Source organism: Candidatus Poriferisodalis sp. (assembly GCF_965215815.1).
In the GTDB taxonomy this organism is placed as follows: Bacteria; Actinomycetota; Acidimicrobiia; order Acidimicrobiales; family Poriferisodalaceae; genus Poriferisodalis.
Genome location: NZ_CBDCEO010000013.1, coordinates 1202700 through 1433385, shown reverse-complemented (window position 1 = coordinate 1433385; position 230686 = coordinate 1202700). Strand labels below are relative to the sequence as shown.

Sequence of the window (230686 nt, the reverse complement as noted above, 5' to 3'; positions counted from 1 at the left end):
GCCCCGTGCCCGAATCGGTGCTGCGGGAATGCATCGAGGTCGCCGTGCAGGCGCCGACGGGCTCGAACATGCAGGGCTGGCACTTCGTGTTCGTCACCGAGCGCGACAAGATCGAGGCCATCTCAGCGCTGTACAAGAAGGGCTTCGACTCCTACCGCAACAGCCCCATGTATGCGGGCCGGGTGGCGTCGGGTCTGGGTGCCCAGCGCGCCGCACAGCAGGCTCGGGTGACCTCGTCGGCTGAGTACCTGTCGGAGAACATGGGTCGCAGCCCGGTGCTGTTCATCCCGTGCATCGCCGGCCGCACCGACGATCCGCGAATGATGGTGGGCCAAGCGGGCTCGATCATTCCGGCGGCCTGGAGCTTCATGCTGGCCGCACGCGAGCGGGGTCTCGGCACCTGCTGGACCACGTTGCACCTCGGCTATGAACGCGAGGCGGCAGAGATCCTGGGCATTCCCTACGACAAGGTGCGACAGTACGCGCTCAGCCCGGTGGCGTACACCCAGGGCACCGACTTCAAGCTGGCCACCCGCACCGATCTTGACTCGGTGATGAGCTGGAACTCCTGGAGCCGCTGAGATGACGCCGAAGTCGCCGTCAGAGCTGTTCGACCTGTCGGGTCGGGTGGCGGTGGTCACCGGCGGCTCCCGCGGGTTGGGCCGCGAGATGGTGCTGGCGTTCGCCCGGGCCGGCGCCGATGTGGTGATCGCGTCGCGCAAGCTCGACAACTGCGAGGCCCTCGCCGACGAGGTGCGCTCGACCACCGGGCAGCGGGCGCTGGCAGTGGAATGCCATGTCGGCTACTGGGAGCAGAACGATGCCTTGTGCGAGCGCGTCTACGACGAGTTCGGCCACTGCGAGGTGCTGGTGAACAACGCCGGGCTCTCGCCGCTGTATCCGTCGCTGTACGAGGTGTCCGAATCGCTGTTCGACAAGGTGATCGACGTGAACCTGAAGGGGCCCTTCCGGGCCTCGGCGGTGTTCGGCAAGCGCATGTACGAAGCGGGCGGCGGCTCAATCATCAACGTCAGTTCGGTGGCTGCGGTGGCCCCCACACCGATCGAGACGGCCTATGGGGCGGCCAAGGCGGGGATCCATGCGATCACGCAGTCGTTCGCTCGCGAATACGCGCCTCGCGTGCGGGTGAACTGCATCATGCCGGGCCCGTTCCTGACCGACATCTCGAAGGCCTGGGACATGGAGGCATTCAACGAGCGGGCCGAGAGCGAGATCGCGTTGCGGCGTGGCGGCGAGGCCGACGAGGTGGTGGGCGCAGCGCTCTACTTCGCCTCGGAGGCGTCGAGCTACACCACGGGATCGGTGCTCAAGGTCGACGGCGGCAGCGCCTGGGCGACCAGCTGATTGCAGCAGCCCGATGGCATCGTCGGGCCGCCGTCCGTTGCAGTGTCATGGAGACCGAGCGGGCCGCTTGAGTTCGCGGCGGCTACGTTGAGCGCGGCCACAGGCTGAGGAGATCTGCAGTGGGGACGACGAGACGACTGTCGACATTGAACCGGTCGATCGAGGGCCGGGTGGCGCTGATCACCGGCGCCGGCATGGGCCAGGGACGGGCGACAGCGCACCTGTTCGCCGATGAGGGGGCGCACGTTGCGGTGACCGACTTGGGTCAGGCCGAGGTGGACGCCGTGGTGGCCGAGATCAACGACGCCGGCGGTTCGGCCGCGGGCTGGACCATGGATGTGGCCAACCGCGACCGTGTGAACCAGGTCGCGGGCGAGGTGGCCGAGCGATTCGGCGGCATCGACCACGTCATCAACAACGCCGGCATCTCACGGTTCTCGCCGATCGACGCACCTGAGTACGAGGACAACTGGGCGATCTCGCTCGAGGTGCTGCTGACAGCGCACACCTACACCGTGCGGGCGGCGCTGCCATACCTGAGGCAGTCAGATGCGGCGCGCATCGTGAACATTGCGTCCACCGAAGGCTGGGGCGCCACGAAGTTCGGCTCGCCGTACACGGCGGCCAAGCACGGCGTGATCGGGCTGACGAAGTCGCTGGCGGTGGAGCTCGGCCGTGAGGGCATCACGGTGAACTGCATTTGCCCGGGGCCCATCAACACCGCGATGACGTCGGACATCCCCGACGAGCACAAAACGATCTTCGCCAAGCGCCGCACCGCGCTGGGCCGCTACGCCGAACCCGAGGAAGTCGCCCACGGCACGCTCAACTTCTGCCTGCCCGCCAGCCAGTACATGACCGGCGCCATCCTCCCCGTAGACGGTGGCCTCCTCATCAAGAACGCCTAATCAGCGCCTCCCAGTTGGCCGCTGGCGCCAGGGCGCGAGTGGCTACGGGGTCAGGGTGACGGTGAGGGACTGCGGCATCCCGTTGCTGTCGAGGGCGAGGGTGCCTGAGAGGGTGCCGCTCACGACGAGGGGCAGCGACTCGGTGGGCGTGGCGCTGAAGCGGCCGGTCATCGACAGGGAGCCATCGTCATTCATGGTGCCGCGGGCGGCCAGGCGCATCTCGGCGGACAAACCGTCGTCGCCGGGGGCGAACACCAGCAGGGCGCTGAAGCTCCGCTCGGTCACGGCGGGATCTTCGGCGTCGAGCGATGCCGTGCTCGGAGAGACCACAGCGACCGACTCGTTCGTCGTCAAGGTCTCGGTGGTCTCTTCGTCACCGGTTGTGGTGGTCGTGGTGGTCGTCACCGCCATCGACAGCGTGCCGGCCACGTCGTAGCGGTCGGCGCCCGACGGGGTGAATGTCAACTCGGCACCTTCGACGCTGCTCGTCGCCATCACCGACACCACGGGTGAGGGTGCGACGGCGGATGCGCCCGTCGACTCAGCCGCCGTCTGGGTCGCAGCCACCGTGCCGTCACCAGACTCGTCGGCAACCAGGCGGTCGCTGCCAGAACCGGAATCGACGACCACCGCAGCGGCAGCCGGTGCAGCCCGCTCGACTGCCTGCGGAGCTTCCTCCTGCACGACAGCCGCGGCCGCCACCGCCACCACTTCGGCAGCAGCTCCGGCTCCAGCCGGATCCGTCAAGTCAGCAACGCCAGTCACCGGCGCAGCCGCCGGCACCACCACCGGCGCATCAGGCGTCGGCAATTCCATAGCAAGTGGCGCCAGTACTCCCATCACCGAATCGGGCAGCACCCGATCGGCGGCCCTGTGCACCGGCGAATCGACCGTCGGGGCAATCACTGCAGTAGCAAGCCCGAACCCGAGGGCCGCCTTCGCCACGATGGGCACACCTGTGGTGGCGGCGTTGCTCACCGCAGCGGCAGCCCTCGACGCCACTGGTGCCGTCTCGGCAAACATCGGCATCGCCGAATTCAGCGCAGCCCGTCCACCGCCCGGCGACTGACTCGACACCGCAGCCGCAGCCCGCTCGCCCCGGCGCAGCAGGCCCACCAGCGCTACCGGCACGAACGCCGCAACCCGCAGCGCAGCACGCAGGGCACTTCGAGCCCGCGACACCCTCGCCCGGGCGTTGTCCTCGGACACGCCGGCGGCCTTCGCCATCTCGTCGTAGGACAGCTCCTCGACGAAACGCAGGCGCAGGGCCTCTCGGTAGGGCTCGGACAGCCCATCGACCGCGTCTGACAATTCCGAGTGATCGACGTCGAGCCCCAGCTCCACTTCGGCGCTGGGCGACGGTCCCACCGTCGTGTCGGTTTTGGCGACCCGCTCGGTCTTCTCGCTCTCGCGACGGCGCCGGTTGCCCTCGTCAATGCAGACATTTGTCAGGATCCGGTGCAGCCACGGGCCGACCATGTAGTTGCCGTTGAACCGGGGCATCGCCCGCAGGGCGCGCACCAGCGTCTCCTGCACGGCGTCCTCGGCAGACTCGTCGCAATTCAAGCGGCGGCGCGCGTGACCGACCAGCTGTGGCCGGTATTCCCGTACCAGTTCGGCGAACGCATCGTTGTCGCCAGCCTGGTACGCGATGACCAGATCTCGGTCTTCAAGGCGCAGAGCCATAGCAGTCACGCGTAGAAACAGCGGGAACGCCATCGCTCCCGTCACTGATGATCCTACCGCGACCCCCGGGTGGCCTTGCCGTCACATTTCGGGCATCTCAGAAGTTGCGCGAAACGGCCTGTTGTTGGTCCCGACCGGCGAGGAGCCTCAGAGTACGGCCGCAGGATGGCCGATCCGCAGCAGCTGATCGCGGCTGGAAACGCCGATCAGCTTCTTTCCCGGGTTCATGTTCTCGTCGACATCATCAGTATCGGGGTCGTCACGGTCGATTCCGTGGGCAATGCCGAGGGCAATCTTGATGCGGCTGCGCCGGAAGTTGATGACCTGCCCGATGGTGTGGTCCGGATCGGCAGTGGTGAAGCGGAACAGCACCTTGTCATAGGGAAGCACGGTGGTCGTCTCGACCCGGTCAGGCGAGGTCGGCGGATCCTCGGCATAGTCGGGAATCAGGGCGCCGAGGATGTCGTCGATCAGCTCGCCGACCGCCACATCGTCTGGGCCAACACCAACGACAGGCGCGAGGTCCTGCTCACCATCAGCCACGAACTTGCTGACGTAGTCGGTGAACCCGACCAGGAAGCTGACTGAGCTGAGTCCGCCGCTGAGCTCGGTCATGCCGAGGAAAGGAGAGTCGTCGGCGAGCGACAACGGCACGTCCTCGCCGCCGCAGCCATCGACAAGCTCCACCAGGAAGTGCCGGGAGAACGCACTGTTGCCCAGCAATGCTCCGACCAGTTCGCCGTGTGTCAGCTCGGGCGGCTGGCCGTCTTCGGAATCGATGAATCGCAGCAGGACGACCCGGTTGCGAGTGTCGACCCACACTCGCACCGCCGGGTGATTGGTTCGCGAGATGGCGCTGGCCGTCTCGCTAAGACGTGCTGACGCCCGGGCGCTGTCGATCTCCCAGCCGTTGCCCCTCGCACCATCGGCACTGCCAGACCACTTGCCCACGATGTGGACTGCGTCGTCCAGTGTCCTTTCGGCGCGCTCGCTGACACTCTCAATCTCGTCGGGTGTCGTCGTGGTACGGGCACTGTCGTCAACGCCAGGGTTGTCCGGCCCGATCCGCACCGTCGACACCCCGAACGCAGCCGCCGACGTGCTCACCCGAGCCCGCTGGCGGCCGCTGCGCAGGCTGTCCGGGCCGCCCACGGCGCCGCCTCGCAGATCCACGAGGTCGCCGTCCTTGAGCGCGTAGCCAGTGCCGTCCGCCCTCAGCGGCAGCTTGAAGAAGACGCGCCCCAGGAATCGCTCGGCGCCGGCTCGCACGGGCTCACCGACTTCGACCTCCACGTCGCTTGCCGTCAGGATGCGAATGCGGCTCTCATCGACGGTGAAGTCTTCGGGCGCGCCACTGCCGGGATCGTCGTCGGGGTCGTACTCGATGGCGAAGACCAACTCGTCATGGCCGGCGATCGCGATGATGTCCATGTTCAGCCTGGGCGTCGGAGTCCTGGGCGTCGGCACCTTGTAGGTGGTCCCCTGCAGCGGACGCCGGTCGTCGTTGGTGGCGAACCAGTCGTCGGTGGATCGCATCTCGATGATGTCGCCGGCCTCTAGCGGATTCCGCAGCTCGACAGTCAGCCTCGCCAAGGCGTCACACCCTCCGCCGGGAAACGGGTTTACCAATTCCTGCCCGACAATCCACGCTGGCGTGTCGTTCACGTAGAGCAGGTCTCGCATCCTCGCTTCGAGCTTCGCCCCCTCGGTAAGGAGGCTTTCGCTGAACGTGACGGTGAACTTCAACCCGTCTGTCGCGCTGATCCGTGCGGTGAGCGTTCTCGACGTGGTTGCCGTTCGGACTGTCAGGCTCATCAGGGCATCGCTGATGGCCGAGGTACCCCCGAAGGCGACAAGCTGTGCATGGGTCTTGCGGCCATCGACGGTGGTAGGTGTGGTGCGCAAGAAGCTCGACGCCGTCGATGCCAGCGGGCTGCGAACGAACAGCATCGGAACGGGCCCAGCGCCGTCAAGTCCTTGGCCCAGCAGGGGACCGGCGGCCACCGCATCAACCGCTGAATCACGACCGACCAGCCCCACGAGGTACCTGTCGGTCGTCAGCTCGAAGTCGCACTTGCCGATCATGAGCCTGGCAACCGCCGCTGCAGCCGCTTCGGGCGTGCTCGCGACAATCCGCTCAGTCCTGTCCACTCCCGCTGCCAAGAGCTGGCTGATCAGATTGTCCGACACAACGCTGGTGCTCCCCACCATCACCACCCGGTCGATGCGCATGCCCTCCAGCGCCTCGGCAGTGGAACGAGGCAGCGTGTCGCGCCGAGTGAGCAGCACCGGAATCTCGAGCGCATACGCCAGCGGCCCGGTGGCGACCGCATAGCCGAGATGGTCGGTGTCGCCGTTGGCAAGCAGCGCGACCGTGTCATTCGTGCCGCACCAGTTGGTCAGACCGTCGAGCTCGGAAGCAACAGCGGCCGCCGTGGCGTAGCGGTCGTCGCCGGTGATGCGGCGGATCTTCGTGTCCGTGTCGAGCTCAGCCAAGTCGTCGAGTACCGAGGTGGACACCGAATCGGTCCCGCCGATGACGATCACGTTCTCCACCCCGTGGTCTTCGATGAAGTCGGCGACATGGCCGGGCAGATCAGTGGGCCGCGTCAACAGCACAGGCGCGCCCTCGCGGGCAGCAAGACCGGCGACCGTCGCACCGTCGATCGGCGTCTCGCCCGACACCAGGATCACCGTGCTCACCGAGTCCAGCCCGCCTCGCTCGTGGGCATAGCGCTCAGCTACGCGCACGGCGGTCTCGTACCGGTCGGAGCCGCCGAAGGGCCGCACACCCCCCTCAGCGAGCGACGTCGAACGGTCGGCAGGGTCCACCAGCAACTCATCGGCGGTGTTCGCAGCCCGCGCAGGCGCGGCGGTCAGCAACGCCAGTGACGGCGCCCACACGCACGATGCAAGCACTGCTGCCGTCAGGCACACCAGCCGCCGAGTGCGTAAGTCCACCGTCCCCCACTTCTCACACGTGAACGACCGGTCACGTGCGAACACAGATTACTGCGGAACACTCATATTTCCGTGAATGTGACGTGCAGGATCAAAGGTTGAGGGTGATCGTAACTGTGTGGGTGTCGTCGTTGTCACCGATCACGGTGATCGTGTAGCCGCGCAACGTCACCGATTCGCCTCGTCGCAAGACGGGGAAGCTATCGACTTGGCCGTCGCCGCTGTCGCCAGCCACCGCCATCGGCAACCGGCCGGAGCTCACGAGCGCAGCCATCACCACTTCCTCGCCCGGTCGCGCTACCGGCGCCAGCGTCACCGTGACGTCCGGCTCGCTGATGCAGCGCACCCGATCGGGACCCAGCCAGCCCGAGATTGTGGACGAGCTCGTGTGCGGCCACATCGCCCCAGTCGCGGGATTGAGCAATGTCGGCTGGTTCTGACCACGGCCCATCGTTGATGCGGGAGTGCGGCATGGTCGAGCCGTCGGCGGTCACCACGCCCCCGGCATTGCCGCCGCCGAAGTGGGTGCTCGGGAACACCGTCATCACAGCGTCGATGTCGGAGAAGTCCACATCGGGGTCTGCCAACTCGACGGCGTGCTCACCGGCGCTGCGCGTCAGACCGGAACGGGGGCCGGTCGGACCGGTGTAGACGTGAAGGCGGTCTGGCCGGATTCATCATCATGAGGGACCGCGCGCGAGAAGGCGATGCGCTGGCCATCGGGTGACCATCGGGGCATCCAATTGCGGCCGGGAAGATCGACGACCACCACTTCGTCCACGCCATCGAGGTCCGCGACGATGAGCGAACTCTGTGCGAGATCTCCGCGGCCGAACGCGATGCGGGTGCCGTCTGGCGACCACGATGGGTCCTCGGCCCGGTCGGAATCGAGCAACGGGCGGGGCTCGTCTTCGATAGATCCGCCGCAGGTGCCAGCGGGCAGCACGCCTGGCGTGTCCGAGTCGCCCGCTTCCGTCTCGGCAGCTCCCGCTCCCTCACCGCTGAGGTAGGCGTCGAGTGCGGCCTGCGACACTGCCGCGTCACCGCCGAACACGCTCAGTTCGAGTGCTGTGGCACCCGCTGTGGCGCCAGCCGCACGAGACGCGTCCAGGAAGGCCGCTGTGTCGGGTGGCACCGCGGCCGGGTCGGCCAGCAGCAACGGAGCGCACAGCCTGCCCAGCAGTGGACCGGCGCTGAAGGAATCGAACGGCACGCGGGCGCGGGCCAGGCCAATTCGCTGCGTGGTGAAACACGGCTCCCCGGCAGCGTCGCTGTAGCGGTCAGCAATCAACTCTGCTGCCTTGACGGCGGTGTCGTACCGCGTTGCACCCCCAAGGCGTGTCACCTCGAGGCCCAAGTCCTCGATGGACTGCTCGACGGCGTCCGAGACCGCTGCGGTGCCGCCCTAGCGCGTCATGACCGTTTCTGGGGCGGAACTAGCCTTGCGACAGAACTACTTAGGTACGGCGCATCGTCATGAAGAAGCGGTTGATTGCCGCTGCGGCAACGATTGCAGTATTGATGCTGTATCCCAGCGCGGCCTCTGCTCAGACCGACGCCACGACGTACCAGCCTTCGGACAACATCGAGACGGTCGAAGCGTTCGAAATCGTCGTGACGTACTCGGAATTCGCCACCTCAGCGTCGACGCACAACTTGCCGCCGCGAAGCTGGCCGGTATCCGCGCACCGGGTCGTGCCAAGCAGTTTTCCTTGTGAAGAATTCTCCAGCGACGACATGACCGCCGTGTGCAACGCGATCCAAGACGACGAGCTCCTGGCCCATCTCGGGTTGGGCACCGCCGCGTGGTGGGCGCCCCAGGACGTCATGCACGGAGACAACAGCTTCAGGGTCACCTACGACGGCTGGATTACCGCCGACGAAGTGCTGCGACTCACCATCGAACGTCTCTAGCCGTCGCAGCGGCCCAGCGTCACGGGCGGCTGAATTCGGCGAAGCGCTGTGCGACCGAGCGGTTGCCGTTGAAATCGGTGGCTGCGCCTTCGGAGATCAACAGGAGTGACCCCTGCCCGGGCAGCAGCCCGATGTCGCTGGCCTGAAGGCGGGCGACCAGGGTGCCGCTCTGCGCGCCTGCTGTCTCGTCGCATGCTGCTCGACGGGCCACAATCGACTCATTGCTGCCCGGCGCTGCCACGAACGCCACTCCCGCACGGCCTGCGCCCCGACCGTCGAGCGAGTAGTCGAAGTTCCCGTCGTCATTTGCGTCGAGCTCGAAGCGGCCGGACTCGATGGCGCCCGCTCCCGCGTCGCAGCCAAGCACCGGCTCGGACCAGATCACGGCGATGTCCACGCTGCTCAGTCCCCCGCGCATGGCAGTCGGGCTGAGGTCGCCTCCGAGCGTTACCGGCATCTCGGGGGTCGAGTCGACCTCGTCATCGAGCTCAGCTACGAACCACTCCCGGAAGTCCGCATTGCGATTGAGGTCGGAAACCACGTCCTCAAGCGTGCGGTCGGCTGGGGCATGGAGGAAGATGCGGCCGCCGGCACCCGTATCGGTCACGGTCACCCCAGAGGTGCGGGTGGGCAGCCAGCTGGTCTCGGTAGCGACCTGCAGCGTCCAGCCATTGCCGACCGCGCCGGAGGCCGCGCCGAACAACTTGCCGGTGATGGTCAGCGCATTGCGCACGGTCTGGCTGTCACGCCTCCCGTCAACCGAGAGGGACGCAGCTGTGCGCCCGGTCGGCCGTGACACTGTCACCTTCGCCACTTCGGGCATCGTGTTGTCGCCCACAACCCGGGCGGACACCCGGCCGGCCCCGTTGCCTGCCAGGTCCTCGACCGCCCCGGTCACGATCGTGATGCGATCGCCGGTCCTCAACGTGCCGCCGAACGACGCCGGTGCGGACACCTCAAACCGGGTCGCCCCATCGGTCACCTGCACTATCACTGTCGCCTTGAGCGGCTGCGGCTTCTCCCGCTCCACTTCGGCGACTCCCGAGCGCACCCGGATCGGCTCGCTGGACGTCACCACCGCTGAGGTCGCGGTGTCGTAGGCCGTCATGGAAAGCGTCGGCCCGGTGCGGTCGGCCACCACGTTGTTGACGCTGCGGCGAACCGAGCGCCGGCCGTCCTTCTCGCCGATGCGGCCGCCGAGGATCTCGATTTCCTCGTTGGAGCGCAGCGGCCGCGAACATCCGACCGGCTCCACCGACTCGGGGTATTGCACAGCACCCTCGAGCAGGATCGTGGCCTCCGTGGTGGTCTCAGCATCGCCCACAACGACGGCTGCGTCCTCGGTCCCGAAGGCCACACCCGCTCTGCGGTAGTTGGTCGAATCGGCGGCGTCTGCGGTGAGCACCGGCTCATCGAAGGTGACGTTGATGTAGCAGCGCCCCTGCACTCCCGAGATCTCCGCCGTCATCGCGTCGAGCGTGCCCGCGGCCACGGCCTGCAGCACCATGAACGAGGTAATCGCCGCCGGGCCGCCAAACACCGTCAGATGCAGTTTCCCCTCGTCGTCGCCGGGGGCGAACTCGTCGGACTCGAGCAGGTCGGCCACGGCGTCGGGCAGAGAGTCCAGCTCGGTCAGCAGCAACGGCGTGCACTGCTCGCCCAGCAGCGGGCCGCTGACCAAGGCATCGGCGGCCTTGAACCCGTAGGCAAGGCCGAACGCATCGCCTTCGAAGCACCGGCGCGGCGTGTCGGGGCCCAGCAGCTCTTCGGCAATGCGGGTCGCAGTGGCGAAGCGATCGTCGCCGTAGAGCCGATCGACGGTGATGCCCAAATCGGTGATGGCGATCTCGACAGCAGTGCTGACCGCTGCGGGGCCGCCCAGGATGACGACGTGCTCGGTGCCGCTGTCGGTCAGGAATTGCGCCACGTCGGAGCGCAGGCCCCGGCGGGGCGTGAGCAATATCGGATATTCGCCCTGGTATGCCAGCGGTCCTGCTGCCAGCGCGTCGGCGAAGAGCTCGCCGGTGGCAAGGAGCGACGTGCGGCCCCGGTCGCGGTAGGTGCCGGGAATGCCCGCAGAAGGACCGACCCGACCCGCCACATTGACCGCCGTGGCGTACACGTCGGCTTCGCCGATGCGGGACACGCCCAAGCCGAGCGCTCGCACCGCTTGGGCCACGTCGTCGGACACCACATCGACGTCACCGATGATGATCACCTGCTCGAAGGCGTACGAATGCAGGAAGGTCTCGACCGAAGCCGGAAGAATGTCGGGCTCGGTGAGCAGCAGCGGGGCTCCGTAGCGCAATGACAGAGCGGGTGTCACCAGCGCGTAGCCGAAGTGCTCGTCGTCGCCCGAGGTGAGCAACGCTGTCTCGAGCTGCGAGCCGGCGTCGACTCGCACCTCGACGTACTCCCGAGCAATCTCGACCGCGGTCTCGTAGCGGGTCGGGCCTGCCAGCCGGGTGAAGGAGGCGTCGGTTGCTGCAGCCTGGGCTGGCTGCGGGGCGAGTGCGCCGGCGGCCAGCAGGCCACTCAGCAGCGCCAGCGACAGCCGGCGGGGGCGCGCACGACCACAGTGCCGCCGGGCGGCGGATGCAAATGACGAACGAACGGCCATGGTGGACTCCAGCGACACCGGCAAATCAGCGCACGCTCACTCAACCACACCCGCGGACGTGGCTGAGGGAACTTGATGCGTCGGGCTATGAGGGGCGGCGCAGCATCACGCCCGTTTGGCGCCTGCTGGTGTTGCCGGCGAGGTCCGTTGCCGCTCCCGGTCGGATCTCACCGATCGAGGTGGTGTCGGGAAGATTGTTGAGATCCGACGACTGAACGCGGGCGACCAGCGTGCCCGTGCGGGCGCCTGGCGTCGTGTTGTCGCAAGCGGCGGAGCCCGCGACGATCGAGGTGGTCTCGCTGTCGTCGGCCACGAAGGTGACATCGCTGTCGTCGTATGCGAACCCGTCCAGCGCGAAGTCGACCTCGGTGTCGCCGTCGACGTCAATCTCGACCTGGCGTGGCTTGACCGGTTTGTCCGGGTTATCGCAGCCTTGCACTGGTTCGCTCCAGTGGACCGTCAGATCAACCGTGCTGGTGCCGCCTCCCAAGGCCACGCGACCACCGGTGTCGATGGGGGTGCTGGCGCCCTGACCGGCGAGGATCTCAGCATTGAACAGCGACCGGAACGGCCGGTCCAGATTCAAGTCGTCGGCCAGGTCGTTGATGGCGGCCGCAGCCACAACCTGCACGGTGATGCGTCGGTTCGAGGTGGACACGTCGATGTTCGACAGCTGCCCGGTGCTCCAGCTGGCCGGGCGGATATGCCGCACATCCACGTCGATGTGCCAACGGTTGCCCACCGCTCCATCCGCGGAGGAGCCTGCATTGACGCTGATCTTCAGCGCTTCGCGGCTGACGTCGTCAACGTCGGTGGCGTTCAGCGTGACCGCCGCTTGGCCGCTGGCTCTGGGATCAGTGACGGTGATGGTGGCCACTCGTGGCGGCGTGTCGTCACGCACCACGGTGCGGCTGATGGCCCGGTTCTCGTTGCCTGCGAGATCGAAGACTTCCCGGCTCGCGATCGTGACCCGGTCGCCGTCGCGCAATTCGGAGCCGAATTGGCTCGGAACGTTGACCGAGAACATCGTGGTGCCGTCCACCACAGACGCATACTCGCTGATATCGGGGTTGCCGGTCCGCCTGAAGACGACCTCCACATCGGCTTGCTGCAACGGCTCGCCGCTCTCGATCCACACGGCGTTGCTGCCTTCGGGCGCGTTCATGACGAGGACGGGTCGGATGTCGTCGTCGTCGATGAAGAATTCCTCGCGGGGGACTCGGCGCCGATCATTGGGCGACGCGATCTCGCCGGCGACCACGCCGATGCGGTCACGGGCGCGGAACGGCGAGGCGCACCCCGTCGGCACCGAGGCACCCGAGAGCGTCGACGCCCCCTCGAGCGTCACGATGACCTTCGTGGTGGTATCGGCATTGCCGGCATTCACCGTCGCCGATCCCGTCAGGAACGGGGTGTTGCCATTGAGGTAGTTGACGAGCTGCTCGGCATCGGCGGTCACGACCGGTTCGGTGAACACCGCCGTGAAGTGGCAGCCCCCTTCGACCGCGTGCAGGCGTGCACGCAGGTCTGGCAGGCGAGCGGCATCGACAGCGGCATCCATCGCGCTTTGCGACACGGCCGCCGGACCGCCGAACACCGTGATGCGCACTTGGCCGTCGAGATTTCCGGTGATGTAGTTCTCGGACGCCAAGAAGTACTCGACGGGCGGGGGCACTTCGTCGATGTCGGTCAGCAGCAGAGGCGCGCAGAGCTCGCCCAGCAGCGGCCCGCTCGCTATTGCATCGGGTGAGCGCCAGGCGTACGCCATCCCGAGCTCAGTGCCGTCGAAGCAGCCGTCGGGCTGGTCATCGCCGAGCAGCGCCTCTGCGACCTCGAGTGCGGTCTCGTAGCGGTCGGCTCCCGCCCAACGAGTCACCTCGATTCCGAGCCCTTCGACTTCCTGCTGCACGGTGGTGCTGATCGCTGCGGTGCCGCCGAGGATGATGACATGCTCGGTACGACTGGACTCCAGGAACTCCGTGACCACGGCGGGCAGTTCGCCGCTGTCGGTGAGCAGGATCGGGTGCTCGCCCCGATATGCGAGCGGTCCAACGGCCAGCGCATCGGCGAATGTCTCCCCGGTCGCCAGCAGAGCGGTGCGGCCATAGGAGCTGTAGTCGCCGGGAACGCCCGTCCTGGGCCCCACCTCTTCGGCAACTGCCACTGCCGTCGAGTAGGCGTCGTCACCGGCGATGCGGACGGTCCTGGTACCGCTGATCGCGTCGATTGCGCTCTCCACAGAGGGCGTCACGACCGAGTCGCCGCCAAGTATGTAGACGGTCGAGACCTCGTAGCGGGTCAGGAATGTCGTGACGGCTTCGGGAATCGAGTTGGGCCGGGTCAGCAGCAGCGGGGCGTCATACCGGCGTGACAGGGCCGGCGACGGCAGCGCGTAGGCAAAGTCGTTGTTGTCGCCGGAAGTCAAGATGACGGAGTCGATGCCGATCCGGCCCGAGAAGGTCTCGATCTGGTCGACGTAGGCCTCCGCTATCTCGGCGGCGGTCTCGAAACGGGTGTTGCCCTCGAGGCGACGCGTCTCGACGAGGGCTGCTGCACCCTGTGCGGGGTCGTTCGCCACGGCGAGCACGCTGGCGGCTACAGCGGCAGCCACCAGGACCCGCCCAAGCCGCATTCGCCGCCGAGGCGCGGTAGATGGAGACACGTTCATCGACGACTCCTCAGAGCAGTGGAGGGAATACGGGCGCCACGGAACCCGAAAATCAAGGTACCGCGCGCTGGCTTGCGGTCCGCGGCACCCCTGAGCCCTGAAACCCCGAAGTTTCGGCGGCTTTTGGGGCTGCTTGGCCGGCCTGGTTGCTGCGATGGCTGCAGGGTCGGTCGGCGACGGTCGGAGTGCGGGGACCGGTGCCGTCAGTTGTTGCGGGTGATGGACACCGTGTGGGTGTCGCCGTCGTCAGCGGTGACCGTGATGGTGTAGCCGTGCACCGTCACTGACTCGCCGGCTTCGAGCACCGGGAAGTCGTCGACCTGGGCGTTGCCGCTGTCGCCCGCTACCCGCAGCGGCAAGCGCCCAGAGCGCAGCAGGCTGTCGACGGTGTACACGAGCACGCCTTCGGTGATGAGCCGGGGGAACGTCGTGCTGGCGCCCGTGTCGGTGGCCTGGAAGAACCGGCCGGCGTCGTAGCCGAGCTTGCGGCGGCTCTCGATCACCAGCATCTTGCGAGCGTTGAGCGGCACCGCCGCCATCGCTGTGCCATCGCCTGGCCCGGCGATCGGCGACAGCGCCACCGTGACGCCGGCTTCGTCGACTTCTTCGTTGACGCAGCTGACCCGCGAGTCGCTCAGCCAGCCCAGCTGCCAGCGGCTCCACGCCAGCATTTCCTCCATGCGCAGGTGATGCCGGTAGGCCGTGGAGACCTGGCCGCTTGGGTACTCCCAGTCGTGGGCCAGCCGGGGGTCGTTCTCATCGGCAAGGAAGTACGCCCACATGTTCATGCGTCCCCACTCCGATGCGACCCACCTCTGCCCGCTGGGTGCCTCGGGTCGGGAGTGTGCGTCGCCGTAGGGATACAGGTCTGCCAGGCCGAGGTTGTGCCCGAGCTCATGGGCAGCGACGGATCCCCACGTGTAGGGCTCGCGCTCGTCGCCGAGATAGACGCTGTTGATGAGCGTCGTCCGCCACGAGCTGCCCGCGACACTGACGGACGGATGGGCGAACCCGCCGCCGCCGAAGCGGCTGCTGGGCAGCACCACCATGACGGTGTCGATGTCGGAGAGGTCGAAATCGGGCTCGGCCAGGCCGATCGCGTGGCTGATGGCACCTGTATTCACGGCCTGGTTGCTGAGTGCGTTCGTGCTGACGAAGTCGCCGAATTCCTGCTCGGATCGCAGCCATGTGTGGTGGGGCACCATCTCGACGTCGAGTTGGCCGTAGCTGACCGACTCGAGGTAGTCCTCGACGTAGGGAAGGCCCTGTTCGGCCTCGTCGGAGGTGGTGTGGGTGGCCTCTGCGTCGGGGAAGTCCATGAAGAGCACGGCCACCCGCAGGGTTCCCGATGATGGGGCTGCCCAGGGTGGCAGGGGGAAGCCGGCTGTCACGCTAGAGACGCCTGCGGGCCGGCATTCCGAGGCCCCACTGACGACCTGCTCGCCGCTCGCGCCCGATACGTACACCTGGTGAGCGCCGTCGGCATCGATGGTGTGGAAGGCGAGGAGCTGGCCGTCGGGTGACCAGCGGGGTGCGATGGCTTGGCCTTCGAAGTCGAACACGACCTCCTCGTTGAGGCCGTTGACGTCGGCGATGATGAGCTGCGTGCGCGCGCTGTCGCCGCGTACGAAGGCGAGTCGCTTGCCGTCGGGCGACCAGTCGAGACCGCCGTTCCAGTACACCTCGTCGACAGCGTTGCGCGGGTTCGCCGCGTCGGCGTCGGCGATGACGACAGCTTCGCCGGCGATGTAGGCCAGCTGGGTGCCGTCGGGCGAAAAGACCGGTGCGTAGTCCCACGAGCCGCCTGGTGTCAGCGACTTCTCGTTCGTGCCGGCGCGGTTCATGCGGGCAACGAAGCGCTCGCCGTCGGTGAAGCGGTCAAAGATGATCGTCTCGCCGTCAGGCGACCAGCGGGGGATCCGGTCGGTGAGGTCGTTGTGGGTCAGCTTCTCCCGGCCGGTGCCGTCAGCGTTGGAGATCCAGACATGGGAGAACCATCTTCCGTCCTCCTGGTAGCCCCGGACGTAGACGATCTGGGTGCCGTCGGGCGACCAGGCGGCCGAGCTGAGATAGCTGTCGCGCACGATGCGCTTGGCGTTCGAGCCGTTGTTGTTCGCAACCCACAGCGAGCCGTCCTTCGTGTAGACGATCTGGCTGCAGTCGGGTGACCAGGCGGGATCCTCGGCGTTGCGCGAGGACACGAGCACGCGGGGCTCGTCGGTGATGGAGCCGCCGCAGGTGCCGGCGGGCAGGACAGCCGACTCGGCGTCGGCTGCGTCGTCTTCGGTGGCTTCCGCCTCATCGTCCGCCTCATCGTCCGCCTCCCCGTCGGCTTCTTCGTCTGGATCCAGGTCTTCGCCGCTGAGATAGGCGTCGATGGCGGCTTGGGAGACGGCTGCGTCACCGCCGAAGACCCGCAGTTCCACCGTCGGGTTTGCTTCCCGGGCGGCATCGAGGTAGGCGGCGGTGTCGGCGGGAACCTGGGTCGGGTCGACCAGGACCAGCGGGGCGCACAGCCGTGCCAGCAGCGGCGCTGCGCTGAACGAGTCGAACGGCACGCGGGCACGGGCCACGCCGATCGTGCTGGTGGCGAAGCAGGTCTGTCCGGCTGCGGCGCTGTAGCGGTCGGTCACCAGCTCGGCTGCCTTGACCGCCGTGTCGTAGCGGGTGGCACCTGCCAGCCGGGTCACCGACGCTCCGAGGTCGGTGACTGACGTCTCGACGGCTTCGCTCAGGGCAGCCGTGCCGCCCATCAGCACCACGTTCTCGATGCTGTTCGTGGCCAGGTAGCTCGCCACGTCGGCGTGCAGTTCGTCGGGCGGGGTCAACAGCACCGGATGACCGCCGCGGGCAGCGAACGGCCCGGCCACCAGCGCATCGGCAAACACTTCGCCGCTGGCCACGATCACGGTGCGGCCCAGCCCCGGCATCATCCCCGGGGTGACCCGTCCAGCAGCGGCAACCCCGGTGCTGTAGCGGTCGTCACCCGCGACGCGCTCCGCCGACACGCCGGCTTCGTCCAGAGCTTCGAGCACGGCCGCGCTGACGCCGCGACCGGGTCCATGGGCGCCGCCGCTCGCGTCCGGCCCGACCACGAGCGCGTTGGACACGCCCGCCCGCGCCAGGAACGCCAGTGCATCGGGCCGCAGCTCGCCCGGCGGGGTCATCAGCACCGGCGCGCCCAGCGCTCCCGCCAGCGGTGCCGCCACCACGGCGTCGGTCCACCGCTCCCCCGACACCAGCACCACCCACTCCAGCGAGCCGCCGGCCTCAGCGGCGACTGCCTCAGCGATCAGCAGCGACGTGGCGTAGCGGTCCTCCCCGCCGTAGCGGGTGGTCGAGAAATCCGAGCCATCGATTTGGGCCGCGCCTGCTGGATTGACCGGAAGGACCAGCACGCTGCCGAATCCCACAGCCACCGACAACACAAGGGCCGCCAATCGCCGCACCCTCCGCAACCTACTTCTGCGGTTTCTCCATCGGGGAGGTGTCGGCGTGGTCGCGCCACGCAGCGGTTGGGCAGGCTTCAGCCGGCGGCGGCTCGAACGCACCACGCAACGGTGCGGCAGGCTTCAGCTGGCGGCGGCTCGAACGCACCACGCAACGGTGCGGCAGGCTTCAGCTGGCGGCGGCGGCGCTGGCGGTCTCGGTGCCTATGGCCGGAATGCCCATGTCCTCGTACGTAGCCATGGGGAAGTACGACACGCCGAGTTCGTCGAATGACCTGCTGGCGTCGTCGCCCCGATCAGCCAGCGTGACGGCGGCTACCACTTGGGCGCCGGTTGCCTGAACGCTCTGGTACGCCTTCAGGATCGAGCCGCCGGTCGTGACGATGTCGTCGACCAGCAGGACACGGTTGCCCTCGCCGATCCGTGTGCCTTCGACGAGGCGGTTCGTGCCGCGCCCCTTCGCTTCCTTGCGGACGATGAACCAGTTCGCCCCGCTGACGACGGCGATGGCGGCCGACAGAGCGTCGGCGCCGAGCGTCAGGCCGCCGACCGAGTCGAACTGGACGCCAGCAGCGGTCACCCGCTCGGTGATCGCCTCGGCAGCAAGCCTCAGGTCGTCCCCGGCACCCAGCGCAACCTTGCCGTCAATGAAGTAGCGCGAGTAATTGCCCGAAGCCAGCTGGACGGCCTCGGGGAGCTCCGTCAGGCCCTTGGTGCGCAAGATCTCCAGCAGCCTGTCCGCAGCAGCAGTGCTCATGGACGCAAACTCCCTCGATCGTTCGCGGCCGAGACTATGGCAGTCGCTCGATTCGACCCAACGCCTCGTCTTGGCCGACATGGACCATGCATCACCAGAGTGGTGGGCAATGCTGCGGGCCGAGCTAGATGGCGAGCTACGTGCCGATGTCGCCTGCGAGCAGTGCGGCAACGTCGTCCGCTGGCACCAGCAGGCTGAGGCTGCCGATGACGCTGCCGCTGTCGCCGAGCTGGGCCAGGCTCAGGGCGGTGGCGACCCCGACGAGCTGTCGGCTGTCGTCGAACACCGGGCCGCCGCTGTTGCCGGGAGCAATCTGCGCGTCGGTCTTGATCCAGATCGACCCTTGCAGGCGAGTCGTGCCCGAGTAGCGCCCGGTGGTGAGCGTCATCGTCGAGCCGCCGATCCCCGGGTAGCCCAACACGGTGATCGTCTCGCCGGCTCGCAACGACCCCGAAGTGAAGTTCACGGTCGGAAGCGGTGGTGCGTCAGGGTCCATCACCAGCAGGGCGAGATCCCGATCGGGGGCTGATCGCTCCAGCGCCACGGGCACCTGGCGGGTGGGCCGTTGCTCGAACGTGCCGCCCAGCGATGCCCGCAGGCGAGGGCACGCTCGCCCCCGGTCGTCGAACACGACGTGGTTGCTGGTCACGATCTGCACGCCGTTGCCCACAGCGAAGCCAGTTCCGAATTGGATCGTTCGGCCGTGCGTGTCAAGGCATTCCACCCGCACGACGGATTCGGCCAGCTGGTCCCAGTCCTGCAGCCCGATGGCCGCGTCGGATCCGGTCGTGTTGTCGGGGTCGGGTGTCTCGCCGGTTGCCACCGCCACCACTGCGGCGTTGCCGACGATGGACGAGGGGCCGATGCCGGTCACGGTCGCTCGCACGGACCTGCCGATCGCCAGGCTCCAGTCGCGTCCGAATTCGGCGAGCAGCTCCGGCACCCCGCTGGCAGGCTCCGGCGCCAGCAGCATTGGCTGGCAGGGCCCACGGACTGCGCCTGCCACGAGACCTCCATGTGGCGCTGTTCCGCTGGCCACTGCGACATCGATCACCGGATGGCATCCGAGCGTGTTGAACGAGCGCCGGGCGAGCAGTGCGGCGGTCTCGTAGCGGTCGGCGCCGGCAACGCGGCGGGTCTCGATGCCGAGGCTGTGAATGTCTTCCTCGACGGCGGCCGAGATGGCTGCGTGCCCGCCCAGGATCGTGACCGATCCCACCGTGCGGTCCGGATCGGTGAGGAACTGGCGTGCTTCGTCGTGGAGGGCGTCGGCCGTGGTGAGGATGAGCGGGGTGTCGGCGGTCACGCTCGGGGCGGCGGCGACGGCGTCAGCGAAGTTCACTCCTGAGGCCAGGTACACCGTGGCGAGCTCGTCGGGGGCGAAGAGGGCTGCTGCTCGGCGGGCGGTCTCGTAGCGATCGGCGCCGGCAATCCGGTCCACCCGGAATCCCACGGCGCGCAGCGTGTTGGCCAGGTCTTCGGACACCGCGGCTGGCCCGCCCAGAATGATGACCTTGGCGTTGGGGTGCGACACGCACGGCAGGAGGTAGTTCCGGGTTGCTGCAGGCAGGAATCCCTGCCGTGTGAGCAGCAGCGGCCGGTCCAACGCAGTGGCCGCCAGCGCGTCGGGCCAGTCCTCTCCCGACGCCAGGGCCACGCTGTACGAGCCGGTCTCCGAGTCGCATTTGCCGCCGGCGGCGTTCGCTGCGAGTTCGTAGTAGTTCTGCCCGGGGATCCGCCGGATGGTGATGTCTGCGGATTGCGCCGAGGCGTTCGCTGGAAAGAACAGCACGGACCCTGCCAGCGCGACGCACAGCGCACCGAGCGCTACCGGTCGCAGGCCGCGGCGCGCTGTGCTCGCTGATCGTCTCATGCCGCCGCCGTACTCCGATTGCCGGGCAGCGGATGCTTCCGATGCCACAGTGCGACACCGCATCACGCTGCCGGATGACACCGCCGGGGCGAGGTTAGGGGGCGGCGTTGATGAAGGCGTCAACTCGCCATGCGACAGTGTCATCGTCGTTGCCGGGGTCTTTCAGACCGATGCTGGCCATGAACCCGCCGGCGCCGTAACCGTCGCTCGCCAGGCCGGCCACCGACGTGCCGCTTCCCAGGCCACGTGGCGTCCTGGGGTCGGTGCCGTAGATGTCTCGCAGCCACGTTCCCGACCGCAGCGCGCTCATCCCCCGCAGCTCCCAGGCGCCGCCCACCAGCCGAGCCTCGCCTGCGGCGGTGCCGGTCACCGTGCCCTGCGCCGTCTCGACCGACCACAGTGCGGTGAAGACATCGGGGTCCTCCTCGCCGATGCCTCGGATGAGCTCCACTTGCAAGAGCGCCTTCGTTACCCCCACTCGCCGGGGTGGCAGGTGCGCATCGACGGTGGACTCTGCTGTGCGGAACGACCACTTGGTTGTGCCGCCGAGCGTCGGGTCGACATCGCCGGAGAGCCCTGAGTGCAGCGGTTCGCCTCCCTCGATCACATCGGTCAGCCGGAACCGCCGGTACTCGTCCATGACCACCGCCACCGGCAGCGACGACCGCCCGTGGGGCCCGATCGCCCGCACCATCGTCGGATCGGACTCCGACAGTTCCACGCTCACGCAGCCCGGCCCGCCGGCGCCTTCGGTGCGTGGCACCCCGTCGTTGTCCAGCCGGTACCAGCCCAGCTTGGGCAGGTCGGCTACCAGGACGGGCGCCCGTCCTGACGATGTCTCTGCCACTAGCCAGCGCGCCCCGACGTAGGTCGAGCGGGGGAAACACAACCAATCTCGATTGGCGTTTCGGCTGCCGTCGGCTGAGTCGCCTTCGTCGTCCAGTGCGTCGAACTCGCCGTTTGCGTCGGCCCGGTGGAACACCGTTCCGTCGAGTGCCAGGCCGGTGGCGAATGCCCCCACGCCGCGCTTGGCTTCGGGCGCCTTCTGGGTGCGGTTGGGGTCGTCCCGGTCGGTCACTTGGGCGCCCACGAGGATCGGGGCCTCGGGCTCAGCGGGGTGTGCCAGCCCGCCGCTCACTACCGAGGAGGCCTGCGAGATCAGCTCGGGCCGGATGACCGACGGTCCCCCGAATGCCACCACGAACCCTGGGTCGAAGCATGTGCCCGCGTTCTGCGCCGCTGCGTACGCGTCGGCGTTGGCTGCCCCGTTGCGGGTGATGCCGCCTACCGCATCCACGCAGCGCCGTCCGACGGTGAATGACCGCCGCAAGAACTCGTGGACCGGTTCGGGCAGTTCCCGAGCGCCTGCCGGCACCAGCAGGATCGGTACCGCTGAGCGCTTCGGGCGGGGTGCGCCCGTGTCGGCTGATCGTTCGGCTGATCGCCGGGCCGCTGCAACCGATCCGGCTTCGGGTGCGGTGACCGGGCCTACGAATCGCTCCACCACGTATGGCTGCTTGTCGGGCGAGGGCGCCGAGGCGGCGCCGCACCATGCGCTGGCGCCAAGGGCATCGGGCCAGCCGCGTGCCTCGTCGCCGTGGCCGCTCGAGGCCACCAGGCACACCGTGGAGCGGGCGAAGTGGGCTCCGATGCGGTTCGGCCACCAGCCGCCGAAGTGCTGTGCCATGGCCACGCTGGTGGCGTACCGGTCCGGTCCTGACACCCGGTACATCTCGGCGCCGGCGATCTGCGTTGCCAGTTCGGCTACCGGTTCGGGGATTTGCGTTGTGCCGCCCAGCACGATGAGGTTCTCGATGTCGAGCAGGCTGAGCGCTATCGCTGTCTCGTCGGGCAGGGTGCGGCTGCCGTCGTGGAGCAGGACCGGCACTTGCCAGAAGCTGGTCCACCAGCCGGCTGCCAGGGCATCTACGCCGACGGTCAGCACCACCGTGCGGCCCAGCAGCTCGCAATCACGGGCTTTGGGCCGCCACTCGACCACCGAGTTGGCGTAGAAGGTCATGACGGCGTCGCCGTCGGATGCGGAGGGATCGGCGCAGCCGTCGACGCCTCGGGGGATTGGTGCTGTGCCCAGTGCTGTGGCCACTGATGCGGCGGTGCCGTAGCGGGTGGCACCGCTGACGCGGAACACTTCGCTGAACCCGACCGACACCAGCTCGGATTCGATGGTGGCGGGGACTGCTGCGGTACCGCCGACGATGATGGCCTGCCGGGCGGCGTTGCAGCCGCCGAGGCGAAGGTCTTGGGCGGCGAGCCGGGCGGCGTGGTTGAGCTTGGTTGCGCCTGCGCGGGCCGAGCCGGTGAGCAGGATGGGCGCAACGAATGTGTCGACCCGTGCGAAGCCGCCGATGGGGTCGAACAGGGGGTCGCTGGCGGCGACTCGCCGCAGGTAGGGCTCCGACGAGCCGCCGGTGGAGTCGGACAGTGCGGCGGCGGTGAGTGCATCGGCCGGGGAGTCGGATGCGACGACGATTACGGCCCGGGGGCAGACGCCCAGGCCCCACCAGCCGTTGGCGGCTCCCAGGCTTCGGCCGCCGCCCGAGGTGGCGTCGGGGGAATCGAAGGGGAAGCCGCCCCGGCCTCGCATAGTGAGTGCTACGGCTTGGGCGGTCTGGAAGCGGTCGTTGCCGAAGACGCGCATGGCGTTCGGCCATGCCTCGATCTGGGGTGATGCTAGGAATGACCGGTGCCACTGGCTGGGCGACACGGGTCCGGGTTCGGCGTCGGTCTGGCTGCCGGCGCCCGGCACGGCCAGCAGCGATGCCGCGACGAAGACGACGGCCAGTGCGGCGGTCCAGCGGACGCGCCGACGAGGTTGCATCGTCCTCACGAATCGGCCCTCACGAGACGACAGTCTGTCGCGGCGGTGTCACAGGCGCGTCGCGCTTAACGCGGGGCCGCTGCAGCCCGCCGAGCCGCTGCCCAAGATGCATCGTGGATCCGGGGTGCCATGGCTCCAGTGCGGGGCTCGGGGCACGGCGGCGAGCGTACCCCGCTGCCCTCCACGGCGGTTTCGCCGCCGGAGGACGGATGTCGGGGCTCAGTGGCAGCGGCCCTCGTTCAAGTCCCAGGCACAGTTCGGCGTTTGGCCGTTGACATCTATGACTGGGCCGACGGGCTTCCAAGAGAAGTCGTCGGCGTGATACCGGGCGAACTCGGAGCCTTCGACGAAGTGGGCGTCGGCGTTGCCGTTCATTCGGAACCGGATCCCGTCGAGATACAGCGGGTGGGTGATGTCAAGCGACCGCAACGCCATGATGAAATTCGAGCGAGTCAGCCCACCCGGGAGGTCCGCCGCCACGCGCAGAGCCTCGACGTACGCATACCCGTACGCGTAGCCCCTGCCGTACAGACTGTTTGACAGTTCGAGTTCAGCCTCTTCCAGGTTCCGATTGACGAATTTCACGAACGGCAGACCGGCGTTCGCGAAATCAGCGGTGTTCCTCTCGCCCCCTCGGGCAATCAACCAGCCATCTGCAGCACCGCCGGCGGGCTGAAGGTATGCCGATGGGCTCTCGCACACCGACGGGGTGAACAGAGCCCCTCCCCGGGCCTTCACGTCAGCGATGAGGCCGTTCTCGCCGGCTGCCTGTATCGCCAGCACGCACGGGTTGCCCGCAGTCATCGAGATGTACACGTCCGGGCTCAACGACTGGATCATTTCCATCTCGTCCGCAAGGTCCTGTTTCGGCGGGTAGTGCCGGACCGCAACGAACTCCGAGACAACGTCGGGATGCTCCTGGGCCCAGGCCTTGAAAGCGTCCTGATACGCCCACCCGAACCTGTTGTCCATCACCAAGCCGACAACCTTCACCGGCAGCTTGTCGCGAAGGCTCCTCTCGATCCATGCGCCCCACAGCAGGGCCTCTGTGGAGGACGACATCTGGATGCCCGTCGTCCACGGGTGGCGCACAGGATCTCCGAATGCGGGGCTGGCCGACGTCGCGAACGGATGCGGTACGCACTCGCGGTTGGTCATGTCGTAGGTCAGCAACGTGGACGCCGTACCGATCGTCGAGATCGAGAAAACGTTTTCCGACTCGATCATCTCGTACACCAGCTCGACGGTCACTTCGGCCCGATAGCTATCGTCCCTCGCCTCGAGCGTGAGCTGCCGCCCGGCAACCGGGTCGTTCTCGTTCACCCAATCGAAGTAGTTCTGCATGCCGACGGTGATGCCGCTGAAGGCCGCAAGCGATCCGGTCTGGGGAGTGGTGTGCCCGATCCGGATCTCGGTGTCGGTAATGCCCGTGGTGTCGGACCAGCGTGCTGGACAGTCGTCGAGGTCGATCCTGAAGCCTGCGGGGCCACGCAAGAGGTTGTTGGCGTTCACGCCGTAGGACCCCTCGTTGATCTTGCTGGTCAATCTGGCGACGATCTTGGCCCGCTCGTCGGCTGCGTTGTCGAAGATGCTCTCGAGCGCTGCGTCGTCGTTGAGGTCGGCGAGGGCGTGTGACGACACGGCGGTCTTGCCGCCGAACACGAGCAACGCATCGCTGCTCCGCTTGATCCACCGCTCGATGGCGGGGTCCATCTGCTTGGGGTCGGTGAGCAGCAGCGGCGCGCACAGCTTGCCGAGCAGCGGGCCGGCTCCGAATGCGTCGAACGGCACCCATGCGGTCGCGAGCCCGGCAGTCGAGCGGTCGAAACATGGCTCGCCTGCCGCTTCGGTGTACTTGCCTTGCAGGAAATCCGCTACGAATTGCGCAGTGTGCAGGCGGGTGGTGCCGCCCAGTCGGGTGACGGCCATGTCGAGCGCTGCGAGCTCATCTTGAACCGAGCTCGACACAGCGGCGGTGCCGCCCAGGATGATCACGTGCTCGGCGCCGCTTTGTGACACGTAGGACTTCACGCCGTCGTCGAGTTCGTCGGGCGGTGTGAGCAGGACCGGGTGGCCGCCCCGGGCCGAGAAGGGGCCCGCCACCATGGCGTCAGCGAACACTTCTGAGCTAGCCACGATGACGGTGCGTCCGTGCCCCGGCATGGCGCCGGGAGGGCCCATGCGCTGGGCGACCGCCACCGATGCGGCCGACGGATCGGGCCCCTCAATTCGTTCGACATTGCCGAGGCTCTGCAGGCTCGTCAGCACCTCTTCGGACACCGCACTGGTCGTGCCGACTACGACCACACGGGCAACGCCGGCCTCGGACAGGAAATCGGCCGTGGCGCTCGGCACCTCGTCCTTCTGCGTCAGCAGTACGGGTGCATCGAGCGACCCTGCCAGTCCCGCTGCGATCACGGCGTCATGCCACGACTGGCCCGACACCAGCACTGCCGCATCAATGCTGCCGCCGGCTTCCTGCTCGAATCGTTGCGCCACCGCCAGCGATGTCGCATGGCGGTCCTGGCCCCACAGGCGCGTCACGTCGACGTTGCCGCCGGTCTGTGCCCCCGTGGCGGCCGAGGCGAACGGCAGCGCGGTGGCCGCGACCAGCACAACTATGGCTGCCCGCAATCCGAGAGTGAGAGCACGACGGCCATGTGGATCTCGGGACATTGCGGCTCCTTGGGATGGCCACTCGCTCTGGTTGCTGACGCCAGGCCCTCTGGTATCAGAGGATGGCGTGTGCCGAGCGCGCCCATACCGCCGAATCAGGCGATCACGACGACCGGGGTGCCGAATCAAGCAATTACGACGACCGGGGTGCCGAATCAAGCAATTACGACTACCGGCGTCCCGAGTGGGGCCCAGTCGAAGAGCTGGCGGGCTTTGGCGTCGTCTTGGCGGACGCATCTGGCTGAGCGTGGCTGGCCCAGGTCGGCAATGGTCTGGATGGGGGCGCCTGCATAGGTGCGAGGAATCGAGTGGAAGCCGATGTCCAGCCCGGTAATGCCCTTCACGAAACGCACCATGTGGCGCATGGTGACGGGAGTCCTCGGCGACGACGAGTACTGCGACTTGGAGAACACGCTGTAGGAACCCACGGAGGGACTGGTGGCCCGGCCGCTCACCGGGTAGGTGTCAAAGAGCGCCCCGTTCGCCTCGATCAGCCACATCCGCTGGCCGCTGCGGTCGTACACGACGTGTTTGGTCCCGGCGAGGCTCACGTCGGGCGTCGAGGTCCCCGCACTCCACAGGCATGGATGGCGCACCGACACCAGCAGTGTCATAGAGGACCAGGTTGCCGTCGGACTGCAGCGTCAGCCGGTAACGACCGCTCGGCGAAGCCAGCGAACCGCCCGTCGAGAGCCGTTCGCCGGGCAGCAGCGAACTGCGGGTCACCGACCGATCAGTGTCGGGAGGCAATTGCGGAACAAGCGGTTCGTCAATCCGTGGAGACGCAGCCGCCGCCGACGTCCAGCTCGCTCCGAAGACAAGCAACGCAACCGACGCAACCGACGCCTGCCGGAAGCCGCACAACGCAACCGCCGCCGCCGACGCCCGCCGGAAGCCGCAGGATGCAACCGCCGACGCCGCAGTTGCTCGCCGTCTGCACCACGAGGTGCTGCGCTGGTCGGGAGCAACCGGTGCGGTCCTCATCACGACCCCACCGATACCTCCATCGCTGCCGAACCTAGTGCTGTGACCACAAACGTTTGCGTGGTTGAGGCGGGCTGGATGCCTCGCGCTGGCCTCGACAGGATCGGTTTTCTGTGCAGAAATGTTCGCTGAGCGAGCGATTTTGCACAGAAAAGCGCCACATTGGCAAACGTTTGCTGACACGGCACTAGTTGTGCAACCCCGCCGGCTGCGGCACCTCAAGCCATCAATCTTGGGGGCAGACACGTCCCCCATGCCGACTGCTGGAACGGCAACACCAACCGCCGAGGCTGCGCGACGAAGAATTCTGCTGGCGCACCGGCGGCGGGGGTGGTTAGGGGGCTCTGGGTTGGCGGCCGATTGTCCAGGTGCCGTCGGCGTTGCGCTTAATCGTGAGGTTCTGTTCGTGGAGGTCGTGGTGGTGTTTGTGGCACAGCAGGGCGAGGTTCACCAGGTTGGTCGGGCCGCCGTGCGCCCAGTGCCAGATGTGATGTGCGTCACAGCGTGACGGCGGGGCGCTGCAGCCTGGCCATACGCAGTGCCGGTCGCGTGCGATCAGTGCCCGCCGCAATCGAGCCGGCACCGTTCGTCGTGCGCGGCCGATATCGGCGCTGCCGCCCGGCCCGTTGAGCATGATCGGGATGATCTCGGCATCGCATGCCAGCTTGCGAACTGTCTCGGGTGCCAGCTCTGTCCCGGCGTCGGTGATGCCTGCTGCATCGGTTTGGCCGCGCAGCGCCTCGTACTCGATCATCACCTGCACCTGAACATCGGGCCGCGCCGACGCGAAAGCCGCATGCACGAAGCCCGCTGGATCAGCACTACCCGGCGACCCATGCACGAAGCCCGCCGGATGCGCAGCGCCCGCAGCTTCCGCCGACCCGACAGCCCCATGCGCGGCTCCCGGCGAATCGGTAGAGCCCCCAGGCCGCGCCGGCCCGGCATTCCCGCCGGGGGGCTGACCAATGAGCTTGGCAATCGCTTTGGCATCGGCTTCGCTGAGCGTTGCGCCGGTCAGCAGGTACGCCAGCGCGTCGGCGTCTCGCTGGGCGGGGGTGCGGCGCCCCACCCGCAGGTGCTTGTCGTCACGCCACATCGCTTGGGAGATCGCCGACAGCGCCGCTTCGGCCCGCGCACCGATCTCGGGATCCAGCAACGCACCGATCCGCAGCATCCCATCGTCGTCGGTGCCCCACTGCGCCCGACGCTTGGCACGCTGACGGGCGAACCGCTGCTCAGCAGTCTCGGAACAGTGCTCGGCCTCCGCGGCTCGCACACGGCGCTTGGTCTGGTCGGTGCCCTCGGATGCAGCCTCTGCGATCAGCTGGTGACGCACCTCGTCGGGTACCCGGGCATCGCTGAGCGACTCGGCCTGCTCGGTGTTGATGTCGCCCCCGGCCAACGCCTCCATCACCGGCTCGCACCGCTGAGCCTTCGCCGCAACCCGGCACAGCTCACGCGCAGACCGATCCGACACGCCGGTCGCCTCGCGCACCGCCTCCCGAGACGACGCGCCCTGCAGCCCCTCGGCTACACCCGCCGCATCCAGCCCAGCCAGCACCTCGACGCGGTAGCCCGCCACCTGGTTCACATGACGCTCGACGCCGCCCAGCACCTCGGTCAACGCCGCAACACCAAGCGAAGCAAGCTCGTCGCGACTCAACCGGGCGAGCCACAACCCACCCGCCGGCACCTCCCCGCCCGAGGCAGCGCCCGGCACGTCAGCGGCCGTGTCAGCCGCCGGCACCTCCCCGCCCGCCAGCACCTCCCCGCCCGTGGCAACTGCCAACACCGATGCTGATGCGCCGGCGGCCTCCGACCCCAACTCACCCATCGACTCTTTCAACATACGAACAACCGTACTGAGGGGCTGTCACACGCAACAGATGCGCCGGCTTCTGCCCCCGGCTGGCCCGTCGACTCCTTCAACATGAGAACAACTGTACTGAAGGGCTGTGACACGCATCAGAACGCCCAAGGTGAGGATGATCGCAAAGCTGGCGACCAAGTCTGCGATGAGGCCGCGCACGAAAAACATCCTGACGAACCCGACGGGTTCGAGTGATTGGTTGTCAATCACTCGCAGCTGCAGGGTCGAGGGGCCTGAATCAGGCCGGGTAGTACGCGAAATTCTGGGTCACCCAGAAGTTTCGTCCTTGGACGGCGACGCCAACTCCCAGATGGTTGAAATCGGGGTGGGTCATGTTGGCGTAGTGGCCTGGGCTGGCAACAAGACCGTCGAAGGAGGCGCGCACTTTGTCGAGAATCGAACCGCCGGACTGTCGCCACGCAATGTTCTCGCCCGCCCGCTGCCACCCATTCGGGTATTGCTCGCTGTAGGACGGGTTGTGGGCGAAGTTGTCCTCGTCTCGCACTGTCTCTGACCAGCGTCGGGCCACGGCGGACAAGTCGGTGTTGTACGCAAGAGGCTGCAGCCCGAGGCCGGAGCGCAATTCGTTGACCAATCGGACCATCTCGGCTTCAGCAGCTTCGATCTCGGCGGCCGTGTCGGCAACTTCGGAAGAGCTGTCCGCACCTTCGGGGGCGTCAAGCTGCACACGCGGCGGTGTCCACTCCCCGGTCGCCATGCGTCCAGCGAGGCGAAGCGTTTCCCAACGGTCAACACCACCGATGCGGCTCCAGGCGATGTGCGCCGGCAGCTTGCTGAGCGGAACCGCGGCGGAACCGCCCAGCACGTAGCCGGTGCTGAGACCTTCAAGCAGTGCCGCGGACGGTGCGGGCAGGCCAGGCTCGGTTCGGTCGCCGGAATCGACGACGCAGCCGGTGTCGAGCACACCCGCCACCAGATGGGCTGCATACAAATCGGGCTCGCTGGACGCATCTACCAGCACCGCCAAGGCTCCAGACGGGCAGCTCGGCTCGGGAGCGGCGGGCGCGTCGTGCGCACCAGCCGGCGACGCCAACACGATCGTTGTGCTCACCGCAACAAGCGACAAAGCAACGGCAAGAAGCACGGCACGCGCCCGAACGGTGGCCAGGCACGCATGAGCTAGGCGTGAATTGCCGCTCCTGAGAGCCGGAGGCAACGTGCGGTAGCTGACAAGGCTCTTGGTGCTCGGTGCGGACATCGGCAGATGCTATTCCTGAGCATCGCCCGCGCACATGACGCAATCCAAGCTGGTCACCCGACGGTCGACGAATCCTGTTCAACACCTACAACTACACCAACAGCGTGTCATTCATCCACGTCGTCGGCAGCGGGCGCCACGGTGGACGACTCGTCAGCACGGGGTAGCCCGGCAGCGGCTTCGAGACGAGCGAGTCGATCGGTGTGGTCCAGCAGCGTCGCGTTGATCTCACGGAACCCTGCCTGCATTTCCGCACGCAGACTGCCGATCTCGGTGCGCACGCCGCCGATCTCGGACCGCAACTCGGTTCCCAGGTGGTCAATACTGTTCCCGAGTGCGTTGAACTGCCATATCAGCAGCGCCGTGAGCAGACCGCCCAGCAGGCTGATGATCACGTTGGGTGACACTGTCCGATGCCGGTGACCGGCGCTTCGTGCAACCAGCTCTACCCAGGCGGCTTGACGCTGGCGCTGCGGGCAATGCGCACCTGCGAGCGGCCGTTCTTTTCGTCGTCGTTCTCGGGCGGGGCATAGCCGGTGGCGATCGCCGCCACAGGCTCGGCGCTCTCGTCCGCGTCCGTGTCCGGATCGTCAAACACCGTGTCACGGCCGGCGGGCGTGTCCACCAAGTCCCGCACCCGCGGCAGGAACTTCGCCGCCGCGGCACCCGGCTGCGTCACTGCCTCGTAGCGCACCACCTTCCCCGGCCCCTCAAACGGGATCGGCGCGTCCAAGCCCAAAGCAGCCTGAACAACAAGGGGGTCAACAGCATCAGTGCGACTGACCACGGCCCTCAGGATGTCCGCCAGCAGACCGTCGTCGTCAACCGTCTCCACGTAGCCGTTGAAGCGCACCTCAATAGCCACCTCGGTGACACCGCCACTAGGAGCAGCCGCAGTGACCTGCCGGTCGTTGGTGCCCAGGCTCAGCTCCAGGTTCCGGATTGAACCGCAGCCCCCTGAACGATTGGCGGGCGGCTCCACCTCGAACATCGAGTCGAAGGTGCTGTCGGCCTCCAAGGCGTCAGCCAGATCACGGTTGCGGGCCGCGCCGTCGTTGAACCGCACGAACACGGTCTCATCGTCGCTGCTGACCTGCACGGCAATGTCCACCTCACCGGTGGGGGTCCAACCGCTCGCCACGTCGAAGATGAACGTCCACGCGTTCCCCTCAGCACCGTCTGCGGCACCGCCGGCACGAGCCGAAATGGTGATCCGGTTGCCCTCACCAGAGATCGCAGCGGGCACCCTGGTGGATGCCTGGCCGCTGTGGCTCAGCTCGCTCATCAGCACCGACAGGATCCGTGGGTTCTTGTCCGGCGCAACAGTGGAGTAGGTGCGCTGCGCGCTCAGGTTGCCCCCGGCGTCGCTGACCGCTCCACGCCGAACCACAACCCGGTCACCCACTTCGAGCGCTTCGCTGAAGATCAGGTCGCTCGTTGCCGGGTTGACGCTCACTGTGAGATTGGGGTTGGCGCTGCGCAGGTCGACGTCTTCCTCGTTCAGCGGGCCGCCCTCGGAAATCGTGACTTCCGCGCTGAACCGACCGGCGACCATGAACACGTCGATGGTCGGGCGGGTACGAACCACGGCGGGTGCGATCACCGTCACCGACGCCGGGCGGACCGGCGTCGCGTTCGCGCCGGTGCCAACCGAGACGCCCGACGGGATCGAAATGGTGTCTCCGGCCCTCAACGGGTGCGAGAAGCTGACCGTCACCCGCTCCGGTTCACAAGCGTCATCTGCGCTGACAAGCGTCACCGAGTTGCCAGCAGCGAGCAGAGCCGGAGCGTTGTTCAGCTCCACGATGTCGCGGATGATCGACGTCAGCGAGGATGAGCCCGTATCGAGCGGGCCGCTGAAGTACAGGATCACCGAGTTGTCCCCGGGTGCGGGCACATCGTCGGCGTCGATCGTGCCGTCCTGGTTCTTGTCCGAAGAGGCACCGATCTGCACGGCCAGCGAACCGGCAGAGGCCGCAGTGTCAAGCGCCCCATCCACCACGTCGGTGCTCACCGCAGCGGTGCCGCCAATCGCCACAATCTTCAGCTCGACCTTGTCGCCGTCGTCGTCTTCGTCGGGTGTGGCGGCCAGGTAGTCACGCACCGAGGTGGGCAGCGTGTCGCCAACCAGCAGCACCGGCACCAGGCGTCCGCCGTCGAAAGTGCTGGCCAGCACCGGCGCGGCCGCAACGCCGTCAGGCAGCGCATCACCGTGTACCAGCGCCACGGTGTCGCCCGAGACCGGGTCGAGGTCGTCTGCGCAGCTGCCCAGAGCCAGCTTGGCCAGCTCCACCGAGGTGCCCGCCGCGAAATCGCCAGCGATGCGGTCAACAGTGTCGACACCAGCGTCGGTCAGCGCACCCTCGACACCGGCGGAAACCGAAGCGGTGCCGCCCACGATCACCACGTGCTCGACATCTTCAGACCGAATGAAGTCAGTCGTGGCCGAAGGCAGCTCATCGGCCGCGGTCATCAGCACCGGCAGCTTCAGCCGGTAGGCGATGGGGCCGATCATCATGGCGTAGGCGAGCGACACATCGCCGCCGTTCACCAGAATCGCCGCCGGGACATCGCCGCCGCACCACGAAGCACCGACGCCCAGCGTCGACGCAATCGCCGCTGCCGTGGCGTACCGGTCGGGGCCCTCGATGCGGGTCACCAGCGGCGCGTTGGGCAGGGCTCGCATGTCTTCGAGAACCGAATCGGCCACGGCTGCGCTGCCGCCCAGGACGTAGACGGTGTCCACGCCGTTGTCCTCGATGTAGTCGGCCACGCCGTTGTGCAAGCTCTCACTAGGCGTCAGCAGCACCGGCGCCTCCTCGAGACCCGCCAGGCCCGACACCGACACGGCATCGACCAGCGTGACACCCGAAGCGATGAATGCCACCGGGACCGTTCCGAGGCCGCCCTTGCCCTTGGCGAAGTTCTTGGCGAGACGCAGCGCTGTGTCATAGCGGTCACGGCCGCCGAACTCACGGGCATCACCGATGCCGTCGCTGTTGGTGTCCACAAGCAGCTCGCGGGAGGTGTTCGCAGCGTGAGCCGGCGAGCCTGCGACAACCGCAAGCACCGACGCGCACAGCAACCCAGCCATGACTGCTGCCAGGGATCGCCGACGAAGACATGATGGTGGGGCCATAGATCCGGGCCTCCTGATCGGAGCGATGCCCGGCACGACCGAAGACCGAAGCCGTCAAACGGCTGAACCCGAAGTCCGGCCCGCGGGCCTGCCGACGATGGTACTTCGCCCCTCGAACCCGGAGCCATCGCAGGCCGGGGAGCCCCGGTGCCTCGGTGCCTCGGTCACCTACGGTTGACCCATGGCACCGCAAGAGGTCGCAGCCTCTGCAAAGCGCCAGAAGTCGGCCGCGGCACCCGTCAGCACACCCGAGTCCGCCCCTGATCCCGGCGGCGACCTGGCAGCCTGCTGCGACTACAACGATAAAATATGTTATTACGTATATTTCGAATATAGGCTACCGTACGTCTGTCGCGTAGGGCGACGTGCTATCAAGTGGCCCAGGTCCACCTGGCGAGGAGGGGTGAGATGTCGAGCGCAACGATCGTGCGCGAGTACGAGATTCCAAGCCCGGACGTAGCGGTCGGAGCAGAGACCGCCCTCGCAGAACTCGTTGGGCTGCGGTCGTCGTTCGACACGTCGGCGCCTGGTGAGCTTGTTGCGCTCCATCTCGAATTGCCGACGTTCGCGGCACGGCTGCTGGTTGACGCACTGACGGCCCTGGCCGAAGGACACGCGGTAACCGTGGTCCCCGTGCCTGCCGAACTCACCACTCAAGGCGCGGCGGACATTTTGAACGTGTCGCGGCCATACCTGATCAAGCTGCTCGACGAGCGGAAACTGCCCTACCGGCGCGTCGGCAACAGACGCAAGGTGCTCCTCGAAGACGTCCTGCGCTACAAGCAACGTGACGACAAGTTCCGCCAGGCAATACTCGACGATCTCTCCCGAGAGGCTCAAGCAATCGGCCTCGAGGCACTAACCGCCGATCAGTTCCTCGTCCATCTCGTCGGTCTCCATCCAGCGATCGTGGCCACCACGCTGCAACGCCAAACCGACGCATTGGACAACCCTCCACAACGCATCGACGAACTGCTGGACAAGCTTGAACTGAACGGGCTTACTCGAACTGCCGCGGAGGTTCGTCGTTACCTTCAGCCATAGACAAGGTGACGGTCGCCATCTGGCTCGTGGACCACAAGAACGCTGCGAGCGCCATCGAAGAACCGACGCGAAAAGCCCCGAAGCCGGCTAGGAGCGGCGGGAGCTGACCATGAGGTCGGGTGCTTTGCCGACGAGGTCTCGGGGGCTGTCGATCGGCGATGATGGCCAGTAGGCCACGATGGCGCCGCTCAGCCCGGCAATCCCGGCAAGCAGCGACAGCAATGCCGCCCTCATGCGCCGCACCCACTGGACCCTAGCCACCCATGCCAGCGCCGCTGGGTGCAGCAGCGACGGCGGATCGGGTTCCGATTCGGGCCCGACGGCACCACTGGACACGAATCAAGCCGACACCCCCACCACACTCGAATCGTCCGATCAACCGGACACCGACTCAGACAGCGCATCCAGCCAAGACGGACTGGCTGCGCTGCCGCTCTTGCCACGCATGCAATCCGTGCTCGTCCTGGTCGAGACGCCCCAAGGCCTCGGCACCGGCCTCATCGTCGAAGGCGGATACATCGTCACCAGCTACCGCCTCGTGGGCACCTACGAGGCTGCCCAGGTGACATCGAGCGCACACGACCTGCAGGGCCGCACCGTGCCGCTGGTGGCATGGGAGCCCCGGACCGATCTCGCTGTGTTGGGCCCAGTCGACGTCGAGCTTGAGGCGCTCCCGATCGCCGAGAGTGCCGCGACGCCAGTCGGCACCATCATTTTCCTGGCCGCGTACGAGGAAGCAGAGATCGGCGTTCCGACGCTGACCATCGTCCCAGGCCGCCTGACAAGTGTCCACACGCCGGATCCCGCGGGCCCCACCTACGTCCTAACAAATGCCTACATCGAAGCGGGACGCAGCAGCGGCGTCATCATCGATTTCGACGGCACGCTGAGACTGCCGTAGGCCAGGCCCGTTGGCGGCCACCGCTGATCGGTAATGAAGACGTCTTGCTCCACCCGGTGACACTTGCCGAGTGCCTGATCGCCCCCACCCAGCTCGGCACGCTCGACAACGCAGCAGCAGGATCGCTAGCCAGCGAGGCCCGGTGTCCGCACCAGCCACAGTCCTCCCTCGATGCCTGGCAGCAGTGGAAGATCTATGGGCTCCCGGTCGAGGACGAGGCGGTCGCTGGCGAGCGGGGCAGCTAGGTCTTGGTGCCCCGGGCGCCGTTCGGGTCCACAACGACGTGCGTGCCCGAGAGCTTCTCCCACAGAGTCTGGTTTCGGCGATCCCAGAACGGCATGAACATCAGAACGCCCAAGGTGAGGATGATCGCAAAGCTGGCGACCAAGTCTGCGATGAGGCCGCGCACGAAGAACATCCTGACGAACCCGACGGGTTCGAGTGATTGGGCGTCAATCACTCGCAGCTGCAGGAGCGATTTCGCAGGTGTCTGTCCTCGTTGGACGATGAACAGCGCCCAGATGACCCAACCGATACCAAGGGTCAGACCGGCCAAGACCCCTTCGAGAATGGCAGCCCCGAGTCGTATCCAGGGGCTGGCGAATTCGATGCCGCCGGGCAGCAGCGTCTCATCGGCAACCTGCTGAGGCGGATCGGCTGGGGCGGGCTTGGTCATAGCTCGATCCTCTCCGGATGCCTGCAGGGCTACATCTATACGCAGGCGTTGAAGCCGGTGCCACGGTAGATGGGCCGCTGGGTTGCAGACGTGATCCCACCGGAATCGCTCGGCACAGCGTCGCCCCTGCGGAGTTGGGCAGTCGAACCACTTCAGGCTGTCGTCGACGCGCACCGCAAGCTGGTCACCCGACGGTCGACGAATCCTGTTCAACACCTACAACTACACCAACGGCGTGTCATTGATCCACGTCGGCGGAACCGGGCAGCCCGGCAGCGGCTTCGAGACTGGCAAGTCGATCGGTGTGGTCCAGCAGCGTCGCGTTGATCTCGCGGAAACCAGCCTGCATTTCCGCACGCAGGCTGATGATCACGTTGGGTGACACTGTCCGATGCTGATGGCCCTCGCTTCTGTGCTCACGGCTCCCATGCTTGCTCCAATCTCTGGAGCCTGCGCAAAACCCAGGGTGAATCACTCCTGGAGACCGTTCCGCTTTGCGATTGTGTTCGGGTGACCCGCCGACGGCGGAGGCGGGCACTCGGGGAACAGTGCTGCGGCTTCGTGGTGGTCGATGAAGTAGCGGTCGGTGGCGGGCAGCACTGAATCCGGCGATCGGTTCTTGTATGTCTTGCCGGTCGGTCTGCTGGCAGCGAGATAGGTGTCGATAGCGTCTTGTGACACTGCGGCGTTGCCGCCGAACACCCGCAGCGTGATCCGGTCCTGGCCTTGGCGGGCGTCGTTGAGGAACTCCACGGTCGTGTCGGGAATCTCGGCCGGGTCGGTGAGCACCGCTGGGGCGCACAGTTGTGCGAGCAGCGGCGCGGCGCTGAACGAGTCGAACGGCAGGAACGCCCGAGCCAGCCCGACCTGATCGTCGGACCAGCAGCCGCCGCCGTAACGGGCGGCATAGTCGGCGAACTTCGTGGCGGTCTCGAACCGGGTCGCTCCGGCCATGCGGTCCACAACGATGCCCAGCGCTTCGATGCCGGTCTGCACATCAACGGACAGCGCTGCGGTGCCGCCCATCAGAACCACCCGCTTGACCCCGGCGTCGCTCAGGTATTCGGCCACGTCGGGATGCAAGCCTGCCTTGGGGGTCAGCAGCAGCGGGAGACGGTTACGGGCAGCGAGCGGTCCGGCGACAAGCGCATCAGCGAACACTTCGCCCGACGCGACGATCGCGGTCGGTCCGAACCGGGCCAGATCGCCTGCCCCGCCGAGACGGCGAGCCGCAGCGACCCCGGTGCGGTACTGGTCGTTGCCTGAGACGCGCTCGACGTCGAGACCTTCGTGCACAAGAGCGTCAGTCACGTCGGTGCTGACTGTGGGGGGCTTGTTCGGCGGATCGGCGCTGACGACGACAACCCGCTCGACGCCGACATTGGACAGCCACACGAGCGCATCGCCCAGCAGCCGATCAGGCGGCGTCATCAGCACCGGCGCGTCAAAACGGCCTGCCACCGACGCAGCGACCACAGCGTCAGTCCAATGAACACCAGACACCATCACCACGGTGTCCAGCGACCCGCCGGCTTCGGCGGCGAACGCCTCAGCGATCAGCAGCGATGTCGCATACCGATCCGCGCCGCCGTAGCGGACGACATAGACCGAGGCGAGGTCGTCGGAAGCGGCACCAGCCGGCGCGAACGTCGGAACGGCGGCGAGCAACACTGCTGCCGCCAGAGCCACCATCATTCGCTTGGCTCGGCTCGCGCGACTGGTTCGAGAGCGCGTGTTCATTTAGGGCATCCCTTGTTCGCTTGTTGCCATTCTCCCAGGGGGTGTCACACAAGAGCGGCGAGCACGCCAGGTGATCGCCCCTCAGTGCGTGTGAGTCGTTCCATCTTCGTGAGTGTGCTCATCCTCGGCCTGATCTTCCCCGTCGGTGTCGTCGGACGACGGTTCGAAGGTTGCTGGGATCTCGGCAGGGAGTTCTGCCGCGCCCGGTGCCTCAACTACGGGTGGCGCCTCTGGGACTTCCGCTGTCTCACACCACATTGACAGAGGGGGATCCCATCGAGGAGCGGCTCGACCATCACCCAGGACCACGATCGCGGGTGACTGTCGCGGCGCTGCTGACCGCGATCGTCCACAATGCCGAACAGGGCCGGCCCTACACCAGTGCCGCGGTCACCGAGACGCTGAACAGCTTCACCCGCGACGAACTGGCCGAGCTGGGGGTGCGGTCTGCCGACCAATCCCCGGAGCCGTTCAGCTACGAATCAGCGTTGAGACGCATGAAGCAGCTCGAAGGCGCACTCGAGAAGGGCTGGACCGTGGACGGCGTCGAGTACGGCTTGGACTGGTTCGCCCGAGCGATGCTTTCGGCTTCCCTGCCGGACGGGAACGAACCGGCAGTTCTCGCAAAGGCGGACGACTCGGCGGCTTTCCCCACCTTCGCCGAGGAACGCGAGGTTGTCGCAGACCGAGGCTTCACCTCCCAGACGTACAAGGACGGCGTGGACCGCCGCGACACGGTCGAAGTCACAGCTGAGGCACTCCGGAGCGATAGCGGTCTGCCTCGCGGGCGCGCAGCAGCCCAGATCGCAGCGACAGCCGCTGCAGCTGCGCACAACCGACGAGCAGCCGCGCAGAAAAACGTCGCCAGCTCAGCGAACCAACCGGCGGACGACCCGTCCGAGCCGAGCAGCGAATCACAAGAGTGAACCCAGTGCGCCATCGTGCGCATCAGGTCACGAGCTGAAACCGACGCTGACCGCATTCGATGCTCGTGTGTTCCACGGAGCCGTGGCGCAGCCCCCTGACCTGGGATTTTGCCCAATGGTGCCAATTCCGTCGACGCAGCAGCCTCAAGCAGCTACACCAAAAGTGGAGTACCCCCTTTCAGAAGTGGAGCCCATAGTTTGGGGCTCTCCTAAGGGTGAGCGAACTCCATCGGTGGTTGCAAGTGAACGGTCATGATGACCGTTGCCAACACATGCAGCCGACCGATGGAGGTGTCCAGTATGGCAGCGAGGCTGAGTTTGGATGAGCGGGTGTTCATCGAGTCGTCGCTCGGGGCGGGCCGCAGCGTCGCGGACGTAGCGCGGCGGCTGGGCCGTGATCGGTCCACGGTGCATCGCGAGCTGGCCCGCTGCGCCGGGTGGGCGGGCTATGACGCCCGCTCGGCGCACGCGTCGGCATGCGCGAGGGCGCGACGCGTTCGGGTCTCCAAGCTGGCGGTCGATCCGGTGCTGGCCGCTGCGGTCAATGAGCGCTTGAAGCTGCGTTGGTCCCCGCACGCCGCGGCGGCGGACCTGCGCGAGGCGGGCATGAGCGTGTGCGCGGAGACCATCTACCGGGCGTGCTACGCGAACGACGCGCGCAGCGGCCTGCCCGCCGGCTCCTGGGACAAGCTGCCGCGGCGTTGCCGGCGCCGTCGGCCGCGCAGCGTCGCGCAGGCCCAAAAGCCCGGCCCGCTGGGGGAATACCGGCGGTTGGCCGACCGGCCCGACGACGTCGAGGACCGCTCGCAGCCAGGCCACTGGGACCGCGACCTCATCGTCGGCAAAGCGAACCGCACCGCCGCGGTCACCCTCGCCGAGCGCACCAGCCGCTACTGCTTGACTGCCGCGCTGCCCGACGGCTACGACGCGCCGCAGGTCGCCGCCGCGGTCACCGCGGCGCTGGGCCGCCAGCCCGCCGCGCTCGTGCGCAGCCTCACCTGGGACCAAGGCCGCGAGGTGGCCCGCGGGGCCGACATCGAAGCCGCGCTCGGCATCGAGGCGTTCTTCTGCGAGCCGCGCTCGCCGTGGCAGCGACCCACCAACGAGCAGACCAACGCGCTGCTGCGCCGATGGCTCCCCAAAGGCACCAGCCTCGACATCGCACAACTGCGGCTCTCGGTCATCGAGGACAACCTCAACCACATGCCCCGCCGACTCCACCACTGGACATCAGCAGCCGACACCTGCACTCGACTCAGTCGCAACCACCGATAGAGCTTGCCCAGCATCGACAACCGAAAGGGCAAAGACCGGAACAGTCAGCAGCGGAGACGCGACCTGCTCCGATGGGCAGATCAGCCGACGCGTTGCCGTTCCGGGGAGTGTAACGACACTCATATATACCAGTGTGGAGACACAAACGTCGCGCCATTCAAGGTTGTAGGTGAATCTTCAGAGAAGATCATCGACAAACGCTTGCGTAGCCGAATCGTCAGAACGCTCGTGGCGCGCCCAGTATTCGATTCCTCGGTGCGCTTCATGGCGGATTTGCGCAAGTGAGACCTTCTGCTTGCTCGCCTTCTTGCCGAGCATGTCCACCGGATCAATAAAGCTATTTTTAGACATACGTGGTTTTGGGAGCACAATCATGCGGCCACCTTTTAGGTCGCATTGTTTCCGTACGGCTGGCAGGTACGCCAAGAGTTGCCCCCATTCACGAATCGGGTCTTCGATGCCTTCGTTCCAAGTTACGACTGACAGCGTTGGCAGTCTAGAGAGAACGAGCATTTCCTCGGCTTGGTTGGATTGGGATTTATCGCGAGTCACGAATGCTGCAAAATTGTGCTGTGATGCTACTAAGTACAGGTACCAATCAGGTGTACTACTCATCGAAAGGTCCCTGTCGAGGTCATACAGATGTGTTACATCGACGCTTTGATCGAGCGCCTCAATCATCGACAAAGGAGTCTTAGGGAATCCTTGGTCGAGTAGTAAACGGAACTTAGATGGCGGACGCGAGGGCATCTCGTCTTCGAAGCCGCGTTTCAAGGTCTATGGCGTCCTTCACCGATGTGGCTGTAGTGCCCGGGTAGAGCGCAACGATGTGGCCTACTGGAAGGAGCCTCTCGGTCGATAGAGCGTATAGAGAGCTTGTCGGTATACGACTCCTAGCGACGCACGGATCCCCAGACATGACCCACGGGACAATACGTGTATGACTTGATGGCCTGACCAGATCAGGTGCCCAAACAGTCTTTTGCCCGCGCCATTGTAACTCGTCAATCGGTTCGTGTAGATCAAATACTCTCATCAAGTCGAGAAAAGCGCTGGACGGGAGCAGGTTGTTTCTGTCATCGCGAATGTCGGCGTTTGGGCTGCCATCCATGATCAGGTCGTATCGCGTGGCGCGGATTTGTCGGATGTCTTGCCCTTCGGCGAGATGTCGCCTGACATTCGTGATCTTTTTGGCAGCGAGGTCGCGCCGCATCTTCCCTTGCCGCAACCACGCAAGCAGACGCAGAAGCACTAAGTCGCGGTACGACCATGCTTGAGGGGAAGCTCTCGGGTAGTCACCCAAGAATGTCTCGCTGCGCCGCCACTCGTACAGCGTCGGGCGAGGGATCCCGGATAGCTGCGCTGAGCGAGTGGCGTTGTACCACCCGCGTGGTGTGCGCAGCGCGTACGCCATGTTTTGCCGCTCTTGGCTGTGATCGGGCACCATACCTAGGAAGCATGCCACCAGACGAAGGCAGTTCGCCGCATGTCGCCTCGCCAACGACCCGCACCCAGCTTCAGCAGACGGGCTAGGGCCACTAGCCCTGATTTTTCATCGGGGTTGTGGTTGATGTCAATGGCCAGTGGGATCTGCCCAGTGGCGGACAGTAGAACTGCCCGTTGGTGGCCAACAGAACTGCCCGGTGGTGGCCAGGTGTTGTGCCCGTGGGTCAGTTGGCCGGTGGCGTCACCCCCTTGCCGGCGGTGGCTTGGGTGAGGCGGATGCTGTCGCCGGCGGTGATGACGATGTGGGCGTGGTGCAGGAGCCGGTCGACGGTGGCGTTTGCGATGGTCTTGGGCATGAGTTCGTCGAACCCGGCGGGGTGAAGGTTGCTCGACAGGGCGATGGAGTGTTTCTCATAGGCAGCGTCGACGACGCGGCAGAGCGCTTCGGCGGTCTCGGTGGCGACGGGGAGCAGGCCGATGTCGTCGATCACGATGACGTCGGCGCGCATGATCCGCCGGATCGCTTTGGCGGCGGTGTCGTCGGCGCTGTGGCGGCGCACGAGCGCGCCGAGGTGCTCGAGACTGAACCAGGACACTTTGTGGCCGGCATCGACGGCGGCCTGGCCGAGCGCTTCAAGAAAGTGGGTCTTGGCGGTGCCTGATGGTCCGCACACGACGAGGTTCTCGTGGCGGTGGATCCATTCGAGGGTGCGCAGCGCCCGCTGGGTCGGCGCCGGGATCGAGCTGACGGTTCCGTCCCAGGCGTCGAAGGTCTTGCCGGTGGGGAACCCGGCCGCTTTGCGCCGGGCCCGGATTGAGGATGCTTGACGGCCGGCGAGCTCCTCGGTGAGCAGTGCGCGCATCGCTTCGGCCGGTTCCCAGCGTTGTGCTTTGGCGGTGGCCAACAACTCCGGTGCTGCGGCGCGCATGTGGGGCAGGCGCAGGGTGCGCAACAGGTCGACGACCTCGTCGATCGGCGCTGGGTTCATCGGTCGCCTCCGAGGCGACCCCAGGCGGCGGTGCCGGGCTGCAGCGAGTGCACGTCATCGGCGCGTCGGCGCTGTCCGGGCGGGTCAGCGGCCAGGATCGAGGCCAGGTCGCCGTCTGCGAAGCGGCCGAACATCGCGGCGGCACCGAGCGCCCCGTCAAGCCGCTCGGCGCCGTGCAGTCGGGCAAGGGTGACGGCTTGGGCCATCTTGACCTTCATGCGGGTCGTGCCCGCAGCAGCTGCTTCAACGAGCCAGGTGCGGGCGCCGTCTCCGATGGCGCCGAACTCGGCCTCGGCCGCGCTCGTCGGTTTCGGACGCCGCCCCAGCGGCCCAGCCGGGCGCGGCGGGTAGTGGGCGTCGTCGATCATCGGATGCCCAGGCGTCGAACGCTGGTGGCGGGCAACCTCGATCGGGCCTGACGGTGCGCAGTGCGTCACGACGACCTGGTCACCGTCCACACGCACCCACACCGTCTCATCGGCCAACGTGTGCGGGACCGAGCAGGTCACGCCGCCGAAGCTGATCGTGGAGCTCCAAGAGACTTTCCGGGTCTCCCCGAACACCGCCGTGTATGGGGCCTCGGGCAGGCGATGCAGCCGCTGCTGCTCCTCGAGGACCATCTCGACCGGTGCCCGCCGGGTCACCCGATGCTCACGGCCGTTGACCTCGGCCATCCACGCCTCGCACGCATCGACCAGCTCGGCCCAGCTGGTGCAGTCGCCGCGCAGGTTCGCGTCGGTGGGCACCAAGTCGGCCTTGGCGACCCGCACCGTCGCCTCTGACCCGCCCTTGGACTCGGGGTCCGCCGGCACACACGTCGCGATCGTGATCCCGTAGCGGCCGCCGATCGCGACCATCTCCGGATGCCTGACCGGCACCCCCGCGACGTGGTCGATCGTGACGGTGCGCTCGTTGTCGGTCAACCAATACGTCGGTGCACCACCCAAGGCCCTCATCGCCCGGTCGACACAGCCGATCACCGTCGCCAACCTGCGATCCCAACACGGCACCACCACCCGGAACCTCGACCACGCCAACCACGCACAAAACAGATTCGTCCTTCGGCCCGCGATGACCGCACCGGTGCCCCAGTCCCACTGCGCCCACATCCCAGGCTCGCCGATCCACAGCCGATACACCCGCCGCCGACCACGGCGATGGTTGGCCTTCACCTCCGCCACCGCCCGACGCACCGTCCGGGCCGAACCCTCGAACCCCAACGCCTTCAACTTGTCGTGGCAACGATCGGCGCGGATCTTGGCGTGCGACCGCTCGACCCACTCCTCGATCTTCGCCAAGAACGGATCGATGATCCGCCCCCTGCGCCGCGGCCCGTCGCCGGCCAACTCGCCGGCATCGCGCTCAGCGACATAACGGGCCACAGTGTGATGAGACACCCCGGCCAGCTCACCGGCGCCACGCAACGACCCAGCCAGGTCGAACGCTTCCAACATGTTCATGATTTCCTCGCGAGACTTCACTCGCTCCTCCAACTCGACGGTCACCGTTGTCGTGACCGGCCATTCGAGTAGGAGGAGCACCCCGCCGCGGTGGACCCCGACGGAAAATGGACTTCAACGCGGGCAGTCCTGTTGGCCGCCGCCGGGCAGAACCGTTGGCCCCCAGCGGGCACCTACATGGCCGCCACTGGGCAGGATCTCATGGCCGCCGACAGCTCGGACTAGTCGTCGACCAAATGAGCCGCCGGCGCCTCAAGGCCACCATTGCTCGGCTGCCCATGATCCATCGACCGACGAGTGCGTAGCCGTTCAGCGTGAAGAACAAGGCAACGAGCGCCAGGACGAAGCTCGCCTCGGACATGCACGACGCGAAGGGTCGTTAGATGAGGCGACATAGGGCTCATTCGGGGTCCGGCGCATTACGCCGATGCCTAATTTCTTGACGAATCAAGGACTGGGCCCTGAATCGGGATTGCGACTCCAACATCAACTTTCTCAGCCGGCGATCGTCTGCATCCAGGAATGCTCCGAAGTCTTGCTCACTGTTCTCACCCAAGGCTTCAATCCATTCTTCGTGCAGATTTACCTCCATGAGAACCGGTGCTGAGTGTTCTTCGAGCGTGGTCAATTCGATCACGACGCGCGTGAGGTGGTGTGCCATTCGCTGCTGCAGCAGCTGTATTCCGACTTCGGACATCGCCGCTACGCGGTGACCCGCCTCCAGGTCGGCGGTCTCTACGCTGCTCAACTCCCGAAGATTCGCGGAGACGGCACGAAACTCAGCCATCGCCAGCTCCGGCAACGGCATCCAGTCATAGTCGCCGCGCCAGAGTGTGTTCGGCCGTTCATGTACGGGCGCAACGATTTGCGTTGGATGAAGCTGTACCCCCCGCCGCATCGAACATGCGTGAGACACGACGCACACAGGGCCCGAGTCGAGCAGCACGACATCACCCTGCATGAGCATCCGGTGGGTGGGCACCTCATCGGGTGGGCAGGCGTACCAGACGTCAGAAGGATCCTCGGGCTCATCGAGTTCGCTCAACGCGTCTCCGTTAACTACGTCGGGTGATCACTCGCTCACCATCAGGGCGCTCAACGACCATCCAATCCGAGCGTGTGTCCGTTCGCCAAGTGGAATTCCAGCGGTCCAGGAGCTCTTCAACAGTCAGATTGCCCTGCGCGTGCTCGAGGATGTCTTCGTCGTGCCCAGCGCGGTAGATCCCGGCGGCTGTGATGGTGTGCTGCTCGACGAGCGGCATCATCAGCCAGCCGACTGGATCATCGATTGGCCCGACCTCCGAGAGGATCTCCAAGAACGCAGCCAGTTTGCTCAACGACCGCAAGCGCTCAGGCGCGAGCGCACCCCCGGATCGCCACTTGCGTACCGCCGAGATCGAAACTCCGCACAGCCGCGCGACGTCCGTCCAGCCAAGGCCGCGATCCACTGCCAGCTCCTCTAGGAGCGATTCGCTTCCGCCCTGTGCCTTCTTGTTTGTCAGAAGGCTCAGCACGGGCAACCGTGGTGCACGTTGGCTGCGCGCTTTACGCACGCTGACGAACCGCGCTGAACTCACCCATGTCCAGTTCGTACATGCCGAGTAGGACTCATTCAGGTCTGCAATTGCCGCGGATGCGGAAGCCGTGCCGATCTCGGGCATGAGGCCCGAGCCGAGCTGCCGCGACTTCGCGGAGGTCTGATCGGTGATGAGCGTCATGGCTCCTCCCGGAACAGTTCCCGCGCACGATCAGTTATCGAGCACTGGAACAGTTTTCCTATCGGCTCGTGCAGATCGTCGAGCACGGCAGCGACCGGTCCGGTGTCGAAGTCGATCATCTTGGAGCCGCTGGTGTCGCGATACGAGTCGACGTCAATGACGAAGAAAGGGCCCTCGGGTGGTTGCGTTCGACGGCGCAATGGCTTGTCCCCAACGACTCCCGAACCGACCATCGCGGCATACCGGACCAGCATGTGGTGGTTGCCATCGTGAAGTACGGCCGCGGTCGTGAAGCCGGCGGGTGACATGTCAGGTGCCATCTTCAAGTGGCTGAGGACATCGGCAGCGATCCAGTCGCTCCATTGGGACGCATCCTCGATGGGTTCGGGAACGCGGATCTCATCGATATACCGCAGGCCGACGCGCTCGACACCGGCCACTCGCGCACTGCTGGCAACGACATCGATTGCATGCACAATCGAGGATCGAAACTCTGGCCACTCGCTGTACGCGGTGGTCTCGATCGCCAGCGACGTCCGAGTGAGTACAACCGAGGACATCCGTTCACGGTCTGAGAACCGCAGCAAGCGCTGGGTCTCATCGCCGTCGTCCGTGTCATCGCCAGCCCATTCGACGGTGGTCGTAGCGGGTATGGGCAACGACTCAGAGAACTGCTCCACCAGACAGTTCAAGGTGTCATCGTCCGTCAAACTCGGCACTAGCGGGAACCGGATTTCACAGGTGACGAACACCAGAGGCGCGTTCGCGTACACCTCGCGCGTGTAGCCCATCTGCCAGACACTATAAACCCATACCCAAACTCGCACCAGAACATGTACTGAGACTGAACCGCTCTGGCTTTGTTGGAGACTCAGTGGTTTGGTTTTCCAGCCCCGGCTGGGGTGGTCTTGTGGGCAGCGTAGAACGCTGCTTCGAATTCTGCGGGCGGGGTGTCGTCGCAGTGGCCATGGAGCCGCTGTTCGTTGAACCAGTGCACCCAGCCCAGGGTCGCGAGTTCGAGCTGGTCGGTGTCGTGCCTGCCGCCGGGCGGATCACGGTCGACATCGACTCCACGATCTGCGAGGTTCACAGCGACGCCAAGGGCGGCGCCGCGTACGGGCACGGCGGCAAGCTGGGCTATCACCCGCTGGTGGCGGTGCGCGACGACACCGGCGAGATCGTTCACTCCCGGATGCGCAAGGGGTCCTCCCAGCGGGGCCAGGTGCGGTTCGCCGCGGAGACGCTCGCCCGGGTGCGCCGCTTGGCGCCCCGCGCAGCGCTGACACTGCGCGCCGATGCGGGGTTCTTCAGCTGGGACCTGATCGACAAGCTCGACGCGCTCGGCGTGAGGTTCTTGGTCGCTGTCCCCCACAACCCCAGCGTCAAAGCCGCTGTGGGCGCCATCGACGAGCAGGCCTGGACGCCGATCGGCTACACCAGCGACGGCGAGGCCCAGGTCGCTGCCACCGAGCTCACCAGCGCACGGCGGCCCGCCCGCAAGCCCAAGCGCACAGTGCGGCTGGTGGTGCGCCGCACCCGCCTGGTCGGCGGCCAAGCCGAGATGTTCCCCCACTGGCGGCACCACACGTTCGTGACCGACACCGACCTCGACGCCGAAACAGCCGACGCCGCATACCGCGCCCACGCCCGCGTCGAGCAAGCCATCAAAGACCTCAAACTGGGTGGGCAGGCCAACAGCCGGTTCAGATCAACCGTGCAGCTGACTCCCAACTAGTGGGTCAGCAAGAGCGAGAGAATGGGCTTTGTCGCACTTGGGCGCCGTGCGCGGTTCTGCTGGTGATGTGACGCTCGGCTCGGCCATGTGCTTCTCATTGCCTCACGCATAGCCACTAGGCAGCGGACAGGCTCGCTGCTAACCTCAGCGGTGATCCAAGGTCCACAAGGCCAAGGGGGGCATCCGGTCGCTAGCTACGTACCGGGCGCCAGTTATGCGAAAGTGGAGGTAAGACGGGCCAGCTGCCCCATATGTGCGAGGCGAGACTGACAGAGTCTCCTTTACGCAGCTGGACTCTTGCCCACAGTCACGATCCATGGCAAAGACCTCGCGTGAATTCTCTAAATTCCCGGCCAAAAGGCCGGGAATTAGAACTTAGGCGCTGGATTTCCGACGGTCGGCTTCGTCTGCGGACTTGCTCTGCTTGTCGGCCCAGATCGAACGACAGCTTGTGCCCGGACGTATGTGGCCGTCGGCGTACGCGTTGATGTGCCCGCCACGGTCAACCTTCCAGACGGACATCGGCGTCTCGATTCTGGTTCCGTTGAATTTGCGCACGTCCCAGTGAAACCCGAGGGGCAATTCCAGATTGCGGACGAATTGAGGATCACGGCCGTGTCGCGCGTTGGGTTCGGCTGCCCGCCATCGGCGCTTGCTTGCATCCTCCAGCTCTCCGTCGCGCATGTGCAGTTCCCGGAATCGCTTCCGCTCAGAGGCGTCGTCAAGCCTGAGTGCCCTTCTTCTGCGTTGCTGCGCTTCAAAGATGTGGAAAGGGAGTATCCGCGGGTCGCGTGGCCCGTCGCAGCTGACGGTGTTGAGCCAGTCATCGAACATTGATTCCCATTCACCGGCCCGGTTGTCCTCCAGACTCATCGAGAATGCCTTGTACTTGCAGAATTGGCCGATGGAGACCATTCGCTTGCGCTCGACGTCATCGCCCGGTGAAGTGCGCACCCAACTCGGGGCCTCAAACAAGACTGCAACCGGGCCACGGTGCAGGTCCGAATAGAGACGACTTGCCGACCGGCGTTCGAGCAGATTCACCAACCTGCCCGTGTCGTGGCCCTTGGTGACGGCGAGACGAACGCAGCGGGTATGGAACATACTCCAGCCTCGCTCGCCGACGGCCTCGCAGAGGCCAACTGGGAATGGCACGCCCGACGAGCCTGCAGGGGCTCTCACGAGCCAAACCAAGGGACTCCTGGGCGCGTCTTGATCGACCGCGTTAGCGGACTCTCGTTTCGCGACCGCCCTCCTTTTTCGCCGTCGCTTCGAACTGGCGCTCACCGACGCACACGCATCGCGACATGGGCCGGAATCTGGAGTTCCCTGAGTTCTGAGTCGCTCATGATGCCGATGCAGCGCGAGACAAACGATCGGAGTTCGTTGGCCGGACGCTGCGGCTCGGTCCAGTTCACCAAGTCGGACGGAGGCGCCAATTGGTGCTCATCGAAGAATTCGACAAGTCGTTGTTCAACCCTTGTGCGCACGAGTGCATTCCAATTGGCAACAAGACGTTTGGGGAGCGCAGAAGCACGCAGGCCGTTCACCGACCACTCCTCGATTTGTCGCCGTTCGGCGTCGTCGAGATCGGCTCGACAAGCGCTCGCAAACTCTGCCCGCCATGTTTCAAGCAGCGCCGGGTCCAAGGTGGGCAACGGAAGTCCGTCATCATCACGAGCGCGCTCTTCTGAATTGATCACCGTGCCCTTCGATGGACGCCACAGCCAAGTCCCATCGCTGCTGTAGTCGACGATGGCCCGCCACAGATCCGGCCGAATCCAGCGCTCAACAGCCGACGCAACAGAACTGCCGACTTGAGAACGGTGCGGTTCGAGCAACTCAACGATGAAGGGCCGCACAGTCAGGTCCACGGAGACGACATCGTCGAGCAGTTGCACAACGTCGATGAACTTTCGCTTGCCGAAATCTGCTTCGGAAAAAGCACGTCCGGTGAGATCCAGCAACCGGTTCTTGAGCACGGTTCCATGCATCCGGTACCACTCGGTTCGCCGTTGCTGCGCAGCCTTGCTGAACGCCTCCAGCACGAGACCCTTCAGCGCCGACAGATCGGCACTCTCGGTAGGCCTAGCGGGATCGGCTAACGGCGAGAACTCCGAACGCTGTGTGTCTTGCTCGGCCACGGCTCTCCAGACCATCAACTAGTGGTGTGTCGCGGTTTTGTTTAGGGCGGTTCGGGCTCGTTTGACTTTGGCGATGATCTGGTCGGCGGTCTTGGTCCATGTGAGCGGCTGGGGGTCGTGGTTCCAGTGCGCGGCCCAGTGCTCGATGACGTCTTTGAGATGTTCGACTGATGTGAACGCTCGCGTCTTGAGGGCTTTGCGGGTCAGGATCGAGAACCAGCCTTCGACGAGGTTCGCCCAGCTGCTGCTGGTGGGTGTGAAGTGCAGGTGCCAGCGCTTGCGGCGGGGGTGGGAGAGCCATGTGCGCACGGGCTCGGACTTGTGGGCGGAGAGGTTGTCCAAGATGACGTGGACGTCGAGATGGCGCGGGGTGTGCAGGTCGATCCACTTGAAGAACGCGAGCACGTCGTTTCCTGTGTGGCGCTTGCGGGTCTGGGTGAGGACCTCGCCGGTGGCGACGTTGAGCGCGGCGAACAGGTCGATGGTGCCGTTTCTCTTGTAGTCGTGGGTCAGGGTGCGGTTGCGGCCCGGGCGCATCGGCAGCGACGGCTGGGTGCGGTCGAGCGCCTGGATCTGGGTCTTCTCGTCGAAGCTGAACACCACAGCGCGCTCTGGCGGGTCCACGTACAGCCCGATCACGTCGGCGAGCTTGGCCTCGAAGTCAGGGTCGGCGGACACCTTGAACACGTCGGCGAGCCACGGGCGCAGCCCCCGCTCGCGCCACACCTGGGCGACGAAGTCCTTGCCCACCCCGTGACGGGCCGCCATCTGACGCGTCGACCAGCACGCCGCCGCGTCGGGCGGCTCGGCGCACAGCGTGTCGGCCACGATCGCCTCGGTCACCGCTGCGGGCACGCTGGGCTTGCGGCCCCGCCCCGGCGCCACCACACCCAGACCGTCCACACCCAAGACCCCGAACTGGTCACGCCAGCGGCGAACCGTGTCCTGGTGCGCCCCCATCGCCCGAGCAACGCCGCGCACCGAACCGCCGTCCGCCAACGCCAGCAGCGCTCTCGCCGGACGCACCCGCCGCCACGGCTCGCTCACCGAACGCGCCACCCGCTCCAACGACGAACGATCAGCCTCCGACACGACAAATCCAGCAGTCATGCCACCACCATACGCGCCCCGACCATTTCACAGACGAACCACTAGTGAAGGTCCAACGTAGTTCTCCGCACGGGCAGAGCTCTGTCGAATTTGTATCGAAGACGCACCCAGCCTCGGTCGGCTGATCAGAGGGGCTGCGCTGAATTGGCGGGCGGAGACGCGAAGAGCCCAGGGGCCTGATGCGCGGTTCAGGTGAACAGGTCGGTGAGCCGGCTCAGCCAGCCCGCCTCGACGGCTGCGATCTCCACGGCGATGAACACAGCCGCTGCGGTCACCCACCTGCGGTCCGCCTTGCGCTGCTGGGCGGCGTCCGCACGGTCGGCCTCGCGCTGGGCAGCCAGCTTGTCAAAGCCAGCTTGCATCTCTTCTTTGGTGGCACAACGCGACAACTCGGCTGACAGCACTACGGAGAGATGTTCCTTGGTCACCAAGTCCGACAGCGGCGCGGGCGCCAGGTACGACATCAGGTACTCCGCCAGCGGCTCGTCGGTCTGCTCACGCAGCCAAGCGTAGAGGCGAGAACGCGAGGAGCCCCGGGGCCGTAACCCCGGGGCTCCTTCTCAGTTTTGGCTTTCCCGACTGGGTGGGCAGGCCACCAATCGGTTCAGTTCAACTGTGCAGCTAGCTCCTACTGGGGAGCCTTGACGCTGCTGCTGCGAGAGATACGGACCGTTGAGGCTCCGTTCTTGTTCTCGTTGACGTTCCCGGGGTTCGTACCCGTTGTGACGTCTTCGGCGTAACCGGTAGCGACGTCCACAGCGTCGTCGTGGTCGGTCGTGTCGAGGTTCGTCAAAGCGACGCCCGTGGTCATCACGAGATCACGCACCTGCGGCAGCATCGCCGCCGAGCTGGTGGTCAAGGTGTACGTGACCTTGGTGCCCGGGAAGCTGACGCTGACGTTGCCTTCGGCAGCCCTGCTGGGGTTGGTGAGCGCAAGAGCGCCTTGGACTCGGCCGATCGCAACTTCCAAGGACTCAACCGGGTCCGTGGTCTTGACACGCTCGGCGGTGGCCGCCAGGATGTCGGCCAGCAGGTTGCCATCGTCGGCTGCGCTGATGTACGCGTTGAACGTGACCTGAATCGCAGCCTTGGTTACGCCGCCTGCCAGCTTGACAGTCGACGCTTCGGCTCCACGTGCAAGTGTTGGGATCGCGAGCTCGGTGTTGGCGGGCTTGCCGCAAGCACCGCCCTCCAGTGATGCAACCTCAGCGTCAACCTTGACCAGGAACATCGCACTGAAGGCGCTGTTGGCCTCAAGCGCAGCCTGCAGATCAGCCAGCTTGGCCTTGCCGTTGTTGAACCGCACGAACACCGACTTGTCACGGCTGTTGACTCGGACATCGATGTCGAGGTCCTTCTCCGGGTTGTACGTGCTGGCCCTGTCGAACGTGAGCGTCCAGTCATTGCCGGCCGCGCCGGCAGCGGCACCGTCGCTCTTCGCAATGATCCGAATGTCCGGTGCGTCATCCGCAACCGGCGGAACCGCTGCGGTGCCTCCGGTGAGGACCGTCGGGACCGTAATCATTGCTTGAGCGGTTTGAATGCCATGGTTCAGGTTGCTCATCAGGACCGAAGTGATCCGCGGGCTCGCCTGCGCCTTGATCGCCGTGAACGAACGCTGCAGGCTCTTGTTCTTGGCCCCGTCTTCGACGGCACCTGCCGCGATGGTCACACGGTCATTGGCCGCGAACCTCGCAGCCCCATCCAACTCGATGTTGCCCTCAGTGATGTCGCCTGCCGCCGCGACAGAATCGCCTGTCGAATCTGTGTAAGCCCCGAGGGGACGAGTAGCTGCAGTGCCCAAGCGGACCGTGACATTCGCAGCTGAGATCTCCGCAGTGAACGGCTTGCCGTTGTCGGTGATCGACACAAAGCCATTCTGCTGGCCAGCGATCAGGATGACGCTCACGGACGGGCGTGTCCTGTCAGCCGGCTTTGCAGCAACCGTCACTGATGCCCCGCCGACCGCACGCTTGTCAGCACTGGAACCGAGCTTTGCGCCGCCCACGATCGAGATCGTGTCGCCAGCCTTCAACGCACTGGAAAGCGTGACTGTCACTACGTCCGCATCACACGCAGCGTTGTCGCCCGGGTTTTGCGTAGCAGCAGACAGTCGTGCAGGAACCCCGTTGATCTCGAGAATGTCGCGGATCGCGTTCTCAAGCTCATCAACGTCCTGTGTCGTGTCGTCGTTACCTTCGACGTTGTCGCTGAAGTACAGGCGCACCATGGTGTCGTCAACCTGCGGAGCGTCGTTACCGTCGACCTTCGTGTCCTCGTTGATGTCGAGGTTTTCGTCCTCCGCGCCGGTTCCGCCTGTGCCGATCTGCACCGTCAGGGCGTCAGCCGAAGCTGCCGCTGCAACCGCAGCGTCCATCACGCTCGAGCTCACGGCCGCAGTGCCGCCGATTGCCACGATGCTCAGGTTCAGCTTGTTGCCGCCGACAGTCTCCGGCGTTGCAGCCAGGTAGTCGCGCACCGAAGCGGGCAGGGTGTCGCCGACCACCAGGATCGGGACCAAGTCGCCACCGTCGTAGCTGCTGGCCAGCACCGGTGCTGCTGCTACGCCGTCAGGCAGCGCATCGCGATGCACCAGCGCCACCGTGTCAGCCGACACAGGCGCAAGGTCGTCCTTGCAGTCGCCAGTCAGCAACCCAGCCAGCGCCACCGAAGTAGCAGCAGCCGTGTCGCCGGCGATGCGATCGACGGTGTCGACACCGGCATCGCTTACGGCATTGGCAACGTCCTCAGAGACGGCGTCGGTGCCGCCCACGATCACAACGTGCTCGATGTCCTCAGCCTCGATGAAGTCAGCGGTGGCTGACGGCAGCTCATCGGCTGCGGTCAGCAGCACCGGCAGCTGCAGGCGATGGGCGATCGGGCCGACCATCATGGCCTCGGCAAGCGAAACATCGCCGCCGTTCACCAAGAGGGCCGCGATGTCCTCGCCGCCGCACCAGGCAGCGCCGCCGCCCAGCTCGGCAGCAACCGCAGCAGCCGTTGCGTACCGGTCGGCACCCTCGATGCGGGTGACCGTCGGCTCGTTGGCAAGGGCCTCGATGTCTTCGAGGACCGAGTCGGCGATAGCAGCGCTGCCGCCCAGGACGTAGATGGTGTCCACGCCGTAGTCCTCGATGAAGTCAGCCACGCCGCCGTGCAAGCTCTCAGTCGGCGTCAGCATCACTGGCGCGTCCAAGAAGCCCGCAAGACCCGACACCGAAACGGAGTCGACCAGCGTGTCGCCCGAAGCGACGAAAGCCACCGGCACATTGCCAAGTCCCTTGGACTTGCCGAGATTTGTCGCAAGGCGAAGCGCTGTGTCGTAGCGGTCACGACCGCCGAACTCACGGGCGTCAGGGACGCCGTCGTCGTTCGTGTCGACGAGCGCCTCGCCGGATGTGTTTGCGGCTTGGGCTGGGGAACCCGCTACGACCGCAAGCACCGATGCCATGAGCATCGCCGCAAAGATCGCTGCGAGGGAGCGCCTGCCCCGCCGCTTCGTTCGAGTGTTCAAGGTTCTGTTTCTCCTTGTTCAGCATGTTTCTGCGTCATTTGGTGAACTGACAGTCCTAAAGCCGCAGGTCACAAGGCAGCAGAACCGATAGTTCGCGCCGGTTCGTTCCCCTGAGTGCTGTGCGTTCCCATTAGTCCTGGGGGCACGGAGCGGGGAACAGGAAGGGCAACCCAATGGCACAGGCCCAGCGACTCACTGCAACGCAGATCGAGGACGCACCCGCCGGCAAACACGCCGACGGCGGCGGGCTCACGCTCGTGGTCAAGCCGACGGGTCGCCGCTCGTGGGTTGCACGGCTCACCGTTGACGGCAAACGCCGCGACATCGGGCTCGGCGCCTATCCGGGCGTCAGTCTCGATGACGCCCGCCTGAAAGCCACCGAGCTGCGGGCCGAAGCCGACAGCTGCGGCGCCGATTCGCCGTCGCAGCGCTTAGGAGACGTGCCGACGTTCGCTGAGGCAGCCGCCGCGGTGCACGCGCTGAACGAGCCGCGCTGGCGCAACGAGCGCCACGCCCACGAATGGCTCGACTCGCTGCGCCGCCACGCGGCACCGCTGCAACATGTGCCCGTCGATCGCATCACACGAGCCGACGTGCTGGGGGTGCTGCACCCCATCTGGCACGACAAGCCCGCAATGGCCCGCCGGGTGCGTCAGCGAGTCCGCATGGTGCTCGCCTACGCCATGGCGCTGCACGAGCACATCGTCTCGAACGCCGCCGGCGACGGGATCGATGCAGCACTGCCGCCCATGCCGAGGGTCCGCAACCATCAGCGGGCGCTGCACTATCGCGACGTGCCCGCAGCGCTCAGGGCGATAGCCGCTTCCAGCGCCAGTGACGCCGCGAAGCTGTGCCTGCGGTTCCTGGTGCTGACAGCGGTCCGCTCAGGCGAAGCCCGCGGCACCTGTTGGCATGAAATTGAGGTATGCGACGCAGCGTGGCGCATTCCTGGTGAGCGCATGAAGTCCGGCATCGAGCACCGCATCCCGCTGAGCCGCCAAGCGCTCGAGGTGGTCGAGGCGGCGCGCCATCTCGAAGACGGTTCCAACCTGGTGTTTCCCTCACCGCTCAAGCCCGGATATCCGCTGAGCTGGCAGACGCTGCTGAAACTGCTGCGCACCAACGAACTTGACTGCACCGTTCATGGATTTCGCTCCTCGTTCAAGACCTGGACAATAGAGGCAACTTCGACGCCTTGGGCCGTCGGAGAGGCTGCGCTGGCGCACGTCGTGGGTAATAGCACAGAAGCCGCGTACGTCCGCGGCGACCTCTTCGACCAGCGTCGCAAGCTCATGGCAGCCTGGGCCGACTTCGCCGCACCCCGGCGCAAGCGCACCTGAGCGAGACGGTCTTCCACCCCGGCAAGCCCGGCGGACGCTCAGCGGCCGTCCTGCGGCTCTCAGGCGGCCCTCAGGCCGCCCATGGCGTCCAACCCGCAGCGCAGCAGCCGATCGGTCCCCTGGGGCAGCGTGGGATCGGGCGCAGACGCGAGGAGCCCCAGGGCCGAAACCCCGGGGCTCCTTCTCAGTTTTGGCTGTTCCGACTGGGTGGGCAGGCCACCAGCCGGTTCAGGTCAACTGTGCAGCTTGCTCTCAGGCAGCAGGCTCCTTGACTCCGCTGCTCCGGCCGATGCGAACCTGCGAGGCACCGTTCTTGTCCTCGTTCGCAGCAGTCGTCCCAACGTCGTCGGCGTAGCCGCCGGCAACCTGCGCAACGGCATCCTTCGCCTCGTCGACGTCGGTCGTAGCCGAGTCGTCGTTGATGGCGTCGGCACCAGCCGCCGTGTTCACGAGGTCACGCACCTGCGGAAGGAAGCTCGCCGCAGCGGCTCCCGCCTGTGTCGTTGCCTCGTAGCGCACGGTCGTTGTCGGGAAGCTCACCGTCGGTGCAGTACTCAGGTCAAGCGCTGTCCGGACAGCTGCGGTGTCCGCAGCATCCGTACGAGTGACCGTGTAATCAAGGATGTCGATGAGCAACTGGTCGTGGTCGACGGACTCGATGTAGCCGTTGAAGCGGACTTCAATCGCAACCTCGGTCACGCCGCCGAGCAGAAGGCCAGTGGTGACCTGCCTGTCGTCGTTGCCGAGCCCCAGCGCGGTGTTCAGGGTTGCCCCGCAGCCACCAGCGGCGTTGGCCGGCAGCTTCACGTCGAACATTGCGTTGAAGGCGCTGTTGCCCTCGAGCGCATCCTTCAGGTCGCCGTACTTGGCGTTGCCCGTGTTGAAGCGGACGAACACAGCTCGGTCACGGCTGTTGACCCGGACGTCGATGTCGACCGCAGCCTCAGCGTCGGACTCCCACGTGCTCGCCACGTCGAACACCACGGACCAGGCGTTGCCGGCCGCACCGGCCGCAGCGCCATCTGCCTTGGCAGTGATCGAGATGTCGTCCGAAGCGATGCCTGCGGGAACGTTGGCAGTGGCCTGAGCGCTGTGCTTCAGGTTGCTCATCAGCACCGAGGTGATCCGTGGGCTCTTGTGCGGAGAGATCGCCGTGAACGAGCGCTGCAGGCTCTTGTTTTGCGCAGCGTCCTCAGCGGCACCGCTTGCGACCGTGATGCGATCGCCAGCCACGAGCGCCGAAGCGAACGTGATGATGCCCGAGGTTTCGTCAACGGACTGCACATCCTGACCAGTAGTGGCACTCCTGACCGTGATGTCGTCCTCGTTGAGGACCGCATCGTCCGGTTCGGAAATGGTCACCTCAGCCGTCATGCGGCCAGCGATCATGATCACGCTGATCGTCGGACGGGTCCGGTCCGGAGTCGGAGCCGGAACCGTGTACGACGCTGAACCGACAGACCGCTGGTCGCCAGCAGCGCCAAGCTTGAAGCCGCCAACCACCGACACGGTGTCGCCTGCCTTCAGCTCACTCGCGAAGGTCACCGTCACTTGGTCGGGATTGCAATCGTCATCCGCACCGGCGTGATCCACTTCGTTGGTTTCGGCGAGCCGTGCGGGCGCACCGTTCAGCTCGACGGCGTCGCGGATCTTGCCTTCAAGCTGGGTGTCCTCAGCAATGACGTCGTCACTGAAGTACAGCCTCACGGCCGTGTCAGTGGGTGCTGGCAGGTCCTTGAGGTCAACCTCACCGTCATCGTTCTTGTCGGTATTGGCACCGATTTGAACCGTCAGGGCATCAGCCGAGGACGCTGCGGCAAGCGCAGCATCCATCACGCTCGCACTCACGGCAGCGGTGCCGCCGATCGCCACGATCTTGAGGTTGACCTTGTTCCCGCCGGCGTCTTCGTCCGGTATGGCGGCCAGGTAGTCGCGGACCGAGGCGGGCAGCGTGTCGCCAACCACCAAGATCGGGACCAGAGAGCCGTCGGCGAAGGTGTTCGCCAGCACCGGGGAAGCCGCAACGCCGTCAGGCAGCGCATCGCGGTGCACCAGCGCCACAGTGTCGCCCGAGACCGGATCGAGGTCGTCCGAGCAGCCGTTGAAGCCGAGCTCAGCCAGCGCCACCGAGGTGCCTGCCGGGGTGTCGCCTGCGATGCGGTCGACAGTGTCGACGCCTGCATCAGTCAGCGCACCCTCGACATCCTCGGAGACGGCGTCAGTGCCGCCCACGATGATGACGTGCTCGATGTCATCGCCCTCGATGAAGTCAGCGGTTGCTGAAGGCAGCTCATCGGCTGCGGTCATCAGCACCGGCAACTGCAGGCGGTTGGCAATCGGGCCGACCATCATGGCATCGGCCAGCGACATGTCGCCGCCGTTCACCAGGATGGCTGCAGCGTCCTCGCCGCCGCACCAGGCAGCGCCGCCGCCCAGCTTGGCAGCAACAGCAGCAGCCGTTGCGTAGCGATCGGCACCCTCAATGCGGGAGACCGTCGGCTCGTTGGCAAGGGCCTCCATGTCTTCGAGGACCGAGTCGGCGATAGCTGCGCTGCCGCCCAGGACGTAGATGGTGTCTACGCCGTAGTCCTCAATGAAGTCAGCCACGCCGCCGTGCAAGCTGTCGGACGGCGTCAACATGATTGGCGCGTCCAGGTAGCCCGCCAGGCCCGACACCGAGACGGCGTCGACCAGCGTGTAGCCCGAAGCCACGAACGCCGTCGGGATATTCCCGAGGCCGCCCTTGGCTGTAGCGAAGTTCTTGGCGAGACGGAGCGCGGTGTCATAGCGGTCACGACCGCCAAACTCACGATCTCCATCTGCCGTTACTACTTCGGAAGATGTGTTTGCGGCTTGGGCTGGGGAACCCGCAACGACCGCAAGCACCGATGCCATAAGCATCGCCGCCAAGATCGCTGCGAAAGAGCGCCTGCCCCGCCGCCTCGTTCGAGTGTTCAAGGTTCCATTTCTCCTTGTTCTGTACCCTCCTGCGTCATTTCATGGAACGAGAGGCCCAAAAGCACAGGTCAGATGGGCAGAAAACCCATAGTTATTGCGTGATTGTTCCCCCGAGAGGCCCCAAAAGCCCGTAGTTCTTGGGGGATCGATGCGGGGAATAATTGGGGCGACTACGTGGCACCAGCCGAGCGACTCACTACTTCGGAGGTCGAAGCTGCCCCTCCGGGAAAACACGCTGACGGCGGCGGGCTCACGCTCAATGTCAAGCCCTCGGGCCGCCGCTCGTGGGTGGTACGGGTCACGGTTGACGGCAAGCGCCGCGACGTCGGGCTTGGGCCGTACCCCCGGGTCAGCCTCGGTGACGCCCGCCGGCTAGCCGCTGAGCTGCGAGCCGAGGCCGCCGACCGGGCAGAGGCCGGGCGCGATGACGCCCCGCACATCCGCAGCAACAGCCGCAGCACCAGCATTTTCGGCGTGCCGACGTTCGCCGAAGCTGCAGCCGCCGTGCACGCACTGAACGAGCCGCGCTGGCGCAGCGCCCGCCACGCGCAGGAATGGATCGACTCGCTGCACCGCCATGCCGGGCCCCTCCTGCACTTGCCCGTCGACCGCATCACGCGAGCCGATGTGCTCGCCGTCCTGCATCCCATCTGGCACGAAAAGCCCGAGACGGCCCGCCGGGTGCGCCAACGCATCCGCACGGTGCTCTCCTACGCGATGGCGCTGAACGAGCACATTGCCTCGAACGCAGCCGGCGACGGCATCGACGCCGCGCTCCCTCGCATGCCGCGTGTGCGCAGTCACCAGCGCGCGCTCGACTACCGCGACGTCCCCGAAGCGCTCAAGGTGATCGCCAAGTCGAGCTCCTGTGACGCGGCGAAGCTGTGCCTTCGCTTCGTGGCACTCACCGCAACCCGATCCAGCGAAGCGCGCGGCGCACGGTGGCCCGAGATCGACGAAGCCGAAGCTGCATGGCGCATCCCCGCCGGACGCATGAAGTCCGGCGTCGAGCATCGTGTGCCGCTGAGCCGCCAGGCGCTCGATGTGCTCAAGGCAGCTCGCCGGTTTGACGGCTTTTCTCGCCTGGTGTTCCCGTCACCGCTCAAGCCCGGGCAGACGCTGAGCTGGCAGACGCTGCTGAAGCTGCTGCGCACCAACGGGATCGACTGCACCGTCCACGGCTTTCGTTCCTCATTCAAGACGTGGGCCATCGAGGCCACCACGGTGCCGTGGGCCGTCGGGGAAGCCGCACTGGCGCACGTCCTGGGCAACAGCACCGAAGCCGCCTACGTCCGCGGCGACCTCTTCGATCAGCGCCGAGAGCTCATGGCCGCCTGGGCCGACTTCGTGGCGCCACGCCGCCGGCGCTCCGCTTGAGGCACCCAGCGGAGGGAAGATTGTGAAATCTTTCGTCGACAAAGCAGAAAATACTAGGTATTGAGAGAACATTATAAAATCTTCTCTCAGAAATCTTCTATTCAGCGATTATGTGGGGAAGATTGTAAAATCTTCTCCTCGCTGGCTAGAGTGGTGGACATGGCTCGGCCGCAGCTTCAGCTCGCCGACATTCCCGAAGATCTCACGGCCGGTCAGTTTTGGGAACTGTTCGGCGAGGTCGGACACGCAACGCTTGATTTCAAAGGCGGACCTGGAGACAGCTTCAAGGAATTGCTCCCCGCGATGGCGATGACCGATGGCGGTCTCGCGATCTTGGGTGTGAGTGACACCGACGACAAGCGCCAGATCGTCGGTTGCCCGTTGGGACAGGGAACTCAGAACCGCATCACCCGCTACGCGAACCAATGCAACGTCCCTGTTGAGCTCAAGCCGTTCCGCGTCGACGAGTTCGAACTGATCGCGGTCGAGATCCCCCAGATCAGCGGCCGCATCGTCACTACGCCCGACGGACGGCTTCTTCGCCGCGTCGGCGGCGACTCACAGCCGCTAGTGGGCGATGCGCTCGCCGCGTTCGTCCGAGACCGGTCTCGACGTTCGGCGGAAGAAGAACAGTTGAATCGCCGGTTCAATCCCGCCGATTTCGACCTCGAACTCGTCAACTCCACGCTGGCCTACGACCGGCGACCTCCTGTTGCCGCGACAAGCCTCGTCGACGCACTCGTCGACTTGCACCTCGCAGAGCGAGCCCCCAGCGCCGCAACGAGCAGCGACGTCGAGGTGACGACCGCCGCGGCGATTCTGTTCGCACATGACCCGCGCCAATTCGTCGCCGGCGCCGCTGTGCATCTCGTGCGCCGATCAGGGATCGGCCCAATTGCCGGTGCCGCCTCGGACCGTCACGAATGCTGGGGACCGCTGCAAGGCGCAATTGAGTGCTGTGTCGATTTCATCGACAAGCACACCCGCACGTACGAGATGGTGTCTGGCCTGTTTCGCGAGCCCATTCCGGAGTACCCGCTTGCTGTGGTGCGGGAGGCACTGCTGAACGCTCTCGCGCACCGCGACTACGGCCTCGTCGGGACCACCATCGACGTGACCGTGTGGGACGACCGCATTGAGATTCGCAGCCCTGGCCCGCTCGCTGGTCACATCACGGTCGACAACATGCGCGAGGAGCACTTCAGCCGCAATCGCCGGTTGATGCGGACACTGCGCGGCATGGGTCTAGTGGAGGAGTTCGGGGAGGGAGTTGACCGCATGTATCACGAGATGGAAGCACGACTGATGCTGCCCCCGGAGTTCACTGCCACCGCTGATTCGGTGACTGTGACTCTGCGTAACCAATTCTTGGTTGATCTCGACGAGCAGGCGTGGCTCCTCGCCCTCGATCCGTGGCCCGGTTCGGCTGAGGAGCGCCGAGTGCTGGTCGAGCTTCGACGCCGCGGTGAAGCTGCCAAGCGACATCTCAGTGACATTCTCCCAAGCATCGACCTGGACTCCCTGCTCGATGAGATGCGCTTGCGGGGTCTCGTGAAACGCGTGGGGCGCGCGGGCGGCACGCAGTACCAGCTTTCGGACGGTGTCATCAGGCGTGCCGGGGCGCCAGCAGGCGGCGAGGTCTACGAACTCAGCAGCAGGTTGCTACAAGAAATTGACCGTGTCGGCAGCCTGTCCACCGCCGAGGCGGCGAAGCTGGTCGGCGTGGAGCGGGCAGCAGCCCGCAACGTCCTCAACGAACTCGCTGCAACCGGCAAGGTTCGGCTGGTCGGAAAAACGCGCGCACGTCGCTATCTGCGTGTCGACGAAGTCGAGAGCTGACCGGGAGACTGCGCTGGCCCACGTCGTCACCGCCCAGCTCGCCACAGCGGCAGCATCGCTGGGTAGTCGGCATCGGCGCGACAGTTGCGGCAGAGATCTTTTTGGCGCACCTGGGCCTGATCCCCAGCGTGCTCTGAGTCGCTTCGCGCCGCCCCGCCTGCGATCCAGCTTCAGCCCGCGGAAATTCCCCCTATCGAGCGGCGTTTCCCGCAGTTACACTGTTTCTGATCTAGCACTTGGGTCGATGGGTTGGGTCCGCCTCCGGGGAAACCTTGGGGTCGGACCCTTTCTCCGGTCGGCGCTGTCACAAACTGCGGCGTCTCAGGGTTAGACATTGCATACAGCGGGAAAACCCCCCGTCGTACAGAACAAGGAGCAACAGAACCTTGAACACTACTCACAAGCGGCGGGGCAGGCGCTCGCTCGCAGCGATCCTGGCGGCGATGCTGATGGCATCGGTGCTGGCGGTCGTAGCAGGCTCCCCAGCCCAAGCCGCAAACACATCTAACGAGGCGCTAGTCGACACGAACGACGACGGCGTCCCTGACGCCCGGGAGTTCGGCGGCCGCGACCGCTATGACACGGCGCTCAGCCTCGCGAAGAACTTCGCGACCGGACGAGGCGGATTGGGCGGTGTCCCGACCGCATTTGTGGCTTCTGGCCACACGCTGGTCGACGCCGTGTCGGTGTCAGGCCTGGCAGGCTTCATGGACGCGCCGGTGATGCTGACGCCGTCTGACAGCCTGCATGGAGGCGTGGCCGATTTCATCGAGGACTACGGCGTGGACAACATCTACGTCCTGGGCGGCAGCGCTGCTGTTGCCGACTCGGTCCTCGAGGACATGGAGGCCCTCGCCAACGAACCGACGGTGTCCCGCATCGAGGGTGCCGATCGGTATGCCACGGCTGCTGCCATTGCTTCAAAGCTCGGCGGCTCGGCCTCGTGGTGCGGCGGCGACGAAGTCGCAGCGCTCCTGGTGAGCGGCAACGCAGAAGAGTTGATCAACGCGGTCATTGCCGGACCGATCGCTCACCGCCTGCAGTTGCCGATGCTGATGACCGCAGCCGACGAGCTGCCCACAGCCACGACCGACTTCATCGAGTCTGAGGATGTCGAGCAGATCGTCATCATCGGCGGCACCGACAGCATCTCTGAAGAGGTCGAGGCCGCACTCTCCGACGCAGGCGTGGACAACGTGGACCGCATCGCAGGCGACACCCCCGCAGCAACGTCGGTGGCTCTTGCTGAGCTGATGACTGGTGACTGCGAGGCCGACCTGGCGCCGGTGGCGACCGAAACCGTGGCACTGGTGCACCGCGATGCGCTGCCTGACGGCGTGACCGCCGCACCGGTGCTGTCGAGCACCTATGCCAACAACGGCGACCTGGTCCCGATTCTGATCGTGGGCGACACACTGCCCGCATCAGTGCGTGACTACCTGAGGGCCACACCCGTCGAAGACGAGGAGGGCGACAAGGTCAACATGGCCGTCGTGGCAATCGGCGGCACTGCCGCCGTGAGCGACAGCGTCATGGAAGCCGCGTTGACTGCTGCTGCTTCAGCCGGAGGGCTGACGGTGAGCATCAGCGGCTCCGCTGACGATGCCGATGCTGCGCTGGCGCCAGGGGCGACGTTTTACCTGCACTTCAGCGACAACGTCTCGCCTGAGGGACTGGACGACAAGATCCGCGACATCGTCGATGTGAACGGTGCGCCAGCACGTCTAGGCGCTGACACCAGGGATCCGGCCGCGGTCGTGCACACCTCATCGGCGACCGAGTGCAACCGCAAGGTTGTCATGGTGACGTTGGACGATGCCGCCACTGTGGAGCTCAAGGCCGGTGACACCGTCTCGGTGGAGAGTTCGAGCATCAAGCTCGGCGACAGAGAAGATCAGCGAACGGTTGCTCCGACATCCAAGACAGTGCCCGCTGCAACGGTCGACCGCGACCGTCCGGTGGTCACCATTCAGGCGATCGTCGGCTTGGAGAGCTTCACGGTGAGCGTGAGCGACCCGTCCAGCAGCGCCATCTCCTACGTGCCCGACGAGGCCCAAGCTGAGGCCTTCGATCAGGATGACATCGCGTTCGACGCCGACGGCGACAACGAGGTCCCCGACTTCACCGAAAGCATCGACGGCACTACGAGCTTCACGATCGACCTTGATAGCAATCAGGTCTTGGAGAGGGGCGATCGCATCACCGTCAAGGGCAACGTCTTCGAAGATGCCGCAGGCAACAAGAACCGTCCGGTGTCGCTCACCGCGGTCGTGCCGCCGGAGAACCCGAAGATCGTCTCGGTGCTCATGAGCAATCCGAACCACAGCGACCACGCAACCGTTACCGTTCACGACGATGTTGTCAGCGCCGATGCCTCTGTCAGCATCGCTGCCAACGCGGATGGTGCTGCTGCTGGTGCAGCCGGCAACGACTGGTCGATCGTGTACGACAAGGCGAGCACTTGGAAGAAGGACAAGGACCTCGAAATCGATGTCAGGGTGAACAGCCGTGACAAGATCGTGAGCGTCCGCTTCAACAACGGCGTGCCGAAGTACAACGACCTGGTCGATGCACTCCACGACAACAGCGCTTTCGCTGCCATGTTCACCGCGACGAACGGCACGACCACCGACAGCGCCAATCCGTGCCTCGGCAAAGACGTCAACGATGAGATGCCGATCGGTGCCTTGGACCGTCAGATCACGTCGAAGTTGCGCGGCGGTGCGACCAGGGTCGCGATCCAGGTGCGCTTTAACGGATTCGTTGATGCGATCTTGGACGCCCAGCTGTTCGGCGACGTGTTCGCAGACACCATCGAGCGGAACACGCCTGCCGGTGGAACTGCACCTGACCGGGGCGAGTTGTTCGGCAGTAACGGGTTCAACCTCGATCTTGCCACGCCAAGTTCCGATCAGGACACGGAGCTGACCGTGAGCGGTCTCGACGTACCTGACAACTCCATACCGACGACGATGGCGACGTACAGCCTGTTGACGACGAACGTGAAGCACCTGCCGATGAGCCGTGACCTCGTCACAACTGTGGCTGGTGCCAATGTAGTCGTCGACGATGCAGACACGGACGAGGACGAGGCAGCTGACGCAGTGCCTGCGGTAGCTGTCGGGTTCACCGACGACGAGGACACGGACGAGGATGAGAAGCACAACGCCGCTTCGCAGCATCGCATCCGTGTGAGCAGCAGCGTCGACGCTCCGGAAAAACCGGCTTCCGACAGTTAGGTCTGGAGAGCTAGCTGCACAGTTGAACTGAACCGATTGGTGGCCTGCCCACCGGGTCGGTGAAGACCAACAACGAGGAGCCCCGGGGTTTGCGCCCCGGGGCTTTTCGCGTCTGCGCCCGAGTTGTGTCTTCCTCGATGGTGTCGGGGTCGGTCGCTTCGACTCGTTTGAATGGAAGTTCCGAGAAATTGGGGGCGGTCGGCGCAGGAGGTCCGGTTGGCATCATCGCGCGGCGGGACCGGGCGTTTGCGGGCGCGGTTTCGGAGATGGCGTGCTGGGCGGCAGGGGTTGAGGGTGCCCCGGTTGGGGCGCGAGGCGCGGCTCGGGTCGCGTCGGCGCCCTTGGGATCACTCCGGCACCTTGACTGAATATGTTGCATTTGTTGGGTTGCCGGCCTAGCGTGAGGTCATGCCCACGGCGACTTCGCTGGCCCGAGCATGGCTTCGCGATCTGCGGGGCGGCGAGTTCTTCTTCGCATCGGAGGTGCCGGGAAGATCCGATGTCGTGCGGCCGCTTCTGAGCCGGCTCGCGGCAGACGGCACCAGCCCCGTCCACCGCGAGATGCAGGGCTTCTATTGCAAGCTGTGGCACGAGGACGACGATTTCAGGCCGCCGTTCAGCGACCACGTGCGGGGCGCGCTGAAGCTTGCAGGGCCGGGAGGCGGCGGTGCGCGCTTGTTCGCCCTCAACCGGGTCGGGTGGAGCCTTCAGCTGCCCAGCAGGTTCGACTTCGCTACCTTGGGACGTCCGCCCACGTCGCCCTGGCCGCGTTTCGGGTTCAGCCGCCGGAGCAATTCTCGACGGTCGGAGCTGTCGGCCGGCGAGGTGACGCTGCTGGAGGCGAACCGCTTCTTCGGGCAGATGGAGTCGTGCCCGTGGAGCGATGCGGTCAGGTCGATCGAGTCGGGCGAGGTCCATGAGCGGCTCGGCCTCCCTCGGCCGACGCTGCGGGCCGACGCGATCAGGTGGGCCGCCCAGGCAGAGCTCAACCATCCCAGAGTGTTCCATGAGCGCATAGGCGAGGTCTGCGACGCGCTGGCACGCTGTGCGCGCTAGAGCCGTGCGGCGCGGCGACCGCTGATGCAGGACCGTGCGCTTTCGGACGACTCGCTCGCGAGAGTGATGCCGTTCGCCCTGTCGGGCTTGGCTTCGGACCGGCAGAGATTCGCTGAGGCGACCCATGCGACGGCGGCCGCGACTGGTCTCGAGGTCGGCCAGGTGGTTCATGACTACTGGCTGGTGCGGGCGCTGCACGGCGTGCGGTCCGTGCTGTTGGAGGACGGCGAGGTCGTGGTGCCTGCGCGCAATGCGAGACAGCCCGATCGTCGAGTCGGTCGATGGGCGTTCGGCGGCGGCACGTCGTTGACCGCCGCGTGGCGGGTGGCGGAGCGCTACTCCGAGGACATCGACGGGAACCTGTTCGCGGACGAGCCGCTGTCCGTGAACGCGTTCGCAGCAGTCCATCGTCGCATCAGCACAGCGATGTGCGAGTCCGTCGAAGCGGCCGGTCGCAGCACCCTGGGACGCCATGTGAGGACGACCGCCATCGATCTGGCGGGCAAGCCGGGGTTCCTGAGGGTCGAGACCGCACTAGAAGGACCTGACGACGGCCTCGTGACGGCTCAAGGGGTGAACTCGCTGATCGCGATTCACTCCGGCGTCGATCTCTCAGCTGAGCATCCCGAAGTCGGCGGCTTCCGCATTGCGTGCGTGCGCCCCGAATGGACCGCCGCCAACAAGCTCGACGCGATGCACCGTCGAGCCGTCACGGGCGACCTCCAGGGCATGGTCGACAGAGGCCGCGACCTCTATGACCTCTGGGCCCTCGCAGGCTCCGAGCACGCGGATGCGATCCGCGAACGCGTTCCGCAGCTGGGGCAACGAGCAGCAGCCGGAATACGCACACCGGTGCCGCGCCCCGATGAAGGGTACGGGGCCAGTCCCGCCTTCAAGCTCGGCACCGACGCCAACACGGCTCTCAGCGAAGGCTTCGCGAACGCCGTCGAATTGACCGTCTGGGGTGCTGCCCCCACCTTCGAGGACGCCATCGCAGCGGTACGAGAACTCGATACCGCCTAGCGAGCACGGTGCGCGGACCGAACCGGGCGAAATTGCCTGACCGCTCTTCGCCGCCGGTGATCACCCAAAACACCGGGATGTCGGCCGGCGAACACCTCAAGAACCCACAACAAATGGCGTCTGCCATGAAGTGATCTCGGTCTGTTTCAGCACCCGATTTCGGCCTGTCCGAGCCGAACAAGGAGCAACAGAACCTTGAACACTACTCACAAGCGGCGGGGCAGGCGCTCGCTCGCAGCGATCTTGGCGGCGATGCTCATGGCATCGGTGCTTGCGGTCGTAGCAGGCTCCCCAGCCCAAGCCGCAAACACATCTGGCGAAGCGCTCGTCGACACGAACGACGACGGCGTCGGTGACGCCCGTGAGTTCGGCGGTCGTGACCGTTACGACACAGCGCTTCGCCTCGCGGAGAATTTCGCGACTGGCCGCGGCGGTCTCGGCGGCGTGCCGACAGCCTTTGTGGCTTCTGGCGTCTCGCTCGTCGACGCCGTTTCGGTGTCCGGTCTGGCGGGTTTCTTGGACGCCCCGGTGCTGCTGACGCCCGCTGACAGCCTCAACGGACGCGTGGCTGACTTCCTCGAGGACTACGGCGTGGGCACTGTCTACGTCCTGGGCGGCAGCGCTGCTGTTGCCGACTCGGTCCTCGAGGACATGGAGGCCCTGGCCAACGAGCCGACGGTGACCCGCATCGAGGGTCAAGATCGGTATGCGACTGCTGCTGCGATTGCTTCGGAGCTGGGCGGTTCTGGTTCGTGGTGCGGCGGCGAAGACGTGGCTGCGATTCTCGCGAACGGCGGCGATGTGTCGCTGGCCGGGGCGATGATGGTCGGTCCGGTCGCGCATCGCTTGCAGCTGCCTGTGCTGTTGACCGCGGCCGATGAGTTGCCTTCGGCCACGACCGATTTCATCGAGGCTGAGGATGTCGAGCATGTCGTGATCATCGGCGGCACCGACAGTGTGTCCGATGATGTCGAGAGCGCGCTGACAGACGCCGGCGTGGACAACATCGAACGCATCGCGGGCGACACGCCCGCGGCGACCTCGGTCGCTATCGCGGAGCTGATGACCGGCGACTGCGCGGCAGATCTGGCTCCTGTGTCGGTCGAGACCGTGGCGCTTGTACACCGTGACGCGCTGCCCGACGGCGTCACCGCGGCGCCGGTGCTGGCCAGCACATACGCCAACAGCGGAGACTTGGTCCCGATGCTGATCGTGGGCGACACGCTGCCCGCGTCGGTGCGCGACTATCTCGCCGCAACCGACGCCGAGTACGCCAACGGCGACAAGATCAACCTGAGCATCGTCGCCATCGGCGGCACCGCTGTCATCAGCGACAGCGTCATGGAGGCCGCGACCGCTGCGGCCGTGTCGGAGGATCAGCTCACCGTCAAGATCAGCGGCAGCCCAGAAGACCCGGACTGGCCGCTGTCGGCCACCGACAAGCGGGGCACAGTCGTAGAACGCGCGGCTGCAAGCCCGGCAATCACTACCGCGGATCCGGGCAGGACGTTCTGGCTGCACTTCAGCGACGACATCGCGACCAAGGATGTCGAGACCAAGATCCGCGACATCCTCGAAGTGAACGGCGCGCCGGCCCGGCTGGGCGCGCTCGGCGCGGACGTCGACGGCTACGACGCGCCGACTCGGATGCCGATCCAGCACCACACCGGTGGCGGCAATCAGTGCAGCCTGGACATCATCCAGGTGACGCTGTTGGACGATGCTCCGCTGAAAGAGGGCGACACGGTCTCGATCACCGATTCGAGCATCAAGCTCGGCGACAACGATGACGAACGCGACGTGGTGCCCGCGTCGGTGACCGTGCCCACGACACCGCCGGACACGACCAACCCGAACGTCAACATTCTCGCGCTCGTCGGCCAGCCCGGCTTCATCGTGTCGTTCGACGACTGGCGGCCCAAGGACTTGGACAACACACGGGACGAAGACCGCGTGAGGGATCTCATCCACAACGACGCCGACAACAAGGCAGCGATCAACGACATCGTGTTCTCTGCCGCAGGCGACAACGAGATCCTTCCCTCCAGCATCGAGGAACTGACCGATGCAGATGGCGATGGCAACGCCGCCATTGCCGATATCAAGCGGATCTTCCGGATTAATCCTCATCCTCTTCACCGAGTTCGTGCCTACCGGGTGATGCTCGGCGTGGACGAAGACGGCGTGCAGATGACCTTGGAGCGTCGTGACCGGATCACGGTCAAGAACGCTGTGTTCGAGGACGGCTTCGGGAACCGCAACCGGTCTGTCACACAGGCAGCGATCCTGCCGCCGACCGATGCCAAGGTGACTTCGGTGCGCATGAGCCAGCCCAAGTACACCGTGGGCGTGGGCCGCGTCCAGAGCCACATGGCGCTGCGGATCCCCGACGCCGTCGCAGGCGGCGACGGCGAAACCGCAATCATCGCCGCCGATTCCCAGGTGTGGATCACGGCGAACGCGGACGGTGCTGCTGCTGGCGCTGCTGGCAATGACTGGTCGTTCGTGTTCGACAAGGCGAGCACTTGGGACGCCGACAATGATCTGGACATCGATGTCAGGGTCAACAGCCGGGACAAGACCGTCAGCGTCAGGTTCGACGACGACGCGTGGGTCTTGGTCTTCATCAACGACAACGCTGCGGATCCGAAAATCGGCGAAGCCTCAGACCAGGTTTCGACTGACAACGAACTGCTCAACGACGATTCGCAGACGCGGATCGTGGTGAGCACCTCTGTTCAGTAGCCGTGACTGATCCGGCTGGCGGCCTGCCCGCCTAGCCGGCACAGCCAAGGCTGAGAGGAGCCCCGGGACTTCGGTCCCGGGGCTCTTCGCGTTGCCGGCTGCGAGAAACAGGCCGGCCGGAGTGTCCGCGGAGGGTCCTAGCGCGCCATGAGGGCGATGAGCCTCAGACCGTCGGCGACGATGGGGTGCGTGACCAGGAACACGACGCGCAGGTCGCCGTCGTCGACATATCGCAGCAGCGGCGATACGCCTCCCGACAGTCTGGTTCGGGGGCGGGCATCGAGCGGCGCGTCTGAGATTCGCAGGAGCGCTTCGTGTGCAGCGATGACCTCGTCTGGGCCTCTGGCTGCCGCCCGCCTGTCCAGCGGCTCGTCGAGATCGAGCCAGAGCCAGCCGGCCGCGTCGTCACCGGTCGCCACGGAGCGTGGCGATTCGTTCGCGCAGTTCCTCGGAGGTCACTCCGTGTCCGTCGGGGCGGGCTGTTCGACGGTTTGGGTCGCGGACCTATTGTGTGCCTACCACCATTGGGGCTGCGGTTCTCGGGAGACGACCCGGGCGGTGCCTGTGTCGGAGAACCATGCGAGCTCGCGTCGGCCGTTCGCGACCGCTGAGCGGCAATCGACTCCGTTGAGCCCCGCTTGATAGGCGGCCTGGCCTATCGGCTGGCATGTGCTGTGGGGCACAACGGTCCCGTCGGCTTGGTGCGGGTAGCTGGCTGGCAGCCCGAGCGATGCCAGTCCTGTTTGGGTGAACGCATCGGCGGCGATGCCTGCGGGGATCTCGACTTCTACGAGATGGGGAGCGCTTGCGGGGTCTATTTCGTCGATGCTGACCGGACGGCCGGCGAAACGTGCCATCGCGTTCGCTCGGGCTGTTTCGATGTCTGCGCTGAGATACAGGCATCGCAGCCCGGGCGGGTTCCATCTGCGTCCCGGAGGTCTTGCCGCGTAGGTCGTGTCGAGCGGATCGGGCCAGTGCCAGTCCACGATGCGCAGATGGCGGCCCCCGATTCTCGCCGTCGCCATCTTCATGCGACAGTGGAGTAGTCGAACATCTCCTCGATGTCGCCGAGCAGCCATTCATGCTCGTTGGAGGCGATCAGCTCGAGCATGGTGCGATCCCCGTACGCAGCGGCGGGGCGTCGCGCCGCGATCGGCGGCATTCCCTCGCGCAGCCGGTACCGGAGCACATCGGCGATCTTGACAACGGTCCCGATCTTGGGGAGCCGCTCGGGCGGCGGCCCGCTGAGGAGCCATTTGTCGACTGCCTGGCGTGTGACGCCCATGACCTCGGCCATGGCGCTGCTGGTCAGGTCCAGGGTGTCCATCGCTCTGCGCAGCGGCGTGGCGCTCTTGCGCTCGAAGTCGATGTCGCCCATGGCCTTGGAGAACCACGACAAGTAGTGCTCGTCGATGCCGCTGCGAGCGCGCACGCACTGATGCGGCAGCCCGCCGACGAGGCCTCGCACCCTGTCGACGAGCACGGTGATGACACCGATGCCGTCAGCCGACGGCGCAATCCACGGCAGCTGCACGAACGCGGGCCTCAGCAGCGAATACACCACCGCAGGCGAATGCCCCCCAGCCCGATCCCGGGATGACAGATCGCACAGCGCCAAGGCCGCCGACTCGATGTTGCTGTGGAACCGTCGCAGCACCGCGGGATTCGCGTAGCCGCCGAGCATCGGCACCAGGCGATCCAAAGCGGCGACAACGTCGGGCACCATCTCAGCAGCCATCTGCGCGGCTTCGCCCAAGCCCCCTTCGAGCAGGTCGTCCATGCTGGCCACCCGACCAGACTACCGCAACCAAGAAGCAACGCAACGTGTTGCTCTCAACGCCGGTCCTGTCCGGCAGCACGGCTCCGCGCTGTTCCCCGCCGACCTCCAAAGATGCCCTGTTCGTTACCCACCGACAACGCAGATCTGCTTCGCAAATCAGCATCCCGCAGATGTGATCTGAACCCGTTTCAGTGCCTGTTTTCGCGCCCTCGGAGTGGAACAAGGAGAAACAGAACCTTGAATACTCGAACGAGGCGGCGGGGCAGGCGCTCTTTCGCAGCGATCTTGGCGGCGATGCTGATGGCATCGGTGCTGGCGGTCGTTGCGGGATCACCGGTCCAAGCCGCAAACACATCTCAAGAGGCGCTCGTTGACACGAACGACGACGGCGTCGGTGACGCCCGTGAGTTCGGCGGTCGCGACCGCTATGACACTGCGCTTCGCCTCGCGAAGAACTTCGCCGACGGCCGAGGCGGCCTTGGCGGGGTGCCTACCGCGTTTGTGGCTTCTGGCCTCTCGCTGGTCGACGCCGTTTCGGTGTCGGGCCTGGCGGGCTTCATGGACGCCCCGGTGCTGCTGACCAAAGCGGACAGCCTGACCCCCGGCGTGGCCGACTTCATCGAGGACTACGGCGTGGAGAGCATCTACGTCCTGGGCGGCAGCGCTGCTATCGCCGACTCGGTCCTCGAGGACATGGAGGCCCTTGCCAACGAGCCTTCGGTTCAGCGCATTGAGGGCGCTGACCGGTACGCGACTGCTGCTGCGATTGCTTCCCAGCTGGGAGCCTCGGCCTCGTGGTGCGGCGGCGACGAGGTCGCCGCGCTGCTGGTGAGCGGCGAGTCCGACGAGCTGATCAACGCTGTCATGGTGGGCCCGATCGCTCATCGTCTGCAGCTGCCGGTGCTGATGACCGCAGCCGACGGGCTTCCCGACGCCACAGCCGACTTCATCGAGGCTGAGAGCATCGAGCAGATCGTCATCGTGGGCGGCACCGACAGCGTCTCTGAAGACATCGAGACCGCTCTCGCCGACGCTGGCGTCTCCAACGTGGACCGCATTGCCGGCGACACGCCGGCAGCCACCTCGGTCGCGCTCGCAGAGCTGATGACCGATGACAGCGCTGACAGTTGCATGGACGATCTCGCCCCGGTGTCGACCGACACCGTGGCCCTCGTGCACCGCGACGCGCTGCCTGACGGGGTCACCGCGGCACCGGTGCTCGCGAGCACCTATGCCAACAGCGGCGACCTGGTCCCGATCCTGATCGTGGGCGACACACTGCCCGCGTCGGTGCGCGACTACCTCACAGCCACTCCGGCGGAGTACGACAACGGCGACAAGATCAACCTGAGCATCGTCGCGATCGGCGGCACCGCTGCGGTGAGCGCCAGCGTGATGGAGGCAGCAACGGCCGCAGCACAGTCCGATGAGCAGTTGACGGTCCAGATCAGCGGCTCCGCGACTGTTGCGGATGCTTCGCTGCATGCGAGCGACCCCGATGCGGACGCTCCCGCTGATCCGGGGCAGACGTTCTGGCTGCACTTCAGCGATGACATCGCCACCAAGGATGTCGAGACCAAGATCCGCGACATGCTCGAGATCAACGGCGTGCCCGCACGACTGGGCATACTCGACGTCGAAGTGGTTGGCTTCACCCCGGCTCGCAAGCCGATCCAGCATGCGGCCGGCGACAACGACCAGTGCAATCTGGACGTGATCCAGGTGACATTGATCGCAGGTGCGGAGCTGAAGGTCGGCAACACCGTTTCCATCGTCGAGTCCGGCATCAAGCTCGGTGACTCCGACGACGAGCGGACAGTCGTGCCGACGTCGGAGACCGTTCAAGCTGCAGCGGACACGACACGGCCCACGGTGAGCATCGAAGCGCTCGTCGGCCAACCCGGGTTCCGGGTGACCGTCACCGACTCACCGGACCCGATGTTGCTGAACTACTACCCCGATCACTTGGTGCGCAACACCCGCGACAGCAATGGCGCGAGGGTGTTCACGTTCGTCGACGCCAACGACGACGAGTCCGCGATCGACATCGTGCTCGACGCCGCCGACGAAAACAAGATCGGCAGCATGACAGGCACCCTGACCGATCAGGTCGGCTCTGCCACCTTCACCTTCTTGCTCGACCAGGATGAAGACAACGTTCAGATGCTCTTGGAGCGACGGGACCGGATCACGGTCAAGAATGCCGTGTTCGAGGACGCTGCGGGCAACCGCAACCGTTCGGTTTCGGTGTCCGCAGTGGTTCCGCCTCAGAATCCGAAGATCACTTCGGTGCGCATGAGCGACGTCGATGACTACAGGCAGATGGAAGTCAAGATCAAGGACTCGGTTGCCGGCGAAGGCTCGAAACTGTGGATCAAGGCGCTGTCCGACGGCGCAGCGGCAGGCGCGGCTGGCAACGACTGGAGCTTCGTCGTGGACAAGGCCAGCACCTGGGACAAGGACAACGAGATCGACATCGACGTGCGGGTCAACCGCATCGACAATGTCGTGAGCGCGCGGATCAACAACGGCACCATCCGCTACGACGATTTCGTTGACGCCCTGAACGATCACAGCGGCTTCAGCAGCATGTTCGAGGCGTTCAACAACACCACTGAGGTGACCGCCAACGAACCGTGCGGCAGGAGCGTCAACAACAAGATGTTGATCGCTGATCTGACCAGGCAGGTCGAGCACCAAGCCGACCGCATCGTCGACGACTTCTCCGAAGACGCATCCCCGGATGCTCGCGCGGACGGTGAAGTGACCGGTGAGTCATCGGTAGGCATCGAGACGAACTTCAACGGTTACGTCAACATGATCCACCAGGAGGCCCTGTTCTTCGATGTGTTCGCTGCAACACTCGACCGGACCAAGGTCAACCTCGACAACGGCGACGGCGGCGGCAGCTTCCCGGACAACGGCATTCTGGAATCTGGCGAGTTGACAGCAGGTCGTACTGCCTATGACGCAGTCGTAGGCACGGATCTCAAGAATATCGGTGACGGCACAGATACGGATACGGGCTCTCCCACCGTTGCGACGGCGACGAAGCAGTTGCGGTTCAATCTGTGGGTGACGGATGTGAAGCAGCTGCCCACTGCACGCGATGTCGTCACCACTGCCGGAGGCAAGGATCAGATCTTCAAGGACGATCCCGACACCGACAGGACCGAGGTCGTGGCAGTCGCGGTAGTTGATGTGGCGACCGGCTTCATCGACGATCTCGACACGCCATCGCCTGCGGCAGGCACCGATGTGGCTGACTCGGCTATCGGCGATGACGAGAGGCTCAACGCTTCGTCGCAGGTGCGGATCTTCGAGTCGACTTCAGTAGCGGTACCTGGAGTGCGACCGACGGATAACTAGGAGTTGGTTGCACAGTTGAACTGAGCCGATTGGTGGCCTGCCCACCGGGTCGGTAAAGACCAACAGCGAGGAGCCCCGGGGTTTGCGCCCCGGGGCTCTTCGCGTCGTCTCGGCAAGCGCGTCACCTGCTGAGAACCACAAAGATGAACCCCTGCCCACGACAGGGTCGGCGAACAAGAAGAAGGCGTAGACACATGGAACGGTCACGGTCATCGCGGGGGCTCCTGCTCGCAGTGGTGTTGCTGCTAGCTGGGATGTTGACGCCGACGGCGGCGTCCGCCCAGACTGGCGATACACATTCCGGCGCGGCCGAGGATGTGCTGGTCGTGGCGAACAGCTCGTCGCTGTCCGACATCGGCACCGCAGCGTCGCTGGTGGCCGCAGGACTGGGCGACGCGGTCGTGTTCGCCGAGGATGCCGACGCCTTGGGTGCCGAGTCCGAGGCGGTCATCGCCGCCCAGCAGCCCGACCTGGTCGTCCTGGTCGGCGGCACCGCTGCGTTGACCGCCGAGATCGAGACCGCGGTGCGGCGTCTCGTGGGCAGCGTGCGGATCGAGCGGCTCGCCGGCACCGACCGGGTGCACACCGCTGCGTTGGCTGCTGAGCGCGTGCTGGGCAGCGGTGCGGTCGACACGGTGGTGCTCGCGAACGGCTGGTCGCTGTCAGATGTGGGCACCGCGGCGTCGGCCGTGGCCTCCGGGCGTGCCGATGTAGTGCTGTACGCGGCGAGGGACTCGCTGGGCGACCCCACCGCCGACGTGCTCGGCGAACACCGGCCGGCGAGGATTCTGATCGTGGGCGGTACTGCTGCGCTCAGCAGCGAGGTCGACGACCAGGCCCAGCAGGCCGTCGGCAACGCAGTTCCCCAGCGGTTGGGAGGGGCTACTCGCACCGAGACAGCGGCGTTGACCGCTCAGCATGCGTTCGAGGCCGGCGCGGACACCGCGGTGGTGGCGAACGGCTGGAATCTGGCCGACGTCGGCATCGCCGCCACGGTCGCCGCAGCGCTCGACAGCGCCGCAGTGGTGTACACCCAGCGGGACGGCACCCTCGGCGCCACGACGGCAGCATTGCTCGCCGAGCACGAACCTGCACATGTCGTGCTCGTCGACACCGTCGGCACCGTCGACTCGGGCGACTCGGGCGACTCGGGCGACGAAACCGTTCAGGAACAGCTTGCACTTCACGCAGCGCAGGCTCGAAGAACGACTATCGCAAGTCCCGCCGGCGCCAGCTACCACGCCCTCGGCATCACGCCACCCACGACGGGCACCAGTACGGAGCAATCCGAGGGCGACAAATACGACGCAGTCACCGCCGGTTGGAACTTCTCGTGCGGGCTGCGCACCGACAGCACCGTCGCCTGCTGGGGGGCCGACCAGTTCGACCAGTCCGACGTACCTGCCGGAGAGTTCACAGCCATCTCTTCAGGCAATGTGGACAGCTGTGGGCTGCACACCGACGGGACCGTCGTGTGCTGGGGGGCTGCCTTCGACCCGCACTTGCCGGTGCCGGACGGCGCATTCAGCGCGATTGACGTCAGCATCCACCGCGTATGCGCGATTCGAGACAGCGGAACGCTGGTCTGCTGGGGTTCGGGTCTCAGGGAACCGAGCACCAACGCACCCACCGGCACATTCTCCGCCGTCGCCGTAGGCACTTCTCATGGGTGCGCGATCCGGACCGACCAGTCCATCGACTGCTGGGGCTCGGAGGACCTCCTCGAACACGTCGGAATCGCCGATACACCTCGTGGCGCCTACACGGCGATCGCGACTGCGGACTTTTCGGCATGCGCGATCGGGACCGACCAGTCCATCGACTGCTGGGGTCTGGCCCTACAAGAGACGAACCCGCCTCGGGGAGCCTTCGTCGCGATCGACGGAAACCTGCACCACTACTGCGGTCTTCGCACGAATGGGACTATCGCTTGCTGGGGGCTCAACGACCGCGGCCAGACCGACGCACCGGGCGGAACGTTCAGTGCGATCGCCACCGGGCCAGGACACTCGTGCGCAGTCCGCGACAGCGGAGCCGTCGTGTGCTGGGGGTTTGACATCAACTCGCTGACGCGGCCGCCCGAAGGACCGTTCACGGCGATCGATGCCGGCGAGGAGCATGCATGCGCAGTACGAAGCGAAGGATCCGTCGTGTGCTGGGGCGGCAACGCCTTCGGCCAGACTGATGTGCCGGGCGGGGCCTTCACGAGCGTCGTTGCCGCCGCCGTCGAATCGTGCGGACTGCGGCCCGACGCAATGATCGCCTGCTGGGGCTCGAGCCGTCACACCAGTGAGGGGCAACTGATCGAGCCGCCCGCGAGCCCGTTGTCCGCACTTGCTGGCCACGACCATTGGTGCGCTGTGAGACGTGGCGGCTCGGTTGTGTGCTGGGGCGACAACACCTTCGGCCAAACCGACGCTCCCCAGGGGAGCTTCGAGATGGTCGACGTGGGCGAGTCGCACTCGTGCGGTCTGCGAGACGACGGTACGGCTGCGTGCTGGGGCGGGGGCCACGATGTGCTGCGCGACGTTCCTGAGGGTACGTTCAGCGCGATCTCGGCAGGCTTCAGCGAAACCTGCGGTCTGCGAGCTGACGGCACGGTGACCTGCTGGGGTTTCGAACCGACATCGCTCAGCGGCACGTTCACAGCCATCGCGGTGGGCGGATACCACGCCTGCGGGGTGCGCGCCGATGGAACGGTTCTGTGCCGCATCCATCATGGGCGCAGGGCGACACCCACCGGGACGTTCTCGGCCCTAGCTGCGGCCCGGTACTTCGTCTGCGGACTGCGCACGGACGGCACCGCTGTCTGCTGGGGGCCGCGTCGGGCCCCTGCTGGTGTCTCGTGGCTGGATTAGTTCCGCATTCGGAGGACGAATCGACGAAGCACCGTCTGTGCCGACACGGCGAGTGCACAGTTGAACTGAACCGATCGGTGGCCTGCCCACCAACTGACCTTGTGAGGGAAATCCAAATGTCAGTCGATTACGACCACCTCTATGAGGAGGTCATACAACAACAATGGCGAGAGATCTCACAGGCGCAGCGAGACGCTGCCAGCTCTCCGGAACGCCGTGTGCAGTGGGACGACCAGAGCGCCAACTGGCAGGTTCAATCAGAGCACTGGGTCATGAGGAAATGAGCAAGCAACTGTCGCTGCTGGCTGAGGACACCGCCGTCGCTCCATCGGGGCTCGAGTACCACACGGAGTTCCTGACAGCTCACGAGGAAGCCGAACTGCTTGCGCGGGTCGACAGCTCCGAGTGGCTGTCGGATATTTCGCGGCGCGTGCTGCACTTCGGATACAAGTACGACTATTCGAACCGCAAGCTCGACGAGTCGGCCCGCATCGGGCCATTGCCGGAGTGGTTGACGCAGCTCACCCACAAGATCCATGCAGCTGCAACCGAAGAAGCGGTGCACCTGCTCGATGCACAACGCCCCTTCGAGCAGGCGATCGTCAACGAGTACGAGCCCGGCCAGGGCATTGCACCCCACATCGACAGGGACTGCTTCGGACCGGTCGTCGCGACCGTGAGCCTGGGGTCGGCGGTCAACATGGACTTCGGCTGTGGCGCGACCGGCGACGAGTACGTGCAACGGCTGGAGCCCCGCAGCCTCGTCCTGCTCCACGGCGACGCACGCTGGAAGTGGCGCCATGGCATCGCCAAGCGGCGCACAGACATCTGCAATGGGCGCAAGATCGCACGTCAGCGACGCGTCTCGATCACCTTCCGCACCATCGCCCGCCCCGAGCCGGCACAGACCTGATTCGCTTGGCCTGACGCGTCAAGGCTCCCGAATAGGAGTTGGCTGCACAGTTGATCTGAACCGATCGGCGGCCTGCCCAGCCAATCGGTGAAGACCAACAACGAGGAGCCCCGGGGTTTCGAACCCGGGGCTCCTTGCGTCTGCGCATCGGGTTGCGCCGAATGTCTGTGGGTTGGCGGTCGCTGTGGCTGTGCGGTTCGGCCGAGCGGGATCTGGCGCTGTTGGCTGTCGGATCGCTTAGGCGTTGATGTCTGCGCAGCGTTGGGTGATGGCGGTGAGCAGGTGCGAAGCGAGGCCAGTGGCTCTGCAGTGCGCGGGCAGGGAGTCGATCTCGGCGAGCAGGTGAGCCGATGTGTCCGAGGCGATTCGCTGCACCTGCTCGACAGCCCACTCGGGGTCGAGGCCGAAGTCATGTGCGAGGCGGCGCCAGTCGTCGTGGCGGGCGCCGTGGCCTGCTGGGAAGCGGCCGCCGAGGGACATGGCGAGATGTACTTCTGAAGCGTGCAGGCTGGTGTAGGGCAGCCACGACGCGGTGTCATACAGCGGCGCGAGGCGGCAGTGGGCGCCGGGCAGGTGCATCAGCGCGTGGTTCTTGGCGTGCGCGTCGTTGGCGACGATGACCCAGCAGTACACGAGCCGCACGAACCACGAGGCGAGGTCGTCGTGTGGGCTGCTGCTGTAGGCGCGCAGCAGCGCTGCGATCTCGGCGGGCGAGGGGCCTCCGTCGCGCTCGAAGCGCTGAGCGGCGGGGCGGCCCAGCGCCTGGCACATGTCCTCTTGATGGATGCGGGCCGCGGTGCGCGGCGCTGCGGGCGGGCGGGCGCGGTCGAAGCGCTCCACGACAAGGGTCTCGACGCCGCCGATGTCGGCGACCTCGGTGCGGGTCGCGGCGATGCCCAGCCGTCGGGCGGTCGCGAGCGCGAGATGCTCGCCCACGGCCTGGCCCGGGTACACGGCGATGGAGGGCTTCAAGATGTGGGTGGTGGGCTCGTCGCCGAGCGCCTTGTGCCAGCGGCCGGCTTCGCGGCGCAGCGCCAGCTTCGGCATCGTTCCCGCGAGGCTGAAGCTGGCCAGCGGGTCGTCGCGCCATCCTGCGGTCAGCACGCCGGTGCTCATGTCGCGCAACGTGTCGGCGAGCTCGGCGTCGGATACCGGAACCAGAGCCGATTCGGGTCGCGACGGATCGCCGGGGTCGCCGGGTTCGGCACGCTCGAACTGCACTGCGCCGGCGCACTCCGAGCCGATGGGCGAGGCGAGCAGGTCGAAGGCGTCCGACGAAGCCGCACCTGCGGCTCGGCGCCACTGGTCTCGCTGCGTCGGCAGGTCGGGCAGCAAGCCGTCGAGCCAATCGGTCACCAGACGCCCCTCATGGGGCTGTGCTCGCAGCGGCAGCGACAGCGACAGCGGCACCGCCTCGACGAAGGCCAGGTAGTCCGCCTCATAGGTGAGCACCAGGCCGTGCGCCGTGGGGGCGACCGTCGCCGCACGCCTGCCGCCCAGACGCACCCTGAGCACCCCCGAGGTCATTCCAGCGGCGCGAGCACGTCTCGATAGCCCAAGCGCCCCGGCTCGGCCACGCGCACCACCAGATCGCAGCCGAGCGCTTGGCAGATCTTGACAAGGCCGTCGACCTGCATGGTCAGCTTGCCCGCCTCGGCATCGCACACCAGCTTGCGCGACACCCCAGCCGCTTCCGCGAGCGCCTTCTGCGTGAACCCCGACAGCGCCCGGCGATCGGCGATCACACGCGCCAACGAACCCGCAGAGCGCACCGCGAACGCCGCCCCAGCCGCCATGCTCGCAACCTACCCGATGCCACCGTTCGCACGCAAGACGGCTGTTGTCACCGTACGCATGCAGCACCTGGATTGTCACCGTTCGCAGCCGGCCGATTCGGTCTGATACGCGTCGACGGCATCGCGCAGGTCCCCGCCGACTGTTCGCCACGCGAATGCGATGTGCTCGCCGGCTGTCTCCCAGGTGTCCTCGGCAGGAAGCGCATGGATTCCGGAAAAAGCGAGCGAGCACGTGTCGGCGAAGACATCTGCTGCCACTTCGGTGAAGCTGGCCGAGTTGCTCACCAGCGACAGCGACGAATGGTCAATCAGCGCGCTGGCTGGCGGCGAGACCAAGGTCGCGATCCAAGTCACGTTCAACGCCCACATCAGCGCAACCGGCTTGACTGGCAGCGAGAACAACGAGCTGCTCGGAGACATTCTGGCTGCAACGGCTGAACGCGCCGGGAAGGCTGGAGTCGTCGACGCTCAAGCAGGTAGTCCGACGGACCCGAACCATGGCCTGACCGACGAGGTGCGAGCTGGCCTTGCCTTGGCAACGTTGACAGCGCCTGACGCAGTTGCGCCGGTCGCCCTCGGCTACGCAATTGATGCACCCACGACCATCAAGGTCGATGAGAACATGATCGCTGCCTCGCAGGTTCGCATCGGCCGCAGCAGCAGCGTCAAGGCTCCCGAGTAGGAGTTAGCTGACAGTTGAGCTGAACCGATCGGTGGCCTGCCCACCGGGTCGGTGAAGACCAACGACGAGGAGCCCCGGGGTTTGCGCCCCGGGGCTCCTCGCGTCTCCGCCCATCCCCATCGACCCCAATCGACACCACCGTTTCCACATGGGTCTTCGCCGTTAGTCGTCGACCGATTACCGCAGGAAGCGAGACCTTGGGAGACTCCGATACGGCGCGGGTGACCCAAGCATCCTCAGTGCCGCCTGAGAGCCACAGGACGGCCGCTCACCGGCCGGCGGGTCCCCCCCAATATGGTCCAATAGCCGAAACGGCCCTGAGGGCACCGGGGGACGACTCGTGGCGTTGACTAGGTGTGCTGCTGACGTAGGCGCGGCCCGGTACCTGAGTGCAGTGCAACCGGGCTTGCGAGACCGTCAGGGCCGCGATCGGGGCCCGGGGCTAGGTTGCGCCGCTCCAATGCCGAGAGCGTTACATCGGCGGCGGAATTGGTGTGGGCGCCTCGTTGGTAGAGCGAGCGTGGGCTAGCTGATCGGACGAACCTCGAGAGCAGCTCAGCGATGTAATCTCATCGGTGTGCTGCGGCGGCTTCCCAAGTGATGCCGAAGTGCTGACGGAAGTTGCCGCCTCCCACCGTAGCCGGCCAGCAGCCAGTGGGCGCTCGTCGGCGGAGACCCACGCGGAGGCGGGACGGTAGGATTGATGCCACTAGTGAGGCCTCGGGCCCGGGGGCAGTGCCGTGTACTCGTCAATTGAGATCAGCGGCTTCCGGAGTCTCGAACAGGTGCGGCTCGAAGGCTTGAGCCGGGTGAACCTGCTGGTCGGATCGAACAATTCGGGCAAGACCTCGGTGCTTGAATGCGTCGGGCTGCTGCACTCGGCGGCTGATTACCGCGTGTTGCGCTCGGTGCTCGAATTGCGCGGCGAATGGCTGCCGGACGAGGATCAAGGCCGCGTGTACGACATCGCCCAGTTGTTCTCGTACCGAAACATGTCAGAGCGCATCCGCGTGTCGGGGCAACGGTCCGGCTCCGGTTCGCAGCTTGGGGCAGTCACGGCAGAACTATCGGTGCAAATGGGACAAGTGCAGATAAGGCTGCCCCTTCATGACGACGCCAGGGAGGCTGCGGACGAGTCGCCAGGGCGTCTTGTTTGGACGTCCAGTGAACGAAAAGGCGAATTCCAGGCGGCTTTGACGGCCGACGGGATGCTGCCGGTTCGGCAGCCGGCCCGGCATGGCTGGGGTGCCGACGACGACGTCCCACGGGTCCAGTTCGTGGGCACAGGCGGTCTGGTTCCCGGCGATGTCGGCGACATCTTCGACGATGTGGTGCTGACTGATGCTGAGGACGGGGCGGTGGAAGCCATGCGGCTCATCGAGCCTCGCGTGGAGCGGCTTGCGGTGCTCGCGTCGAGACGTGCACCGCTCGGCAGCAGTGCGCGGGGCGGGATACTCCTGCGGATGCAAGGCGTCGACGGTCGCGTTCCGATCGGCAGTGTCGGCGACGGGATGTGGCGATTGCTCGGCTTGGCGCTGGCATTAGCGCGTGCGCGAGGTGGGGTGCTGCTAGTGGACGAGATCGACACGGGCCTGCACTACACCGTGATGCAGAAGATGTGGACGATGCTCGCCGAGCGCTCAAGGTCCCTGGACGTGCAGGTGTTCGCCACCACCCACAGCCGCGACTGCTACGAGAGCCTCGCCTCGGTCGCTGATCCCGACGCCGTTCCGCCCGGTGATCTGACAATTCACCGGATCGAACCTGAGAACGGCAGGAGCGGTGTCAGCTTCGGCGAGCACGAGGTTGTGGTGGCCGCAGAGCGCGGTCTCGAGGTCCGCTAGGTGGCAAGCCAGACGCGAACACCAGCCATGAAGCTGCTCGTGGAGGGAGCAACCGAACTAAGGCTGATCCCAAAGCTCGTCGAGGCGCAGGGAATCTCATGGAAAGAAGCCGAAGTCGGAAGTCGGGTGCCGTGCATCGATGACTTGGGCGGCGTCGAGAACATCCTCAAAGCCGGAACGATCTCGACTGAATTCAAGGCCAGCGGTCTCGAACGGCTCGGCGTGATCGTCGACGCCAACGGCGACGCTTCAGGGCGCTGGCATGCAATCCGGCAACGATGCGAGTCCGAGCTGCCCGACATGGCCGATCTGCCTGAGCAGATACCACCAGACGGCTTCGTTCGAAAACGGCCTGACGGTTCCTGGCTCGGCGTCTGGATCATGCCGGACAACCGCCACCAAGGCGCCTTGGAAGAATTCCTACTCGGCCTCGTCCCCGACACGGCCGCCGAACTCTTGGAGTACGCCAGACACAGTGTTGACGGGGCGCGCGGACTGGGAGCGGCCCTGCGGGACGTTGACGTCACGAAGTCTGTGGTCCATACCTGGCTCGCATGGCAGGAGAATCCTGGGCCCCAGCTGCACCAGGCCGTCATGCGAAGACTGCTCGACCCACAGCATCCCCAATCGCGGCCGTTCATCTCCTAGTTCTCAAGGCTGTTCGAACCCTCGTCGTCGACCGTCGATGTTGCGAGCGAGTCCCAACTTGGCTGAAATCAAACGACCCGCTCCCGTCAAGCTTGCTGCGTCAGCGGGTGCCATGTCCTCGGCATTCTTCGGCATGTTGTCTGTCAACGCTGAGATCAGCTGATCCACGAACTTCGGTGACATGTTGACATGCTGAACAACTACACCGCGCTGTGGTTTTCTTGCCCGCTGAGTCACGTCGGACAGAGTCCAGTGTGAATTCACATGGAGAATGCCGTATCACGGCGAAGTTAGACCACACGCCCGCCTCGGCTTCGGGGCGGCTGCGGGCGCAGGCTCGGCTGGCGTTTGTTGCCGTTGTCTGAATCAGCCCGTCCTGGGAGAAGCGACGAGCGAGAACGGCGAGATTCCCGAAGCGCCCGACGCTGCGCCGCCGGCGATCCTTTTTTGTCTCAGCTACCAGCCGGACGAGAACCATCGCAGCGGATACCGGCCGGGTGATGACAGGGAGCGCATCGTCGGGTCTGTGCGCGGCTGGTGGGAGCTGGACCCCGATGAGGTCAAGAATCTCAACGTCAAGTACGCGGTCGCGTTCCATCGTGGTGTGACGCGTTCGGTGGTCGAGATCGACGGTTGGAAGTGGCAAGACGTGCCAAGCAGCGATCACAACGGGTTCGACGCTGACGAGGACGGCTACCCCTACCACGACGACCGTTGGCGGGGCCGAGACGATGTGCGTTGGTGCTTTACGCCGCGTGCGGCGAAGTCGTCAAGAGCGGCGAACGTGGCGAAGTATGTCGAGGAGGCCTGGATCGGCACAGACGGCAAGCGGGTTCCTGTTTCGCCGCGAGACACCATCGTCGGCCTACTGGCCGACATCGCCCATAGACAGCCACCGACGCGCCAGCCGTCACAGCGACCTATCCGGGCACCAAGGTCACCTACAGCGCCAGCACCATGAACGCAGCCATGCTGCCGCAGGTGCGTGACCTGGTTGTGACCACTGCTGGGCAGGACGCTGACGACACGACCACAACTGACGTGGACGAGACCGTTGACGTGGCCACCGGCTACGCCACCAACGACACTACGACTGCGGCCCAGAACGAGATGATGAACGATGATTCTCAGGTTCGCATCGGTCGCAGCAGCAGCGTCAAGGCGCCCGAGTAGGAGTTAGCTGCACCGTTGAACTGAACCGATCGGTGGCTTACTCACCGGGTCGGTGAAGACCAACAACGAGGAGCCCCGGGGTTTGCGCCCCGGGGCTCCTTGCGTCCAACGATCCACCGTCATCTGAACACCACGCATCCAGAGCCCAGGCCCGCGTGCGCCTCAGTCCTGTGGGATGGCACTGGGCACCAACTGACCTTGTGAGGGGAATCCAAATGTCAGTCGATTACGACCACCTCTATGAGGAGGTCATACAACAACAATGGCGAGAGATCTCACAGGTGCAGCGAGACGCTGCCAGCTCTCCGGACCGCCGTGGGCAGTTGAATCCAGACGAGCCCGATGGTCACGCGCTACATGACGCCTTCAGGTACCAGAGGGGTCATGCAGAGGTCTTTCGTGCCGTCGAGCTGATCTACACCACCGTGAGTCTCAGCGGCGGCCGACTGCCTGAACTCGGGCAGAAACTCGACCAAGCAGGTGTCTCGAGGAAGCCGAACTGCTTGCGCAGATCGACGGTTCTGAGTGGCTGCCGGATCTCTCTCGGCGCGTGCTGCACTTCGGATACAAGTACGACTATTTGAACCGCAAGCTCGACGAGTCGGCCCGCATCGGGCCATTGCCGGAGTGGTTGACGCAGCTCACCTACAAGATCCATGCAGCTGCAACCGAAGTAGCGGTGCACCTGCTCGATGCACAACGCCCCTTCGAGCAGGCGATCGTCAACGAGTACGAGCCCGGGCAAGGGATTGCGCCGCACATCGACAGGGACTGCTTCGGACCGGTCGTCGCGACCGTGAGCCTGGGCTCAGCGGTCAACATGGACTTCTGCTGTGGCGCGACCGGCGACAAGTACGTGCAACGGCTGGAACCGCGCAGCCTCGTCCTCATGCACGGTGACGCACGCTCGGCCTGGCACCACAGCATCGCCAAGCGGCGTACAGACGAATGGAACGGACAGAAAATCAAGCGTCAGCGACGCGTCTCGATCACGTTTCGCACCATCGCAGATCTGGAGCAAGCACAGAACTGACGTGCGCGGCCTGACGCGTCGGAAAATGCAGTTCCGCCCCGCAGGTTCGTTGGTGGCTTGTCCACTCGGTCGATAAGGACCAACAACTAGGAGCCCCGGGGTTTCGGCCTCGGGGCTCCTCGCGTCTGCGCAGCTCGCTTTCGACGCGGATGGCTGCTCTCAGCGAGTCCACGCTTCCGAGCCAGGAGCATCGATGACAGACGCTGTCGATTTGCCTTCTGTGCCCGACGATGCACCGCCGGCGATCAACGGCCCGGTGTAGGCCTTCAACGATCTCGCCATCCTCTTGACCCAACCAAGGGCCCGACGAGCAGAATCCCTCCACCTAGATGATCTGGCCTCGGAAACGATGGACTCCGGGACTTCTCGCATTCCTGAACGCGATTTGGTCTAGCAATGAAATCGATGCAGGCCTGGCGGCGCGGCGGGCTACGGTGTGGGTTGCCTCGCTGCCCGGCTGATGCGGCGGTCGTCCTGAAACCACACGTGCGCTCTGTTGCGCCGCGACGCTCAGCGAGGTCCAGTGTCCGCCACAGTCGAAGCGACCGCCGACATGAGCTCTGCCCCGAGTCCCCCAGCACGCTGGCCGCCGACCAGGCAACGCCACGCGCCGATGCGCCAGCAGCCGCCGCACCCGAACCACCCCATCAAGACACGCCTGGACTCGCTCGGCGAATCGCCGGCAAGCAACTCCGTCCGGTGTCGCCCAACGTGATCATCACCCTGGTGGGGGGACTGCTCACAGGGCTCCTGCTGTGGCAGCTCAATGCCCTCGGCGACAACATCGACGGCCTGCGGTCTGACATGCAGGCCCAGATCGGCGGCGTACGGTCTGAAATCGGCGGCCTGCGCACCGACATGCAAGGCCAGATCGGCGGCCTGCGCACCGACATGCAAGGCCAGATCGGCGACCTGCGGGCCGAGATGCAGGCAGGGTTCCGCGAAGTCAACGCGACGCTGCTCGATCACACCGACCGCCTCTCCCGCCTTGAGACCTGGGCCGGGCTGACAGCCTCAGACGAGTAACCCCGCAGGGCTGTGCGGGTGAGTGGCTCGCGAGCTCGGCTGGTACCCAGGCTGGCCAGCGCGGCGGACACTACGGCCGGCGCCGCACGGTGTTGCCGTCGTCTTCAAGCTCGACGAAGGTCCGGCCCTGCGCCTCGAATTCCGCCGCGAGATCGAGGCCTCGCCGGCGCCAATCCGTGCCTCGGCAAGGCGGTCAACGACGAAATGCCGGTCGGAGACTTGGATCATCAGATCACCAGCACGTTCACTGGCGGCGTGACGGGGGTTGCGATCGATGTTCGCTTCAACGGCTTTGTCAACGTGATCCATGACGACCAGCTGTTCGCCGATATGTTCGATGCGACGATTAAGAGGAATACGCCTGCCGGTGAGACAACACCCACCCGGAATGAGTTCCTCGGCACCGACGCTCTCGACACGCCGAATGTGAGGCATCTGCCCATGGCGCGTGACCTTGTCACGACCGCTGGCGGCAAGGATGCGGTTGTCGACGATCCGGATACAGCCGATGACGAGACTGCAGTTGAAGTAGTCGATGTCGCAACCGGCTTCAACGACGATCCCGACTCCGAGGATGAGAACGAGAAGCTCAACGCTGATTCTCAGCACCGCATCCGTACCAGCAGCGGCGTCAAGGGTCCGACGACACCGACATACCCGTCGTCGTAATAGTTGAACTGAACCGATTGGTGGCCTGCCCACCCCGTCGGTGAAGACCAACAACTAGGAGGCCCGGGGTCTCGGCCTCGGGGCTTCTCGCGTCACCTCACGGCCGATCAGAAAGCTCGGCGATTTCACCAGTCCGCAGTTGGGACGGCTGCGGGCGCAAACTTGGATGGCGTTTGTTGCCGATGTCTGAACCAACCCGTCCTGGGAGAAGTGATGAGTGAGAACGACGAGATTCCTGATGTGCCCGACGATGCGCCGCCGGCGATCCTGTTCCGTCTCAGCTATCGAGCGATTGAGAGCCACCGCAGCGGATATCGGCCGGGCGATGACAGGGACCGAATTGTTGCGTCCATGCGCGGTTGGTGAGAGCTGGACCCCGACGAAGTCAGGAGCCTCAATATCAAGTACGCGGTCGCATTCCATCGTGGCGTGACACGGGCGGTCGTCGAGATCGACAGCCCCCGAGATCTCAACGACATCGAGATGGTCACCGGTTGGCTTCGTTCCGCCATGCGCGCTGGCTCGACCGGTGGGCCATGGGAAGACGGCTACCCGCTCAGACCAGACGAGTGGCCCTCGCACATGGAGAGGACCCGATGAGCGCACTGCGCTTCGATGTCGAATGGCTTGACGGCACCGGCATCAAGGGGCCGGAACTGGCCGCAACGTTCGCTTCGTTGCGCATCCAAGCCGAGAGTGCGGTGCTAACGCGGGTTGACGACAAGCGGGCACGGACGCTGCGTGACGCTGTCTATGTCCCTCTCTATCCGATGGCCGAGTGGCTGGTGTCGAATTGGTGGTTCCTCGCCTATGAGACCGAGAATCTCCGCAACCGAACTGATCCGGCGTTCGCTCAGCGCCACAGTCTGGTGACCGGCGCAGAGGGCTATGCCTTGCCCGATGTGCGGTTCAGCTCGGCGGGCCGACTGACGCACATCGTATGGACCGACCGGATGCCGGAGTGGAATGAGCTCGAGTTTCGGAGTCGCGGCTCGATAACGGTCGATCGTGACCAATTCGTACAGGAATGTTCTGATTTCGTTGACATGGTGGTGAGTCGACTTTCGGCATGCGGCATCACCGCCACGCATCTGCAGTCAGAGTGGGCGGCCATCGAGGCCACCGATGCCGACCAGCTCGCGTTCTGCGCGACCGCGGCAGGACTCGGCAGGGATCCCTACGACCTTGACGGACCGCAGGAGAGCCTCGTGCTGCAGGTCGGAGAGTTGCTGGGCGATCTGCGAGAGGAAGCTCTGCCCGCGTTAGGTTCCGACGAGCCACTGTCGGCGTGCACTGCGATCCGCAAGGCCATGGAGCAGGCGGTAACCAATGAGGTTCGGCTTGGGGCAAGTCTGCTGCATTTGGGCGACCTGTCTCACCAGGCGAGCCGCCCGTGGCAGGCGGGCTACGAGTTGGCCAGGCAGACCCGCCGCAGGCTTGGCCTCAACGGTGACCTCATCGCCACCACGGCAAGGCTGGCCGAGGCGATTTGCCAAGACTTCGCGACGTTTGAGCGAGCCACTCGGCCCGTCAGATCTCTGGATGCGCTGACGTCAATCGATGGAGTGGTGAGGTCCCGAGACTCGCAGACTGTGTCATTCGGGTTGAGGGCGGCCGGGAAGACCAGTCAACGATTTCTGTTTTGCCGTGCATTGGCCGAGGCGCTGACAACCAGCAACGACGCTCTGCTCACGAGAGCCAACACTGAGCGGCAGCAGCGGAACCGAGCCTTTGCAGCTGAATTCCTGGCACCATCCGCGAGCTTGGCGGAAAGAGTTACCGGCAAATTCGTCGATCAAGACCTTGTCGCCGACCTTGCCGACGAGTTCGGCGTTTCCTCGTATGTGATCGGGCACCAGATCGAGAACCATGGCATCGCCGAACTCGTGGCGGCATGACGGCACGACGGATGTCAGCGAGGCAGTCGCCCCAGTCACAGTCACGGCGGGCTGCGAAAGCCACGCGCGTAGCTAAGGCAAGGCGAGCCACGAAGGCACAACGAACCGCCCCCTCAACACGACATGAGTACCGCGGGGGGCAATGCCACGCACCCAGGTGCCGACTGGGGACGGCTTCGTGCAGCGGTTGGAGCCGCGCAGCCTCGTTCTCATGCACGGTGATGCACGCTCGGCCTGGCGCCACGGCATCGCCAAGCGGCGGGCAGACGATTGGAACGGACAGAAGATCAAGCGTCAGCGACGCGTCTCGATCACGTTTCGCACAATTGCGGGCCTAGGTCGAACACAGACCTGACCCGCGCGAGCTGCACAGTTGACCTGAACCGGCTGGTGGCCTGCCCACCCAGTCGGGACAGCGCCGTCACACTCGCAGGAGTGATCGAGACCGACTGCATCGTGCTGGCCGGCACCCGCGACGAGCCGATGCCCACAGACCAGGCTGCGCGGCTCGACGCGGCCACAGATGGCGGCTACATCGTCGGCGGCACTGCCGCGGTTCCCAACGAGAAGGTCGCCGGGCGAGGCATAAGGCGCATCGGCGGCGCAGATCGCTGGGCAACGGCGACGCTCGTGGGTCAGGTAGCAACCGGCGACCACGGGGAAGGGCCTTCCGCCGCTGGGCAGCGGGACGGGCCAAGCGAAACGTTCTGAGCCTCGCAGCAGGGTGCGGCGGCATGTCGGGTTGGCGGCCGATCCCACGCTGCCTCTGCGGTCGGGTCGGCTGCTTGCGGTGCGGGTTGGGCGCTGTGGGCGGCCTGAGCGCCGCCTGAGCGCCGCAGGACGGCCGCTAGGCAGCTGACCGGGTGTGGATGGGTCCCGGCGCCGACAATGCCCTGAGAGGGCCGTGTAGGCGCTGTGGCGACCGGGTTTGCGCTGGCGAGTTGCGGGTCCGCAACGGGAGGTGACCGTGTCTGAAGAAGATCGATCTCGGCTCTACGCTTGGTTCCGTGAGCAGACCGATGAGCCGCTTGCGGAGTATCTGATGTCGTGCCTGGCCCCCGCGCCCCTGTCAGACCTTGCCACCAAGGCCGATCTGGCAGGGATCGACAAACGGTTCGAGCGGGTCGATCAGAGGTTCGACATGCTCTTCGCGCTACGCGAAGCGGATCGTGCCGAAGCGGACGCGCTGCGCGAGCGCGACCGTGCCGAAGCGGACGCGCTGCGCGAGCACGACCGTGCCGAAGCGGACGCGCTGCGCGAGCGCGACCGTGCCGAAGCGGACGCGCTGCGCGAGCACGACCGTGCCGAAGCGGACGCGCTGCGCGAGCACGACCGTGCCGAAGCGGACGCGCTGCGCGAACGCGACCGTGCCGAGCGCAAGAGCGACCTGAGATCGGTCAAGGCGCACCACTACACGGTGATCGGGTTCATCGTGGCGCTGTTCGTGGCGAACCTGACGATCCTGTAGGCCTCCCGCTACGGCTGGCCGTGGAATCCATCTTCGGCATGGAACGTGCCTTCTCGCGTGCCTGAGCGCGTTGCGGGGCGACAGCGTCGGGATGTCGTTTCAGCGCCTTCGTGAGGTATTCGTGTAACACCGCATGTTTATGGTGTTCGTCATGAGGGAGACAGACGTTCGTAACGATCCGGCGGCCGAAATGCGGGCGTGCGCGGTGCTGGCGAACGTCGCCGCAGAGACGCCGATGACTGCGCCTCCGGTTGAGCCGGTGTCACTGGCTGAGGCTGTGTTGCCGGCGTTGTGCGGGGCGCGCGACGTTGTCGCTCGGGCGTCGCGGGTGCCGATGCGAGGCGCGGATAGCGACGTGCTCGCACAAGTGATCGCGGCCGGCGGAAGGCTGCGCTCAGCGGTGGAAGCGGTGCTGCTGAACGCCACTGCGGCGCTGGAGGCTGCGCGTCCCGGTTCGGGTCGCACGGTGTTGCGCGACCAGGCGCGCGTGAGCGTGCGGCGGGCCAAGCGCACCGTCGAGGTCAGCGAGCAGGTCGCTCAGATGCCCAACGTGGCACGCGGCCTCGCTTTGGGCGAGCTCACCGCAGAACACGCAGAAGTGCTCGCTGATGCTGCTCGGCGCACCAGCCCCGAAGCCGTCAACGACGCCGCAGAGCTGCTCGAAGCCGCGGCAGGCGTCTCGCCGGAGGTGCTGCGCCGCGACGCCCGCGACTTTGCTGCCCGCCACGACCCCGCTGCTGCGCGGACGGTGCTGGACCGTCAGCGCCGCGACCGCTCCGCCGCGCTGTTCATTGACGAGTCAACGGGCATGGGTGTGCTCAACGCCCGCCTCGACCCGGTCAGCTACGCACTGGTGCTCCAAGCAGTCGAGAACTACAACGACGCCCTGTGGCGGCTCGACGGCGGACGCGACGGCACACCGGACCAGATACGCGACAACCGCCAACGCCTCGCTGACAGCGTGTTCGAAATGCTCACCAACCGCGACGCCCTGGCCACCATCGGACACCCCGCCGCTCGCGCTCACAACACCGCCCACCGGTCACCCGACGAAGGCGGTCCTGACGGGGGCGGCAAGGGCGATGCCGAGCCAGGCAACGGCGGCGCTGCCAGCCGCGATCACCACGGCCACGCCGAACGCAGCCCACACAGCGATGCCAACCGCTGTGCCCAAGGCAACACCCAACACGGCCGCCCCAGCGATGCCGAACCCAACCCACAATGCAATGCCAACCGCTGTGCCCAAGGCAACGCCCAACACGGCCGCCCCAGCGATGCCGAACCCAACCCACAATGCAATGCCAACCGCTGTGCCCAAGGCAACGCCCAACACGGCCGCCCCAGCGATGCCGAACCCAATCGGGGCGGCGGTGCGGGACCTGGCGACGGCGATGCGGGATCTGGCGACGGCGATGTCGTGCCAGCGGGCGCGGCGGGCCGCTCAATCGAGGGGTGGCGGCCCGCTCAGGCACCCAACCAGCTGGTGATCATCGCCGACATCGGCGTCATCGACGGCACCAAACCCGACGGACTCTGCGAAGCCCTCGGCGCCGGACCCATCCCGCCGTCAATCCTCGATGATCTCTCGCCCGACACGCGCATCAGCAGCGCACTCTTCGCCGGGCCCGGACAAGTGCTGTGGCTCGGACGCAGCCGCCGACACGCCAGCGTCGCACAACAGCTCGCGATCGCGATACGCGACCGCGGCTGCGTGCTGTGCCGCAAACCCATGCACCGCTGCGACTACCACCACATCGACGAATGGCAAGCCGACAACGGCACCACCGACATCTCCAACCTCGCCGCCCTGTGCGACGACTGCCACGACGATCTCCACAAGAACAAGCAACGTCTTGGGCGCCACCCCACCACCGGCCAATGGACCACCCAACCCCGCGACCGCGACACCGCCGCCAACACCACCACTGGTGACACCGCCACCGGTGACACCGCCACTGGTGACACCGCCACCGGTGACACCGCCACTGGTGACACCAACACCACCACTGCCACTGCCACTGCCACCGCCACCGCCACCGCCACTGCCACCGCCACCGCCACCGCACGAGCATCCAGACCGCCCCAGAGGCTGCGCGAATAGATCGCGGCCTGTTCACGCTTCGGCGGCTTCCGCCGTGAGGGGTTCGAGTGGGCGAATCCCGGCGCGGCCTCCTCAGGGGTGAATTCGGCGCTCGCCGTCCGGGCGCGGTCCTCCTAGACCTTTCTCCCCGGGGGCTGAAGGTGCAGACCTTTTGGGTGGGGATTGGCGCGCTGGAGCGTCAGGCCGGAGTGCGCGCCGATATGACCGACGTGTACCGAAAATCGCTTGGCCAGTTACAGCCCGGTGCCTACGGTCGCGCAATGTCGTGCGCAGCCGGGCGCGCTGGCGAGTTGCGGGTCCGCAACGGGAGGTGACCGTGTCTGAAGAAGATCGATCTCGGCTCTACGCTTGGTTCCGTGAGCACACCGATGAGCCGCTTGCGGAGTATCTGATGTCGTGCCTGGCCCCCGCGCCTCTGTCAGACCTGGCCACCAAGACCGATCTGGCAGGGATCGACAAACGGTTCGAACAGATCGACAAACAGTTCGAACGAGTAGATCAGAGGTTCGACATGCTCTTCGCGCTACGCGAAGCGGATCGCGCCGAAGCGGCCACGCTACGCGAAGCGGATCGCGCCGAAGCGGCCACGCTGCGCGAACGCGAGCGCGCTGAGCGCAAGAGCGACCTGAGATCGGTCAAGGCGCACCACTACACGGTGATCGGGTTCATCGTGGCGCTGTTCGTGGCAAACCTGACGATCCTGTAGGCCACCCACGAGGCGGCGTCAGGCTCGTCCGCCTGTCACTCGGTGCGCAGCAGCGGGTGGTTGGCGATGTCGAAGCAGTCGTCGCGTCCGTGCATGTAGTAGTCGTCGTGGCCCACGTCGAGCATCAGGTTGTCCCAGTCGCGAGCGCTGGGTCCCAACCAGATGACGTCGCGGTTGTCGTCGTTGACATGACTCGTGCCGTCGTGGTTCGGTGCGCACCTGGGTGTGGCCCCGAGAAGATGGGTGAGTTCGTGCCCGATGATGTACGACGCGCCGTACGGCCACCTGGCGCCAGGCTCGGGTTTGATGCCGCAGTTCTCGATCGGGACCACTACATAGTTCTCGGTCTTCCAGCCGCAAGCGCTGGCGGTCTCGAACTTCCCTTCCATGAAGATGAGCAGCGGCGCAAAGGGCGGCAGGCCGAGAGTCGCCCGGATCTCGGCGGCCATGGTCCCGCCATTCGTCGGTTCAGCAGCTGCCGGCGCCGGGCCCACTCGAATGGCTTTGACGTCGATCGTGTTTCCGTTTCGCTCAAAGACCGGGTGCCGGCCATTGGTTTGGGAACGGAACCATGTCTGCGCCGCCTTGACCGCGTCGGAGATGCCTTCGGAGCGGGTGCTCACCGGCGACTCGCCGTCGGGGACGGCGTACACGGCCTGTATCGCGACGCCGTCGTCGCCGGGGGCAGAGTTCGCCCAGCCCCACACACCAAACCCGTGACATTCGATCGTGCCGTCTTCTCCGAGACCGCACGTGTGCGTCGAACCTGCGCTGACCGCAGCGAGGCGGCCGGCGGGGGCCTCTGCCTGGCGGCTCGAGATGTTTCCCCAGCAGCTCGCCGTGCGGTCGTCGCGCAGCGCGCAGGTGTGCCATCCGCCGACGGACAATCCGCTGTGGGGCCCGGCGGGCGGGTCGATCTGCCCATAGAAGTTGTTGCCCCAGCAGGCGACCGTGTGATCCTCACGGATCCCGCACGAGTGCGAGCCGCCTGCGCCGATTTCGATGAACTTGCCCTCCGGTGCGTCGGTCCGGCCGTCATGGCGGGCGCCCCAGCAGGCGACCGTCTGGTCGTCGCGAATCCCGCATGAGTGAATGTGGCCGGCGTCGATCGCAGTGAATGTGCCTTCGGGCGCGTCGGACTGCCCGTCGTTGTTGTCGCCCCAGCACACGATCGATTGGTCTTCGCCGAGCCCGCACGAGTGCTTACCTCCTGCGGCCACGGCTGCGAAGGCTCCGCTCGGCGGGTCGGATTGACCGTCCTCGTTGGCGCCCCAGCAGATGACGGCCTTGTCGTCGCGCAGGGCGCACGAGTGCCCGAGCCATGGGCCGACCGTGCTTGACGGCACGGTGTCGTATTTCCCGGGCGGCACGATTGCAGCGGATTCGAGGTCCGATTTCCAGCAGATGACGGCCTTGTCGTCGCGCAGGGCGCACGTGCGCTGAGTCCCGGCGGTGACCGCGGTGAAGCGGTCCGGTGGCTCGAGGTCCACGGCGGCGTAGAACGCTTGGACGGGCGATGTGATGCGCGTGAGGGTGTCTGGCGTGCCTGCGGAGCCTGCGGAGCCTGCGGAGCCCGTCAGTTGCGTGTGCAGTTCGGCGCTGAGGGAGGTTTCGTCGCCGACGAGGAGTATTCGGTTGAGCCGGGCGCCGGCGATGGCTTGCTCGGATGGCTCGCCGAGTGTTGCTGGGCCCGCCGTGTAGGCGACGGTGCTGTTGGGCAAAGCGGCGGCCAGTGCTGCGGCGAGCCCGACGTCTTGGAGTGACCAGCCATTCGCGACGACCAGGGTGGTCGCTCCGGCGGCGATGGCGTCGCTGGCGACAAGCGCCGCTGTCTCGACACGCGTTGCGCCGCCCAGACGGCGAGACTCGGTGGCGCTTGCGGCGGTCTCGGCGTCGGACTGCACCTGCGGTGTCAACGCTGCGGGGCCGCCGGCGATGAGCACCAGGCGAGGACGGTGGCGCTGGAGGGCGCTGCGGGTCGGCTCGCCCAGATCGTCGCCGCTGGCGTAGAGCACTGCGTCCGCAGCTCCCGACGCCACCGCGGATGCTGCCACGCCGACATCGGGCAACGACCAGCCGTTGGCGATGATCACCGCCTCGGGCGTCTTGCCTTCCAGGACCCGGTCGGCTGCCAGCGCTGCTGTGTGGATGCGGTCGTCGCCGGCGAGACGTATGACCCTCACGCCGGCAGTGAGGCGGCGGAGCTCGTCCTCGACGTTGTCCGAGACTGCTTGTGTGCCGCCGACGATGAGCACCCGCTCGGGCTGCCAGCGGGCGGCTGCTGTGGATGCCGCGCTGCCTAGTGAGTCGGTCGATTCGGCGAACAGAACGGCGTCGCCCTCGCCCGCAGCAACCAACGACGACGCTGTGCCCACATCGGAGAGCGACGATGCGAGCGCGACGACGAGCGTTCCGGTGTCGCGGACTACTGCGGCGGCTGCGCTGGCGCCGGGGCTGGTGGACCAGGCGCTCGGGACGACCGACAGCACAGATGCGCCCAGCAAGCAGCCGATGGCGGCAGCGGCCGAGCGGCGTCGGCGGCTCAGCGGGATGCGTCGCTTCGGCAGGCCCCTTCGGCCACGATTCCGAAGCCCCATGCTGTCGCTCTCCCGCCATTTGCCGAGAAGCCCACGACAGTAGCGGGGTGCACGGCGGTGCTGGCGAGCGGCTAACGGATGTCCGACGTGGTCGCGGCAGCGTCGGCGGTCGCTGCCTTACCGCTTCTATGGGTGCGGTGGGGCTTCCATGGGTGCGGCGGGGCTTGCATGTGTACGGCGGGGCTTCCATGGGTGCGGTGGGGCTTCCATGGGTGCGGCGGGGCTTGCATGTGTGCGGTGGGGCTTGCCGATGAAATCGGTGCAGGTTTGTGTGGTGCGGTTTGTTACGTTGGTAGTGCCTCGCTGCCCGGCTGATGCGGCGGTCGATCTGAACCCACACGTGCGCTTTGTTGCGCCGCGACGCTCAGCGAGGCCTGATGTCCGCACCAGCCGAGACGACTGCTGCCATGACCCCATCGGCCGATCCAGAACGCTCTTCCGCTACCGGGGACGATGCCTCGGCTGTTCCGGCCTCGGCTGCACCGGCTGGTCCGACTGATTCAGCGGTTCCGACTGCTGCAAGCAGTGCGCCCGAGCCGGGGCGGGATGTTCGAATGACCCGCGAGCCGGTGTCGCCGAATGTGATCATCGGTGTGCTGGCGGGGGTGTTGACAGCGGTGCTGGGTGTGATCGGCGCGCTGCTGGTGTGGCAGCTCAGCGCACTCGGGGACAGCATCGACAGCTTGGGCACCGAACTGCGTGGCGAGATCGGTGGCCTGCACTCCGAGATCGGCAGCCTGCACTCCGCGATCGGCAGCCTGCGCGACGACATGCACTCCGCGATCGGTGGCCTGCGCGACGACATGCACTCCGAGATCGGTGGCCTCCGGGCCGAGATCGGCAGCCTGCGCACCGACATGTACTCCGAGATCGGCAGCCTGCGCACCGAGATGCACTCCGAGATCGGCAGCCTGCGCACCGACATGTACTCCGAGATCGGTGGCCTGCGGACCGAGATGCAGGCGGGGTTCCGTGAGATCAATGCGACGCTGCTCGATCACACCGCACGTCTCGCCCGGCTCGAAGCCGCCGTCGCACTGCCTCCCGCCGCCGCACTGCCTCCCGCCGGCGATTGAGCTTCAGGGCCACCAACCGCTCAGCAGCGGAGTCGCCCTGAGAGGGCGCTGATCTGTCCGACAGGGGCAGGTAGCGTGCCGTGGGTGAGGCGCCTGGCTGCTGTCCTCTTGTCTGTCGTCGTCGGGCTGGGCGGTGCGCTGGGGTGGCCGGCACGTACCGCAGCGGCCGCAGCGGACGACGATCTCGGCGTCGAAGTGCTCCGGTACGGCGGCGCGGATCGCTACGCCATGTCGTTGCTGATTGCGGAGGCGGTGGCTGCTGAAGCCGGGGGCTCGCTGTCATCGGTAGTGCTGGTGTCGGGTGAGCGTTGGACTGACGCTGTGGTGGCGGCTTCGGTGGCGGGAGCGTCGGGCGCGTCGGTGTTGATGACCTCGCCGGACGGGCTGCGCGCTGACGCTCTGGCGTTCTTGGGGCGTGCAAGTGTGACCGACGCGGTGGTGATCGGACCTGACGCGGGCGGCGGCGAACACGGTCCCGGGCGCGGGGTCAGCGCGGGGGTGCTCGAAGCGCTGGCGCAAGCAGGCATCACCGCTTCGCGGGTCAGCGGGTCGGATCGCTACAGCACTGGCGTGGCGGCTGCGCGCCAGATCACGCCGGGTGTGATGCCGGGGTTGGGCCGCACGGCGATCGTGGCCAGCGGCGAGGTGTTCGCCGACGCTCTGGTGGCGGGACCGTATGCCGCTCGGGGCGGACACCCAGTACTGCTGTGCCGCCTGTGCGCCCCGCTGGTGCTGGCCGATCCCGCCCAGATCCCTGCGGACACAGCGTCGTACCTCGATGCTGCCCGTGGTGGGAACGCTGCGGTCGACTTGCGAGTCTTCGGCGGCAACTCAGCCGTGTCCCAAGCCGCGATCGACCTGTATCTGTCTGGAGCGAACCCGGCGACCGATCACGATGACTGCCGGCCGCCAAGTCTCAGCAATGTGCGGACAACAGTGGGCTTCCCGTTGTCGGAAGCGGTTGATCCGTCGTCAGGTCGCGTGAAGATCACCGTGCTGTTCATGGACTTCCCCGATGCGCAGGCCAGCCACGCGACACATGAGGAGGTGGCATCGGGCCTGCCAGTGATGGAGGAGTACCTGGAAGCTCAGAGTTACGGGAAGCTGGACCTCGACATTGATGTGGTGCACCACTGGTGGCGCGCGCCTCACGAGTACCGGACCTATCTTGCCGACGACGCTGCTGGGGCGACCGGTCTGTGGCCATCGGCGGGCGCGGAATCAGTACGGCTGGCCGACGACTCCTACGACTTCTCCGACACCGACGTCGTGCTGACGGTGTTCCCCAGCGATCACTTCGGGCGCGGCTTGGCGTTGGGGTATGCCTATGCCGACGAGACGGCGCTGTCGGGCTTGAGGATCAATACCCATCCGGGTACAGGTGCCGGCGTGCCTTGGAATTGGGGTCTGACTGCCGCGCATGAGCTTGTTCACAACTTCGGCCTGGTCGACCTGTACCCGTACGACGCCAGCCTCCACAGCGACGGCGATCCGCCTGACGGCACCGCTTGGGTGTCCGTGGAAATCGGGTTGATGGGTCTGAAGGCCCGCTACTCACACTCTGACTTCTCGCTGTGGCTCGCGACACCGGCGGAGATGCTGGCGTGGACGCGCTGGCAGCTCGGGTGGCTGGAACCGGCCCAGGTGGTGTGTGGTGTGCGTTTGGGCGCCCCGGTGCCGCTGCAGCCGGTCGCCCGGCCGGGCACGGGAACCGCCATGACCATCGTGCCGCTGAACGAGCACGAGATGATCGTGATCGAGAATCGGCGGCGACTCGGCTATGACGCCACCGCACCCGACACTCACCAGTCGGGCGCGGCACCTCGCCACGGCCTGCTCGAAGAGGGCGTGCTGGTGTACACGATGGACTCCCGGGTGGACAACGGCCAGCTGCCCATCAAGATCGCCGGCGACAGCGGCAATGGCCTTGTGGATGACTTTCCGGTGCTGCAACTGGGCGAGCGGGTCACCCTGCGCGGCTACACAATCACCGTCACCGCAGACAAGGGTGACGCCTACACCGTCACGATCACCCGCTAGGCGGAAGCTGCGGGGCGGTCTATAGGAACGTCAGGTTCACCACGAACAGCGCCACGATGAAACCGATCACCGTGTAGTGGTGCGCCTTGACCAAGCGCAGATCGGCCTTGCGTTCCCGGCGATCGTCCTCGCGATGAGCGGCGGACTGCTGGTGCTGCAGTTCAGCGCGCCCGGGGATGAGGCTGTGGGTCCTGGGGCGGGGGTCGGTCAGGACCGGTGGTCTTCGATGGCGGCGAGGGCCTCTTCGAGTGATTCGACGCCGACGACGCTGACTGAAGGGTCGGCGACGGCGACCGCTTCTTCGACCTGGGATGCGGGCACCAGGAAGAGGTCCATGCCGGCTCGTACGACGGCGTGGGATTTCTGGGACACGCCGCCGATGGGCCCGACCGTGCCGTCATGGTGGATAGTGCCGGTGGCGGCCACGTCGAGGTTGCCGGTGAGCGGTTCGGGCGTGAGAGCGTCGATGACCGACAGCGTGAAGGCGAGGCCCGCTGAGGGGCCGCCGATGTTCTCGACGTTGAGGGTCACGTCGATGGGGAGCTCGGCGAACTCGACATGGGTGGAGACGATGACGCCGAGGAGAGCGACGCCGTCACGATCGGCCAGGGTGACAGTGACGGTTCGTGTTTCGCCGTCGGGGTCGAGGGCGGTGAGTGCCGCTGTTGTGCCGGGTTCGTTGGCCTTGATGGTGTCGGACAGCTGCTGTGCCGTCATGATGGGCGTGTCGCCGACCGCCCGGACGATGTCGCCTGCGCGCAGGGCATCCTCGGCCGGGGAGTCGGACATCACCCGTTCGACTCGGGCACCGACCGGCGTCATGATCTCGTAGCCCAGGTGCTCGAGCGCAACAGCCACGGCGACCTGTGTCGACTGGTCCATCTGGAGACGGCCGTCGTCCCGATTCTCGGCGATGGTGCGTTCGCCGAGGATGTCCTCGAGATCGACGACCTCGAGGGCGCCGTCGAGCCAGCCGCCGATCACCTCGAACAGCGACGGGCCGAAGCTGGTGCGAACGCTGACGAGGCTGATGGAGGCGTCGGACGGGTATGCCGGGTGGTCGTTGACCTGGACAAATTCCTCGATGTCTGACGTGCCGCCGGGCGCGATGACCACTTTGCTGAGCAGGCGGATGGTGAAACCGCCGATGATCAGCAGCGCGAGAACGATCTGCACCACGATGACAGTGACGCTTGCGCGTGAGTACTGCCTGGGGCGCGGGTGGCCTGACGAGGTGGGCTCGGCGTGGTGTTCGGGCTCGTCGGCGTCAGGGGCCGCAGGCAGTGGCGGCGAGGCGAAACCCGGGTCGTCGAGCGAACCGGCCAGGGCGCGCCAGCCGATGTCAGCGTCGTCCCGTTGGGGATCGTCGCCAGGTTCGTCTGCCGGTTTGCCGCCGGACGCATCGGTCACAGGCGCACAGCGTGCCATGCGCCCTTGTTGGGCCATGCGCGGTTCGGCCGGCCAATGGTGCATATTGGGCCCATGGAGTTCGGGTCCACGGAGTCGGGGCGCTGGCCGTACAAGCCGACAGCGATCTGGCGCAGGCTGATTGCGGTTGTCGGGCTGGCAGCGTTCACCGCCATCTGCGCTATGGCGTTGGTGGCGTTGGTGGCCATTGGCGCGGCCGTGGGGGCGCTCATGCTCGAAGCGATCATCGGATGAGCGGCGTGGCCGCCGACGGCCGAAGCGACCATCGGATCAACGACGGCGGGGCGCTGACGGCCGAAGCGATCATCGGATGAACGGCGTTAAGGCACAGACGACCCAGGCGACCAGCAAATGAGCAGCGACGAGCCCGGCGAGGCAGCGGACGATGCCTATGCACGCCGGCTCGAGGCGGTAGTGGCCGGGCACCGAGGCGAGGCTGTGGTCGCCGAGCGGCTGCTCTCTGACAGCGATGCGGCCGTGCGAGCGGCGGCGCTCGGGGCGTTGGCGCGCTGCGGTGAGCTGCAGGTCGCGCAGGTCAGGCAGGCGCTGGGGGATGAGGCAACGGTGGTGCGGTGCCGGGCTGCGGAGCTGGCACCGGCCGAGGTCGAACTTGTGGGGCTGCTGAGCGATCCGGATGCGTCGGTGGTGGAGGCTGCGGCGGCAGCGCTCGGCGAGCGTGACCAGGATCCCGGGCCGGTTGAGGAGCTGTGCCGGGTTGCCCGTGGACACGACGATCCGCTGTGCCGTGAGAGTGCCGTCGCGGCGCTGGGTGCGATCGCCGCGGGTCTAGATGCTGACGCCGATGCTGATGCGGATGCGGGCGCTGGCCCGGACGAGACTGCGGATGCGGTCGCCGATGCCGATGCAGGCGCTGACGCCGATGCGGATGCGAGCGCTGACGCGGGCTCGGACGCGGCTGCCGGAGCGGACGCACACCACGACGCTGAACCGGGCACCAATGCTGGCACGAGCGCAGCAGCTGGAGCGGACGCACACCACGACGCGGCTCGGGCAATGGCGCTCGAAGTGCTGTTGGCCGCGATGGAGGACCGGCCTCAGATCCGGCGTCGGGCGCTGCTCGGCCTGCACCAGTTCGACAATGACCGTGCCGCCGACGCCGTGCGAGCGGGGCTCGAGGACCGTGACCGCCAGGTGCGAGCCGTCGCCGGCGAATTGCTCGGCGTGCCTGTCCACTGACAGCGCCCCCACCGCCATGCGCCGACACACGGACCAAGAGCGCGTCTAGCCGCGGGCGCTGAGGCGGTTTCGCAGTTCTTCCACGAAGCGTGTTGCGTCATAGAGGAGTACTTGGCGCAGTCCGCGGCTGTCTGCGCCGATGTCGCTGCGTCCGTAGAGACGAAGCGTGCGCAACGGACCGCCGCCGACTGGCTCGGAGATGTCCATGCCGATACGTGGCACGCCGGGCAGCGTGTTGCGATCGGGATCGACCGGCTCGACGAGTTCAGAGAGCTCCACCAGTCGCTCACGGCTCACGTCGCCGCCAGCGAAAGCGTCCTCCAGCAGTGTGTGCAGGCGCAGCTGTGACAGCCATCCAGCCCGCGTGCGCGAGTCAGGCTGCGCGGCCGAGCCAGCCTGCACGGCCGAGCCAGCCTGCACGGCCGAGTCGGGCTGCGTACGCGAGTCAGACTGCGAGTCAGACTGCGAGCCAGCGGCGAAGCTCGCCCAGTCGGCGGCGAAAGCGTCCATCACAGCGGATTGGCCAGCCGTCCACGGCGGCGCCGGGTCGATGAACAGCTCTACCTGCGTCGGCAGTTCAAGTTCGACAGCCAGGGTGGAGCGCCGCACCACGGTCAGGTTCGGTGGCAGCTGTTCGAGCACACCGGTCGCCCGCGACTCGGCAACCTCGACCAGCACATAGCGGCAACGTCGGTCGGCGACTGCATCGGCGACGTCGAACACAGATGCAGACAGGTCGAGCACCTCGATCTCGCCCACGTCGAGGTCGAGCATCGCTGGCACCGTCTCACGGGCCGCGCCCGCCACATGGGCCGCTGCCGCAACCTGACGGCCGAGGTGTGAGCCGTCCACCACGACGCACCAGGTCGCCCCCGGACCGCTCGCTCGGAATCGGTCCAGCAAGGCCACCGTGGTCAGCTCCACCGGCGTCGTCGACGTGAGCACCCAGGCCAGGTCCTCGCCGGCAAGCGTGGCCACCGCGGGCACAGTCGGAAGCGGCAACTGCATGGGCGAAACGTCAGACGGGACTTCGAATTGAGTGCCGGACAAGGTGTCGGAGATGTCGACAGACGAGGTGCCGGATGTGTCAACAGACGGAACGTTGGATGTGTCAACAGACGAGGTGCCGGATGTGTCGACAGACGGAACGTTGAATGTGTCAACAGACGAGGTGCCGGATGTGTCAACAGACGGGGTGCGAGGCAGGCCAGCAGACGAGGTGCGACGAGGCCTGGTGAGCTCGACCGTGTCGACGCCCGCGCTCACGTAGGCCAGCGCTGCTATGTCCCACCCCTCAAGCGCGGCAGCGGCCGCTTCGACATCGCCAATGTCCCTCACCGACAATTCGACCGAGTACAGCTGCGCCACCCCGCCACGAACATTGACCCCGGCCCAGTAGGCCTGCACGCCGGCGAGCGCCGCACGATCTGCCTCGGCGGCTGGACCCGACAGGTCAACCAACACACCCAAGGTCAACGTGCCTGCGTCGAAGCCGTCGGCGGGAGCCGGTTGCGGCGGGAACGTCGGCGCTGGTTCTGAAGGCGATCCCGAGCAGCCCGCGACCGCCAGCAAGAGCACCGCCGCCGCCAGCAACGGCCTTTTCGCGAACGCGCCGCAGCACACCACCCCAACCGCCGAACAAGCGGCCCAGCACACCACCCCAACCGCCGAACAAGCGGCCCGGCGCGCCACCTCAGCTGCCAGCGCCGGCGTTGTCGCGAGCGAGCTGGAGCGTGTCACACCCCCGCGAAAGAGTGATCCCATGAGCACAACCAACCAGCGGACAACACCGCTGCGGACGGTCCGCTACCGGCCGGGAATGGTGTGCGAGGCGTGCAGCGCTTCGAAGTTCTCGAGCGCTCGGCCCGCACCCAGCACCACCGTCTCAAGCGGCGACTCCGACCGCAGCACCGGCACCCGAGCCTCAGATGCGATGCGCTGGTCCAGCCCCCGCAGCAGAGACCCGCCGCCCACCATCAAGGCACCGGTGTGAATGAGGTCCTGTGCCAGCTCCGGCGGCGCCTCGCCCAAGCACTCCAGCACGGCCTCCACGATGAGCTCCACCGTGTCTGCCAGTGCCGATCGCACCTCGGTCGGTGTGATGAGGAACGTGCGGGGCAGCCCTGTCGACAGGTCGCGCCCCTTCACTTCGGCGTCGAACTTGTCGTCGATCGGCCACGCCGACCCGATGCTGATCTTCAGTTCCTCGGCAGTGCGCTCGCCGATGGCGATGCCGTGCACACGTCGTGAATAGTTCATCAGTGCAGTGTCCAAGTCGAACGACCCCACCCGCACCGCACGCAGCGCCACCAAGCCGCCTAGCGACACCATCGCAATCTCGGCGGTGCCGCCCCCGACGTCGATCACCAGCGAGCCGGTGGGCTCGTGGATCGGCAACCCAGAGCCGATGGCCGCAGCGATCGGCTGCTCGATGAGCCGGACGTCGGACGCCCCGGCCCGCCGCGCCGCCTCGATCACCGCACGCCGTTCCACCGGCGTGATGAGCGACGGCACGCAGACTGCAACACGGGTCCGGCCGAAGCGGCCGACACCGACGCCCTGAAGAATGAGCCGGATCATCCGCTGGGTGATGTCGAAGTCAGTGATGGCGCCGTGGCGCAACGGTCGTGCAGCGATGATGTAGCTGGGCGTGCGCCCGATCATCTGCCACGCTTCGCGCCCGACCGACAGCACGTCGCCTGAACGCTCATTGAGAGCGATGACCGACGGCTCGTTGAACACGATGCCTCGTCCCCGCTCGTACACCAGCGTGTTTGCGGTGCCGAGATCGATCGCGAGGTCACGAGCCAGGACGACGCCTTTGGTTGCGAGATGTGACTCGTTCGCTGCGTGGAGGCACGATTGGAGTATGGACCTCCACGAGACGCACTGTGCCCTTGAACTGGGGCGCAGCCTGCGGGGGCTCCGGAGCTGTGGGGGCGGTCAGAGCAGCGCCAACTGTGCTGTGTACGCGGCGGTCGGCATCACGACGGACAGCACCAGGACGAACGGCACCACGACGAACAGCACCAGGACGAACAGCACCACCACGTCTGGCATCGCGACTCACGACATCGCGATGGGCGGCACCAGGACGAACGGCACCAGGACGAACGGCACCAAGACCGACGGGACCAGGACGAACAGCACCAAGACCGTCGGGACCAGGACGGCTATCGGCTGCCGGGCGTGTGACAGGCCGTCGATGCTGATCTTGGTCTCGGCCGCTCCCCTGTGCGGGTACGAGGCGAACGCTGGAAACCGGCGGGCGCGTCGAGCGCGGCGACGGCTGCTCCGGATGGGCCAGCGACCGTGCAGAGCCAACCCCAGGTCGCGCTGAACGAGCCGGCGACGGTGCAGAGCCGAACCCTGGCTGGGTTGAACTCGCCGGAAGCCGGGTCGAACTCGCCGATGGCTGAGTCGCAAGGGCTGGCGAACCTGCAGAGCCAACCCCAGGCTGCGTCGAACTCGCCGGAAGCTGGGCTGGACTGGCCGAAGGCAGTGTCGCAAGGGCTGGCGAACCTGCAGAGCCAACCCCTGGCTGCGTCGAACTCGCCGGAGGCTGGGTTGGACTGGCCGAAGGCAGTGTCGAACTCGCCGGAAGCTGGGCTGGACTGGCCGAAGGCAGTGTCGAACTCGCCGGAAGCTCCGTCGTTTGGGCTGGCGGTTGCACGGCTTCGGGTCGACGGCCGGGTGCATGCGTGCGTGCATCTCGTCGCTGCCAAGCGGGATCGTCCAGTTCGGCGCTGAATGGTGGCAGCACTGGCAACGAGTACTCACGCTCGATCAGCCGGACGCTGGCAGTCGTGGCCTTGGGCCGAACTACGCCGATTGTTGTTGTCTCGGGCCGTTGAGTGCGTTGCCGACGCCGGCCGCGCTGGCGCCTTCTGCCCCCGTCGTTCCCAGCCGACCCACCGTCCGACGCCGCACTGTCCGACCCCGCACTGTCCGGCGCCGCACTGTCCGACGCGTCCCTCGACGCTGCGCCATTTGCTCCTGCGTTGTCTGCCGCAGCTTCAACAACCGCATCACTCGCGTCGGCCGGGTCAGCGCCTCGTGCGCCCCTCAGCCGCCGCATCATCTGCGTCAGCCCCGGCGTGCCCGTCGATCGCCCACCCGACAATCGAGGAGCAAGCGACGCCAACCTCCGCCGGAACGGCTCGGTTTCGTCGTCGGTCACACGCTGACTCTTCAAGCGAGCGCCCACGCCCAGCACAGCCATCCCCAACAACGGCACCACCACGGCAATGGCCAAGAACAGCAGCGGGCTCATGACCCGGGCACCTGCGCGATCGGCTGCGACTGCAAACCCCAGTCGGTTCCGCCGTCGTGATGCTCTTGCTTCCAGATCGGCACCGTGGCCTTCAAGGTATCGATACCGAACCGGGCGGCTTCGAATGCTGCATCACGATGCGGAGCCGAAGCGGCCACCACCACCGAGCTCTCGGTCAGACACAGCGTCCCCACCCGATGCAACAGCGCCGCCTTGCGCACGCTCGGCCACTTCCGCCGCATCTCGGCAGCGATGTCGGCAAGCCGCGGCCCAACCTCCGACTCGTACGCCTCATAGACCAATTGCGTAACACCCGTGCGGTGCTCGGCATGGTCACGGACCGTGCCCGAGAACAGAACCACCGCCCCAGCCTCCGGGTCGAGCGCCCAGTCATAGACGGCCGCGATCGGCAGCTCCTCGGGCGTCAATTCCACCCAAGTGTCGTGCTGCGGCGCCACCATCATCATCGCAAAGCGTAGGAGCGCCGGAGCCAGGCCGCGGCAGCCCACCCTCCGGCCACCACAGCAGCCCCTGCGCCGACCAACATGGCGTGCTGACGTTGGCGCGCATTGAGGTCGTCCCAGGGCATTCCGACGTCCGCAATCACGTACGCCTGGGCACTGCTGTAGCGAGGCGTCCAGCCCTCCGCACGGAGCCGATCGTTGGCCACCACCCAGCTGTAGCGGGTATACGGCAGCAGGCCCTCGGGGGCGGAATGGCCGACTCGGCTGGCCACGTAGCGGTCGAGCCGCTTGGTCAACGGCAGGGGCAGGCGGATTTTGGGCCGGGCCCCCAGCAGGGCCCGCAGCTCACCAGGCGACAGCCAACCATCAGGGGCGACGTTGAACACGCCCGACAGGCGGCGCTGCGTGGCGAGCACCACAGCGGACGCCAGGTCGTCCAGGTGCAGGAACTGCACGGGCGGATCGTCGCTGCCAGTACGAATGGGCGCTGCGGCAAGCATCGCCTCGCCGATCGGCCCGCCGATGCCGCTCGAAACCACTGGCGCCGGCCGCAGGATCGCCACCGTGCGGGCTGGATCAGCATCACGCCAGTCCAGGACCGTGCGTTCGGCATCGGCCTGGTGCACGGCGAACGACGACTCGAGATTGGGCCGCACCGGCACGTCCTCCGAGATAGGCGTCGGATGGTTCGGCCACGCCCCGTAAACGGCGGCGCTCGACACCAGCGTCAGATGTTTGACCCCATCGGAAACTGCGAGCACCCGGCGCAGACGATCCGTGGTCACCTCACTGGTCAACCGCAAGTGCACCAGTACCTCGGCGCCGAACAGGTCATCCCCGCCACGCGCGCCAGCCCCACCAGCCCCGCCAGCCCCGCCAGCCGCTCCGGTTGCGCCAGCCCCGCCAGCCGCTCCGGCATCGTCTATATCCACGACCTCGTCGAAGGACCCAGCCAGCAACTGCAGCACCCGAGCGCCGATCACGCCGCCCGCACCCGTCACCGCGATCCGTGGGGTCATATCCCTACGATGCCCCAGACGGTGCGCCCAGCCCTACCATGCCCGATCCCGGCGACCCATGCCCGATCCCGGCGACACCCCATCCCGGCGACCCATGCCCGATCCCGGCGACGCCCTCGGCCTGTTCGCCCAGCCGTACCATGCCGTTGTGGCCCCTCCCGACGACGACGACAACCCGTTCTCGGGTATCCCGTTCCTCGGCGACATCGCCGCGCTCCTCGGCAATGACGCAAACCTCTGGGAAGGCGCCCGACAGGCCGCCAACCAACTCGCCAGCGGCGGCAAGCCCGAACACAACGTCGACCCAGTCGTCCGGCACCGCCTCAGCGAGATCAGCCGGGTAGCAGAACTGCATGTGGCGCATGTCACCAACCTCGATCCCACATCCGGCGGCCGTCCCCCACGCACCGATCCTGTCACCCGCTCGGGGTGGGCCAACGACGCCCTCGAAACCATCCGCCCCCTCATGGACCGCCTGTCCGAACGCCTGGCCAGCGACCAAGACCGCGGCCAAGAACACAGCCCAGAACACAGCATGGACCCCTTCGCCGGCCTGCTGCGCATGATGAGCCCGATGACCGTGGCCATGACCGCCGGCATGATGGCCGGCCACCTCGCCACCAAGGCATTCGGCAACTCGGACCTCGGTGTGCCCCGCCAGCACGACCAGGTGCTCATCGTGCCCGCCAACATCACCGACTTCGCCGGCGAATGGAGCCTCGACGTCGACGACGTGACGCTCTGGGTCGCCATCCGGGAACATGCCATGCACTCGGTGCTGTCGGTGACACACGTACATGCCGAGCTCGACAGGCTGCTGCACCGCTACGTGGACGGCTTCCGCCGCAGCGAGCCCACCTTTGACGACCTGGACCTCGACCTCACAGCACTCGCCGACAGCGCGGATGCATCCCAGCAGATGAACACGCAGCTGCAGCGCATCTTCGGCAACCCCGAGCTGCTGCTGGGCGTGTCACGAGACGACAGCCAGAACGACACCGTGCAACGGCTCGAAACGCTGCTGAGCGTCGTCCACGCCTATGTCGATGATGTGGTCGCCCAGGCGGGGCCCCGGCTCATCGGCGGTTTCGACGCACTGAGCGAGGCCGTGCGGCGGCGCCAGGTGGCTTCGCAGGGAACGGACTTCGCAGACCGCCTGCTGGGCGTGCGGCTGAGCGCCGAAGCCCGCGAACGGGGCGACAACTTCATTGCCGGCGTAACCGAGCGAGCCGGCCGGGAGGGCTTGGCCCGCCTGTGGGAACAAGGGGCGCTCCCGACACCGAACGAGCTTGCGGCACCCGGCCTGTGGCTGGCCCGCCTCGACCTGCCGCTGAACTAGTTCTTGCGACGGATACGGGTCCGCACACGGGTGGCGATGACCTCCGAAGGAGGACGCCGGCCCCGAGCCAGCGCCCACAGCCCCCCCAGGTAGAGAACCGCCGCCACGGTGGCGGCGATGCCCAGCAGCATCACCCCAGCCCGTAGCGGCAGGATGCCGTTCGGCGTAACCACCGGCACCAATGCGCCGATCACCCACATCAGCTGGAAGCGGGTCTCGAAGCGGGCAAACGTGCGGCCATGATCCGCAGGCACCTCGACGCGCTGCACGATTGCGTCGAAGCACAGCTTTCCCAGAGCGGACATGAGCCCGATCACCATGGCCAGCCCCAGCACCGAGACACGATCGGGCGCCGTCGCCACATAGAACGACACAAGTGCCGCCAGCAGAATTGTGCAGGCGAGCAGAGCTTCCTCACGGATGCGGCGACGCAGCATGGGCGCGGCCACGGCCCCCACCAGCTGGCCGATAGCACTCGCCGTGAACATGAAGCCGAACCACCACGTCGCCGCGTCGTCGGTGCGCAGCCAGAACGCAATAAGAAACAGCGTGAAGCCGGTTATGGCACGCACCACGCCCATGGCCGAGCCCGCCAGCAGCATCCCGCCCCGGCGCGTCGCGCCGGGAGCCGGTCCCGGCACCGCCGGCAGGCCTGGCTGCGGACGCCCGCCCGGCTCGTCACCTCCCTCGTCGCCCCACGGCCCGGTGTAGAGATCGGATGGCCTCCGCTGACGGGGACCGAGCGGCTCGGAATACGGGTCGCTGTGGGGTCGGTCGAGACGAGGCGCTGGTCCCGGTTGAGGCACCTGGGGCACGTCGTCCGCCTCGCCGGGGTGCGACCGCGACGGCCGCACAGCCGTGCGAGGCAGCCGGGCAGCGGGAAACGTCATCAGCACGAAGACCACCGACGCCAGCACCAGCACCCAGCGCGACGAGATCAAGCTCAACAGCAAGCCCGGCCCAGCAGCAAGCGCACCCCCCAGCCCGCTCAGCAACATCAGCTTCGAGTTGGCTTCCACCAGGTCGCGTTGCTCACGCACCAGCCCCGGCACCACCGCGCTCTTGGCCACGTGGTACGTCTTGCCCGCCACCAGCGCACCGAACGCCTCGGGGAACAGCAACAGCGAGTTGAGGTGGCGCACCATCATCAGCGCCAGGACCGCACGGACAATGCCGGCACCGATGATCATGCTGCGACGCCCGCCGCGAGCACGATCCACCAGCGGCCCAATAAGCGGCCCGACCAAGGCGAACGGCGCCATGGTCACCAGCAGGTACAACGCCACCTTGGGCCGCGCAGCAGCCGGATCGAGGTTGAAGAACAGCGACCCAGCCAGCGCAATCGCAATCAGCGCATCGCCTGCGGCGGACAGCAGGTGCGTGCGGGCAAGCCAGGTGAACGGTTGCATCAGCCCGCAGTCAGAGGTGGCTCATGAGCTGTCGGGCCTCGCAGCAGTCCGCTCGTATCGATATCCCAGACCGCGGATAGTCGTGATCCTCTGCGGATTCGACGGATCGTCCTCGATCTTGGCCCGCAGCCGCTTCACATGAACGTCAATCGTCTTGGTGTCGCCGATGTAGTTGTAACCCCACACGTTTTGCATCAGGCTGTCGCGGGTCACCACCCGGCCGGCGTTGCGCAGCAAGTAGGCCAACAGCTCGAATTCCTTCAGCGCCAGGGTCACCAGCTCGCCGCCCACCTGCAGCTCATGTCGATCGATGTCGAGCACCACGTCGCCCTCGATCAGACAGTTGCTGTCGCCCTCGGGCGCGACCGGCTGGCCCGAGGCGCGCCGCAGCACCGCCCGCATGCGAGCCACCAGCTCGCGCAGCCGGTACGGCTTGGTGACATAGTCGTCGGCGCCCACCTCCAGGCCCACCACGGCGTCGATCTCCTCGCCACGAGCGGTCACCATGATGAGCGGCACCCGTGACGACTTGCGGATCTCCCGGCAGACGTCCAAGCCGGACATGCCGGGCAGCATCACGTCCAGCAACACCAGATCGGGCTCGGACGCGCTGATCTCGGCCAGAGCGGCCCGGCCGTCAGCGGCAGTGCGCACCTCGAAGCCCTCGCGCCGCAAGCCCACGGTGAGGGCCTCGGTGAAGGATGGCTCGTCGTCTACGACCAGTATCGATGTCGTCATCGTCCTGCCTGGTTGCCTCAAGGGTTCTGTGAAGAGTCTTCGGGAGCGGGGAATCTCAGCGTGAACGTGGTGCCGACGCCCTCACGCGAATGCAGCATCACCTCGCCGCCATGATTGGCAACCACGTGACGCACGATGCTCAGGCCCAAACCGGTGCCGCCAGTAGCACGGGCACGAGCTTTGTCCACCCGGTAGAAGCGCTCGAACACCCGCTCTGTCTCATCGGCGGGAATTCCGATGCCCTCGTCGGCAACCACGATGTCCACCCATGTCGGGGCTGCCTCGGATGCCTCGGATGCGTCAGCTGCGTCATCCAGGGCATTCAGGGCATCCAGGTCATCCAGCGAATGCGGCACATCCAACGAACCAAACGCATCCGGAGGCCCGATCCGAGCCACCGCCGCGTCCGCATCGGCCAGCACCGCTGACGGCGGCCCGTCGTCGACCGAACGGGGAGCCACGCTCAACCGCACCTCCGAACCGGGGTCGCTGTACTTGATGGCGTTGTCGACCAGGTTGCCGACCGCTCGCAGCAGCTGCCCCCGGTCGGCGTGCAGCGTGATGCCCTGACCATCGTCTTGATCAACAGCCGGCCGCACCAGCGCCACGTCGTGCTTGCGGGCGTGCTCGGAGTACTGGTGAGCCACCTCGCTCAGCAGCGGCACGACCGGCACCGATTCCCGCCGCATGGAGCCCTCCAGCTCGACCCGGCTCAGCTCCAGCAGGTCGTCGATGATGAGTCGCACCCGCTCAGCCTCCGCACTGATCCGGTCGACGAGCCGGGAACGCACCTCCGCATCGTCCTCTTGCGCCAGCGTCTCGGACAGCAGCGCAATAGCACCCACCGGCGTCCGCAGCTCATGGCTCAGGTTGGCCACGAAGTCACGGCGCACGTGGTCGACCCGCGCACCCTCAGTCCGGTCCGCAATCACCGCAACTGCGCCCAGAGCGTGGCGGTCGCTCGCGACGGGATGGGCGCTGATCTCGATCACCCGCGGCGGCGGACCGGTCAGCTTCACGATGCGGGAGCGAGCGTGCCCGTCCCGAGCCGCCTCGAGCAGCTGGGTCACCCCTGCGCCCACCAGTGCCATCGCGTCACGGGCCGACATCATCTCGTCGGCCAGCGCATTGCTGGCACACACGGTGCCGTCCTCGTCCACCAGCACCACGCCCACCGCCAGCTCGTTCATGGCCAACTGCCAGCGCGCCCGATCCCGCTCGGCAATGTTGGCCGTCATGGCGGCTGTCGTGGCAACCGACTCCAGATGGGAGATCCAGTCATCCAGGCCGTAGTCGTCGAGACGTGGTTCGCCGGGACGCAGCCCGTCGGACTCGCTCTCACCAGAAAAGCGGTGCACCACGCGGCCGAGCCGCTCGGAGGCCGACGTCCGCGCCCGCACGCCGATGATGACAACCAAGACCAGCGCCAGCGCCAGCGCGGACGCAGCCGCCACCAGCGCAGCGATCACAGCGTCTCGCCCTGCTCCCGTCGGGCCCGGGCCCGATTGGCCCCCATATGTTCGGGCAGCTGGCCGGTCACCAGGAACTCGACGCGCTGGGCGATGTTGACGGCGTGGTCGCCGATGCGTTCGTAGAAGCGGCCCACCACGGCCAGCTGCACGGCCTGCTGGGTGTCGATCTGGCCCGCATTGCGTGAGGCGAACACGGCGTCGAGGTACTGGCCGTGCAGCTCGTCGAGCACGTCGTCGACGTCGTTGAGCACCGAAGCCAATCCGGCGTCACGCTCGGCGAAGGCATCCATGGCCATGGCGGTGAGCCGCACCGCCTGCTCCCGCATCCGGTCGAGCAGGCCGCGCACTCGAGGCTCCAGCTCGGCGCCATGCAAGCGGACAACCGCCTTGGCGATGTTGGTGACCAGGTCGCCGCTGCGCTCGATCTCCGAGATCATTCGCAGGTCGGTCAGGATCGTGCGCAGGTCGACCGCCACCGGCTGCTGCAGTGCCAGCAGCTGCACGCACTTCTCCTCGACCTCCAGGCTGAGCAGGTCGAGTTCGTCATCGGCGGTGATGATCTGGTCAGCCCCGCCGATGTCGCCCGCGAGCAGCGCTGCGGTCACTGCCGAGATGCCCTCGGCCACCATGCCGCCCATCTGCACGAGATCGGCACGAACCTCGTCCATCAACTGATGGAACTCGGTTCGTACTTCTTCGGTCATGGTTGCAGTGTGTCGTATCTGTGTCTCTGTGTCGCCTGGCTGGTGAGTGTCGCTAGCCGACCCGCCCGGTGATGTATGCCTCCGTGCGGGGGTCGTCAGGGTTGGTGAAGATCAGGCTGGTGGGTGCGTATTCGACAAGCAGGCCGGTGCGATGGCCCATTTCGTTGGCCTGCACCGAGAAGAACGCCGTCATGTCGCTGATGCGAGCGGCCTGCTGCATGTTGTGCGTCACGATGATGATCGTGTAGTCGGTTTTCAGTTCGGCAATGAGTTCCTCGATGCGGCCGGAAGCGATCGGGTCGAGCGCCGAGCAGGGCTCGTCCATGAGCACCACGTCGGGCTGCACCGCAATTGCCCGGGCAATGCACAGACGCTGCTGCTGGCCGCCCGACAGCCCGTAGGCAGACATCTTCAGGCGGTCCTTCACCTCGTCCCACAGTGCCGCCCGGGTGAGCGAGCCCTCGACCACGCCGTCGATCTCGGACCGCTTGACGCCTGCAAGCCGGGGTCCGTACGCAATGTTGTCGTAGATCGATTTGGGAAACGGGTTCGGCTTCTGGAACACCATGCCGACCCGCCGCCGCACTTCCACCGGGTCGACCTCGTCCTGGTACAGGTCGACGCCGTGGTAGTTGATGGTGCCCTCCACCCGGGCACCTTCGATGAGGTCGTTCATGCGGTTGAAGCAGCGCAGGAACGTCGTCTTGCCGCAGCCCGAGGGGCCGATCAATGCCGTCACCTCATGTTCGGCAACATCGAGCGTGATGTCGCGCAGCGCCCGAAAATCGGTGTAGTACACGTCGACGCCGGCGCATTCGAACACGGTGCTGGCCGCGAGGCGCTGGCCGGTCGACGCCGCCGTTGCAGCACCGCTCACGTCAATGCGCGCGCGGTTTGGCGGCGGCGCCATCACTTCGGGCACTGGTGCTTCTGACTCAGAGGTCATCAAGGCCTTCTCGGGATTCACCAAGTCATCGCCTGTTCGCGTAGATCGTCACGAAAGTCGTCATGGAGGATGTCTCACCACTGTTTTTCGAAGCGGTTGCGAAGGTAGATAGCAATGCCGTTCACCGCCAGCACCAAGACCAAGATGACGACGCTGGCCGCAGCGGCGTTCACCCCCCAGTCTGCGCCGGGCAGGCGAGCGAAGTTGAAGATCTGCACCGGCAATGCCGTGTAGGGGCCGGTGAAGGTCTCGAGCATGTTGGCGTCGCCGAAGCTGAGGAAACCCGTGGCGGCGCCGACCAGGATCAGCGGTGCCGCCTCGCCGAGGGCGCGCGCCAGTGCCAGCACGGTTCCGGTGAGGATCGTCGACAGCGCGGCCGGCAAGACCTGGCGTGAGAGCACCTCCCACTTGGTGGCTCCCACACCGTATGCGGCTTCGCGCAGTGACGAGGGCACCGCCTTGAGCGCCTCGACCGAGGTGATGACGATGATCGGCAGCACCATCGCGGCCAGCGTCATGCCGCCGGCGATGACCGACTTGCCCTGTGTGAAATCTTGGAGCGCTTTGACGAACACCGCCAGGCCCAACAGGCCATAGACGATGGAGGGCACCCCGGCCAGGTTGCGGATGTTCAGCTCGACGATGCGGGCGAAGCGGGATTCTTGGGCGTATTCGACCAGGTAGATGGCCGTTGCGACACCTATCGGCACCGCAAAGACGCCCGTGACCAGCGCCACCTGCAAGCTGCCGATGATGCCCTGCGAGATGCCGGCCTCTCCGGCCGAGCGCTGCGAGAAGCCGTGGGTCAGGAAGTACCAGAGGTCGCCCGACAGCACGTCCCAGCCGTCCACGATCATGACGGCGAGCAGTACTGCCAAGAAGCCCGCCGCAAACACGGTGGCGCCGATGAGCAGCCACTTGAAGACGACCCCGGTGGCATCGGCACCCCGGCGACGGCGCAATACGTCGGCTGCGTTGGTGGCGATGCCTGCGGGGGTGGTGAGTACGGTCATCAGTACCTGTTCTGCAGTCGGCGGACGATCACGTCGCCTGCCATGTTGAGCACCAGGGTTATGACGAACAGCAGGGCACCCAGGAAGTAGAGGCTCTGGAACGCCAGGTTGTTGCCGGCGACCTGGTCGGTGCCGAGGCCAAGTGCAGCCATGGCCGAGGTGATGGTGCCGCCCGATTCGAGCACCGACATGTTGAACAGCGAGGTGTCACCGCCGCCCGACGCGATGGTGACCACCATGGTCTCGCCGATCGCGCGGCTGAAGCCGACGATGGTGGCGGCCATCAGGCCGGACATGGCGGCCGGCAGCACCACCCGGACCGAGGTGGTGACCTTGCGAGCGCCGAGACCGGCGGAGGCCTCCCGCAACGCCACGGGCACCGCTCGCAGCGCGTCCTCGGCGATCGAGGCGATGAGCGGGATGACCAGCAGGCCGACTGCGATGCCGGCGGCAAGCTTGTTGAAGAAGTTGATCTCGTTGAAGAAGTTGCTGAGCACCGACGGGGTGATGAAGCTGATGGCGAACACGCCGAGCACCACGCTGGGGACGCTGGCCAGCAGCTCGAGCGTGGGCTTCATCACCTTGCGCACCTTGGGGTGCGCGTACTCGGAGAGGTAGATCGCCGCGCCGAAGCCCGAGGGCACCGCAACCGCCATGGCGATGACCGAGATCTGCGCCGAGTTGACCAGCAGCGTGCTGAGGTCGAACAGGCCGCGGCGAGGGAACCAGCCGATATCGGCGAGCTTGGTGAACTCCACCTGGCTGATGTAGGTCCACGCCTCCGAGGCCACTGTCCAGATGATGAGTGCGCTGACCAGCATCGTGACGGCGGCCGCGCCCATGAACAGCCAGCGGACGGTCTGCGAGCGCACCCGGCGCATCGGCGAGGTCTGAAGGTCTGCTGCGGTGAGCGTGGACCGGTCCGGCGTGGGACTCATGCGATGGGACTCATGCGATGGGACTCATGCGATGGGACTCATGCGATGGCGTCTTTGGTTCCCGGATGTCTAGAAGTTCTTGCCGGTGGTCAGGTTGTTCCAATTGCTGCGTGACTGCTCCAGATCGGTCGCATCCAGGTTCACGTAGCCGGCCTCGATCACGTAGGGCTGGCCCTCGTCGCTCACCATGAAATCGACAAACGCCTTGATAGCCGGGTCTGACGCCTGCGCCGCGTCAATGTAGGTGTAGAGGAAGCGGGCGATCGGGAACTCGGCCGAGGCGATGGTTTCGGACGTCGGGGACACGCAGCCGTCGCCGCCGTCGACCTCGAGCAGCTTGACCAGGTCACGGTTCTCGTCGGCGAAGGCGAAGCCGACCCAGCCCAGGCTGTATTCGTTGCCGGCGATGCCGTCGATGATCACGTTGTCGTTGGCCGACGCGTTGTAGTCGGGACGCACGGCGAAGTCCTCATCGGCGTGGCCCTCTTCGACGCGGCCTTCCCAGACGTCTTCGAGGGCGATCTCGATGAAGCTGTCGAAGGTGCCCGACTCTTCGCCGGGAGCGAAGATCTCGAGTGCGCCGCCGCTGAACGGACCGGTGCCGCCCAGCTCAGCGTTCAGGCTGTTGGCGTCGGTCCAGGAGCTGATGCCGGTGGACTCGACGCCGACCAGGCTGTAGAGGTCTGCGAAATTCAGGCAGTCGACGGTGTCGTTGGCCGCTGCGGTGATGACCGAGATGCCGTCGATGCCGACGCGCAGTTCGATGAACTCGACGCCGGCCTCAGCAAGGCACTCGGCTTCGGAGTCCATGATCTGGCGCGAGCTGTTCCAGATGGGGATTTCGCCGGCGCAGGCGGCCTTATGGCCGTCGCCCGAACCAGGGCCGGCGACCGAGAACGCCACACCGCGGTGTGCTTCTGCGAAGGCCTCAGCCAGCAAGTTGGTGACCGGCTCGACCGTGGAGGAGCCGGTGACGGTGATTGAGCCGCTGAGCGACTCGGCCATGTCTTCGTCGGCCATGTCGTCGGCCGCGGCGGTCGCAGCGGGAGCGCTGCCGCCGTCAGACGAATCGTCGTCGCTGCCGCACGCAGCGGCAATCAGGGCGAATGCAGTGAGCATCGCCACGAGCAATTTCGTGCTTGTACGAGTCTTTCGCATCGTCGCGCACGCTACGAAGGGCCGGTGACATCACTGGTGGTAGCCGGTGAACGACCGGAACGAATGCCGTGAACAACCCGTGAACGCGGCGACCGGGTCCGCGGAGGCCGGAAGTACCAGCTAGTTCGCTTCGTCTTCTTCCTCGGGCATGCCGAGGTCCCAGTGCAGCTCGTAGTTCTCGCGTTCGGCGTCGCGCACGACCCGCTCGCGGTTACGGCGGAACTGCGGATCGTGGGGCGGGAGCAGCTGCAGGCGCGCGTTGGTGCGACGGCGGAATTCGTCGACGGCCGCCTCTTCGCCGTAGATCCCTGCGATCTCCCAATGGGGCGCTACAGGCCCCAGATAGATGATGCGGATGCCGACCTCAGGCGGGAGCTGTTCGGCTTCGGTGGCGATGTCGGACACGGGCTTCCTTGGGTGTGGATCGGCGCACGGCAAGGGTACCGACGTCGTTGTGGCAAACAGGTCATGAACACCACATGAAAATTCGATGAAAGTCGGCAATCCCCGGAACCAGAAGCATGTGTATGGCGTTGGTTCTCGCGATGAGGATGTACGACGATGACCTCGCCAGCCGAGGCCTCAACAACGGAGCTTTTCTGGTCGGTTCGATCCGGGCAGCAAGGCAGAACCCCGAATCGAGCGATCTGCCGACATTGCAGGTCGCTTCTGTCCACGTGCCGAACGGCCCTGGCTCGGAGAGCCTGGCCTCCGACTGGGTCATTCAACGCAAATGTGCCGATATCGACCCGAACGTCTTCTTTCCCAGCGATGGGGCCGGCGTGATCGCCGCTCAGAAGGTGTGCGCAGAGTGCCCGGTGAAAGACCCGTGTCGGGAGTACGCACTCGCCAACAACATCACCCACGGAGTGTGGGGCGGGACTTCGGAGCGGCAGCGCCGCCGGACTCTGCGAGATCGTCGCCGTGCACAAAAGCCCGCTCGCGCCGCCTGAGCGCGAGCTACGTCAAGAGTCTTTGGGCTTGGAGTCGCTCGACGAACTGCTCGACGAGCCGTCGCCAGCCGCCTTTTCCGCGTCGCTCACGCCTTCACGGAACTCGCGCTGAGCCTGGCCCAGCGAGCGCGCCAGTTTCGGCAGCTTGGCTCCCCCGAACAGCACCAGCACGATGATGAGCAGGATGAGCAGCTCAGGCGGTCCGAGCGCAATTGCCATCACGGCCGCGAGCGTACCAGCGCTACGTCAAGCCAGTAGCCGGGCTGGCAGGCCTCGACACGTCAGCCAGTTGCGGCGCGCCTCGTCAGGGCTCGTTGGCGGCGTACTCGGCGGCGCTCTCGCTCGCTCATGCCGCCCCAGATGCCGAACTTCTCGCTGTTCTGGAGCGCGTACTCGAGGCAGTCATCGCTGACGATGCAGCCGCGGCAGACGGCCTTGGCCTCGCGGGTGCTGGCCCCGCGCTCGGGAAAGAACAAATCGGGATCGACGCCGAGGCAGTTGGCCTGATCCCACCAGTTCCCTTCTGGTGCTTCGAGCGCTTCTTCAGTTGCGAATGCCATCGTTCCTCCCGGCAGTCCCTCGACAGGTGTTCCCGACCTCGGTTGCAGCTGCAATCTCGGTGACGAGATACCCGACCTGTAATTACAGGTGTGTGACTTGCCATTGAACCCCATGGTTGTGACATGCGCAAGCGGCAATTTCGCGGTATCCCCCGCGACGACCTCGGCGTTCGTCGGGCATGGCGGCCGATTCGGACAGATCGACGTCGCCGATCAGGACACCGACCAGCGGAACCTCCGTGGGCGAGCGGTAGCGCACGGTGACGCGCACCAGGTCGCGGGCGGATTCTCGCTCGACGACGAGCCGTCTGGAATCAAGCGGGGTTGCGGCGATTACCGCGTTGCGGACGGCGTTCAGCGATGGCTCCACCGCCGCAATGCGCGCGCCAACCCGGGCTGCATGTGACACCAGCACTGCGTCGCGCGCGACCAAGGCCGTCTGGACAATGCACATGAGCAGCAACACCAGGAACGGCATGAGCAGGGCCAACTCGACTGTGGCCTGCCCGTGCTCGGGGCGGCCAGGGGCGCGTGGGCTCAGGAGATGGCCTTGGTGAGGTAGTTGAACACCGCGTCGAGCAGGCGGCCGATCTTGCCGGTGCTGGCGGCCCAGGCCGTAACCGCCGCCACCAGCAACGCGATGGCACCCGTGAGCAGGGCGTACTCGGCGGTGGTCTGACCGGCCTCGTCGGCTTGATCAACCGCCGTGAGCCGGTGGGTGCGACGCACCGGCGGCGGGCGGCGGGCCACAGCAGTCAGATGGGCGGTCGGATGGGCGGTCGGATGGGTGGTCGAGAATTCCGTCATCGGAGCTCCTTGGGGGTTCTGGTTGGTTTGGGTGCGAAGCGGGTGCGGGGCATCAGGCACCGAACGCGGCGACGAGCACCGGCACGATCGCGATCAGCCCGAGCGCCGGGAGCACGCACAGCACGAGGGGGAACAGCAGCAGCACCGGCAGGCGCCGGACCCTCCCCTCGAGACGCCGGCGGACGTCATCGCGCAGCTCCCGCCCGAGACGCTCCAGCTCGGGTGCCAGCGGAATGCCGGTACGCATGGAGCCGGTGACCGCAGCGGCAAAGGCCCGCGCGCGGGGCCCGCACGCGCGGCCGAACTCGTCCAGCGCTTCGTCAAGCGGCCGATGGGGCGCGGTCAGTGCGGCGAGCCAGCGGCCGGTCGGGCTCGCAGCGTCACGGTGGGCGAGCGCGAGCTGCAGCGATGCCATGATCGAGAGCCCCGACGCCAGGGCCACGTTCATCACGTCGACGATGGCCCCCAACTCCGCCACCACGTGATCGGGGTGCGGAGCGTCGCCACGGTGCGACCACGCCAGGCGCAGCCAACGGGCCGGGCGGCTGGCGAGGGAGCCCGCCGTGGTGAACGCATCCCAGGGGTGCTGTGCCGTGGCTGCGAGCAGCATCGCGCGGCGGCGCGCCGGCTCGGGCCGGGTGATGCAGCCGCCCCAGCAGACGGCGCCAGCAGCCAACCCGCCGACGACGACAGGATTGGTCAACACGACGCTTCTGAAGATGAGGCTGTCCGAAAACGAGCCGACCACGAGGGCGGCGTCGCGAGCTGCCGTGCTCCATACCGCAGCTATCTCGCCCGTCATCGCATCGCCCGTCATCGCATCGCCCGTCATCGCATCACCCGTCATCGCATCGCCCGTCATCGCATCGCCCGTGCGACCGAAGCGCGCATCCACGACACGCCCCCTAGCTCTAAGAGGACCGCCGCTCCGCAGCAGAACCAGCCCAGCGGTGTGGACGTGAGCACTCGGGCAGCAGCACCGCCTTCGGCCAGCAGCGCGAGCGCGACCACCCACGGCAAGACCGCCACGACCCAGACCGAAGCGCGGGCCTGCGCTGCGTGGACGCGAGCCTCGGCGGCCATGTCGGCTCGCGCCCGGACTGTCACAGCGACATGGTCGAAGAGCTGCGGCTGTGCCCCCACCCGGTCTGAGGCGAGTGTGACTGCCGTCGAGAGCAGCGCCGCCTCGGACGTCTGCTCGCGCGCCGCCCATCGCTGCACGGCGCGGCTCAGCGTGACCCCACGCTCGTGCTCGGCCGAGACCTGATCCAGCGGCAGCGACATCGGGCCATCTCCGGCGGCAGCGCGCAGCGCCTGCAGCAGCGTGTCTCCACCTCCCAGCCAGCGCGACACGGCCGCGCAGTAGTCGCCCATGTGCGCCGAACGGGCTGCGACCGCTGCCCGGTCGCGTCGCCGTTGCCGACGCATGCGGAGCCACTGGCGCACCGCCGGTGAGGTGATCGCGCCCACGCATGCCAGCACCACTACGAACAGCACGCTCAGCCGCATCCATCACACGGCAGCAGCCACGCGCGCCGCCATGTCCAACCCGGCAGTTTGCTGCAGCGAGCCGTCGCTTCGCACTTCGTAGATGGCTATGACCACCCGGCGCCCCTCGGGAGCGCGACTCATGTGAATGAGGCCGTCGAGAACCGACGCGATGTGCGCGCCGACATCGCCGACCGCGCCACCGGTTCGAGCAAGCTGTTCGAGCCGCCACAGCGCATGCGCGGGATCGTCGGCGTGCAGGGTCGATACCGAGCCGCGGTGGCCGGTCGTAAGGGCTTGCAGCAGCGCCGCTGCTTCTGGGCCGCGCACTTCGCCGATCACCAGACGGTCGGGTCGCATCCGCAGCGCCGCTGCCACCAAGTCGGCCATCGTCACCGCTCCGACCCCGTCGACATTCGGCGGCTGGCCTTCGAGGCGCACCGTGCTGACGCCCAGCCGAGGCAGCTCCGCTGCTTCCTCGACGACAACGAGGCGCTCCCGGTCGGCGACCGTGGCCAGCAAGCTCGCCAGCAGAGAGGTCTTGCCCGTGCTGGTGGGGCCGAAGACGATCAGGTTGGCTCGTTCAGCCACAAGCCGATGCAGATGTTCGACGTCAGCCGGACGTGCCAACTCGCTGAGGTGGCGGATGTCGGCGGGGAAACGGCGCAGCGTGATGTACGGGCCGTCCACCGCAACCGGCGGCACGGCGATGTGGCAGCGCGTGCGGTCGTCGAGCCGCACGTCCACCATGGGAAGACGCCGGTCCACGCGGCGCCCCGTCGGCCCCAGCAAGTACTCGACAAGGCGATGCACCTCGGCGGCGCTGATCGAACCCAGCGTCGACAGACGGCCGCGACGCTCGATGACGATCGGGCCGGGGCCGTTGATCATCACCTCAGTCACCTCGTCGTCGCCCCAGATCTGCGCGAGCGGGCCGACGCCCGCAAGGCGGGCCAGCACTTCGGAGACGAGCTCGGCCGCGTGGTTGCGGTCGAGCAACGGTGCCGCCGTGTCGACAGCGGCTGCGACGTCGCGGGCCTCGGGCGCCGGCGCCGGCAGGAACCGTTCGTGGATCTCCTCCACAAATGCTTTGCTTGATGGCGCCCTGCTTGCCGGATGCCGCCCGACAGCCCGAGCCGTGCGATTCACAAGAACGCATCCAGCGACCGCGCCGACTTCGCGCAACGGTCGAGCAGCAGGCCCGCATCGGCCCAGCGCGAGATCGAGCGGTCGACCGCCACGACGGCATCGGCATGACGTCCCAATGCGGCCTCGATGTCGGCGAGGCCCAGCGCGCGCTGCGTATCGGTCAGCACGATCACGTCGTCAACCTCGGCCACGACATCGCGTGCTCGGTGCAGCGCCTGGTAACAGCAGGTCATCGTGAGCAGGCGCCGCACCCTCGGCCCCGCCACCCGGTCGAGCGCCGCCCGGCCGCGACCCGCGTCGATGATGTTGACCCGTGGCTTGGCAGCGAGCAACGACCACAGGGTTCCGAGCCGGGCGTCGTCGATCTCGCCGCTGCCGCGCGGCAACAAGCTGACCCCGGGCGCGACATCGACCGCCAGCGCCGACGCTGCGCCCAATGACAGTTCGTCTGCCGCGGTCCACTCGGCGATGCCCGGCAGATCGGGCGCTGTGCCCAGCACCACACCGAAGTCGCCGGTGAGATCGACCAGCACGACATCGCGACCGGCGCGCTTGGCACTGCTCGCAGCAAGCAGGGCCGTCACGGTATTGCCGACGCCGCCCTTCGCGCCCACATAGGCATAGATCATTGATGCTCCTGAAAATCAGAGAAAACATATGAAAGTCATTACGAGATGTGACCTTGGTCGATGCCGTGGTGCGCGATCAATTGATTTTCCGAGGAGCACCAGTGGGCTTGGCGGCTGGCGCGGGGCGCGAAGGTGGGCAAAGATGACCGACGGAGGTGTCTGAGCGCCTGGTGGGCTCCCCCGCCTTCAAAGCGGGCGGGACGGGCGATCCCCGTCCGGCGGGTTCGATTCCCGTCCACCTCCGCCAATCGAGCCGCGCGCGGAGTTCAGAAAATGTGCGCCTAGCATTCGCTGAGCCGATGACTTCGGCCCACCCGTCACAGAGGACGATGCACCATGAAAAAGCTGTTGCTCGCCGTGATCGTCGGCGCTCTGATTGTCATCGTGGTTCGGCGCCTCAGCGACGCCTGAGCCCACCGCCGCGCCCGTCGGGGCGCGTGCCGCAAAAAGCCAGACCGTCGCCGCTGGCTAGTGCTGCTGGCTTCCCGCTCCGCCAGAACCTGCTGATCGCATCTGCAGCGTCACCGGATCGAGCACGGCCAGGCTGCCCGGCTCACCGTTCGCGGCCAGGCCCACCACCTCGGTCAGCTCCGCCCGCCCGGTGTCGAGCAACGACGAGTGGCCAACGTGCCAGTGACCGTGCACAACCAGCCGGGCCCCGGTACGGCGGGCTGCCACACGTACTTGGGCGCTGTTCGCCTCGCCGATCTGGGTATCGCCTCGGCGTGCGAACCCCGATCCCTCCCCGACGAGTTCGCGGGCGGGAACGTCGTGGCACACCAGCACGTCCAGCGGCTCGTCGCCCAACGCGTCGAGGTCTCGCCGGCTGATCGTCTCTCGCGGGAACCAACGCCAGCCCCGCTGGCGATAGTGCCAGCCGGGCGACCACGCACCGCCCAACGCGCCGAAGCTCGTGCCGCACCACGTCCAGCGTGAGCCTCGAGCAGCCCACCACAGCATGGGAGCAACCTGGATCGGTTCCGCGGGCCCCCACAGACCGTCGGGATCGGGATCGAAGCCGACTGGCGAGCGCTGGCTGCGGTGCGTTGCCGCCCGCGACGCCAAGTCCCCGAGGTGCTCATGATTCCCGTCAACGAAGACCCATGGCACGCCGCCGCCGGCCACCGCCTCGCACATCTCGGCACTGCGTTCGTCGCCTGGGCGCCACCCCAGGTCGCCGACCTGCAGCACGACCGCGCAGCCCTCTTCGAGCGCTGCGGCCGACACCCGAGCCGCGACCTCGGCATTGCTGTGGATGTCCCCGCAGAGCAGCACTTGATGCATGGGCGTCGCTGTCACGTTGCCGAATGCTGTCAGGTTGTCGAATTCAGGGACTGCTTCGGCGTTTACCATCGACAGCGGCGTCCGGTGCCGACGCTTCGGGTGCGGAAGCTGCGCTGCCTACACCGACAACAGGTCGCGAGCGCCCGTGTCGGTGCTGGGATGGCGGAGCTTGGACATCGCCCGCGCCTCGATCTGGCGGATGCGCTCGCGGGTGAGCTGGAAATGCTCGCCCACCTCCTCGAGCGTGCGGGGCTCACCCCGGTCGAGGCCGAAGCGCAGCTTGAGGATCTCGCGTTCGCGTTCGTCCAGCGGCGACAGCAGCCGCACGATCTCGCTGGGCAGCAGCGTGGTGGCCGCCACCTCGAACGGCGACTCGGCCGCGCGGTCCTCGACAACATCGCCCAGCTCGGCGTCGCTGTCCTCGCGCAGCGGCTCCGACAACGACAGCGGCTCGGCAGCGAACCGCAGCGCCTCGGTGACTTTCTGCTCGGGCATGTCGACTTCGATCGCCAGCTCGCCGAGCGTGGCGGGACGGCCGTACTTCAGCTCGAGACGGGAGCGGGCCTTCTGCAGACGCGCCAGCGTGTCGCCCGCGTGTACCGGCAGCCGGATGGTGCGACCGGTGTTGGCAATGCCACGGGTGATCGCCTGGCGAATCCACCACGTCGCATAGGTCGAGAACTTGAAGCCCTTGCGCCAGTCGAACTTCTCGACCGCGTGCATGAGGCCCAAGTTGCCTTCCTGGATGAGATCCAGCAGCGGCAGCCCCGACGCCTGGTACTTCTTCGCGATCGACACCACCAGCCGCAGATTCGACTGCACGAACGTGCGCTCGGCTCGTGCGCCTTCGCGCTGGTTGCGCACAAGGCGGCGGCGCTGGGCGCTCGACAGCTTCGAGGTGACCAAGGCGCTGTCGGACTCGAGGGAGTCCTTGGCGGCGATGCCCTTTTCGATCTGCTGGGCGAGCCGGACCTCGTCGTCCTTGTTCAGCAGGGGGTACTGGCCGATATCGGTCAGGTACAGGCGGACGAGGTCTTCCTCGTCACGTTCGACCCTCTCTTTGGCCACTACACCACCTCGCTGGTCGTCCCCCGCTACTACCGAGCCGGTGTCCGCCACAGCTTCCCCCGGTGACGGCGCATCGTACCCACGTCCATCGCGGTTACCTCCGCGCGCCGCCGTCAAGGCTTTGATCTCCTGTTCGCCGACTCAGACGCTCACCGGCGCTCGGCGGTTCCTCCTGAATGAATCAAGGCAGATCAATCAAGGCGGGCCCAGCACATCGAGGCCGTGCGTGTGCGCGCTCGCTGCGAGACGGGCATCGAAGGTGGCGATGGCACGTGCCTGATGGCTGATGGCCGTGTCGAGCACGATGGCGTCGGGCAGGCGCAATCCTGTGCGTGCCCGCAGTGCTGCCCAGCGCACGGGTGCCTCCCGTTCGACGACGGGGACGTCGAACGCTGCGCGCAGGCGCAGCGTTGCATCTTGAAGTGCTCCTAGCTGGGCGGGCGCAACCAGGCATTCGGCAAGGGTGACCGGATGCAGGAGCACATCTTCATCGTTGATGTCCCGATTGACGGCAGCCGCTTGGCGGTGGTGATCGTCGTGGGCGTCCCGCAGCGCCACGACCCAGCTCGCGTCGGCGACGATCACGCCGGCCAGTCCTCGGAGCGGTCATAGAGCGCCGACGAGCCCGGCAGCGAGCCCGCCAGCCCCGCACGAGCAGCGGCGCGTGCCGTCGGCGACCGCCCGCCCGCGGCCCAGTCGTGCAAGACCAGGCCGATCAGCCTGGATCGGGGTGCGTCGGTCCAGCGCCGCGCTGCTTCATCGAGGATGTCGGCAATCTCGTCGGTCTCGGTCACCGGATAACGGGGGCGAGTCGTCGGCACGACGCGAAGTGTAACACCAAGTGTTACACTACATCTCGTTCAGATGCAGCCGCATCCAGTCTCGTTGAAGCTCCCCATTACGAACTCGCTGGCTCCGTCGTTGAGTTGCGCCGGGTTTGGCGGGGTCTGAGGGGACTCTCAGAGGCTCCCTTGTCAAGCGGCGAGCGCGCGTGGTTGTTGCCGGGTGTCTTGGTCGCGCTGCATTCAGCGGATGACGCCGTTGGTTTCGTCCTCGTCCATCAGCTCGTCGATGACGCGTTCGAGGCGGCGGATGTTGCGGCGCCTCGTGCGGTCCTGTTCAGTGATCGCTTGGAGTCACTCCAGCCGGTAGGAGCCTGCGGGGGTCGCGTCGATGGCGGGATCAACGGTCTCAAGGCGGCGCAGGCGACCCTCGATCTTACCGTTAGCGGTGAACTGGTCAGGGATCTCGGTGGGGAGCTTCGCGATCTGGTCTCCGACTTGGTGCAGCATCAAAGTGCGAGTCGCCACAAGATCACAACGGTTCTTGAGCACCGCTTCAATCTTGGCCACGGGCGGGTCATAGACCTCTAGCGACTAGACCGGCCCGAGCGTCGTGCTGAATCCGTCTACAAACTTCGAAGCTGACGAGCAGACAGCCTGTTCCAGCGCGCACTCGGCGCTGTAGTCGGCACGCGAGCTGGCTCATAGGGTGAATGGATGGTGTCCCTGCGTGTGGGGTTGGCGCAGCTGAACCTTCGGCTGGGGGATCTTGACGGGAACGTCGAGATGATCGTGGCTGCTTACGACGAGGCTGTTGAGCTGGGCGCACAGGTGGTGGTGTTCAGCGAGCTGACTGTTACTGGGTATCCACCTGAAGACTTGTTGCTGAAGCCCACTTTCGTGGAGGGGGCCGCGCTGGCGCTTGGGCGGATTGCTCGGCATACGGGGCCGGTGCCCGCAGTGGTGGGCTTTCCTGAGGACAGCGGCCAGACCGGACCGGTGCGGTTGTGGAACTCCGCTGCGATGTGCTGGGGCGGTGCGGTGCGTGGCGTGTATCGCAAGCATTTCCTGCCCAACTACTCGGTGTTCGACGAGCAGCGTTATTTCGTGCCCGGCACCGACCCGGGACCGCTGCTGTGGGTGGACGGGGTGCCGGTCGGCATCTCGATCTGCGAAGACCTGTGGGGGCCTCCTGGCGCTGCGTACGCCGCGGCCAGCGACGGCGAGCTGCTCACCAGCCTCGGCGGCGATGACGACGCCAGTCCCGTGGTCGCGCAAGTCGCCATGGGGGCCAAGCTGGCAGTGGTAATCAACGGTTCGCCGTACCAGCGCGGCAAGCAGGCCAACCGGGAGGCATTCGCATGCGCCCGGGCGTCACAGGCCGGGATCGGGGTGGTGTACGTCAACCAGGTGGGCGGGCAGGACGAGCTGGTCTTTGACGGCAACTCGTTCGTCACCGACGCGGCCGGCAACGTGGTGTGTCGGCTGCCCGCGTTCGCGGAGCAGGTCACCGTCTGCGAGGTGGACGTCGGAGAGTCGAGCTGTGGCGATCCTGCGGCTGGCCTGCTGACACCAACGCTGGACCCGCTGGAAGAGGTGTGGCTGGCGCTGGTGGTTGCGACGCGTGATTACGTCCGCAAGAACGGCTTCACCGATGTGGCCGTCGGACTGTCCGGCGGCATCGACTCGAGCGCTGTGGCTGCCATCGCCACCGACGCACTCGGCCCCGAACACGTCCACGGCGTCTCGATGCCGTCTCGCTATTCCAGCGAGGGATCTCGCACGGACGCCTCCCAGCTCGCCGCCAACCTGGGCATCGACTTGCGAACCGTGCCGATCGAACCCGCGCACGCAGCCCTGGCCGGGATGCTCGACAACGCCAACCCCGACGACGTCGACTCACCCGCCGACCGAGTTGCTGACGTCGACTCACCCGCCGACCGACGTTGCTGACGTCACCCGCCGACCGGGCTGCCGCAGATCTCACCGACCAGAACCTTCAGAGCCGCATCCGCGGTGTCCTGCTCATGGCGCTGTCGAACCGGTTCGACTGGCTCGTGCTGACCACCGGCAACAAGACCGAGACGTCCGTCGGCTACACGACGCTGTACGGGGACACCGCCGGCGCGTACGCCGTCATCTCCGACGTGCCCAAGCTGCTGGTGTACGAGCTGTGCGCGTGGCGCAACCGCCAGGGCGACGGCGAGCGCATCCCGCAGGCGTGCCTGACCAAGCCGCCCTCAGCAGAGCTGCGGCCCGACCAGCGCGACGACCAGAGCCTGCCGCCCTACGAAGTGCTGGACCCGCTGGTGGAGGCTTATGTGGAGGGCGATCTCAGCGCCGACGAGTTGGTTGACGTTGCCGAAGAGCTCAGCGCCGACGCCGAACTCGTGCACCGCGTGACGCGGCTCGTCGACAACGCCGAGTACAAGCGCCGTCAGTCGCCGCCCGGCCCTCGCATCACTGCGAAGAGCTTCGGCAAGGATCGGCGCATGCCGATCACGAACTTGTACCGCTAGATCTTCAGATCAGGCGAGGGCCGCGCCGATGGTCTGGCTCAGCAGCGCAGTGACCACGTAGGGATCGGCGTTGGCGTTCGGCCGGCGATCCTCGATGTAGCCCTTGCCTTCCTGGTGGACCTGCCAAGGGATGCGCACCGAGGCGCCGCGGTCGGATACGCCGTAGCTGAACGTGTCGTAGCGCTCGGTCTCGTGCTCGCCGGTCAGGCGCAGCTCGATGCCGTGGCCGTAGCCGACGATGTGCTCCTCGGGCTTGCCGGGGGCGCCCAGCGACTCGGCCGCCTTCACCACTGCCTCGTAGTTCTCGCGCATGGCCTTGGTGGAGATGTTGGTGTGCATACCGGCGCCGTTCCAGTCACCCTGCATGGGCTTGGCGGCAAGGCTGATCTCGATCTCGTGCTCCTCGCCGGCGCGGTACAGCAGGTAGCGGGCCAGCCAGATCTCATCGCCCACGGTGAGGGCGTCGACCGGGCCGATCTGGAACTCCCACTGCCCGGGCATGACTTCGGCGTTGGTGCCCGAGATGGCCAGGCCTGCCTCGATGCACCAGGTGGTGTGCTGCTCGACCACATCGCGGCCGTGGATGCGCAGCGCGCCGACACCGCAGTAGTAGGGCCCCTGGGGACCGGGGAAGCCGTTGGGCGGGAAGCCTGAGGGCCACTTCGTGACCGGGTCGAGCATGGTGTATTCCTGCTCGAGGCCGAACCAGAAGTCCTGATTGCCGTACTTGTCGAGGATCGTCCGCAGCTTGGCCCGCATGTTGGTGGGGTGCGGCTCCAACGTCTCGGGCAGGAGGGTCTCGCACATCACCATGATGTCGTTGCCGCCGCGCAGCGGATCGGGGCAGGTGTAGACGGGCTGCAGCACGACGTCGGAGTCGCTGCCTTCAGCCTGGTTCGTACTGGAACCGTCAAATCCCCAGATGCCCGGCTCTTCGCCGTCGGCAAGGACCTTCGTCTTGGAACGCACTTCGACCGTGGGCTCGGTGCCGTCGGTCCAGATGTACTCAGCCCGGTAGGTCACTGCATGCTCCTTCGCTGAACGTGATGTGAACTGAATCGGATGTGAACTGAATCGGATGTGAATCAGGGGTGGATCGGGTGAGGCCAGTGAGCCTGCGAGCCCGCGCACAGCTTGCCCGGTTGGCGGCTGACACCAATATCCGTGCGCACGATACAAACGAGCCAGGGTTTCCGGGCCATTGCTCAATTGTGAACAGCGCGTGAAGCTGGCTCTGGCGCCTGGTTTTGGCCTCATGTCACCGCCGACAATGGGGGCTCAGCCACTGGGACTGCGCCGGTCGTCCACCGAGGACCTTGCGACCCACTGAGCCGAACCAAGAGGGGGAGGCCACCATGGAACGACCGCAGGACTACGTGCTGCGCCGCGTCACCGAACGGGGCGTGCGACTGATCCGTCTGTGGTTCACCGACGTAGCCGGGCAGCTCAAGTCATTCGCCATCTCGCCGGCAGAGCTGGAGACGGCCTTCGAGCAGGGCATGGTGTTCGACGGGTCAGCCATCGAAGGCTTCAGCAGGATCGCCGAGGCCGACATGGTGGCCCAGCCCGATCCCGAGACGTTCGAGCTCATGCCGTCGCGGATCAGCGACGATGTCTCGGCCCGCATGTTCTGCGACATCACCGCGGCCGACGGCACGCCGTTCAGCGGCGACCCGCGCGGCGTGCTGAGACGGGTCATGGACCGGGCGCGCGCCGCCGGCTACACGTTCTATGTCGCACCCGAGATGGAGTATTTCCTGTTCGAGTCCGAACTGGCCGACGGGCGCCCCGTGCCGCTGGACGCGGGCAGCTACTTCGACCTGACCACTGCCGACATCGCGTCGGACATCCGGCATCGCACGCTGAGCGCGCTCGAAACGATGGGCATACCCGTCGAGTACTCGTTCCACGAGGACGCGCCGTCCCAGCACGAGATCGACCTGCGCTACGCCGATGCGCTCACCATGGCCGACAGCGTGATGACGTTCCGGCTGCTGGTGCGTGAGATCGCTTTCGAGCACGGCGTGCACGCCACGTTCATGCCCAAGCCGCTGGCTGGGGTACAAGGCTCGGGGATGCACACCCACCTGTCGCTGTTCTCCGAGGGGCGCAACGCCTTCAGCGACCCCAGCAGTGCCGACGGGCTGTCCGACGTGGCGCGGGGCTTCGTGGCGGGGTTGCTGGCCCACGCACGGGAGATCACCGCCGTCACGAACCAGCTCGTCAACAGCTATAAGCGGCTGATTGCCGGATACGAGGCGCCCGTGGGGATCTCGTGGGCCCGCAGCAACCGGGCGGCGCTTATCCGGGTGCCGCCGACACGCAACGAGGCGGAAGAGGCGACGCGGGTCGAGTACCGGGCGCCGGACCCCGCCTGCAATCCGTACCTGGCGTTCGCCGTCATCTTGGCCGCGGGGCTCAAGGGCATCGAAGAGGGGTACGAGCTGCCGCCCGAGACGCCCCCGTCGATCACCGGATACAGCGAACACGGTGGACCGGCCTACGGGCACAACCTGCCGGCATCGCTGGACGAGGCGCTCGACGAGATGGAAGGCAGCACGCTCGTGGCCGAGACGCTGGGCCAGCACCTGTTCCGCTGGTTCTTGCGCAACAAACGGCGAGAATGGTCGGCATACCAGACCCAGGTGACCCAATTCGAATTGGACAATTACTTCACCGCTGTGTGAACTGGTAAGTGACCATGTACGCCGTCCACCCCGCCTCCGTGAGCGCCGAGCTGGCGCAGTTCCTGGATCTGGGCGGCTACGCCTGGAAGCCGTTGGCCAGTGCGGCCGACGTGACGGCGGACGCGCCGACTGAAGGCTGGACCGGGGCGATCATCCGGCTCGACAGCGGAAACGCGGACGGCGGCGGTGGCACCGATGCTGCCTGGTCGGTGGCGCGAGCGCTGCGCGAGAACGCGTCGGACACGTTGGGAGTGCTGGTGCTGGTGCGCGGCAACGCGCTCGACGAGCTGACAATGCGCGACGAACTGTTCGACGACTTCTGCCTGGACCCGTTCCACCCGCGCGAACTGGAGGCCCGCCTGGCGCACTTGGCCGCCGCATCGAGTGGCCCCTCGACCGAGATCATCACCTACGGACCGCTGCGCATCAACCTCGACACCTACGAGGCGGTGTTGGACGAGCGTCCGCTCGACCTCACCTACATGGAGTACGAGCTGCTGCGCTTCCTGGCTTCCCAGCCGGGGCGGGTGTTCACGCGCGAAGCGCTGCTGAACCAGGTGTGGGGGTACGAGTACTACGGCGGTGCTCGGACCGTGGATGTTCATGTGCGCAGGCTGCGAGCCAAGCTGGGCGAGGAGAATGCGAACCTCATCCAGACTGTTCGGTCTGTTGGATATCGCTTGGGGACCTATCGCTGGCGCTAGCTGGCTAGAAGTTTGTTTCGACGAGGGAGCTGCCTTCGTGGCGTGCTTCCGCGTCTTCGTGTAGGAGCTTTCCTAGTAGGGCGGCTACTGCGGCTAGTGAGATCGTGATGATGAACGGGCTCAGCAGGAGCACGACCACGATGAGGATGCCGCCGAACATGGGCCGCAGCGTACTTCACTGCTATTCGGGGAGGAAGGCGATTGCCTCTATCTCGACCTCGGCTCCTAGAGGGAGGGCCGCCACGCCGATGGCGCTTCTTGCTGGGCGGTGGTTGCCGAAGGCTTCTGCGTAGACGGAGTTGATGAGCGAGAAGTTGTTGATGTCGGTCATGAAGACGAGGCACTTGACTACGTCGTTCAGCGATCCGCCGGCTTCTGCCAGGGCTTCTGTGACGTTGGCGAGCACTGCTTGGGCCTGGGCTTCGACGCCGTCTGCTAGTGCTCCGTCCTGCAGGCCGATCTGGCCTGAGACGAACACGAAGTCGCCGGCTCGGTACCACTTCGAATAGTGAGCGATAGGTGCAGCCATTGGTATGCCTCCTTCAAGTAATCGGCTCGGGTGATCGAGTTAGGAGATGCTGCCGGCGTTGGACGTGATGTGATCCAGCGTTATGAAGATCGCCAGGCGGCGCTGGCGGGTCATCACGCGGTCGTACTCGTCCCAGTCCTCGTGGTTGCCGCCGGCTGAGCGGAACACTTCCCGCAGCAGCTCGGGAATATCGGCGTCGGTGACGCCGTCGGCGGGATCGTCCAGTCCGATCAGCTGCGCGTTGCCGTGGACAGCCACCCAATCCCAACGGTGGCGGAACGCAACCGCTGCCCGGGGGTCTTCGCGAAGCAACCGAGCCTTGCGAGCCTTGCCCGCTACCACGCAGGCGACGCTGGTCACGCCGGTCACGGGGTTGTCCATGACGCCGGCGTTGATGATCGACACGTGCGGGTTCCCGCTTGCGTCGAGGCAGACGAAGCTGCAGAGTCCGTCTTCGGCCGCGCTGAGGCGGCGGAGCTTCTCAATTGCTGATTCAGCCATCGCCGGGTGACGCTAGCGCGGGGCGGCGGGTCGGGAGTTGGGGTGGGGCTCCTTGGCTGAGCCAGGTGGCAATGCGTTACGCCGTGAGGAGTGCCGCCGGAATAACACCTATGCCGTCGCGGCGACGGTAAGCGTGAGATCCAGTGGTGATGACGGCGGCGTCAAGCAGGTCGGGCCCGAGACGTTCGCTCAGCCAACGCAGGTGACGCACATCACGTTCCTCTACTGAGGAAGTGAGCTTGACTTCGAGCGCCACCACTGTGCCGTAGCCACGCTCGACGATCAGATCGACTTCACGCTCGCCGCCATGGGTGCGCAGGTGATGAACCCGTGCTTCGTTCTGTTGCGCATAGACCTTCACCGACAGCGTGACGAGTGATTCGAAGAGAGCACCGAGCAATGGTCCATTGCGAGCAATTGCCGGACCGCCAGTGGTGCCGGCGAGAAGTTCATCGGCGTCGCAGCCGAGCAGCCGAGCAGCCAACGCAGGATCGGCAAGATGATGGGTAGGTGACCCAGCTAGACGGCGTAACGGGTTCCGGGTGGGGTGCCAAGCCGAAACCTCGTCGAGCAGCCACAGCTGTTCCAGAGCCGTCCGGTACGGCAGGGTGGTGGATCTCGCTGGTTTGTGGCCTTGGGATGTCGCCGCTGCGTCACGCACGGTCTCGAACGATGCTGTCGTTGAGGTTGCTGCTGCGTAGGCCATCAGCCAGCGACGCAACGTTTGGGGATGACGTACTCGACGGTCGAGGTCATCGAAGTCGTGCTCTGCGATCCGGTCGAGGTATCCGTCGAGGGCAGACCGCCCGAGACGACTCGAGAGGCTCCGGATTCCCGGGAAGCCCGACCGCATGATCTCCTGTGCGTAGTCGACGATGGTCGCATCGGTCTCGCCCGTCAAGTCGGGCCGGGTGCCACTCAGCAATGAACCGAGACTGACCGTGGGCACAACGGGCATTCGTTCCGCCAAGGACATCGGTCGCATGCGAACGGTCACGATTCGACCTGCCCCCGAATGCGTCGGCTTGCGGGTAGGCGTTGCTGAACCGGTCAACAGGAATCTGCCGGGAGCGCAGCCTGCGTCCACTGCTCGCCGCACCACGTCCCATGATTCGGGCATTCGCTGCCACTCGTCAATCAGGATTGGCGGCTCGCCCTCGATCAATCTCTGGCGTCGAGCCCGGATCAAGGCGTACTGGTCGGCGTCGTCGAGCCGGTGAACGGTCTTGGCCCGCCGCACTGCAGTCTCCGTCTTGCCGACACCTCGAGGTCCCTCAATGGCGATCGCCGGCAGCCCCTCGGAGAGCTCGTCCAGTTCTTGGTCGACAATTCGAGGGATGTAGCCGTCGGGTGACATAGTTCAACACTACAGTTTCGACAGCTTTAACACTACATATTCGACGTAGTGAGAACTACGTTTTCGACGCACTGTGGACTACAGATTCGACGCGATCACGGTGCTCTTCGCGCCCGGGGTGGGTGGGGCTCCTGCGCTCAGCCAGGTGGCTGCTGCTACTGCGGCGAATACTGCTTCGCCCGCTGGGACGGGTATTCCTTGCGACGGTTCGATCTTGACTTCGATGTTGGGGGTGTCGGCGGAGCGGGCTATTTCGAAGCTGCGGATTGTGAGGTCTTGGACTTCGCCGGACTTGTCGACCGACAGCGATTCGGAGGTGACCCAGCTCCAGGCCATGTGGGTGGCGCCGATCGTGTAGCTGCGCAGGGTTACGGCGTCGAGGGGGTCTCCAGCGTCGATGTGCACCTCGATGCCTGTTGGGCCGACGGTGGCTTGGGCGGTGGCGCCGGAGGGGGACGTGATCTTGACCGTGGCGGTGCCGGCGCTCGTGTCGGTTGCTTCGCCGGTGTGCAGCCGGTCTAGAGCTGCGGCCAGCATGTTTGCTTCGGCCCAGACGGCGGCGCGCAGTGCGGTCGACGTGGGTGGGCCCGGCACGTCGACTTCTTCGATGGTTGCTGCTGGCAGGACGGCTCGGAGGATGTCGGTTGCGCCGGGTGTTCGGGCTATTTGGATGATTCCGGTTCCGTCGGCGTCGCAGGCCTGCGGCCAGTGGCGGACGCTTGGGGCCTCGCCGCACTGCGTCTTCTCTGGACCACAGCACGCGAACTGGTTGGCCGAGTTGGGCTGCGAGCTGCCGCGCCTCTTCTTGGACCGGGGACGACGCCTTGCCTCCGAATGCACCGCCGTTGGCCAGCGGATCGGATGGTTCGCCGCCCGGCACGCACCAGGCAGCGTCGGTCTCGAGATAGCCGGGCTCGGTCCAGCAGGTCGCCAGGCGGACGTCCCACTGTTCGCCAGCTGGCGGTTCGGGGACCTCGATGGGTGGAACAGGTTCGAGGGTGCTGCGGCGCCCCTGCACCTTGCCGGCCTGGCGCCGCGCCTGCGTCAGGGTCTCGGCCGCAAACCAGTCACCGCCGGGTCCGGCAACCGCTGTGAGCGTGCCTGCGGGTGCTCCGTCGGCGCCGAATGCGAAACCGCCCAGGACACTGGCCGACACCGATTGCTGCAGGCCACCGGTCTCGATGCTGGCGCGACGGGCGGCGGCCTCAGGGTCACGCACGGGAACATCGGTGGGTGGAGCCGCGACGTGGGCGGCCGCTTCGCGGATGGTTTGCCAGCCGGTGCAGCGACACAGGTGCGCCGCCAGCGCCTTGTCGACCGTCGTGCGATCCGACAGATCGGCACCGCGCCGTACGTGGCCCACGAAGCGGCACACAATGCCTGGCGTGCAGAAGCCGCACTGGGTGGCACCGCAGGCCAAGAATGCCTGCGACCAGCGCTGCTGCTCGGTGGGGCTCAGCCCCGCGGCCGTGGTGACCTGGCGTCCGGCCACTCTGCGAGCCGGTGTGACGCAGGCCACGCGGGGCGCGTCGTCGACCAGCACCGTGCAGCAGCCGCACTGACCCTGAGGGCTGCACCCGTCGAGGACAGCCTCAATGCCGAGATGGTCGCGCAGCACGCCGAGCAGCGTGTCGCCGTCGTCGGGAACTTCGACGGAGCGGCCGTCGACGATGAACTGGATCGTGTCGCTGGCGCGCGCCTGGCCTGGAATCGCTCCAGGTTCGGGCTCAGTTCGGCTCAGCTGAACGAGTTGCCGCAGCCGCAGGTGCGCTGCGCATTGGGATTGTCGATCGCGAAACCCGATCCCATCAGGCCGTCGGTGAAATCGAGCGTGGCGCCTTCGAGCAGCTGCGCGCTCATCGGATCGGACACCACCTTGATATCGCCGTACGACTTCGCCATGTCGTCGGAGGCCATCTCGGAATCGAAGAACATCTCGTAGCTGAAGCCCGAGCAGCCACCCGGCCGCACTGCGACACGTAGCGCCAACACCGTCTCGCCTCCCGACTCAGACAGCTCCTGGTCGATGAGCTCGTGGACCTTTTCAGCGGCGGTATCGGTCAGCGTGATCACAACAGCGACTCCCGAATCAGCCCGAATTGGGCAAATGTTCTGAGATCGATGCTAGTGCCATCGGACCCAAATGCACAGGCGTGGCTCAAAACCGCGTGCAGCAGGCCCGAGGAGCCATGCCCGCCGCAGCAGGCCCCGGCCCCCGTGGGCCCACCCACGGCGGCGTTACCCTGCCTCAACGTGAGCACATCCACCGATGCTCCGGTGAATGACGAGGCGATGATCGCCATCCTTCGCGGCGTCATGGACCCCGAACTGGGCGACAACATCGTCGACCTGGGCATGGTGCGCAACGCCTATCGCGAGGGCACCACCGGGCATGTCACCGTGGCGCTGACCACCGCTGGCTGCCCGCTGCGCGCCACGATCAAGCGGGACTGCGAGACGCGGGTCGCTGGGCTGCCCGGCATCACCAACGTACGACTGCACTGGGACGAGCTGAACGCCGCCGAGAAGGCGCGGGTGATGGAGCGTGCCCGGCGCACCGCCCGCGACAACGCCACACCGAGCCAGGTGCCCGCCAGCGCCCGAGTGCTGGCGGTGGCGTCGGGCAAGGGCGGCGTGGGCAAGTCGTCGGTAACGGTGAACCTGGCGACGGCGCTGGCTGCACGCGGCTTCGTCGTCGGGGTGATGGACGCCGACATCTGGGGCTTCAGCGTTCCTCGGATGCTCGGCATGGAGGGCCGCCTCGGCGCCCGCCCGCCCGCTGTGGGCGAGGAGCGGGGCAAGATCCTGCCCGAGGAGCGGCCCGTCGGTGCCGGCCTGCTGAAGGTCGTCTCGACCGGGCTATTGGTGGAGAACGAGGAGACCGCCCTGATGTGGCGGGGCCTCATGCTTGCCAAGGCCGTCGAGCAGTTCCTGCACGACGTGGACTGGGGCGAGCTGGACTATCTGCTCATCGACATGCCCCCCGGCACTGGCGATGTGCAGATGGCGCTGGCCCGACTGCTGCCGCAGGCCGAGATGCTGGTGGTGACCACGCCCGCGCTCAGCGCGCAGAAAGTTGCCGTGCGTGTGGCCGACATGGCTCGTCGCAGCCACATGCCGATCTTGGGTGTGGTGGAGAACATGAGTGCGTTCATCGCGCCCGACGGGCAGCGATGGTCATTCTTCGGCGAGGGGGGTGGCGAGCGCCTGGCCGCCGATCTGGGCGTGCCCCTGCTGGGCTCGATTCCCCTGGAAGCCGCCGTGTCCGCCGGCGGCGACGCTGGTGAGCCTGTGACCGGCAATGGTGCCGGCGGGCCCGCAGCTGATGTGTTCGAGCGGATAACAGAGTTGCTGGTCACCGAGGTCTGCCCGCCGGTGGACATGGGCACTTGCACTGCCCGTCTGGAGGGTCCGATCCCGGTCACCTTCAGCGCCCGTCGTAGCTAGCCCCCCCCCTCTGCGAACTCAATCGTCTAGCCGAGGGATTTCTTTTTCCAGCGTGCTTGTCGCAGGCCGTTGTCCCCGGTGCAGATGACTTTGGGCGCGGTCTCGGTGCCGTAGGTCCAGCAGGTATGCCAGTAGCCCGCGGAGGCGTGGCGGGCGTTGTCGGGCTGGGCTGAGCGGGGCGCGTTGTAGGCCCAAAGCGGGTCGTGCTGGGGATGGTGGTGGGCTTTGCCGGAATCGTCGAACCATGTCCGGTTGCCCCAGCAGAACATCTCCCCGCCGGTGGTGCCGCAGGAGTGCCACACCCCGACTGACACTGAGTCCCAGCCTCGCCCCGTGGGCGAGAAGATCACGGCGCGGCACCGCTGGGCGGACCCGTCGTCGCTGCTGGCGCTGTCGGTGTCGCAGTCGATCTGGGGTGCTGTGCCGAGATCGCCGGCACCGCGCAGCGGGGCGGGGTCGCCCCAGCACACCAGCGCACCGTCGGAGCGGGTAGCGCATGCCTGCGCGCCTCCGACCGACACCAACGTGTAGAAGTGGCTCCCGCCTGCGGGGGGTACTTGGTCCAGCGCGAATGAGACATCGCCCCAGCAGCGCACGGTTCCGTCGATCACCAGCCCGCAGGTGCGCGAGTGCGACGATCCCTCATCGGTTCTGATGCCCGCCAGATAGCCCCCCGCGGACACCTGGATCCACTCCAGGCCCGTTCCCAGCTCGGGCGCGTCGAGCTGGGTGTCGTCGTTGCGGCCCCAGCAGTCCAACGACCCATCGGACACCACCGCGCACGTGTGCCACACACCCGCGTCGACCGATATGTACTCCAGCGTCGTGTCGGTGTGCGAACGATCCGCCGGTGCCTGGCCGTACTTGTTGTTGCCCCAGCACTTCACTGTGCCGTTGTCCAACAAGGCGCACGAATGGAACCCGCCCGCAGTGACTGTCTCATAGTGACGGCTGCTGCCCGCCGAAGGCACCGCAGCGTCACTGCCCAACGACGCGTAACCGCCAGAACACGTCACCTCAGTGTCCGCGTCCGTGCCGCTCAACGCGCACGAGTGATACCCGCCCGCGGACACATGAGCCACACCCCCAACCGGCACACCTAACACCTCCGGAACACCGATGCGGTAGGTGTAGATCTTGTTGTCGTCGTCGTCGAGGACGAACATGGTGACCCCGTTGGACCAGATCGCTCGGGGGTGGTCGTTGTCGGCGTGGAGTTCGAACTCCAGGGCGGCGACGCGTTCGCCGTCGGCGAGGCTGATCGCACGCGCGGTGCTGTTGGCGCGCTCGACGCCCCACACGGTCTCGCCGTCGGTGAAGATCCCGTAGGGGGCGAACCCGTCGCCGTTGTCGTCGAAGTCGATGTCCGCGTCGGTGTCCTTCGCGCCGGTGTCGTCGCCTGCGGTTTCGGGGTCGTCGAACAGCGCGAACGCCTGCACGACCTCGGTGGTGTCGGCGACCCACAGATGGTTCCCGTCGGAGGTCATGGCCCGGTTGGAGGTCGCTCCCACGAAATCGGAGCCCACGATGCGCCGCAACGCGAAATCGTGCCCCGAGGAGCGCGCGAGCCCCGGCAGGTCGTAGGCGTAGGCGTGGGGATGCTCGTTGTCCGCGCCCGGGTTGGCCTCGTCGCCGGTCCACAGCCGGTCCCCGAAGCCCGTCACGATCACCGCTTGGGCGGTGACCCCCGCGATGTCCTTCGACGACACCCGCGACCCGCCCGCCAGCTCGTACCCGTACACCTTCTCGTCGGCGTCGTCGCCCACCCACAGCGTCGTCCCGTCGGACCACATGCTCTTGGGATCCGAATTCGCCGACGCCAGACCCACATCGCCGTACCGGCCGAAATCGGCCGCGACGACGGTCTGCATCGAGGACACCAGCAGTGGCGGATCGACGAACACCGTGCTGCGGACAAAATCGGTTTCGTCGCCGGTGAGCTTGTCGGGATGGGGAATGTCGCTGCGGATGATCGCCGTATCGGGGGTCACGGCACCGCTGTTGTCGTCCCCGTTGTCAGGGTTGTTGTCGGATGGTGGGGGGGGGGGGGATCGTGCGCGCAGGAAGGTGGATTGGGCACTGATGCCGACGGCGTTGATGGCCTTGACCCGGTACACGTACCGCGTCGACGCAGTCACGTCGGTGTCGGTGAACACGGTGCCGGCTGTGGCGGTGTCGGCGGCGATGATGTCGAAGCGGCCTATCTGATAGGAATCGCGCAGTCGTCGCAGCACCTGGTAGCCGGTGATCGAGGCGTCGCCGGGGTCGTCCCATGCGATGGTGATCTGGTCGTGGGCTGCTGCTGTGACTCGCAGCCCGGTGGGTCTGGCAGCGACAGCGGGGGTGTCGGCTGCTGCGGGCAGCGTCGGTGCGGTGATGCCCGCCAGCGTTGCGGCGATCACGGCGGCCAGGATCCTCCGTCGGCGCGGTGTGCGCTTGGTCGGTCCTTGAGCGGCCACCGCGGTCCCCTTAGCGCACTCAAACTGTCATGAATATGATTCATGTCAGAGCGCGCCGAAGCGTACCCCCTGGTCCGTTCCGCGGAGCCTGTGCGGGCCTGCGGACGTTCGGTGAAGCGGCGGCGGCTGAGGGTCTGCTTTTTCCAGCGGGCTGGGCGCCGGCTGTTTGTGCCGGTCGCTCACTGACCCCCTTCGACCGCCGACTCCTCGAAAGTGCGCCTCTAGGGCATGGAGCCTGGGGGTGGGGGGTTGGCTGACGCTTCTTCGAAGCCCTCGTCTCCGGGGAGCAGGGTGAGGACTTCACCTTCGGGGCTTACTGCTATTGCTGGCAGTAGGGCGGGGATGTCTTCGAGTTCGTCTGCCCAGGCGAGCAGGTCTGCGACCGTGTCGACTTTGAGCATTGGCTCGAGGTTCTTCATCGTGGGGAAGATCATCATGAAGCTTCCATCGGCGTGCTGTTCGAAGGCGTCGGCGGGCCGGATCCAGGTGCTCTCGACGGTCTCGCTGCCGTCGTGCAGCGGCTCTTGGCCCTCGGGCACATGGGCCATGAAGAAGCGAGTGTCGAATCGGCGCGTTGGGCCGACCGGGGTAATCCAGTGGCTCACGTAGCGGAGATCGTCGAGTTCCAGCACCAGGCCTTCGTCCAGGCACATCTGCGCGAGCCGGAGTTCGCCGTCGTAGACCTGCCGGCGCAAGGTCCCGAAGCGCTGCGCCGTCTCGCGGTCGTCGAACGACACATAGTCGGCACCGTTGCGGGCCAGCAGCACACCGGCTTCTTCGAAGCATTCGCGCACGGCAGCAACCCAGTAGGCGAGACCGCCGTGATCGACATCGATCCGCCGCGAAGCCGTCGCATCGTCGAGGCCGATGCACACCGCCTCCAAGCCGGGGTCGTCCCGATCCTCTGCGTCGACAGCACCGCCTGGGAAGACGAACTGGCCGGGGACGAACTCGCTGCGCGGGTTGCGGCGCAGCATGAACACCTCGAGCCCGTCGGTGCCGTCGCGGACCAGCATCACGGTGGCTGCCTGCCGCAGCGGCGTCTCGGCAGGTGCGCCAGCGTCAGTCGCGTCAGCATCAGTCACAGCGGCTCCAGTCGTCGGCACAGCCTCAGGGACGTTACCGACGGGCGTGTGAGGGGGCGGCGGTAGTGTCCGGGCGATGAGGCCGCCGTCGGTGAACGACCTGGCGCTGCGGATCGCAGATGTGGGCCTGCCGCACGCCTTGCTGGTGATCGCCGCCCGGGCAGCTATTGCCGCCGGCGATCCCGACTCAGCCGCTGACGAAGCGCACCGGCTGCGACGCAGCTTGCTGGGGCCGGCCATCAACGCAACCGGGGTGCTGCTGCACACGAACCTCGGCAGGGCTCCGCTCGGGTTGGAGCCTGGCGACGACGGACCGGTGCGGTTCAGCAACCTGGAGTTCGACCTGACGTCGGGACGGCGTGGCTCACGCACCTCGCACGCGTCGCTGCTGCTGGCGACGCTGACTGGCGCCGAAGCCGCCCTGGTCGTCAACAACTGCGCAGCGGCGGTGACCCTGGTGCTGGCCGCTCTGGCCCGGGACCGCGGTGTGGCGGTGTCGCGTGGCGAACTGGTGGAGATCGGCGGCGGCTTCCGGGTTCCCGAGGTGATGGAGCAATCGGGTGCACGGCTGGTGGAGGTGGGCACAACGAACCGCACCCGGGCTGGCGATTACCGGGCGGCTGTCGAGCGGGACGACATTGCGCTGCTGCTGAAGGTGCACCCCTCCAACTACCGCATCACCGGCTTCACCGAAGAGGCCGACGTCGCGGACCTGGCCAAGATCGGGCCGCCGGTGGTGTCCGACCTGGGATCGGGTCTGCTGGATGAGCGATGCCCGTGGCTGGGGGCCCGGCCCGAGTGGCTGGCCGGCGAGCCGGGTGCGCGCCAGACCCTTGCAGCGGGCGCTGCGCTCGTCACGTTCTCCGGCGACAAGCTGATGGGCGGCCCACAAGCCGGAATCATCTGCGGCAACGCCGATCTGGTGGCTGCGTGCGCGGCACACCCGCTGATGCGGGCATTCCGGCCCGGCTCGCTGGTGCTGGATGCGTTGCAGTCGGTGGCGCTGGCGTACCTGCGTCGCGATGCCGATGCAATCCCCTTCTGGCGCATGGCCAAGGTGCCGGTCGATGAGCTTGCCCAGCGGGCCGAAACGCTCGGTGTCGGCCAGTCGGCACGCACGACGGCGCTGGCTGGCGCGGGTTCGCTGCCCGGCCAGGAGATCCCGTCCGCTGGCATCGAGCTCGACGGCGATCACGCAGCCGCACTGCGCGCATTCGATCCGCCGGTCATCGCCCGCGTCAACGAGCAGACCACCGTGATCGACCTGCGCACCGTCGATCCCGCCGACGATGCCGTCGTCGCCGCTGCGGTGAACCAGGCACTGGGCCAGTAGCCCAAATCACCGCATTGCGCACGTGGGTCGCCTCCGCGGCGCGCCCGGCGTGATCAGAAATTGATGAAAGTCACTGACGCTCTGCCTGCCAGCATGACGAGAGCCGCACCCCGAAGAGTGCGGCCCTCGAGGGCCTAGCGCTGGTGCGCCGAGCTGGATTGATAGCCCGCCTCGGACGGTTCGATTCCGTCTAGGTCCACCAGCGACCCTAGGGTCGCGACAACAAGCTACACAAGCCGATTCCCGGGCCCGGCCATTCCTGCGAGCATTCGGCGCAATCCGGCTCGGGCGGGGCAAGCTGGCACCGTGCACATCGTCGGCACTGCAGGGCACGTGGACCACGGCAAGTCCACGCTGGTGCGCGCACTCACCGGCACCGATCCCGACCGGCTGGCCGAGGAGAAGGAGCGCGGGCTCACCATCGACCTCGGGTTCGCGTTCTGCGCCTTGCCGTCAGGCAGGCAAGTCAGCTTCGTCGACGTTCCCGGGCACATCCGCTTCGTGAAGAACATGCTGGCCGGCGTCGGGGCGGTGGACGCCTCCCTGTTCGTCGTAGCTGCGCCCGAGGGCTGGAAGCCGCAATCGGCCGAGCACCTGGCAATCCTCGAGCTGCTCGGCATCTCGCACGGCGTGGTGGTGCTCAGCCAGATCGGTTTGGTCGACGACGAGCTGGCCGAGCTGGCCCGGATGGACATTGCCGACCACGTCGAGGGCACGTTCCTCCAAGACGCTCCCGTGATTGCCACCGACGCCATCGACGGCACCGGGCTCGACGAGCTGCGGGCCGCGCTCGACGAGCTGTGCGCTGCCACGCCCACGGCATCGGACCGAGACCGGCCCCGCCTGTGGATTGACCGCTCGTTCGCCGCAACGGGAGCGGGCCGCATTGTGACTGGCACGCTGGCAGGCGGTGGCGTGGCAGCCGGCGACGAGCTGGCGACCGCACCGGGCGGCCGTACGGCCCGGATTCGAGCAATCCAGACCCAAGGCGCTGCGGTCGAACGCATCGGACCGGGACATCGGGTCGCGCTCAACCTGACCGGTGTCGATGCCGACGACCTGGGACGCGGCATCGCGCTCGTGCGGCCGGGCCAGTGGCACCGCACCCGCAGCATCGACGTGGAACTGAGGGTGCTGGACAGCCTCGGCAGCGATGTCACCCGGCGGGGCGCCTACGCCTTCTACCTCGGATCGGGCGAATGGCCCGTACGGCTGCGAGTGCTTGGACCCGAACGCATCGCTCCCGGCGAGACCGGCTACGCCCGGCTGCACCTGCCAGTAGCGCTGCCGCTCGTGCTCGGCGACCGCTTCGTGCTGCGGGACTTCGGCCGGGGGCAGACCATCGGCGGCGGCACCGTGCTCGATCCCGATCCGCAGCTGCGAGCTTCGGTCGCCACCCCCGACGCCCGGCCCGAGCGCATGCTTGCCGAGCGCGGCTGGGTGGAGGCGGCGCAACTCGAGCGACTGACCGGCGAACGCATCCAGCCCGTACTGGGCGATTGGGTGGCGCCGCCCGAACTGCTGGACACACTGCTCGACGAAATGCGAGAGAGAGTCGAGCGGGCCGGCCCCCTCGGCCTGGACCTGGCTGGGCTCGACGAACGGCAGCGTCTTGCGATCGAAGTCCTCGACGGGATCGTGATCGACGCCGGGCGCGCCCGGCCGGCGGACGCGGCAGATGTGCTCGCCAGCCATCCCGTCATCGCCGAGCTGGCAGCGGCGCCCTTCTCACCGCCCGAGCCAAGCGGTGTTACCCGGCAGGAGCTCTTGGCGCTGTTGGGGCGCGGCGATCTGGTTCACGCAGATGGGATCTGGTTTGCCAACTCTGCCATCGAGGCCGCAGCCGAGCGGATAGCGGGCCTGCTGAGCGCTCAGCCGGACGGCGTCACCGTGGCCGAGATCCGTGAAGAACTGGGCACGACACGCAAATACGCGCTGCCGCTGGTGGGCTACCTGGACCGAACGGGGGTGACGCGTCGACGGGGGGACCTTCGCATTGCCGGGCCGCGACTGCCCCCGATACCTGGTTGACGCCAGTGCAGGACTGAACCCGCGCCGGCGCGCAGCGCCAGCGAGTGGTGGCTGCCGAGACTGTGAGGAACTGCTAGCTGGCGTCGGCTTGCATGAGCAGCAAGTTGCGGCGCTCGATCTCATTGCGCCCGCCCCAGATGCCATGCGCCTCACCCACGTCCAGCGCGTGACCGAGACAGTCACCGATCACCGAACACTGGTTGCAGATGGCTTTGGCTCGCGCCTCGCGCTCAGCCTTCTCGTCACGTCGCTCAGTGCGGGGCGGCGGGAAGAACACCGCCGCTTGAGGTCCTCGACAAGCTGCACTGTCCTGCCACTCTTCGACCAACAAAGCGCTCATATGTCCCCCTTGTCGGGGGGAACACTAGATGACAAAAATTCACTTGACAAGAGGTAAACGAAACCTCATTCGGTTTCGGAAACCGTCGGATCGGCCCTTTTCTTGCGCATCTCGCGGTAGTCCACCGCTGCACCTTCGAGCGGTTCCACCTCCAGCACCACCCCGCTGATGCCGCTGACGCGCAGCGGTTCACCCGCTTGCAGCGGCGTCAGCCGGTTCACTCTGGCCCGCCACAGAGCACCGTGAACTTTGACGGTGCCGTCGGGATCGATATCGGTCGCCGCAGTGCCCTCAACCCCGATCAGCCAATCCCGGCCCACCGTGGCGGTGCCGTACCGGGTCCGGACCAGCGCAGGCATGCCCGACAGCACGAATACGCCGACCATCACGAGGCCCACGACCAGCGGGATCCAACTCATCGAATACTGGCCGAACAGCCACAGCGAGCTGACGAGCAACGCCACGCCGCCCACGGCAGTCCAAAAGCGCGGCACGCCCGTCTGGATGTCCACAGCGAACGCCACAAAGGCTGCGATGAGCAGCGCAAGCGCCCACGGTCGAATGTCGAGTGTCCCCAAGCCGAAGGCAGAAAGCAGACCGCACACAGCACCCACGACCGCGGCAACGCCGATGCCGCCGGTGTAGAAGTCGAGCAGCAGCAACGACAACCCGGCGAGCAGCAGCAGATAGGCGACCGCCGGGCTGGCAGCGGTGTGGAACAGACCGTCGAGCAGCGGCAGCTTGACGAACGACACGACCACATCGGGGGCCGGGGCTCGCCGCACCACACCGTCGTCACCAGTGACGTTCTGCCCGATCGGCGGCAAGTAGCCCGCATCCGACATGGCGAAGATGAACTCGCCGATCGAGGGAGCCGTGCTGTGGGTGAGACCCTCGCCCATGGCGGCGTCGGCGTCGAAGTACCGGACGCTCGTGCCCGAGTGACGCCCGTCGTCGTCGTGACGGTGGAACCGCTCGGCATCGGGTCCATGGGCATGAATGAGGCCCTGCACTGCGGTGAAGTCGCCGATCTGACCGCCGGGCGCGATCGCGGCGAAATCGGCCGTGGTGACCAGGTGGGCAGCGCCTCGGAGTGCCTGCGCGCCGCTGGGTCCGACCCACACCCCCACCGGCAGGTGCGCGAGGCGCACATTGTCGAGCAGTTCGACGAGTGCGGGATCGTCGAGCGTGGTTCCGGCACTTTCAACCTGCAGCACCACGCCGATCGCGTGACGTCCTTGCGCGGTGACGATCTCCCGCTTGATGTACGACGCCATGATCGGATCGATGAGGCCGTTGACCTCCACCACGACGATCTGTCGGGAACCGTCGTCGCCCACGATCTGGGGGTTGTCGGAGTCTTCGGTGTGATCAGCCGGCTCGTCGTGAGCGGACGCCGGCGAGATGGCCAGGCCCAACACGCCAGACACCAGCAGCGTCGCGGCAGCGAGGCGCGCGAACCAGCGACGGCGGTTCTGTCGTGCGTTCACCCAGGCTCCCTGGATCGGCAACGGCCCGAACTCTAGGAGCGCTGCCCAAATGTGCGACGCAAGCCGGACCGGCCGCGACACGACGCCCTGCAGTGCAGACCCCATTACCCTGCGCCATCGTGACCGACGTGCTTCTGGCCACCGATGCAGACTGGGTCGTCGAAGAGGTGGCCGCCGCGCTCTCCGGGGCCGACGTGACCTTCCGAGTCGTGCGATCAGGGCAAGAGGTTCGGCCCGCTGTGGAGGCCAGCACACCTGACTTGGTGATCCTGGACTTCCAGATCGGCAACATGGGCGGCATGGCCACATGCTTGGACTTACGGCTCGAATCGGGCATGGGCAGGCTGCCGCGGGTGCCGGTGCTGATGCTGGCCGACCGGGAAGCCGACGTCTTTTTGGCCCGGCGTTGCGACGCCGATGCGTGGCTGGTCAAGCCGCTCAACCCGTTGCAGTTGCGGCGCACCGCGCACGAGCTGCTGGAGCGAGACGCCGCGAGCGCCACATAGGCGGCCGTACATTCCGGTAGCGCTTGCGCTTGCGAGACCGGTAACTTCAGCCGGAGCGATCAGCCAGCGGTGATCGCAAACGGGCAGTAGCGCAGGTTGGTAGCGCGCTTCGTTCGGGACGAAGAGGTCGTGGGTTCAAATCCCGCCTGCCCGACCGGTTTATGCGAGCGCAAGGCTTCGCCGCGCTCGCGACAATAGATGGGCGTGATGGAATCGGACGCAGCGCGCCGGGTGGGTTTCATCGGGCTTGGCAATGTGGGCGGCAAGCTGGCCGGCTCCCTGCAGCGCAACGGGTTCGACCTGATCGTGCGCGACCTGGATCCGGGCGCGATGGCGCCATTCCTGGATGCCGGTGCGAGCGAGGCCTCATCGGGTGCTGAGCTGGCGGAGCGCTGCGAAGTGGTGATCACTTGCCTGCCCACGCCGGCCGCCTCCGCGGCAGTGCTCGAAGCGCCCGACGGAGTGCTGGCAGGATTCGCCTCGACCCGGGCAGCCAACTCAGGCGCCCCAGCCGGGTCGGCCGGATCGGGTTTGAAGATCTGGGCCGAGATGAGCACCACCGATCACCACGAGGTCCGTCGGCTGGGCGCGCTTGTGGAAGCCACTGGTGGGGCCGCCATCGACTGCCCGGTATCGGGTGGCTGCCACCGGGCCGCCACCGGCAACATCTCGATCTTCGCCGGCGGCGAGCGGAACACCTTCGAGGCGATGCTGCCGCTGCTCACGACGATGGGACGCCGCATCCTGCACACCGGAGCGTTGGGCTCCGCGTCGATTCTCAAAGTGGTCACGAATTACCTGGCCACGGCCAATCTGGTCTCGCTGTGCGAGGCCTTGGTCACCTCCCAAGCGGCGGGAATGGACCTAGCCACCGCGTATGAGGCCATCCGCATCAGCTCGGGCAATTCGTTCGTTCACGAAACCGAGAGTCAGGTCATCCTGAATGGCTCGCGGGACATCAACTTCACCATGGACCTGGTGTGCAAGGACATCGGCCTGTTCGCCGACATTGCCGCTGAACAGGGCCTGCCGCTGGAGCTGTCGCCGCTGCTGGTGGAGGTGTTCGCCGACGGTGCCGCTCGCTACGGCGACCGGGAGTGGTCGCCGAACATCATCCGGCGGCTCGAGGAATCCACGGGGCGGACCATTGCGGCACCCGGCTTCCCGGCCGAGATCGTCGACGACGAGCCTGAGGTGCCGGGCGCCGAAGTGGAAGTGCGCCGCGGCGACAAGTCCTAGATCGCCGAGAGAACCTCGGCGATTTGCACCGCGTTGAGCGCCGCTCCCTTGCGGAGATTGTCGCCGACTACGAACAGGGCCAAGCCGTGTTCGACGGTGGGATCGCGGCGGATGCGACCCACGTAGGACGGGTCACGGCCCGCTGCGCTGAGCGGTGTGGGCAGATCGGCCAGCTCGACACCCGGCGCATCGGCCAGCAACTGTGTTGCGCGCTCGGGCGAGATCGCTCGCTCGAAGCGAAGGTTCAGCGCAAGCGAGTGCCCGGTGAACACCGGCACCCGCACACAGGTGCCCGATACCGCCAGATCACCGATGCCCAGGATCTTCCGGCTCTCGTAGCGGAGCTTCTGCTCTTCATCGGTTTCGCCGCTGCCGTCGTCGACGAAGCTACCCGCCTGTGCCAGCACGTTGTGAGCTATCGGGCCTGGGAACTTGTCCGGGGCCGGGTGGGTGGCAGCATCGCCGTCGAAGGTGAGTGCAGCGGCACCCTTGGTGGTCGCAGCCAAGGCACGGTCGAGCTCGTCGACGCCGGCGAGGCCCGCTCCGGACACCGCCTGGTAGGTAGCCGCCACCATCGACACCAAACCGGCCTCAGCGTGCAACGGCGCCAGCACAGGCATCGCCGCCATCGTCGTGCAGTTTGGATTGGCGATGATCCCCTTCGGCGCGTTGAACACCTCCTTGGCGTTCACCTCCGGCACCACCAGCGGGACATCGGGGTCCATGCGCCACGCTGAAGAGTTGTCGATGACCGTCGGACCCTGTGAGACGACCCGCTCGGAGATCGCCAGCGACGTGGTCTTGCCCGCCGAGAACAGGGCGATGTCGAGTCCGGTGAAGTCGGCTGCTGCAGCGTCCTCAACAGCGATCTCGGATCCGTTCCACGACAGCTTGCGGCCGGCAGAGCGGGCAGATGCGAACAGCCGCAGCTCGTCGATCGGGAAGTCCCGTTCGGCGAGGATGTCCCGCATGACGCCGCCTACCTGGCCGGTGGCTCCCACGATTCCTACGCGCATGGATCTGAGGCTACCGAGGTCGGTTCAGCTGGCTTCTGTGATTTTCTCGGCTGGTCAGTCGAGGCCGAAGGCTGTGTGCAGGGCCACTGTGGCTTGGTCTACGTCTGCTTCGGCTACTACGCAGGAGATGCGGATCGGCGAGGTGGAGATCATCTCGATGTTGATGTTCTGGGCTGCCAGCGTCTCGAACATGGTGGCGGCCACGCCGGGATGGCTGGCCATGCCGGCGCCGACGAGCGAGACCCGAGCGATGCCGGCATCGGTGTTCGCCGAGGCGAAGCCCACCGTGTCCACCATGCCCTCGCAGATGGCTCGCACCTCATCGGCGCTCTCTGCTGGAACGGTGAACGAGATGTCGGTGCGGTCGTGGTCGCCCACGTTCTGCACGATCATGTCCACGTTGACCGCGGCATCGGCCAGCGTACGGAACACCTTGGCGGCGATCCCCGGCTCGTCGCGTACGCCGACCAGTGTGACTTTGGCCTGCGACGTATCCGGCACTACGCCGGTCACTATTGGCTTTTCCATTTCTCTCGCGTCCATGCCTGACTCCGTGTCGATGACCCACGTTCCCGGTTCCCATGTGAATGCCGAGCGCACGTGCAAGGGAACGCCGTACGTGCGGGCAACCTCGACCGAGCGGGTGGCCGGCTTGGGGCAGCCCATTGCGGTCATCTCGAGCAATTCGTCGAAGCCGATGCTTGCCAACTTCCGAGCATTGGGGCACACCCGTGGATCTGTGGTGAACACCCCCGACACGTCGGTGTAGAGCTCGCAGGCGTCGGCGCCGAGGCCGTGCGCGAGCGCCACCGCGGTGGTGTCCGAACCGCCGCGGCCCAGGAACGTCACGTCGTTGTCGGTGGACACCCCCTGGGCACCCGCCACGACAGCGACGCGCCCGGCTTCGAGCGACACGGTCACCCGCTTCGGGGTGACCGACAGGATCTTGGCGTTGCGGTGGTTCGTGTCGGTCACAAACCCCGCTTGGCTGCCGGTGAACGAGTCCGCCGGGACGCCCACGTCATGGAGTGCCATGCACATGAGCGCGATCGCCTTGCGCTCGCCCGCCGTGATGAGCATGTCCATCTCACGGCCGGCTGGCTCATCGGAGATCTGCGTGGCCAGCGCGATGAGCTCGTCGGTCTCCGAACCCATGGCGCTGATGACCAGCACGATCTCGTCGCCGCGGCTGCGGCAGTGCTTCACGTGGTCGGCAACCTCGCGCATGCGCGCGGCGCTGGCGATCGACGTTCCACCGAACTTCTGCACGACCAACGGCACGCCGAGCGAGGGTACCGGGGGTCTTTCTGCGCTCGCCCCATGGGGGCCACCCAGCGGGCATCGGTAGTGTGACCGCCGGTACTGGTCAGGGGCCACCTTGAGCCCCAAGATTGCGCCCGCACCATGCGGGCCGAGGGCACGGAGAACGCCGCTCATGAGCAGCGAGAAGAGACAGCGCCAGCGCGAGAACCGCATGCGGGCAGTGGCCCAAGCCGAACGCGTCAAGAAGCGTTCCACCGTGGCCCGCAAAGTGTTCCGAATCGTGCTCATCGCGGCAGCCGTGCTGGTGGGGCTGTGGCTGTGGAGCACCTTCACCGGCGATGACCCCGACGAGCGGTGACAGCGCAGTGGTCACTGACACCGAGGCGCCCGACGTCACTGTGTTCGAGACTGACGAGCCGAGCGATGAAGCGCCGCCGGCCACCGAGGCTGAAGCTGAGACTGAGGCCGACGACAGCCCCGACGACACCGCGGCCGCCGCGCCAGAAAAGACGGGCTGCCCTGCCGCTGACGGCAGCGACGGCACCCGCAACCAATTCGACGGGCCCCACCCGCTCTGCATCGACATCGAGGCGATGTACGCCGCAACCTTCGAAACCAGCATGGGCGACTTCACCATGGTGCTCGACCCAACGCTCGACCTCGACAGCGTCAACAACTTCGTGGTGCTGGGGCGCTGGGGAGCCTTCGACGGGACACTCTTCCACCGGATCATCGCTGGCTTCGTGATCCAAGGTGGCGACGTGCAACTGCAGTACGGCACCGGCGGTCCCGGCTACCAATTCACCGGCGACTTCCCCGAAGAGGACTGGTACCGGATCGGCTCAGTTGCGATGGCCAACCGTGGGAATCCGGCCACCAACGGCTCCCAGTTCTTCGTCATCACCGGTCCCGACGGCGCCTCGCTGCCGCCTCTGTACTCGCCGCTCGGTCACGTCGTCAACGGCATGGACGTCGTCTTGGCAATCGAGGGCGTCGAGACCGACTCAGCCGACGCCCCGGTCGATGAAGTCGTGGTGCACAGCATGACGATCTCCGAAGCGACCGACGCTCAGATCAACGCATACACCGATGCGCGCAGCTAGCCCAGAGCGCGGCCCGCACGCCAGCACGTCAAGCGGCATTTCGACCAGATCACGCCTAGGCTCGCGCTGATGCAGCGCCAGTCAGAAGACGGCCCGACGGAGCCGCCTGCGTCGGGATGGTCATTCCCGCCAGCGTCGACAGCCGATGAGAACGGCCTTGTGGGAGCGGGTGCCGACCTCGTAGCCGGCACGCTGCTGGGCGCTTACCGTACGGGCCTGTTCCCGATGCCGTTGGGCGACACCGTCGGATGGTGGTCGCCGGACCCACGCGGCATCCTGCCGCTCAGCTACCTCCGAGTCAGCCGATCGCTGCGTCGGGCTTGCAGGCGCTTCGACATCCGCATCGACACCGCCTTCGAGCAGGTGCTGGAGTCGTGCGCCGATCCCGCCCGACCCCACGGCTGGATCAGCGGCGACATGGGAAACGCCTATCGGGAGCTGCACGAGCTGGGTTGGGCGCACAGCGTGGAGACCTGGCTCGACGATGAGCTGGTAGGCGGCCTCTATGGGGTGGCGATCGGCGCCCTGTTCGCCGGCGAGTCGATGTTCCACACCGAGAGCGACGCTTCCAAGGTGGCGCTGGTGGCGCTGGTGGATGCGCTCAAGGTGACCGGCGGCGCGCTGGTGGACGTGCAGTGGACGACACCGCATCTGGCCGGGCTGGGAGCCGTGGAAGTCGAACGCGCGGCGTATCTGGAGCTTCTGGCCGAGGCCATCACCCGGCCGCTGCCTGAGATCTGGCTGCGCCCGATGGTCTTCCGCATGCTCGACGGCTAAGGCCGGTGACTGCCTCCGATCCGCCACGGCGCTCAAGGCCGTGGCTGATGCGTACGTACTCGGGGCATTCCACGGCAAGGGCGTCCAACGAGCTGTACCGGTCGATGCTGGCCAAGGGCCAGACCGGACTGTCGGTGGCGTTCGACCTGCCGACACAGACCGGCTACGACCCCGACCATTCGATGGCACGCGGCGAGGTGGGCAAGGTCGGCGTACCAGTGGTGCACCTGGGCCACATGGCCCAGCTCATGGACGGCATCCCGCCCGAGGCCATGAACACCTCGATGACCATCAACGCCACGGCGCCATGGCTGCTGAGCCTGTACATCGCCAACGCGCAGAACGCGGGCGTGCGCTCCGACGACCTGCGAGGCACCACCCAGAACGACATCGTGAAGGAGTACCTCAGCCGGGGTACCTACATCTACGGCCCCGAGGCCAGCCGGCGGCTGACCGTCGACGTCGTTGCCTACTGCTCGCAGCACGTGCCGCAATGGAACCCGATCAACGTGTGCAGCTACCACCTGCAAGAAGCCGGCGCCACGCCCACCCAGGAGATCGCCTTCGCGCTGGCGACCGCCATCGACGTGCTCGATGCCGTGCGCGACAGCGGCAAGGTGCCGCCTGATCGCTTCGACGCCACCGTCGGCAGCATCTCGTTCTTTGTGAACTCGGGCATCCGGTTCGTGGAGGAGGTCGCCAAAGTGCGGGCCCTCACCCAGATGTGGGACCGGATCTGCTTTGAGCGCTACGGCGTGGCCGACCCGAAGCTGCGCCGGTTCCGCTATGGCGTACAGGTGAATTCGCTGGGCCTCACCGAAGCCCAGCCAGAGAACAACGTGGCACGCATCACGCTTGAAGCTCTCGGCGTGACGCTGTCGCAGCGGGCACGGACCCGCTCATTGCAGCTGCCCGCGTGGAACGAAGCGCTGGGGCTGCCGCGGCCATGGGACCAACAGTGGTCGCTGCGGATCCAGCAGGTGCTGGCACACGAGACCGACCTGCTGGAGTACGGCGACATCTTTGACGGCTCGGTTGTGGTGGAGGGCCTGACGGCCGAGCTCGTGACGTCTGCGCAGGCTGAGTTGGATGACGTGCTGGGCATGGGCGGCGCCTTTGGCGCCATCGAGGAGCTGAAGCGGCGCCTGGTCGCGAGCCACACCGAGCGCGTGCGCCAGATCGAGAGCGGCGAGCTGACCGTGGTGGGAGTGAACGAGTTCACCGAGACCGCCCCGTCGCCGCTGGAAGGCGACGAATCGATCCTGCGGGTGGATCCCGACGTCGAAGCCGAGCTCATCGCCGATCTCGAACAGTGGCGGGGGGCCCGGGACTCAAACCGGGTGGTGGCGGCGCTCGACGACCTGCGGGTTGCCGCGTCGGGCGATGTCAACATCATGGGGCCGACCATCGAAGCCGCCCACGCCGGGGTCACCACCGGCGAGTGGAGCCAGGCGCTGCGCGAGGTGTTCGGGGAATACCGGGCGCCGACGGGCCTGGGTGGCGTAGGGGCCCGCAGCCCTGCTTCGGTGAGATCGGGGCTGGCATCGGTGGCTGAGCGTTGCGCCCAGATGGCGGGCGGGCCGCCACGGGTGCTGGTGGCCAAGCCGGGACTTGACGGCCATTCCAACGGCGCCGAGCAGGTGGCGGTGGCAGCGCGCAACGCCGGCATGGAAGTGGTGTACGAGGGCATCCGGCTGACGCCGGCCCACATCGCTGCGACTGCCCGTGACGAGGACGTCGACGTGGTGGGGCTGTCGATCCTGTCAGGCAGCCATCTCGAGCTGGTGCCCGAGGTGCTGGCGTGTCTCGACGCCGAAGGCGTGAGCGCTCCCGTGGTGGTGGGCGGGATCATCCCGCCGGCCGATCATCAGGCGCTGCGTGAAGCCGGTGTAACCGCCATCTATACGCCGAAGGACTATGAGCTGTCAGCGATCATGGCCGACATCGCGGAATTGGCCGAGCAGTCACGGGCCAGCTCCGCCTGACCGTATCCTCATACGCATCCAAGTTGAGCAATCAGCGCCGGGTCTGTGGATTCATGGGGACAACTTCTTTGCTCAAGAGCCGTTACCGGCTGACCAAGCTACTTGTACCGGCCTTCTTTGTCCTGTACCTGGTCATGATCCCGCTCAACTCCGTGGTCGAAGAGGAGCATTCTGAGGTTTTTCCCTTCTTCCGTTGGCGGCTCTTTGCGACTATCCCCGATTGGCAGACAACCGAATATGCCCTTGTCATCGATGCCATAGATGGCGAGCCGGCCGATGAACCCCGCTATCTGATTCCGAGCACAGACATCCGGGACTGGAAGGCACTGAGAACTTCAGCTGTGGCGTGCAGCAAGGACATCGCATGTGACGACACGGTGACCGATGTCCTGTTTCCCATCGTTCAGCAGGCTTTGGGTGATCGCAGTATCGATTTCAGCATCATCGAAGCCGACGTAGACCTGCATGATGTTCGAGACGGGATAGATGATCTTGCCGACGGAGTCGCGACCAGGACCGAATTCTATCGACCGCGTACGGTTATAGGCCAATGGAATACTGAGACTGGCCGCATTCTTCCGTTCACGGGAACAGAGTAGGCAGTCGTGCGCATGTCTCGGACGACGCGCTGGGTCCGTAAGTCCCTGCTCCAAGTTGGAGAAGCTGAGCGCCGCTCTCCGGCCGATCTCGCTCGCGCTGCAGCCGATATTGTCTTGCTGAGCCGCTTCTACTATCTCTTTCTTGTGTTCAACATGCTCGGCACCTTAGGGCTCCAGTTTGGTTGGGCCTATATGGGGCGACCTCCTACTGCGCCGATCTGGCTGATAAAGGCGCTGCAACAGCTCACCGGCACGGGGTGGTTCGCCAACGACAATGCAGTGACGGTGGTCGGCTTGCTCTTCGCCATCGCAGCTGCGAGCTTTCCGAGGTTCTTGGTGTGGCGCCTGGGCAGCTTCGGTTATCTGCTGCTGCACGTGGCGCTCAGCAATTCCTACGGTTCCATCAACCACGGATACCACGTCATGCTCTTCATCGGCTTCGCTTTGTTGTTCTTGCCGGGTCGCGATCAAGGGCGGCGTATGGCGCGAAAGAACGTGCTGTCATGCCTCACCGTCTTCTGGTTTGCGCAGGGCCTCATATTGTTGCCGTACACGTTGTCGGGCTTCTGGAAGATCTGGCATGGCCGCCTTGAGGTGTTCTCACCCGACGCAATGACGAGAATCCTCTTGGATCGTGCGCTGCTCGAAGCGGACAACATACCGTTCCTCTTGCCGTTCGTTGCGCAACACAACTGGCTGGCACAGTCGATGTGGTGGCTGACGCTCTATATCGAGCTCTTTGCGCTCTTGGTCGTGTTCCGGCCCCATCTGCATCGGCCATTTGGCATTGTTCTGATGCTTTTCCACATCACCAGCGACTTGCTGATGAACATTTCGTTTTCCCTGAACATCATTATGTTGGGCTTGTTCTTGGTGCTGTCTCCCCTCGCACCCACCCGATCTTCTCTCTCCGGCGTCATTCGGTCGCTGCCGATCATTGGCATGCCGTTTCGGGTCGCGAAACGCCGTCAATTGTCACTGCAGCCGCGAGAGCCGCGTCACGTCTGGCTGGTCTATGACGGCGAGTGTCCGATGTGCAACAACTACGCCCAATATCTCAGACTGAAGCAATCAGTCCAAGAGTTTGTTCTGGTTAACGCCCGGCAAGGCGGCCCGGTCGTCGACGAGGTCCGACAGCTGCCGCACGATCTGAACGACGGGATGGTGGTGAAGATCGGTGACCGATATTTCGTCGGTCACGAAGCGCTTCATGTGCTTGCGCTCCTGTCCACCGATCGTGGTGCCTTCAACAAGTTCAACCGGTTGGCGTTCAGTTCGCCGTTGATCTCACGGGTCACGTATCCGATGCTGAAGTTCGCACGATCGGTGCTGCTGAGACTCAAGGGCGTGGCGCCGATCGACGACGAAGGCTGAGCTGAGTGCTCGCCTCGGGCCGTCACAGCCTGAGATCGACCGACTGAGGTCGGCTGTGCGGTGTCTCGACGTCTCCCGGTCGCCTATTGCAGCGCGTCGCGTAGCTCGCTGATGACTGCTGACGAGACAGCCGCCGCACCGCCGAAGATGTCGATCTCGAGGGTCTCGGCCTCGGCCACGCGCAGGTGACGACGTACCACTTCGGGCAGTGCGTCGGTTTCGGTGAGCAGCACGGGAGCACGGAGGAGGCCGAGGTATGCGGCGGCGCTCAGCGCATCGAATGGCACTGCACCGCTCGCCAACCCGAAATGCTCAGCATCGGCGAATGCGAACTGGGCGAACCGCACCGCAGTGCCATAACGGTCCGCTCCTGCGACCCGGGTTACCGCGATGCCCAACGCCTCTATTGCTTGCTCGACGGCATCGGACACCGCAGCGGGACCGCCGACGATCACGACATGACGGACGGCAAGCGCCGCGAGTGCTTCCCGTGCCGCATCCGGCAGCCTCTCCGCTTGGGTCAGTAGCACCGGGTGCTTGCCCGCAACAGCCAGCGGACCCGCGACGATCGCATCGGCAAATGCCTCGCCGCTCACCACGATCGCCGTGGCGCCGTGGCTGCGAAACGCTCCAGCGGTTCCGGTGTGCCGAGCTACGGCTGCAGCGGTTCGGTACCGGTCAGTGCCAGCGACGCGGCTCACCTCAAACCCGTCGAGGTCATCCAGGACCGTCGACGGCACCACTGCCTCGCCGCCGACGACCACGACGCGGGTGATGCCTGCCACCGCGGCTGCCGTGGCCTGCGCCTCATCGAGACCGTCGGGACCGGCCAGCAGCACCGGACCGCCCAGCGTTCCCGCCAGACCCGCGGCTGCCAGCGCGTCCGGCCACGCATCGCCCGATACCAGCACCGCCGTATCGGGCCTGCCGGTGGTGACGTCGGCCCACCGGGCCATCACTGCACGCGCCGTGCCGAAGCGATCCTGTCCGGCGATCCGGCGCAGCTGTAACGCTGATGGCGCACGCGACCCGCCGCCACCGCCTGAGCCAATGGGTCCGACGCCGCTCGGCGCGGGTCGCGCGGTGACTGTTACCTCGACTGCGAACTCGGCAGCCAACTCGCCGTCAGTGGCAACGACGACAATGTCGTACACGTTGTCCGCATCGGCATCTGCAGGCTGGTCTGTGCTCGGCGGTGCGCGGAATCTCAAGCGGCCGTCATCGATCCAGAACCGTTGCGCGTCGTCGCCTGCCAGCGACCATCTGACAGGATCGTCCTCGGGATCAGCTGCCACAAACGAAGCCACCGTTGCTGTGGTGGGAGCAGTCGCGCTGAGTTCGGACGGCCCGCTCAGGATCGGCGCTTCGTTGACATCGACCACATTGACGATGATGTCGGCTGTACCGTCGCCGCCGCTGTCGTTCGCGACGACGCTCACCTCGTACACGTTGTCGCGGCCCCTGTCTGCGGGTGCCTCATAGTCTGGAGGTGTTACGAATCGGAGCGTGCCCGCGTCAAGCTCGAATGCCGGCGCATCGGGTCCCGACAGACGCCAAGTAGGCGTCGCGTCGCCGTCAGGATCAACGGCGGTGCACACGCAGACCGCAACGGTCGACCCCTCTTCGATGTAGGCCACCCCGGGCGCGTCCACCATGGGAGGCTCATCGACGTCTTCAACGGCAATGGTCACATACGTTGTATCGTCGGCGCCGGAAGGGTCGATGACCACGACCAACACGACGAGCGTGTTGAGGAATGACTCGTATTCGAACGCGTATGCGGTGCGCAGTTGGCCCGTTTGGCGGTCAATCGTGAATGCGGCGCCGTGGAACACCCGTCGTCCCCGCGAATAGCTCAGCACATCGCCGTCTGGATCGGTCGCCTGCACCGGAATGCCCACGAGCGTGCCGAATGGAGCGTTCTCGGCGATGCTGAACGTGGGTGCGTCCCTCGGAAACTCCGGTGACCGGTTTGTCGACAGGGCCATGTCGACCGCTCCTGCGGACGCCCTCGTGACCCGCTTGCCGGCGTCCTCGCCGTCGGCATAGGTGGCAGTCACACGCAAGTACGTGCCCACATCCTGTGCAACCGGTGTGTAGGCATCCGCCTCGGCCGTGCCGATCGTCGTCCATGACACCCGATCGGACGAACGCTCCCAGCCCCACACCACTGACGCTGCCTCGATGATGTCAGGATCGTTCAGCAACGCACTGAGTGCCTGGCCGACACGAGGCTGCAGCGGCCACAACGACAGGAGTCCTGGCTCGTCCACGTTCTCCACCTGCACGCGCAGATCCAGCGCACCCGTATTGAGGCCGTCAAATGCCTCGACAGTCACCTCGTAGACGTTGTCGCTGTCCGCATCCTGTTCGTCCTCGAAATCCGCTGGGAACTTGAACGCAAGCGCACCGTCGGCAATCGTGAACGCGGCCGCGTCGTCACCCGACAACTGCCATGCGACCAAGCGACGCTCGGGATCGACAGCGCTGTAGCGCGCAAGCGTGCCCGACGTGTGCTCATCGACAGTCAGTTCGCTGCGGCCGGACACTGTCGGCGCCTCGTCAACATCGGTCACCAGCACCACGACGGAGAACGAGGCAACCAGGGCACCGTCAAAGGCTTCGACGACAACGTCGTACACGCTGTCGCCACCACGATCAGCGGGCATCTCCCGGTCCGGCGGGGATACGAAGCTCAGCACGCCGCCGTCGATCACAAATACTGCAGCGTCTGTGCCTGACAGCCCCCACTGCACCTCAGCGCCTTCAGGATCCTGGGCGCTGTAGCTCGACACCGCCACGGTGTTGTTCTCTGCGAAGCGCACCAACCGGCTTCCCGTCACGACCGGCGGCTCGTCCACGTCAGCCAGCACGACCGTCAGGTCCGCAGTCAGCGACGTCAGGCCGTCGCTGAGGCTCACCATGACTTCGTAGATCCGATCACCGACGGCGCCGTCGGGCAGCTCGTAGTCCTTGGGCTCGGCGAATGCCAAGTCGTCCTGCGCATCGAGCACGAAGTGCATCGCGTCCGCGCCGCCTGCGCCCCCCGGGATCGACCAGGTCAGCGCACTGCCCGGGCTGTCCGGATCGGTGGCGGCCAGGCCTGTGGTGTCCGTGCGATCCTCCGGCACCTCGATCGGATCGTCATGATCAATCCTGGGAGGCTGATCGGCATCGATGATGTGGGTGTCCGACAGAGGCTCTCTGCTGCTCAGCGCTTCAGATCGGAAGTCGGTGAAGCCGCTCAGGTCCGCGGCGCCCGCGGCGACGCTGGTAGGGCTCAGCGAGAGAACAATGTGAGCTTGCGCATTCGCCGGTTGGGTGCCCGGCAGCCACCACGTCGCCGCCAGAACAACGGTCGCCGCAGCAACGCGTAGCCCCCCCGAGTTCGCCGAATTGTGCACTCAGAGCCTTTCGTATGCACTCGGAATATCACATGTCGGTATTTCACGTGACCGTGTACATTATTGGTTCCGCGGTGCCGAGGACGGCCTCGTCAGTTCCGCGTGAACCGAACGACGGAGGCTCAGGAGCGCACGGGACTCATGGACGCGCAGGGTCGTTCGTGACGCAGGTCGCCACTGCTGCGAGTCTCAGGATCGCATTGAGGGCTCGGGCCAGGGATCAGCACCGCTGCGGCCAGCGTCTTCGACGCCGGCGAGGCACGCGTTGTCGGCGCCTTCGGGGCGGCCGGTCCAGCGGACCCGGCCGGGCGTGGCACTGAGCCGGGCAACCACGTTCTGTTGCACCAGCCCGTCGACCTCCACGAACACGCCGCGTGCGGTGGCGTGCGGGTCGTCGGAGAGTTGGCTCATGTCGAGCACTGGTGCTGCTGCGGCCTGCGCTTCGTCGAAGGCGGCCACCGCCTCGGCGAGCGTCCGCTGGCACACCCACTCGGCCATTGCCGTGTCCAACTCGGCGCGGTGGGCCATACGTCCCTCAAATGTCGTGAAGCGCTCGTCGTCTCCCACGCCGATCATCGCCATGACCCGGGCGGCAACCGAGTCGCTCGAAGTGCTCACGGCCAGCCAGCCACCGTCGGACGCCTGGTAGGTGCCACGGGGGACGCTGTAGGGAATGCCCGATCCCAGCCGGGGCTGCAGGTAGCCCTCGGTGTGCCAGGCGGTCATGAGCGGGCCCATCACCTGCGACATGGACTCCAGCAGGTTGACATCGACAACCTGACCGACGCCGCTGCGCACGGCCGCCAGCGCGGCGAACGCGCCCGCGAGTCCGGCGATCTCATCGGTGAGCGCAACCGGCGGCAGCAGCGGGGCTCCGTCGGCCTCGCCGTTCATCGAGGCGAAGCCGCTCATGGCTTCCGCAAGGGTGGCGAAGCCGGGACGGTCGCGATAGGGCCCGTCTTGGCCGAAGCCGGTCAGCCGAACGATCACCAGTTTCGGATTGGCTTCAATCAGCTCGTCGGGAACCAGGCCGAGAGCCTCGAGCTTGCCGGGTCGGAAGTTCTCCACCAGCACGTCGGCGACCGCCAGCAGGCGTTGCAGCAGCGCCAGGTCGTCGGAGGCCTTGAGGTCGAGGGTCACGCAGCGCTTGTTGCGGTTCACGAGACGCCACCACAGCGTCCCGCCGTCGGAGTCGCGCCAACCCATGTTGCGAACGGTGTCGCCGCCCGGACGCTCCACCTTGATGACGTCGGCACCGAAGTCGGCCAGGTAGCGGGCGCAGTGCGGTCCTGCGAACACCGACGAGAGGTCCACCACCCGCAGTCCTTCGAGCGGCATGGGCGTGTCGGGAGTCGGGCCGGCTGACACGGCTAGCGGTAGCGGACGGCGGGCCACCGGGCGGGGGCCTGCCATGGGCGGCCGCTGAAGCGCCACTTGCTGGGCGGGCCGGCATGGCCTGGAGCCGGAGCGGGACGAGGCCACAGCAGCTCGAGTGCGGCGACGATGGCGGCGGCTTCCTCCGCGCTCGCCGCGGGTGAGATGGCCACATGCGACGAGCTGATGACGGACCCTGTCACCCGTGGCTCGCTGTGTACATCTGTGACTCGGTCACAGTGGGATGTTGCCGTGCTTGCGGCGCGGAAGTTCCTCGCGCTTGGCACCGATCATGTCGAATGCGGCAATGACCTTCTGGCGGGTATCGGTGGGATCGATGACCGCATCGATAATGCCTCGCTCGGCTGCGATGTAGGGGTTTGCGTACTTGCGGCTGTATTCGTCGACCAGCGCTGCCTTACGGGCGTCCGGGTCGGCCGCCTGCTGCAGCTCGCGCCGGTAGAGGATCTCCACCGCTCCCTGCGGGCCCATCACGGCCAGCTCGGCGGTCGGCCAAGCGAAGCTGACATCGCAGCCCACCGACTTGGAATCCATGACGACGTACGCGCCGCCGTAGGCCTTGCGGGTGATGACCTGCACCCGCGGCACGGTCGCCTCGCAGTAGGCGTAAAGCAGCTTGGCGCCGTGGCGAATGATGCCGCCGTGCTCCTGGTCGACACCGGGCAGGAAGCCGGGCACGTCCACGAACGTGAGCAGCGGGATGTTGAAGGCATCGCAGAAGCGCACGAAGCGGGCGGCCTTCTCCGAGGATTCGATGTCGAGCACGCCGGCCATCACCATCGGCTGATTGCCGACGACGCCGATCGAACGGCCGTTGAGCCGAGCGAAACCGCACACGATCGAGCCGGCCCAGGCGGCGTGGTACTCGAAGAAGTCGCCGTCGTCGACCACGTCGGAAATGACCTGCTTCATGTCGTAGGGCACGTTGGAGTTCTGCGGCATGAGGTCGCGCAGCTCCGGGCACAAGCGGTCGGCTTCGTCAGTGGGCTCGACGGTGGGCGGCGCATCCAGGTTGTTCGACGGCAGGAACGACAGCAGGTAGCGCACGTCGTCGAGCACCGCCTTCTCGTCGGCGGCCACGAACGTCGCCACGCCCGACTTGGTGCTGTGCGAGCCGGCGCCGCCGAGCTCTTCGAGGGTGACGTCCTCACCGGTGACGGTCTTGACCACGTCGGGTCCGGTGATGAACATGTGGCTGGAGTCGCGCACCATGAAGATGAAGTCGGTCATGGCGGGCGAGTAGACGGCGCCGCCGGCGCACGGCCCCATGATCACGCTGATCTGCGGGATGACGCCCGAGGCCAGCACGTTGCGGCGGAAGATGCCGCCGTAGCCGGCGAGGGAGACCACGCCTTCCTGGATGCGGGCACCCGCGCCGTCGTTCAGGCCGACGATGGGGGCGCCGACCGATTCGGCAAGATCCATGACCTTGTGGGTCTTCTCGGCGAACACCTCGCCGAGGGCGCCGCCGAAGACGGTGAAGTCCTGGCTGGCGACGAAGACTTTGCGGCCGTCGATGTTGCCCCAGCCGGTGATGATGCCGTCGGTGTAGGGGCGCTCTTCGAGGCCGACATCGTGGGCCCGGTGACGGGCGAGCATGTCGAGTTCGTGGAAGGTGCCCTCGTCGAAGAGGTACTCGATGCGCTCGCGGGCGAGCATCTTGCCCTTGTCGTGTTGCCGCTGGATGGCGCGCTCGGTGCCGGCGTTCAGCGCCTCGACGCGACGGCGGGCCAGCTCTTCGAGCCGCTCGGCCATGGTCGGCTCAGACATCTGGCAGAGCCTACGAGAAAGCCCTCTGGCGAACCCGCTGAAGCCATTTCGGTGGCGTGGCTCGCGTGTCACGCAACGGTGCTAGGAGCAAGCGACGGCTACTTCCAAGGCGCGGCAGATCTGCCGCATGCGTTCATCGCTCAGCCGGCCCAGTCGTTCCACAAGGTGTGACTGAGGTGCGCCTTCGATCGAATCCAGATTGACCGCTGAAACCCGCAACACAGGATCATCTCCGGGTTCGAGAACGATTTCGCTGGGCAAGCCCCTGATCGTCGTGGTGCACGGAGCAACAATCGCCGTGGCGAGCCGATCCAACGCACTGTCCCGAAGCAGTACAACCACCGGACGCCTGCCCGACTCGGGCGACTCGAGCCACCAAACCTCACCCCACCGAGGACGAGCAGTGGTCACCGCGCGGACTGATCCAGATCAGGGTTCTCGCGACCCGGCGCGTCCCCCCATTTCGCTAACACAAACGACTCCAAGTCGCCCCAAGCGTCGGGTGTGTTCATGGGAATGCGGTCGTACGCCTCGTAGGCAGCGTCGATCTCGGCCTGCCGGTGACGATCGGTAAGTGCTTCCAAGGCTTCCTCGATCATCGCTGCGTCAGTCGACCATTCTCGAAGGCCGCGCGCCTGATCCAGAAGCTCCGCATCGACCGTAGTACTTACCCGCTGCCTCATGCCACCAACATAGCATTTTAGTGCCATTCCGAAATGTCTGGCGGGCAGGGCGAGAGCGCAGCCTGGGCACTCGGCGACCGGGTCGCTGCACGCGCGGTCGGCAGACAGCGGTGTGGGGCTTGGGCCTAAGCTGCGGGCATGGAACTGGGGCCTGTGCACCACGTATCGATCAACTGCGCGGATGTCGACGCTGCGGCGCCGTTCTATACCGGCATCCTGGGCATGAAGCAGCTGGATCGGCCGGACTTCGGCTTCAACGGGCGTTGGTTGCAGACTCCCGGCGGCGGCGAGGTGCACCTCATCGAGGTACCCGACTGGGTGCCGCCGAAGGGCCAGCATTGGGCGTTCAAGGTGAACGACATCGACGCCACCGTGACTGAGCTGCGCGATGCAGGCGTCAGGGTCAAAGACCCGGTGCCGCTGCCGGGCACGACAGCGCGGCAGACGTTCTTCTTTGACCCGGCCGGCAACATGATCGAGTTGAACCAACCGGCCTGAGTCACAGACTCACCTGGCCACAATCTCAACTCAGTCGGCCTCAACTCAGTCGGCCTCAACTCAGTCGGCCTGAACTCAGTCAGCGCGGTAGGCGGCCAGATTCATCACGCGGTCGACGAGTGCCCCGGCGCCGATCTGTTCGCAGAGGTCTTCGAAACCGCGGTGCGGGCCGCGCCATGCCAGCTCGTCGACGCTTTCTGACACCGGTGCATCGGTGCGGACGGTGGCGATGCGGCGGAACAGCAGGGCCAGATCACGCTCGGCAGCAAGCGTTGTGGCAAGACCGGCCGCGCCTCGGACCTTGGGCGCCCAGTCTTCGTGGGAGTCGGGAATCTCCTCGATGTGGCCGTAGTGCGACAGCATCACCGATGTCGACTTGGCGCCCCAGCCGCGCAGGCCCGGAAAGCCGTCTGCGTTGTCGCCCATCAAGCCCAAGTAATCGGGGATCGACCCGGGGCTGACGCCGAACTTGGCTTCGACACCGCTCGCGTCAAAGACCTCGTCGGCACGGCGATCCCACTGGACGACCGTGCCACCGACGCACTGGCTCAGGTCCTTGTCGGGCGTGCAGATGAACACCTGCCGGACCCGGTCGTCGTCTGCGGCCATCGCAGCACCGGCGGCCATGGCGTCATCGGCTTCGAATTCGATCATCGGCCACACAGCAACGCCCAACAGGCGCAGCGCTTCCTCGGTGGGATGGAACTGCGCCAGCAGATCCGGCTCGATTCCTGAGCCGTCCTTGTAGCCGGGCCACAGATCGTTGCGAAACGACTCCACGACATGATCGGTGGCCACCGCCACATGGGTGGCGCCCTGCTCCAGCAGCATCACGATGTTGCCGAGCACCCCCCGCAGTGCCCCAATCTCGGCGCCGTCGGCCGAATCGCGGCGGGGAACGGCGAAGAAGTGGCGGAACAGTTCGTAGGTGCCGTCGATCAGGTGAACGTCGAACTGACCCGCGGCGGGCGGCGGTCCGTGCGCTCCCTCCATGGACGCGACCCTAGGAGGCCACCAGCCAGGGCACTGCCGCCACAGCCCGCTCTAGAGTTGGCGCGGCCGACCGCCCAGGGGTGACCCCCGGCGGTCAGCAGAGCAAACACACGAACACGGCCCACGACGACGCACGACACTGAGGGGACGACATGAAGGTTCCGTTTACTGTTTCCGACTTCCTGTACCGGGCCGAGAACGTCTACCCGGACCGGGTGGCATTAGCCGACGAACCCGAGGCGCCCGGCGGCGGGCTCGGCGAGATCACCTACGCCCAGTTCGGCGAGCTGGTGCGTGCCCAGGCCGCCAAGCTGGACCAGCTGGGCATCACCCACGGTGAGCGGGTCGCGATGGTGTCCCAGAACGCCGGACGGCTCATGACGTCGTTCTATGGCGTGTCGGGCTACGGCCGCGTCTTCGTGCCGATCAACTTCCGCCTCAGCCACGACGAGATCAGCTACATCGTCGATCACTGCGGCGCCACGATGCTGATGGTGGATCCCTCGATGGAGGACACCTGCAAGGACATCGATATCGAGCACTTCGTGGTGATGGGCACCGACGCCGACAACCAGATGTACGCCACCGGGGTCGAGCCGGCACCGTGGACGCCCGACGAGGACGTCACCGCAACGATCAACTACACCTCCGGCACCACTGCTCGCCCCAAGGGCGTGCAGCAGACTCACCGGGCGCTGTGGGTGAACGCCACCACGTTCGGCTGGCACTCGGGCGTCAACGACCGTGACGTGTACCTGCACACGCTGCCGATGTTCCACTGCAACGGCTGGGGAATGCCCTACGCCGTCACCGGCATGGGCGGCAAGCACATAGTGCAGCGCGAGGTGCGCGGCCCCGAAATCCTGCGCCGCATCGACCAGCACGGCGTCACGCTCATGTGCGGCGCTCCGGCTGTGGTGTCAGCAGTGCTGGACGCCGCAGCCGACTGGGAGGGCGAGATCCCCGGCAGCGGACGCGTCCGGATGGTGGTGGCCGGCGCTCCGCCCCCCACCCGCACCATCGCACGGATGGAGACCGAGCTGGGCTGGGAGTTCATCCAGATCTACGGCCTGACCGAGACGGCGCCGCTGCTCACCATGAACCGCTGCCGGCCCGAATGGGACGACTTCGATCCCGACGAGAAGGCCCGCAAGCTGAGCCGGGCGGGCGCCCCGGCGATCGGCGTCAAGATCGACATCGACAACCAGGGCGAGATCCTGGCCCGTGCCAACGTCGTGCTCGAGGGCTACTGGGAGCAACCTGAGGCGACGGCCGAAGCCATCACCGACGGCTGGTTCCACACCGGCGACGGCGGCACGATGGACTCAGAGCACCACGTCACCATCTCGGACCGCAAGAAGGACGTCATCATCACCGGCGGCGAGAACGTGTCCTCCATCGAGGTGGAGGACGTGCTGTTCAACCATCCTGCGGTGACCGAAGTGGCCGTGATCGGCGTGCCCGACGAGCGCTGGGGCGAGACCATCAAAGCCCTCGTGGTGATCGACGCTGCAGTTGACGCAGTGACTGAGCGCGAGCTCATCGATTTCTGCCGCGACGAGATATCGCACTTCAAGTGCCCCACCAGCGTCGAGTTCCGCGAGGAGTTGGCCCGCACCGCCACCGGCAAGCTGCAGAAGTTCAAACTCCGTGCCCCCTTCTGGGAGGGCATGGAAAAGCTGATCAACTGAGCCCAGCGGCCCGGAGCTAGAGGGGCTCCACGCCGCCTTCGGCTCGGCGGCGCTCGACGAAGTCGGTGAGCTCAGCCCGGATGGCGTCGTCCATCGGCGGCTCTTCGTAGTCGGCGAGCATCTGCTTCCAGATGCGGTTCGCCCGCTGGGTGGCGTCGAGCGCTCCGTCCTCTTGCCACGTCTCGAAATTGCGCCAGTCCGACAGCATCGGCTCGTAAAAGGCGGTGTCGTAGCGCTCCAGCGTGTGGGCAGAGCCGAAGAAATGGTTGGCGGGTCCGACCTCGGCAATGGCGTCGATAGCGAGCGAAGCGTCGTCGATGGAGATCGGCTGCATCACCGCCCGCAGCATCTGGATCATCTCGGCGTCGATGATCACCTTCTCGTACGAGGCGCACAGACCGCCCTCGAGCCAGCCCAGGCCGTGCAGCACGTAATTGATGCCGCCGACAAGGCACGCCCACAACGACATCTGTGACTCGTAGGTCGCCTGCGCATCGGGAGCGTTGGAAGCGTTCGCGTTCGAGGCACGCAGCGGCAGGCCGTAGCGGCGCGCCAACTGGCCGCTGATGATGGTGGCCTTCACGTACTCGGGCGTGCCGAACGCCGGTGCCCCTGACCGCATGTCGACATTCGAAGTGAAGCTGCCGTACACCACCGGCACGCCCGGGTTCACGCACTGCGCCAGCGTGATGCCCGCCAGCGCCTCGGCATTCTGCAAAGTGAGCGCTCCGGCAATCGTGATCGGCGCCATCGCACCCGCCAGCGTGAACGGCGTGTACACGACCGGCTGGCCGTGCCGGGCCAGCTCGATGGCTCCTTCAAGCATCGGCCTGTCGTACACGAGCGGCGAGTTTGCATTTACGACCGTATGGATGGACGGCTCTCGCAGCAGCGTGTCATGGTCGATGCCGCGGGCGATGCGAGCGATCTCGATGGCGTCGCTGACACGGGCCCGCCCCAGCGAGTAGCAAAAGCCCGGCTTGGTCGACAGCGTGTACATGGCCGAGACCGCGTCCAGATGGCGGGTGCGCACTTCGAGATCGATCGGCTCGACGGAGTGCCCGGTGCAGGTGTCGGCCGCATCCAGTTGTTGCTGCAAGCGCAGCATGTTGCAGTAGTCGACGTAGTTGCCGGTGACCCGGCCACGATCCAAGTCCGACACGTTCGGCGGGCTCCCGACCATGCCGAACACGACCCAGTCGTCGCCGAAGATGACGCTGTTGGCGGGGTCGCGCGCATGCAGCGTGAAGCTCGACGGCGCCAATGCCACCGATTCAGTGACCATTTCGGGCGGGAAGCGGACCCGCACGCCGTCATCGGACGTCGCCCCCGCCCTGCGCAGAATCTCCACCGCTTCAGGCAGCAGGAAGTTCATGCCGATCTCGGACAGCACCCGCAGCGATGCATTGTGGATGCGCTCGACTTCGTCGCCGCTGATGAGTTCCAGCGGCTTGAGAATGTTGCGTGCCTGCTGCCGGGGTTCCGCAGCAGCAGCGACCGAATCCTGTCGCCTACGGCCTCGACGCGTCATGTCGCCTCGCCACTGTGTGGAAGCGCTCAGTAGAAGCGCTCAGTGGATGCGCTCACTGTCGTGAGCCGAATTGCACGGCTCACCATCTCGAACCGTACGGTCCTGTATGGAACGCGTCAAGGAAGGCTGCACATCTCAGGAATGCAGTCCTGTGAGAATCACTGTCCGCTCCTGCGCAGTCGGCGCGCGACCCACGTAGATCTCGAAGTAGTACGTGCAGGACTCGATCCTGGTCTCCATGGGCACCTCCACCTCGAGCTCGTACCAGCCCATCTGCAGGTAATACATGGTGCGAGCCCGGTTCAGGGCCATCGTCGGGTCGGGAACCTCGGGAGACAGCATCGCCACGAACGCTTTGATCCGCCGCTCGTCGGCCGCCCGCAGGCGCTCCCACAATTCAGGATTGCTGCGCCCCCAACGACGCACCGCCACCTCGAGGTGCGGGTCGAAGCGTTCCATGCTCAGCCAGCAGCGCATCAAGGCGATGTAGCGCTCGATGATGCCGCCCTCGCGTGCCGCGGCAGCGATGATCGTCCCAGAGTTGGTTTCTTCCCAGACCTCGAGAAGCCGCGCCAGCAGGGCTTCGCGGTTCTCGAAATGCCAGTAGAAGCTGCCACGGGTGACGCCGAGCTTCTTGGCGAGCGGCAGGACCTTCACGGCGCCGATGCCGTCGGTGACCAACGTTTCCAGAGCTACTTTCACCCAATCGTCAGCGCTTAGACGCACCCGCTCGGCCATCGCGTCACCTTACCGAACGCCTGATCGTTCGATAGTGGGACCTCTCATGGATGGACAAAGCGAGGACTCTTGGAGTCATCACTCTCACAATGCGTCTACGCTGGGTCTGTGCGGGTCTCCGAGCTGGCATCGGCGCACGCGGTGAGCGTTGACACGGTGCGCTACTACCAGAAGATCGGGGTCCTGCATCCGCCCACACGCCAAGGACGGGTGGCGCAGTACGACGAGAGCCACGAGCGACGGCTCGGTGAGATCCGGCGCCTCTCCGAGGCGGGCTTCTCGCTGGCGCAGATTCGACGGCTCGGCGACGGCCACGACGACCCGATGCTGATTGCGCTGGGCGGACGCCACGGTGACGCCCTGACCTTCGACAGGTTGGTGCAGCAGTCCGGGCTCTCCGAAGAACTCGTCCGGCTGGCGACCGACACCGGCCTGGTGCGACCGCTGCGCAGGTCCGTGAGCGGTGATGACGCGTCCTCGACTGCGGATGCCGGCCGTGCCGCGGACGACGCGCTCTACAGCACAGGCGCGTTGACGATGCTGCGCGCGGCCTCAGAGCTGCTCACCGCCGAAATGCCGCTCGACGATCTCATCGGCCTCGCGCTGCGGCACGCATCGAACATGGAAGCTGTCGCTGCGGACGCGGTAGGGCTGTTCGCGGACCGCTTCGCAGACGTGCCCGTGGCACAACGCGCCGATCTGGCCGCTCGCCTGATCCCGCTGGTCACCGATCTGGTGGCACAGCATTTCCGCGAAGCACTCGTCGAACACGCCACCGAACGGGTCCTGGCCGGCAGCGACCATGAATCGGTGGGACGTGCCCCCTCGGTGGTGACGGTGACCCCGCCGAGCGCACCCGCCGCAGCGGGGTTCCGCCGCGAAGCGTCAGCGGGCCTGAGCGGCACCCGCACCCTGACATTGGAATGCCGGGAGCTGCCCGGTGCTCCCGATCCGCTGGAGGTGTTCGCCGCAGCCGAGGGGTCGCAACGGGTGTATTGGGCATGTCCCGACGACGATCTGGAGTTCTGTGCCCTCGGCAGCGTCTTCGAAGCCAGCGCTGAGGCGGGCGCGCGACGCTGGGTCTCCGTTGCCGAGGCGCTGGGCCTGCTGGATGTCACCGTGACCGGCGACAGCGGCCATCCGATCGGACCACTGCTCGTCGGCGGCTTCTCGTTCAGCGCAGACCCGCCCGAGGCCGGTTCGGCGTGGGAGGCATTCGGCACAGGCGCCTTGACGCTGCCCGAGCTGCTCTTGGTGCGCCACGGCGGCCGATCCTGGCTGACATCAGTGCCGGGTGCCGACGTGTGGCCGATCATGGCCGCGTCGCACATCACCGCAGACCCTGAACTCGCGGACCCTGAGCTGGCGGACACGGCAGCCGGCGATCTGAATGCGGCGGCACTTGCGTTGCTCGGCAGCAGCTATCAAGCCGACGACAGCTATGTCGCGCTCGTGCGGCGCGCCCTGCGCAGGATCGCCGAGGGAGGGCTCGACAAGGTCGTGACGGCTCGCGAGCTGCACATAGCGTCGCGCCTCGAGCCCATCGCAGTGCTCGACCGGCTGCGGACGCGATACCCATCCTGCGCGTCGTTCGCATTCGGACGCGGGTCACAGACGTTCTTCGGCGCCACGCCTGAACGGCTGGTGCAATTCGACGGCACACGGCTGCACACCGACGCCCTGGCTGGCTCGCGGCCCCGCCACGGCGATCCGGCGCGAGACCGGGAACTCGGGGCCGAAATGCAACGCGATCCCAAGGAGCTGACCGAGCACGCGATGGTGGTCACCGACGTGCGCGACACGCTGCGTGCGTGCGGCGTGGCACTCGATCCCCCCTCGCCGACCGGCGTCATGGAGCTGGCGCGCATCATGCACCTGCATACGCCGATCACCGGACGTGTCACGGCGGGCTCAACGGTGCTGGAACTCGCGGGCGCACTGCATCCGACGGCGGCGGTCGCGGGACTTCCACGTCGCATTGCCCGCCAGTGGATTGAGCAGCACGAAGGCTTCGACCGTGGCTGGTACGCAGCGCCGGTCGGCTGGACGACGCTGGACGGGAACGGCGAGTTTCGCGTCGCACTGCGCTGCGCGCTGACTGGTCCGTCCGAATCCAGGTTGTTCGCGGGCGGTGGCATCGTGACTGGCGCAGATCCGAGCGCTGAACTGGCCGAGACCGCCACCAAGCTCGAAGCCCTCCTGTACGCGCTCGAAGGCGGCTGAACCACGGCATGCGGATCTCCAAGCACGATTCTGCGTACGTGGCCTGCCGCTCGCTGTGCGAGGGGCTGGTCGCGGCCGGCGTCATCGATGCGGTGGTGTGCCCGGGTTCGCGGTCGATGCCGCTGGCGCTCACCGTCTACAACACTGCGGGATTGCAGACGTGGGTCAGGATCGACGAACGATCCGCCGGCTTCTTCGCACTCGGGCTGGCGAAGGGCTCCGGGAAACCGACGGTGCTGGTGTGCACGTCGGGCACCGCAGCCGCCAACTACCTGCCAGCAGTCGTCGAGGCGCACTACTCAGGCGTGCCGCTGGTAGTGCTGACCGCCGATCGACCGCAGGAATTGCGCGGCTGGGGAGCGGGCCAGACCATCGACCAGCATTCGCTGTATGGCAGCCACGTGCGCTGGTTCTGCGAGACCCCGGTGCCCTCGGAGTTGCCGCCGTCCCAAGCCCAGCGCTGGTTCGCGCAGGCCGCAGCCCGGGCGGCAGAACAGGCGACCGGGCTGAGCCCCGGCCCGGTACACCTCAACGTGCCGTTCCGGGAACCGCTGGAGCCGGTCGCGGTTGCGCCGAACGAGGGTGTCGCAGCGGCACAGGACTACGTGGTGCGCTCTGCACGGGACCTCTCCACGACGTCACCCGCCGGTACTGACGCGCTCGTGGAGTTCGCTGGTGCACACGAACGCGGTGTCGTGGTAGCGGGGCCGATGCATGACGGCGTGCTCTGGGCTGATGCGGTCGCGGAGTTCTGCAGGCGCAGTGGATGGCCCCTGCTGGCCGAGCCGTGTTCGCAGTTGCGTCGGGAGCTGCCCGGCGTCGTCGTCACGAATCATCACGACGTGTTGCTCCGGACGGCGTGGGCTGACGCCGAGCCGCCCGAGGCGGTGCTGCGCGTCGGCGGAGCGCCCACATGCAAGCCGTTGCGGCTTTGGATTGAGCGGCATCGTCCGGCGTTTGCACTGGTTGACCCGGCGCGCAGCTGGACCGATGCCAGCTTCAGCGTCTCGTTGCACCTAGGGGTGGGGCCCGACGTGTTGGCCGAAGCGGCCGGACAGCTGACCGGGTCCGGCACCCGGTGGGCGCGGCGATGGGCCGACGCTGACGCACGCGCAGCCGCAGCGATAGACGGCGTGCTCGATGCTGAACCCCTGCAGGAAGCGGGCGTGGCTCGGCAACTGGGACGCAGCCTGCCAGCGGGCCATGCGCTGTACGCGTCGAACTCGATGCCGGTTCGAGACGTCGACACCTACCTGCGTGCTCGCCCCGAACCATTGGCAGTGCACGCCAGCCGGGGCGCCAGCGGCATCGACGGCGTGATCTCGGCAGCGGCCGGGGTGGCGGCGTCGGGCACGCCCACCACCGTGCTGGTCGGGGATCTGGCATTCCGCCACGATCTCGGCGGCCTGGTGGGAGCGTTCGATCCAGCGCCCGCGCCGATCGACCTCACGGTCGTTGTGGTCGACAACGGCGGCGGGACGATCTTTTCGTTCCTGCCCGCGTACGAGGTTGTCGACGCTGGTGCATTTGATCGTCTGATGACGACGCCGCCCGCGCGTCGCAGTGCAGAACTCGCCGGCGGGCTGGCAGCCGCCGTGGGTTTCGAGCACCACCACGTTGCGTCATGTGCGCAGCTGCATGACCTGCTGGGTGCGATCCAGTCAGACCGCGGCGTACGCGTCATCACGATCGACATCGACCCAGACGCCAACCGCGACCAGCACCGGCGCCTCGCTGCCGCCGTCGAGCTGGCCGCGACGGGCGCCGAACCGGGCTCGCAGTGACACCTGCGCACAGAGCGCTGCAGCTCGCCACCACGGTCATAGGCAGCGGGACAACGGTCATCGTGATTCACGGATTCACCGGCAGTGCCGCTGCAATGGCACCGCTGGTGGACCGGCTGGAGGGTTACCGGCGTGTCGCGGTGGACCTCGTCGGGCACGGCCGCAGCCCATCACCGCCAGATCTGGCGCCCTACAGCCTCGAGGCCACAGCCGAGTCACTCGCCGAACTGGCGGTCACAGCTCCTGATGGGCCGTGCCACGTCGTCGGCTACTCGATGGGCGGCCGAGCGGCCCTCGCCCTCGCCGCGGCGCACCCGGAGGTGTGCCGCTCGCTCAGCCTCATCAGCGCCACCGCCGGACTCGCCGATGCCGGCGAACGCGCTCAGCGCCGCAAGGCGGACGCCGATCTCGCCGACCGGATCGGCCAGCACGGCGTGACCCGGTTTGTGGAGGACTGGGTTGCCCTGCCGATGTGGCACACGCTGCGCGCTCGCCTCGACCCCGACGATTGGGACGCCTCGATCCGCCAGCGCCGACAGAGCAACCCCGTGGGTCTGGCGAACTCGCTGCGCGCCGCGGGAACGGGCTCGATGACGCCGCTCTGGGATCGGCTGGTTGGCATTGCGGTACCGACGCTGGTGCTGTGCGGCGAACTGGACACCAAGTTCGTCACGACCGGTCGCGAAATGGCGAGCCTGCTACCCGACAGCACACTCGTCGTGCTGGCCGGCGCAGGTCATGCCGTTCATCTCGAAGACCCAGACAGCAGCGCAGCGGCTCTGCGCGAGCACCTCGACGTTCACTGATCCCCGGCCATTTCAGCGGGAGCGGTCAATTCAGAGTTCGAAGGCGCCGGGCAACAGCTCAGCGACGGTGGTGTGCTCGTTCACGGCGCATTCGGGACCACCGGCCTCGTGCAGCAGTTGCCGGCAGCGGCCGCAGGGGGTGATCGGGGTGCCGTCGGGACCGGTCACTGCCACAGCGACAAGGCGACCGCCACCGCTGCGATGCAGGTCGCTGACCATGCCGCATTCCGCGCACAGTGTCAGGCCATAGGACACATTCTCGACGTTGCATCCGGACACGATTCGCCCATCGTCGACGAGACCGGCCGCTCCCACAAAGAAGTTCGAATAGGGCGCGTACGCCATGCGGGACGCGTTTTGGGCCGCAGCACGCAACTCAGCCCACCCGATGTCTGTTTCTCTCGGCATCGGTGGTCCGCCTCCCCCCTCGGATGGTCGCTGAGGGTATGGCTCGCACAAGGCAGAGGGGCGACGGTGCCTTCCGCCCAATAGCTTCAATCCGGTGCAGGCGACCTTGGGAGAATTCGAGCTGGCGCTCGCACGGCCGTTGCTGACGGCTCACGGCCCGATCACCGTTCGCCGTGGCATCGAGGTGCACGTGGGCGACAACGCTTGCGTCGGCCGAGGCGAGGCAGCGCCGCTGCCTGGATTCGGCGTGGAGACCTACGACGAGGCGCTCGCAGCGCTCGAACGATGGGCGGCCGATCCCGAGGGCGATCCGCCGAACCAACCATGCGCTGCGGCTGCTGTCGAGTCTGCGCTGACACAGCTCGATGCCGAGATCGAGGGTGTGACCTTGGCCACGCTTCTTGCCGGGAAGACGCCCACCCAGCGACGCATCGCCACGCACGCCCTCGTCGCTGACCTGGATCCAGAAGCCGCCGCGCAGCGTGCTGCACGTGCAGCAGCGGCTGGTCATGTGGCCGTGAAGCTCAAGGTTGCGGCGAGTGATCCGATCGGCAACGGGGCGGCCGCCATATCGGCCGCAGACGAGTCTGCGCGCATCGCTGCCGTGCGCCGTGCGCTGCCGGCCGGCGTGGCGCTTCGATTGGATGCGAACGGGGGCTGGGACCGTTCAACCGCGATCAAGGTGCTGCGCCGCGTCGGCTACCTCGACATCGAGTTCGTGGAGGAACCCACGCCGCAGCCTGCGGACTGGGCACAGATCAGCCGCACCGTCGGGCTGGGGGTGGCGGCCGATGAGCACTTGCGAGACCCCGATGCGCTTGACCGGCTCGTCGAGGTGGGCGCTATCGAGGTGGCGGTCCTCAAGCCGGCCGTGCTGGGTGGGCCCCACGCCACCTACGACCTGGCTCGCCGGGCGTCGATGCGCGGCGTTCGTTCGGTGGTGTCGTCGTTCATCTGCGGTCCGATCGGTCTGCGCATTGCCCGCGACACGGCGGTCGCTGTCGACCCCCATGGTGTGCACGGCATCGGCACCGCGACCCTGTTCGCCGATCCGCAGCCCGAAGATGTCACGCCGGCTGGCGGCTACCTGTCCGTGCCCACCGAAGCCTCGACCGGCACCGCCTGAACGACCGCTAGATGCCCCAGCGTTGGGTCTTCCCGAGCGGGGTCTTGGGCAGCTTGTCGACCAATTCGATCGCTTGCGGTGCGCAGTAGGCGGGAAGCTGGGACTTGACGGCGTCGCGGAGCTCGTCGACCGTTGGAGGATTGGCGGGGTCAGCGGGGACCATCACGGCAGTGACTGTTTGGCCCCATTCGGGGTCGGGACGGCCGACGACGGCGACTTCGGCGATACCGGGGTGCTGGGCCAGGATCCGCTCGACTGCGACCGGCCAGACCTTCTCTGCGCCGCTGGTGATCATGTCGTCGACTCTGCCGAAGACTGAGAGGCGGCCGTCGTCAGCGACGGCTCCGGCGTCGCCGGTGTTGAACCAGCCATCGTCGGTGCGGGGATCGGTGCCGTCGCGGTAGCAGCGCAACAGCATCGGGCATCGCAGTTGGACCTCGTCGTCAACGGTGCGCAGCTCGACGCCGCGCAGAGGCCAGCCCTCGTAGACCACGCCGCTGAATGTCTCGGTCAAGCCGTAGGTGGCGACGGTGTTCTGGGGTCGCTCGGCGGGCATGGCTGAACCGCCGATCAAGATGGCTCGGAAGGCCATCGCGTCGGTGCGTTGCAACGCTGTCGGCACGAGTGACGTCAGCGTTGCTCCCCGCCGGGCGGCGTCGGCGACCGCTGCGGCGTCGAAGCCGTCGTGCACCTCCAGCGGGGTGCCGGTCAGCAGCGCCCGCACCACGACGGCCAGGCCGCCGACGTGCGCTAGGGGCAGGCATGCCAGCCAGCGGTCGGTGCTGGGGTCGACTTCGAGGAACGAACTGGTGGCCATGGCATTCGCGGCGATCGCGTCGTGCGTGAGGACCGCGCCCTTCGGCTCGCCCGTACTGCCGCTGGTGACCATCACCGCAGCGTCGCCGGGCTCGACTGGCCAGCCGCCGCGTCGGCGGTGGCGACCCGTGGCGTCCACCACGTAGCTCGCACCCATGCGCTCGACGAGCGACTGCTGTGCCGCCGTTGGCAAGCGCTGGTCAACCGGCAAGACAGCGTCGCCGGCGTCCCAGGCGCGCTGCAATTCGGACACGAAGCGATCGCCTCCGCCCAGCGACAGGGCCACCAGTCGATGCACGGCGCGGACGTTACCGGCGGGTGTCGGGTGCGTCCGCAGGATTTCTCCCGCGAGACTGGGCCGCGACATGACTGGGTCCGATGTCGGTGGGACAATCCCATCGCCGACGCCAACGCTGCGCTGGACGGGCGACAGCGTCGAGATCATCGACCAGACGCGACTGCCCGCCGAGCTGGCCCTGATCGATGTGCGAGACACGGCGACCGCAATAGGTGCCATCGAGCGTCTCGCCATCCGGGGCGCGCCCGCGCTCGGTGCGTTCGGCGCTCTCGCCGTCGTCGTCGGCTTCGATGAAGCATCGCCTCGCTCGCTCGACGAGGCTCGATCCGTGCTCGAACGCCTGCGCACTCAGATCGGCGACGCCCGGCCGACCGCTGTCAACCTTCGCTGGGCAGTCGACCGCACCATCGACGCAGCACTCGGCGACACAACACTCGACGCCGCGGCACTCAGCGCCACAACCACATCAGACACGGCGGCCTTGCGAGAGCGATTGCTCGTCGAAGCGCAGGCCATCGGCGCCGAGGACGCCGAGGCGTGCGCCGAGATCGGACGCCTCGGGCGCGAGGTCCTCGCTGATGCGACCAACATCGCGACGCATTGCAACGCAGGCCGGCTGGCCACCGCTGGAATCGGCACTGCGCTGGCCACCGTGTACGCCAAGGCCGCAGCCGGTGAGCCGGTTCGGGTGCTGGCGTCAGAGACGCGACCGCTGTTGCAGGGTGCACGACTCACGGCGTGGGAGCTCGCCGATGCCAGTATCGACGTGTCGGTGGTGGCGGATAGCGCGATGGCGTCGCTGATCGCCGCTGGCGAAGTGGACGCGGTGATCGTCGGCGCGGATCGCATCGCTGCCAATGGCGACACCGCCAACAAGGTCGGCACGTTTGCCCATGCACTCGCCGCCGCCGATGCGGGCATCGGGTTCTACGTCGCTGCCCCGACCACCACGATCGACCCGTCGGTCCCGTCGGGCACTTGCATCGTCATCGAACAGCGGAACCCCGACGAGGTGCACAGCGCCGGCGGCAGACGCCTCACTCCTGCGGGCGCGGGGGCGGTCAACCCGGCCTTCGACGTGACGCCGGCTCGCCTCATCACGGCGATCATCACCGATGCCGGAGTCCTGCGACCGCCGTATGGCCCCTCCATCGCGGCAGCGCTGGCACTGACCCGGGGTGCCGAAAGGGGAGCTGATTAATGCAGAACCACTGGGACTCTTCCGAGGCAGAACGGTGGGCCGCATTGGGCGATCTCGGTGAGATCACCTTTGGTTCACGCTTGGTCGGTGCCGACCCGGCGCTCGTGCTCCATGGCGGCGGCAACACGTCGATCAAAGGCACCAGCCGCGACGCGTGGGGCGAGCCGGTGCCGACGCTGTGGGTGAAGGGCAGCGGCTGGGATCTTGCCACCATCGAACCGCCCGGCTTCGCGCCGCTGCGGCTGGAACCCGTGCGGCGACTGGCGGAACTGGAGCAGTTGAGCGATACCGAGATGGTGAACCAGCTGCGGATCCACCTGCTCGACGCATCGGCGCCGAATCCATCGGTCGAAGCCATCCTGCACGCGCTGCTGCCACACCGAGCGGTTCTGCACAGTCACGCCGACGCTGTCCTGGCGCTCACCAACACTGCAGACGGCGATGCCCGCGTGCGAGAACTCTGGGGCGACCGGATGGTCGTGGTGCCCTACGTCATGCCGGGTTTCGACCTGGCTCGCCGATGCGCAATCGAGTGGACCGCTCAAGCGCACGACGGCACCGAGGCCATGGTCCTGCTGAACCACGGGATCTTCACCTTCGACGAGACCGTGCGCTCTGCGTATGACTCGATGATCGCCCTCATCAGCGAGGCCGAGCAGCATCTCGCCGATGCCGGGGCGCCTTCGTTCGGAGGCAGCGATGCGGGTGAGACGGGTACCAGCAGGGCGCGTGGCATCAGCCCTGACTCGATCGAAGTTGTAGCGGAGCTGCGAGCAGCGATCTCGACTGCGGCCGGCACACCGATGCTGCTGCGCGCCGTGCACGACGAACGAGCCGAAGCGTTCTGCACCCGAGACGACGTGGCATCGGTGGCGCGCCGTGGGCCGGCGACGCCGGACCACATCATCCGCACCAAGCAGTTCGCAATGGTCGGCCGCGACGTCGGCGCGTTCGCTGCCGACTATCGGGAGTATTTCGAACGCAACCGTGCACGACATGACCAACCCGGCGCACACACCACCCTCACGATGCTGGACCCTGCGCCGCGGGTGGTACTGGACCCTCGGCTCGGGTTGTGGACAGCGGGCCGTCGAGCCGTCGACTGCGACATTGCCGCAGACATCTACCTGCACACCATCGATGTGATCTGTGCCGCTGAAGCACTGGGCGGTTACGAGGCGCTCAGCGAAGCCGACCTGTTCGATGTCGAGTACTGGGAACTCGAGCAGGCCAAGCTGGCTCGCGCTGGCGCGCCGGCTGCGTTGTCAGGTCAAGTGGCCCTGGTGACGGGCGCCGCTTCGGGCATCGGGCGCGCTGCAGCGGACGCACTCGCGGCCGGCGGTGCTGCGGTGGTCGGCATCGACCTGGCCGACGCCCCGGAAGGTGCCGCAGGGACAGCGCGTCATCACGCCGTCACCGACGTCACCGATGCTGCAGCGGTTGCGGCAGCAGTGGCCGGCGCGGTGGAGCGTTTCGGGGGCATCGACATCGTCGTGGCAGCGGCTGGCATCTTCGGCCCTTCGGCACCGTTGGGCAGCCTCGCCGACAACGCCGGGCTGGGCACCGCCTGGCAGCAGACCTTCGACATCAACGTGAACGGAACGGCGAACACGCTCGCGGCCGCTCACCGCGTCCTGCGGCACTCGCCCGCTGGCGGACGCGTTGTCATCGTCGGCTCGAAGAACATGCCTGCCCCCGGCAAGGGAGCCGCTGCCTACTCAGCATCAAAGGCTGCGGTCACCCAGCTCGCCCGGGTCGCAGCACTCGAATGGGCGGCTGACGGCATCACCGTCAACATCGTGCACCCCGACGGCGTGTTCGACACCGGACTGTGGTCTGATGAGCTCATCGCCGAGCGAGCTGCCGCCTACGGGTTGACGTCGGAGCAGTACCGGCGGCGCAACCTGCTGGGCCGCGAGCTGGCCTCAGCCGATGTCGGCGCGCTCATTGCCCAGATGTGCGGTCCCGCCTTCGCCCACACCACCGGCGCCCAAATCCCCCAAGACGGCGGCAGCGACCGCGTCATCTAGTCGTTCGTCGCATGAGAACTCGGCTACGCCGAGAAGGGGTTCAAGACCGTCACACCGGTGGGCTCGAAATGGCGGGTGTTCCGGGTGACGACAGTGAGGCCATGTTCAAGAGCTGTGGCAGCAATCAGAAGATCAGCATTGGTGTGTCCCAAGACTTCCGAGAGCTGGCCCCAACGACGGGCAACGCCGGTTTCCACAGCGAGGACACGGTCCCCGTACCAGGCGAGAATCTTGTCCAACCACTGGGCCAGTTCGCCGGCGAATACCGGGTCGCGATCTTGCTGGCGGGTGATGCCGCGTTCGATCTCACCGATGGTCAGCACGCTGAGATGCAGATCGGCAGTTCGCTGGCTTTCAATCCACCGGGTGGCAGATGGGTGTCGATCGCGCCGACGCATTGCAGAAACGACATCGGTGTCCAGCAAGAACATCAGAAGGCCACGTCCCTGGCAGACAGGTGAAGTCGCTCGAACTCGTCGTCATCTTGCGGTATTGAAGCAAGCAACTCACCGAATGTCGGCGCAGTCGTGCTGTCCAAGCGGCACAGTCGCTCAAACTCGTCTACTGCCACCACGACGACCACGGGTTGGCCTCGACGGGTCACCCGTTGGGGTTCGCCCAGCAGAGCCGCATCGACAACGGCACTGAATCGGTTCTTGGCGTCCTGCAGTTGCCATTCCGGTATCACATTGGTCACGACTGCCTCCAACCAGGTATCGACGCCTGCAGGCTAGCTGATCTGTCTAGACAGAGATCTGTTCCACCAGTCAACGACCATGCGCAACACCGAGCGTGTGCTACCGATCCCTAGAGGGTGGTCGCGGGGGTGGCGCCGGCCATGAACAGGCCGATCTCCTCGCGGGTAGCCGTAACGGGATCGACCACTGCCACGATGCGCCCCTCGTACATGACAACAATCCGGTCGCTGAGTGCCAGCACCTCGTCGAGTTCGGCGGACACCAACAGCACCGCCGTGCCGTCGTCTCGGCGTTCACGGATGCGGCGCCAGATGAACTCGATGGCGCCGATGTCAATGCCGCGGGTGGGCTGAGCGGCGATCAACAGATCGATGTCGTCGGAGAACTCGCGGCCCACGATCAGCTTTTGCTTGTTGCCGCCCGAGAGGCTGTCCGCAGGCGTGTCCACACTCGGGGTGCGCACATCGAAGGTCGCGACGACATCTTGGGCATGTGCATCAATGCGGTCGCGGTGCAACATCCCCGCTGCCGAGAACGGCCGCCTGAAGTAGCGGTTCAACACCGAGTTGTCGGCCACCGAGTAGGAGCCGATGAGGCCGTGCTTGGCCCGGTCCTCGGGAATGTGACCCACGCCGATGACCGTGACCCGGCGCGGTCGTGCTCCCGAGGCATCCTGATCGTTGATTGAAACGGTGCCAGAAGTCGCGTTGCGCAGGCCGGTGATGGCTTCCACCAGCTCCCTCTGGCCGTTGCCCTCCACGCCGGCCACGCCGACGATCTCGCCAGCACGCACCGTGAGCGACAACTCGTCGACGGCGCGCTGGCCGCGGTCGTCGTCGGCGCAGAGGCTGCGGATGTCGAGCACGACCGGCCGTGCGTCGTCTGAGGGCTCAACAGCGGGCGACTGCGTCCCGGCAGACTCGGATTCTGGTGTTGCAGCGGCCGTCGCGATCGGGCCTGCGACCGCGACGACACCCGACTCGATGCGGTCGCCGCTCAGGTCCACAGCCCGACCGACCATCAGCTCGGCCAGCGCTGCTTCGCTGGTGTCCGCCGGCGTCGTGGTGCCCACCACCCGTCCCTCACGCAGCACAACGATGTCGTCGGCCGCAGCCATGACCTCGCGCAGCTTGTGGGTGATGAACACGATGCCGACGCCGCCGGCGGTCAGGCCGCGCAGCACGTCGAGCAGGTGGTCGGTTTCCTGCGGGGTGAGCACCGCAGTGGGCTCATCGGCAATCAGCACTCGGGCGTCTCGATACAGCGCCTTGAGAATCTCGACTCGTTGCTGCGCGCCCACCGGCAGGTCCTCGACTGCGGCGTCTGGATCAACGTGCAGGCCGAAGCGCTCCGCCAGCTCCAGGACGCGTCGGCGGGCCTGGGAGAGGTCAACCATCCCAAACCGGTGCGGTTCGGCACCCAGCACGATGTTGCGCACGACGCTCATCGGGGGCACAAGCTGGAAGTGCTGGTGCACCATGCCGACGCCTCGTGCAATGGCGTCGTGCGGGCTCGACAACTCCACCTTCTCGTCGGCAATCACCACCTCGCCCGCATCGGGCCGGTGCAGCCCGAACAGCACGTTCACGAGGGTGCTCTTGCCAGCGCCGTTCTCGCCCAGCAGCGCCAGGATGCGGCCCGGTCGCAGCTCAACCGACACGTCATCGTTTGCCACCACGGAACCGAAGCGCTTGGTGATCCCCCGCCCTGCCAGCAGCACCTCGGGCACGCGCTGCGCAGCAGTGGCATCAGACTCGCGCTGCGAAGCAGCGGCATCAGACTCAGCCTGCGCGCCGTTTGCGGGAGATGCAGCCATCAGTGAACTTCGTAGGGCTGACCAAGCGCGGCGGGGTCGCGCATGTTGCCGAACAGGCCTGCGGCTGCCACCACGATGATCGTCACCACAAACGGCAGCATCCCCACGAACTGCGCCGGAATGTCGAACGTGTCGTTCAGCTGGAACTGGTTCTGCAAGGCCGTGGTGAAGCCGAAAAACAGGGCCGCGGCATAGGCACCGAGCGGCGTGCGGCGGCCGAAAATCATGACGGCAAGCGCCAGGAAGCCGCGGCCGCCCGACATTGCACGGCTGAACGTGCCGACGGCCTCGAGGGCAAGGTATGCGCCGCCGAGACCGGCCAGCCCTCCCGCCAGGGTCACGTTCAGATACCGCAGCCGGATCACGTCGACGCCGACCGTGGCGGCTGCGCCTGGGTGCTCGCCGATGGCGGTGGTGCGCATCCCCCACACCGACCGCAGCAACAGCACGTGCAGCACAACAACCAGCACGAGCGCGACGTAGGTGAGCGGCGGGCGGTTGAACAGCGCCCTGCCGACGACCGGCAGGTCGGCCAGCGGCCCGAGTTCGATCGCCTGGTACTTGAGCTGGCCGAGCGAGCGTCCGCGGTCGTAGAAGAACGACGTGAGGCCGAGCGCGGCAATGTTCAGCACCGTGCCGGCGATGATCTGGTCGGTGCGCAGCCCGATCGACATCGCGGCCAGCATCCAGCCCATCGCGAGCCCCATGGCCACGCCGGCCACCACGCCCGCAGCGAGCGATCCGACGATCGACGCCACCGTGAACGCCGCGAACGCCGACATCAGGAACTGCCCCTCGATCCCGATGTTGACGATTCCCGAACGCTCGCCGATCATCCCGCACATCGCTCCGAGCACCAGCAGCGTGGCCGCACGCACGGTCCCCGACATCACAGCAGTGGTCTGCGGGCCATTCCAGGCGTAGAAGCCCCACACGCACACGACGACCACGACGGCTCCCGCCACGGTCCAGATGCGCGCCGGACTCCAATGCCGCCGCGCAGCGGTCCCCGACGACGCCTCGATCGCCGTCATCGGCCCCAGCCAGCGCCCAGGGTGAGACGGCGATCATCGGCGTCGCGCAGCCGCAGCAGCCAGCGCACAATCATCGGCGCAGCGACGAACAACAGGATCAGCGCCTGGATGACATCGATGATCTCGGGTGCAACACCCGACTCGAACTGCATCTTGGCTGCACCGGCTTCCATCACCCCTACGAGCAGGCCCGCGGGGATCACGGCCATCGGGTGTGTCCGCGCCAGCAGTGCGATGGTGATGCCCTCGAAACCGAGGCCCACGTTCACACCCGCTTCGAACCGCCCGTCCACACCCAGCGACTCGACCGCGCCGCCGAGGCCGGCCAACAGCCCTGACACCGCCATGACCGACGCAATGATCCACCCCACCGAGATGCCTGCGTACCGGGCGGCGTGACGGTTGGCCCCGACACTGCGCACCTCGAAGCCGTACGTCGTGCGCTCCAGCAAGAACCAGCACGCCGCGGCGGCGGCCACCGCCAGCAAGAAGCCCGCAGGCAGCCAGCCCCATGTTCCGATGACGGCCGAGTCCTCCACGAGCGGGGTGCGGGCAATGATGTTCGAACCCGACGTGTCCTGCCACGGATTCGCCGCCAGCCAATCGGTGAGATTGCCGGCGACGAAGTTGAGCATGATCGTGACGATCACCTCGTGTGCTCCCGAGGTGGCCTTCAGCACGCCCGCGATCGCCGCCCACGCCGCTCCCGCAGCGCCACCGACGAGCAGCGCTAGGGGCAGGTGAATCACCAGCGGCAGCCCGTCGATGCCAAAACCGACACCTGCCGCGAATGCAGCGCCTACCAGCAGCTGGCCCTGGCCGCCGATGTTGAACAGGCCCGCCTTGAAAGCAAACGCGACCGCCAAGCCGCCGAAGATGAGCGGCGTTGCCTTCTGCAGAGTGCGCAGCACCGCATCGGCGTCACCCAGCCCGCCGAGAACTAGTGCCCCGTAGGCGCTGAGGACCGAATGGCCCTGCACGGTGATGAGCATCGCTCCCAGCACGAGCCCGAGCACGACCGATGCCAGCGGTACCGCTGCGGCGCGCAGGACGGCGCGAGCCGTGACCCGGGAGGCTGGGGCCCGCCGGGCCGCGGCGGCGTCGGTGCTCGCTGTCTGATCTGTCTCAGCGGGCGCCGATGAGCCAGCGGACGCGCTCACGGCGAGGTGAGGTGTCCGCGGCCCACGGCGACCGACTCAGTTCGTGCCTCGCTGGATCAGCCCGGCGGCCAGCCGGTGTCGATGCTGCCGTCGTTCAGGCCCACCAGCACATCGTCGAGCGTGGCACGCATGTCATCAGTGACGACATCGTCGAAATCGTGGAACGGAGCCAGCCCAACCTCGCCGAGGTAGTTGCCACCACTGAACGCACCTGCGTTGGCTTGGGCGACCAGATCGGCCACACCTGGGGTGATGAGCTTCATGGCGCTCGTCAACAGGCACGGCTGCGCTTCGGGCACGGTGTTCCACTGGTCGGTATCGACGCCCACGCAGTACGCGCCGTCTTGCGAGGCGATCTCGATGAGCGCCCCGTTGCCGGTGGAACCGCCTGCGCCGAAGATGATGTCCGCGCCTTGGTCAAGCGCCTGGCGTGCAGTGGCGGCACCCCAGTCGGGGTCGCCGAAGGCCACGTCAAGGCCGCCAGGGTGATACGTGGAGATCGTCTGCACGCCTGCGTTGGTGTAGCGCGCACCGTGCTCCCAGCCTTCCTTGAAGGCCACCACTGGCGGGACCAGGTCGGTGCCCAGCACGGCACCCACGATGTCGGTCTCGGTGAGCATGCCCGCGAGCGCTCCGGCCAAGAAGCCCGACTTGTCCTCGGGGAAGATCAACCCGGCCAGGTTGGGCAGCGTTTCGCCTTGGAACTGGTCGACGCCGACGAAGAAGATGTCCGGGTTCGCCTTGGCGGCGGCGATGGTGGCGTCGCCGAGACCGAAGCCGACGGTGATGATGACGTTCGCGCCGTCCTCGACGAACAAGCCGATGTTGTTCTCGTAGTCCTTGGCCTCTTCGGTCTCGATGTAGGTGGCCTCGACGCCCAGCGCGGCGGCGGCTTCCTGTGCGCCTTCCCACGCCGATTGGTTGAAGCTCTTGTCGTCAACCTTGCCGGTGTCGGTGACCAGGCCGATCTTGAACGCCTCGCTGTCGTCGCTGCCAGTGCACCCTGCAGCAAGCATCGCGACGACGGCAAGCACAATGGCCAGTCGTCTGGTGAATGTGGTCATGTCGGTCCTCCTAGTGGCACAGGTGGCGCGATCCGGTCCTGCGCGGCCCCGCCCCCGTGTAGGGGAGCCTATTCCTCGACGAGTTCGACCAGCGTGCCGAGGTTCCCCTTGGGATGGACGAACGCGACGGTTGTGCCGCGCGAGCCCGGACGGGGGGCTGTGTCGATGGGCACGGCGCCGGCGTCAATCATCGCTCCGAGGGCCGCTGCACAATCGTCCACCCGGTAGCCGATGTGGTGAAGGCCTTCGCCCCGACGCTCGAGGAACTTGGCAATCGGCGAATCGGGACGAGTCGCAGCGGTGAGCTGGATGTAGCTGTCAGCCACCTTGATCAGGGCTTCTTCGACACCGTCAGAGTCGACGATCTCACGGTGGGCGACCTCGGCTCCGAATGCCTCGGCGTAGTAGGCGACTGCCGCATCAAGGTCCTTCACGGCGATGGCGACATGGTCGATCTCGGTCAGGATCATCGGCTCAGCTCCTGCTTGTCGGCGGATTCGCTTGTCGGCGGATTCAGGCGTTGGCGGCTTCGAGCGATGCAGCGTGGCGCGCGAACAGCGTGATCTTGTCTTCACCGATCTGTTCGCGCTTGTCGGGATCGGTGATGCCCTGCCCCGGACCGGACGCCAGACAGAGCACGCCGAGCTTGCCCTCGTGCAAGTTGCCATGCACTTGCCACGCTGCAAGACCGGTCTCGTCCAGCGTGTACGTCTTGGACAGGGTCGGCTGGATGCGGCCCTGTCCGATGAGGCGGTTCATCGCCCATGCCTCGGCGTAGTTGGCGAAGTGGCTCGCCACGATCTGCTTGAGTCGCATCCACAGGTGCCGGTTGTCGTACTCGATCATGTAGCCGGTGGTGGCGGCACACGTCACGATCTTGCCGCCGCGCTTGGCGACGAAGACCGAAGCGCCCATCGTGGAGCGGCCGGGATGCTCGAACACGATGTCTGGGTCTTCGCCGATGAGGCCCCGCACCGTCTTTCCGAGGCGGCGCCACTCGCGCTCATCCTGGGTGTGCTCGTCAGCCCAGAATCGGTAGCCCTCGGCGCTGCGGTCAATGACGTGGTCGACGCCGAGCTGGTGGAGCAACTCGACCTTGTCGGGTGAGCTGACCACACCGATCGGCACGCCGCCGCCGTTGAGCACGAGCTGGCAGGCATAGCCGCCGAGCCCACCCGAGGCGCCCCAGACGAGCACCGAGTCGCCCTGTTTCATGCGAGCAGCGTGTTCGCCGACCAGCATCCGGTACGACGTGGATGCGCACAGCGCGTTCACGGCCGATTCTTCCCAGCTGAGATGCGTCGGCTTGGGCATGAGCTGGTTGGCCTTGACCACCGAGAGATCGGCGAGGCCGCCGAAGTTGCTCTCGAAGCCCCAGATCCGCTGGTTGGAGGCCATCATCGAGTCCTCGTGGGCGGCAGGGTCCTGGTCGTCGACGTAGTTGCAGTGCACCACGACCCGGTCTCCGGGACGCCAATTGCGCACCGCCGAGCCGACCTGCAGCACTACGCCCGCGGCGTCGGAACCCAGCACGTGGTAGTCGAGCGCGTGGCGGGCACCCCAGCGGCTCTCGCGGCCGAGCCGGTCCAGGAAGCCGAACGTCGGCAGCGGCTCGAAGATCGAACTCCACACGGTGTTGAAGTTGATCGAGCTGGCCATCACCGCCAGGTACACCTCGTCAGGTGCCAGCTCGGGCGTCGCGACCTCGCCGATGTGCATGGCTTCGCGGGGGTCCTTGTCGGCCGAGGCGCGGCCCTCGAACATTGTTTGCTCGTTGCGCAGTACGTGCGCCGCCCTGAAGCTCTCCGGGATCGGCATTGCCCCGAGATCGGAACCGGACGCACCGGCGTCGATGGCATCAGCGAACTGCCTCACGGGCCCGAACGCTAACGCTGCGGCGCGACGTCGAGAACCGCTGCGATCCCCCCACATCGGCAGCGTCGAGAGCCGTTTCGTACACTCGCCATTCACACATCCGTAGCTCGGCAAAGGGGCTGTGAGCGCGGGCAGAGGCGAGGGGGTCGCGATGGCTGGTTCTGTGATCGTCGGAGGCGCTCGGACGCCGATCGGCAAGTTCAACGGCGCGCTAGCCGGCCTGAGGGGCGCCCAGCTCGGCGGCGTTGCCATCGAAGGAGCGCTCGAACGCTCGGGCATTGCTGCTGCCGATGTCGACTACGTCGTGATGGGGCATGTATTGCAGGCGGGCCAAGGGCAGATCACGGCCAGGCAGGCGGCGACCGCAGCGGGCATTTCGATGGAGGTGCCAGCCATCACGGTCAACAAGGTCTGCCTGTCTGGCCTGAACGCCATCTACATGGCCGACCAGATGGTCACGGCGGGCGACGCTGACATCGTCGTGGCGGGTGGCATGGAATCGATGACGAATGCCCCGTACCTGCTGCCCGAAGGTCGCAACGGGATGCGGATGGGATCAGGCACCGTGCTCGACGCGATGGTCCACGACGGCCTGTGGTGTGCGTTCGACGACGGGCATATGGGCGACGGCACCGAGCGGGATGCCGCTGGTGCGGGGATCTCACGCAGCGCGATGGACGAGTTCTCGGCGCAGTCCCACGAACGTGCCGCGTCGGCTCAGAAGGAAGGCCGCTTCGACGACGAGATCGTCGCGGTCACTGTTCCGCAGCGACGGGGCGAGCCGCTGGCGGTGCTCGACGACGAAGGCGTGCGTCCGGGGACGACCTCGGAGAGCCTCGGCGGCCTGCGTCCGGCCTTCGCGCCGGACGGTGCCGTCACGGCGGGCAATGCATCCCAGATCTCCGACGGCGGCTGCGCGGTGGTGGTCATGTCTGCCGAAGCGGCCGAGCGGCACGGCGTCGAGCCGCTGGCTGAGATCGTGTCGTACGGCATGGTGGCTGGGCCTGACACCTGCCTGCTGCACCAGCCGGCGAATGCCATCCGTCGGGCGCTGCAGCGCACCGAGCTGGATGTCGAGGATCTGTCCTTGTTCGAGATCAACGAGGCCTTTGCCGCGGTAGCCCTGGCGTCGACGCAGGATCTGGGCGTGTCGCCCGAGATCGTGAACCCCAACGGCGGTGCGGTAGCGCTCGGACACCCCATCGGCATGTCGGGCGCCCGGCTGGCACTCACCCTCATCGGTGAGCTGCGCCGTCGCGGCGGCGGGTCCGGCGCTGCGGCGCTGTGCGGGGGCGGCGGCCAAGGCGACGCCGTCATCGTGCGGGTGGCCTAGGCAGCAATACGCGACAGCACCTCGGTCGCTACGCACAGCGGCCACAACGCGGCTTCGACAACATCGGCAACTGCCGACGCGTCGACGCCGGGAACCTCGAGGTAGATGCGGCTCGCTCCGAGCAGTTCGGTGAGCCGGGCGAAGGGGGCCGGGTCGACGAGCATCGCACCGATGACGGCTGCGGGCGCGGTGGCAATGGCCAGCAGCGCGCCACACGGATCCACGAACACCGCAGCGACGCCCCCCGGGTTAGCGCCGGCGCTCAGGCACAGTGCCCGGGCGTGGCATGGTCCGGCCACCATCACGCGGTCATCGGGCGACGGTCGGAACACCGCCACGGGCAGGTCCGGGGCAGCTTGGTCGTTGGGGTTGTGGGCAGCCATGACACTCCTCGAACGCGCAGTTCGAATGCGCAGGCCGCCGGGGAAGTGCCACCCGAAACGTATGCAGCTGCCGCGAGCCCGTCCAGCGATTTATTGCCTGGCCGGAACGGTGCCTGAACTCGTGGGTCGATCAGCTCGACATGGCGGAGATGAATTCCCCGGCGAGGAATGCAATCAAAATCCGAGCACCGCATCTGGCTCGACATCAAGTGCATCCAACGTGCTGCTGTGATGGTCGAGCCACAAGAGTGCTGGCTCGCTCAACAACTCGACGACATCGCGGATCCGTCGATAGTCGTCCTTGAGATTGCGTTGGAAGATGGGCTCGTGGTGGGCAATCCTGTTCCTCAGAGTACGCAGGCGGTCGAGAGTTTCATGAAGTCCTTGGCGATTCTTGATACGTCTCGCAAAGATCCTGTAAAGATCGGAACGCCAGATCGTCGTGTCGTAGGCATTGGCGAACAGCGCCACCCAGAATCCGAAGGGAAGTTCCGAAACGACGCGGTTGGCAGTTGGCTGCTTGCCGACCCTGCGGAGATGCTCAACTGCTCGCTCCACCGTGCTTACCTGGGCTGGCCGAAGCAGCCGTGCAGTGTCGAACCAACGAGTGCCGTGGGCCGCCCACGTCGCTGAATGCGAAAGGGTGATGAGCCACATTGCGCAACGGTATTGTTGACATGTACGCCCCCTTCAGCCTCTCCCCGGTCCGCCGGGTGATGCGGTAGGGGGCAGATTCCGTTTCGATGGCCTAGCGCTGCTGCCGCGAGCCCGTCCAGCGATTTACGCCGAGATCTACGGAGTGATGGTGCGGCGGTTGCGCAGCGCTCGTTCGAGCGTGAGTTCGTCGGCGTACTCGAGGTCGCCGCCGACGGGCAAGCCGCTGGCCAGTCGGGTCACAGCCACGCCGAGCGGTTCGAGCTGTCGGGCCAGGTACATGGCGGTGGTGTCGCCCTCGATGTTGGGGTTGGTGCACACGATCAGCTCGGTGACCGACTCGCTGTCGAGTCGTGCGAGCAGTTCGCGGATGCGCAGCTGTTCGGGGCCGACGCCTTCGAGCGGGTTGAGCGCCCCGCCGAGCACGTGGTAGCGGCCTCGGAAGCCGGCTTTCTCCATGGCAATCACGTCACGTGGTTCCTCAACCACGCAGACCATGCCGTTGCGTCGGGCCAAGTCGTCGCAATAGGCGCACGGATCGGTCTCGCTGAGGTTCCAGCACTGGCCGCAGAATCCGACACGGTCCTTGGCTGCGGTGATGGCTGCTGCGAGGCGGTGGGCGTCGGCCGCGGGCCGCTTCAGCAGCCAGAAGGTGATGCGCTGCGCACCCTTGGGACCGATGCCGGGCAAGCGGCTGAGCTCGTCGATCAGGTCTTCGACCGCGTCGTCGTACACGTCAGTCCCTGCTGCTGGTGGTGTGTCGCCGGCGTAGTTCCCGCCACCGTGCGTGAGGTAGAGGTCGCCCGCTGCCGGTCAAGGCTGTCAGGTTGTGCCCTCGTCGACGCGGACCACGACCGAGCCGGGAAAGCGCTCCACGATCTGGCGCACCTTGGACTCCTGCGATACCGCGGATGCGGTTGGGTTGCCGGTCTCGGACTGCTGGGCGGTGCCTCCCTCGGGCGCACTCGCAGCCGGAGCAGCGTCGTGTGAGGGCGGAGGCGAGGCGACCTCGGCCGGTGCCGCCGGCGCAGGCGGAGGCGGAGGCGGAGGCGGCGGAGGCGGCGGAGGCGGCGGCGCATCGTCGTGCGTCGTCGAGTCCGGACCGGCCACGTTGCCCGAACCGCTCACTTCGAGGCGGACCGTCTGGTCGAGCAGTTCCGACAGGACTGCTTCCACCTCGTTGCAGCGGCGCTGGGCCTGATCAACAGGCACACCTTCGCTGAGCAGGACGGTCACCACGTTGCGGTCGTGGGCGAGGACGTTGGCCTCGCGGAACAGCCCCGCGGCGACGGGACGAAGCCGCTCAACGATCTGCGTCTCCCAGATGCGCTGCAGATCCGCGGCCGTCATCGCTGATGCAGGTGCGCGCTCAGCCGCCGCTTCGCGTTGCGGTTCGGCTTCGGTGGGCGACGCGGGAGGTGCGGCAGCCGGCGGCGCCGAAGCAGCGGGCGGCGGGGGAGCGGGCGGCGGCGGCGACTGTGTAGCGACCCGAGGGGCGTCCAGGGAAGGCGGCGCCTTGGTTGCCGCCATAGCCGCCCGGGCGGCCGCGGGACCGCCAGTGGGAGGGGCAGCCCGTCCCGTCGGGCCTCGCGCCGGTGCCACAGGCGCAGCCGCCGATGCTGCGCCCGAACCCAGCAACTCGTCGGCGAGCAGGCCCACCAGCGCGGTCTCCAGCGTCAAGCGACGGTCGGCTGATTGAGGCATCTGCGCCAGCGCGCTGCCGAGGGCCTCGAGGGCTCGCACGTTGGCTCGGCGACCCATCGCGTCGCTCAGCTCACGCGCCGATGCGACCTCGGCGGAAGGCAGTTCCGCTGGCTCCACACCGGCACCCACCAGGAACATGTCGCGCAGACGGCGCGCCGTGCGCTCGGCGAGGTCCCGGGCGTCGACACCCGCCGACGTCGCTTCGGCCACCGCGATCAGCGTCGCCGCGAGATCGTTATTCGACAGTGCCTGCACCAGTGCGTTCACGTCGGTGCGGTCGTCGGGAATGCCCCCGGCCGCCAGCACGGTATCGAGCGCGGAGAGCGCGTCACGCACGGATCCGCCGCCGCGTTCGGTCACGTAGTCCACGACCACGTCGTCGATTGGCGCTCCAGCCGCATCGGCGATGGCTCGCACGTGCGGGGCCATCTCGTCCGCGCCGACTAGCGACAGCTCGAACTGCTGAGTGCGGCTGCGAATGGTGGGCAGCACCTTGTGCGGATCGGTCGTGGCCAGGATGAACACGACGTGGGACGGCGGTTCCTCCAAAGTCTTGAGCAGCGCATTCGAGGCCGCAGTGGACAGCATGTGCACCTCGTCGAGCAGGTACACCTTGCGGCGCCCGGAGCTGACGAGGGCTGCCTTCTCGGTCATGTCGCGGATGTGGTTGACCGAGTTGTTGGACGCTGCGTCAAGCTCGATGAGGTCCAACGAGGTGCCCGCGGCAACTGCGGTGCAACTGTGGCACGTACCGCACGGTTCCCCGTCGTCGCCGAGCGCCTCGCAGTTGAGCGCTTTGGCCAGGATGCGTGCGGTAGAGGTCTTGCCGGTGCCGCGGGGGCCGCTCAGCAGGTACGCATGGCCGACGCGGTCCTCGCGGACGGCATTGCTCAAGGCCCGGACCAGGTGAGGCTGTCCGACCACCTCTGCAAACCGCTGAGGTCGGAACCTCCGGTAAAGCGACTGGTGCGGCATCTCGCGGCGATCCTAACGGCGACTGTTCAGGCGGTTCTGCGGTTAGCGTTTGGAGTGTGTCGCCGTCTGACGTGGCGGCCGGGTCCTGTGCAACGGCGACCCGTGAACCGAGTCAGGGCCGGGAGGCAGCAGCTCTCAGCGGACCTTGTTGTGTGCCGCAGATCGCCTGGCCGCCTCGCCAGACGGCGACACACGGGATCGGCTTGCCGGTCCCGTATGCATTTCGGAGAGTTGCCAGAGCGGACGAATGGGCTCGCTTGGAAAGCGTGTGAGGCTTTCATCGGCCTCCGTGGGTTCGAATCCCACACTCTCCGCGTGACAGACTCGGAAGTCATGACCGGCAGCGGGTCACGCGGCATCGAAACCAAGGGTTTTGAGCCGGACCTGCCCATCTCGGTGTCGACGATCCTGGACTGGCCGCCCCGGCCGATCGCGACGCTGCGGCACATTGGCTTAATGATGCTTCCGCAGGGAATGCTCTGGGTGGCGATGTCCGCGGTGGTGTGGAACTTCTTCACGCCATCCATGGAGCGCATGGAGAACTTGAGCCCCAGGTGGATTCTGGAGATCTACCTCCGCAACGTGATCGTGTTCACGCTGGTCGCAGGAACACTGCATATGGCGCTGTACGTCAGGCGGGTCCAGCAGCAGCGCTACAAGTACAACCGTCGATGGCTCAGCACCACGAACCGGTCGTTCCTGTGGAACAACCAGACCCGAGACAACGTGTTCTGGTGCTTGGTCAGCGGCTGCGGGGTCTGGTCGGCGTATGAGGCACTCACCTTGTGGTTCTACGCCAACGACTGGATCCCGTCGGTGGAGTGGGACTCGGCATGGCTGTACATCTGCGCGCTCACGGTGATTGCGTCTCTGTGGTCGGTGACTCACTTTTATGGCATCCACCGGGTGCTGCACATGCGCTGGGTCTATGACCACGTGCACTACCTGCACCACCACAATGTGAACACGGGGCCGTGGAGCGGGCTGTCGATGCACCCGGTCGAGCACATGATGTACCTCAGCATGATTGTGCTGTGGTGGGTGGTGCCCGCTCACCCGTTCATCTTGATCCTCACCTTGCTGTCCAACAGCGTCGCAACGGCGTTTTCCCACTCGGGTTTCGAGCGCTTCGAAATCGGCAAGCGCTCCGGACCCACCATGGCGGGAGCCGACTACTTCCACCACCTGCACCATCGTTACTTCGAGTGCAACTACGGCAATAGGCCCGTGCCGCTCGACAAGCTGTTCGGCACCTTCCACGACGGCACGCCCGAGGCCCACGCCCGGATGCGCGAGCGAGCCAAAGCCCGCCGCGGCATAACGACTGCATGACGCCACGAAAGAGCGGCCACACTCTCGGTGTGACGGACGAAGCAGCCATTGAGCTGGCATTGGAGCAGGCCCGGCTGGCTGCGTCAGTCGGCGAGGTGCCCGTGGGCGCCGTGGTGATCGTCGGCGACGAGGTCGTCGCGGCGCGCCACAACGAACGCGAGACCACGAACGACCCCACCGCCCATGCCGAGGTGCTGGCCCTGCGAGACGCCGCGGCCGCGAGCGGCGACTGGCGGCTCGAGGACGCAACGCTGGCGGTGACGCTCGAACCCTGCCCCATGTGCGCAGGTGCAGCCCTGTCAGCGCGAGTGGCCCGGGTGGTGTTCGGGGCCTACGACCCGAAGGCGGGTGCCGCGGCGACCCTCTACAACCTGCTGGTGGACCCGCGCTTCAACCACAACTCAGAGGTGATCGGCGGCGTGCTCGAAGACGAATGCGGCGAGCTGCTCAGCCGCTTCTTCAGCAACCACCGCTGAGCTGACGCCTGAATCAGGGCGCCGACGAGATGCGAATCACGCCGGCGACGCGGCGTCCGGCGCGGGTTCGTTTGCGGACGGTCTGCTCGCGGACGTGCTCTACAGTATCTTGACGTCTCATAATTATGTGACGGTGCCTCATATCTGGCCACGCGCTGAGCACAAGCGCTGCACAACGAAGAATTCGAAGGTGGTTTTAGCCGTGTCGCAGACCCCCCCCCCCCCCTAGATCGCGCCGTTCCCGCAACCCCGGCAAGCCCGGGTCCATGAGCCCGCCTAGCGCCGTGAGACGCGCCATTCTGGTGGGCGCTGCTGTGGCGCTGGTGGCCACCGTTGTCGTGGCTGTCCCCGCTTGGGCCCAGAACCAGGAGGTGGCCCCGACTCCGGCTGCGGTCGGCGCCAACCCCCCGGCCAAGCCCCACAACCTCGGGGCCTCGGCCGAGCACGATGAGGTCACCCTCACCTGGACGGCCTCAACGGACCAGACAGTCACCCACTACGCGATCCTTCGCCGCAACCGCGACGTGGACGCAGTGGGCGTCTTCCACGTGATCGAGGCCAACGCCGGTCCCGAGACCAGCTACACCGACAGTTCGGTATCGGCGTCGAGCACCTACGTCTACCGGGTGAAGGCGGTCAGCCCCGCCGGCGTCAGCCAGTGGTCCGGCTACGTCAGAGCCGACACCCCGGCCCCACCGGAGCCCGCAACAGCCGACCAAGAGGACCAAACAGCCAACCAAGAGGGCCAAAAGGAGGGAACGTTGGAGTTCGTGCAGGTGGTGCCCAGACTCGCGGTCTTCACCGATGCCGACTCGGTCGTGCCCCTGAACTGGGCCCTCACACCCAGCGGCCTGGCCGCCGGCGGCCAGTTCCGGCTGTTGTTCGTCACCTACGCAGGCCACGCCTCGACGTCCTCCGACATTGACGACTACAACGACTACGTCCAGTCCCAGGCCAACGCCAGCAATGCCCACTCCGCCATCAAGCCTTACAGCTCCGGTTTCCGCGTCGTCGCCAGCACCGCCGACGACGACGCCCGCGACAACGCCGCGACCGCCTACACCAACACCAACAAGGGGGTCCCCATCCACTGGCTCAACGGCTCCAAGGTCGCCGACCACTACGAGGACTTCCACGACGGCTCCTGGGACGACGAGGCCAACCCCCGGGGCCGCAACGGCAACAGAGTCGGCTCCAACAACACCTGGATCTGGACCGGAAGCAACAGCAACGGGACTGAGGAGATCGTCAACGGAACATCGTTTGCGTTAGGCGAATCTGACGTCGCTATCGGACTCCTCACCGCTTCGGGCAGTCCCCTTGGTGCGAGCATTGGCGGCGTCGTTAACCACTTCTCAAGCAATTCCAACTACCGGTACTACGCCCTCTCCGAGGTATTCACGGTGGGCGGCAGCGTGCCGGTGTTCATCGATTCGGACCCGGCATCCCGCAGCGTGCCGGAGAACTCCCACGCCTTCACCAACGTCGGCGCCCTCGTGGCGGCCACCGACGCGGACTTCGGTGACACGCTGACCTACAGCTTGGGGGGCACGGACGCGGCGTCGTTCGACATTGGCATGACCAGCGGGCGGATCCTGACCAAGGCCGGGGTGTCCTATGACCACGAGACCAAGTCCCGCTACTCGGTGGAGGTGACCGTCACCGACGGCACCTACAGCGCCACCATTGCCGTGGCCATCACCGTGACCGACGTGGACGAGCCGCCTTCGGTCGCGCCGGGCGCGCCGACGGTGAGCGCGGTGGGCAGCACGAGCCATTTGCACGTGCGCTGGACGGCGCCGGCCAACACCAGCCACCCGATCAACGACTACGACGTGCGGTACAGGACCGACGGCAGCGGGAACTGGATCGAACGGCCCCACAACGGCACCGGCCTCACAGTCACGATCCCCGGCCTGACCGCCGGCACGGCTTATGAGGTGCAGGTGCGGGCGGGGAACCGCGAGGGCGTCACCGCCTGGTCGGCCTCGGGCCAGGGCACGACCGCCACGGCGACCACCATCGCGCTGAACTGGGAGCTCAAGCCCAGCGGCGTGGCCGCCGGCGGTCAGTTCCGGCTCCTGTTCCTCACCCATAGGACCTTCAGTCCAACGTCGAGCGACATCGACGACTACAACGACGAGGCCCAGCGCAACGCCAGAGCGGGACATCGGGCCATCAAGCCCTACGCCTCGGGGTTCGCAGTCGTCGCCAGCACCGATGACGACGACGCGCGTGACAACACCGGAACCACCTACACCAACATCGCCAAGGGCCTCCCGGTCTACTGGTTGAACGGTTCCAAGATCGTCGACGACTACGAGGATTTCTACGACGGGGACTGGGACGACGAGGCCAACCCCACGAACCGCTCCGGCGATGTCGCCTTCCCCACTGACGGTGTGGTCTGGACCGGCAGCGACAGCGACGGGACGGCGGCGACGGCGGCGCTGGGCGACAACAGCGTCGCTTACGGAAGGCTCAACGGCACGGGCGATCCCCTCGATGCGAATGCGAGTTTTTCCAATGTCAATCTGCAGAACCGGCCCTACTACGCCCTCTCCGAGGTGTTCACCGTCGGCACCGCCGACAACAGCGCGCCGGTGTTCGCCGACACCGCGCCCGCGGCCCGCAGCGTGGCCGAGAACCCGGGCGGCGGCGCCAACGTCGGCGCTCCTGTGGCGGCCACCGACGCCGACGTCGGCGACACGCCGCGGTACAGCCTGAGCGGCTCCGACGCGGGGTCGTTCGCCATCGACTCGACCAGCGGGCAGATCCGGACCAAGTCCGGGGCCGGCTACAACTTCGAGGCCAAGTCCAGCTACTCGGTGCAGGTGCGCGCCACCGACGGCACCCACACCGCCACCAACACCGCCACCATCGCGGTGACCATCACCGTGACCGACGTGGACGAGCCGCCGGGGGCGCCCGACGCGCCCAGGGCGCGCACGGTCGGGACGATGACCGACCGGCTGGCGGTGAGCTGGACGGCGCCGGCCAACAGCGGCCCGCCGGTCACCGACTACGACGTGCGGTACAGGCTGGGCGACAGCGGGTCGTGGAACGATGTGTCCCACACCGGCACCGGCCGGACCACCACCATCACCGGCTTGACCACCAGCACCATCGACGACGTGGCGGTGCAGGTGCGGGCGACGAACGACGAGGGCACCGGCGCCTACTCGGAGTCGAGCCCGGCCCTGTTCGACATCTGCGGCCGCACGGCGCAGGTGGTCCAGGCGATCCTGGCGGCCACGCCCGGCGCCGATTCCTGCGATTCGGTCTCGTGGCAGGGCATGGCGGCCATCACCGCACTGGAAGCCCGGGTGACGAAGTCCGGGTCCCTGAAGTGGACCGACCTCGACGGGCTTTCCGGCCTGACGCACCTGGACCTCAGCGGCAGCTTGATGAGCTCGTTGCGCAGCGACGTGTTCGACAGCCTGATCAGCCTGGTCGAACTGGACCTCAGCGACACCTCGCTGGACTCGTTGCCCAGCGACGTGTTCGACAGCCTGGGAAGCCTGGTCGAACTGGACCTCAGCGACAACCAGTTCTTGCAGACGGCTGACTGGCCCGCGGGCATCTTCGACGGCTTGGACAGCCTGGAGACCCTGCGCCTCGCCAACGTGGGATACGAAGGACGAGGCATCCAATTCATCAACAACAGCCACTACAACGACTTCTTCGATGGCCTCGCGAACCTGCGGGAGCTCGACGTGCGGCCCAGCACGCCGCACCTGGGCGCCCCCCTGGCGTTGGTGCCCCTGACCAGCCTGGTCACCTACAACACCCAGCCCTATGCCCGGCCCGTCGACGCGCCGCAGAACCTGACAGCCACCATGAGCGACATCGCCGGATCCGTCATGCACAGGGGAACCAGCTTCTGCAAGAAGGTCACCCTGAACTGGCAAGCCCCCGCCGGGGTGAGCGGCATCACCGGCTACAAGATCATGCGCATCCACTACGGCCACCCCGTGAAGAGCATGCGGAACCCCAATACGGACTACGGCCGCTACGGCTACGACATCGCCGCCGTCGGCGCCAACACCACGAGCTACCTCCACGAACCGCTCCGGCCCGGCGCCAACGGCCACACCTTCACCTACTACGTCGCCGCCGTCACCGCCGACGGCGTCGGCTTCCCCGCCACGGTGAAAGTCAGCGCCGACGTCAAGCTTCCCTGGTCCTCACGGGGGAGCTATACGACGGGGCCCGACGCTCTCCCGTGCCCCATGATGTAGCACCTCCCCCGCAGCCGACCCTCCAAGACAACCGCCTCGCCCTTGGGGGCGGGTCGGTTGCCGCGTCGGGTTGACCGTCATTATATTGTTGTTTAATACGTCTAACCGTCAATAGACTGTTGACATGAGAGCAGGTGTTCCAAGGAGCCGGATTGCGACGGATGCCGCGCGCCTGCTGGGGCGCAGCATCGCGCTTGCCCGACGGGAGCGCAGATGGACCATCGCGCAGCTCGCGGAACGCGTCGGTTCCTGCGAGGGCACCATGCGAAAGGTCGAGCGGGGCGACCCATCGGTCGCGTTGGGCACGGTCTTCGAGGCAGCCTCGCTGGTGGGCGTGCGACTGTTCAGCGAAGACGCCGCAACGCGGACACGGGAGTCCGAACTCGTCGACGCTCGCCTGGCCGTGCTGCCCCAGAGAGTGCGTCACCGTGTCGTCGATGACGACTTCTAGTCCGCGGCTGAACCCAAGCACAGTCTTCGTGTGGGTATGGCTACCCGATGCCTCCGAGCCGGTTGTGGCAGGGCGTCTCGACGAACAAGGCGAGGTCGCGACGTTCGCCTATGGCCGCCGCTACCTGGCCAACCCTGACGCGATTGCGCTGTACCTGCCCGATCTTCCTCTTCAGGAAGGCACCATGTCGCCGAGTTCGGGGAACCTGCATGGTTGCATCGCCGACGCTGCGCCTGATTCGTGGGGGCGCAAGGTGATCGAGCACCAGCACCGCCGCACCGACAGCAATGTGCCTGAACTCGGATATCTGCTCAACTCGGGCTCTGACCGCATCGGAGCGCTCGACTTCCAGGCGTCACCCACCGAGTACGTCGCTCGCAGCGGCGACGACGCCACACTCGACGAGCTCTACGACGCGGCCCGCCATGTGGAGGAGGGTCTCCCCTTGCCACCAGCATTGGACAGAGCAATGCTGCACGGCGCCTCAGTTGGCGGAGCGCGCCCCAAAGTCACGCTCAGCGACCGATCACGGCACCTGATCGCAAAGTTCAGCTCATCGACGGACCACTACCCCGTGGTCAAGGCCGAGTACGCAGCGATGGAGCTAGCGCGCCGAGCAGGCATCGATGTCGCACCGGTCGAGCTGAGTATCGCCGCAGGCAAAGCCGTGTTACTGGTAGACCGCTTCGACCGCACCCAACGAGGGGGCCGTCGCATGATGGTCTCGGCGCTGACCATCTTGGACCTGCACGACGCCTGGGGCATGGCAGGCCGCCACGCGACCTACTCCGACCTAGCGGAGCAGATTCGGACGCGTTTCGTGAACCCGGACGCGACGCTGTGCGAGTTGTTCTCGCGCATCGTGTTCAACATGCTCGTCAGCAACACCGACGACCACGCCAAGAACCACTCGGCGTTCTGGGACGGCAGCATGCTGACGCTCACCCCCGCATATGACATCTGCCCACAATTGCGCACAGGAAGAGAAACCGCCCAAGCGATGGCGTACGGCGCCGACGGCGAACGCCTCAGCCAGGCCGCACGCTGCGTCGAACACGCGAGCACTTATCACCTCAGCGTCAGCGAGGCCAACGAGATCGTCAATCATCACATCGAAGTGATACGCGACGACTGGGAAGAGGTCTGCGATCTGGCGCAATTGGCCGCAGCGGATCGCGAGCAGTTCTGGGAACGCCAATTCCTCAACCCGTTCACACTCGACACATAAACGAGCACCGCACGGGCAACTTCCAGGGCAAATACGGTCGAGGGGACGCCCGTGTCGTGGTGGGCTACTGCGGTACACGAGATCTCACACAACTTGGGCTGACCGACGCCACCCTGGCGGTCACCGCTGAGCGCGCAGCACCATGCAGGCGCCGGAGGAACCCTTCCCCTCAAGTCACCCGGCGGCACCGGAAGCGAGCGTCATGGTGGGCCTGCGGTTCTGCGTCACCGGATGGCTGGGTCAGAGCCCGAGCAGGTCAGCGATGAGTTCTCGAATCTGTTGCAGCGCGACGGGCCCGGTGTTGGCGCCCGTCGTCTCGACGACGCGGTCGACGCTGAGGGTGGTGGGCAGGTGCGCTTGGGCGACACCGAAGCCAGCGATCTCAACCTCGCTCAACCAACCTCGCCTGGTCGTCGTGCAAGGTACGACCACGATCGCGTGTTGACCGAACTCGAGCACATCATCGGCGGTGACGACGATGGCCGGTCGGACGAACCCGGGCTCGCCCCTTGCCGGCGTCCCGAAATCGCAGCGGACGACGTCACCCGCTTGCATCAGCGACATCGCTCGCAGACGCATCGAGCACAGCCTCGTCGGCGGTATCGAGCGGGGCACTCGCGAGCTGAGCCCCGATGATGCGACGACGTTCGCGCCGGATCAGCTTCTCGATCTGCGCGTCGAAGGTGAGCCCCTCACGATCGGCAAGCTGACGCAAGGCATCCCGGGTCCGGACCGAGACCTTGATGGTAGTCGAATTAGGCATACCGCAGAGTATGCCTCAGCAGCACCCAGCTCTCCCCGCAGCACACTCATCACCACCCCCAGCTTCTGCTCAGGGGATTTGCTCGACGGTCTCGGCATCAATCTTTCCTGGTCCGGGAATCAAACCCGAACCTGCGATACAAACGATGACACGGGACATCTAGACAAGACCGCCACACACCACTAGGGCGACGAATTGGCGGACATGTCAAACCGCTGCTCGTCGAAGTACGCCAGCCGGTTCGGCATCGTCGTCGTCATGATGCACCACTGCTGGGCAGTCAGCCGCTCCGGTCGATGCCGAACTGCGAAGTACGGCAGGAAACTCTCTGCGATGTCTTCTCGGTCGGGATAGTCGCGCGCGTATTCGGAAATGAAGACGCTGTCCGACCGCTGTGCCGAGTGCCACCCCGACGCCTTGCCCAAGTGGTCGAGCGCCATGTGCGCGCCTTCGTGCAGGAAGACTTCTTCTAGGAATCCTTGGCGTATCGCGTTCTGCGTTGCTGCATCATCGGTATGAATCAGCAGGCTTCTGTTGTACGAATTGCCGCCGAACAAGCCCGCACCCGCATTCATCTCTACTTCGCGGAGTTCTGACATCAGGACGTCCGGGAGTCGTCCAATTGCTGGAGCGAACGTATCGATCGACTCTCGAGCTGCTTCCTCGCTGCCAAACTCTGGATTGACTTGGAACTCCACGGTCCGGTCGCCGAACTTCACCTCGAAGAGGTATGCATCGACAGTGATCCACCTAGTGACCCGCCGGTCGTAGACGTCGCGCATCCCGCGCCCGACATAGGTCACGCTCCCAAGTGACGATGGATCCGAGGGACCGAGTATGTCGGAGGTGATCCACACTGTGCCCGAGTACGGCGGCTTTCCAGTGTGCTCGAGCACGAAGTCGAGTGTGCGGTCACCGGAATCCATTGTCACCGGCACTGTCTGTCTCACGTAGCCAGGATCGGCTGTCACGGTAATCTCGACTTCGCCCAGGACGTCGGACAAGCGATAGCGCCCGTCTGCATCCGTGACTACGTATTCCCCCGTGCCTCCCTTGAGCCGGACGGTCGCACAGGGAACAACGAGACCCTCTCCTCGAGCATCGCTCACCGTGCCCGACAGCGCGAGACCCGTGACTGTCACCGTTGTGGTCGACGACACCCTGCCCGACAATCCAGTGATCGTTGCCGTGCCAACGCCTGTTGCTGTCACCAAACCTCCGCGGTCAGCCGTCGCCACCGCGGCGTCACTGGATTCCCACTCGATCGCCGCTCCCGCAACTGGATATCCGCTCTGGTCGAACGCCTCCGCCGTCAGCTGCACGGTTGCGCCCAACCCGGTCAGCACGGCCGTGGCGGGCAGCACGGCGACCGAACTGACTGCCTGCGTCACGGATACCATCGCTCGCTCGGAAATCGCTCCCACCGTGGCAGTGATTGTGGCCGATCCGCTGCCCGCCGCTGTCACCTGTCCGTCCGCGTCGACTGCGGCCACGGTCGTGTCGGTGCTCGACCAGAACACATCCGTCACCGTCATGACGCGGCCGGTCTGGTCTCGCACTTCGACAGCTATCTGTGCGGTCTGCCCCAGAGCCGAGAATGCTGTCACGCCGGGGGTCAGCACGACGCTCGCGGGCACTGACACCATGGACGTAACGCTTGGTGCCCGCTCAGATTCCGCATCGGCAATCGTGTGATCATTGGTATCCATCGTTTCGACAGAAGGTTGCAGGGCGTCCCCCTCAGCTCGCGCGTCGGCGGTCGACGTCACGGTGGACGAGTCGCCCATCTTGGCCACGGACACCGTTGCGTTCTCGGAGCCCGCTTCAGGCACCGTCGCACCACCGGCCACAGCATGGCTGCTCGTATCGGCCGCATTTGCGTCGCAGGCCGTAGACATGAAAGCGCTCGCAAGAGACACCGCCATCATGCCCGCCCGCGATCCCTTCATCACGATCCCCTTGCGGCGGCTCTATCGCTGTCGCGGAAGGTGTGGGATTCGAACCCACGGTGACCCGAGGGCCACAACGGTTTTCGAGACCGCCCCATTCGTCCGCTCTGGCAACCTTCCGCTGCGCACCCTATCGACGCAGACCAAAGTGACCGCCCGGCCCGCACCCCGACTCTCGAGCCCTAATTCGGTCGCGGCAGCGGTGATTTCGTGACAGCCTCAGGGCCGTGAGCAGCGCTGTTGAAGGCTTCGAAGGCGTGGCCGGCGACGACGTCCCGCAACCCGACGGCACCTGGTCGGTGTCGGATCTCGCGGCCGCCATCGAAGAGACGATCCGGCGGGCATTTGGCTCCGAGGTCTGGGTGCGCGGCGAGATCATCGGCTACTCGCAGGCGGCGAGCGGCCACATCTACTTCAACCTCATCGAGCCGGGCATGGGCAAGGACCGCCGCGGCGCACGCATGCGGGTGGCGCTGTTCAAGGGACGCCAACGATTCGTGAACCGGGATCTCGCTGCCGGAGGCGGGCTGACGCTCGACGACGGCATCGAGGTGCGGATCCGCGCCGAGGTGGAGTACTACGCAGGCAGCGGGCAGGTGCAGCTCATCATGAGCGGCGTCGACCCGCACTTCACACTCGGTGTGCTGGCCGCCGACCGCGAGCGCACGCTGGCCGAGCTGGCTGCCTCGGGGCTGTTGCGACGCAATGCCGCTGTGCCGCTGCCGCTGGTGCCGCTGCGCGTCGGCCTCATCACGGCGGCCGGCAGCGCTGCACATGCTGACTTCGTCCATGAGCTTTCAGCGAGCGGCTACGCGTTTGAGGTGTTGCTGTGTGACGCCCGGGTGCAAGGCGTCACCGCCGAAGCCGACCTTGTCGCGGCGCTGCGCACGCTGGGGAGCGCCGAGGTTGACCTCATCGCCGTGGTGCGCGGCGGCGGCGACCGCACCGACCTGCTGGCATTCGACCTCGCCAGCGTTGCGAAGGCCATTGCGACGTGCCCACTGCCGGTGTTCTGCGGGATCGGCCATGAAATCGACACCTCGGTCGCGGACCAGGTGGCACACACGGCTGCCAAGACGCCCACCGCGTGCGCCGCCGCCCTCGTCGCCCATGTCGCCGACTTTGACGAACGCTTGGCTCAGGCACGGCGCGAACTCCATCGGACTGCCCGCTCCCGGGCAGCCGCATCAGCAGCCCGCTTGGCAGCAGCTCGTGGAGCGCTCGGCCTGCTGACCGAGCGTCGCCTGAGCCGGCCGCGTGCTCGCCTGGGCCAGGCACGGCTGCGGCTCGCCCACGGTGCCGAACGGCGAGTATCGGAGGCGCACGCCCAACTTCGTTCAGCTGCGGCCGTGATTGCCGCACTCGCGCCACAGCGAACGTTGGCTCGCGGCTTTTCGATCACGCGTGCAGCCGACGGCACCGTCGTGCGTTCGATGCCCGCTGCCGGAGCCATGATCACCACTCAAACGTTGGATGCGGAGTTCGCCAGCACCGTGAACGCACCGACTGCCACACCAATTGCCGACCCGACCGACCGGGGGACAGACAACCCATGACAGACCCTGTGACAGATGACGGCGAGCTCGGCGGCTACGCCGAGTCCATTGCCGAGATCGAATCGATCCTGGCCAGCCTCGAGGGCGACGACGTCGACATCGACACGCTGGCATCGAAGGTCGAACGCGCCTCGCTGCTGATCGCGCACTGCGAGCAGCGGTTGCGGGCCACCGAGCTGTCGTTGCAGACGATCCTGGCTCAGCACGAATCGACGCCGTCGGACAGCGACGGCCCTTGAATGGCCGCACGCGGCATTGCAGGCATGTGTGGACCGAGGGAGTTGGTGGGCGCTCCCCCGGTCCACCTGCGCGTCACGGGTCGGTGGAGGACCCGGAGCGCACGCTGGTGCCGCTGCGGAACCTGCTCAGAATGAGTGATCGTAGCGGCGTGTCGAAACCAACGAGGAACCTATGAGTTCGCCATCGCGTTGTCAAGATGACGGCGGCCGAAATCTCAGTAATCCCGGGGAATTTCGACATGGTGCGTGGCCGTCGCCGCTGCGGGCGGCTGACGTTGCCGCGGGCGCGGTGCGAAGGACCGAATCACGCATCGCTGGCGGCTGGGCCTATTGGGTGGAAGAGCGGCCTCTCGAGCGTGGGCGGGGCGCCGTGGTCCGGGTGCGGCTCGACGAGCCCGGCGCCCAGCCGGCCGACGTGCCCCATACGGCCGAGGCAGACATCCGCACTTCCGTCCACGAATACGGCGGCGGGGCTTGGCTTGCGTTCATGGCGCCTGATGGCGGCCATTTCGTGCTCGGCAGTTGCATGAGCGACCATCGGATCCGGCTGTTCGATGCAACGGGTCGCAGCGAGCCGCACGCGGTGACTCCTGAGCCTGACACTCCCAGGGGGCTGCGTTACGCCGATCCGGCACTCGTGCCAGATCCCCAGAGCAACGCTGAGGGCGGCAGCTTCGATCCGGTCAGCATGTGGGTGCGCGAGGACCACACCGGCGGCGGCGACGAACCCCGCAACGAACTCGTCGCGGTCCGCCTCGACGGAACGGTGAGTGTCGTCGCGACGGGTGCCGACTTCTATTCCTCACCGAGGCCGGCGCCCGACGGCAGCACGCTCGCGTATCTCAGCTGGGATCACCCGAACATGCCGTGGGACCACGTCCGCCTGCATCTCGTGGACCTGCGTGACGGCGTGCCGGTGCCGGGCAGCGATCGGGTGCTGGTCGACGGCCCTGCACTGACCCAGCCGGCTTGGAGCCCCGACGGCAACCTCCATATCGTCACCGATGTTGATGGTTGGTGGTCGATTCACCGGGTGGACACCCGCACGGGTGCCACCGAACCGTTGCTGGGTGACACAGCCCCCGGCGAGAGCAACCGCGAATTCGGGGTGCCGGCATGGGTGTTCGCGCAGGCCACCTACGGCTGGGATGGCGGCGGCACGCTGTGGTGCACCTGGACGTCCGGCGGTGTCGGGCACCTCGGGGTCATCCGCGACGGTCACCTCGAAGAGATCCCGAGCGGGTTCTCGGAATTCGGGAGACTGGCGGTGACCCCAGGCGACACTGTCGTCGCCGTGGCTGCCAGCTGGACCCGTCGAGCCGCGATCGTGGAAATCTCACCCGACGGCGGGCATCGTCAGCTCAGCGACGTCGAGCAGTCGGCGCTCGAACCCGGCGACGTCTCTCTCCCTCAGGCGTTCACCTTCGACAGCGACGGCGGCCGCCAGGCGCACGCGTTCTTCTTCGCGCCCGCCAATTCGGCGGTCGCCGATCAAACAGGCGAGCCACCGCTCATCGTGTTGAGCCACGGCGGGCCCACGGGTTCGGCCCGCAGTTCGCTCGACTTGGGCATCCAGTACTGGACCACCCGCGGCATCGCCGTCGTGGACGTGAACTACGGCGGCAGCACTGGCTACGGCACCGCCTATCGCAGCCTGCTGGCCGGCCAGTGGGGCATCGTCGACACGCAGGACTGCATCGCTGCGGCGCTGCATCTTGCCGGCGAGGGCAACGTTGACTCGCAGCGCCTGGTCATCAAGGGCGGCTCGGCGGGCGGCTACACGACGCTGTGCGCGCTCACGGGCAGCGACGTGTTCGCTGCGGGCATCTCCCGGTACGGCGTGGCCGATCTCGAAGCGCTGGCTCGCGACACCCACAAGTTCGAGGCCCGCTATCTCGACGGGCTGATCGGCCCATACCCGCAGGAGGCCGAGCTGTACCGGGAACGCTCGCCGATCTGGCGAACTGGCCAGCTGCGCACTCCGATGATCGTGCTGCAGGGCACCGAGGACCGGGTTGTGCCCCAGAGCCAGTCCGAGCAGTTGGTGGCGGCCCTGGCTGACGCGGGCGTGCCGCACGCCTACGTGCTGTTCGAAGGCGAGGGGCACGGCTTCCGCCGCGGACCCAACATCGTGGCTGCGCTCGAAGCCGAGCTGTCGTTCCTCGGCCAAGTGCTGGGCTTCGAACCAGCGGGCGACATCGCTCGCGTCGAGGTGCGAGAGGGCCACCGGTAGCGTCGCCGAAGAGGTCGTGGCATGTATCACTTTGCGCGCACGCCGCGCTGGCTGGCAGGACACGCGCTCGCCGGCACCCTGCTGGTGATCTTCCTGGTCGCCGGTTTCTGGCAGCTCAGTCGCCACAACGAGGTGCGTGAGCGCAACAGCGTGATCTCCGAGCGCGAGGACATGCGCCCTCTGGATGCCGACCGGTTCTTTGAAGCAGTGCTCGACGCCGGCCTCACGGAAGAACTGCAGTACCGATCGGTGGCCCTTCCAGTGGTCCGCTTCGACTGGCACGAAGCAGTGCTGATCCGCAACCGCAGCCTCGACGGCTTGCCCGGCTGCCACCTCGCCGTGCCCGCAGCCGCAACATCCAGCGACAGCGTTGAGCAGTTCGGCGTGCTCGTGGTCGCGGGCTGGCTACCCCAGCGTGGGTGCGCGATCGTGGGCGGCGATGAGACGGAGTCCCGCGAACTCGTGAACTTTCGGCTCACTGAGCCTGCGGAGATCACCGGCCGGATCCGCACGAGCCAGCAACGAGGCTTGCTCGGACCGGCCGATCCTGCCGAAGGTGAGCTCACCACGCTTGCTCGCGTCGATGTGGAGCGCATCAGCCGCCAGACCACGCTGGATCTCGTACCTGTCTATGTCGAGGTGACCAGTGCTGCACGGCCAGGCGGATCGATGATCGAACTCAACCCAGATGGCCGCGGCATCTCGCCCGTGCCACTGCCAACGCCGGAGCTCGACGCCGGTCCCCACTTGGGCTACGCGCTGCAATGGTTCAGCTTCGCCCTCGTCGCCATCGTCGGCTACCCGCTCGTGCTGCGCCACCAAGCTCGTAGAGGCGAGTCAGAGCAGATCGCCGACGACTGAGCCTGTCAGTGTCAGCGTCTGCGGACATGACGCGGCCGGGTGATGACGGCTTGGTCCGCGGGTCAGAGCAGCCCGGCGATTGACCAGACATTGCACGTCGGAGCCTTTCGCGAGCGTGACATCGAAGCCATCCGGTCCGGCATAGCTATTGGCTATCTTGCAAATAACAAACTTTGGTTATAGGTTATTTTGCGAACAACGAATATCAGAACGGACCAGTGATGGCTACTTGGCAGCCGACGCAACAAGACTTCCACGAGATCTTCAACGAGCAGAATCCTTGGCATCGCAGCGGAATGGTGCCTCCTACGTTCGCGCCGACGACAGAACGATTCCTCGCCGGTGGGCTTTGGAAAAGACTGCTCTCCGACGACCCACGAAGGCACCACGTGGTGCTAGGGCCGCGTCGCGTCGGCAAGACAACCGTGATGTACCAGACCGTCCGGCACCTCATCGGTGCTGGCGTACCGGCGGGAAAGATCTGGTGGCTCCGCTTGGACCACCCGTTGTTAGTTCAAGCGAGCCTCGGCGATCTCGTACGTGGCTTGCTGGAGGGCGCTCAGGCGTCGGCCCAGGATCCCCTGTTCTTGCTGCTGGACGAAATCGTCTATGCCGACAGCTGGAACTTGTGGCTGAAGACGTTCTACGACGAGCACTGGCCGGTACGCATCGCAGCAACCTCAAGCGGCACTGCTGCGTTGCGCAAACAGCGTCACGAAAGCGGCATCGGCCGATGGGAACTACATCATCTGATGCCGTGCCTGCTCGATGAGGCATACCTGCTCACCGGGATCGCCCCATCCGCTGAGCCGGCGCTGCCCGACCCAGGCCCCACACTCGGCGAGACACTCGGCTCCCTGTTGCCTGGACCAGTGCTCGACGGCAGCGTCACGGACATGCGGAGGTTCTTGATCATGGTGGGCGGGTTTCCTGAGCTGCTGATCAGAAGTCGGCCACTGTGGAATGAAAGCGGGCCCGCCGATTTCGAGGACCAGGTGCTCGAGTCTCAGCGGATCTTGCGGGGCGATGCTGTTGCCCGAGCCGTCTACCAGGACATCCCCCAAGCAGCCGGCGTCGACAACCCGATGAACCTGGAGCGCTTGCTCTACCTGCTCGCGAGCGATGTGACCGGGATTCTCTCTCCCACCAGGCTCAGCAGAGAACTCGGCATCGCTCAGCCAACGCTCGAACGTTATGTCTCGTTTCTTGAACAGGCGTATCTCATCTTCACGCTGTCCAACTACTCGAGCTCAGAACACTCCATTCAGCGGCGAGGACGCAAGGTGTACTTCACCGACTGCGCCGTGCGAAACGCAGCACTGCAACGCGGCCTCGCGCCGCTGCAGAACCCCGAAGAGCAGGGCGTGCTGCTGGAGAACCTTGTCGCGGCGTCAGTCAGGGTGCTCGCGTGGCACTCAGACGTGCGACTGCACCACTGGCGTGACGGGTCTTCAGAAGTCGACCTGATCTACGACGATCCGCGTCAGCCAGTCGCCTTCGAGATCGCTTCGTCGCCCGGTCATCATCGCAAGGGCCTCACGGCACTGATTGATCGCTTCGAGCAATTCCGCGGACACAGCTACCTCGTTGCACCGCAAGCTCCAGTGCTCCCCGCCGGTTCGAGCACATCGGGCATCGGCACCCTGCCTCTCGACACCTTCCTGCGCATCGTCGGACAGCAGGCGAGGCTTGCCATGGCCGAGAGCTTGGGAGTCGCCGGATAGGCAGAGCAGGCGGCTGCCCATCATCGCTCCACAGTGCTAGCGGGGAGGGCGTTCGGCCAAGGCCACTCAACGCAGCTAGCGGCCGATGGCCTTGGCCATGCGGGCGGTGGCCTCGTCGAGCATCGCTGGCGAGGTGGCGAAGTTGAGGCGCACATGGCCTGTGCCCTCGGGTCCGAAGTCCAGGCCCGAGTTCAGGTACACCCCGCCCTTGTCCAGGAACACCGCGGACGGATCGTCGCCGAGGCCGAGCTGACTGCAGTCAAACCAGGCCAGGTAGGTGGCGTCGGGTGGGCGGTAGCGGACTTCGGGCAGACGCTCCGCCAGCAGATCGGCCAGCAGGTGGCGGTTGCGGTCAAGGCCCGCGACCAGCTCATCGAGCCAGTCGAGCGCCTCGGTCCAGCCGGCCACGGTGGCCACTTGGCCCAGAATCCCGATGCCGCCGATGAGCCGCTTCGGAATGCCCGTTATCACCGGGCCGTAGCGCGATGACGCTGAATGCAAGAACGCCATCCGCAGGCCCGCCATGTTGAACGACTTGGTGGCCGCCGTCACGGTCACCGTTCGCTCAGACGCCAGCTCGCTGACCGATGCAACCGGAATGTGGCGTCGCGGCGCGTACACCAGGTCGCAGTGGATCTCGTCGGAGATCACCACCAGGTCGTGACGTTCGGCAATGTCGACCACGGCCGCAATGTCGCCGGCGTCGAGCACCATGCCGCACGGGTTGTGGGGCTGGCACAGGATGATTGCCGTCACGTCGGGGGTGCTCGCCGCTGATTCCAAGTGGTTGAGGTCGAGATGCCAGCCGTCGTCGTCGCAGATCAGCGGGTCGGGCACCACCCGCCGGCCATGGCCTTCCACGCTGGAGAAGAACGGCGGGTAGGCCGGGGTCTGGAAGATGATCCCGTCGCCGGGTTCCGTGCAGTAGGTGATCGCCAGCTCGAGACCCTGGATGACGTCGTGCACGCGCACGGTGTCGGCCGGATCGACCTGCCAGCCGAACGCCTCGCCCATGCGGTTGGCAAACACGTCGAGCACCGGGATCGGCTTGTCGTAGAAGTCGTAGCCCAGCCCACCGCTGTCGATGCGTGCGGTGACGGCGTCCAGCACAACGTCGGGCAGCTCCAAGTCCATGTCGGCCACCCAGGCCGCCAGCACGTCAGGACCCTGCCGCCCCCACTTGATTCCCGGGCGGTTGCGAACTCGGTCGGTGTCCAAGTCGAAGATCACGGGGCGACCCTACGCGGCGAAGCGCGGCCGGGGCCTACTAGAGCCCCCTGTGGGGGACCTCAGGCTCAATAGAGCCCGAGCATGCGCCCGGCCAGACCGAGGACCGCCACAACGAGGACAGGACGGATCACCCGCTCCCCGCCGCGTACGGCCAGGCGGGCGCCCAGCCAGCCGCCGACAGCGAAGCCCGCGGCAACGATGAGGGCGAAACCCCAGTGCACCTGGTCGTTCAGGATGAACACCGGCACCGCCACGGCGGTCAGCACGGCGATCACCACCACCTTGACCGCGTTGGCATTCACCAGGTCCAGTCCGGCGTGCGACAGCGCCAGTACCAGGATGAGGCCGACGCCCGCCTGGAACGCACCGCCGTACAGGCCGATCGCGAAGAACACCACAACGGTCAGCGTCCTCGGCCAAACGATGTCGTCGCTGCGCGCCTTCGGTGGCCGCAGGCTCAGGATGAGCAACGGCACCATCAGGATTCCGAAGATGCGCTCGAATGCCGTGTCGCTGAGCAGGTTCGAGACCGCGTATGCACCAATCAAGGAGCCGACCAGGCTCGGTACGAGCACCGGCACGGCTCGGCGCAGACCCGATACGCCTTCACGGCGGAAACCGGCCACGGAAGCCACGTTCTGAGTCAGGACGCCGATGCGATTCGTGCCGTTCGCGACCAACCCGCCGAGGTCTCCCACCACCGTCAGCAGGCTCACGGTCAACAATGACCCACCGCCCGCCATGGCGTTCACCACGCCGGCCACCACGCCCGCGCCAGCCACGAGCGCAATCTGCAGACTGTCCATCAGGAACAGCCCATCAGCCCTGCGTCTGTGCTGCGGGTCCGGGTGCGAGCTGGGTTGTCTGCTGTCGCAGCAGGTGGTCGGCCAGCACGAGGCAGATCATCGCCTCCACCATCGGCACCGCCCGGGGCAGCACGCATGGATCGTGGCGGCCCCGAGCCGCCAGCACGGTGGGCTCACCGGCGCTGGTCACGGTCTTCTGCTCGCTCGCGATGGTGGCGGTGGGCTTGAACGCGACACGCAGCACGATGTCGGCCCCGTTGCTGATGCCGCCCTGGATGCCGCCGCTGCGATTGGTGACGGTGACCGGTCGCCCATCGGGCCCCGGTGCGAATTCGTCGTTGTGCTGGCGGCCGGTCATCAGCGTCCCGGCGAACCCGCTGCCGATCTCGACGCCCTTCGCCGCCGGCAGCGACATCACCGCCCCGGCCAGCTCGGCGTCGAGCTTGTCGAACACGGGCTCTCCCAGCCCGGCCGGAACCCCACGCGCCACACAGGCCACGACGCCGCCCAGCGAATTGCCGTCGCGCCGGGCCGCCTCGATGGCCTCGGTCATCCGGGCCGCGGCAGCGGGATCGGGGCATCGGGTCGGGTCGGCCTCGACGTCGTCACGCATCAGCTCCGCTGGATCAACGTCTGCGTTGATGTCGCGCACTGAGCTGACCCAGCCCAGCACCTCGGTGCCGACCGTCGAGAGAATCCTGCGAGCGACGGCTCCTGCGGCCACCCGGCCGACGGTCTCGCGAGCAGAAGCCCGACCGCCCCCCTGCCAATTGCGGATCCCGTACTTGGCTTCGGTGGTGAAGTCGGCGTGGCTGGGCCGGTACACGGCTGCCATGTCCGCATAGGCACCCGGCCGGGCATCGGTGTTCGCCACGGTCATGCCGATCGGCGTCCCCAGCGTCAAGCCCTCGAAGACACCGGAGTGGATCGTGACCCTGTCGGCTTCATCGCGCTGGGTGACCAGGCGGCTCTGACCGGGACGGCGGCGGTCCAGGTCGACCTGCACATCGGCTTCGCTCAGCTCAATGCGCGCGGGGCAGCCGTCGATGATCACACCCAGCGCTCCGCCATGGGATTCGCCGAAAGTGGTGACCGCGAAACGCTCCCCGAACGTGCTGCCGCCCATGGCAGAACCCTACGGCGGCGGTTGGCGCCCGACGCCGTTCTTTTTCCCGTGCAACTAGGGCGTGCGCCGCTCAGCCCGCCTCGTCGGAGTCGCTGTCGCCATCGCTGGGCCCCGACTGGCGCTGCTCGGCCAGGAACCTCTGAAACTCCTGTGCCAGGTCGTCGCCGCTGGGCAGATTTTCTTCGGCAGTGCGATCCGCTTCGGCTTCCAGCTGCTCGATGTACGACACGATCTCAGGGTCACGCGCCACTGCCTCGTTGACCCGCTGCTCCCAGGCCTGCACGCTGGAATCCAGTTCGCCGTAGCCGGTCGTTACGCCGGTGACGGTCTCCACATGGGCCAGCAGCGCTCTCGTGCCTTTCGGGTTCGGCGGTCCGGCCACATAGTGCGGCACTCCCACGCGCAGCGACACCACCGGCAGCGACGCCTGGTCGAGCACGTCATGCAGCGTGCCGATGATGCCGGTTGGACCCTGGTAGGTGGGCCGGTCCAGACCCAGCCGGGCGGCCAGCTCGGCATTGGCCGCACTGCCCTTCACCGACGCGATCCGCGAATGCGCTACACCCGCGACCATCGCCCCCAGCGTCACCACCATCTCGCAGCCCAGCTCGCTGGCGATCTCCACGACACCTGCGCAAAACGTGCGCCAGCGCATCCGCGGCTCGATGCCCGACAGCAGCACGAGATCGTGCGGCGGGGCAGCCGGCACCACATGGCACTCGATATCGGGCCAGCGGATACGGCGCTCTCCCTCGGAGGTGATCTCGATGTGGGGTCGGCTTTCCTGGAAGTCGAAGAACTCTTCTGGGTCGATATGGCAGACGCGCCGGGCCTCGCTGCGGTCGCGGATCCACGTCAGCGCACCAGTGGCGCACTCACCGGCGTCGAACCAGCCCTCGAAGGCCACCAGCAGAAGCGGATTAGCCAGCTTTGGCGCACCGTCCCAGACGACTATCTGCCGCTCCACGGCGCGATCAGCCCCATCGGTGGCATCACTGTGACCCATGGCATCACTATGGCCGATAATCGACCTGATCGCGCCCGGAATTCGCGTTCAGTCAGCCCACCGCAGCAGTGAGACGCGCTCGGTTGATCCCAGCTCGACTGATTCGAGTGCCTTGTTCGATGCGATGTACAGCCGACCGCCGATCACTGCGCTCCCGGCAACTCGCGCCTCGTAGTCGACGTCGTACCAGCAGTAGCGCTCGAAGGGGCCGACTTCTTCAGTGCCGTCGGGGCGGACCGTGATCTCTCGGGATTCGCGGCACTTGCGCAGCGGCGGGTCCGCATGACTGAAGCGAGCGAGTTCAGAAAGCTCATCGTGAACGGTTGTGAGCGCTACGGCACCGAGGAACGGAGAATCACCTCCGTTCTCGTCGCTCGGGTACTGGTTCATGGGCAGCACCGCGAGACCGGTTGGGGGCCAGTACAAGAACGCAAGCGCATCGAACTCCACCTGGCTGCGGCCACCCGGCGCAGTCCACTGGGCGATGCGTTCGGGCCGATCCAAATCAGCAATATCGAACAGCGACACCTGGGTGCCGAGTGTTCGGCCTTCTTCGTCGGCGTCCTGGCCGACACCGAGCAACCGGTCCTCGCCGACCGGATGCAGATAGGCCGAATAGCCGTGAATCTTGAGTTCGCCCCGCACCGTCGGCGAAGCTGGGTCAGCCAGGTCGATGATGTACAGCGGATCGGTCTGGCGGAACGTCACCACCGCGGCGATGTCACCTAGGTACCGCACCGCAAAGATTCGCTCGCCGATACCAAGCCCGCCGATCTGGCCGACCTCCCACAGGCCGTCGGCGTCAACGGCGAACACCGTCACGAGGCTCTCAGAGTCAGGCTCACCCTCGAAGCGCCACGGCGGCACCGTTGTGGTCGCGATCCTCAGGTGGCCCTCGTGGGAGGACATCGAGTATTGGTTCAGCACGGTGCCGGTCACCGTCGCCGAACCGACGTAGGGGCTCGAAAGCGCATCGGCAGTGTCGAACATGTGGATCTCGGACTCGGCGAGCGTGCCGTCATCGGGACCCTCTGGCTGGGTATGCCAGTTGAACCATCGGGTCGTCGTTACGTACAGGTGCTCTGGTGAGGCGTACACCGTGCTGCCGTCAGACATGATCGACGTGGTGTCCAACGATGCCGCGAGGCCGTCGTCAGCGATATCGATGGTGGTGACGCTGAGCGTGCCCGGACCCGAGTAGTGAGCTGGAGCCCAGACGCGATCGCAATGGACAAGGCGACCGTACACGAGGGTCGCGCTGGCGGAATCTGACAACTTGTAGCGCGGGAGCCAATGATCGACCGTGGTGGCGGCAGCAATCTCACGATTCGTCTGGGTTGCCTGCTCCTGGGCGGCAAGGTCAGCCGCGCCCGGGACGGCCCAACCGATGGCACGCGGCCTCGAGCTGGTAACGATGCGCACAACGCCCTCGGTCATTCGAGCGCTGACGTAGTTGCCTTCGATACTCAGCCGCCGCACGATCGACGGGGTCGAGCCAGCCAAGTCGATCTCGACAACCTCGGTCGTGGGGCCCCAGTCGGGTTCCGGCACGACGGGAAGCGCTTCGAGGGCACCGTCAGCATCGCGCTCGAACGGCACGATGACGTCCCAACGTGACGCGAACACAAGCACCCGATCACCGTGCAGCAGCAGTCTCGAGCCCCAGTGATCGCCGAGCGTCAGCGACGCGACCAGCTCAGGCTCAGCGCCGGTCACGTCCACGACATGCACCCGCTTCTCGCTCGCGAAGACGATTCGCTCGCCGTCGGTCTTGAGCACGTCGGGTTCGTCGATGCCCGCTTCTTGCACGTTGGAGGTGCTGTAGTCGACGCCTGCCTGCAATGACGGGAAGTCGCCCGAGGCCGCTTCGTCAACGGCAATCGCGCCCTCCTCGATGACATCCCCCTCGATGCCGAAGCCGTCACCAAGGCCCCACGGGCCAACGATTTGCGCCGCGTTCGCATGGACATAGTCGAGCAAAGGGCCGCAGTCGCTGAACCGTTCCAGCGCAGCAGTCTGTGCGCCGTCCGCCTCGCGACGCCTCTGCTGTTCCTCCGCCTCGCGACGCCTTCGTTCCTCTTCGATCCGTTGTCGTTCTTGCTCGGAAGCCTCGCTAGACGAATCGTCGTCGACATCGGCGTTGGCGTCCTCCGCAGCAGTGTCCTCATCGGCGTCGCTCGACGGCTCGGCGCCAGGGTCTTGGCTGGTGGGAGTGTCGGGTTGCTCACCGTCGGTTGCCGCCGACGGGCTCGTTGTCGGGGCAGCGGAATCTCCGGCCGGAGCATCGACGGCGTCGCTGGTGCAGGCGGCCGCAAACAGCCCTGCGGCGAGCAGCACGCCCAGCAGTCGGCCAGTCATTGGTCTCGACGCATGTCGCATCTTCGAGTGGGTCATCACATAGACAGAGTCGCTGCGGCAGATTGACGTTCCGACGCCATCGTTACAGTCCGGTGTCAGCGCTGCGGACGCAGCGACGTCAGGCTGCGACCTCAGGCCGGGTCAGGGTCGTTGCCGTCGGCGTCGTAGAGGCCGTTGCGGCCGAGCCGCACGAGCAGCTCCTCGGTGCTCCACGGCAGCATCGTGGCGCCGCAGCGGGCATCTCGGTAGTGCTGTTCGAGCCTGCCCGGTCGCAGCAACGACCGGCCGCCGCAAGTGCGCAGCGCCAGCGACGCCATCTCGGGGGCGCTCTCCATCGTGGTGATCGTCGCCACCTGAGCACGGCGCAGCTGTTGCGGATCGGGATCCGCGCAGATCTCGCCGAGCACGCGGTACGTCATCGCCTGCGCCCGGTCGTAGATGAGCTGCAGCTGCGCCCAGCCGGTCTGCTTGATGGGGTGATCCCGAGACGCCTTCACACCGGACTCGCCGCGCAGGTACGTCCGCGTCGTGTCCAGGATGGCTCGCATCAGGCCCAGGTAGCTGAACGACAAGCTCATGTAGAACTGCGGGAAGCGCGACACCATCGCGTTGAACATCCCGGGCGGCAGCACCTCGTTCTCAGCCGGCACGAACACGTTGTCCATCAACAGCGTGCGCGAGTCGGTGCCACGCATCCCCAGCGGATCCCAGTCGCCCACGATCTCGACACCGTCGGAGTCGGCAGGCACGCCCAGCAGGCGAAGGTGGGGATCGCCCTCCACCACGGCGAGCACGTTGTGCCGGTGTGCCGCGCCGCTCAGCGAAGCGAAGATCTTGCGGCCCGTTACCACATAGCCGCCGTCGGTCACCACGGCGACGGTGCTCAAACCCGCTCGAGCCCCGGGTGCCTGCCCCTCGGAGAACGGCTGGGAGTGGATGGTGCCGTCGTGGACCATGCCGTGCCACAAGTTCGGCCGATTCGCTTCGAGGTGCGCAGCCATCTTCCCGTCGGGATCCAATGCGCTGCCGTTGGGGCCGGCGAGCAGCGATTCCGCAATCGGTCCGGCCAGCAGCGCCGTCGCGGTATGCATGTTGAACGTCAGCGCGGTCGTTGCGCAGTGCCGTCCCATCTCCTCAGCCACCAGCGCGTAGCCCACGAAGTCCGCGCCGAGGCCGCCCGCGGACTTCGGGACGCACAGGCCCAAGAACCCGGCGTCGGCCAGGTCGGCCCAGTTGCGATGCGGGAAGCTGGCGTCGCGGTCGTGCTCTGCGGCACGCTCGGCAAACGCAGGGCCCAGTTCCGCCATCCGGGCGACCAATTCCACCCGTTCGGGCGTCAGCAGTTCGTCACTCATTGCTCTCACCCTTGCATTTGTCAGCGTGTGCTCCCAGGCGGGGGTGGGCCGTAGCCCCCGCCGCCCGGTGTGTGGATCTCCATGACATCGCCCGCGTCCACTTCGACGCGGGCGCATCCAGCCAGCTCGGTCACGGCGCCATCAGCTCGTTCCAGCAGATTCCGGCCGAGGGCGCCGGGCCGGCCGCCGGCGACACCGAATGGCTGGATCCGCCGGCGCGAGCTGAGCAGGTTCACCGTCATTGCCTCGCCGAAGCGCAGCCGGCGTATCACGCCGTCGCCGCCCCGGTTCGCCCCAGCTCCGCCCGAGCCTCGCCGCACCTCAAACCGCTCCAGCAGCACCGGGTGGCGCTGCTCGAGGATCTCAGGGTCAGTGAGACGGGTGTTGGTCATGTGCGTATGCACCGCATCGGCGCCGGGCCGGCGCGCAGTGGCCCCCGCTCCGCCGCAGATCGTCTCGTAGTACTGGTGCTGCGCATTGCCCCAGATGAAGTTGTTCATCGTGCCCTGCGACGCCGCCACCACGCCGAGGGCGCCGAACAGCGCATCGGTGATCTGCTGGGACGTCTCCACGTTGCCGGCGATGACCGCCGCCGGCGGGTGCGGCGACAGCATCGAAGGATCGGGCACCAGAAGTTCCAGGGGCCGCAGGCAGCCCGCATTCAGCGGGATGGCGTCGTCGACCATGCAGCGGAACACGTACAGCACCGCCGAGCGGCAGACCGCCACCGGTGCGTTGAAGTTGCCCGGGTGCTGATCGCTGGTGCCGGTGAAGTCGACAAGAGCGCCCCGCGCCGAGCGATCCACCGAGATGCGAACGCAGATGACGCTGCCGTCGTCAAGTTCGAGCCGGTAACTGCCCCGATAGTTGCTATTGCCGAGGACGTCGATCACCCTCCGCACCATCTCTTCGGCGTTGTCGGCGACGTGGCTCATATAGGCGTGCACGACCTCGAGCCCGTAGTAGTCGACGATGCGGCTCAGCTCGGCGGCGCCGCGCTCGCACGCGGCGATCTGGGCCCGCAGGTCGGCGATGTTCTGGTCGGGGTTGCGCGCTGGCCACGGGCCGCTGGCGAGCACATCGCGGACCTTGGTTTCGAGGAAGCGGCCCCCGGCCACGATCCGGAGGTTGTCGAGGACGATGCCTTCCTCGTCGATGGTGGTGGAGTCGGCCGGCGCCGAACCGGGCACGCAACCGCCGATGTCGGCATGGTGGCCGCGGGAGGCCACGTAGAAGATCCGATCCGTGCCGGAAGCATCGAAGACGGGCCGCACGACGGTCACGTCGGGCAGGTGGGTGCCGCCGTTGTACGGGTTGTTCAGCACATACACGTCACCGGGCGACATCGTCGGGTTCTGGGTGATGACCGTGCGGATGGACTCGCCCATCGAGCCCAGGTGCACCGGCAGGTGCGGCGCGTTGGCCACGAGCTGCCCGGCGGTGTCGAACAGCGCGCAGCTGAAGTCGCGCCGCTCCTTGATGTTCACCGACACCGCGGTGTGCTCGAGCACCACGCCCATCTGCTCGGCGATGTTCATGAACAGGTTGTTGAAGATCTCGAGCTGCACCGGATCGACGCTGGTGCCGATCGCGACCCGTGACGGTCGAGCCACAACACGTTCGAGCACGAGATCACCGCGGTCGGTGATCGTGCCCTGCCAGCCCGGTTCGATCACGGTGGTGGCGTTCGGCTCGACGATGACCGCAGGGCCAGCCATGACGGCTCCGGGTGCCAGCGCGGTGCGGTCCCAGAAGGGTGTGTCGTACTGCGCGCAGCCCGGCGGGGCTTCGGCGCTCATGTAGGTGGTGTGCGTGGCCAGCAGCGCCTCACGGTCACCCTCGGGCGGAGTCGCCGGCGGCGGGTCGACGGCCTGGCCGCGGGCCTCGATGTGCAGTGCGTCAACCACCAACGCCTGATCTGGTGGGCTGAACCCGAACCTCGACCGGTGTGCTGCTGCGAATTCGCTCGCTACCTCGTCGGCTGAGCCCAGAGGCACTTCGAGCGTCGTGTCAGAACCGCGGTAGCGAACAGCCAGCCGCCCGGCCACCTCGATGCGGTCCTGCGACACCCCCGCAGCGGCCACGGCCTCGACTGCGGTCGGGCTGGCTGCGGCGAGCCGCCGCTGCAGCGCGCCGATGAGCTCGCTGTCCAGCGGGGCCTCGATCGGCTCAGCGCGCAACTCGGTGACGTCAGCCAGCCCGATGCCGAGCGCGGACAGCACGCCCGCGTGGGGATGGATGAAGATCGTGATGATCCCGAGCCGGTCTGCCACCCGGCAGGCGTGCTGGCCGCCGGCACCGCCGAAGCAGACCAGCGTGTAGGCGGTGATGTCGTGGCCCCGCTCGGTGCTGATCATGCGGATCGCGTTGGACATGTTCTCCGCCGCGATCTCGCCGTACCCGAAGGCCACCTCGGCAGCGCTGCGCTGCACGCCGGTGGCCTGCGCGATCGAAGCGGCCAACTCGGCAATGCCGTCGGCGGCAGCAGTGACATCGAGCGGCTGAGTCCCATCGGGACCGAACAGCCGCGGGAAGAACTCGGGCCGGATCACGCCCAGGGTGACGTTGGCGTCGGTGAGGGCCAGCGGTCCGCCGTTGCCGTAGCTCGCCGGTCCGGGATCGGCGCCGGCCGATTCGGGACCGACACGCAAGCGGCTGCCGTCGAAGGTGAGCAACGACCCGCCTCCGGCCGCCACCGTGTGCATGTCGATGATGGGAGTGCGCACGCGGATGCCCGCCACCTCGGTCTCGTTAGCCCGCTCGAACTCGCCGGCGAAGTGCGAGACGTCGGTTGACGTGCCACCCATGTCGAAGCCGATGAGCTGGGAGAAGCCAGCCGCCCCAGCGGTGCGCGCCATGCCCACGACACCGCCGGCTGGTCCCGACAGCAGCGCATCGCGGCCGGTGAATCGCCGGGCATCGGCCAGCCCGCCGTTCGACTGCATGAACTGCAGCTGCGGACCCTCCGACGACGCCACAGCGTCGCTGTTTCCAATTCTCGACGCCACAGCGTCGACGTAGCTGCGCAGGATCGGGGACAGGTAGGCGTCCGCAACGGTGGTGTCGCCTCGGGGAACGATCTTGACGAGCGGGTCCACCTCGTGACTGACCGAGACCTGCTCGAAGCCGATCTCGCGGGCCGCGGCGGCCAAGGCCGCTTCGTGGTCGGGATAGCGGTAGCCGTGCACCAGCACGATCGCGACGGCTTCCATTCCGCGTTCGCGGGCCGCAGCCATGCCAGCGACGGCAGCGGGCAGGTCCAGCTCTCGCAGCACCGCGCCGTCGGCAGCCATGCGCTCGGCGACTTCGAGCACCTCGGCGTAGAGCATCTCGGGCAGGACGATGTCGAGCTTGAACAGGTGCGGACGGGTCTGGTACCCGATGCGCAGCACGTCGCCGAACCCTGCGGTTGTCACGAACAGCGTCGGCACGCCACGCCGTTGCAGCAGCGCATTGGTGGCGACCGTGGTGCCCATCTTCACGGACCTGATCCGCTCGGGCGGCAGCGGTTCGCCCCGCGGCACGCCGAGCAGGTCGGCTATGGCAGTGGTGGCAGCGTCGTCGTAGCGGCGCGGATCCTCGCTCAGCAGCTTGTGCGTGACCAGGCTTCCGTCGGGACGGCGGGCCACGACGTCGGTGAACGTGCCCCCACGGTCGACCCAGAAGTCCCAGCCACTTGGCACCGGATCCATCCCTTGAGGCTAGGAAGCTGTGCGGCGCAGGCGCGTCGGCGGCCACGTCTCGCCCAAAGCGTCTCCGCTTCGTTCCCGAGCACGTTGGTATGCGGCTGCCCAGCCCAGTCTCACCTGCCTCGCCAGCTAGGCACGCGCCTTGCGGAAACGGGTGCCGTGAAGGATGCCGCCGTAGTAGTTGAACGCCTGCCGTGCGGTGGGCTCATCGAACGGGTAGTCCGCACCGATCTGAGTTGCAGCGGCGAGCCCGGTCACGAAGCAGGTCTCCTGGCTGTTGACCAGCGTGTGGGCACCGCAGTACCAGCTCCGCCGCTTGCCCTGGATGAAACGGAACAGCGGGACGAGCAGTGTCACATGGCGGACGTCGTGCACGATGTGCTGGAACCACCAGCGCTTGACGATCTTCTCGTCATCGATGGGGGTGATCGGGTTGTACGTCACCAGGCAGGGCCGCTCGGATTCCTGGGCCCACGGCTGCTGGTTACCCATGATGTAGGTGATCTCGTAGTTGTCCGGTCTGGCGCCGTACTGGACGATGTGGTTGCTGCGTGTACGCAGCACTTCGACCTCGTCGTCGGGCAGCACGGCCGAGTCTGAATGCACCACCACATGGTTGTGGAGCTCGCTCTCGTAGCGAATCGATGACAGCAGGTAGCGCTCGAGCATCGTGGGCTTGTCCAGCATCATCAGCGTCTGGTTCGCATTGCAGGCGAAGATCACCTCGTCGAAGGTCTCGCGGGCACCGGTCTCGTCCTCGACCTCGACGCCGGACGGCTGCCGGTACACCTTGCGCACCGGCCGGTTCAAGTAGATCTTGTCGCCGAAGTCCGCCGACAGGTTCTCGTAGATGCGCCGCGTTCCCTGGTCCCAGGTCTGCATGGGCGTCGCCGTCTCGATGTCGAAGAACTCGAGATACCTGGCGAAGAGCGCTGCCGGCATGTCGAACACGTTCGTCGCCATCAGGAAGTTGACGAACATCGGCTTGAGGATCTTGTACCTGAAGTCGGCCGAGAACCCGCCCATGTTCAGCATGGTCCGCATGCTGATGTAGTTGAACGGGTTGAGCGCGTTCGCGAACTTCGACCTCGCGCGGGTCAGGCGACCGAATGAATGCAGGCGCTTCAGCAGGCGCTGGAACTTCGCGATCTCGGGCTGCAGCTGATCCCTGATGTCGGAGTCGAAGTCGTGGGCGTAGATGCCGCCGCGGTATCTCACGCTGTAGTTGAACTTTGTGTCCACGAGATCGATGCCGAAACGCTCCATCAACAGCACGACGTGGTCGTACACCGACGGGATGCACGCGGTGACGGAGATGTCGAACGGGACCGAGGTGCCGTCGGATTGCGGCATATCGGCCGTGACTGCGTTGCCGCCGATCTGTTCGTTGGCTTCGAACAGCCGGAAATCAAATCGGTCCGGGTGGTGGTGCAAGGCCCACGCGGCTCCCAGCCCCGACATGCCGCCGCCGACAATTGCGATTCTGCGCTGCATCGTCATGCTCCCTACGACGATGGCCCGAGGACGAAGCGCGCGCGCTCGTTGCGCAACATTTCGTACGGCGTGATGGATTTGACTCCTACACCTATGCAGGCATTCGGGATCTTGATCTTCTTAGGGGACCGGCCAAAGATTTCGTGGGTGACGACGACATAACCGTGCGCATGAGCATGGGCGACGAGGTAGTAGTCGGCGACCTGGAAGAACGTGGCGGGTCCCACTTGCTCATAGCCAGCCCGACTGGCCCAAGAACTCACGATCGAAAGACTCGGAATCATTGCTGAGTCCGGTGCCAGAAACAACTCTGGTCTGTCGTTTGCCCACGCGGCCAACTCGTCGTCGCCAGCTCGGATTTCATCACCTACCCGCTCAATGCTGAACACGATCCCCGTTGCGTTCGCATGATCGATCCATTTCCAGAAGGCTGGGCAGAACTCGAATCCGTAGTGGAGGTTCTTCGCCTGGATGAAGACGTTCGCGTCCAGCAGATACGTCGTCACGTGATTCCGAGCCGTTCGCTCAATTCATGGAAGGTCGAGATCTTCTTGAAGCCGAGCATCCGGAATGCGTCGGTGTGAAGCGTCTGGCCCTCAAGAGTGCTGGCGATGACGGACCGCGCGAAGAGTTTGGACACCCGTACCGGTTGTGTGTTGTAGAAGTTCCCACCGTCGCCGGCTCCGACGATCAGCCCCATCACACGGGCAAGCTCAGCTCGGTACGCCTTCCTGTAGTCATCCCAGGCGAGGAAGCCAGCTTCGTGCACACGGCGAAGCAAGACGAGTGTGCTCGCCTTGAACCGCCGAGCGAGACGGTTGAGCTCGGCGGTGAGGTCTGCAGCAGGAGCGAATTCAGTTCGAAGCGCCTCAATTGGCACCAGAAGTTCCGCCGCGACTTCGTTGCACCAGCGTTCAGCTGCGATCGACGGTGCGCTGCCTAAGTCAGCGTCCGAGAGTCCTGTCTCGCCTAGCCAGATGTGCGCCAGCTCATGCGCAAGGGTGAAGATCTGCGCAGCCTTCGTGTCTGCGCCGTTTACGAACACCAAAGGCGCTATCGGATCGACAAGGGCGAATCCTCTGAATTCTTGCGGATCCAGCTTGCGGTGTGTATTGCTGCCAACCACACCGCTAACCATCACCAAGATTCCTACTTCCTCGGCTTGATCTCGCAAGTAGGTGAAGGCGTCAGACCAATTCGAGCCTCGCTGGCCCACAGAAAACGTGAGCGCCTCTGACATCACAGAGGCGGCATGTCCTACCGGTGTCGCGACCGTCAGCGAGCCGACGTGAGGGATCGGCTCAAGCCCGAGACCGAGGGCATATTCGCGAAACCAATCTTGGCGCTGCTGGCACTCGAAGATCGTGTCGAGCAGGTTCGGACTCGGGCGAGCAACTTGTTCGTCGCCAATCGTACGGAAATCGGGGATCGGGACTTCTTCGACAGGCGGTTCAGGAAGAAAGAAATAGCCGACTGGGGTGCGTGTTGCTCGGGCGAAGCTCTCGAGTTGTTTCAGCGTGGGCGTGTGCTCGCCCGACTCCCACTGCCTCAGCTTTGGAAACTTGTGCAGGAGTTCCTCAACGCCGAGTCGCGAGCGTTCGGACGCCCACGCGTAGAGCGCTGGCTCGACGTTGACCCGAACCGTCACAGCCCCTCATTGTGATGCGCCCAGGGCTCCGCAACTGCCATGCCCCTCAGCGCGCTTGGAGGGACTCGAACCCCCAACCTTCTGATCCGTAATCAGATGCTCTATCCAATTGAGCTACAAGCGCTGGTCCTCGCCGGAAGCGGGCCGGATTGCCCGGTGGCGTCCAGACAGTGTAGAAGGCGGCACCTATGGGGCTTCAAGAGGTTTCCCCTCAGGCCGGGGGGTCGTCACGGTCGGGCGGATCAGCAGCGGCCAGCAATCCAGCCGCCCGGGCGACTTCGGCTGGCGCGCGGCCAATGGCGGATGCAGCGGCGACCACGTCAGACCACTCCGGCTTGCTGCGGTGAGGGCCATGCTTGACGCTGACGGCGTGCCCGGAGACGTGCACGGTCGATGTGTGCCGTTCGAGCGCTGTGCGCACCACCGGGCGCGCGCGGAGCCCCAGCGTGCCAGTAAGCCGTGCGATGAGATCGGCCAGACGGGTCACGTCGTCGGGTCGGCACAGCGCCATCAGCGTGTGCGCGGGACGACCCTTCTTCATCACGATCGGGGCGGCCCAGGCGTCGAGCGCGCCGGCGGTCAGCAGTTCGTCCAGCGCATGACCCAGCACTTCGCCCGAGACGTCGTCGAGGTTGGCAGCCAACTCGACCAGCGCTTCGGTGGCGTCGGCTCCCTCGAGGGCCCCCATGGCAGCGCCCAGATGTGGTGCAATCTGATCGGCTACGGCCCCGATCTCGGCGCCGATCAGCACGCCGGTGACGTTGGGGCGCCCAGGCAGGTCCCTGGTGCCTGCTCCGAAGCCGGCGCTGGCGAGTGTCATAGCCGGTGCTGGCCCGAAGTGCTCAGCCAATGCGGCAACGATGGCGGCACCGGTGGGCGTAGTGAGCTCGATGTCGATGTCGACGCCGACGATCGGGTGTCCTGCCAACAGGTTCACCACCGCGGGCGGTGGGTTCGGCAGCACTCCGTGGGCTGCGTTGATCGTGCCCTTGCCCACCGCGACCGGGCCGCAGCGCACCGAGTCCACTGCGAGCGATTCGAGGGCCGCGCACACACCGACGATGTCCACGATGGCGTCGAGGGCCCCGACTTCGTGGAAATGCACTTCTTCGGCCGCCATGCCGTGGACCTGGCCTTCGGCTTCGGCCAGCGCCCCGAACACCGCCAGTGCCCGCTGCCGGACGCGCGCGGCGAGCGGTGCTGCGGTCAGCAACGCCCGGATATCGCGCCAGCGACGCTGGTGATGCCCCTCGGGAGCGTCGACGATTGCCCGGGTTGCGGCGAGCTCGTTCCGCCTGACCCGTTCGGTGTCCAGCTTCCAGCCGTCGAGGCCCAGCGTCTGCAGTTGGGCAACCACATACCCCAGGTCAGCGCCCGCATCGAGCAATGCGCCAAGTGCCATGTCGCCCGCAATGCCCGAGACCGGGTCGAACCACGCCACCATGCCTCCCGACGCGGACGATCCAGTGCTGTCGGCAGGGATGGCCTCGACGTTTGCCGGCTCACGCGCCTCGGCAATCGGCGGGCTGGGCGACGGGTTGTCGTGCATCACTCGGATCCGCCGTGGGAGCGGGCGGCCAGATCCAAGATGCGCATCGCAGCCATGGCGGCACCGAAGCCGTTGTCGATGCCCACCACGGTGATGCCCGCAGCACACGACGCATGCATGGCCAGCAGCGCGGTCACACCTTCGAGAGCGGCGCCGTAGCCGGCACTGGTCGGCACCGCGATGACCGGTGCAGGCGTTACACCTGCGACTGCGGTGGCCAGCGCTCCCTCCATGCCTGCCACGACGATGACCACGTCAGCCGCCGCCAAGGTGTCGATCTCGGCAAGGAAGCGGTGCATGCCGGCCAGACCGATGTCGGCGCGGGGCGTCGCGCAGACGCCGAAAGCACCGAGCACTGCCGCCGCCTCGTGTGCCACCGGGCCGTCTGCCGTGCCGGCCGAGGCCACCACCACCTGCTCGCTGCGCACGTTCGCCGCACGCCACACCACCGTCGCCAACGCCTCGCTGTCAGCAGAATCTGGCCCTCGATCGGCCGGCCGGTGCACCGTCCCTCCGGGACATGCCGCCAGCGCGGCGGTCACCTGCTGTGGCTGCGCACGCGTCAGCAGCACGGGGCCGGATCCCCCGCTGAGCATCTCCGCCACGATCCGGGCGCACTGGGTGGGCGACTTTCCCGGCCCATAGACGGCCTCGGGATGGCCGGTCCGCAGTGATCGATGATGGTCGATGCGCGCCCCGGCGACGTCTGCATAGGGCAGCCGCCGCAGGCGACTCAGCGCCTCGTCGGGCGGCAGCGTTCCGTCACGCACGTCTGCCAGCAGATCGGCGAGCTGTTGTGCGTCCATCGGCTGCCGTTCTACCCGCTGCAGCGAGGGGTCCGTTGCCCGTGGCGCGATGCGTATCCTGCCTCGATGGCTACAGCCGGTTCTTCAACGGGCGCCACGACCCTGCTGCCTTCGACGCGCATCGGCTACATGGGTCCACCCGGCACCTTTACCGAGAGCGCCCTCCAAACCCAAAGCGACCTCGTACGAGCGGCGTTGGTACCGCTGATGTCGATCCCGCACGTCCTCGACGCCCTCGAAACCGGCTCGGTGGACTTCGGATTCATCCCGATCGAGAACGCCATCGAGGGCAGCGTCAACATCGCGCAGGACGCTCTGGCGTTCGATTTCGACTTTCTCATCCAACGCGAAGTGGTGGTGGATGTTCAGCTTGACCTGATGGCACTGCCTGGCACCGCCACAGCAGACGATCTGTCTGGGATCCACACCGTGAAGTCGTTCCCAGTCGCTCTCGCGCAGTGCCAGAAGTTCTTAGACCGTCACCTGCCTGAGGCGCAGATCGAAGAAACCGCCTCGACTGCTCTTGCTGCGCGCGACATCCGCGTCGAGGAACGAGCCGGTGTGGCGGCGATCGCGAGCCGGGCGGCCGCCGACCTTTACGAATTGGAGATCGTGGCACCGTCTGTGCACGACAATCCCCACAATCAGACTCGATTCATGCTGGTCGGCAAGGGTGAAATCCCACCACCCACGGGCAACGACAAGACGAGCATCGTGGTGTTCCAGCATCACAATGAACCCGGCAGCCTGATGAACATCCTCATGGAGTTCGAGTCGAGACGCATCGATCTCACCAGCCTGCACTCGCGCCCGGCCGGCGGCGGGATCGGCGCCTACTGCTTTCTGGTGGACTTCGAAGGCCATCTCTGCGATTACGCCATCGGCGATTGCCTGCGGGCGCTCAAGATGAAACAGCGCGACGTCAAGTTCCTCGGTTCGTATCCCGCAGCCAAGGATTCCACGAGCAACCGTTCTGTGGTCAGCGACGAGGCATGGGCCAATGCGGTGGCCTGGCTCGGCCAGCTGCGAAAGATGATGACCTGAGCCACGCCAGCGTCGCCGGCGGGTTGGGAGAACTACTAGAGGCCGGCGGCGACCTACACCCAGGGGCAGTTGGAATTGCGGTCGCCGAAGGTGCCGCCGGTGCGGTAGCGGTCGAGCGTGAACGGCTTGAGTTCTTCGGGCTTGTCGCCGTGCACCATCATCTGGGCGGTCAGCTTGCCCACACCGATCATCTTGAACCCGTGGTTGGAGTCGGCAATCACCCAGGCGTTGTCGGCCACGTAGTCGAACACCGGCACGTTGTCGGGGGTGAATGCGCCGATGCCGCCATTACGGCGCTCCTTGAACAGCGGCCGCAAGTTCTCCAGGCGCTTGAACAGCATGCCCAACGTCGCGCAGTAGTAGTCGGCGAACCATTCCTCGGCCTGGTGTTCGTCGTTCAGGTGACCGTAGGGCTCCACTGCCGCCCTCGGCCCAATCTTGATCGGGATCGTCCCGCCCTGCAGGCCGGGCGCGCCCACCCGCTCCGCGGCATAACGCACGTAGGAGTAGAAGTGGTCCTTGAGGAACCTGCCGTCGTCGGAATACACCGGCGTGTTCATGAGCTCGACGTGCAACACCGGCGAGTCTTTGTGCTGTGCGGTGCGGAAGTCAACGCCGGGGGGCAGCAGGACCTCGCCCTCCAGCAGTCGCCAGTAGGTCCACATGTCCATCTGGGTGTCGACATGGCCGTCGGGGTACAGCACGTCGAGGTGCGAAGGGCCGCCTAGCCACTCCCAGTGCTGCGGCGTCCACGCTCCCGCGCCCACCACGACCTGCTCGCAGGTGATCGACCCCTGGTCGGTGTCCACCGCGGTGACCGAGCCTGAGGCGTCGAGCTGGTAGCCGGTCACGGTGGCGCCGTACACCCGCTGCACGCCCCACTGTCGGCACTTCTGGTCCAGGCCCCACACTGCCATGTGGGTGCCGGCGTACCCGGAGCGGTGCTCGTGAAGCACCACGTCGCAGTTCTCGGTCTTGAAGTCGGGCCACAGGTTAGTGAGGAAGGCGCGGGCCTCCGCACCGGTGTGGACGTCGGAGGGGTATCCACTGGCCTTCTGCGACGCCTGGAGCTTGAGGTAGTCCTCGGTCTGGTTCGACTCGCCCACTGACACGTAGCCGACCTGCTGGAAGCCGAGGTTCACGGGGTCGGACTCCCACACCTCCACGCTGGCTCGCAAGATGGCGTGCAGAGGCTCGGTCATGTACATGTTGCGAATGCAGCCGCAGGCCAGCCCGGTAGCGCCAGCGCCCGGGCCCTGCTTGTCGATCAGCACAACCTCACTGCCCGAGCCCTTGCCGGTGCGCTCGAGGTACATGGCCAGGTGGTAGGCGCTCGACAGCCCGTGCACGCCCGCGCCGACCACCACAAACCGAGCATGGCGCGGCAAGGTCACTGCGTCGAACACCGGGATGACGGCCGGGTTGACCGCTTGCCCGTCCACCTCTGGCGGTAGGGGCCGGTTGGCGAACGGATACCACTGGTTGTGCCCAGTGGGGTTAGGCACAGTGGGGTTGGGAACGGTATTGGTCATGTCTTTTCCTCTTGTACTCGGGGATCAATTCTGGTCGTCGGCGGTGGGGAGTCGGTAGTCGGCTCCCAGGGTCCGCCAGATCAATGGGACGCCGGGCCGGTAGGCGAGGTGGTGGCGGCTTGGCGCGTCGAGAACGGTTATGTGGGCCGGACCGCCGGTGGTGAGCCGCCCGACGTCGATCCGGCCCAACGCTGTTGCCCCTCCGACCGTCACCGCGGCGATGGCCTCGTCGATCGTCATGCCCATGTCGCGCACGGCCATGGCGATGCAGAACGACACCGATGTGGTGTAGCTCGAGCCCGGGTTGCAGTTCGAAGCGATCGCCACCTTGACCCCGGCGTCGATGGCCCGCCGGGCGTCCGGATAGGGCTGGCGAGTGGAGAAGTCGGTGGCCGGCAGGAACGTGGCGACGGTGTCGCTGGCGGCCAGGGCCTCGATGTCATCGTCGGAGAGGTAGGTGCAGTGGTCCACCGACGAGCAGCCCATCTCGACGCCGAGCTGTACGCCCGGCCCGTGGCCGAGCTGGTTGGCATGCAGACGCAGGCCCAGCCCGGCGGCCCGACCCGCCTCGAGTACGGCCCGGGACTGTTCGGCGTTGAACGCGCCGGTCTCGCAGAACACGTCGATCCAGCGGACGCGGTCCGCGACCGCGTCCAGCATCGGCCCGCACACCAGATCGACGTACTCGTCGGCCCGCCCCTGGTACTCGCTGGGCAGCAGGTGGGCGCCCAAGAACGTGGCCTCGGGGCTGGCTTCGGCGGCCAGTGAGGCCAGCTCGGTCTCAGAATCCACCGACAGCCCGTATCCGGTCTTGATCTCCACCGTGGTGGTGCCGGCCCGGTGCACCTCGACCAGCCGCTGGCCGAGCGAGGCTCTCAGCGCATCGCGACCAGCGTTGCGCGTGGCGTCAGTGGTGACCCGGATCCCACCCCCGTCGTAGGGCTCGCCCGCCATCCGCCGGGTGAACTCCTCGGCCCGGTCGCCCGCGAACACCAGGTGGGTGTGGGAGTCGACGAATCCGGGCAGCACGCACCGGCCGCTGACGTCGAGGCGTTCATCGGCGACAGCCCCCGACGGACCCACCGCCAGCACCGTGTCGCCGTCGATGACCACCGACGCATCGGTCACCACGCCCAGCGGTCCGTCGCCCAACTCGGGGTCGTTGGTGATCAGCTCGGAGATGTTGTCGATGACCAGGGTCATGGCGCGGTGACCTCCGTGATGGCCGAAGCCAGATCGGTGGCGACGGCGACGGTCGTGTGCCGGCCGTCACGCACGACGGTCCTGCCGCCCACGACCAGGTGGTGCACATCGGCACTGGTGGCCGCGAAGATCGTCGCGGCCAGCGCGGTCTCAGCATCAGCTCCGGCCATGCGCACCGAATTGAGCCCCACCGTTGCGAAGTCGGCCAGCGCGCCCGCCTCCAGCGTGCCGCCTTCGGGCCAGCCGAGCGATCGGTAGCCGCCGGAGGTGGCCATCGAGGCCAGGACATCCACATCGAACACGCCGCGGTCGTTGGTGGCGGCCCTCTGGTCAAGCTCGACCATGCGTGCCTCGGAGAGGATGTCGACGGTGGCGTGGGAGTCCGAGCCCAGGCATAGTCCGGCCCCTGCTCGGGCCAAGCCGACGCTAGGTCCAGTGCCGTCGGCTAGATCCCGCTCGGTCGACGGGCACAGGCAGCAGTACGCGCCGGCCGCGCCGATCATCGCCTGGTCTCGCCCGTCGGCATGGGTGGCGTGCACCAGGGTCGTGCCCGGGCCCAAACCTTCGGCCTGAGCGATCACGTCTATGGGAGTCAGGCCGTGGACGCCGAGGCACTGCTGGTTCTCCGCCGGCTGCTCGGAGGCGTGGAAGTGCAGCGGGGCGCCGCGCTCTTT

The 230686-nt window shown here is 66.4% G+C and carries 201 protein-coding genes, 6 tRNA genes, 1 other RNA gene and 2 pseudogenes (2 of these 210 only partly in view); 87 read left to right on the top strand and 123 right to left on the bottom strand.

Annotation, left to right across the window (positions count from 1 at the left end; translation table 11 throughout):
* From ACOOHB_RS16565 to ACOOHB_RS16555, 3 genes are all read left to right on the top strand, one after another.
* Positions 1 to 581 carry the 3' portion of a nitroreductase family protein gene (locus ACOOHB_RS16565; protein ID WP_420445907.1) on the top strand. It extends 118 nt beyond the left edge of the window, so 581 of the gene's 699 nt are visible here — the last part of the coding sequence; its start codon lies off the left edge, out of view; it ends in the stop codon at positions 579 to 581.
* A 1-nt stretch (position 582) separates the two neighbouring features.
* A complete protein-coding gene (locus tag ACOOHB_RS16560) occupies positions 583 to 1365 on the top strand; it encodes an SDR family NAD(P)-dependent oxidoreductase (protein ID WP_420445906.1) in 783 nt (260 codons plus the stop codon).
* A 119-nt stretch (positions 1366 to 1484) separates the two neighbouring features.
* Positions 1485 to 2273, top strand: coding sequence for an SDR family NAD(P)-dependent oxidoreductase (locus tag ACOOHB_RS16555; RefSeq protein WP_420445905.1), 789 nt, complete (start codon positions 1485 to 1487; stop codon positions 2271 to 2273).
* A 42-nt stretch (positions 2274 to 2315) separates the two neighbouring features.
* On the opposite strand, the gene ACOOHB_RS16550 is transcribed toward ACOOHB_RS16555, so the two are convergent.
* The 3 genes from ACOOHB_RS16550 to ACOOHB_RS16540 all read right to left on the bottom strand — a co-directional run bounded on the left by ACOOHB_RS16550 (position 2316) and on the right by ACOOHB_RS16540 (position 7320).
* Positions 2316 to 4004: an RNA polymerase sigma factor gene (locus ACOOHB_RS16550; RefSeq protein WP_420445904.1), complete on the bottom strand. Its 1689-nt coding sequence runs from the start codon at positions 4002 to 4004 to the stop codon at positions 2316 to 2318.
* Between the two features lie 102 nt (positions 4005 to 4106).
* Positions 4107 to 6965: a cell wall-binding repeat-containing protein gene (locus tag ACOOHB_RS16545; RefSeq protein WP_420445903.1), complete on the bottom strand. Its 2859-nt coding sequence runs from the start codon at positions 6963 to 6965 to the stop codon at positions 4107 to 4109.
* A gap of 46 nt (positions 6966 to 7011) precedes the next feature.
* On the bottom strand, positions 7012 to 7320 hold the full coding sequence (locus ACOOHB_RS16540) for a hypothetical protein (RefSeq protein WP_420445902.1): 309 nt from the start codon (positions 7318 to 7320) through the stop codon (positions 7012 to 7014).
* 23 nt (positions 7321 to 7343) lie between these two features.
* Between ACOOHB_RS16540 and ACOOHB_RS16535 the strand changes: the two genes are divergently transcribed.
* A complete protein-coding gene (locus ACOOHB_RS16535) occupies positions 7344 to 7571 on the top strand; it encodes a hypothetical protein (RefSeq protein WP_420445901.1) in 228 nt (75 codons plus the stop codon).
* On the opposite strand, the gene ACOOHB_RS16530 is transcribed toward ACOOHB_RS16535, so the two are convergent.
* On the bottom strand, positions 7537 to 8265 hold the full coding sequence (locus tag ACOOHB_RS16530; RefSeq protein ID WP_420445900.1) for a cell wall-binding repeat-containing protein: 729 nt from the start codon (positions 8263 to 8265) through the stop codon (positions 7537 to 7539). The genes ACOOHB_RS16535 and ACOOHB_RS16530 overlap by 35 nt on opposite strands.
* Before the next feature lie 131 nt (positions 8266 to 8396).
* On the opposite strand from ACOOHB_RS16530, the gene ACOOHB_RS16525 reads away from it, so the two are divergent.
* Positions 8397 to 8834, top strand: a complete 438-nt coding sequence (locus tag ACOOHB_RS16525) for a hypothetical protein (RefSeq protein WP_420445899.1) — start codon at positions 8397 to 8399, stop codon at positions 8832 to 8834.
* 19 nt (positions 8835 to 8853) lie between these two features.
* Here the strand turns inward: ACOOHB_RS16525 and ACOOHB_RS16520 are convergent, their stop codons facing one another.
* From ACOOHB_RS16520 to ACOOHB_RS16480, 9 genes are all read right to left on the bottom strand, one after another.
* Positions 8854 to 11454 (bottom strand): cell wall-binding repeat-containing protein, encoded by a 2601-nt coding sequence (locus tag ACOOHB_RS16520; RefSeq protein WP_420445898.1) that lies wholly within the window; start codon positions 11452 to 11454, stop codon positions 8854 to 8856.
* Between the two features lie 85 nt (positions 11455 to 11539).
* A complete protein-coding gene (locus ACOOHB_RS16515; RefSeq protein WP_420445897.1) occupies positions 11540 to 14065 on the bottom strand; it encodes a cell wall-binding repeat-containing protein in 2526 nt (841 codons plus the stop codon).
* Positions 14066 to 14325: 260 nt separating this feature from the next.
* On the bottom strand, positions 14326 to 17571 hold the full coding sequence (locus ACOOHB_RS16510) for a cell wall-binding repeat-containing protein (protein WP_420445896.1): 3246 nt from the start codon (positions 17569 to 17571) through the stop codon (positions 14326 to 14328).
* Between the two features lie 169 nt (positions 17572 to 17740).
* Positions 17741 to 18328 carry an orotate phosphoribosyltransferase gene (locus tag ACOOHB_RS16505; protein ID WP_420445895.1) on the bottom strand — a complete coding sequence of 196 codons (588 nt, stop codon included), beginning with the start codon at positions 18326 to 18328 and terminating at the stop codon, positions 17741 to 17743.
* Between the two features lie 136 nt (positions 18329 to 18464).
* Entirely contained in the window at positions 18465 to 20201 is a 1737-nt protein-coding gene (locus tag ACOOHB_RS16500; protein ID WP_420445894.1) for a cell wall-binding repeat-containing protein, read from the bottom strand.
* A gap of 94 nt (positions 20202 to 20295) precedes the next feature.
* Positions 20296 to 23040, bottom strand: coding sequence for a cell wall-binding repeat-containing protein (locus ACOOHB_RS16495; protein WP_420446926.1), 2745 nt, complete (start codon positions 23038 to 23040; stop codon positions 20296 to 20298).
* A gap of 219 nt (positions 23041 to 23259) precedes the next feature.
* Positions 23260 to 25716: a cell wall-binding repeat-containing protein gene (locus tag ACOOHB_RS16490; protein ID WP_420445893.1), complete on the bottom strand. Its 2457-nt coding sequence runs from the start codon at positions 25714 to 25716 to the stop codon at positions 23260 to 23262.
* A gap of 155 nt (positions 25717 to 25871) precedes the next feature.
* Positions 25872 to 26330 (bottom strand): L,D-transpeptidase, encoded by a 459-nt coding sequence (locus tag ACOOHB_RS16485; protein WP_420445892.1) that lies wholly within the window; start codon positions 26328 to 26330, stop codon positions 25872 to 25874.
* Between the two features lie 704 nt (positions 26331 to 27034).
* Complete coding sequence (locus tag ACOOHB_RS16480) at positions 27035 to 28549, bottom strand: DUF222 domain-containing protein (protein ID WP_420445891.1); 1515 nt, start codon at positions 28547 to 28549, stop codon at positions 27035 to 27037.
* A gap of 81 nt (positions 28550 to 28630) precedes the next feature.
* Here ACOOHB_RS16480 and ACOOHB_RS16475 point away from each other — a divergent pair, with 81 nt between their 5' ends.
* Positions 28631 to 28765, top strand: a complete 135-nt coding sequence (locus tag ACOOHB_RS16475; RefSeq protein WP_420445890.1) for a hypothetical protein — start codon at positions 28631 to 28633, stop codon at positions 28763 to 28765.
* 43 nt (positions 28766 to 28808) lie between these two features.
* Here ACOOHB_RS16475 and ACOOHB_RS16470 read toward each other — a convergent pair whose 3' ends face one another.
* The 3 genes from ACOOHB_RS16470 to ACOOHB_RS16460 all read right to left on the bottom strand — a co-directional run bounded on the left by ACOOHB_RS16470 (position 28809) and on the right by ACOOHB_RS16460 (position 32883).
* Entirely contained in the window at positions 28809 to 29642 is an 834-nt protein-coding gene (locus tag ACOOHB_RS16470) for a CAP domain-containing protein (protein WP_420445889.1), read from the bottom strand.
* A 254-nt stretch (positions 29643 to 29896) separates the two neighbouring features.
* Positions 29897 to 30184 (bottom strand): hypothetical protein, encoded by a 288-nt coding sequence (locus ACOOHB_RS16465; protein WP_420445888.1) that lies wholly within the window; start codon positions 30182 to 30184, stop codon positions 29897 to 29899.
* Positions 30185 to 30234: 50 nt separating this feature from the next.
* Positions 30235 to 32883 (bottom strand): cell wall-binding repeat-containing protein, encoded by a 2649-nt coding sequence (locus tag ACOOHB_RS16460; protein WP_420445887.1) that lies wholly within the window; start codon positions 32881 to 32883, stop codon positions 30235 to 30237.
* Between the two features lie 453 nt (positions 32884 to 33336).
* Between ACOOHB_RS16460 and ACOOHB_RS16455 the strand changes: the two genes are divergently transcribed.
* Positions 33337 to 33972, top strand: a complete 636-nt coding sequence (locus ACOOHB_RS16455; protein WP_420445886.1) for a helix-turn-helix domain-containing protein — start codon at positions 33337 to 33339, stop codon at positions 33970 to 33972.
* 87 nt (positions 33973 to 34059) lie between these two features.
* Here the strand turns inward: ACOOHB_RS16455 and ACOOHB_RS16450 are convergent, their stop codons facing one another.
* Positions 34060 to 34308, bottom strand: a complete 249-nt coding sequence (locus ACOOHB_RS16450; protein WP_420445885.1) for a hypothetical protein — start codon at positions 34306 to 34308, stop codon at positions 34060 to 34062.
* 109 nt (positions 34309 to 34417) lie between these two features.
* Here ACOOHB_RS16450 and ACOOHB_RS16445 point away from each other — a divergent pair, with 109 nt between their 5' ends.
* Positions 34418 to 34873, top strand: coding sequence for a S1 family peptidase (locus tag ACOOHB_RS16445; protein ID WP_420445884.1), 456 nt, complete (start codon positions 34418 to 34420; stop codon positions 34871 to 34873).
* Between the two features lie 56 nt (positions 34874 to 34929).
* Positions 34930 to 35118, top strand: coding sequence for a hypothetical protein (locus ACOOHB_RS16440; RefSeq protein ID WP_420445883.1), 189 nt, complete (start codon positions 34930 to 34932; stop codon positions 35116 to 35118).
* Here the strand turns inward: ACOOHB_RS16440 and ACOOHB_RS16435 are convergent.
* The 3 genes from ACOOHB_RS16435 to ACOOHB_RS16425 form a co-directional block, all read right to left on the bottom strand.
* Complete coding sequence (locus ACOOHB_RS16435; protein WP_420445882.1) at positions 35115 to 35549, bottom strand: RDD family protein; 435 nt, start codon at positions 35547 to 35549, stop codon at positions 35115 to 35117. The two genes, ACOOHB_RS16440 and ACOOHB_RS16435, sit on opposite strands and share 4 nt — an antisense overlap.
* Before the next feature lie 238 nt (positions 35550 to 35787).
* On the bottom strand, positions 35788 to 35922 hold the full coding sequence (locus tag ACOOHB_RS16430) for a hypothetical protein (protein ID WP_420445881.1): 135 nt from the start codon (positions 35920 to 35922) through the stop codon (positions 35788 to 35790).
* Positions 35923 to 36020: 98 nt separating this feature from the next.
* Entirely contained in the window at positions 36021 to 37289 is a 1269-nt protein-coding gene (locus ACOOHB_RS16425) for a cell wall-binding repeat-containing protein (protein WP_420445880.1), read from the bottom strand.
* A 206-nt stretch (positions 37290 to 37495) separates the two neighbouring features.
* On the opposite strand from ACOOHB_RS16425, the gene ACOOHB_RS16420 reads away from it, so the two are divergent.
* Positions 37496 to 38215, top strand: coding sequence for a hypothetical protein (locus ACOOHB_RS16420; protein ID WP_420445879.1), 720 nt, complete (start codon positions 37496 to 37498; stop codon positions 38213 to 38215).
* Between the two features lie 300 nt (positions 38216 to 38515).
* Complete coding sequence (locus ACOOHB_RS16415) at positions 38516 to 39490, top strand: IS30 family transposase (protein WP_420445878.1); 975 nt, start codon at positions 38516 to 38518, stop codon at positions 39488 to 39490.
* Between the two features lie 177 nt (positions 39491 to 39667).
* Here the strand turns inward: ACOOHB_RS16415 and ACOOHB_RS16410 are convergent, their stop codons facing one another.
* The 3 genes from ACOOHB_RS16410 to istA all read right to left on the bottom strand — a co-directional run bounded on the left by ACOOHB_RS16410 (position 39668) and on the right by istA (position 43406).
* Positions 39668 to 40264 carry a hypothetical protein gene (locus ACOOHB_RS16410; protein ID WP_420445877.1) on the bottom strand — a complete coding sequence of 199 codons (597 nt, stop codon included), beginning with the start codon at positions 40262 to 40264 and terminating at the stop codon, positions 39668 to 39670.
* 896 nt (positions 40265 to 41160) lie between these two features.
* On the bottom strand, positions 41161 to 41925 hold the full coding sequence (gene istB, locus ACOOHB_RS16405; protein ID WP_420445876.1) for an IS21-like element helper ATPase IstB: 765 nt from the start codon (positions 41923 to 41925) through the stop codon (positions 41161 to 41163).
* A complete protein-coding gene (istA, locus tag ACOOHB_RS16400; RefSeq protein ID WP_420446925.1) occupies positions 41922 to 43406 on the bottom strand; it encodes an IS21 family transposase in 1485 nt (494 codons plus the stop codon). The genes istB and istA overlap by 4 nt, the downstream gene beginning before the upstream one ends.
* A gap of 69 nt (positions 43407 to 43475) precedes the next feature.
* On the opposite strand from istA, the gene ACOOHB_RS16395 reads away from it, so the two are divergent.
* Positions 43476 to 43610, top strand: a complete 135-nt coding sequence (locus ACOOHB_RS16395; RefSeq protein WP_420445875.1) for a hypothetical protein — start codon at positions 43476 to 43478, stop codon at positions 43608 to 43610.
* Positions 43611 to 43785: 175 nt separating this feature from the next.
* Here ACOOHB_RS16395 and ACOOHB_RS16390 read toward each other — a convergent pair whose 3' ends face one another.
* The 3 genes from ACOOHB_RS16390 to ACOOHB_RS16380 form a co-directional block, all read right to left on the bottom strand.
* Positions 43786 to 44193, bottom strand: coding sequence for a hypothetical protein (locus ACOOHB_RS16390; RefSeq protein WP_420445874.1), 408 nt, complete (start codon positions 44191 to 44193; stop codon positions 43786 to 43788).
* A gap of 247 nt (positions 44194 to 44440) precedes the next feature.
* Positions 44441 to 45103 carry a helix-turn-helix domain-containing protein gene (locus ACOOHB_RS16385; protein WP_420445873.1) on the bottom strand — a complete coding sequence of 221 codons (663 nt, stop codon included), beginning with the start codon at positions 45101 to 45103 and terminating at the stop codon, positions 44441 to 44443.
* Entirely contained in the window at positions 45100 to 45894 is a 795-nt protein-coding gene (locus ACOOHB_RS16380) for a TIGR04255 family protein (RefSeq protein ID WP_420445872.1), read from the bottom strand. Before ACOOHB_RS16380 ends, ACOOHB_RS16385 begins: the two co-directional genes overlap by 4 nt.
* Before the next feature lie 176 nt (positions 45895 to 46070).
* On the opposite strand from ACOOHB_RS16380, the gene ACOOHB_RS16375 reads away from it, so the two are divergent.
* Positions 46071 to 46838 carry a transposase gene (locus tag ACOOHB_RS16375; protein WP_420445871.1) on the top strand — a complete coding sequence of 256 codons (768 nt, stop codon included), beginning with the start codon at positions 46071 to 46073 and terminating at the stop codon, positions 46836 to 46838.
* Between the two features lie 375 nt (positions 46839 to 47213).
* On the opposite strand, the gene ACOOHB_RS16370 is transcribed toward ACOOHB_RS16375, so the two are convergent.
* The 5 genes from ACOOHB_RS16370 to ACOOHB_RS16350 form a co-directional block, all read right to left on the bottom strand.
* A complete protein-coding gene (locus tag ACOOHB_RS16370; RefSeq protein ID WP_420445870.1) occupies positions 47214 to 47993 on the bottom strand; it encodes a hypothetical protein in 780 nt (259 codons plus the stop codon).
* 128 nt (positions 47994 to 48121) lie between these two features.
* Positions 48122 to 48982 (bottom strand): hypothetical protein, encoded by an 861-nt coding sequence (locus ACOOHB_RS16365; RefSeq protein ID WP_420445869.1) that lies wholly within the window; start codon positions 48980 to 48982, stop codon positions 48122 to 48124.
* Between the two features lie 18 nt (positions 48983 to 49000).
* Positions 49001 to 50092: an IS630 family transposase gene (locus ACOOHB_RS16360; RefSeq protein WP_420444154.1), complete on the bottom strand. Its 1092-nt coding sequence runs from the start codon at positions 50090 to 50092 to the stop codon at positions 49001 to 49003.
* A gap of 188 nt (positions 50093 to 50280) precedes the next feature.
* The gene (locus ACOOHB_RS16355; RefSeq protein ID WP_420445868.1) at positions 50281 to 50556 is read right to left on the bottom strand and encodes a hypothetical protein; all 276 of its coding nucleotides are present in this window, start codon (positions 50554 to 50556) and stop codon (positions 50281 to 50283) included.
* A 164-nt stretch (positions 50557 to 50720) separates the two neighbouring features.
* The gene (locus ACOOHB_RS16350; protein ID WP_420445867.1) at positions 50721 to 53606 is read right to left on the bottom strand and encodes a cell wall-binding repeat-containing protein; all 2886 of its coding nucleotides are present in this window, start codon (positions 53604 to 53606) and stop codon (positions 50721 to 50723) included.
* 173 nt (positions 53607 to 53779) lie between these two features.
* Between ACOOHB_RS16350 and ACOOHB_RS16345 the strand changes: the two genes are divergently transcribed.
* Positions 53780 to 54946 carry a tyrosine-type recombinase/integrase gene (locus tag ACOOHB_RS16345; RefSeq protein WP_420445866.1) on the top strand — a complete coding sequence of 389 codons (1167 nt, stop codon included), beginning with the start codon at positions 53780 to 53782 and terminating at the stop codon, positions 54944 to 54946.
* 252 nt (positions 54947 to 55198) lie between these two features.
* On the opposite strand, the gene ACOOHB_RS16340 is transcribed toward ACOOHB_RS16345, so the two are convergent.
* Positions 55199 to 57847, bottom strand: coding sequence for a cell wall-binding repeat-containing protein (locus ACOOHB_RS16340; protein WP_420445865.1), 2649 nt, complete (start codon positions 57845 to 57847; stop codon positions 55199 to 55201).
* Positions 57848 to 58078: 231 nt separating this feature from the next.
* On the opposite strand from ACOOHB_RS16340, the gene ACOOHB_RS16335 reads away from it, so the two are divergent.
* The 6 genes from ACOOHB_RS16335 to ACOOHB_RS16310 all read left to right on the top strand — a co-directional run bounded on the left by ACOOHB_RS16335 (position 58079) and on the right by ACOOHB_RS16310 (position 69183).
* On the top strand, positions 58079 to 59281 hold the full coding sequence (locus tag ACOOHB_RS16335; RefSeq protein ID WP_420445864.1) for a tyrosine-type recombinase/integrase: 1203 nt from the start codon (positions 58079 to 58081) through the stop codon (positions 59279 to 59281).
* A 159-nt stretch (positions 59282 to 59440) separates the two neighbouring features.
* Positions 59441 to 61120 carry an ATP-binding protein gene (locus ACOOHB_RS16330; protein ID WP_420445863.1) on the top strand — a complete coding sequence of 560 codons (1680 nt, stop codon included), beginning with the start codon at positions 59441 to 59443 and terminating at the stop codon, positions 61118 to 61120.
* Between the two features lie 386 nt (positions 61121 to 61506).
* A complete protein-coding gene (locus tag ACOOHB_RS16325; RefSeq protein ID WP_420445862.1) occupies positions 61507 to 64359 on the top strand; it encodes a cell wall-binding repeat-containing protein in 2853 nt (950 codons plus the stop codon).
* Between the two features lie 408 nt (positions 64360 to 64767).
* Positions 64768 to 65415: a hypothetical protein gene (locus ACOOHB_RS16320; RefSeq protein ID WP_420445861.1), complete on the top strand. Its 648-nt coding sequence runs from the start codon at positions 64768 to 64770 to the stop codon at positions 65413 to 65415.
* A 24-nt stretch (positions 65416 to 65439) separates the two neighbouring features.
* The gene (locus ACOOHB_RS16315) at positions 65440 to 66438 is read left to right on the top strand and encodes a nucleotidyl transferase AbiEii/AbiGii toxin family protein (RefSeq protein WP_420445860.1); all 999 of its coding nucleotides are present in this window, start codon (positions 65440 to 65442) and stop codon (positions 66436 to 66438) included.
* A 195-nt stretch (positions 66439 to 66633) separates the two neighbouring features.
* Positions 66634 to 69183 carry a cell wall-binding repeat-containing protein gene (locus ACOOHB_RS16310; protein WP_420445859.1) on the top strand — a complete coding sequence of 850 codons (2550 nt, stop codon included), beginning with the start codon at positions 66634 to 66636 and terminating at the stop codon, positions 69181 to 69183.
* A 137-nt stretch (positions 69184 to 69320) separates the two neighbouring features.
* Here ACOOHB_RS16310 and ACOOHB_RS16305 read toward each other — a convergent pair whose 3' ends face one another.
* The 3 genes from ACOOHB_RS16305 to ACOOHB_RS16295 form a co-directional block, all read right to left on the bottom strand.
* Positions 69321 to 69602, bottom strand: coding sequence for a hypothetical protein (locus ACOOHB_RS16305; RefSeq protein ID WP_420445858.1), 282 nt, complete (start codon positions 69600 to 69602; stop codon positions 69321 to 69323).
* A 96-nt stretch (positions 69603 to 69698) separates the two neighbouring features.
* Positions 69699 to 70214 (bottom strand): RES domain-containing protein, encoded by a 516-nt coding sequence (locus tag ACOOHB_RS16300; protein ID WP_420445857.1) that lies wholly within the window; start codon positions 70212 to 70214, stop codon positions 69699 to 69701.
* Positions 70211 to 70972 carry a helix-turn-helix domain-containing protein gene (locus ACOOHB_RS16295; protein ID WP_420445856.1) on the bottom strand — a complete coding sequence of 254 codons (762 nt, stop codon included), beginning with the start codon at positions 70970 to 70972 and terminating at the stop codon, positions 70211 to 70213. Before ACOOHB_RS16295 ends, ACOOHB_RS16300 begins: the two co-directional genes overlap by 4 nt.
* Before the next feature lie 285 nt (positions 70973 to 71257).
* On the opposite strand from ACOOHB_RS16295, the gene ACOOHB_RS16290 reads away from it, so the two are divergent.
* The 3 genes from ACOOHB_RS16290 to ACOOHB_RS16280 all read left to right on the top strand — a co-directional run bounded on the left by ACOOHB_RS16290 (position 71258) and on the right by ACOOHB_RS16280 (position 78103).
* A complete protein-coding gene (locus ACOOHB_RS16290; RefSeq protein WP_420445855.1) occupies positions 71258 to 74332 on the top strand; it encodes a cell wall-binding repeat-containing protein in 3075 nt (1024 codons plus the stop codon).
* A gap of 194 nt (positions 74333 to 74526) precedes the next feature.
* Entirely contained in the window at positions 74527 to 77190 is a 2664-nt protein-coding gene (locus tag ACOOHB_RS16285; protein ID WP_420445854.1) for a cell wall-binding repeat-containing protein, read from the top strand.
* A gap of 280 nt (positions 77191 to 77470) precedes the next feature.
* Positions 77471 to 78103: an alpha-ketoglutarate-dependent dioxygenase AlkB gene (locus ACOOHB_RS16280; protein WP_420445853.1), complete on the top strand. Its 633-nt coding sequence runs from the start codon at positions 77471 to 77473 to the stop codon at positions 78101 to 78103.
* Positions 78104 to 78340: 237 nt separating this feature from the next.
* Here ACOOHB_RS16280 and ACOOHB_RS16275 read toward each other — a convergent pair whose 3' ends face one another.
* The 3 genes from ACOOHB_RS16275 to ACOOHB_RS16265 all read right to left on the bottom strand — a co-directional run bounded on the left by ACOOHB_RS16275 (position 78341) and on the right by ACOOHB_RS16265 (position 80157).
* Positions 78341 to 79630 (bottom strand): HipA domain-containing protein, encoded by a 1290-nt coding sequence (locus tag ACOOHB_RS16275; protein WP_420445852.1) that lies wholly within the window; start codon positions 79628 to 79630, stop codon positions 78341 to 78343.
* Entirely contained in the window at positions 79627 to 79899 is a 273-nt protein-coding gene (locus tag ACOOHB_RS16270; protein ID WP_420445851.1) for a helix-turn-helix transcriptional regulator, read from the bottom strand. The genes ACOOHB_RS16275 and ACOOHB_RS16270 overlap by 4 nt, the downstream gene beginning before the upstream one ends.
* 75 nt (positions 79900 to 79974) lie before the next feature.
* Positions 79975 to 80157, bottom strand: a complete 183-nt coding sequence (locus ACOOHB_RS16265) for a hypothetical protein (protein WP_420445850.1) — start codon at positions 80155 to 80157, stop codon at positions 79975 to 79977.
* 4 nt (positions 80158 to 80161) lie between these two features.
* Between ACOOHB_RS16265 and ACOOHB_RS16260 the strand changes: the two genes are divergently transcribed.
* From ACOOHB_RS16260 to ACOOHB_RS16185, 16 genes are all read left to right on the top strand, one after another.
* Positions 80162 to 80581 carry a hypothetical protein gene (locus tag ACOOHB_RS16260; RefSeq protein WP_420445849.1) on the top strand — a complete coding sequence of 140 codons (420 nt, stop codon included), beginning with the start codon at positions 80162 to 80164 and terminating at the stop codon, positions 80579 to 80581.
* A gap of 740 nt (positions 80582 to 81321) precedes the next feature.
* Positions 81322 to 82425 (top strand): AAA family ATPase, encoded by a 1104-nt coding sequence (locus ACOOHB_RS16255; RefSeq protein WP_420445848.1) that lies wholly within the window; start codon positions 81322 to 81324, stop codon positions 82423 to 82425.
* A complete protein-coding gene (locus ACOOHB_RS16250) occupies positions 82426 to 83073 on the top strand; it encodes a DUF3226 domain-containing protein (RefSeq protein WP_420445847.1) in 648 nt (215 codons plus the stop codon). It abuts the gene before it with no gap.
* A gap of 271 nt (positions 83074 to 83344) precedes the next feature.
* Positions 83345 to 84034 (top strand): hypothetical protein, encoded by a 690-nt coding sequence (locus ACOOHB_RS16245; protein WP_420445846.1) that lies wholly within the window; start codon positions 83345 to 83347, stop codon positions 84032 to 84034.
* The gene (locus ACOOHB_RS16240) at positions 84031 to 84246 is read left to right on the top strand and encodes a hypothetical protein (RefSeq protein ID WP_420445845.1); all 216 of its coding nucleotides are present in this window, start codon (positions 84031 to 84033) and stop codon (positions 84244 to 84246) included. Before ACOOHB_RS16245 ends, ACOOHB_RS16240 begins: the two co-directional genes overlap by 4 nt.
* A gap of 550 nt (positions 84247 to 84796) precedes the next feature.
* Positions 84797 to 85279 carry an alpha-ketoglutarate-dependent dioxygenase AlkB gene (locus ACOOHB_RS16235; protein WP_420445844.1) on the top strand — a complete coding sequence of 161 codons (483 nt, stop codon included), beginning with the start codon at positions 84797 to 84799 and terminating at the stop codon, positions 85277 to 85279.
* A gap of 711 nt (positions 85280 to 85990) precedes the next feature.
* Positions 85991 to 86305, top strand: coding sequence for a hypothetical protein (locus ACOOHB_RS16230; protein ID WP_420445843.1), 315 nt, complete (start codon positions 85991 to 85993; stop codon positions 86303 to 86305).
* Positions 86306 to 86509: 204 nt separating this feature from the next.
* Positions 86510 to 86974, top strand: coding sequence for a hypothetical protein (locus tag ACOOHB_RS16225; protein ID WP_420445842.1), 465 nt, complete (start codon positions 86510 to 86512; stop codon positions 86972 to 86974).
* Between the two features lie 213 nt (positions 86975 to 87187).
* Entirely contained in the window at positions 87188 to 87340 is a 153-nt protein-coding gene (locus ACOOHB_RS16220; protein WP_420445841.1) for a hypothetical protein, read from the top strand.
* 63 nt (positions 87341 to 87403) lie between these two features.
* Positions 87404 to 87574: a hypothetical protein gene (locus ACOOHB_RS16215; protein ID WP_420445840.1), complete on the top strand. Its 171-nt coding sequence runs from the start codon at positions 87404 to 87406 to the stop codon at positions 87572 to 87574.
* Positions 87571 to 88872, top strand: coding sequence for an ImmA/IrrE family metallo-endopeptidase (locus ACOOHB_RS16210; RefSeq protein ID WP_420445839.1), 1302 nt, complete (start codon positions 87571 to 87573; stop codon positions 88870 to 88872). Before ACOOHB_RS16215 ends, ACOOHB_RS16210 begins: the two co-directional genes overlap by 4 nt.
* A gap of 142 nt (positions 88873 to 89014) precedes the next feature.
* Positions 89015 to 89227: an alpha-ketoglutarate-dependent dioxygenase AlkB gene (locus tag ACOOHB_RS16205; protein WP_420445838.1), complete on the top strand. Its 213-nt coding sequence runs from the start codon at positions 89015 to 89017 to the stop codon at positions 89225 to 89227.
* Between the two features lie 80 nt (positions 89228 to 89307).
* Positions 89308 to 89583 (top strand): hypothetical protein, encoded by a 276-nt coding sequence (locus ACOOHB_RS16200; RefSeq protein WP_420445837.1) that lies wholly within the window; start codon positions 89308 to 89310, stop codon positions 89581 to 89583.
* A 256-nt stretch (positions 89584 to 89839) separates the two neighbouring features.
* The gene (locus ACOOHB_RS16195; RefSeq protein WP_420445836.1) at positions 89840 to 90340 is read left to right on the top strand and encodes a hypothetical protein; all 501 of its coding nucleotides are present in this window, start codon (positions 89840 to 89842) and stop codon (positions 90338 to 90340) included.
* A 151-nt stretch (positions 90341 to 90491) separates the two neighbouring features.
* Positions 90492 to 92441 (top strand): HNH endonuclease signature motif containing protein, encoded by a 1950-nt coding sequence (locus ACOOHB_RS16190; protein WP_420445835.1) that lies wholly within the window; start codon positions 90492 to 90494, stop codon positions 92439 to 92441.
* Positions 92442 to 92757: 316 nt separating this feature from the next.
* A complete protein-coding gene (locus ACOOHB_RS16185; RefSeq protein WP_420445834.1) occupies positions 92758 to 93147 on the top strand; it encodes a hypothetical protein in 390 nt (129 codons plus the stop codon).
* 35 nt (positions 93148 to 93182) lie between these two features.
* Here ACOOHB_RS16185 and ACOOHB_RS16180 read toward each other — a convergent pair whose 3' ends face one another.
* The gene (locus ACOOHB_RS16180) at positions 93183 to 95744 is read right to left on the bottom strand and encodes a cell wall-binding repeat-containing protein (RefSeq protein ID WP_420445833.1); all 2562 of its coding nucleotides are present in this window, start codon (positions 95742 to 95744) and stop codon (positions 93183 to 93185) included.
* 554 nt (positions 95745 to 96298) lie between these two features.
* Here ACOOHB_RS16180 and ACOOHB_RS16175 point away from each other — a divergent pair.
* Both ACOOHB_RS16175 and ACOOHB_RS16170 read left to right on the top strand, forming a co-directional pair.
* Complete coding sequence (locus ACOOHB_RS16175; RefSeq protein ID WP_420445832.1) at positions 96299 to 96820, top strand: hypothetical protein; 522 nt, start codon at positions 96299 to 96301, stop codon at positions 96818 to 96820.
* 84 nt (positions 96821 to 96904) lie between these two features.
* Positions 96905 to 98860: a cell wall-binding repeat-containing protein gene (locus ACOOHB_RS16170; protein WP_420445831.1), complete on the top strand. Its 1956-nt coding sequence runs from the start codon at positions 96905 to 96907 to the stop codon at positions 98858 to 98860.
* A gap of 207 nt (positions 98861 to 99067) precedes the next feature.
* Here ACOOHB_RS16170 and ACOOHB_RS16165 read toward each other — a convergent pair whose 3' ends face one another.
* A complete protein-coding gene (locus ACOOHB_RS16165; RefSeq protein WP_420445830.1) occupies positions 99068 to 100270 on the bottom strand; it encodes a PDZ domain-containing protein in 1203 nt (400 codons plus the stop codon).
* 72 nt (positions 100271 to 100342) lie between these two features.
* On the opposite strand from ACOOHB_RS16165, the gene ACOOHB_RS16160 reads away from it, so the two are divergent.
* Positions 100343 to 100522 carry a hypothetical protein gene (locus tag ACOOHB_RS16160; RefSeq protein ID WP_420445829.1) on the top strand — a complete coding sequence of 60 codons (180 nt, stop codon included), beginning with the start codon at positions 100343 to 100345 and terminating at the stop codon, positions 100520 to 100522.
* A 117-nt stretch (positions 100523 to 100639) separates the two neighbouring features.
* Positions 100640 to 101485: a hypothetical protein gene (locus ACOOHB_RS16155; protein WP_420445828.1), complete on the top strand. Its 846-nt coding sequence runs from the start codon at positions 100640 to 100642 to the stop codon at positions 101483 to 101485.
* A 45-nt stretch (positions 101486 to 101530) separates the two neighbouring features.
* On the opposite strand, the gene ACOOHB_RS16150 is transcribed toward ACOOHB_RS16155, so the two are convergent.
* The 3 genes from ACOOHB_RS16150 to ACOOHB_RS16140 form a co-directional block, all read right to left on the bottom strand.
* Positions 101531 to 103249, bottom strand: coding sequence for a hypothetical protein (locus tag ACOOHB_RS16150; RefSeq protein WP_420445827.1), 1719 nt, complete (start codon positions 103247 to 103249; stop codon positions 101531 to 101533).
* 42 nt (positions 103250 to 103291) lie between these two features.
* Positions 103292 to 104296, bottom strand: coding sequence for a rod shape-determining protein (locus ACOOHB_RS16145; RefSeq protein ID WP_420446924.1), 1005 nt, complete (start codon positions 104294 to 104296; stop codon positions 103292 to 103294).
* 255 nt (positions 104297 to 104551) lie between these two features.
* On the bottom strand, positions 104552 to 104809 hold the full coding sequence (locus ACOOHB_RS16140) for a hypothetical protein (protein ID WP_420445826.1): 258 nt from the start codon (positions 104807 to 104809) through the stop codon (positions 104552 to 104554).
* A gap of 30 nt (positions 104810 to 104839) precedes the next feature.
* Between ACOOHB_RS16140 and ACOOHB_RS16135 the strand changes: the two genes are divergently transcribed.
* A complete protein-coding gene (locus tag ACOOHB_RS16135) occupies positions 104840 to 105235 on the top strand; it encodes a hypothetical protein (RefSeq protein ID WP_420445825.1) in 396 nt (131 codons plus the stop codon).
* Between the two features lie 519 nt (positions 105236 to 105754).
* Here the strand turns inward: ACOOHB_RS16135 and ACOOHB_RS16130 are convergent.
* On the bottom strand, positions 105755 to 106222 hold the full coding sequence (locus ACOOHB_RS16130; protein ID WP_420445824.1) for a molybdenum cofactor biosynthesis protein MoaE: 468 nt from the start codon (positions 106220 to 106222) through the stop codon (positions 105755 to 105757).
* Positions 106222 to 107241 (bottom strand): NAD-dependent epimerase/dehydratase family protein, encoded by a 1020-nt coding sequence (locus ACOOHB_RS16125; RefSeq protein WP_420445823.1) that lies wholly within the window; start codon positions 107239 to 107241, stop codon positions 106222 to 106224. Before ACOOHB_RS16125 ends, ACOOHB_RS16130 begins: the two co-directional genes overlap by 1 nt.
* 58 nt (positions 107242 to 107299) lie before the next feature.
* Between ACOOHB_RS16125 and ACOOHB_RS16120 the strand changes: the two genes are divergently transcribed.
* Complete coding sequence (locus ACOOHB_RS16120) at positions 107300 to 108580, top strand: zinc-dependent metalloprotease (RefSeq protein WP_420445822.1); 1281 nt, start codon at positions 107300 to 107302, stop codon at positions 108578 to 108580.
* On the opposite strand, the gene ACOOHB_RS16115 is transcribed toward ACOOHB_RS16120, so the two are convergent.
* From ACOOHB_RS16115 to ACOOHB_RS16075, 9 genes are all read right to left on the bottom strand, one after another.
* On the bottom strand, positions 108577 to 109989 hold the full coding sequence (locus ACOOHB_RS16115; protein WP_420445821.1) for a hypothetical protein: 1413 nt from the start codon (positions 109987 to 109989) through the stop codon (positions 108577 to 108579). The two genes, ACOOHB_RS16120 and ACOOHB_RS16115, sit on opposite strands and share 4 nt — an antisense overlap.
* Positions 109990 to 110010: 21 nt before the next feature.
* Positions 110011 to 110727, bottom strand: a complete 717-nt coding sequence (locus tag ACOOHB_RS16110) for a response regulator (protein WP_420445820.1) — start codon at positions 110725 to 110727, stop codon at positions 110011 to 110013.
* 17 nt (positions 110728 to 110744) lie between these two features.
* Positions 110745 to 112196 (bottom strand): sensor histidine kinase, encoded by a 1452-nt coding sequence (locus ACOOHB_RS16105; protein WP_420445819.1) that lies wholly within the window; start codon positions 112194 to 112196, stop codon positions 110745 to 110747.
* Positions 112193 to 112903 (bottom strand): phosphate signaling complex protein PhoU, encoded by a 711-nt coding sequence (gene phoU, locus ACOOHB_RS16100; protein WP_420445818.1) that lies wholly within the window; start codon positions 112901 to 112903, stop codon positions 112193 to 112195. The genes ACOOHB_RS16105 and phoU overlap by 4 nt, the downstream gene beginning before the upstream one ends.
* Positions 112904 to 112955: 52 nt before the next feature.
* Positions 112956 to 113849 carry a phosphate ABC transporter ATP-binding protein PstB gene (gene pstB, locus ACOOHB_RS16095; protein WP_420445817.1) on the bottom strand — a complete coding sequence of 298 codons (894 nt, stop codon included), beginning with the start codon at positions 113847 to 113849 and terminating at the stop codon, positions 112956 to 112958.
* A 74-nt stretch (positions 113850 to 113923) separates the two neighbouring features.
* A complete protein-coding gene (gene pstA, locus ACOOHB_RS16090) occupies positions 113924 to 114862 on the bottom strand; it encodes a phosphate ABC transporter permease PstA (protein ID WP_420445816.1) in 939 nt (312 codons plus the stop codon).
* Positions 114862 to 115800: a phosphate ABC transporter permease subunit PstC gene (gene pstC, locus ACOOHB_RS16085; protein ID WP_420445815.1), complete on the bottom strand. Its 939-nt coding sequence runs from the start codon at positions 115798 to 115800 to the stop codon at positions 114862 to 114864. Before pstC ends, pstA begins: the two co-directional genes overlap by 1 nt.
* 69 nt (positions 115801 to 115869) lie before the next feature.
* Positions 115870 to 116958, bottom strand: a complete 1089-nt coding sequence (locus tag ACOOHB_RS16080) for a substrate-binding domain-containing protein (RefSeq protein ID WP_420445814.1) — start codon at positions 116956 to 116958, stop codon at positions 115870 to 115872.
* A 120-nt stretch (positions 116959 to 117078) separates the two neighbouring features.
* Positions 117079 to 117363 (bottom strand): hypothetical protein, encoded by a 285-nt coding sequence (locus ACOOHB_RS16075; RefSeq protein ID WP_420445813.1) that lies wholly within the window; start codon positions 117361 to 117363, stop codon positions 117079 to 117081.
* Positions 117364 to 117485: 122 nt separating this feature from the next.
* Here ACOOHB_RS16075 and ACOOHB_RS16070 point away from each other — a divergent pair, with 122 nt between their 5' ends.
* Positions 117486 to 117911: a WhiB family transcriptional regulator gene (locus tag ACOOHB_RS16070; RefSeq protein ID WP_420445812.1), complete on the top strand. Its 426-nt coding sequence runs from the start codon at positions 117486 to 117488 to the stop codon at positions 117909 to 117911.
* A gap of 12 nt (positions 117912 to 117923) precedes the next feature.
* Here ACOOHB_RS16070 and ACOOHB_RS16065 read toward each other — a convergent pair whose 3' ends face one another.
* The 8 genes from ACOOHB_RS16065 to ACOOHB_RS16030 form a co-directional block, all read right to left on the bottom strand.
* Positions 117924 to 118130 (bottom strand): Sec-independent protein translocase subunit TatA/TatB, encoded by a 207-nt coding sequence (locus ACOOHB_RS16065; protein WP_420446923.1) that lies wholly within the window; start codon positions 118128 to 118130, stop codon positions 117924 to 117926.
* Positions 118131 to 118192: 62 nt separating this feature from the next.
* Positions 118193 to 118471, bottom strand: a complete 279-nt coding sequence (locus tag ACOOHB_RS16060) for a WhiB family transcriptional regulator (RefSeq protein WP_420445811.1) — start codon at positions 118469 to 118471, stop codon at positions 118193 to 118195.
* A gap of 82 nt (positions 118472 to 118553) precedes the next feature.
* Positions 118554 to 119012 (bottom strand): TadE/TadG family type IV pilus assembly protein, encoded by a 459-nt coding sequence (locus ACOOHB_RS16055; RefSeq protein WP_420446922.1) that lies wholly within the window; start codon positions 119010 to 119012, stop codon positions 118554 to 118556.
* Positions 119009 to 119278, bottom strand: coding sequence for a Flp family type IVb pilin (locus ACOOHB_RS16050; RefSeq protein ID WP_420445810.1), 270 nt, complete (start codon positions 119276 to 119278; stop codon positions 119009 to 119011). The genes ACOOHB_RS16055 and ACOOHB_RS16050 overlap by 4 nt, the downstream gene beginning before the upstream one ends.
* A 52-nt stretch (positions 119279 to 119330) precedes the next feature.
* Positions 119331 to 120173: a type II secretion system F family protein gene (locus tag ACOOHB_RS16045; RefSeq protein WP_420445809.1), complete on the bottom strand. Its 843-nt coding sequence runs from the start codon at positions 120171 to 120173 to the stop codon at positions 119331 to 119333.
* A complete protein-coding gene (locus ACOOHB_RS16040; protein WP_420445808.1) occupies positions 120137 to 120787 on the bottom strand; it encodes a type II secretion system F family protein in 651 nt (216 codons plus the stop codon). Before ACOOHB_RS16040 ends, ACOOHB_RS16045 begins: the two co-directional genes overlap by 37 nt.
* A gap of 3 nt (positions 120788 to 120790) precedes the next feature.
* Positions 120791 to 121849, bottom strand: coding sequence for a CpaF family protein (locus tag ACOOHB_RS16035; RefSeq protein WP_420445807.1), 1059 nt, complete (start codon positions 121847 to 121849; stop codon positions 120791 to 120793).
* A 62-nt stretch (positions 121850 to 121911) separates the two neighbouring features.
* Positions 121912 to 122544 carry a hypothetical protein gene (locus ACOOHB_RS16030; protein WP_420445806.1) on the bottom strand — a complete coding sequence of 211 codons (633 nt, stop codon included), beginning with the start codon at positions 122542 to 122544 and terminating at the stop codon, positions 121912 to 121914.
* Between the two features lie 151 nt (positions 122545 to 122695).
* On the opposite strand from ACOOHB_RS16030, the gene ACOOHB_RS16025 reads away from it, so the two are divergent.
* A tRNA-Sec gene (locus ACOOHB_RS16025) sits at positions 122696 to 122791 on the top strand.
* Positions 122792 to 123012: 221 nt separating this feature from the next.
* On the opposite strand, the gene ACOOHB_RS16020 is transcribed toward ACOOHB_RS16025, so the two are convergent.
* The 4 genes from ACOOHB_RS16020 to ACOOHB_RS16005 form a co-directional block, all read right to left on the bottom strand.
* Complete coding sequence (locus tag ACOOHB_RS16020) at positions 123013 to 123897, bottom strand: metallophosphoesterase family protein (RefSeq protein ID WP_420445805.1); 885 nt, start codon at positions 123895 to 123897, stop codon at positions 123013 to 123015.
* Positions 123898 to 123945: 48 nt separating this feature from the next.
* Positions 123946 to 124896, bottom strand: coding sequence for a sigma-70 family RNA polymerase sigma factor (locus ACOOHB_RS16015; RefSeq protein ID WP_420445804.1), 951 nt, complete (start codon positions 124894 to 124896; stop codon positions 123946 to 123948).
* A gap of 195 nt (positions 124897 to 125091) precedes the next feature.
* Complete coding sequence (locus ACOOHB_RS16010) at positions 125092 to 125481, bottom strand: type II toxin-antitoxin system VapC family toxin (protein ID WP_420445803.1); 390 nt, start codon at positions 125479 to 125481, stop codon at positions 125092 to 125094.
* Positions 125478 to 125717 (bottom strand): hypothetical protein, encoded by a 240-nt coding sequence (locus tag ACOOHB_RS16005; RefSeq protein WP_420445802.1) that lies wholly within the window; start codon positions 125715 to 125717, stop codon positions 125478 to 125480. The genes ACOOHB_RS16010 and ACOOHB_RS16005 overlap by 4 nt, the downstream gene beginning before the upstream one ends.
* Before the next feature lie 150 nt (positions 125718 to 125867).
* Between ACOOHB_RS16005 and ACOOHB_RS16000 the strand changes: the two genes are divergently transcribed.
* From ACOOHB_RS16000 to nadE, 3 genes are all read left to right on the top strand, one after another.
* Positions 125868 to 126269, top strand: a complete 402-nt coding sequence (locus tag ACOOHB_RS16000) for a hypothetical protein (protein WP_420445801.1) — start codon at positions 125868 to 125870, stop codon at positions 126267 to 126269.
* A gap of 126 nt (positions 126270 to 126395) precedes the next feature.
* Positions 126396 to 127631, top strand: a complete 1236-nt coding sequence (locus ACOOHB_RS15995; protein WP_420445800.1) for a nitrilase-related carbon-nitrogen hydrolase — start codon at positions 126396 to 126398, stop codon at positions 127629 to 127631.
* On the top strand, positions 127625 to 128197 hold the full coding sequence (gene nadE / locus ACOOHB_RS15990) for an NAD(+) synthase (protein WP_420445799.1): 573 nt from the start codon (positions 127625 to 127627) through the stop codon (positions 128195 to 128197). The genes ACOOHB_RS15995 and nadE overlap by 7 nt, the downstream gene beginning before the upstream one ends.
* Positions 128198 to 128206: 9 nt before the next feature.
* Here the strand turns inward: nadE and glnII are convergent, their stop codons facing one another.
* Entirely contained in the window at positions 128207 to 129220 is a 1014-nt protein-coding gene (glnII, locus tag ACOOHB_RS15985; protein ID WP_420445798.1) for a glutamine synthetase GlnII, read from the bottom strand.
* A gap of 332 nt (positions 129221 to 129552) precedes the next feature.
* Here glnII and ACOOHB_RS15980 point away from each other — a divergent pair, with 332 nt between their 5' ends.
* Both ACOOHB_RS15980 and ACOOHB_RS15975 read left to right on the top strand, forming a co-directional pair.
* The gene (locus ACOOHB_RS15980) at positions 129553 to 130884 is read left to right on the top strand and encodes a glutamine synthetase family protein (protein ID WP_420445797.1); all 1332 of its coding nucleotides are present in this window, start codon (positions 129553 to 129555) and stop codon (positions 130882 to 130884) included.
* A gap of 38 nt (positions 130885 to 130922) precedes the next feature.
* Positions 130923 to 131588: a winged helix-turn-helix domain-containing protein gene (locus ACOOHB_RS15975; RefSeq protein WP_420445796.1), complete on the top strand. Its 666-nt coding sequence runs from the start codon at positions 130923 to 130925 to the stop codon at positions 131586 to 131588.
* A gap of 4 nt (positions 131589 to 131592) precedes the next feature.
* Here the strand turns inward: ACOOHB_RS15975 and ACOOHB_RS15970 are convergent, their stop codons facing one another.
* From ACOOHB_RS15970 to erpA, 7 genes and pseudogenes are all read right to left on the bottom strand, one after another.
* Positions 131593 to 131748: a hypothetical protein gene (locus ACOOHB_RS15970; RefSeq protein ID WP_420445795.1), complete on the bottom strand. Its 156-nt coding sequence runs from the start codon at positions 131746 to 131748 to the stop codon at positions 131593 to 131595.
* Between the two features lie 21 nt (positions 131749 to 131769).
* Positions 131770 to 132117, bottom strand: a complete 348-nt coding sequence (locus ACOOHB_RS15965; RefSeq protein ID WP_420445794.1) for a RidA family protein — start codon at positions 132115 to 132117, stop codon at positions 131770 to 131772.
* Positions 132118 to 132156: 39 nt separating this feature from the next.
* Positions 132157 to 132618 carry a pyridoxamine 5'-phosphate oxidase family protein gene (locus ACOOHB_RS15960; RefSeq protein WP_420445793.1) on the bottom strand — a complete coding sequence of 154 codons (462 nt, stop codon included), beginning with the start codon at positions 132616 to 132618 and terminating at the stop codon, positions 132157 to 132159.
* Between the two features lie 76 nt (positions 132619 to 132694).
* Complete coding sequence (locus ACOOHB_RS15955; protein WP_420445792.1) at positions 132695 to 133975, bottom strand: ATP-binding protein; 1281 nt, start codon at positions 133973 to 133975, stop codon at positions 132695 to 132697.
* Positions 133976 to 134053: 78 nt separating this feature from the next.
* Positions 134054 to 134569, bottom strand: a complete 516-nt coding sequence (locus ACOOHB_RS15950) for a hypothetical protein (protein WP_420446960.1) — start codon at positions 134567 to 134569, stop codon at positions 134054 to 134056.
* A 670-nt stretch (positions 134570 to 135239) separates the two neighbouring features.
* A pseudogene (locus ACOOHB_RS15945) lies at positions 135240 to 135467 on the bottom strand (2Fe-2S iron-sulfur cluster-binding protein); the annotation flags it as partial.
* Positions 135468 to 135712: 245 nt separating this feature from the next.
* Positions 135713 to 136048 carry an iron-sulfur cluster insertion protein ErpA gene (erpA, locus tag ACOOHB_RS15940; protein WP_420445791.1) on the bottom strand — a complete coding sequence of 112 codons (336 nt, stop codon included), beginning with the start codon at positions 136046 to 136048 and terminating at the stop codon, positions 135713 to 135715.
* 180 nt (positions 136049 to 136228) lie between these two features.
* On the opposite strand from erpA, the gene ACOOHB_RS15935 reads away from it, so the two are divergent.
* Complete coding sequence (locus tag ACOOHB_RS15935; RefSeq protein ID WP_420445790.1) at positions 136229 to 137422, top strand: Mrp/NBP35 family ATP-binding protein; 1194 nt, start codon at positions 136229 to 136231, stop codon at positions 137420 to 137422.
* 26 nt (positions 137423 to 137448) lie between these two features.
* Here ACOOHB_RS15935 and ACOOHB_RS15930 read toward each other — a convergent pair whose 3' ends face one another.
* A complete protein-coding gene (locus ACOOHB_RS15930) occupies positions 137449 to 139881 on the bottom strand; it encodes a fibronectin type III domain-containing protein (protein ID WP_420445789.1) in 2433 nt (810 codons plus the stop codon).
* Between the two features lie 221 nt (positions 139882 to 140102).
* Positions 140103 to 140966, bottom strand: coding sequence for an NUDIX hydrolase (locus ACOOHB_RS15925; protein ID WP_420445788.1), 864 nt, complete (start codon positions 140964 to 140966; stop codon positions 140103 to 140105).
* A gap of 76 nt (positions 140967 to 141042) precedes the next feature.
* On the opposite strand from ACOOHB_RS15925, the gene selA reads away from it, so the two are divergent.
* The 3 genes from selA to selB all read left to right on the top strand — a co-directional run bounded on the left by selA (position 141043) and on the right by selB (position 144330).
* Positions 141043 to 142299: an L-seryl-tRNA(Sec) selenium transferase gene (selA, locus tag ACOOHB_RS15920; protein WP_420445787.1), complete on the top strand. Its 1257-nt coding sequence runs from the start codon at positions 141043 to 141045 to the stop codon at positions 142297 to 142299.
* Positions 142300 to 142429: 130 nt separating this feature from the next.
* A tRNA-OTHER gene (locus ACOOHB_RS15915) sits at positions 142430 to 142501 on the top strand.
* A gap of 104 nt (positions 142502 to 142605) precedes the next feature.
* On the top strand, positions 142606 to 144330 hold the full coding sequence (gene selB / locus ACOOHB_RS15910) for a selenocysteine-specific translation elongation factor (RefSeq protein ID WP_420445786.1): 1725 nt from the start codon (positions 142606 to 142608) through the stop codon (positions 144328 to 144330).
* 73 nt (positions 144331 to 144403) lie between these two features.
* Here the strand turns inward: selB and ACOOHB_RS15905 are convergent, their stop codons facing one another.
* Positions 144404 to 144670 (bottom strand): WhiB family transcriptional regulator, encoded by a 267-nt coding sequence (locus ACOOHB_RS15905; RefSeq protein WP_420445785.1) that lies wholly within the window; start codon positions 144668 to 144670, stop codon positions 144404 to 144406.
* Positions 144671 to 144735: 65 nt separating this feature from the next.
* Positions 144736 to 146160 (bottom strand): NfeD family protein, encoded by a 1425-nt coding sequence (locus ACOOHB_RS15900; protein ID WP_420445784.1) that lies wholly within the window; start codon positions 146158 to 146160, stop codon positions 144736 to 144738.
* 119 nt (positions 146161 to 146279) lie between these two features.
* On the opposite strand from ACOOHB_RS15900, the gene ACOOHB_RS15895 reads away from it, so the two are divergent.
* From ACOOHB_RS15895 to ACOOHB_RS15885, 3 genes are all read left to right on the top strand, one after another.
* A complete protein-coding gene (locus tag ACOOHB_RS15895) occupies positions 146280 to 146666 on the top strand; it encodes a response regulator transcription factor (RefSeq protein ID WP_420445783.1) in 387 nt (128 codons plus the stop codon).
* An 80-nt stretch (positions 146667 to 146746) separates the two neighbouring features.
* A tRNA-Pro gene (locus tag ACOOHB_RS15890) sits at positions 146747 to 146820 on the top strand.
* 53 nt (positions 146821 to 146873) lie between these two features.
* The gene (locus ACOOHB_RS15885; protein WP_420445782.1) at positions 146874 to 147905 is read left to right on the top strand and encodes an NAD(P)-dependent oxidoreductase; all 1032 of its coding nucleotides are present in this window, start codon (positions 146874 to 146876) and stop codon (positions 147903 to 147905) included.
* Here the strand turns inward: ACOOHB_RS15885 and ACOOHB_RS15880 are convergent.
* Entirely contained in the window at positions 147902 to 148921 is a 1020-nt protein-coding gene (locus tag ACOOHB_RS15880) for an aspartate-semialdehyde dehydrogenase (RefSeq protein WP_420445781.1), read from the bottom strand. The two genes, ACOOHB_RS15885 and ACOOHB_RS15880, sit on opposite strands and share 4 nt — an antisense overlap.
* 54 nt (positions 148922 to 148975) lie before the next feature.
* Positions 148976 to 150202: an aspartate kinase gene (locus ACOOHB_RS15875; protein ID WP_420445780.1), complete on the bottom strand. Its 1227-nt coding sequence runs from the start codon at positions 150200 to 150202 to the stop codon at positions 148976 to 148978.
* 154 nt (positions 150203 to 150356) lie between these two features.
* On the opposite strand from ACOOHB_RS15875, the gene ACOOHB_RS15870 reads away from it, so the two are divergent.
* The 6 genes from ACOOHB_RS15870 (at position 150357) to ACOOHB_RS15845 (ending at position 156022) form a co-directional block, all read left to right on the top strand.
* The gene (locus ACOOHB_RS15870; protein WP_420445779.1) at positions 150357 to 150542 is read left to right on the top strand and encodes a hypothetical protein; all 186 of its coding nucleotides are present in this window, start codon (positions 150357 to 150359) and stop codon (positions 150540 to 150542) included.
* The gene (locus tag ACOOHB_RS15865; RefSeq protein WP_420445778.1) at positions 150523 to 151287 is read left to right on the top strand and encodes a peptidylprolyl isomerase; all 765 of its coding nucleotides are present in this window, start codon (positions 150523 to 150525) and stop codon (positions 151285 to 151287) included. The genes ACOOHB_RS15870 and ACOOHB_RS15865 overlap by 20 nt, the downstream gene beginning before the upstream one ends.
* Before the next feature lie 69 nt (positions 151288 to 151356).
* A complete protein-coding gene (gene aat, locus ACOOHB_RS15860; protein WP_420445777.1) occupies positions 151357 to 152064 on the top strand; it encodes a leucyl/phenylalanyl-tRNA--protein transferase in 708 nt (235 codons plus the stop codon).
* A gap of 5 nt (positions 152065 to 152069) precedes the next feature.
* A complete protein-coding gene (locus ACOOHB_RS15855) occupies positions 152070 to 154049 on the top strand; it encodes a methylmalonyl-CoA mutase family protein (protein ID WP_420445776.1) in 1980 nt (659 codons plus the stop codon).
* Positions 154050 to 154072: 23 nt separating this feature from the next.
* Positions 154073 to 154648 (top strand): hypothetical protein, encoded by a 576-nt coding sequence (locus ACOOHB_RS15850; RefSeq protein WP_420445775.1) that lies wholly within the window; start codon positions 154073 to 154075, stop codon positions 154646 to 154648.
* A 12-nt stretch (positions 154649 to 154660) separates the two neighbouring features.
* The gene (locus ACOOHB_RS15845; protein WP_420445774.1) at positions 154661 to 156022 is read left to right on the top strand and encodes a DCC1-like thiol-disulfide oxidoreductase family protein; all 1362 of its coding nucleotides are present in this window, start codon (positions 154661 to 154663) and stop codon (positions 156020 to 156022) included.
* A gap of 83 nt (positions 156023 to 156105) precedes the next feature.
* Here the strand turns inward: ACOOHB_RS15845 and ACOOHB_RS15840 are convergent, their stop codons facing one another.
* The 6 genes from ACOOHB_RS15840 to ACOOHB_RS15815 form a co-directional block, all read right to left on the bottom strand.
* Positions 156106 to 159426, bottom strand: coding sequence for a cell wall-binding repeat-containing protein (locus ACOOHB_RS15840; protein WP_420445773.1), 3321 nt, complete (start codon positions 159424 to 159426; stop codon positions 156106 to 156108).
* A 189-nt stretch (positions 159427 to 159615) separates the two neighbouring features.
* Complete coding sequence (locus ACOOHB_RS15835; protein WP_420445772.1) at positions 159616 to 160794, bottom strand: CaiB/BaiF CoA transferase family protein; 1179 nt, start codon at positions 160792 to 160794, stop codon at positions 159616 to 159618.
* A gap of 2 nt (positions 160795 to 160796) precedes the next feature.
* Positions 160797 to 161003, bottom strand: coding sequence for a hypothetical protein (locus ACOOHB_RS15830; RefSeq protein WP_420445771.1), 207 nt, complete (start codon positions 161001 to 161003; stop codon positions 160797 to 160799).
* Positions 161004 to 161034: 31 nt separating this feature from the next.
* On the bottom strand, positions 161035 to 162576 hold the full coding sequence (locus tag ACOOHB_RS15825) for an acyl-CoA carboxylase subunit beta (protein WP_420446921.1): 1542 nt from the start codon (positions 162574 to 162576) through the stop codon (positions 161035 to 161037).
* Between the two features lie 96 nt (positions 162577 to 162672).
* Entirely contained in the window at positions 162673 to 163002 is a 330-nt protein-coding gene (locus ACOOHB_RS15820) for a type II toxin-antitoxin system PemK/MazF family toxin (RefSeq protein WP_420445770.1), read from the bottom strand.
* Positions 162999 to 163274 (bottom strand): DUF2191 domain-containing protein, encoded by a 276-nt coding sequence (locus ACOOHB_RS15815; protein WP_420445769.1) that lies wholly within the window; start codon positions 163272 to 163274, stop codon positions 162999 to 163001. Before ACOOHB_RS15815 ends, ACOOHB_RS15820 begins: the two co-directional genes overlap by 4 nt.
* 138 nt (positions 163275 to 163412) lie before the next feature.
* Here ACOOHB_RS15815 and ACOOHB_RS15810 point away from each other — a divergent pair, with 138 nt between their 5' ends.
* Positions 163413 to 163772 (top strand): VOC family protein, encoded by a 360-nt coding sequence (locus ACOOHB_RS15810; RefSeq protein ID WP_420445768.1) that lies wholly within the window; start codon positions 163413 to 163415, stop codon positions 163770 to 163772.
* Between the two features lie 75 nt (positions 163773 to 163847).
* Here ACOOHB_RS15810 and ACOOHB_RS15805 read toward each other — a convergent pair whose 3' ends face one another.
* Positions 163848 to 164765, bottom strand: coding sequence for a 5'-3' exonuclease (locus tag ACOOHB_RS15805; protein ID WP_420445767.1), 918 nt, complete (start codon positions 164763 to 164765; stop codon positions 163848 to 163850).
* Positions 164766 to 164917: 152 nt separating this feature from the next.
* On the opposite strand from ACOOHB_RS15805, the gene ACOOHB_RS15800 reads away from it, so the two are divergent.
* Positions 164918 to 166456 carry an AMP-binding protein gene (locus ACOOHB_RS15800; protein ID WP_420445766.1) on the top strand — a complete coding sequence of 513 codons (1539 nt, stop codon included), beginning with the start codon at positions 164918 to 164920 and terminating at the stop codon, positions 166454 to 166456.
* A gap of 16 nt (positions 166457 to 166472) precedes the next feature.
* Here ACOOHB_RS15800 and ACOOHB_RS15795 read toward each other — a convergent pair whose 3' ends face one another.
* Positions 166473 to 167987, bottom strand: a complete 1515-nt coding sequence (locus tag ACOOHB_RS15795) for a trimethylamine methyltransferase family protein (protein ID WP_420445765.1) — start codon at positions 167985 to 167987, stop codon at positions 166473 to 166475.
* Positions 167988 to 168122: 135 nt separating this feature from the next.
* On the bottom strand, positions 168123 to 168725 hold the full coding sequence (locus ACOOHB_RS15790) for a TetR/AcrR family transcriptional regulator (protein WP_420445764.1): 603 nt from the start codon (positions 168723 to 168725) through the stop codon (positions 168123 to 168125).
* A gap of 108 nt (positions 168726 to 168833) precedes the next feature.
* Between ACOOHB_RS15790 and ACOOHB_RS15785 the strand changes: the two genes are divergently transcribed.
* The 3 genes from ACOOHB_RS15785 to menH are packed head-to-tail and all read left to right on the top strand — an operon-like array spanning position 168834 to position 173538.
* A complete protein-coding gene (locus tag ACOOHB_RS15785) occupies positions 168834 to 170948 on the top strand; it encodes an isochorismate synthase (RefSeq protein WP_420445763.1) in 2115 nt (704 codons plus the stop codon).
* 8 nt (positions 170949 to 170956) lie between these two features.
* Positions 170957 to 172732 (top strand): 2-succinyl-5-enolpyruvyl-6-hydroxy-3-cyclohexene-1-carboxylic-acid synthase, encoded by a 1776-nt coding sequence (gene menD / locus ACOOHB_RS15780; RefSeq protein WP_420445762.1) that lies wholly within the window; start codon positions 170957 to 170959, stop codon positions 172730 to 172732.
* Complete coding sequence (menH, locus tag ACOOHB_RS15775) at positions 172729 to 173538, top strand: 2-succinyl-6-hydroxy-2,4-cyclohexadiene-1-carboxylate synthase (RefSeq protein ID WP_420445761.1); 810 nt, start codon at positions 172729 to 172731, stop codon at positions 173536 to 173538. Before menD ends, menH begins: the two co-directional genes overlap by 4 nt.
* Positions 173539 to 173571: 33 nt before the next feature.
* On the opposite strand, the pseudogene ACOOHB_RS15770 reads toward menH, so the two are convergent.
* Positions 173572 to 173946 (bottom strand): annotated as a pseudogene (locus ACOOHB_RS15770) (cytidine deaminase); the annotation flags it as partial.
* Between the two features lie 94 nt (positions 173947 to 174040).
* Here ACOOHB_RS15770 and menC point away from each other — a divergent pair.
* Positions 174041 to 175072, top strand: a complete 1032-nt coding sequence (gene menC, locus ACOOHB_RS15765) for an o-succinylbenzoate synthase (protein ID WP_420445760.1) — start codon at positions 174041 to 174043, stop codon at positions 175070 to 175072.
* Between the two features lie 7 nt (positions 175073 to 175079).
* Here menC and ACOOHB_RS15760 read toward each other — a convergent pair whose 3' ends face one another.
* A complete protein-coding gene (locus ACOOHB_RS15760; RefSeq protein WP_420445759.1) occupies positions 175080 to 176186 on the bottom strand; it encodes a class I adenylate-forming enzyme family protein in 1107 nt (368 codons plus the stop codon).
* Positions 176187 to 176253: 67 nt separating this feature from the next.
* Between ACOOHB_RS15760 and mtnA the strand changes: the two genes are divergently transcribed.
* Both mtnA and ACOOHB_RS15750 read left to right on the top strand, forming a co-directional pair.
* Positions 176254 to 177387, top strand: coding sequence for an S-methyl-5-thioribose-1-phosphate isomerase (gene mtnA / locus ACOOHB_RS15755; protein WP_420445758.1), 1134 nt, complete (start codon positions 176254 to 176256; stop codon positions 177385 to 177387).
* Positions 177387 to 179417 (top strand): bifunctional aldolase/short-chain dehydrogenase, encoded by a 2031-nt coding sequence (locus ACOOHB_RS15750; RefSeq protein WP_420445757.1) that lies wholly within the window; start codon positions 177387 to 177389, stop codon positions 179415 to 179417. The genes mtnA and ACOOHB_RS15750 overlap by 1 nt, the downstream gene beginning before the upstream one ends.
* Before the next feature lie 23 nt (positions 179418 to 179440).
* Here the strand turns inward: ACOOHB_RS15750 and ACOOHB_RS15745 are convergent, their stop codons facing one another.
* The 8 genes from ACOOHB_RS15745 to ccrA form a co-directional block, all read right to left on the bottom strand.
* Positions 179441 to 179848 carry a type II toxin-antitoxin system VapC family toxin gene (locus tag ACOOHB_RS15745; protein ID WP_420445756.1) on the bottom strand — a complete coding sequence of 136 codons (408 nt, stop codon included), beginning with the start codon at positions 179846 to 179848 and terminating at the stop codon, positions 179441 to 179443.
* A complete protein-coding gene (locus tag ACOOHB_RS15740; protein WP_420445755.1) occupies positions 179848 to 180114 on the bottom strand; it encodes a type II toxin-antitoxin system prevent-host-death family antitoxin in 267 nt (88 codons plus the stop codon). Before ACOOHB_RS15740 ends, ACOOHB_RS15745 begins: the two co-directional genes overlap by 1 nt.
* Positions 180115 to 180224: 110 nt before the next feature.
* Positions 180225 to 181931, bottom strand: a complete 1707-nt coding sequence (locus ACOOHB_RS15735; RefSeq protein WP_420445754.1) for an ABC transporter ATP-binding protein — start codon at positions 181929 to 181931, stop codon at positions 180225 to 180227.
* On the bottom strand, positions 181931 to 182965 hold the full coding sequence (locus ACOOHB_RS15730; protein ID WP_420445753.1) for an ABC transporter permease: 1035 nt from the start codon (positions 182963 to 182965) through the stop codon (positions 181931 to 181933). Before ACOOHB_RS15730 ends, ACOOHB_RS15735 begins: the two co-directional genes overlap by 1 nt.
* A complete protein-coding gene (locus ACOOHB_RS15725) occupies positions 182962 to 184125 on the bottom strand; it encodes an ABC transporter permease (RefSeq protein ID WP_420445752.1) in 1164 nt (387 codons plus the stop codon). Before ACOOHB_RS15725 ends, ACOOHB_RS15730 begins: the two co-directional genes overlap by 4 nt.
* A 56-nt stretch (positions 184126 to 184181) precedes the next feature.
* Complete coding sequence (locus tag ACOOHB_RS15720) at positions 184182 to 185189, bottom strand: BMP family ABC transporter substrate-binding protein (RefSeq protein WP_420445751.1); 1008 nt, start codon at positions 185187 to 185189, stop codon at positions 184182 to 184184.
* 68 nt (positions 185190 to 185257) lie between these two features.
* A complete protein-coding gene (gene mce, locus ACOOHB_RS15715) occupies positions 185258 to 185659 on the bottom strand; it encodes a methylmalonyl-CoA epimerase (RefSeq protein WP_420445750.1) in 402 nt (133 codons plus the stop codon).
* Between the two features lie 43 nt (positions 185660 to 185702).
* Positions 185703 to 187064, bottom strand: coding sequence for a crotonyl-CoA carboxylase/reductase (ccrA, locus tag ACOOHB_RS15710; RefSeq protein ID WP_420445749.1), 1362 nt, complete (start codon positions 187062 to 187064; stop codon positions 185703 to 185705).
* Between the two features lie 151 nt (positions 187065 to 187215).
* Between ccrA and ACOOHB_RS15705 the strand changes: the two genes are divergently transcribed.
* On the top strand, positions 187216 to 188397 hold the full coding sequence (locus ACOOHB_RS15705; protein WP_420445748.1) for an acetyl-CoA C-acetyltransferase: 1182 nt from the start codon (positions 187216 to 187218) through the stop codon (positions 188395 to 188397).
* On the opposite strand, the gene ACOOHB_RS15700 is transcribed toward ACOOHB_RS15705, so the two are convergent.
* From ACOOHB_RS15700 to dnaX, 4 genes are all read right to left on the bottom strand, one after another.
* Positions 188394 to 188780: a hypothetical protein gene (locus tag ACOOHB_RS15700; RefSeq protein WP_420445747.1), complete on the bottom strand. Its 387-nt coding sequence runs from the start codon at positions 188778 to 188780 to the stop codon at positions 188394 to 188396. The genes ACOOHB_RS15705 and ACOOHB_RS15700 overlap by 4 nt on opposite strands.
* 174 nt (positions 188781 to 188954) lie before the next feature.
* Positions 188955 to 189437, bottom strand: a complete 483-nt coding sequence (locus ACOOHB_RS15695) for a hypothetical protein (RefSeq protein WP_420445746.1) — start codon at positions 189435 to 189437, stop codon at positions 188955 to 188957.
* Between the two features lie 135 nt (positions 189438 to 189572).
* Positions 189573 to 190169 carry a recombination mediator RecR gene (gene recR, locus ACOOHB_RS15690; RefSeq protein WP_420445745.1) on the bottom strand — a complete coding sequence of 199 codons (597 nt, stop codon included), beginning with the start codon at positions 190167 to 190169 and terminating at the stop codon, positions 189573 to 189575.
* Between the two features lie 87 nt (positions 190170 to 190256).
* A complete protein-coding gene (dnaX, locus tag ACOOHB_RS15685; RefSeq protein ID WP_420445744.1) occupies positions 190257 to 192113 on the bottom strand; it encodes a DNA polymerase III subunit gamma/tau in 1857 nt (618 codons plus the stop codon).
* Between the two features lie 76 nt (positions 192114 to 192189).
* Here dnaX and ffs point away from each other — a divergent pair.
* From ffs to ACOOHB_RS15650, 7 genes are all read left to right on the top strand, one after another.
* An RNA gene (gene ffs, locus ACOOHB_RS15680) (signal recognition particle sRNA small type) lies at positions 192190 to 192288 on the top strand.
* A 50-nt stretch (positions 192289 to 192338) separates the two neighbouring features.
* Positions 192339 to 192427: transfer RNA gene (locus tag ACOOHB_RS15675), tRNA-Ser, on the top strand.
* Position 192428: 1 nt separating this feature from the next.
* Positions 192429 to 193445: a sterol desaturase family protein gene (locus tag ACOOHB_RS15670; RefSeq protein WP_420445743.1), complete on the top strand. Its 1017-nt coding sequence runs from the start codon at positions 192429 to 192431 to the stop codon at positions 193443 to 193445.
* Entirely contained in the window at positions 193442 to 193921 is a 480-nt protein-coding gene (gene tadA, locus ACOOHB_RS15665; protein ID WP_420445742.1) for a tRNA adenosine(34) deaminase TadA, read from the top strand. The genes ACOOHB_RS15670 and tadA overlap by 4 nt, the downstream gene beginning before the upstream one ends.
* A gap of 284 nt (positions 193922 to 194205) precedes the next feature.
* Positions 194206 to 198162 (top strand): fibronectin type III domain-containing protein, encoded by a 3957-nt coding sequence (locus ACOOHB_RS15660; RefSeq protein WP_420445741.1) that lies wholly within the window; start codon positions 194206 to 194208, stop codon positions 198160 to 198162.
* A 124-nt stretch (positions 198163 to 198286) separates the two neighbouring features.
* Complete coding sequence (locus tag ACOOHB_RS15655) at positions 198287 to 198613, top strand: helix-turn-helix transcriptional regulator (protein ID WP_420445740.1); 327 nt, start codon at positions 198287 to 198289, stop codon at positions 198611 to 198613.
* Complete coding sequence (locus ACOOHB_RS15650) at positions 198600 to 199841, top strand: type II toxin-antitoxin system HipA family toxin (protein WP_420445739.1); 1242 nt, start codon at positions 198600 to 198602, stop codon at positions 199839 to 199841. Before ACOOHB_RS15655 ends, ACOOHB_RS15650 begins: the two co-directional genes overlap by 14 nt.
* A 240-nt stretch (positions 199842 to 200081) precedes the next feature.
* On the opposite strand, the gene ACOOHB_RS15645 is transcribed toward ACOOHB_RS15650, so the two are convergent.
* The 4 genes from ACOOHB_RS15645 to ACOOHB_RS15630 form a co-directional block, all read right to left on the bottom strand.
* Complete coding sequence (locus ACOOHB_RS15645; protein WP_420445738.1) at positions 200082 to 200420, bottom strand: type II toxin-antitoxin system PemK/MazF family toxin; 339 nt, start codon at positions 200418 to 200420, stop codon at positions 200082 to 200084.
* Complete coding sequence (locus ACOOHB_RS15640) at positions 200383 to 200604, bottom strand: toxin-antitoxin system protein (RefSeq protein ID WP_420445737.1); 222 nt, start codon at positions 200602 to 200604, stop codon at positions 200383 to 200385. Before ACOOHB_RS15640 ends, ACOOHB_RS15645 begins: the two co-directional genes overlap by 38 nt.
* Before the next feature lie 182 nt (positions 200605 to 200786).
* The gene (locus ACOOHB_RS15635; protein ID WP_420445736.1) at positions 200787 to 202553 is read right to left on the bottom strand and encodes an Ig-like domain-containing protein; all 1767 of its coding nucleotides are present in this window, start codon (positions 202551 to 202553) and stop codon (positions 200787 to 200789) included.
* Positions 202554 to 202586: 33 nt separating this feature from the next.
* Positions 202587 to 202673 (bottom strand) — tRNA-Ser (locus ACOOHB_RS15630).
* Positions 202674 to 202780: 107 nt separating this feature from the next.
* On the opposite strand from ACOOHB_RS15630, the gene xseA reads away from it, so the two are divergent.
* The 5 genes from xseA (at position 202781) to ACOOHB_RS15605 (ending at position 209166) form a co-directional block, all read left to right on the top strand.
* Positions 202781 to 204109, top strand: a complete 1329-nt coding sequence (gene xseA / locus ACOOHB_RS15625) for an exodeoxyribonuclease VII large subunit (protein ID WP_420445735.1) — start codon at positions 202781 to 202783, stop codon at positions 204107 to 204109.
* Positions 204106 to 204348: an exodeoxyribonuclease VII small subunit gene (gene xseB, locus ACOOHB_RS15620; protein WP_420445734.1), complete on the top strand. Its 243-nt coding sequence runs from the start codon at positions 204106 to 204108 to the stop codon at positions 204346 to 204348. Before xseA ends, xseB begins: the two co-directional genes overlap by 4 nt.
* Before the next feature lie 172 nt (positions 204349 to 204520).
* Positions 204521 to 206581, top strand: a complete 2061-nt coding sequence (locus tag ACOOHB_RS15615) for a prolyl oligopeptidase family serine peptidase (RefSeq protein WP_420445733.1) — start codon at positions 204521 to 204523, stop codon at positions 206579 to 206581.
* 21 nt (positions 206582 to 206602) lie between these two features.
* On the top strand, positions 206603 to 207442 hold the full coding sequence (locus ACOOHB_RS15610; protein WP_420445732.1) for an SURF1 family protein: 840 nt from the start codon (positions 206603 to 206605) through the stop codon (positions 207440 to 207442).
* A 221-nt stretch (positions 207443 to 207663) separates the two neighbouring features.
* A complete protein-coding gene (locus ACOOHB_RS15605; RefSeq protein ID WP_420445731.1) occupies positions 207664 to 209166 on the top strand; it encodes an ATP-binding protein in 1503 nt (500 codons plus the stop codon).
* A gap of 75 nt (positions 209167 to 209241) precedes the next feature.
* Here ACOOHB_RS15605 and ACOOHB_RS15600 read toward each other — a convergent pair whose 3' ends face one another.
* The 13 genes from ACOOHB_RS15600 to larB form a co-directional block, all read right to left on the bottom strand.
* Positions 209242 to 210396, bottom strand: a complete 1155-nt coding sequence (locus ACOOHB_RS15600) for a MalY/PatB family protein (RefSeq protein WP_420445730.1) — start codon at positions 210394 to 210396, stop codon at positions 209242 to 209244.
* A 65-nt stretch (positions 210397 to 210461) separates the two neighbouring features.
* Entirely contained in the window at positions 210462 to 211202 is a 741-nt protein-coding gene (locus ACOOHB_RS15595; RefSeq protein WP_420445729.1) for a sulfite exporter TauE/SafE family protein, read from the bottom strand.
* Between the two features lie 13 nt (positions 211203 to 211215).
* Positions 211216 to 212328: a chorismate synthase gene (gene aroC, locus ACOOHB_RS15590; RefSeq protein WP_420445728.1), complete on the bottom strand. Its 1113-nt coding sequence runs from the start codon at positions 212326 to 212328 to the stop codon at positions 211216 to 211218.
* A 70-nt stretch (positions 212329 to 212398) separates the two neighbouring features.
* Positions 212399 to 213334: a PAC2 family protein gene (locus ACOOHB_RS15585; protein ID WP_420445727.1), complete on the bottom strand. Its 936-nt coding sequence runs from the start codon at positions 213332 to 213334 to the stop codon at positions 212399 to 212401.
* 48 nt (positions 213335 to 213382) lie between these two features.
* Positions 213383 to 215692, bottom strand: a complete 2310-nt coding sequence (locus ACOOHB_RS15580) for a beta-propeller domain-containing protein (protein ID WP_420445726.1) — start codon at positions 215690 to 215692, stop codon at positions 213383 to 213385.
* 131 nt (positions 215693 to 215823) lie between these two features.
* Positions 215824 to 217047, bottom strand: a complete 1224-nt coding sequence (locus ACOOHB_RS15575) for an acyl-CoA dehydrogenase family protein (RefSeq protein WP_420445725.1) — start codon at positions 217045 to 217047, stop codon at positions 215824 to 215826.
* A gap of 20 nt (positions 217048 to 217067) precedes the next feature.
* Complete coding sequence (locus ACOOHB_RS15570) at positions 217068 to 220739, bottom strand: hydantoinase B/oxoprolinase family protein (protein ID WP_420445724.1); 3672 nt, start codon at positions 220737 to 220739, stop codon at positions 217068 to 217070.
* Between the two features lie 126 nt (positions 220740 to 220865).
* The gene (locus ACOOHB_RS15565; protein WP_420445723.1) at positions 220866 to 222230 is read right to left on the bottom strand and encodes an FAD-dependent oxidoreductase; all 1365 of its coding nucleotides are present in this window, start codon (positions 222228 to 222230) and stop codon (positions 220866 to 220868) included.
* A gap of 11 nt (positions 222231 to 222241) precedes the next feature.
* Entirely contained in the window at positions 222242 to 222736 is a 495-nt protein-coding gene (locus tag ACOOHB_RS15560; protein ID WP_420445722.1) for a DUF4411 family protein, read from the bottom strand.
* Entirely contained in the window at positions 222733 to 223878 is a 1146-nt protein-coding gene (locus ACOOHB_RS15555; protein WP_420445721.1) for an ImmA/IrrE family metallo-endopeptidase, read from the bottom strand. The genes ACOOHB_RS15560 and ACOOHB_RS15555 overlap by 4 nt, the downstream gene beginning before the upstream one ends.
* Positions 223879 to 223928: 50 nt before the next feature.
* Positions 223929 to 224002, bottom strand: a tRNA-Arg gene (locus tag ACOOHB_RS15550).
* Positions 224003 to 224089: 87 nt separating this feature from the next.
* Positions 224090 to 225427 carry a nickel pincer cofactor biosynthesis protein LarC gene (gene larC / locus ACOOHB_RS15545; protein ID WP_420445720.1) on the bottom strand — a complete coding sequence of 446 codons (1338 nt, stop codon included), beginning with the start codon at positions 225425 to 225427 and terminating at the stop codon, positions 224090 to 224092.
* The gene (larB, locus tag ACOOHB_RS15540) at positions 225427 to 226233 is read right to left on the bottom strand and encodes a nickel pincer cofactor biosynthesis protein LarB (protein WP_420445719.1); all 807 of its coding nucleotides are present in this window, start codon (positions 226231 to 226233) and stop codon (positions 225427 to 225429) included. The genes larC and larB overlap by 1 nt, the downstream gene beginning before the upstream one ends.
* A gap of 66 nt (positions 226234 to 226299) precedes the next feature.
* Between larB and pheA the strand changes: the two genes are divergently transcribed.
* Positions 226300 to 227277 (top strand): prephenate dehydratase, encoded by a 978-nt coding sequence (pheA, locus tag ACOOHB_RS15535; protein WP_420445718.1) that lies wholly within the window; start codon positions 226300 to 226302, stop codon positions 227275 to 227277.
* A gap of 53 nt (positions 227278 to 227330) precedes the next feature.
* Here pheA and ACOOHB_RS15530 read toward each other — a convergent pair whose 3' ends face one another.
* The 3 genes in view from ACOOHB_RS15530 to ACOOHB_RS15520 are tightly spaced (at most 24 nt apart) and all read right to left on the bottom strand, a layout consistent with a single transcriptional unit that may run on beyond the window.
* Positions 227331 to 228809, bottom strand: coding sequence for an NAD(P)/FAD-dependent oxidoreductase (locus ACOOHB_RS15530; RefSeq protein ID WP_420445717.1), 1479 nt, complete (start codon positions 228807 to 228809; stop codon positions 227331 to 227333).
* A 24-nt stretch (positions 228810 to 228833) separates the two neighbouring features.
* A complete protein-coding gene (gene hutI / locus ACOOHB_RS15525) occupies positions 228834 to 230012 on the bottom strand; it encodes an imidazolonepropionase (protein ID WP_420445716.1) in 1179 nt (392 codons plus the stop codon).
* Positions 230009 to 230686: the 3' end of a formimidoylglutamate deiminase gene (locus ACOOHB_RS15520; RefSeq protein WP_420445715.1), read on the bottom strand. 690 nt of this gene lie beyond the right edge of the window; only the last 678 of its 1368 coding nucleotides appear in the window; the start codon falls outside the window, past its right edge; it ends in the stop codon at positions 230009 to 230011. The genes hutI and ACOOHB_RS15520 overlap by 4 nt, the downstream gene beginning before the upstream one ends.

Excerpts from the sequence above, each read along its gene's own strand:
- ACOOHB_RS15995 (WP_420445800.1), top strand. The coding sequence starts at position 126,396 with ATGGTGTCCCTGCGTGTGGGGTTGGCGCAGCTGAACCTTCGGCTGGGG.
- ACOOHB_RS16285 (WP_420445854.1), top strand. The coding sequence starts at position 74,527 with ATGGAACGGTCACGGTCATCGCGGGGGCTCCTGCTCGCAGTGGTGTTG.
- ACOOHB_RS16070 (WP_420445812.1), top strand. The coding sequence starts at position 117,486 with ATGGCGTTGGTTCTCGCGATGAGGATGTACGACGATGACCTCGCCAGC.
- ACOOHB_RS16175 (WP_420445832.1), top strand. The coding sequence starts at position 96,299 with ATGACCCGCGAGCCGGTGTCGCCGAATGTGATCATCGGTGTGCTGGCG.
- ACOOHB_RS15880 (WP_420445781.1), bottom strand. The coding sequence starts at position 148,921 with ATGCGCGTAGGAATCGTGGGAGCCACCGGCCAGGTAGGCGGCGTCATG.
- ACOOHB_RS16435 (WP_420445882.1), bottom strand. The coding sequence starts at position 35,549 with ATGACCAAGCCCGCCCCAGCCGATCCGCCTCAGCAGGTTGCCGATGAG.
- ACOOHB_RS16495 (WP_420446926.1), bottom strand. The coding sequence starts at position 23,040 with ATGCAACCTCGTCGGCGCGTCCGCTGGACCGCCGCACTGGCCGTCGTC.
- ACOOHB_RS16505 (WP_420445895.1), bottom strand. The coding sequence starts at position 18,328 with ATGAGCACTGCTGCTGCGGACAGGCTGCTGGAGATCTTGCGCACCAAG.
- ACOOHB_RS15585 (WP_420445727.1), bottom strand. The coding sequence starts at position 213,334 with ATGGGTCACAGTGATGCCACCGATGGGGCTGATCGCGCCGTGGAGCGG.
- ACOOHB_RS15605 (WP_420445731.1), top strand. The coding sequence starts at position 207,664 with ATGGCTACTTGGCAGCCGACGCAACAAGACTTCCACGAGATCTTCAAC.
- ACOOHB_RS15970 (WP_420445795.1), bottom strand. The coding sequence starts at position 131,748 with ATGTTCGGCGGCATCCTCATCGTGGTCGTGCTCCTGCTGAGCCCGTTC.
- ACOOHB_RS16525 (WP_420445899.1), top strand. The coding sequence starts at position 8,397 with ATGAAGAAGCGGTTGATTGCCGCTGCGGCAACGATTGCAGTATTGATG.
- ACOOHB_RS16500 (WP_420445894.1), bottom strand. The coding sequence starts at position 20,201 with ATGAGACGATCAGCGAGCACAGCGCGCCGCGGCCTGCGACCGGTAGCG.
- ACOOHB_RS15745 (WP_420445756.1), bottom strand. The coding sequence starts at position 179,848 with ATGTTCTTGCTGGACACCGATGTCGTTTCTGCAATGCGTCGGCGCGAT.
- ACOOHB_RS15980 (WP_420445797.1), top strand. The coding sequence starts at position 129,553 with ATGGAACGACCGCAGGACTACGTGCTGCGCCGCGTCACCGAACGGGGC.
- ACOOHB_RS16050 (WP_420445810.1), bottom strand. The coding sequence starts at position 119,278 with ATGACGGAATTCTCGACCACCCATCCGACCGCCCATCCGACCGCCCAT.
- ACOOHB_RS15810 (WP_420445768.1), top strand. The coding sequence starts at position 163,413 with ATGGAACTGGGGCCTGTGCACCACGTATCGATCAACTGCGCGGATGTC.
- ACOOHB_RS16355 (WP_420445868.1), bottom strand. The coding sequence starts at position 50,556 with ATGTCGTACCTGGCGCCCGCGCCGCTGTCGGACTTGGTGACCAAGGAA.
- ACOOHB_RS15735 (WP_420445754.1), bottom strand. The coding sequence starts at position 181,931 with ATGGCTGCATCTCCCGCAAACGGCGCGCAGGCTGAGTCTGATGCCGCT.
- larC (WP_420445720.1), bottom strand. The coding sequence starts at position 225,427 with ATGCACGACAACCCGTCGCCCAGCCCGCCGATTGCCGAGGCGCGTGAG.
- ACOOHB_RS16125 (WP_420445823.1), bottom strand. The coding sequence starts at position 107,241 with ATGACCCCACGGATCGCGGTGACGGGTGCGGGCGGCGTGATCGGCGCT.
- ACOOHB_RS15595 (WP_420445729.1), bottom strand. The coding sequence starts at position 211,202 with ATGGACAGTCTGCAGATTGCGCTCGTGGCTGGCGCGGGCGTGGTGGCC.
- ACOOHB_RS15580 (WP_420445726.1), bottom strand. The coding sequence starts at position 215,692 with ATGACTGGCCGACTGCTGGGCGTGCTGCTCGCCGCAGGGCTGTTTGCG.
- ACOOHB_RS16425 (WP_420445880.1), bottom strand. The coding sequence starts at position 37,289 with ATGAACACGCGCTCTCGAACCAGTCGCGCGAGCCGAGCCAAGCGAATG.
- ACOOHB_RS16275 (WP_420445852.1), bottom strand. The coding sequence starts at position 79,630 with ATGACCTCGGGGGTGCTCAGGGTGCGTCTGGGCGGCAGGCGTGCGGCG.
- ACOOHB_RS16160 (WP_420445829.1), top strand. The coding sequence starts at position 100,343 with ATGGAGTTCGGGTCCACGGAGTCGGGGCGCTGGCCGTACAAGCCGACA.
- ACOOHB_RS16485 (WP_420445892.1), bottom strand. The coding sequence starts at position 26,330 with ATGACACTGCTGGTGTCGGTGCGCCATCCATGCCTGTGGAGTGCGGGG.
- ACOOHB_RS15730 (WP_420445753.1), bottom strand. The coding sequence starts at position 182,965 with ATGACGGCGATCGAGGCGTCGTCGGGGACCGCTGCGCGGCGGCATTGG.
- ACOOHB_RS15640 (WP_420445737.1), bottom strand. The coding sequence starts at position 200,604 with ATGCCTAATTCGACTACCATCAAGGTCTCGGTCCGGACCCGGGATGCC.
- ACOOHB_RS15575 (WP_420445725.1), bottom strand. The coding sequence starts at position 217,047 with ATGAGTGACGAACTGCTGACGCCCGAACGGGTGGAATTGGTCGCCCGG.
- ACOOHB_RS15865 (WP_420445778.1), top strand. The coding sequence starts at position 150,523 with ATGACCCCGACGAGCGGTGACAGCGCAGTGGTCACTGACACCGAGGCG.
- ACOOHB_RS16290 (WP_420445855.1), top strand. The coding sequence starts at position 71,258 with ATGCTGATGGCATCGGTGCTGGCGGTCGTTGCGGGATCACCGGTCCAA.
- ACOOHB_RS16210 (WP_420445839.1), top strand. The coding sequence starts at position 87,571 with ATGAGCGCACTGCGCTTCGATGTCGAATGGCTTGACGGCACCGGCATC.
- ACOOHB_RS16385 (WP_420445873.1), bottom strand. The coding sequence starts at position 45,103 with ATGACGCTCATCACCGATCAGACCTCCGCGAAGTCGCGGCAGCTCGGC.
- ACOOHB_RS15800 (WP_420445766.1), top strand. The coding sequence starts at position 164,918 with ATGAAGGTTCCGTTTACTGTTTCCGACTTCCTGTACCGGGCCGAGAAC.
- ACOOHB_RS16190 (WP_420445835.1), top strand. The coding sequence starts at position 90,492 with ATGAGGGAGACAGACGTTCGTAACGATCCGGCGGCCGAAATGCGGGCG.
- menD (WP_420445762.1), top strand. The coding sequence starts at position 170,957 with ATGCGGATCTCCAAGCACGATTCTGCGTACGTGGCCTGCCGCTCGCTG.
- ACOOHB_RS16480 (WP_420445891.1), bottom strand. The coding sequence starts at position 28,549 with ATGTTGAAAGAGTCGATGGGTGAGTTGGGGTCGGAGGCCGCCGGCGCA.
- ACOOHB_RS16020 (WP_420445805.1), bottom strand. The coding sequence starts at position 123,897 with ATGGTAAACGCCGAAGCAGTCCCTGAATTCGACAACCTGACAGCATTC.
- ACOOHB_RS15720 (WP_420445751.1), bottom strand. The coding sequence starts at position 185,189 with ATGACCACATTCACCAGACGACTGGCCATTGTGCTTGCCGTCGTCGCG.
- aat (WP_420445777.1), top strand. The coding sequence starts at position 151,357 with ATGCAGCGCCAGTCAGAAGACGGCCCGACGGAGCCGCCTGCGTCGGGA.
- ACOOHB_RS16380 (WP_420445872.1), bottom strand. The coding sequence starts at position 45,894 with ATGGGCTACACGCGCGAGGTGTACGCGAACGCGCCTCTGGTGTTCGTC.
- ACOOHB_RS16080 (WP_420445814.1), bottom strand. The coding sequence starts at position 116,958 with ATGCGAAAGACTCGTACAAGCACGAAATTGCTCGTGGCGATGCTCACT.
- ACOOHB_RS16245 (WP_420445846.1), top strand. The coding sequence starts at position 83,345 with ATGCCGTATCACGGCGAAGTTAGACCACACGCCCGCCTCGGCTTCGGG.
- ACOOHB_RS15705 (WP_420445748.1), top strand. The coding sequence starts at position 187,216 with ATGGCTGGTTCTGTGATCGTCGGAGGCGCTCGGACGCCGATCGGCAAG.
- pstA (WP_420445816.1), bottom strand. The coding sequence starts at position 114,862 with ATGACCGTACTCACCACCCCCGCAGGCATCGCCACCAACGCAGCCGAC.
- ACOOHB_RS15530 (WP_420445717.1), bottom strand. The coding sequence starts at position 228,809 with ATGACCAATACCGTTCCCAACCCCACTGTGCCTAACCCCACTGGGCAC.
- ACOOHB_RS15955 (WP_420445792.1), bottom strand. The coding sequence starts at position 133,975 with ATGTCACCCGACGGCTACATCCCTCGAATTGTCGACCAAGAACTGGAC.
- ACOOHB_RS15615 (WP_420445733.1), top strand. The coding sequence starts at position 204,521 with ATGAGTTCGCCATCGCGTTGTCAAGATGACGGCGGCCGAAATCTCAGT.
- ACOOHB_RS15655 (WP_420445740.1), top strand. The coding sequence starts at position 198,287 with ATGAGAGCAGGTGTTCCAAGGAGCCGGATTGCGACGGATGCCGCGCGC.
- ACOOHB_RS16130 (WP_420445824.1), bottom strand. The coding sequence starts at position 106,222 with ATGATGGTGGCGCCGCAGCACGACACTTGGGTGGAATTGACGCCCGAG.
- ACOOHB_RS15845 (WP_420445774.1), top strand. The coding sequence starts at position 154,661 with ATGTCTCGGACGACGCGCTGGGTCCGTAAGTCCCTGCTCCAAGTTGGA.
- dnaX (WP_420445744.1), bottom strand. The coding sequence starts at position 192,113 with ATGCCGCACCAGTCGCTTTACCGGAGGTTCCGACCTCAGCGGTTTGCA.
- ACOOHB_RS16060 (WP_420445811.1), bottom strand. The coding sequence starts at position 118,471 with ATGGCATTCGCAACTGAAGAAGCGCTCGAAGCACCAGAAGGGAACTGG.
- ACOOHB_RS15905 (WP_420445785.1), bottom strand. The coding sequence starts at position 144,670 with ATGAGCGCTTTGTTGGTCGAAGAGTGGCAGGACAGTGCAGCTTGTCGA.
- ACOOHB_RS16540 (WP_420445902.1), bottom strand. The coding sequence starts at position 7,320 with ATGTGGCCGCACACGAGCTCGTCCACAATCTCGGGCTGGCTGGGTCCC.
- istB (WP_420445876.1), bottom strand. The coding sequence starts at position 41,925 with ATGAACCCAGCGCCGATCGACGAGGTCGTCGACCTGTTGCGCACCCTG.
- ACOOHB_RS16270 (WP_420445851.1), bottom strand. The coding sequence starts at position 79,899 with ATGGCGGCTGGGGCGGCGTTCGCGGTGCGCTCTGCGGGTTCGTTGGCG.
- ACOOHB_RS15750 (WP_420445757.1), top strand. The coding sequence starts at position 177,387 with ATGCAGAACCACTGGGACTCTTCCGAGGCAGAACGGTGGGCCGCATTG.
- ACOOHB_RS15645 (WP_420445738.1), bottom strand. The coding sequence starts at position 200,420 with ATGCGTCTGCGAGCGATGTCGCTGATGCAAGCGGGTGACGTCGTCCGC.
- ACOOHB_RS16535 (WP_420445901.1), top strand. The coding sequence starts at position 7,344 with ATGTCGGCTGGTTCTGACCACGGCCCATCGTTGATGCGGGAGTGCGGC.
- ACOOHB_RS15815 (WP_420445769.1), bottom strand. The coding sequence starts at position 163,274 with ATGAGGCAGCGGGTAAGTACTACGGTCGATGCGGAGCTTCTGGATCAG.
- ACOOHB_RS16180 (WP_420445833.1), bottom strand. The coding sequence starts at position 95,744 with ATGGGGCTTCGGAATCGTGGCCGAAGGGGCCTGCCGAAGCGACGCATC.
- ACOOHB_RS16040 (WP_420445808.1), bottom strand. The coding sequence starts at position 120,787 with ATGCGGCTGAGCGTGCTGTTCGTAGTGGTGCTGGCATGCGTGGGCGCG.
- ACOOHB_RS15610 (WP_420445732.1), top strand. The coding sequence starts at position 206,603 with ATGTATCACTTTGCGCGCACGCCGCGCTGGCTGGCAGGACACGCGCTC.
- ACOOHB_RS16120 (WP_420445822.1), top strand. The coding sequence starts at position 107,300 with ATGCCCGATCCCGGCGACACCCCATCCCGGCGACCCATGCCCGATCCC.
- aroC (WP_420445728.1), bottom strand. The coding sequence starts at position 212,328 with ATGGGCGGCAGCACGTTCGGGGAGCGTTTCGCGGTCACCACTTTCGGC.
- ACOOHB_RS16330 (WP_420445863.1), top strand. The coding sequence starts at position 59,441 with ATGGCTCGGCCGCAGCTTCAGCTCGCCGACATTCCCGAAGATCTCACG.
- ACOOHB_RS16155 (WP_420445828.1), top strand. The coding sequence starts at position 100,640 with ATGAGCAGCGACGAGCCCGGCGAGGCAGCGGACGATGCCTATGCACGC.
- ACOOHB_RS15795 (WP_420445765.1), bottom strand. The coding sequence starts at position 167,987 with ATGACGCGTCGAGGCCGTAGGCGACAGGATTCGGTCGCTGCTGCTGCG.
- ACOOHB_RS16375 (WP_420445871.1), top strand. The coding sequence starts at position 46,071 with ATGGAGCCGCTGTTCGTTGAACCAGTGCACCCAGCCCAGGGTCGCGAG.
- ACOOHB_RS15965 (WP_420445794.1), bottom strand. The coding sequence starts at position 132,117 with ATGGCTGCACCTATCGCTCACTATTCGAAGTGGTACCGAGCCGGCGAC.
- ACOOHB_RS16445 (WP_420445884.1), top strand. The coding sequence starts at position 34,418 with ATGCAATCCGTGCTCGTCCTGGTCGAGACGCCCCAAGGCCTCGGCACC.
- ACOOHB_RS16065 (WP_420446923.1), bottom strand. The coding sequence starts at position 118,130 with ATGGCAATTGCGCTCGGACCGCCTGAGCTGCTCATCCTGCTCATCATC.
- ACOOHB_RS15885 (WP_420445782.1), top strand. The coding sequence starts at position 146,874 with ATGGAATCGGACGCAGCGCGCCGGGTGGGTTTCATCGGGCTTGGCAAT.
- xseB (WP_420445734.1), top strand. The coding sequence starts at position 204,106 with ATGACAGACCCTGTGACAGATGACGGCGAGCTCGGCGGCTACGCCGAG.
- ACOOHB_RS15565 (WP_420445723.1), bottom strand. The coding sequence starts at position 222,230 with ATGCAGCGCAGAATCGCAATTGTCGGCGGCGGCATGTCGGGGCTGGGA.
- ACOOHB_RS16315 (WP_420445860.1), top strand. The coding sequence starts at position 65,440 with ATGCAGGACCGTGCGCTTTCGGACGACTCGCTCGCGAGAGTGATGCCG.
- ACOOHB_RS16115 (WP_420445821.1), bottom strand. The coding sequence starts at position 109,989 with ATGCAACCGTTCACCTGGCTTGCCCGCACGCACCTGCTGTCCGCCGCA.
- selA (WP_420445787.1), top strand. The coding sequence starts at position 141,043 with ATGAGGCCGCCGTCGGTGAACGACCTGGCGCTGCGGATCGCAGATGTG.
- mce (WP_420445750.1), bottom strand. The coding sequence starts at position 185,659 with ATGATCCTGACCGAGATCGACCATGTCGCCATCGCCGTGAAGGACCTT.
- pstC (WP_420445815.1), bottom strand. The coding sequence starts at position 115,800 with ATGAGTCCCACGCCGGACCGGTCCACGCTCACCGCAGCAGACCTTCAG.
- ACOOHB_RS16460 (WP_420445887.1), bottom strand. The coding sequence starts at position 32,883 with ATGGCTGGGTTGCTGTGCGCGTCGGTGCTTGCGGTTGTCGCAGGCTCG.
- ACOOHB_RS16280 (WP_420445853.1), top strand. The coding sequence starts at position 77,471 with ATGAGCAAGCAACTGTCGCTGCTGGCTGAGGACACCGCCGTCGCTCCA.
- ACOOHB_RS16520 (WP_420445898.1), bottom strand. The coding sequence starts at position 11,454 with ATGGCCGTTCGTTCGTCATTTGCATCCGCCGCCCGGCGGCACTGTGGT.
- ACOOHB_RS16220 (WP_420445841.1), top strand. The coding sequence starts at position 87,188 with ATGAGTGAGAACGACGAGATTCCTGATGTGCCCGACGATGCGCCGCCG.
- ACOOHB_RS15700 (WP_420445747.1), bottom strand. The coding sequence starts at position 188,780 with ATGGCTGCCCACAACCCCAACGACCAAGCTGCCCCGGACCTGCCCGTG.
- ACOOHB_RS15570 (WP_420445724.1), bottom strand. The coding sequence starts at position 220,739 with ATGGATCCGGTGCCAAGTGGCTGGGACTTCTGGGTCGACCGTGGGGGC.
- ACOOHB_RS15790 (WP_420445764.1), bottom strand. The coding sequence starts at position 168,725 with ATGGCCGAGCGGGTGCGTCTAAGCGCTGACGATTGGGTGAAAGTAGCT.
- ACOOHB_RS15870 (WP_420445779.1), top strand. The coding sequence starts at position 150,357 with ATGAGCAGCGAGAAGAGACAGCGCCAGCGCGAGAACCGCATGCGGGCA.
- ACOOHB_RS16475 (WP_420445890.1), top strand. The coding sequence starts at position 28,631 with ATGAGAACAACTGTACTGAAGGGCTGTGACACGCATCAGAACGCCCAA.
- pstB (WP_420445817.1), bottom strand. The coding sequence starts at position 113,849 with ATGACCTCTGAGTCAGAAGCACCAGTGCCCGAAGTGATGGCGCCGCCG.
- ACOOHB_RS16340 (WP_420445865.1), bottom strand. The coding sequence starts at position 57,847 with ATGCTTATGGCATCGGTGCTTGCGGTCGTTGCGGGTTCCCCAGCCCAA.
- hutI (WP_420445716.1), bottom strand. The coding sequence starts at position 230,012 with ATGACCCTGGTCATCGACAACATCTCCGAGCTGATCACCAACGACCCC.
- ACOOHB_RS15960 (WP_420445793.1), bottom strand. The coding sequence starts at position 132,618 with ATGGCTGAATCAGCAATTGAGAAGCTCCGCCGCCTCAGCGCGGCCGAA.
- ACOOHB_RS16150 (WP_420445827.1), bottom strand. The coding sequence starts at position 103,249 with ATGGGATCACTCTTTCGCGGGGGTGTGACACGCTCCAGCTCGCTCGCG.
- ACOOHB_RS16390 (WP_420445874.1), bottom strand. The coding sequence starts at position 44,193 with ATGCCGTTGCCGGAGCTGGCGATGGCTGAGTTTCGTGCCGTCTCCGCG.
- larB (WP_420445719.1), bottom strand. The coding sequence starts at position 226,233 with ATGGACGCACAACAGCTCGCCGATCTGCTGGCAGACGTGCGTGACGGA.
- ACOOHB_RS16490 (WP_420445893.1), bottom strand. The coding sequence starts at position 25,716 with ATGTCCCGAGATCCACATGGCCGTCGTGCTCTCACTCTCGGATTGCGG.
- ACOOHB_RS16415 (WP_420445878.1), top strand. The coding sequence starts at position 38,516 with ATGGCAGCGAGGCTGAGTTTGGATGAGCGGGTGTTCATCGAGTCGTCG.
- ACOOHB_RS16205 (WP_420445838.1), top strand. The coding sequence starts at position 89,015 with ATGCCACGCACCCAGGTGCCGACTGGGGACGGCTTCGTGCAGCGGTTG.
- pheA (WP_420445718.1), top strand. The coding sequence starts at position 226,300 with ATGGCTACAGCCGGTTCTTCAACGGGCGCCACGACCCTGCTGCCTTCG.
- ACOOHB_RS16455 (WP_420445886.1), top strand. The coding sequence starts at position 33,337 with ATGTCGAGCGCAACGATCGTGCGCGAGTACGAGATTCCAAGCCCGGAC.
- ACOOHB_RS15805 (WP_420445767.1), bottom strand. The coding sequence starts at position 164,765 with ATGGAGGGAGCGCACGGACCGCCGCCCGCCGCGGGTCAGTTCGACGTT.
- mtnA (WP_420445758.1), top strand. The coding sequence starts at position 176,254 with ATGACTGGGTCCGATGTCGGTGGGACAATCCCATCGCCGACGCCAACG.
- ACOOHB_RS16030 (WP_420445806.1), bottom strand. The coding sequence starts at position 122,544 with ATGATCTATGCCTATGTGGGCGCGAAGGGCGGCGTCGGCAATACCGTG.
- ACOOHB_RS16320 (WP_420445861.1), top strand. The coding sequence starts at position 64,768 with ATGCCCACGGCGACTTCGCTGGCCCGAGCATGGCTTCGCGATCTGCGG.
- ACOOHB_RS16345 (WP_420445866.1), top strand. The coding sequence starts at position 53,780 with ATGGCACAGGCCCAGCGACTCACTGCAACGCAGATCGAGGACGCACCC.
- tadA (WP_420445742.1), top strand. The coding sequence starts at position 193,442 with ATGACGCCACGAAAGAGCGGCCACACTCTCGGTGTGACGGACGAAGCA.
- ACOOHB_RS16300 (WP_420445857.1), bottom strand. The coding sequence starts at position 70,214 with ATGAAGATGGCGACGGCGAGAATCGGGGGCCGCCATCTGCGCATCGTG.
- ACOOHB_RS16225 (WP_420445842.1), top strand. The coding sequence starts at position 86,510 with ATGCCGGTCGGAGACTTGGATCATCAGATCACCAGCACGTTCACTGGC.
- ACOOHB_RS16240 (WP_420445845.1), top strand. The coding sequence starts at position 84,031 with ATGAACGCAGCCATGCTGCCGCAGGTGCGTGACCTGGTTGTGACCACT.
- ACOOHB_RS16560 (WP_420445906.1), top strand. The coding sequence starts at position 583 with ATGACGCCGAAGTCGCCGTCAGAGCTGTTCGACCTGTCGGGTCGGGTG.
- phoU (WP_420445818.1), bottom strand. The coding sequence starts at position 112,903 with ATGACCGAAGAAGTACGAACCGAGTTCCATCAGTTGATGGACGAGGTT.
- ACOOHB_RS15825 (WP_420446921.1), bottom strand. The coding sequence starts at position 162,576 with ATGGCCGAGCGGCTCGAAGAGCTGGCCCGCCGTCGCGTCGAGGCGCTG.
- ACOOHB_RS15635 (WP_420445736.1), bottom strand. The coding sequence starts at position 202,553 with ATGAAGGGATCGCGGGCGGGCATGATGGCGGTGTCTCTTGCGAGCGCT.
- ACOOHB_RS16360 (WP_420444154.1), bottom strand. The coding sequence starts at position 50,092 with ATGACTGCTGGATTTGTCGTGTCGGAGGCTGATCGTTCGTCGTTGGAG.
- ACOOHB_RS15650 (WP_420445739.1), top strand. The coding sequence starts at position 198,600 with ATGACGACTTCTAGTCCGCGGCTGAACCCAAGCACAGTCTTCGTGTGG.
- ACOOHB_RS16110 (WP_420445820.1), bottom strand. The coding sequence starts at position 110,727 with ATGACGACATCGATACTGGTCGTAGACGACGAGCCATCCTTCACCGAG.
- ACOOHB_RS15695 (WP_420445746.1), bottom strand. The coding sequence starts at position 189,437 with ATGTGGCTCATCACCCTTTCGCATTCAGCGACGTGGGCGGCCCACGGC.